The organism is Azospirillum tabaci, assembly GCF_014596085.1.
GTDB lineage: Bacteria > Pseudomonadota > Alphaproteobacteria > Azospirillales > Azospirillaceae > Azospirillum > Azospirillum tabaci.
On sequence record NZ_JACCJY010000006.1, the window covers coordinates 1 to 230,686 of the forward strand.

Annotated in this window: 193 protein-coding genes, 5 tRNA genes and 4 pseudogenes (1 of these 202 cut by a window edge); 108 read left to right on the top strand and 94 right to left on the bottom strand. The window is 68.2% G+C overall.

The genetic code is table 11. The annotated features are described in order from the left end of the window. Positions 1 to 257: 257 nt before the first annotated feature. The 4 genes and pseudogenes from H0B54_RS09425 to H0B54_RS09440 all read left to right on the top strand — a co-directional run bounded on the left by H0B54_RS09425 (position 258) and on the right by H0B54_RS09440 (position 3,296). On the top strand, positions 258 to 2,414 hold the full coding sequence (locus H0B54_RS09425; protein ID WP_188260086.1) for an acetate--CoA ligase family protein: 2,157 nt from the start codon (positions 258 to 260) through the stop codon (positions 2,412 to 2,414). Between the two features lie 27 nt (positions 2,415 to 2,441). After that, positions 2,442 to 2,851 (top strand): annotated as a pseudogene (locus H0B54_RS30490) (ISAzo13-like element transposase-related protein). Between the two features lie 252 nt (positions 2,852 to 3,103). Next, positions 3,104 to 3,190: transfer RNA gene (locus tag H0B54_RS09435), tRNA-Leu, on the top strand. Positions 3,191 to 3,220: 30 nt separating this feature from the next. Then, positions 3,221 to 3,296: transfer RNA gene (locus H0B54_RS09440), tRNA-Ala, on the top strand. Between the two features lie 256 nt (positions 3,297 to 3,552). On the opposite strand, the gene H0B54_RS09445 is transcribed toward H0B54_RS09440, so the two are convergent. Beyond that, positions 3,553 to 4,077, bottom strand: a complete 525-nt coding sequence (locus H0B54_RS09445; RefSeq protein ID WP_188260087.1) for a helix-turn-helix domain-containing protein — start codon at positions 4,075 to 4,077, stop codon at positions 3,553 to 3,555. A gap of 538 nt (positions 4,078 to 4,615) precedes the next feature. Between H0B54_RS09445 and fliF the strand changes: the two genes are divergently transcribed. From fliF to H0B54_RS09500, 11 genes are all read left to right on the top strand, one after another. Beyond that, positions 4,616 to 6,280: a flagellar basal-body MS-ring/collar protein FliF gene (gene fliF, locus H0B54_RS09450; protein WP_094303510.1), complete on the top strand. Its 1,665-nt coding sequence runs from the start codon at positions 4,616 to 4,618 to the stop codon at positions 6,278 to 6,280. 4 nt (positions 6,281 to 6,284) lie between these two features. Beyond that, entirely contained in the window at positions 6,285 to 7,055 is a 771-nt protein-coding gene (locus tag H0B54_RS09455; RefSeq protein ID WP_188260088.1) for a FliH/SctL family protein, read from the top strand. 65 nt (positions 7,056 to 7,120) lie between these two features. Further along, positions 7,121 to 7,450, top strand: a complete 330-nt coding sequence (fliN, locus tag H0B54_RS09460; RefSeq protein ID WP_014198330.1) for a flagellar motor switch protein FliN — start codon at positions 7,121 to 7,123, stop codon at positions 7,448 to 7,450. Continuing rightward, positions 7,447 to 8,313, top strand: a complete 867-nt coding sequence (locus tag H0B54_RS09465; RefSeq protein ID WP_114858039.1) for a motility protein A — start codon at positions 7,447 to 7,449, stop codon at positions 8,311 to 8,313. Before fliN ends, H0B54_RS09465 begins: the two co-directional genes overlap by 4 nt. Before the next feature lies 1 nt (position 8,314). Then, positions 8,315 to 9,853 (top strand): sigma-54-dependent transcriptional regulator, encoded by a 1,539-nt coding sequence (locus H0B54_RS09470; protein WP_188260089.1) that lies wholly within the window; start codon positions 8,315 to 8,317, stop codon positions 9,851 to 9,853. 35 nt (positions 9,854 to 9,888) lie between these two features. Then, positions 9,889 to 12,054: a flagellar biosynthesis protein FlhA gene (gene flhA, locus H0B54_RS09475; protein ID WP_094303505.1), complete on the top strand. Its 2,166-nt coding sequence runs from the start codon at positions 9,889 to 9,891 to the stop codon at positions 12,052 to 12,054. A gap of 43 nt (positions 12,055 to 12,097) precedes the next feature. Continuing rightward, the gene (locus tag H0B54_RS09480) at positions 12,098 to 13,159 is read left to right on the top strand and encodes a flagellar biosynthesis protein FlhF (RefSeq protein ID WP_188260090.1); all 1,062 of its coding nucleotides are present in this window, start codon (positions 12,098 to 12,100) and stop codon (positions 13,157 to 13,159) included. Beyond that, the gene (locus H0B54_RS09485) at positions 13,156 to 13,950 is read left to right on the top strand and encodes a MinD/ParA family protein (RefSeq protein ID WP_188260091.1); all 795 of its coding nucleotides are present in this window, start codon (positions 13,156 to 13,158) and stop codon (positions 13,948 to 13,950) included. Before H0B54_RS09480 ends, H0B54_RS09485 begins: the two co-directional genes overlap by 4 nt. Before the next feature lie 7 nt (positions 13,951 to 13,957). After that, the gene (locus H0B54_RS09490; RefSeq protein ID WP_211109284.1) at positions 13,958 to 16,009 is read left to right on the top strand and encodes a hypothetical protein; all 2,052 of its coding nucleotides are present in this window, start codon (positions 13,958 to 13,960) and stop codon (positions 16,007 to 16,009) included. Positions 16,010 to 16,023: 14 nt separating this feature from the next. Further along, entirely contained in the window at positions 16,024 to 16,386 is a 363-nt protein-coding gene (locus tag H0B54_RS09495) for a hypothetical protein (protein ID WP_188260092.1), read from the top strand. 126 nt (positions 16,387 to 16,512) lie between these two features. After that, positions 16,513 to 18,138, top strand: coding sequence for a sensor domain-containing diguanylate cyclase (locus H0B54_RS09500; protein ID WP_188260093.1), 1,626 nt, complete (start codon positions 16,513 to 16,515; stop codon positions 18,136 to 18,138). Positions 18,139 to 18,151: 13 nt separating this feature from the next. On the opposite strand, the gene H0B54_RS09505 is transcribed toward H0B54_RS09500, so the two are convergent. Together H0B54_RS09505 and fliI are read right to left on the bottom strand one after the other, a co-directional pair. Next, positions 18,152 to 18,589, bottom strand: a complete 438-nt coding sequence (locus H0B54_RS09505) for a flagellar export protein FliJ (RefSeq protein ID WP_014198320.1) — start codon at positions 18,587 to 18,589, stop codon at positions 18,152 to 18,154. Then, positions 18,586 to 19,932, bottom strand: coding sequence for a flagellar protein export ATPase FliI (fliI, locus tag H0B54_RS09510; protein ID WP_014198319.1), 1,347 nt, complete (start codon positions 19,930 to 19,932; stop codon positions 18,586 to 18,588). The genes H0B54_RS09505 and fliI overlap by 4 nt, the downstream gene beginning before the upstream one ends. Positions 19,933 to 20,210: 278 nt before the next feature. Between fliI and ctrA the strand changes: the two genes are divergently transcribed. Then, positions 20,211 to 20,942: a response regulator transcription factor CtrA gene (gene ctrA, locus H0B54_RS09515; RefSeq protein ID WP_014198317.1), complete on the top strand. Its 732-nt coding sequence runs from the start codon at positions 20,211 to 20,213 to the stop codon at positions 20,940 to 20,942. A 70-nt stretch (positions 20,943 to 21,012) separates the two neighbouring features. Here ctrA and H0B54_RS09520 read toward each other — a convergent pair whose 3' ends face one another. Continuing rightward, positions 21,013 to 21,252 (bottom strand): DUF1127 domain-containing protein, encoded by a 240-nt coding sequence (locus H0B54_RS09520; protein WP_246472430.1) that lies wholly within the window; start codon positions 21,250 to 21,252, stop codon positions 21,013 to 21,015. Between the two features lie 134 nt (positions 21,253 to 21,386). Here H0B54_RS09520 and gcvA point away from each other — a divergent pair, with 134 nt between their 5' ends. Further along, positions 21,387 to 22,292, top strand: coding sequence for a transcriptional regulator GcvA (gene gcvA / locus H0B54_RS09525; RefSeq protein WP_188260095.1), 906 nt, complete (start codon positions 21,387 to 21,389; stop codon positions 22,290 to 22,292). Between the two features lie 31 nt (positions 22,293 to 22,323). Here gcvA and H0B54_RS09530 read toward each other — a convergent pair whose 3' ends face one another. The 6 genes from H0B54_RS09530 to H0B54_RS09555 form a co-directional block, all read right to left on the bottom strand. Further along, positions 22,324 to 23,169, bottom strand: coding sequence for a CheR family methyltransferase (locus H0B54_RS09530; RefSeq protein ID WP_188260096.1), 846 nt, complete (start codon positions 23,167 to 23,169; stop codon positions 22,324 to 22,326). Beyond that, on the bottom strand, positions 23,166 to 24,266 hold the full coding sequence (locus tag H0B54_RS09535) for a protein-glutamate methylesterase/protein-glutamine glutaminase (RefSeq protein ID WP_188260234.1): 1,101 nt from the start codon (positions 24,264 to 24,266) through the stop codon (positions 23,166 to 23,168). The genes H0B54_RS09530 and H0B54_RS09535 overlap by 4 nt, the downstream gene beginning before the upstream one ends. 138 nt (positions 24,267 to 24,404) lie before the next feature. Further along, positions 24,405 to 24,770: a response regulator gene (locus H0B54_RS09540; RefSeq protein WP_188260097.1), complete on the bottom strand. Its 366-nt coding sequence runs from the start codon at positions 24,768 to 24,770 to the stop codon at positions 24,405 to 24,407. A 48-nt stretch (positions 24,771 to 24,818) separates the two neighbouring features. Further along, on the bottom strand, positions 24,819 to 25,319 hold the full coding sequence (locus tag H0B54_RS09545; RefSeq protein ID WP_188260098.1) for a chemotaxis protein CheW: 501 nt from the start codon (positions 25,317 to 25,319) through the stop codon (positions 24,819 to 24,821). Beyond that, positions 25,316 to 28,084, bottom strand: a complete 2,769-nt coding sequence (locus tag H0B54_RS09550; protein WP_188260099.1) for a hybrid sensor histidine kinase/response regulator — start codon at positions 28,082 to 28,084, stop codon at positions 25,316 to 25,318. The genes H0B54_RS09545 and H0B54_RS09550 overlap by 4 nt, the downstream gene beginning before the upstream one ends. Positions 28,085 to 28,417: 333 nt before the next feature. Further along, positions 28,418 to 29,062 carry a histidine phosphotransferase family protein gene (locus tag H0B54_RS09555; RefSeq protein ID WP_188260100.1) on the bottom strand — a complete coding sequence of 215 codons (645 nt, stop codon included), beginning with the start codon at positions 29,060 to 29,062 and terminating at the stop codon, positions 28,418 to 28,420. A 246-nt stretch (positions 29,063 to 29,308) separates the two neighbouring features. Here H0B54_RS09555 and H0B54_RS09560 point away from each other — a divergent pair, with 246 nt between their 5' ends. The 5 genes from H0B54_RS09560 (at position 29,309) to H0B54_RS09580 (ending at position 35,701) form a co-directional block, all read left to right on the top strand. Further along, positions 29,309 to 29,491: a DUF3553 domain-containing protein gene (locus H0B54_RS09560; RefSeq protein WP_014198307.1), complete on the top strand. Its 183-nt coding sequence runs from the start codon at positions 29,309 to 29,311 to the stop codon at positions 29,489 to 29,491. After that, positions 29,488 to 29,874 (top strand): c-type cytochrome, encoded by a 387-nt coding sequence (locus H0B54_RS09565; protein ID WP_188260101.1) that lies wholly within the window; start codon positions 29,488 to 29,490, stop codon positions 29,872 to 29,874. Before H0B54_RS09560 ends, H0B54_RS09565 begins: the two co-directional genes overlap by 4 nt. Positions 29,875 to 29,980: 106 nt before the next feature. Next, positions 29,981 to 32,401, top strand: coding sequence for a penicillin acylase family protein (locus tag H0B54_RS09570; protein ID WP_188260102.1), 2,421 nt, complete (start codon positions 29,981 to 29,983; stop codon positions 32,399 to 32,401). Next, positions 32,398 to 33,633 carry a threonine ammonia-lyase gene (locus tag H0B54_RS09575; RefSeq protein ID WP_188260103.1) on the top strand — a complete coding sequence of 412 codons (1,236 nt, stop codon included), beginning with the start codon at positions 32,398 to 32,400 and terminating at the stop codon, positions 33,631 to 33,633. The genes H0B54_RS09570 and H0B54_RS09575 overlap by 4 nt, the downstream gene beginning before the upstream one ends. 112 nt (positions 33,634 to 33,745) lie before the next feature. Further along, a complete protein-coding gene (locus H0B54_RS09580) occupies positions 33,746 to 35,701 on the top strand; it encodes a M10 family metallopeptidase C-terminal domain-containing protein (protein ID WP_188260104.1) in 1,956 nt (651 codons plus the stop codon). A 59-nt stretch (positions 35,702 to 35,760) separates the two neighbouring features. Here H0B54_RS09580 and H0B54_RS09585 read toward each other — a convergent pair whose 3' ends face one another. After that, the gene (locus H0B54_RS09585) at positions 35,761 to 36,240 is read right to left on the bottom strand and encodes a flavin reductase family protein (RefSeq protein WP_188260105.1); all 480 of its coding nucleotides are present in this window, start codon (positions 36,238 to 36,240) and stop codon (positions 35,761 to 35,763) included. A 228-nt stretch (positions 36,241 to 36,468) separates the two neighbouring features. On the opposite strand from H0B54_RS09585, the gene H0B54_RS09590 reads away from it, so the two are divergent. The 6 genes from H0B54_RS09590 (at position 36,469) to H0B54_RS09615 (ending at position 43,316) form a co-directional block, all read left to right on the top strand. Then, complete coding sequence (locus tag H0B54_RS09590; protein WP_188260106.1) at positions 36,469 to 37,527, top strand: flagellar motor protein MotB; 1,059 nt, start codon at positions 36,469 to 36,471, stop codon at positions 37,525 to 37,527. A 231-nt stretch (positions 37,528 to 37,758) separates the two neighbouring features. Then, positions 37,759 to 39,225: a circularly permuted type 2 ATP-grasp protein gene (locus H0B54_RS09595; RefSeq protein WP_211109286.1), complete on the top strand. Its 1,467-nt coding sequence runs from the start codon at positions 37,759 to 37,761 to the stop codon at positions 39,223 to 39,225. Beyond that, complete coding sequence (locus H0B54_RS09600) at positions 39,222 to 40,199, top strand: alpha-E domain-containing protein (RefSeq protein WP_094303484.1); 978 nt, start codon at positions 39,222 to 39,224, stop codon at positions 40,197 to 40,199. The genes H0B54_RS09595 and H0B54_RS09600 overlap by 4 nt, the downstream gene beginning before the upstream one ends. Positions 40,200 to 40,278: 79 nt before the next feature. Continuing rightward, positions 40,279 to 41,019, top strand: a complete 741-nt coding sequence (locus tag H0B54_RS09605) for an arginyltransferase (RefSeq protein WP_094303482.1) — start codon at positions 40,279 to 40,281, stop codon at positions 41,017 to 41,019. A gap of 225 nt (positions 41,020 to 41,244) precedes the next feature. Further along, positions 41,245 to 41,784 carry a TRAP transporter small permease subunit gene (locus H0B54_RS09610; protein ID WP_188260108.1) on the top strand — a complete coding sequence of 180 codons (540 nt, stop codon included), beginning with the start codon at positions 41,245 to 41,247 and terminating at the stop codon, positions 41,782 to 41,784. 20 nt (positions 41,785 to 41,804) lie between these two features. Then, on the top strand, positions 41,805 to 43,316 hold the full coding sequence (locus H0B54_RS09615; RefSeq protein ID WP_188260109.1) for a TRAP transporter large permease: 1,512 nt from the start codon (positions 41,805 to 41,807) through the stop codon (positions 43,314 to 43,316). Between the two features lie 120 nt (positions 43,317 to 43,436). Here the strand turns inward: H0B54_RS09615 and H0B54_RS09620 are convergent, their stop codons facing one another. From H0B54_RS09620 to recO, 3 genes are all read right to left on the bottom strand, one after another. Continuing rightward, positions 43,437 to 44,534: a TRAP transporter substrate-binding protein gene (locus H0B54_RS09620; protein WP_094303479.1), complete on the bottom strand. Its 1,098-nt coding sequence runs from the start codon at positions 44,532 to 44,534 to the stop codon at positions 43,437 to 43,439. Positions 44,535 to 45,009: 475 nt separating this feature from the next. Continuing rightward, a complete protein-coding gene (parC, locus tag H0B54_RS09625; protein WP_188260110.1) occupies positions 45,010 to 47,268 on the bottom strand; it encodes a DNA topoisomerase IV subunit A in 2,259 nt (752 codons plus the stop codon). Positions 47,269 to 47,286: 18 nt separating this feature from the next. Beyond that, entirely contained in the window at positions 47,287 to 48,009 is a 723-nt protein-coding gene (recO, locus tag H0B54_RS09630; protein WP_188260111.1) for a DNA repair protein RecO, read from the bottom strand. Between the two features lie 204 nt (positions 48,010 to 48,213). Between recO and H0B54_RS09635 the strand changes: the two genes are divergently transcribed. Together H0B54_RS09635 and H0B54_RS09640 are read left to right on the top strand one after the other, a co-directional pair. Next, positions 48,214 to 50,730, top strand: a complete 2,517-nt coding sequence (locus H0B54_RS09635; protein ID WP_188260112.1) for a sensor domain-containing protein — start codon at positions 48,214 to 48,216, stop codon at positions 50,728 to 50,730. Between the two features lie 107 nt (positions 50,731 to 50,837). Continuing rightward, entirely contained in the window at positions 50,838 to 51,221 is a 384-nt protein-coding gene (locus tag H0B54_RS09640) for a hypothetical protein (RefSeq protein ID WP_014198290.1), read from the top strand. Between the two features lie 6 nt (positions 51,222 to 51,227). Here H0B54_RS09640 and H0B54_RS09645 read toward each other — a convergent pair whose 3' ends face one another. The 3 genes from H0B54_RS09645 to H0B54_RS09655 all read right to left on the bottom strand — a co-directional run bounded on the left by H0B54_RS09645 (position 51,228) and on the right by H0B54_RS09655 (position 54,725). Continuing rightward, the gene (locus tag H0B54_RS09645; protein WP_188260113.1) at positions 51,228 to 51,746 is read right to left on the bottom strand and encodes a hypothetical protein; all 519 of its coding nucleotides are present in this window, start codon (positions 51,744 to 51,746) and stop codon (positions 51,228 to 51,230) included. Positions 51,747 to 51,864: 118 nt separating this feature from the next. Then, positions 51,865 to 53,553, bottom strand: coding sequence for a DHA2 family efflux MFS transporter permease subunit (locus H0B54_RS09650; RefSeq protein ID WP_188260114.1), 1,689 nt, complete (start codon positions 53,551 to 53,553; stop codon positions 51,865 to 51,867). 65 nt (positions 53,554 to 53,618) lie between these two features. Continuing rightward, positions 53,619 to 54,725, bottom strand: coding sequence for an HlyD family secretion protein (locus H0B54_RS09655; protein WP_094303472.1), 1,107 nt, complete (start codon positions 54,723 to 54,725; stop codon positions 53,619 to 53,621). Between the two features lie 291 nt (positions 54,726 to 55,016). On the opposite strand from H0B54_RS09655, the gene H0B54_RS09660 reads away from it, so the two are divergent. Continuing rightward, positions 55,017 to 55,637 carry a TetR/AcrR family transcriptional regulator gene (locus H0B54_RS09660; RefSeq protein ID WP_188260115.1) on the top strand — a complete coding sequence of 207 codons (621 nt, stop codon included), beginning with the start codon at positions 55,017 to 55,019 and terminating at the stop codon, positions 55,635 to 55,637. Between the two features lie 28 nt (positions 55,638 to 55,665). Here H0B54_RS09660 and H0B54_RS09665 read toward each other — a convergent pair whose 3' ends face one another. Then, a complete protein-coding gene (locus H0B54_RS09665; protein ID WP_188260116.1) occupies positions 55,666 to 56,340 on the bottom strand; it encodes a zinc-ribbon domain-containing protein in 675 nt (224 codons plus the stop codon). Positions 56,341 to 56,559: 219 nt separating this feature from the next. On the opposite strand from H0B54_RS09665, the gene ftsE reads away from it, so the two are divergent. The 6 genes from ftsE to H0B54_RS09695 all read left to right on the top strand — a co-directional run bounded on the left by ftsE (position 56,560) and on the right by H0B54_RS09695 (position 63,042). Next, positions 56,560 to 57,240, top strand: coding sequence for a cell division ATP-binding protein FtsE (ftsE, locus tag H0B54_RS09670; RefSeq protein WP_014198283.1), 681 nt, complete (start codon positions 56,560 to 56,562; stop codon positions 57,238 to 57,240). A gap of 22 nt (positions 57,241 to 57,262) precedes the next feature. Then, positions 57,263 to 58,165 (top strand): cell division protein FtsX, encoded by a 903-nt coding sequence (locus tag H0B54_RS09675; protein ID WP_188260117.1) that lies wholly within the window; start codon positions 57,263 to 57,265, stop codon positions 58,163 to 58,165. 35 nt (positions 58,166 to 58,200) lie between these two features. Next, positions 58,201 to 58,839 carry a YdcF family protein gene (locus H0B54_RS09680; protein ID WP_188260118.1) on the top strand — a complete coding sequence of 213 codons (639 nt, stop codon included), beginning with the start codon at positions 58,201 to 58,203 and terminating at the stop codon, positions 58,837 to 58,839. A gap of 13 nt (positions 58,840 to 58,852) precedes the next feature. Further along, a complete protein-coding gene (locus H0B54_RS09685; RefSeq protein WP_188260119.1) occupies positions 58,853 to 59,635 on the top strand; it encodes a lysophospholipid acyltransferase family protein in 783 nt (260 codons plus the stop codon). Next, a complete protein-coding gene (locus H0B54_RS09690; protein ID WP_188260120.1) occupies positions 59,635 to 60,618 on the top strand; it encodes an alpha/beta hydrolase family protein in 984 nt (327 codons plus the stop codon). Before H0B54_RS09685 ends, H0B54_RS09690 begins: the two co-directional genes overlap by 1 nt. A gap of 126 nt (positions 60,619 to 60,744) precedes the next feature. Then, positions 60,745 to 63,042, top strand: coding sequence for an adenosylcobalamin-dependent ribonucleoside-diphosphate reductase (locus H0B54_RS09695; protein WP_188260121.1), 2,298 nt, complete (start codon positions 60,745 to 60,747; stop codon positions 63,040 to 63,042). 121 nt (positions 63,043 to 63,163) lie between these two features. On the opposite strand, the gene H0B54_RS09700 is transcribed toward H0B54_RS09695, so the two are convergent. Next, positions 63,164 to 64,162, bottom strand: coding sequence for an SDR family oxidoreductase (locus H0B54_RS09700; protein ID WP_188260122.1), 999 nt, complete (start codon positions 64,160 to 64,162; stop codon positions 63,164 to 63,166). A 93-nt stretch (positions 64,163 to 64,255) separates the two neighbouring features. Between H0B54_RS09700 and H0B54_RS09705 the strand changes: the two genes are divergently transcribed. After that, on the top strand, positions 64,256 to 65,212 hold the full coding sequence (locus H0B54_RS09705) for a LysR family transcriptional regulator (RefSeq protein WP_188260123.1): 957 nt from the start codon (positions 64,256 to 64,258) through the stop codon (positions 65,210 to 65,212). Between the two features lie 312 nt (positions 65,213 to 65,524). Here the strand turns inward: H0B54_RS09705 and H0B54_RS09710 are convergent, their stop codons facing one another. Beyond that, the gene (locus H0B54_RS09710; protein WP_188260124.1) at positions 65,525 to 65,983 is read right to left on the bottom strand and encodes a DUF1810 domain-containing protein; all 459 of its coding nucleotides are present in this window, start codon (positions 65,981 to 65,983) and stop codon (positions 65,525 to 65,527) included. Positions 65,984 to 66,354: 371 nt separating this feature from the next. Between H0B54_RS09710 and H0B54_RS09715 the strand changes: the two genes are divergently transcribed. The 3 genes from H0B54_RS09715 to H0B54_RS09725 all read left to right on the top strand — a co-directional run bounded on the left by H0B54_RS09715 (position 66,355) and on the right by H0B54_RS09725 (position 68,695). Further along, entirely contained in the window at positions 66,355 to 67,203 is an 849-nt protein-coding gene (locus H0B54_RS09715) for an alpha/beta fold hydrolase (protein ID WP_188260125.1), read from the top strand. 61 nt (positions 67,204 to 67,264) lie between these two features. After that, positions 67,265 to 68,107, top strand: coding sequence for a helix-turn-helix domain-containing protein (locus H0B54_RS09720; protein ID WP_188260126.1), 843 nt, complete (start codon positions 67,265 to 67,267; stop codon positions 68,105 to 68,107). Positions 68,108 to 68,278: 171 nt separating this feature from the next. Further along, positions 68,279 to 68,695 (top strand): nuclear transport factor 2 family protein, encoded by a 417-nt coding sequence (locus tag H0B54_RS09725; RefSeq protein ID WP_094303459.1) that lies wholly within the window; start codon positions 68,279 to 68,281, stop codon positions 68,693 to 68,695. 83 nt (positions 68,696 to 68,778) lie between these two features. Here H0B54_RS09725 and H0B54_RS09730 read toward each other — a convergent pair whose 3' ends face one another. From H0B54_RS09730 to H0B54_RS09740, 3 genes are all read right to left on the bottom strand, one after another. Then, positions 68,779 to 69,369: an IMPACT family protein gene (locus tag H0B54_RS09730; RefSeq protein ID WP_188260127.1), complete on the bottom strand. Its 591-nt coding sequence runs from the start codon at positions 69,367 to 69,369 to the stop codon at positions 68,779 to 68,781. 191 nt (positions 69,370 to 69,560) lie between these two features. After that, entirely contained in the window at positions 69,561 to 70,379 is an 819-nt protein-coding gene (aac(3), locus tag H0B54_RS09735; RefSeq protein ID WP_343068919.1) for an aminoglycoside 3-N-acetyltransferase, read from the bottom strand. A 163-nt stretch (positions 70,380 to 70,542) separates the two neighbouring features. Beyond that, a complete protein-coding gene (locus tag H0B54_RS09740) occupies positions 70,543 to 71,433 on the bottom strand; it encodes a LysR family transcriptional regulator (RefSeq protein ID WP_188260128.1) in 891 nt (296 codons plus the stop codon). Between the two features lie 146 nt (positions 71,434 to 71,579). Here H0B54_RS09740 and H0B54_RS29740 point away from each other — a divergent pair, with 146 nt between their 5' ends. Together H0B54_RS29740 and H0B54_RS09750 are read left to right on the top strand one after the other, a co-directional pair. Next, the gene (locus tag H0B54_RS29740) at positions 71,580 to 72,425 is read left to right on the top strand and encodes a PrpF domain-containing protein (RefSeq protein WP_246472432.1); all 846 of its coding nucleotides are present in this window, start codon (positions 71,580 to 71,582) and stop codon (positions 72,423 to 72,425) included. Positions 72,426 to 72,523: 98 nt separating this feature from the next. Continuing rightward, positions 72,524 to 73,168, top strand: a complete 645-nt coding sequence (locus H0B54_RS09750) for a DedA family protein (RefSeq protein WP_246472433.1) — start codon at positions 72,524 to 72,526, stop codon at positions 73,166 to 73,168. Positions 73,169 to 73,192: 24 nt separating this feature from the next. Here H0B54_RS09750 and H0B54_RS09755 read toward each other — a convergent pair whose 3' ends face one another. Then, the gene (locus tag H0B54_RS09755; RefSeq protein ID WP_188260129.1) at positions 73,193 to 74,143 is read right to left on the bottom strand and encodes a zinc-dependent alcohol dehydrogenase family protein; all 951 of its coding nucleotides are present in this window, start codon (positions 74,141 to 74,143) and stop codon (positions 73,193 to 73,195) included. A gap of 77 nt (positions 74,144 to 74,220) precedes the next feature. Next, entirely contained in the window at positions 74,221 to 75,174 is a 954-nt protein-coding gene (locus tag H0B54_RS09760; RefSeq protein ID WP_188260130.1) for a LysR family transcriptional regulator, read from the bottom strand. Between the two features lie 96 nt (positions 75,175 to 75,270). Here H0B54_RS09760 and H0B54_RS09765 point away from each other — a divergent pair, with 96 nt between their 5' ends. Beyond that, positions 75,271 to 76,053, top strand: coding sequence for an NAD(P)H-dependent oxidoreductase (locus tag H0B54_RS09765; RefSeq protein ID WP_188260131.1), 783 nt, complete (start codon positions 75,271 to 75,273; stop codon positions 76,051 to 76,053). Between the two features lie 6 nt (positions 76,054 to 76,059). Here H0B54_RS09765 and H0B54_RS09770 read toward each other — a convergent pair whose 3' ends face one another. Further along, positions 76,060 to 76,512 (bottom strand): DMT family transporter, encoded by a 453-nt coding sequence (locus H0B54_RS09770; protein ID WP_137141804.1) that lies wholly within the window; start codon positions 76,510 to 76,512, stop codon positions 76,060 to 76,062. 109 nt (positions 76,513 to 76,621) lie between these two features. Then, complete coding sequence (locus H0B54_RS09775) at positions 76,622 to 77,344, bottom strand: AraC family transcriptional regulator (RefSeq protein WP_246472434.1); 723 nt, start codon at positions 77,342 to 77,344, stop codon at positions 76,622 to 76,624. A 140-nt stretch (positions 77,345 to 77,484) separates the two neighbouring features. Here H0B54_RS09775 and H0B54_RS09780 point away from each other — a divergent pair, with 140 nt between their 5' ends. Together H0B54_RS09780 and H0B54_RS09785 are read left to right on the top strand one after the other, a co-directional pair. Beyond that, positions 77,485 to 79,104 (top strand): ABC-F family ATP-binding cassette domain-containing protein, encoded by a 1,620-nt coding sequence (locus H0B54_RS09780; protein ID WP_188260133.1) that lies wholly within the window; start codon positions 77,485 to 77,487, stop codon positions 79,102 to 79,104. Between the two features lie 121 nt (positions 79,105 to 79,225). Next, the gene (locus tag H0B54_RS09785; RefSeq protein ID WP_137141801.1) at positions 79,226 to 79,438 is read left to right on the top strand and encodes a hypothetical protein; all 213 of its coding nucleotides are present in this window, start codon (positions 79,226 to 79,228) and stop codon (positions 79,436 to 79,438) included. A gap of 59 nt (positions 79,439 to 79,497) precedes the next feature. Here H0B54_RS09785 and H0B54_RS09790 read toward each other — a convergent pair whose 3' ends face one another. The 5 genes from H0B54_RS09790 to H0B54_RS09810 form a co-directional block, all read right to left on the bottom strand. Next, positions 79,498 to 80,586, bottom strand: coding sequence for a TRAP transporter substrate-binding protein (locus H0B54_RS09790; protein WP_188260134.1), 1,089 nt, complete (start codon positions 80,584 to 80,586; stop codon positions 79,498 to 79,500). 143 nt (positions 80,587 to 80,729) lie between these two features. Then, a complete protein-coding gene (gene hypD / locus H0B54_RS09795; RefSeq protein ID WP_188260135.1) occupies positions 80,730 to 81,869 on the bottom strand; it encodes a hydrogenase formation protein HypD in 1,140 nt (379 codons plus the stop codon). 121 nt (positions 81,870 to 81,990) lie between these two features. Continuing rightward, the gene (locus tag H0B54_RS09800) at positions 81,991 to 82,632 is read right to left on the bottom strand and encodes an SH3 domain-containing protein (protein ID WP_103041414.1); all 642 of its coding nucleotides are present in this window, start codon (positions 82,630 to 82,632) and stop codon (positions 81,991 to 81,993) included. A 96-nt stretch (positions 82,633 to 82,728) separates the two neighbouring features. Then, the gene (locus H0B54_RS09805) at positions 82,729 to 84,690 is read right to left on the bottom strand and encodes a M1 family metallopeptidase (protein ID WP_188260136.1); all 1,962 of its coding nucleotides are present in this window, start codon (positions 84,688 to 84,690) and stop codon (positions 82,729 to 82,731) included. A gap of 218 nt (positions 84,691 to 84,908) precedes the next feature. After that, positions 84,909 to 85,547, bottom strand: a complete 639-nt coding sequence (locus tag H0B54_RS09810) for a gamma-glutamylcyclotransferase (protein ID WP_188260137.1) — start codon at positions 85,545 to 85,547, stop codon at positions 84,909 to 84,911. Between the two features lie 108 nt (positions 85,548 to 85,655). Here H0B54_RS09810 and H0B54_RS09815 point away from each other — a divergent pair, with 108 nt between their 5' ends. Continuing rightward, positions 85,656 to 86,669: a DUF2125 domain-containing protein gene (locus H0B54_RS09815; protein WP_188260138.1), complete on the top strand. Its 1,014-nt coding sequence runs from the start codon at positions 85,656 to 85,658 to the stop codon at positions 86,667 to 86,669. Positions 86,670 to 86,754: 85 nt separating this feature from the next. Here the strand turns inward: H0B54_RS09815 and H0B54_RS09820 are convergent, their stop codons facing one another. The 5 genes from H0B54_RS09820 to H0B54_RS09840 form a co-directional block, all read right to left on the bottom strand. Then, complete coding sequence (locus tag H0B54_RS09820) at positions 86,755 to 88,014, bottom strand: M16 family metallopeptidase (RefSeq protein WP_040135057.1); 1,260 nt, start codon at positions 88,012 to 88,014, stop codon at positions 86,755 to 86,757. A gap of 112 nt (positions 88,015 to 88,126) precedes the next feature. Further along, complete coding sequence (locus H0B54_RS09825) at positions 88,127 to 88,294, bottom strand: hypothetical protein (RefSeq protein WP_014197640.1); 168 nt, start codon at positions 88,292 to 88,294, stop codon at positions 88,127 to 88,129. A 112-nt stretch (positions 88,295 to 88,406) separates the two neighbouring features. Next, positions 88,407 to 89,177, bottom strand: coding sequence for a hypothetical protein (locus H0B54_RS09830; protein WP_188260139.1), 771 nt, complete (start codon positions 89,175 to 89,177; stop codon positions 88,407 to 88,409). Positions 89,178 to 89,208: 31 nt separating this feature from the next. Further along, positions 89,209 to 89,634 (bottom strand): DUF350 domain-containing protein, encoded by a 426-nt coding sequence (locus H0B54_RS09835; protein ID WP_188260140.1) that lies wholly within the window; start codon positions 89,632 to 89,634, stop codon positions 89,209 to 89,211. 52 nt (positions 89,635 to 89,686) lie between these two features. After that, the gene (locus H0B54_RS09840; protein WP_246472435.1) at positions 89,687 to 91,345 is read right to left on the bottom strand and encodes a DUF2491 family protein; all 1,659 of its coding nucleotides are present in this window, start codon (positions 91,343 to 91,345) and stop codon (positions 89,687 to 89,689) included. A 563-nt stretch (positions 91,346 to 91,908) separates the two neighbouring features. On the opposite strand from H0B54_RS09840, the gene acnB reads away from it, so the two are divergent. Next, positions 91,909 to 94,494: a bifunctional aconitate hydratase 2/2-methylisocitrate dehydratase gene (gene acnB, locus H0B54_RS09845; RefSeq protein ID WP_188260141.1), complete on the top strand. Its 2,586-nt coding sequence runs from the start codon at positions 91,909 to 91,911 to the stop codon at positions 94,492 to 94,494. Positions 94,495 to 94,655: 161 nt separating this feature from the next. Here the strand turns inward: acnB and H0B54_RS09850 are convergent, their stop codons facing one another. Next, entirely contained in the window at positions 94,656 to 95,456 is an 801-nt protein-coding gene (locus H0B54_RS09850) for an AraC family transcriptional regulator (protein WP_188260142.1), read from the bottom strand. 126 nt (positions 95,457 to 95,582) lie between these two features. Between H0B54_RS09850 and H0B54_RS09855 the strand changes: the two genes are divergently transcribed. From H0B54_RS09855 to H0B54_RS09870, 4 genes are all read left to right on the top strand, one after another. Then, positions 95,583 to 96,788: an MFS transporter gene (locus H0B54_RS09855; RefSeq protein ID WP_188260143.1), complete on the top strand. Its 1,206-nt coding sequence runs from the start codon at positions 95,583 to 95,585 to the stop codon at positions 96,786 to 96,788. 183 nt (positions 96,789 to 96,971) lie between these two features. Next, entirely contained in the window at positions 96,972 to 97,454 is a 483-nt protein-coding gene (fldA, locus tag H0B54_RS09860) for a flavodoxin FldA (protein ID WP_188260144.1), read from the top strand. After that, entirely contained in the window at positions 97,433 to 97,834 is a 402-nt protein-coding gene (locus H0B54_RS09865) for a DUF2023 family protein (protein WP_246472436.1), read from the top strand. The genes fldA and H0B54_RS09865 overlap by 22 nt, the downstream gene beginning before the upstream one ends. Before the next feature lie 123 nt (positions 97,835 to 97,957). Beyond that, positions 97,958 to 98,248, top strand: a complete 291-nt coding sequence (locus H0B54_RS09870; protein WP_188260145.1) for a hypothetical protein — start codon at positions 97,958 to 97,960, stop codon at positions 98,246 to 98,248. Positions 98,249 to 98,255: 7 nt separating this feature from the next. On the opposite strand, the gene H0B54_RS09875 is transcribed toward H0B54_RS09870, so the two are convergent. The 3 genes from H0B54_RS09875 to H0B54_RS09885 are packed head-to-tail and all read right to left on the bottom strand — an operon-like array spanning position 98,256 to position 100,432. After that, positions 98,256 to 98,786, bottom strand: a complete 531-nt coding sequence (locus tag H0B54_RS09875) for a P-loop nucleotide/nucleoside kinase family protein (protein ID WP_188260146.1) — start codon at positions 98,784 to 98,786, stop codon at positions 98,256 to 98,258. Positions 98,787 to 98,830: 44 nt separating this feature from the next. Further along, positions 98,831 to 99,328 carry a ribonuclease E activity regulator RraA gene (gene rraA, locus H0B54_RS09880; RefSeq protein WP_188260147.1) on the bottom strand — a complete coding sequence of 166 codons (498 nt, stop codon included), beginning with the start codon at positions 99,326 to 99,328 and terminating at the stop codon, positions 98,831 to 98,833. 57 nt (positions 99,329 to 99,385) lie between these two features. Next, the gene (locus tag H0B54_RS09885) at positions 99,386 to 100,432 is read right to left on the bottom strand and encodes an NUDIX hydrolase (RefSeq protein ID WP_343068920.1); all 1,047 of its coding nucleotides are present in this window, start codon (positions 100,430 to 100,432) and stop codon (positions 99,386 to 99,388) included. Positions 100,433 to 100,669: 237 nt separating this feature from the next. On the opposite strand from H0B54_RS09885, the gene H0B54_RS09890 reads away from it, so the two are divergent. Continuing rightward, positions 100,670 to 101,323 (top strand): DUF47 domain-containing protein, encoded by a 654-nt coding sequence (locus H0B54_RS09890; protein WP_094303428.1) that lies wholly within the window; start codon positions 100,670 to 100,672, stop codon positions 101,321 to 101,323. 4 nt (positions 101,324 to 101,327) lie between these two features. Continuing rightward, positions 101,328 to 102,335 (top strand): inorganic phosphate transporter, encoded by a 1,008-nt coding sequence (locus H0B54_RS09895; RefSeq protein WP_188260148.1) that lies wholly within the window; start codon positions 101,328 to 101,330, stop codon positions 102,333 to 102,335. Between the two features lie 133 nt (positions 102,336 to 102,468). On the opposite strand, the gene H0B54_RS09900 is transcribed toward H0B54_RS09895, so the two are convergent. After that, positions 102,469 to 102,543, bottom strand: a tRNA-Gly gene (locus H0B54_RS09900). Between the two features lie 351 nt (positions 102,544 to 102,894). On the opposite strand from H0B54_RS09900, the gene H0B54_RS09905 reads away from it, so the two are divergent. Continuing rightward, on the top strand, positions 102,895 to 105,966 hold the full coding sequence (locus H0B54_RS09905; protein ID WP_188260149.1) for an ATP-binding protein: 3,072 nt from the start codon (positions 102,895 to 102,897) through the stop codon (positions 105,964 to 105,966). Between the two features lie 50 nt (positions 105,967 to 106,016). On the opposite strand, the gene H0B54_RS09910 is transcribed toward H0B54_RS09905, so the two are convergent. Then, positions 106,017 to 106,325, bottom strand: coding sequence for a ribbon-helix-helix domain-containing protein (locus tag H0B54_RS09910; protein ID WP_094303425.1), 309 nt, complete (start codon positions 106,323 to 106,325; stop codon positions 106,017 to 106,019). A gap of 230 nt (positions 106,326 to 106,555) precedes the next feature. Between H0B54_RS09910 and H0B54_RS09915 the strand changes: the two genes are divergently transcribed. The 8 genes from H0B54_RS09915 to H0B54_RS09950 all read left to right on the top strand — a co-directional run bounded on the left by H0B54_RS09915 (position 106,556) and on the right by H0B54_RS09950 (position 114,181). Continuing rightward, positions 106,556 to 106,750 (top strand): hypothetical protein, encoded by a 195-nt coding sequence (locus tag H0B54_RS09915; RefSeq protein WP_188260150.1) that lies wholly within the window; start codon positions 106,556 to 106,558, stop codon positions 106,748 to 106,750. Between the two features lie 163 nt (positions 106,751 to 106,913). Continuing rightward, on the top strand, positions 106,914 to 108,191 hold the full coding sequence (locus H0B54_RS09920; protein ID WP_188260151.1) for a YcaO-like family protein: 1,278 nt from the start codon (positions 106,914 to 106,916) through the stop codon (positions 108,189 to 108,191). Positions 108,192 to 108,229: 38 nt separating this feature from the next. Next, the gene (locus tag H0B54_RS09925; protein ID WP_188260152.1) at positions 108,230 to 108,997 is read left to right on the top strand and encodes a TfuA-like protein; all 768 of its coding nucleotides are present in this window, start codon (positions 108,230 to 108,232) and stop codon (positions 108,995 to 108,997) included. Positions 108,998 to 109,053: 56 nt separating this feature from the next. Then, complete coding sequence (locus tag H0B54_RS09930) at positions 109,054 to 109,764, top strand: Crp/Fnr family transcriptional regulator (RefSeq protein WP_094303421.1); 711 nt, start codon at positions 109,054 to 109,056, stop codon at positions 109,762 to 109,764. A 105-nt stretch (positions 109,765 to 109,869) separates the two neighbouring features. Further along, positions 109,870 to 110,256, top strand: a complete 387-nt coding sequence (locus tag H0B54_RS09935) for a ribbon-helix-helix domain-containing protein (RefSeq protein ID WP_094303420.1) — start codon at positions 109,870 to 109,872, stop codon at positions 110,254 to 110,256. A gap of 217 nt (positions 110,257 to 110,473) precedes the next feature. Continuing rightward, positions 110,474 to 112,516 (top strand): MASE3 domain-containing protein, encoded by a 2,043-nt coding sequence (locus H0B54_RS09940; protein ID WP_188260153.1) that lies wholly within the window; start codon positions 110,474 to 110,476, stop codon positions 112,514 to 112,516. After that, positions 112,494 to 112,889, top strand: coding sequence for a response regulator (locus H0B54_RS09945; protein WP_246472437.1), 396 nt, complete (start codon positions 112,494 to 112,496; stop codon positions 112,887 to 112,889). Before H0B54_RS09940 ends, H0B54_RS09945 begins: the two co-directional genes overlap by 23 nt. A gap of 359 nt (positions 112,890 to 113,248) precedes the next feature. Further along, positions 113,249 to 114,181 (top strand): NAD-dependent epimerase/dehydratase family protein, encoded by a 933-nt coding sequence (locus H0B54_RS09950; RefSeq protein WP_188260155.1) that lies wholly within the window; start codon positions 113,249 to 113,251, stop codon positions 114,179 to 114,181. Between the two features lie 18 nt (positions 114,182 to 114,199). Here H0B54_RS09950 and H0B54_RS09955 read toward each other — a convergent pair whose 3' ends face one another. Beyond that, positions 114,200 to 115,840, bottom strand: coding sequence for a Na/Pi cotransporter family protein (locus H0B54_RS09955; RefSeq protein WP_343068921.1), 1,641 nt, complete (start codon positions 115,838 to 115,840; stop codon positions 114,200 to 114,202). 196 nt (positions 115,841 to 116,036) lie between these two features. Next, positions 116,037 to 116,936: a DMT family transporter gene (locus H0B54_RS09960; RefSeq protein WP_188260156.1), complete on the bottom strand. Its 900-nt coding sequence runs from the start codon at positions 116,934 to 116,936 to the stop codon at positions 116,037 to 116,039. Between the two features lie 115 nt (positions 116,937 to 117,051). Between H0B54_RS09960 and H0B54_RS09965 the strand changes: the two genes are divergently transcribed. After that, positions 117,052 to 117,915: a LysR substrate-binding domain-containing protein gene (locus tag H0B54_RS09965; protein ID WP_246472438.1), complete on the top strand. Its 864-nt coding sequence runs from the start codon at positions 117,052 to 117,054 to the stop codon at positions 117,913 to 117,915. Between the two features lie 137 nt (positions 117,916 to 118,052). Further along, positions 118,053 to 118,592 carry a glycine zipper 2TM domain-containing protein gene (locus H0B54_RS09970; protein WP_188260158.1) on the top strand — a complete coding sequence of 180 codons (540 nt, stop codon included), beginning with the start codon at positions 118,053 to 118,055 and terminating at the stop codon, positions 118,590 to 118,592. 28 nt (positions 118,593 to 118,620) lie between these two features. On the opposite strand, the gene H0B54_RS09975 is transcribed toward H0B54_RS09970, so the two are convergent. Then, complete coding sequence (locus tag H0B54_RS09975) at positions 118,621 to 119,637, bottom strand: 4-(cytidine 5'-diphospho)-2-C-methyl-D-erythritol kinase (protein ID WP_188260159.1); 1,017 nt, start codon at positions 119,635 to 119,637, stop codon at positions 118,621 to 118,623. Positions 119,638 to 119,971: 334 nt separating this feature from the next. Between H0B54_RS09975 and tyrS the strand changes: the two genes are divergently transcribed. Further along, the gene (gene tyrS / locus H0B54_RS09980; RefSeq protein ID WP_188260160.1) at positions 119,972 to 121,258 is read left to right on the top strand and encodes a tyrosine--tRNA ligase; all 1,287 of its coding nucleotides are present in this window, start codon (positions 119,972 to 119,974) and stop codon (positions 121,256 to 121,258) included. A 22-nt stretch (positions 121,259 to 121,280) separates the two neighbouring features. Here the strand turns inward: tyrS and H0B54_RS09985 are convergent, their stop codons facing one another. The 4 genes from H0B54_RS09985 to H0B54_RS10000 all read right to left on the bottom strand — a co-directional run bounded on the left by H0B54_RS09985 (position 121,281) and on the right by H0B54_RS10000 (position 126,899). Next, a complete protein-coding gene (locus tag H0B54_RS09985; RefSeq protein ID WP_188260161.1) occupies positions 121,281 to 124,196 on the bottom strand; it encodes a PAS domain S-box protein in 2,916 nt (971 codons plus the stop codon). Between the two features lie 254 nt (positions 124,197 to 124,450). Further along, positions 124,451 to 125,035 (bottom strand): carbonic anhydrase, encoded by a 585-nt coding sequence (locus H0B54_RS09990; RefSeq protein ID WP_188260162.1) that lies wholly within the window; start codon positions 125,033 to 125,035, stop codon positions 124,451 to 124,453. Positions 125,036 to 125,303: 268 nt separating this feature from the next. After that, positions 125,304 to 125,477, bottom strand: coding sequence for a hypothetical protein (locus H0B54_RS09995; protein WP_155903579.1), 174 nt, complete (start codon positions 125,475 to 125,477; stop codon positions 125,304 to 125,306). Between the two features lie 249 nt (positions 125,478 to 125,726). Then, positions 125,727 to 126,899: a mandelate racemase/muconate lactonizing enzyme family protein gene (locus tag H0B54_RS10000; RefSeq protein WP_188260163.1), complete on the bottom strand. Its 1,173-nt coding sequence runs from the start codon at positions 126,897 to 126,899 to the stop codon at positions 125,727 to 125,729. Positions 126,900 to 127,076: 177 nt separating this feature from the next. Between H0B54_RS10000 and H0B54_RS10005 the strand changes: the two genes are divergently transcribed. Together H0B54_RS10005 and H0B54_RS10010 are read left to right on the top strand one after the other, a co-directional pair. Beyond that, positions 127,077 to 128,024, top strand: a complete 948-nt coding sequence (locus tag H0B54_RS10005; RefSeq protein ID WP_188260164.1) for a LysR family transcriptional regulator — start codon at positions 127,077 to 127,079, stop codon at positions 128,022 to 128,024. Further along, a complete protein-coding gene (locus H0B54_RS10010; RefSeq protein WP_188260165.1) occupies positions 128,021 to 128,662 on the top strand; it encodes a glutathione S-transferase N-terminal domain-containing protein in 642 nt (213 codons plus the stop codon). The genes H0B54_RS10005 and H0B54_RS10010 overlap by 4 nt, the downstream gene beginning before the upstream one ends. A 65-nt stretch (positions 128,663 to 128,727) precedes the next feature. On the opposite strand, the gene H0B54_RS10015 is transcribed toward H0B54_RS10010, so the two are convergent. Beyond that, positions 128,728 to 128,865 carry a hypothetical protein gene (locus tag H0B54_RS10015; RefSeq protein ID WP_188260166.1) on the bottom strand — a complete coding sequence of 46 codons (138 nt, stop codon included), beginning with the start codon at positions 128,863 to 128,865 and terminating at the stop codon, positions 128,728 to 128,730. Positions 128,866 to 129,111: 246 nt separating this feature from the next. Here H0B54_RS10015 and H0B54_RS10020 point away from each other — a divergent pair, with 246 nt between their 5' ends. Both H0B54_RS10020 and H0B54_RS10025 read left to right on the top strand, forming a co-directional pair. Next, on the top strand, positions 129,112 to 130,110 hold the full coding sequence (locus H0B54_RS10020; protein ID WP_188260167.1) for an MBL fold metallo-hydrolase: 999 nt from the start codon (positions 129,112 to 129,114) through the stop codon (positions 130,108 to 130,110). A gap of 115 nt (positions 130,111 to 130,225) precedes the next feature. Further along, entirely contained in the window at positions 130,226 to 130,432 is a 207-nt protein-coding gene (locus H0B54_RS10025) for a hypothetical protein (protein WP_094303404.1), read from the top strand. 9 nt (positions 130,433 to 130,441) lie between these two features. Here H0B54_RS10025 and H0B54_RS10030 read toward each other — a convergent pair whose 3' ends face one another. Beyond that, positions 130,442 to 131,020: a hypothetical protein gene (locus H0B54_RS10030; RefSeq protein ID WP_188260168.1), complete on the bottom strand. Its 579-nt coding sequence runs from the start codon at positions 131,018 to 131,020 to the stop codon at positions 130,442 to 130,444. A 213-nt stretch (positions 131,021 to 131,233) separates the two neighbouring features. Between H0B54_RS10030 and H0B54_RS10035 the strand changes: the two genes are divergently transcribed. Together H0B54_RS10035 and H0B54_RS10040 are read left to right on the top strand one after the other, a co-directional pair. Beyond that, positions 131,234 to 131,309 (top strand) — tRNA-Asn (locus H0B54_RS10035). 4 nt (positions 131,310 to 131,313) lie between these two features. Further along, positions 131,314 to 131,390, top strand: a tRNA-Asp gene (locus H0B54_RS10040). A 35-nt stretch (positions 131,391 to 131,425) separates the two neighbouring features. Here H0B54_RS10040 and H0B54_RS10045 read toward each other — a convergent pair. The 7 genes from H0B54_RS10045 to H0B54_RS10075 form a co-directional block, all read right to left on the bottom strand. Continuing rightward, positions 131,426 to 132,031 (bottom strand): hypothetical protein, encoded by a 606-nt coding sequence (locus H0B54_RS10045; RefSeq protein ID WP_188260169.1) that lies wholly within the window; start codon positions 132,029 to 132,031, stop codon positions 131,426 to 131,428. A gap of 186 nt (positions 132,032 to 132,217) precedes the next feature. Beyond that, entirely contained in the window at positions 132,218 to 133,621 is a 1,404-nt protein-coding gene (locus H0B54_RS10050) for an alginate export family protein (protein ID WP_188260170.1), read from the bottom strand. Further along, positions 133,618 to 135,240, bottom strand: coding sequence for an MFS transporter (locus H0B54_RS10055; protein WP_188260171.1), 1,623 nt, complete (start codon positions 135,238 to 135,240; stop codon positions 133,618 to 133,620). Before H0B54_RS10055 ends, H0B54_RS10050 begins: the two co-directional genes overlap by 4 nt. Further along, positions 135,237 to 135,677: a DoxX family protein gene (locus H0B54_RS10060; protein ID WP_188260172.1), complete on the bottom strand. Its 441-nt coding sequence runs from the start codon at positions 135,675 to 135,677 to the stop codon at positions 135,237 to 135,239. The genes H0B54_RS10055 and H0B54_RS10060 overlap by 4 nt, the downstream gene beginning before the upstream one ends. A 14-nt stretch (positions 135,678 to 135,691) precedes the next feature. Continuing rightward, a complete protein-coding gene (locus H0B54_RS10065) occupies positions 135,692 to 137,662 on the bottom strand; it encodes an amidohydrolase (protein WP_188260173.1) in 1,971 nt (656 codons plus the stop codon). Continuing rightward, complete coding sequence (locus tag H0B54_RS10070; protein WP_188260174.1) at positions 137,659 to 137,958, bottom strand: XapX domain-containing protein; 300 nt, start codon at positions 137,956 to 137,958, stop codon at positions 137,659 to 137,661. Before H0B54_RS10070 ends, H0B54_RS10065 begins: the two co-directional genes overlap by 4 nt. Positions 137,959 to 138,086: 128 nt before the next feature. Beyond that, positions 138,087 to 138,758 carry a hydrolase gene (locus tag H0B54_RS10075; protein WP_094303398.1) on the bottom strand — a complete coding sequence of 224 codons (672 nt, stop codon included), beginning with the start codon at positions 138,756 to 138,758 and terminating at the stop codon, positions 138,087 to 138,089. 242 nt (positions 138,759 to 139,000) lie between these two features. On the opposite strand from H0B54_RS10075, the gene H0B54_RS10080 reads away from it, so the two are divergent. Then, entirely contained in the window at positions 139,001 to 140,629 is a 1,629-nt protein-coding gene (locus H0B54_RS10080; RefSeq protein ID WP_188260175.1) for a sensor histidine kinase, read from the top strand. Further along, the gene (locus H0B54_RS10085) at positions 140,626 to 141,282 is read left to right on the top strand and encodes a response regulator transcription factor (RefSeq protein WP_188260176.1); all 657 of its coding nucleotides are present in this window, start codon (positions 140,626 to 140,628) and stop codon (positions 141,280 to 141,282) included. The genes H0B54_RS10080 and H0B54_RS10085 overlap by 4 nt, the downstream gene beginning before the upstream one ends. 11 nt (positions 141,283 to 141,293) lie before the next feature. Here the strand turns inward: H0B54_RS10085 and H0B54_RS10090 are convergent, their stop codons facing one another. From H0B54_RS10090 to H0B54_RS10100, 3 genes are all read right to left on the bottom strand, one after another. Then, positions 141,294 to 142,118, bottom strand: coding sequence for an alpha/beta fold hydrolase (locus H0B54_RS10090; protein ID WP_188260177.1), 825 nt, complete (start codon positions 142,116 to 142,118; stop codon positions 141,294 to 141,296). Between the two features lie 372 nt (positions 142,119 to 142,490). Further along, complete coding sequence (locus H0B54_RS10095; RefSeq protein WP_188260246.1) at positions 142,491 to 142,751, bottom strand: hypothetical protein; 261 nt, start codon at positions 142,749 to 142,751, stop codon at positions 142,491 to 142,493. Between the two features lie 95 nt (positions 142,752 to 142,846). Then, complete coding sequence (locus tag H0B54_RS10100; protein ID WP_188260178.1) at positions 142,847 to 144,415, bottom strand: glycosyltransferase; 1,569 nt, start codon at positions 144,413 to 144,415, stop codon at positions 142,847 to 142,849. 317 nt (positions 144,416 to 144,732) lie between these two features. Between H0B54_RS10100 and H0B54_RS10105 the strand changes: the two genes are divergently transcribed. Continuing rightward, the gene (locus H0B54_RS10105; protein ID WP_188260179.1) at positions 144,733 to 146,370 is read left to right on the top strand and encodes a bifunctional diguanylate cyclase/phosphodiesterase; all 1,638 of its coding nucleotides are present in this window, start codon (positions 144,733 to 144,735) and stop codon (positions 146,368 to 146,370) included. 12 nt (positions 146,371 to 146,382) lie between these two features. Here the strand turns inward: H0B54_RS10105 and H0B54_RS10110 are convergent, their stop codons facing one another. The 4 genes from H0B54_RS10110 to H0B54_RS10125 form a co-directional block, all read right to left on the bottom strand. After that, entirely contained in the window at positions 146,383 to 146,565 is a 183-nt protein-coding gene (locus H0B54_RS10110; protein ID WP_094303392.1) for a hypothetical protein, read from the bottom strand. 20 nt (positions 146,566 to 146,585) lie between these two features. Next, positions 146,586 to 148,475 carry a ferrous iron transporter B gene (gene feoB, locus H0B54_RS10115; protein WP_188260180.1) on the bottom strand — a complete coding sequence of 630 codons (1,890 nt, stop codon included), beginning with the start codon at positions 148,473 to 148,475 and terminating at the stop codon, positions 146,586 to 146,588. A gap of 67 nt (positions 148,476 to 148,542) precedes the next feature. Continuing rightward, complete coding sequence (locus H0B54_RS10120; RefSeq protein WP_188260181.1) at positions 148,543 to 148,842, bottom strand: FeoA family protein; 300 nt, start codon at positions 148,840 to 148,842, stop codon at positions 148,543 to 148,545. A 146-nt stretch (positions 148,843 to 148,988) separates the two neighbouring features. Next, the gene (locus H0B54_RS10125) at positions 148,989 to 149,798 is read right to left on the bottom strand and encodes a tetratricopeptide repeat protein (RefSeq protein WP_246472439.1); all 810 of its coding nucleotides are present in this window, start codon (positions 149,796 to 149,798) and stop codon (positions 148,989 to 148,991) included. A gap of 52 nt (positions 149,799 to 149,850) precedes the next feature. Here H0B54_RS10125 and H0B54_RS10130 point away from each other — a divergent pair, with 52 nt between their 5' ends. The 6 genes from H0B54_RS10130 (at position 149,851) to H0B54_RS10155 (ending at position 158,097) form a co-directional block, all read left to right on the top strand. Next, a complete protein-coding gene (locus H0B54_RS10130; protein WP_188260183.1) occupies positions 149,851 to 150,741 on the top strand; it encodes an SDR family oxidoreductase in 891 nt (296 codons plus the stop codon). A gap of 253 nt (positions 150,742 to 150,994) precedes the next feature. Continuing rightward, positions 150,995 to 152,125: a DNA polymerase III subunit beta gene (gene dnaN / locus H0B54_RS10135; RefSeq protein ID WP_094303387.1), complete on the top strand. Its 1,131-nt coding sequence runs from the start codon at positions 150,995 to 150,997 to the stop codon at positions 152,123 to 152,125. Positions 152,126 to 152,265: 140 nt separating this feature from the next. Beyond that, positions 152,266 to 153,444 carry a DNA replication/repair protein RecF gene (gene recF / locus H0B54_RS10140; RefSeq protein WP_188260184.1) on the top strand — a complete coding sequence of 393 codons (1,179 nt, stop codon included), beginning with the start codon at positions 152,266 to 152,268 and terminating at the stop codon, positions 153,442 to 153,444. An 89-nt stretch (positions 153,445 to 153,533) separates the two neighbouring features. Next, entirely contained in the window at positions 153,534 to 156,017 is a 2,484-nt protein-coding gene (gyrB, locus tag H0B54_RS10145; protein ID WP_094303385.1) for a DNA topoisomerase (ATP-hydrolyzing) subunit B, read from the top strand. 457 nt (positions 156,018 to 156,474) lie between these two features. Then, positions 156,475 to 156,726 carry a hypothetical protein gene (locus tag H0B54_RS10150; RefSeq protein ID WP_188260185.1) on the top strand — a complete coding sequence of 84 codons (252 nt, stop codon included), beginning with the start codon at positions 156,475 to 156,477 and terminating at the stop codon, positions 156,724 to 156,726. Positions 156,727 to 157,002: 276 nt separating this feature from the next. Then, the gene (locus H0B54_RS10155) at positions 157,003 to 158,097 is read left to right on the top strand and encodes a TRAP transporter substrate-binding protein (RefSeq protein WP_188260186.1); all 1,095 of its coding nucleotides are present in this window, start codon (positions 157,003 to 157,005) and stop codon (positions 158,095 to 158,097) included. Between the two features lie 55 nt (positions 158,098 to 158,152). On the opposite strand, the gene H0B54_RS10160 is transcribed toward H0B54_RS10155, so the two are convergent. The 7 genes from H0B54_RS10160 to H0B54_RS29745 all read right to left on the bottom strand — a co-directional run bounded on the left by H0B54_RS10160 (position 158,153) and on the right by H0B54_RS29745 (position 167,043). Next, positions 158,153 to 159,835 carry a cation acetate symporter gene (locus H0B54_RS10160; protein ID WP_188260187.1) on the bottom strand — a complete coding sequence of 561 codons (1,683 nt, stop codon included), beginning with the start codon at positions 159,833 to 159,835 and terminating at the stop codon, positions 158,153 to 158,155. After that, positions 159,832 to 160,143, bottom strand: a complete 312-nt coding sequence (locus H0B54_RS10165) for a DUF485 domain-containing protein (protein WP_188260188.1) — start codon at positions 160,141 to 160,143, stop codon at positions 159,832 to 159,834. Before H0B54_RS10165 ends, H0B54_RS10160 begins: the two co-directional genes overlap by 4 nt. Before the next feature lie 229 nt (positions 160,144 to 160,372). Then, the gene (locus H0B54_RS10170; protein WP_188260189.1) at positions 160,373 to 161,155 is read right to left on the bottom strand and encodes a phytochelatin synthase family protein; all 783 of its coding nucleotides are present in this window, start codon (positions 161,153 to 161,155) and stop codon (positions 160,373 to 160,375) included. A gap of 47 nt (positions 161,156 to 161,202) precedes the next feature. After that, on the bottom strand, positions 161,203 to 161,715 hold the full coding sequence (locus H0B54_RS10175; protein ID WP_188260190.1) for a hypothetical protein: 513 nt from the start codon (positions 161,713 to 161,715) through the stop codon (positions 161,203 to 161,205). A gap of 89 nt (positions 161,716 to 161,804) precedes the next feature. Next, on the bottom strand, positions 161,805 to 164,951 hold the full coding sequence (locus tag H0B54_RS10180; RefSeq protein ID WP_188260191.1) for a carbohydrate-binding domain-containing protein: 3,147 nt from the start codon (positions 164,949 to 164,951) through the stop codon (positions 161,805 to 161,807). Positions 164,952 to 165,365: 414 nt separating this feature from the next. After that, positions 165,366 to 166,097: an SDR family NAD(P)-dependent oxidoreductase gene (locus tag H0B54_RS10185; protein WP_188260192.1), complete on the bottom strand. Its 732-nt coding sequence runs from the start codon at positions 166,095 to 166,097 to the stop codon at positions 165,366 to 165,368. Between the two features lie 118 nt (positions 166,098 to 166,215). Next, positions 166,216 to 167,043, bottom strand: a complete 828-nt coding sequence (locus H0B54_RS29745) for a YciE/YciF ferroxidase family protein (protein WP_246472440.1) — start codon at positions 167,041 to 167,043, stop codon at positions 166,216 to 166,218. On the opposite strand from H0B54_RS29745, the gene H0B54_RS10195 reads away from it, so the two are divergent. The 8 genes and pseudogenes from H0B54_RS10195 to H0B54_RS10230 form a co-directional block, all read left to right on the top strand. Then, positions 166,936 to 167,775 carry an isocitrate lyase/PEP mutase family protein gene (locus H0B54_RS10195; protein ID WP_188260193.1) on the top strand — a complete coding sequence of 280 codons (840 nt, stop codon included), beginning with the start codon at positions 166,936 to 166,938 and terminating at the stop codon, positions 167,773 to 167,775. The genes H0B54_RS29745 and H0B54_RS10195 overlap by 108 nt on opposite strands. A gap of 468 nt (positions 167,776 to 168,243) precedes the next feature. Then, positions 168,244 to 169,671, top strand: coding sequence for an FAD-linked oxidase C-terminal domain-containing protein (locus H0B54_RS10200; protein WP_188260194.1), 1,428 nt, complete (start codon positions 168,244 to 168,246; stop codon positions 169,669 to 169,671). Between the two features lie 58 nt (positions 169,672 to 169,729). Continuing rightward, complete coding sequence (locus H0B54_RS10205) at positions 169,730 to 170,812, top strand: ABC transporter substrate-binding protein (protein ID WP_188260195.1); 1,083 nt, start codon at positions 169,730 to 169,732, stop codon at positions 170,810 to 170,812. 132 nt (positions 170,813 to 170,944) lie between these two features. Continuing rightward, a complete protein-coding gene (locus tag H0B54_RS10210; RefSeq protein WP_188260196.1) occupies positions 170,945 to 172,075 on the top strand; it encodes an ABC transporter ATP-binding protein in 1,131 nt (376 codons plus the stop codon). A gap of 1 nt (position 172,076) precedes the next feature. Beyond that, positions 172,077 to 173,861 carry an ABC transporter permease subunit gene (locus H0B54_RS10215; protein ID WP_211109289.1) on the top strand — a complete coding sequence of 595 codons (1,785 nt, stop codon included), beginning with the start codon at positions 172,077 to 172,079 and terminating at the stop codon, positions 173,859 to 173,861. A 49-nt stretch (positions 173,862 to 173,910) separates the two neighbouring features. Continuing rightward, a complete protein-coding gene (locus tag H0B54_RS10220) occupies positions 173,911 to 174,831 on the top strand; it encodes a dihydrodipicolinate synthase family protein (RefSeq protein WP_188260197.1) in 921 nt (306 codons plus the stop codon). Between the two features lie 85 nt (positions 174,832 to 174,916). Beyond that, the gene (locus tag H0B54_RS10225) at positions 174,917 to 175,801 is read left to right on the top strand and encodes an IclR family transcriptional regulator (RefSeq protein ID WP_188260198.1); all 885 of its coding nucleotides are present in this window, start codon (positions 174,917 to 174,919) and stop codon (positions 175,799 to 175,801) included. Between the two features lie 272 nt (positions 175,802 to 176,073). Continuing rightward, positions 176,074 to 176,475, top strand: a pseudogene (locus H0B54_RS10230) (transposase); the annotation flags it as partial. A gap of 228 nt (positions 176,476 to 176,703) precedes the next feature. Here H0B54_RS10230 and H0B54_RS10235 read toward each other — a convergent pair. Both H0B54_RS10235 and creD read right to left on the bottom strand, forming a co-directional pair. Further along, the gene (locus H0B54_RS10235; protein ID WP_188260199.1) at positions 176,704 to 177,984 is read right to left on the bottom strand and encodes a glycoside hydrolase family 3 N-terminal domain-containing protein; all 1,281 of its coding nucleotides are present in this window, start codon (positions 177,982 to 177,984) and stop codon (positions 176,704 to 176,706) included. Continuing rightward, entirely contained in the window at positions 177,981 to 179,333 is a 1,353-nt protein-coding gene (gene creD / locus H0B54_RS10240) for a cell envelope integrity protein CreD (RefSeq protein WP_246472441.1), read from the bottom strand. Before creD ends, H0B54_RS10235 begins: the two co-directional genes overlap by 4 nt. A 162-nt stretch (positions 179,334 to 179,495) precedes the next feature. Between creD and H0B54_RS10245 the strand changes: the two genes are divergently transcribed. Continuing rightward, positions 179,496 to 180,245: a response regulator transcription factor gene (locus H0B54_RS10245; RefSeq protein WP_343068922.1), complete on the top strand. Its 750-nt coding sequence runs from the start codon at positions 179,496 to 179,498 to the stop codon at positions 180,243 to 180,245. Positions 180,246 to 180,262: 17 nt separating this feature from the next. Further along, positions 180,263 to 181,876: a sensor histidine kinase gene (locus tag H0B54_RS10250; RefSeq protein ID WP_246472442.1), complete on the top strand. Its 1,614-nt coding sequence runs from the start codon at positions 180,263 to 180,265 to the stop codon at positions 181,874 to 181,876. A gap of 32 nt (positions 181,877 to 181,908) precedes the next feature. Here the strand turns inward: H0B54_RS10250 and H0B54_RS10255 are convergent, their stop codons facing one another. Further along, positions 181,909 to 183,249, bottom strand: coding sequence for a sigma-54-dependent transcriptional regulator (locus tag H0B54_RS10255; protein ID WP_188260202.1), 1,341 nt, complete (start codon positions 183,247 to 183,249; stop codon positions 181,909 to 181,911). Continuing rightward, entirely contained in the window at positions 183,246 to 184,913 is a 1,668-nt protein-coding gene (locus tag H0B54_RS10260) for a sensor histidine kinase (RefSeq protein WP_188260203.1), read from the bottom strand. The genes H0B54_RS10255 and H0B54_RS10260 overlap by 4 nt, the downstream gene beginning before the upstream one ends. Positions 184,914 to 185,086: 173 nt before the next feature. Here H0B54_RS10260 and H0B54_RS30405 point away from each other — a divergent pair, with 173 nt between their 5' ends. The 3 genes from H0B54_RS30405 to H0B54_RS10275 are packed head-to-tail and all read left to right on the top strand — an operon-like array spanning position 185,087 to position 187,414. Continuing rightward, entirely contained in the window at positions 185,087 to 186,352 is a 1,266-nt protein-coding gene (locus H0B54_RS30405) for an SDR family oxidoreductase (RefSeq protein WP_211109290.1), read from the top strand. A gap of 1 nt (position 186,353) precedes the next feature. After that, positions 186,354 to 186,821, top strand: a complete 468-nt coding sequence (locus H0B54_RS10270; protein ID WP_188260204.1) for a DUF2269 family protein — start codon at positions 186,354 to 186,356, stop codon at positions 186,819 to 186,821. 14 nt (positions 186,822 to 186,835) lie between these two features. Continuing rightward, on the top strand, positions 186,836 to 187,414 hold the full coding sequence (locus tag H0B54_RS10275; RefSeq protein ID WP_188260205.1) for a DUF4166 domain-containing protein: 579 nt from the start codon (positions 186,836 to 186,838) through the stop codon (positions 187,412 to 187,414). Between the two features lie 99 nt (positions 187,415 to 187,513). Here H0B54_RS10275 and H0B54_RS10280 read toward each other — a convergent pair whose 3' ends face one another. From H0B54_RS10280 to H0B54_RS10295, 4 genes are all read right to left on the bottom strand, one after another. After that, positions 187,514 to 190,492 (bottom strand): AAA family ATPase, encoded by a 2,979-nt coding sequence (locus H0B54_RS10280; RefSeq protein WP_188260206.1) that lies wholly within the window; start codon positions 190,490 to 190,492, stop codon positions 187,514 to 187,516. Beyond that, positions 190,489 to 191,247 (bottom strand): hypothetical protein, encoded by a 759-nt coding sequence (locus H0B54_RS10285; RefSeq protein WP_188260207.1) that lies wholly within the window; start codon positions 191,245 to 191,247, stop codon positions 190,489 to 190,491. The genes H0B54_RS10280 and H0B54_RS10285 overlap by 4 nt, the downstream gene beginning before the upstream one ends. Further along, positions 191,240 to 193,174, bottom strand: coding sequence for an ABC-three component system protein (locus H0B54_RS10290; protein ID WP_188260208.1), 1,935 nt, complete (start codon positions 193,172 to 193,174; stop codon positions 191,240 to 191,242). Before H0B54_RS10290 ends, H0B54_RS10285 begins: the two co-directional genes overlap by 8 nt. A gap of 413 nt (positions 193,175 to 193,587) precedes the next feature. Beyond that, positions 193,588 to 197,232, bottom strand: a complete 3,645-nt coding sequence (locus tag H0B54_RS10295) for a DEAD/DEAH box helicase (RefSeq protein WP_246472443.1) — start codon at positions 197,230 to 197,232, stop codon at positions 193,588 to 193,590. 309 nt (positions 197,233 to 197,541) lie between these two features. On the opposite strand from H0B54_RS10295, the gene H0B54_RS10300 reads away from it, so the two are divergent. The 4 genes from H0B54_RS10300 (at position 197,542) to H0B54_RS10315 (ending at position 204,501) form a co-directional block, all read left to right on the top strand. Continuing rightward, positions 197,542 to 200,286 (top strand): toll/interleukin-1 receptor domain-containing protein, encoded by a 2,745-nt coding sequence (locus H0B54_RS10300; protein ID WP_188260210.1) that lies wholly within the window; start codon positions 197,542 to 197,544, stop codon positions 200,284 to 200,286. A 67-nt stretch (positions 200,287 to 200,353) separates the two neighbouring features. Next, a complete protein-coding gene (locus H0B54_RS10305; protein WP_188260211.1) occupies positions 200,354 to 201,520 on the top strand; it encodes a toll/interleukin-1 receptor domain-containing protein in 1,167 nt (388 codons plus the stop codon). A gap of 11 nt (positions 201,521 to 201,531) precedes the next feature. Further along, entirely contained in the window at positions 201,532 to 202,353 is an 822-nt protein-coding gene (locus H0B54_RS10310) for a hypothetical protein (protein ID WP_188260212.1), read from the top strand. Positions 202,354 to 202,539: 186 nt separating this feature from the next. After that, positions 202,540 to 204,501, top strand: coding sequence for a TIR domain-containing protein (locus H0B54_RS10315; protein ID WP_188260213.1), 1,962 nt, complete (start codon positions 202,540 to 202,542; stop codon positions 204,499 to 204,501). A gap of 19 nt (positions 204,502 to 204,520) precedes the next feature. Here the strand turns inward: H0B54_RS10315 and H0B54_RS10320 are convergent, their stop codons facing one another. From H0B54_RS10320 to H0B54_RS10345, 6 genes are all read right to left on the bottom strand, one after another. Then, complete coding sequence (locus H0B54_RS10320) at positions 204,521 to 205,483, bottom strand: DUF5655 domain-containing protein (RefSeq protein WP_188260214.1); 963 nt, start codon at positions 205,481 to 205,483, stop codon at positions 204,521 to 204,523. Positions 205,484 to 205,496: 13 nt separating this feature from the next. Then, a complete protein-coding gene (locus H0B54_RS10325) occupies positions 205,497 to 206,972 on the bottom strand; it encodes a restriction endonuclease subunit S (protein WP_188260215.1) in 1,476 nt (491 codons plus the stop codon). Further along, positions 206,969 to 208,420, bottom strand: coding sequence for a class I SAM-dependent DNA methyltransferase (locus H0B54_RS10330; protein WP_188260216.1), 1,452 nt, complete (start codon positions 208,418 to 208,420; stop codon positions 206,969 to 206,971). Before H0B54_RS10330 ends, H0B54_RS10325 begins: the two co-directional genes overlap by 4 nt. Before the next feature lie 18 nt (positions 208,421 to 208,438). After that, positions 208,439 to 209,635, bottom strand: coding sequence for a hypothetical protein (locus H0B54_RS10335; RefSeq protein ID WP_188260217.1), 1,197 nt, complete (start codon positions 209,633 to 209,635; stop codon positions 208,439 to 208,441). Positions 209,636 to 209,700: 65 nt separating this feature from the next. Continuing rightward, positions 209,701 to 213,459: a type I restriction-modification system endonuclease gene (hsdR, locus tag H0B54_RS10340; protein ID WP_343068923.1), complete on the bottom strand. Its 3,759-nt coding sequence runs from the start codon at positions 213,457 to 213,459 to the stop codon at positions 209,701 to 209,703. Continuing rightward, entirely contained in the window at positions 213,344 to 214,429 is a 1,086-nt protein-coding gene (locus H0B54_RS10345) for a hypothetical protein (protein WP_188260219.1), read from the bottom strand. Before H0B54_RS10345 ends, hsdR begins: the two co-directional genes overlap by 116 nt. Positions 214,430 to 214,651: 222 nt before the next feature. On the opposite strand from H0B54_RS10345, the gene H0B54_RS10350 reads away from it, so the two are divergent. The 4 genes from H0B54_RS10350 to H0B54_RS10365 are packed head-to-tail and all read left to right on the top strand — an operon-like array spanning position 214,652 to position 222,109. Further along, positions 214,652 to 216,796, top strand: a complete 2,145-nt coding sequence (locus H0B54_RS10350; RefSeq protein WP_188260220.1) for a hypothetical protein — start codon at positions 214,652 to 214,654, stop codon at positions 216,794 to 216,796. An 11-nt stretch (positions 216,797 to 216,807) separates the two neighbouring features. Next, positions 216,808 to 217,770 carry an OmpA/MotB family protein gene (locus H0B54_RS10355; RefSeq protein WP_188260221.1) on the top strand — a complete coding sequence of 321 codons (963 nt, stop codon included), beginning with the start codon at positions 216,808 to 216,810 and terminating at the stop codon, positions 217,768 to 217,770. Beyond that, entirely contained in the window at positions 217,767 to 219,206 is a 1,440-nt protein-coding gene (locus H0B54_RS10360) for an EH signature domain-containing protein (RefSeq protein WP_188260222.1), read from the top strand. Before H0B54_RS10355 ends, H0B54_RS10360 begins: the two co-directional genes overlap by 4 nt. Beyond that, the gene (locus tag H0B54_RS10365; RefSeq protein WP_188260223.1) at positions 219,203 to 222,109 is read left to right on the top strand and encodes a DEAD/DEAH box helicase; all 2,907 of its coding nucleotides are present in this window, start codon (positions 219,203 to 219,205) and stop codon (positions 222,107 to 222,109) included. The genes H0B54_RS10360 and H0B54_RS10365 overlap by 4 nt, the downstream gene beginning before the upstream one ends. A gap of 293 nt (positions 222,110 to 222,402) precedes the next feature. Here the strand turns inward: H0B54_RS10365 and H0B54_RS10370 are convergent. The 7 genes and pseudogenes from H0B54_RS10370 to H0B54_RS10385 all read right to left on the bottom strand — a co-directional run. Next, positions 222,403 to 222,580 (bottom strand): annotated as a pseudogene (locus H0B54_RS10370) (transposase); the annotation flags it as partial. Between the two features lie 418 nt (positions 222,581 to 222,998). After that, positions 222,999 to 223,196 (bottom strand): transposase, encoded by a 198-nt coding sequence (locus H0B54_RS30495; RefSeq protein ID WP_211109292.1) that lies wholly within the window; start codon positions 223,194 to 223,196, stop codon positions 222,999 to 223,001. Then, positions 223,108 to 223,329 carry a hypothetical protein gene (locus H0B54_RS29475; protein ID WP_211109303.1) on the bottom strand — a complete coding sequence of 74 codons (222 nt, stop codon included), beginning with the start codon at positions 223,327 to 223,329 and terminating at the stop codon, positions 223,108 to 223,110. The genes H0B54_RS30495 and H0B54_RS29475 overlap by 89 nt, the downstream gene beginning before the upstream one ends. Positions 223,330 to 223,332: 3 nt before the next feature. Beyond that, entirely contained in the window at positions 223,333 to 223,662 is a 330-nt protein-coding gene (locus H0B54_RS29480; protein ID WP_425490025.1) for a transposase, read from the bottom strand. Further along, positions 223,578 to 223,757, bottom strand: a pseudogene (locus tag H0B54_RS30500) (transposase); the annotation flags it as partial. The pseudogene H0B54_RS30500 and the gene H0B54_RS29480, both read right to left, overlap by 85 nt. 367 nt (positions 223,758 to 224,124) lie before the next feature. Further along, a complete protein-coding gene (locus H0B54_RS10380) occupies positions 224,125 to 224,595 on the bottom strand; it encodes an ArsR/SmtB family transcription factor (RefSeq protein ID WP_188260224.1) in 471 nt (156 codons plus the stop codon). Positions 224,596 to 224,799: 204 nt separating this feature from the next. Beyond that, a complete protein-coding gene (locus tag H0B54_RS10385; protein WP_188260225.1) occupies positions 224,800 to 225,231 on the bottom strand; it encodes a hypothetical protein in 432 nt (143 codons plus the stop codon). 151 nt (positions 225,232 to 225,382) lie between these two features. On the opposite strand from H0B54_RS10385, the gene H0B54_RS10390 reads away from it, so the two are divergent. The 6 genes from H0B54_RS10390 to H0B54_RS10415 form a co-directional block, all read left to right on the top strand. Further along, a complete protein-coding gene (locus tag H0B54_RS10390) occupies positions 225,383 to 225,985 on the top strand; it encodes a hypothetical protein (protein WP_188260226.1) in 603 nt (200 codons plus the stop codon). A gap of 91 nt (positions 225,986 to 226,076) precedes the next feature. Further along, positions 226,077 to 226,316, top strand: coding sequence for a hypothetical protein (locus tag H0B54_RS10395; RefSeq protein WP_188260227.1), 240 nt, complete (start codon positions 226,077 to 226,079; stop codon positions 226,314 to 226,316). Between the two features lie 7 nt (positions 226,317 to 226,323). After that, positions 226,324 to 226,482: a helix-turn-helix domain-containing protein gene (locus H0B54_RS10400; RefSeq protein ID WP_188260228.1), complete on the top strand. Its 159-nt coding sequence runs from the start codon at positions 226,324 to 226,326 to the stop codon at positions 226,480 to 226,482. A 152-nt stretch (positions 226,483 to 226,634) separates the two neighbouring features. Next, a complete protein-coding gene (locus H0B54_RS10405; RefSeq protein WP_188260229.1) occupies positions 226,635 to 228,353 on the top strand; it encodes a site-specific integrase in 1,719 nt (572 codons plus the stop codon). Continuing rightward, positions 228,353 to 229,438 carry a tyrosine-type recombinase/integrase gene (locus H0B54_RS10410; protein WP_188260230.1) on the top strand — a complete coding sequence of 362 codons (1,086 nt, stop codon included), beginning with the start codon at positions 228,353 to 228,355 and terminating at the stop codon, positions 229,436 to 229,438. The genes H0B54_RS10405 and H0B54_RS10410 overlap by 1 nt, the downstream gene beginning before the upstream one ends. Before the next feature lie 2 nt (positions 229,439 to 229,440). Continuing rightward, on the top strand, positions 229,441 to 230,686 hold the 5' portion of the coding sequence (locus tag H0B54_RS10415; protein ID WP_188260245.1) for a recombinase family protein. The gene runs 416 nt beyond the window's last position; 1,246 of the gene's 1,662 nt are visible here — the first part of the coding sequence; its start codon is at positions 229,441 to 229,443; the stop codon falls past the right edge of the window.

Below are 230,686 nucleotides of genomic sequence, written 5' to 3' on the forward strand. Positions count from 1 at the left end.
ACCGACGAGATCCTGCGCGAGGTGCTCGGCTTCGACGAGCGCCGCATCTCCGAGGTCCGCGACAGCGGCGCACTCGGTGCGGCGCGCAAGCCGCTGACCACCGAATAGGACGGGTGGCGGTCCTCTCCGAAAAGGACAAACGCAGTGGTCCGACAGCGCGACACCGGTGACGCGTTGCACGAGGCTGCCATCCCCGAAAATCCATCCGAGCTCACCTCCAAGACGTGAGCCGACCAGTTTGCAAAGGAGGAAAGGCCATGACCGCAGTCATCGATCCGCTCAACACCGAGCGCCCAACGGATGTCGTCCGCCGCCTTCTCGACACCGCCAAGGCCGAGGGCCGCAACGCGCTGACCGCGCCGGAAGCCAAGCAACTCTGCGATGTGTACGGCATTCCAGTGCCGAAGGAAGGCGTGGCAACGAGCGCCGACGAAGCCGTCACCCTCGCCGAGGGCATGGGTTTTCCGGTGGTCATGAAAATCGTGTCGCCGCAGATCCTGCACAAGACGGAAGCCGGCGGCGTTCTGGTTGGTCTCCAGAACGCCGACACCGTCCGACAAGGCTTCAGGACCATCATGGAGAACGCCCGCGCCCATGACCCCGGGGCGGACTTGATCGGCGTGCAGGTCCAGCAGATGCTGCAAGGTGGCGTGGAGGTCATCGTCGGTTCGATCACGGACCCGAGTTTCGGCAAGCTGGTGGCCTTCGGCCTCGGTGGCGTGCTGGTTGAGGTGCTGAAGGACATCACCTTCCGCCTCGCCCCGGTCACCCGCGAGGAAGCCCTGTCGATGCTCGACGGCATCCAGGCCGCGGAGATGCTGAAGGGCGTGCGCGGCGGCAAGGCGGTCGACCACGAGGCGCTCGCCGATGTGATCGTCAACGTCTCGCGCCTTGTCGACGAGGTGCCGGAGATCGTCGAACTCGATCTTAACCCGGTCTTCGCGCGCGAGAACGGAGCCACCGCCGCCGATGTGCGCGTGGTCCTGGATTTCGCGGCCAGGACGCCGCGCTACCGCCCGTCGCAGGAGCAGATCGTCCGGCAGATGAACCGGATCATGAAGCCCGAGGCGGTGGCCGTCATCGGCGCCTCGGCCGAGGATGGGAAGATCGGCAACTCGGTGATGAAGAACCTCATCAACGGTGGCTACAAGGGCGAGATCTATCCGATCCATCCGAAGGCCGACGACATCCTCGGCTACAGGGCCTACAAGAGCGTCAAGGACGTGCCGGGCGACATCGATGTGGCGGTGTTCGCCATTCCGGCCAAGTTCGTCGCCCAGGCGTTGGGCGAAGTCGGCGAGAAGAAGATCCCCGGTGCCGTGCTAATCCCTTCGGGCTTCGCCGAGACCGGCAACGTCGAAGGGCAGGAGGAGATCGTCGCCATCGCGCGCAAGCACGACGTGCGGCTGATGGGGCCGAACATCTACGGTTTCTACTACACGCCGAAGAACCTGTGCGCCACCTTCTGCACGCCCTACGACGTGAAGGGCAAGGCGGCGCTGTCGTCGCAGTCCGGCGGCATCGGCATGGCGATCATCGGCTTCAGCCGCTCCGCCAAGATGGGCGTGTCGGCGATCGTCGGGCTCGGCAACAAGTCGGACATCGACGAGGACGACCTGCTGTACTTCTTCGAACAGGACGACAACACCCAGGTCGTCGCCATGCACTGCGAGGACCTGAAGGACGGCCGTGCCTTCGCGGAGGCCGCCAAGCAGGTCTCGAAGAAGAAGCCTGTGGTCGTGCTGAAGGCCGGGCGCACGTTGCTTGGCGCGCGGGCGGCCAGTTCCCACACGGGCGCACTCGCCGGCAACGACAAGATTTACGAAGACGTGCTGCGGCAGTCGGGCGTGGTCCGGGCGCGCAGTCTGCAGGACCTGCTGCAGTTCGCCCGTGGAATCCCGGTGCTGCCGACGCCGAAGGGCGAGAACGTCGTCATCATCACCGGCGCCGGCGGATCGGGTGTGCTGTTGTCGGACGCCTGCGTCGACAATGGCCTGTCGCTGATGGCGATGCCGCCGGACCTCGACGCCGCCTTCCGCAAGTTCATCCCACCTTTCGGCGCCGCCGGCAACCCGGTGGACATCACGGGCGGCGAACCGCCGTCGACCTACAAGAACACCATCCGGCTTGGCCTGGAGGATGACCGCATCCACGCGTTGATCCTGGGCTATTGGCACACGATCATCACGCCGCCAATGGTGTTCGCCAAGCTCGTCATCGAGGTAAAGGAGGAGATGAAGGCAAAGGGAATCGAGAAGCCTATCGTCGCTTCGCTGGCCGGGGACGTGCAGGTGGAGGAGGCAGCGAGCCACCTGTATGACCATGGCGTTGTGGCTTACCCTTACACGACCGAGACGCCGGTCGCGGTGCTGGGCGCCAAGTACAAGTGGGCCCGCGCGGCCGGGCTTGTCTAGGGCACGGCAGGGAACGAAACGGCGTCGATCGGCAATTGCAAAAACGCCGGCCGTTCTTGGTGCCGGACGGCCGCGGGCGCGCTGGTGCATGATGATTGGACGCAGGATGCCGTCGGTCAGGCAATCCCCTACGGCATCTACGATCTGATGAGCAAGAGTGGCTTGTGTGCATCGGTGACTGTTTCGACACGTCGCGCTCTGCGGTCGAGGCGATCTGTGACTGGTGGGCCAGTGACGGCAGCCGCTTGCCACAATCCGAGCGCCTGCTCATCCTGCCCGCCGCCGGCTCAAACAGCTGCCGCTCGGGCGTTCGGAAAGTGCAATTCCAGGAACAGCTCGGCGATCCCTGCGGGTTGGAGGTCATGGTGTGCCGCTATTCCAGCGGCAGCTCGAGGTGCAACCCATCGAGCATCGGCTCTTCAGCTTCATCATGGTGAATTGGGCCGCCGTGCCGTTGCGCACCTTCGACACGATCGTGCGCAACATCGTTGGAACCGTCCGCCGCCGGGCTGCGCGTGACGACCCTTCTCAAGCGCGGTGGCAACGAGACCAGAGTGCGCCGAAGGGAGCGAACGCCCTTCCCCGAAAAAATGACGGCCTCGACAGATTTCGCTTGAGCGCCGGCGGCGGCGCGGCTATATCAGCGCTCCCGCGTCACCCCAAGAGACGCGGGACAAAGAGCAGACGATGCGCTTGTGGCGGAATTGGTAGACGCGCTAGGTTCAGGTCCTAGTGGCTGAAAGGCCGTGGGGGTTCGAGTCCCTCCAAGCGCACCAACACCTCTTGTGTTGGTCTGAGAGTATAGTGGGGCCATAGCTCAGCTGGGAGAGCGCTACAATGGCATTGTAGAGGTCAGGAGTTCGATCCTCCTTGGCTCCACCATCATGAAGCCAGCAACCCCGACGGGTTGCTGGCTTTTCCATTTGGTGCCGACGCCACGGCCGACCTGACGCGAAGGCCCGCGCGCCCGGACGCCTCACAGGGGGTTTTTGAGGCGACAAGGCTGCGCGGTCCGGCATGACCCTGCCGTCGATGGCAGGGCCGGTCATACCCTGGGAACCGGGCCCTAGAAACAGAGCCCTGGAAACAGGGCGGGTGAACCGCGCGGAGCCAAGCTCCCGGCCATCCCGCCCGCGCCTCAGGCCTGCCCGACGCTGTGGCCGGCGCTGCGCCCGCGGCGGCCGCGCACGGCAGCCGGCTCGACCACATCCACCTCCTCGCCGACAACGGGGTCGCCAGCACCATCGGTCTGATCGGCGCAGCGTTCGGCCAACTCCCGGATCGCCCCGCGGATCTGCGGGTCGCGGATGTTCTGGAAGTAACGGGCGAGCATCAGCGCCTCGCGAGAGCGCAAGGTGCCCTCCGACTCCTCCGCCTGCGGGCTGGCAGTTCCCGCCTCTTGGGCGGCGTGGCGTTCCTCCAGCCCCTCGAAGAAGACGGAAACCGGCACCCGGAAGAACTGCGCCAGCTTGAACAGCCGGCTGGCCGAAACCCGGTTGAAACCGCGCTCGTACTTCTGGAGCTGCTGAAAGGTCAGCCCCAAAGCCGACGCGACGTCGCTCTGACTCAAACCGGCAAGCATGCGCAACTCGCGCAGGCGCTGCCCAACGAACACATCGACCTCGTTGAGGCCTTCCTTTTTCTCGCGTCCACGTCTTTTCACGACATTCCCCCATCGGCAACGGTGGCAAAGCCCTATGTCGCGCGAAGCAACATTCGGTTCTGCGTTGGAAAGATTCCGACGTGCTTGTGCCACGATCTTTTTGGTATCGGACAAGCGACCATTGCAACTCAGCTATGACGTCGAAGTCGCAAAGTCAACCACCGCTGCGATATTTACTACCTACGTCCCGACAAACCCTAGAAAGAGAATGGATATATGCACGCGCATCATTCGTTCTTTCGAGGTAATTTTTAATTGCTTATCTTGGAAACGATCGGAGCGATGCGCTTTCATGGAGAACTCTCCCCCCGATCCTCGCTCATCGGTCGGCAAAGGAGCGTTGCCGACGCGCATCGATAGGCACATTTTGCCGGGCAGTGGGCAAATTCTGCCCATGGATTAACGCTCTCTTCATCAAGAGGGCCCAGCATGCGCAGGAAAGCATGGACCGGCGCGGTTTTTGCAAATTCCTTTTTTGCGTCTGCGAAATCAAGAACTTCCCGGACATTCACCGGGGCATCCGATCGGGGACTAGCGCGTGAACAACCTTCTGCAGACCTTGCGCAACCTGGGTCCCGCGCGCTTGGCCGCCATCGGTGGCGTCGGCCTGCTTCTGATCGGATTCTTCGTCTATCTGATGACGCGCCTCTCCACCCCGGAGATGGAGCTTCTCTACGCCGAACTCCAGCCCACCGAGGCCGCGGCCATTGCCAAGAAGCTGGAGGAGGCGAAGGTCCCCTTCACGGTCGACAAGACCGGCACGAAGATCATGGTCGCCGCCGAGCAGGTGGGGCCGACCCGCATGCGGATGGCCGCCGCCGGCCTGCCGTCGGGCGGCTCCATCGGTTACGAGCTGTTCGACAAGGGCGAAGGCTTCGGCGCCACCAGCTTCATGCAGAACATCAACCACCTGCGCGCGCTGGAAGGCGAGATGGCGCGCACGGTGCAGACGCTGAACGGGGTGCAGAGCGCCCGCGTCCATCTGGTGCTGCCCAAGCGCGAGCTGTTCGCGCGCCAGCAGAACCCGGCGACGGCCAGCATCTTCATAAAGTTGCGCCCCGGCGCCCAGCTGTCGCGCGAAAACATCCAGGCCATCCAGCACCTGATCGCCGCCTCCGTGCCGAACCTCGACCCCAGCCGCATCTCCATCGTCGACGACAAGGGCACCCTGCTCGCCCGCGGCACCGGCAACGACAGCGCGGACGCCATGCTGGCCTCGGCGGAGGAGAAGAAGGTCGCCTACGAGAGCCGCGTCGCCCGCATCATCGAGGATCTGCTGGGCCGCACCGTCGGCTACGGCAAGGTGCGGGCGGAGGTGTCGGCGGACCTCGACTTCGACCGCATCACCACGCAATCCGAAATCTTCGATCCGGAAAGTCAGGTCGTCCGCTCCACCCAGACGGTGACGGAGGCGAACGAGAGCCACGACCGCGACCCGCTGTCGCCGGTCACCGTGGACCAGAATCTGCCGACCGCGCAGTCGGGCAACAACGCCGGGCCGATCTCGCAGAACAAGCAGAACCGCAGCGAAGAGACGATCAACTACGAGATCAGCCGGACCACCAAGAATCACGTCCGCGAATCCGGGCAGGTCCGCCGCCTGTCGGTCGCGGTGCTGGTCGACGGCACCTACAGCCTGCCCAAGGACGGCAACCCGGCGGCTTACCAGCCCCGCTCGGAGCAGGAGCTGGAGAGCATCAAGGCGCTCGTCCGCTCCGCCGTCGGCCTCGACGCCGTGCGCGGCGACACGTTGGAAGTCATCAACATGCGCTTCTGGTCGCCGGAAGACGACGTCCAGAAGCCGGAGGAGCTGTTCCTCGGCATGACCAAGGACGACCTGTTCCGCATCGCGGAGATGGTCGTGCTGGGCATCGTCGCCGTGCTGATCATCCTGCTGGTCATCCGCCCGCTGATCACCCGCGCCTTCGAGAAGGCCGACCAGCAGGAGGAGGACGACATGGACCGGCTGCTGGCCGACCAGAGCGGCATGCCCGCCGCCCTGGCCGCGCCGACCGGCGCGCTGGCCCAGGATCTCGCTTTGGAAGCCGCCCAGGCCGACGAGGAGCTGGAGCAGATGATCGACATCAACCGCGTCGAAGGCCGCGTCCGTGCCTCCTCGCTGCGCAAGGTGGGCGAGATCGTCGAGAAGCATCCGGAGGAAGCGGTGTCGATCCTGCGCAACTGGCTGTATCAGGAGAGCTGACGCGATGAGTTCGGTCCGCAAATTCCTGTTCGACGAGTCCTTCGACGTGGACGCGCCGCCGCGCCGGCAGCTTCAGGCCGACGACGACTATTTCGACAACATCCCTCTGCCGGAACCCGAGCCCGAACCGGAGCCGGAGCTGCCGCCCGAACCGCCCCCGCCGGTGTTCGGCGAGGCCGATCTGGCCGCCGCCCGCGCCGCCGGCTTCGCGGAGGGCGAGACCGCCGGCAAGTCGACGGGCTACGGCAAGGGCTTCGTCGACGGCAACAACGCCGGCCGCAAGGACGGCTACGAGCAGGCCCGCGTCGAGATCGAGGCGACGGTGCAGGCCCGGACCGCCAACGCGCTGGAAACCATCGGCAACGGCGTGCAGCATCTGCTGAACGAGCATTACGCCACCAGCGCCCAGCGGGCCGACCAGCCGGTGCACATCGCCCTGGCCATCGTCCGCAAGCTGATGCCGGAACTGGCGCGGCGCGGCGGGCTGATGGAGGTGGAAGGGCTGGTGCGCGCCTGCCTGACCGACCTGATCGACGAGCCGCGTCTGGTGGTGCGCGTCGCCGACGACACGGTGGACGCGGTGCGCGAGCATCTGGACCAGGTGATCGCGGCCCGCGGCTTCGGCGCCAAGCTGATGGTGGTGGGCGATTCCGGCCTCGCGCCGGGAAGCTGCCGGATCGAGTGGGCCGAAGGCGGGGTGGAGCGGGACACTGCCGGCCTGCTCGCCCAGATCGAACGGCGGATGGCCGGCCTGCTGGAAACGCCGCCGGGCTGACGCCCCGACGGACCGATTGCGGCGGACAGGATTTTTTAAGGTTCTAAGGGCTTCTGGAGACTTCGATGGCCAAGGACAGCTTCTCCCTCGACGAGTTGGACGGCGGCGGCCGCAGCGACATTGCGGAGTATGAGACCGGCCTCGGTCCAGCCAAGGACCTGGAGGCGGTCTACGACATCCCCGTCCAGATCTCCGCCGTGCTCGGCAAATCGACCATGCAGGTCAGCCAGCTGCTCAAGCTCGGGCGCGGCGCGGTGGTGGAATTGGACCGCAAGGTCGGCGAGGCCATCGACATCTATGTGAACAACCGTCTGGTCGCCCGCGGCGAGGTCGTGGTCGTGGAAGACCGGCTGGGCATCACCATGACCGAAATCATCAAGTCGGACCGCGGATGAGCCTCACACGAGACAGCGCTGAATCGTCCCGCCGGGGTGGGCGTTCCGCCCGCCCGCGCGGCGGGGTGGACATGGCGACGCTGGTCGGTCTGGCCGCCGCCGCCGTGGTCATCTTCGTCGCCATGGCGTCGGGCGGCAGTTTGCGCGCCTTCGTCGACCCGCCGTCGCTCATCATCGTGCTGGGCGGGACGCTGGCGGTCACCACCGCCTCCTTCTCGCTGTCCGACGTGGCGATCGCGTGGCGCGACGCCGGGGCGGTGCTGATCCACCGGACCAGCGACCCGCGCGGCGTGGCCCGGCAGGTGCTTCTGCTCGCCGAGGCGGCGCGGCGCGCGCCGGAGACGCTGCGCAACGTCCTGCCGGAGCTGAAGCACGAGTCCTTCCTGCACCGTTCCGTCACGCTGGTGGCGGAGGGGCTGCCGCCCGACGACATCGAGCGGATGCTGATCGGCGAGGTCGAGGCGTCGGGCGCCGGCAAGGTCAAGAGCGCCGGCGTGCTGCGCCGCGCGTCGGAGGTGGCGCCGGCCATGGGGCTGATCGGCACGCTGGTCGGCCTCGTCCAGATGCTGGGCAGCCTGAACGACCCGTCGAGCATCGGCCCGGCCATGGCGCTGGCCCTGCTGACCACCTTCTACGGGGCGGTGCTCGGCAACGTCGCGCTGGCCCCGCTGGCCGCCAAGGTGGAGCGGACGGCGGAAGAGGACGCGCTCGTCAAGACTCTCTACACCATCGGCGCGGTATCCATCGCGCGTCAGGAAAATCCGCGGCGTCTGGAGATGCTCCTGAACGCCGTTCTTCCGCCTGGAAAGCGGATTCAGTACTTCGACCGGGACTCCGACCGGGGTTCTCCGAGGGGAGCGTAAGATGCGTCTGCTGATCGTTGGAACGTTGGAAGGGTACATCACCGCCGCTGGCAAGATCGCCATGCAGCGCGGGGCGAAGGTGTCCCACACCGACAGCATCGAGGGCGCCCTGAACGCCCTGCGCGCGGCGGCGGGGGCGGACCTCGTGATGATCGACGTCAAACTCGACATCGCGACCTTCATCGAAAGCCTGAAGGCGGAACGGATCACCATTCCCGTGGTGGCCTGCGGCATCGGCACCGATGCGGCGGCGGCGGTGAAGGCGATCCGCGCCGGCGCCAAGGAATACATCCCCCTGCCCCCCGACGCGGAGCTGATCGCCGCCGTTCTGGAAGCGGTGGCGGAGGAAAGCCACGCCATCGTCTGCCAGGACCCGGCCATGCTGGCGACCCTGCGGCTGGCGGACCAGGTGGCGCCCAGCGACGCCTCGGTCCTCATCACCGGCGAGAGCGGCACCGGCAAGGAGCTGATGGCCCGCTACATCCACCGCAAGAGCCGGCGTTCCGACGCGCCCTTCGTCGCGGTGAACTGCGCGGCCATCCCGGAGAACCTTCTGGAATCCGAGCTTTTCGGCCATGAGAAGGGCGCCTTCACCGGCGCCGTCGCCCGCCGGCTGGGCCGCTTCGAGGAGGCCAACGGCGGCACCTTGCTGCTCGACGAGCTGTCGGAGATGCACCCAAGGCTTCAGGCCAAGCTGCTGCGCGCCATCCAGGAGAAGGAGATCGACCGCATCGGCTCCTCCCAGCCGGTGAAGGTCAACGTCCGTCTGGTCGCCACCTCCAACCGCAACCTGGAGAACGAGGTCCGCGCCGGCAACTTCCGCGAGGACCTGTATTTCCGGCTGAACGTCTTCAGCGTCGCCATCCCGGCCCTGCGCGAACGGCCGGCCGACATCCCGATGATCGCCGACCATTTCCTGAAGAAATACGCGCAGGCCAACGGGCTGGGCGAGAAGCGGCTGTCGGACGACGCGCTGCTGATGCTGCGTGCCCACCACTGGCGCGGCAACGTGCGCGAGCTGGAAAACACCATGCACCGCGCCGTCCTGCTCTCCAAATCGGAGACGGTGGGGCCGGAATCGATCATGCTGACCAGCCAGATGCTCGCTCCGGAAGGCTCGGCGCAGGCGTCGATCCCGACCAACTCGCCGGTCGCCAACCCCTTCGCCGGGCCGGGCGGCACGGTGCCGCAGGCGCCGCGCGGCTATGGGCAGCCGGCTCCCGGCTATCCGACCTCCTACGCACCGCCTCCGGGCCACGCCGCGGGGGCCGCGGCCTACGGCAACGCCGGGGCGTCGTCCTATGGCAACGCCGGAGCGGCGCCCGGCGCCCCCGCCGTCCAGGGCCTCGTCGGCCGCACGGTGGCGGAGGTCGAGCGCGACCTGATCATCGGCACGCTGTCGCACTGCCTGGGCAACCGCACCCACGCGGCGAACATCCTGGGCATCTCGATCCGCACGCTGCGCAACAAGCTGAAGCAGTACAGCGAGGAGGGCGTGCCGGTGCCGCCGCCGGGCGCCGAGGAACGGGCGGCCTACTGATCCGCTGATCGGGGGAAAGGCGGAGGAGCGGCGGCATGGCACTGACCGAACACAATCCGGGGGCACGCGCGGGCGGCGGCAACAACATGTCCGCTCTGACCGACATGGTGGCCGTCGCCAAGGGCGCGCTGAAGCGCGGCGACATCGTGATGGCGGCCGGCATCATGCTGATCGTCGTCGGGCTGATCCTGCCGCTGCCGCCGATGCTGCTCGACATGATGCTCGGGCTGAACATCACCGTCTCGGTCCTGATCCTGATGGTGGTGCTGTTCATCGAAAAGCCGCTGGACCTGTCGTCCTACCCAACGATCCTGCTGATCACGACGCTGCTGCGCCTGTCGCTGAACATGGCCTCCACCCGCTTGATCCTGACGCAGGGGCACGAGGGGACGGCGGCGGCGGGCCATGTGATCGAGGCGTTCGCCGGCTTCGTCATGGGCGGCGACTTCATCATCGGCGTGATCGTCTACGCGATCCTGACGATCGTGAACTTCAAGGTCATCACCGCCGGTTCGGGCCGCATCGCCGAAGTGGCGGCGCGCTTCACCCTGGACGCCATGCCCGGCAAGCAGATGGCCATCGACGCCGACCTGTCCGCCGGCATGATCGACGAGACCACCGCCCGCGCCAAGCGCAAGGAGCTGGAGGACGAAAGCGCCTTCTTCGGCTCCATGGACGGTGCGTCGAAGTTCGTGAAGGGCGACGCCGTCGCCGGCCTGATGATCATGTTCATCAACATCATCGGCGGAGTGTCGTTGGCGGTCCTGCGCTACGACATGCCGATCCTGCAGGCGCTGGACACCTTCACCAAGCTGACCATCGGCGACGGCCTCGTCTCGCAGATCCCGGCGCTGGTCATCTCCATCTCCGCCGGCTTCCTGGTGTCCAAGGCCGGCACCGGCGGCTCCACCGACAAGGCGGTGGTCGGGCAGCTCACCAACCATGTCAGCGCGCTGGGCCTGTCGGCGGGCGCCATCGGCCTGTTGGCGCTGATGCCGGGCATGCCGATGCTGCCCTTCCTGCCGGTGGTCGCCGCCGTCGGGGCCGCCGCCTGGTATCTGCCGAAGATGCGCGCGAAAAAGGAGGCGGAGGAGGCGGAAGCCGCCGCCGCCGAGGCCGCGGGCATGGGCGGGCCGGGCGGCGGGGCCGCCCCGGTGGCCGACGAGCCGATCGCCACGGCGCTGGCCATCGACCTGATCCGGCTGGAGCTGGGCTACGGCCTGCTGTCGCTGATCAACCAGCCGCAGGCCGGCAGCCACCGGCTGACCGACCAGATCAAGGGGCTGCGCCGCCAGATCGCCGGCGAGGTCGGATTCGTCATGCCCGCCGTGCGCATCCAGGACAATCTTCAGCTTCCGCCCAATTCCTACATCATCCGCGTCAAGGAGATCGAGGCGGGGCGCGGCGACATCCGCCCGAACATGCTGCTGGTCATGGACCCGCGCGGCGAGGCGATGAGCCTGCCCGGCGAGCAGACGGTGGAGCCGACCTTCGGCCTGCCGGCCATCTGGATCGAGCCGGGCTACCGCGAGGAGGCGCTGTTCAAGGGCTACACCGTGGTCGACCCGTCCACGGTCATCACCACGCACCTGACCGAACTCATCAAGGACAACATGCCCGAGCTGCTGTCCTTCACCGAGACGCAGAAGCTGCTGGACGAGCTGGACAAGGAGCACCAGAAGCTGATCGCCGACGTGGTGCCTGCGCAGATCACTGTGGGCGGATTGCAACGGGTGTTGCAGAACCTGCTTGCAGAACGGGTTTCGGTACGCGATCTTGCCACCATTCTGGAGGGCGTGTCCGAGGCGGCAAGCCAGACCCGCAGCATCACGCAGATCACCGAGCATGTGCGCACGCGCCTGGCGCGGCAGATCTGCGACGCGAACATCAACGAGATGGGAGTCATCCCGCTCGTCACCCTGTCCCCCGAGTGGGAGCAGGCGTTCGCGGAATCGCTGGTGGGCGACGGCGACGACCGGCAACTGACGATGGCGCCAAGCCGGCTTCAGCAATTCATCACTTCGGTCCGCCAAACCTTCGAGCGACACGCCATGATGGGCGAGACCCCCGTCCTGTTGACCAGCCCCCTGATCCGTCCCTTCGTCCGCTCGATCGTCGAGCGGTTCCGGCCGGCCACCGTGGTGATGTCGCAGAACGAGATCCACCCCAAGGCGCGGATCAAGACCCTGGGGCAGATCTGATGCAGGCCATGACGAACCAGTGTGACCAGCGGGGAGCGAGCCGATGCGGCTGAAGTCGTTCCACGCCAAGTCCATGTCCGAAGCCATGCGCATGGTCCGCCAGACGCTGGGCGACGATGCCATCATCGTCGCCACGCGCGAGGAGGACGGCGGCGGCGTTCGCGTGACCGCGGCGGTGGAGGACGACGATCTGCTGATGGCGCAGGCGCGCACGGCCCAGCCGACCCGGACCGCCCGCCCCGTGGTGGTGGTCGAGGAGGAGCCGGAGATCGACGTGGGCGAGGTGGTGGCCGACGTGCTGCACCGCCACGGCGTGCCCGCCGCGCTTGCCGAGCAGCTGATCGACGCCGCCGCCGGGCTGGACACCGACGACCCCGCGCTGGCGCTGGGCGCCGCGCTCGACTCCATGTTCACCTTCAGCCCGCTGCAGGACCGGCGCGGCGGCAACAAGCCGCTGATCCTGGTCGGCCCGCCGGGCAGCGGCAAGACGCTGATCGTCGCCAAGCTGGCCGCCCAGGCGGTGTTCCGCAAACGCTCGGTCGGCGTGATCACCACCGACACGGTTCGCGCCGGCGGCATGGAACAGTTGGCCGCCTTCACGCGTCTGATGAAAATCAAACTGGCGACGGTGGAAGACCCCGACGCGCTCGCGGGCGCGTTCGAGGTCAGCCGCGGCGCCGACGTCGTCCTGGTGGATACCGCCGGGCGCAACCCCTACAACCGGGAAGACATGGCCGACCTCAAGGCCCTGCTGTCCGCCGGGGTGGCCGAGCCGATCCTCGTGCTTCCCGCCGGGCTGGACGCCATGGAAGCCGCCGACATCGCCCAATCCTTCAAGGCGCTGGGGGTGCGGCGGATGCTGATCACCCGGCTCGACATGGCGCGTCGGCTGGGCAGTCTCCTGGGCACCGCGCACCGCTCGCGGATGGCCTTCTGCAACGCCAGCGTTTCCTCCAAGGTGGCCGAGGGGCTGACACCGCTGAACCCGGTGGCCTTCGCCCGCCTTATGATGCCCGCCGAGGACAAGGCGGCGCGCAGCCGGCCAAAGCCGGCGGCCCCTGCCAAGACCAAAGCCGTTCGTTCTTCGTCGAGGACCATCCCATGACCGATCCGGTGTTTCCGGCCGCCCTCAAGAACGTTCGCCCGCTGCGCGGCGCCAACGTCATCGCCGTGGCCAGCGGAAAGGGCGGCGTCGGCAAGACGTGGTTCTCGATCACGCTCGCCCACGCGCTGACCAAGATGGGCAAGAACTCGCTGCTGTTCGACGGCGACCTCGGGCTCGCCAACGTCGACATCCAGCTCGGCTTCCAGCCCAAGAACGATCTCGGCGCGGTGATCAACGGCGACGTGACGCTGGGCCGCGCGGCCCAGCGTTACACCGAAGGCGGCTTCGACATCATCGCCGGCCGCTCCGGCTCGGGGACGCTCGCCCAGCTGCCGAGCCAGCGCCTGTCCGGCCTGCGCAACGATCTGATGGAGCTGGCGCGGCGCTACGACTGCGTCATCATGGACATGGGCGCCGGTGTGGACCGTACGGTGCGCACCCTGTCCGGCCCGGCCGGGACGACGCTGGTGGTGACGACGGACGAGCCGACCTCGCTGACCGACGCCTACGCCTTCATCAAGCTGACCCACGCCACCAACCCAACCGCCGACCTGCGCGTCGTGGTGAACATGGCGCAGAGCGTGAAGGACGGCGAACGCACCTACGGCACCATCCTGAAGGCCTGCCAGAACTTCCTGAAATACAAGCCCGCGCTGGCCGGCATCATCCGCCGCGACCTGAAGGTGCGCGACGCCATCCGCAACCAGTCGCCGCTGCTGACCCGCTCCCCCGCCTCCGACGCCGCGCGGGACGTGCTGGCCATCGCCCAGCGGCTTCTCAACGGCCAGTAAGGCCGGGATGGGAGGCGCCCTTCCACCCCCGGTCGCCGGAACGCCCGCCGCCCCGGCGGCGGCCACCCCCGCGCCCGCGCCGGTGGCGGTCGCCGAGGGCACGGTCAAGGCCCTGCCGGAGCGCTTGCAGGACATCGCTCGCCCGGTGGTGCTGACCGGCACCGTCGTCGGCACCACGCCGGAGGGTCTGGCCCGCGTGCGCACCCAGGCCGGCGAGGTGCTTGTGCAAACCCCGACGCCGCTGCCCGCCGACAGGCCGGTGACGCTCCAGATCACCCCGGCGCAGGTGCTTTTGGAGCAGACCGCATCGACCGATCCCGCCGCGGCCTCCCCCATCCAGAGCCTCGCGGCGAAGGTGCTGGTGCTGACCCAGGGCACCCAGAGCACCCCTTCGACCACCGTCCCGACCGCGCCGACGGCAGGCGGACCGGTGACGGCCCTCCCCGGCCAAACCGGCGCCGCGCAGCCCCAGGGCTCGGCGACACCGGTGGTGATCCTGCCCACCCCACCGCCCGCCACGCCGATGGTGGGACCGGCGGGCCAGCCGCTTCCCCTGCTGCTGCCGGGCACCATCGTTCCCGCGCTGGTCATCGCCGCAGCGCCGAGGCCCCCGGCCCCGCCCGGCGCGGCTCCGGCCCTGCCCGGCCAGCCCAACGCCGCCCCGGCGATCCCACCCTCCCTTCCCGTCACGGGCGGCGACGCCAGCCCGGCACCAACACAGACCGGCCAGCCCAGCGCCGCACCCGTTCCTTCGCAGGCGCCCCCTGCCCCCGCCTCGCCGGGAACGATGCCGCCGCTCCCCGGAAGGCCGATGCTCGACGCCACGGTGGAACTTGGCGGTGACGCGGCGCATCCCGGCGGGGAACTCCCGGAAACCGTCTCTCCCCCGAAGCCGGCCTCATCGAAGCCAGCCGGGGAACCGGTCCTGACCCAGGGCGGCACCGTCGCTCTCAAGATCCTGACCGTCACCCACCCGCCGGACCAGCCGCAGGCGGCCCGGCCGGACGACGGATCCCCCCCGCCGGACGGCCAGAACGCCGGCGCCCCGCCCCGCAAGGACGGCGCCCAGCCCCAGCCCGCCTCCCCGGCCCCGGCAGCGTCCCAAACGGCCCCTGCTCCGCCCCGCGCCACCGCGGTTCCGACCGCGACGCCCACGATGGACCCCAGCGCCTCCCCGGCAACTCCGGAGACGCCCGACGCGCCAATCCTAAGGGGCACGGTGGCCGGCAGCACGCCGCAGGGCCAGCCGATCCTCGCAACGCCGCAGGGCATGCTGGCGCTGAACGTCCAGGCGAGCCTGCCGCAGGGCAGCGCCGTCACCGCCGTCGTGACCGACCCCGCCAAGGCGTTCCAGACCGCACCGCCCCCGCTCACCGCGGACCCAGGGCCGCTGAGCGAACGGGACTGGCCCGCCATGCGCCAGCTCCTCACCGCCCTGGCCGGAGTGGACCGTTCCGCCGCGCAAGCGCTGATCGGCACGGTGATGCCGCAGCCGAACCGCAAGCTGGGTGCGGCGCTGAGCTTCTTCCTGTCGGCGATCCGCGGTGGCGACGCCCGCGGCTGGCTGGGGGAGGACGCCGCCTCCGCCCTGGAGAAATCCGGCCAGGGGAGCCTGCTGTCCCAATTGGAGCGCGAGTTCCGCAGCCTCCAGCAGCAGGCGGGCGATCCCCTGCCCGGCGACTGGCGCCCCTACACCCTGCCGATGATGGACGCCAACGGGATGCTGCCCATCAAGCTGCACATCCACCCCATCCATTCCGACGAGGACGGCAAGGCGGGCCGAAAGGGCGGCGACAAGGGGAGCCGCTTCCTGCTCGACCTGGATCTCAGCCGCCTCGGCCCCATGCAGCTCGACGGGTTGGTGCAGCCCAACCGGTTCGACCTGATCCTGCGCAGCCACACCCCTCTGGCCCCGGAGATCCGCCTGGACCTGATCCAGATTTTCGCGGACAGCATCCGCGCCGTGGGCTACATCGGCGGCCTGTCTTTCCAGTCCGGCGCCAAATGCTGGGTCAAGCTGACCCGAACCGGGGCCGGCGGAAGCAGCTACACCGCCTGACGAGCCTGGACGCCATGCACCGCCGCGAGTTTCTGACCACCGCTTCCAACCCGGACGCCCGCCATGACTATCTGGTGGAGCTGCACGGGGAACCGGCGCCCGGCACCCGCCTGACCCTGCGCTACGTCCCCGACCGCGCCGTTGCCACGCCGGACGGCGTGGCCGCCTATCTCGGCGCCCTGTCCGGCACCGCGGGAGCCACCGGACCGGAAGCGCTGGCCATCGCCGTGCTCGACGATCTGAACAACGAGCTGATCCCCCGCTGGGTGGAGATCACGGTGGAGCGGATCCTGCCCGTTCCCCAACGTGTGGTCATCGAGGACCGCCAGCCCGGTTGGGACAACCCGCATCTGTTCTCCCGGATGCGGCGCGTCTGATCCCCCCGATCCCGTCCACATCGTCCGGACGGCATGGCTGCACCGCGCCGATCCACGGCTTTCGCCGCTTGATTTCCTCAACCCGCATGAGAATAAAGCGGGTCGGCCGGTGCGTGGAAGAGTCCGTTGAAAGGTACACGAATATTTAGGCGCGCCCAAACCCTCTGGGCGCGCGTCGGGCTTCGCGCACGCCTCGAAGCCTTCATCCTGCTCGCCCTTCTGCCGATGGTGGGCCTGGTCGTCGTCCTTCTGCTTCAAGAGCGCAACCAGGACATCGAGCGGGCGCGCGATGCCACCCGCCTGCTGGCCGACCGGGGGGCGCAGCAGCAGGCGCAGATCGTTCAGCAGGCCCGCAGCGTCCTCCAGCTTCTCACCCTGGTCCCCGACATCCGGGAGGCGAGCCCCGGACGTTGCGCGACGATGTTGAAACAGGCGACCGACCTTTATCCTTGGAGCACCGGCTTTGGGGTGTTCAACCCCGATGGCAACCTGTTGTGCAGCAGCAACAGGAGCCGGCCCATGAACGTGGCCGATCGAGATTATTTCCGCGAGGCTCTGGCGACGCGCGGCTTCACGGTCAGCAACTTCCTGATCGGGCAGAACAGCAAGCAACCCCGCGTGGTCGCGGCTCTGCCGATTCTCGGCGACGATGGTTCGGTGATCCGCGTCCTGTTGGCCGGGGTGGACTTGAACTGGCTTGCGGAACTGTCCGTCGAAATCGCTCATGAGTCCGGTGGAACCGTATCGCTGTTCGATTCCGAAGGGACGATCCTCGCACGCGTGCCGGACCCGCAGGGGATTGTCGGGCGATCGATGGCCGATCACCCGATGGTTCGAAAAATCATGGAGGAGGAGGCCGGGATCATCGAAGACGACGGTCTGGACGGCATTCCCCGGATCAGCGGTTTCTCGACCCTGGAGGAAACGGGCGCCAAAATTGTCGTCGCGGTCGCGCGCGACGACATACTGGCCGCGACCGACCGGAACCTGCTGCTGGGAACCGGCGTCATGACCGGCGTGGTGCTCCTCATCGTCGGAGGGGTGTGGGTGCTGATGGAGGTGATGGTCCTGCGCGGACTGCGGGACCTTAAGGCGTCGGCGGCGTTCCTCTCGTCGGACCTTTTCGATCCCTACGCCCCCTGCACCCCGGTGCCGGTCCATCCGTCCGAAATCGGCCAAGTCGCCCACGCGATGCGGGCGATGGGGCGGACGCTGAGCACCATTGCCTTCGAGGATCGCCTGACCGGGCTCGCCAATCGGCGCTTCTTCGAGGCTCACGTGGAGCGCCTCAAGGAGCAACCGGCTGAAGATCAAAGCGCGATCGCCATCCTCTACATCGACCTCGACGGTTTCAAGCCGGTCAACGACCAGCATGGACACCACACCGGCGATGCCGCGTTGAAGCAGATCGGCACCCGGCTGGCGCATTGCGTCCGCCATGGGGATTTCGCCGCACGCCTCGGCGGCGACGAGTTCGCGGTGCTGCTCTCCCTGCCGGATGGCCAGCCGGAGCGTTACATCCGCGATGTCGCCAGACGGATCATCGACAGCGTATCCGCGCCGATCATCGCCGACGGGCTCGATGTCCAGATCGGGTGCAGCATCGGTATCGCGCTTTGGCCGTCGGACGCGGAGGATCTTGCCCTGGCGCTCCAGAACGCCGATCAGGCGCTGTACGCCGCCAAACGGTCCGGCCGCGGTCGCGTCGTCGCCTATTCGGAGCTTTCCGCCACCGACGCCTTACCGATCTGAACAAGCGGACCCGTCAGGATTCGACGCCGCTCTCCTCCTGCTGGCGGCGGCGGAAGCCGACCAGCGCGGTTTCGTCCAGCATGTTGGCTTCCTTGCGCTTGAGCTTTTCCTTCTCGCGCTTCAGCCGCTCCTCCTCGGCCAGCTCGTAGCGCTTCAGCTCCTGGAAGGCTTCGGCCATCTCGTCGGTGGCGACAGCGATCTGGGCTTCCACCTGCCCCATGGACTGGGTCAGCCGCTTGCCGCGCTCCATTGCCGCCTGGATGTAGTTGCTGTAGGTGAAGGCGTATTCGACGTTGCCACGGGCGGTGTCGCGCTCCGCCGCGATCTCCTCCTTCAGCCGCTCGATTTCGGCCTGGAGCCGGTCGGCGAGATTCTGCAGTTCCGCCAGCGCCCGGCGCTTCTCGTCGAGCTTCCATTTCTGGAGGCGGATGATGGTCTTCAGACTGCTCATTCTTGCGGCGGCCACTGTTCAATGCCGAAGATGGCGGCAAGCTGGGCATAGCTGTTGTCGAGGTCGGTCGCCTCGCGCTTGCCCTGCTTCAGGAACGCCTCCAAGGCCGGCTGGAAATGGATGGCCTCGTCCACCTGCGGGTCGGTGCCCTTGCGGTAGGCGCCCAGGCGGATCATCTCCGCCATGTTGTCGTAGGACGACATCAGCCGCCGCGCGTGGTTCACCAGCTCGTTCTCCATGGGAGAGTTGCAGCCGGGCATGGTGCGCGACACGCTGCGCAGGATGTTGATGGCCGGGTAGCGCCCGCGCTCGCCGATCTGGCGCTCCAGGACGATGTGGCCGTCCAGGATGCCGCGCACGGCGTCGGCGATGGGTTCGTTGTGGTCGTCGCCCTCGACCAGCACGGTGAACAGTCCGGTGATGGAGCCCGACCCGCTCAGGCCCGGCCCGGCGCGCTCCAGCAGGCGCGGCAGTTCGGCGAAGACGGTGGGGGGGTAGCCCTTCGTCGTGGGCGGCTCGCCGGCGGACAGGCCGATCTCGCGCTGGGCCATGGCGAAGCGGGTCACGCTGTCCATCATGCACAGCACGTTGCAGCCGGCGTCGCGGAAGGCCTCCGCCACGGCCAGAGTCATGTAGGCGGCTTGGCGGCGCATCAGCGGCGCCTCGTCGGAGGTGGCGCAGACCACGACGCTGCGCGCCAACCCCTCCTCCCCGAGATCCTCGGTGATGAACTCCTGAAGCTCGCGCCCGCGTTCGCCGATCAGCCCGATCACCGCCACCTCCGCGCCGGAGAAGCGGGCGAGCATCGACATCACCGACGACTTGCCGACGCCGGAGCCGGCGAAGATGCCCATGCGCTGGCCGCGGCAGCAGGTGAGGAAGGCGTTGATGGCGCGGATGCCCAGGTCCAGCTTCTCGCCCACGCGGGCGCGGGAATGGGCGGGCGGCGGGTTGTTGCGGATGGGAACGCCGTGCGTCCCCTTGGGCAGCGGCCCCTTGCCGTCCACCGGCTCGCCGAGCGCGTTGATGACGCGGCCGAGCCACGCCTCCGTCGGAAAGACCATGGGCTGGCTGTCCGAGACCAGCGCGCGGCAGCCCAGCCCCACCCCGTCGATGGAGCCGAAGGGCATCAGCAGAGCGCGGCCCTGGCGGAAGCCCACCACCTCGCAGGGGACCTGCCGACCATCGCGGGATTCCACGATGCAACGGCCGCCCACCGACAGCTCCTTCTCGATCCCCCCGACCTCGACCAGCAGGCCGAGCACGGCGGTCACCCGCCCGAACCGGCTGCAGCCGGAGACGGACTCGATTTCCTGAAGGATGCGGGCGACGTCGGCGGGCACGGTCTTGCGGGGTTCGCGAGCGGGAGTGGGACAGGAGAGCCGGGCGCGGGCGGCGCAATTCACGGTGGGCTTGGAGTCCGCCGCCATGCCGCCCCCGTCATGCTCGTCCAAAAACATTAACGTTAAATGAAGTGCTATGCCTCTGGCGTTAAGCTGAATCGTCTGTTAACCTGTGTAAACAGACGAGCGGATCTGTTAAGGGAATCGGTTAAAGAACTGCGGGAAAGCATCGCCGCATCGGAAGCCAGAAACGCGCCATCTAACATCGGGATATCGCCATGAGGGTTCTGCTGGTCGAAGACGATTCCTCCACGGCCAAGAGCATCGAACTGATGCTCCAGTCGGAAGGCTACATCGTCGACTCTACCGACCTCGGTGAGGATGGGCTCGAAATCGGCAAGCTGTACGATTACGACATCATCATCCTCGATCTGATGCTGCCGGACATCGACGGCTACGAGGTGCTGCGCCGCCTGCGCGCCGCCCGTGTGACCACGCCGATCCTCATTCTTTCCGGCCTGTCGGAGCTTGACCACAAGATCAAGGGTCTGGGCTTCGGCGCCGACGACTATCTGACCAAGCCCTTCGACAAGCGCGAGCTGATCGCCCGCATCCAGGCCATCGTCCGCCGCTCCAAGGGCCATTCGGACAGCATCATCCGCACCGGCCGCCTGACCGTGAATCTGGACACCCGCACGGTGGAGGTGGACAACCAGCCGCTTCACCTGACGGGCAAGGAATACGGCATCCTGGAGCTGCTGTCGCTGCGCAAGGGCACGACCCTGACCAAGGAGATGTTCCTGAACCATCTCTATGGCGGCATGGATGAGCCGGAGTTGAAGATCATCGACGTCTTCGTCTGCAAGCTGCGCAAGAAGCTGGCCGCGGCGACCCAGGGCGACAACTACATCGAGACGGTGTGGGGCCGCGGCTATGTGCTGCGCGACCCGCACGAGGACGCGTCCCCGATCCCGCGCGTCCCGCACCAGCAGGCCCAGGCGGCCGGCTGATCGCCGACCGCCCATCGCACTCATTTTTCACATCGGCAAGCGGCGGGCTCAGGCCCGCCGCCATTCGTGGTCATTCCTGCCAGAACGCCTTATCGGCTTCGCGGCGGGCTTCCTTGCGGCTCAACCCGACATCGCGCAGCAGATGGTCATCCAGCGCCGCCAGGGAGCGGCGCTGCCGGTGGCGCTCGACCATCTCCAGCACCTCCCCGAACGCCCGCTTCACAAACCGCCGCGCGCCGCCGTCACCAGCCTGTCCGCGGGACACCATGCCCCGGTCTGCGGAAACGGCGCCCAGCGCTCTCCTGCTCATGATCCGACACTCCGCTTGAAGATTTCCGTTCCCCATGAATGCACCCGGAAGCGGCTTGTCCGCAAAGGATGCTTTCTCTAACCTGCATGAGAGAATTTCATGCGGCCGGGCAACAATCCGGCGGATGCGGACCCATGCAGATCCCACCCCTCAACGGCCTGCGCGCCTTCGAAGCGGCGGCGCGCCATCTCAGCTTCACACGGGCGGCGGAAGAGCTGAACGTCACCCAGAGCGCGATCAGCCACCAGATCCGCACGCTGGAGGATCGGCTGGGCATCCGGCTGTTCCGCCGGCTGAATCAGGCGCTGGTTTTGACCGACGCCGGCCAACTCCTGCTGCCCAGCGTGCGCGACGCCTTCGCGCGGCTGGCCACCGGCCTGGAGCGGGTGATGGAGCATGAGCGCTCCGGCGTGCTGACGATGAGCGTTTCGCCCTCCTTCGCCAGCCGCTGGCTGATGAGCCGCATCGGCCGCTTCCGCGCCCGCCATCCGGAAATCCATCTGCGCATCAGCGTCAGCCAGCATGAGATCGATTTCGAGCGCGAAGCCGACATCGACATCGGGCTTCGCCATGGCCTTGGGGTGTGGGAGGGGTTGCGGGCCGATCGCTTTCTCGACGACGCAGTGTTTCCCGTCTGCAGCCCGGCCCTGCTGCAGGGGCCGACGCCGCTGCGGCAGCCCGCCGACCTGCGCCATCATGTCCTGGTCGAGGAGACCGGCCACAGCTATTGGGCGACATGGCTGGCCATGGCCGGGCTCGGCGACCTGAAGCCAAGCTCCGAAATGGTCTTCGACGAGATCGGCATCGCCATCGAAGCGGCCGAAAACGGCCAGGGCATCGCCATGGCGCGGGGCACCCTGGTGTTGGAGGAGCTGGCGAGCGGGCGGCTGACCCGGCTGTTCGACCTCGCCCTGCCGGGAGACTTCGGTTACTACCTCGTCTGCCCGGAGGTGACCGCCGACCGGCCCAAGATCACCGCTTTCCGCCGTTGGATCATGGAGGAAGGCGCCGCCGACCGCCTCACCCTCACACCGCCTTAAGTCACACCATTTTGAATCACGCCGTCTTCAATCACACGGCCGCCTTGAGCCCGCTCGGCACCTGGAAGCCACCCAGGCTGTAGAGCCCGCGCTGCCCGTCCACCGGCTTGAAGCGGTCGGTGATGCCCAGCACGGTCTCCGCACCGCCGAGGTAGAGCACGCCGTCCTGCGGCATCTGGCGGGCGATCGCCTCCAGCACCTTGGTCTTGGTCGGCTGGTCGAAATAGATCAGCACGTTGCGGCAGAACACGATGTCGAACTGCCCCAGGCCGGACAGGTCGCCCAGCAGGTTGAACTCGCGGAACGAGACCATCTGGCGAAGCTGCTGGCTGATCTGCCACTTGTCGCCCTGCTGCTTGAAATGCTTCACCAGCATTTGGATCGGCAGGCCGCGCTGCACCTCGAACTGGGTGTAGATGCCTGACTTGGACCGCTCCACCATCTCCGCGGAGATGTCGGTGCCGACGATCTCGATCCGCCAGCCGGCCAGCTTCGCCGAGTCCTCGTTCAGCAACATGGCCAGCGAGTAGGCCTCCTGCCCGGAGGAGCAGGCCGCCGACCAGATGCGGATCGACCGCTTCGCGGACCGCGCCTCCAGCAGCCTCGGCAGGACGATCTGCTTAAACTGGTCGAAGGGCTTCTGGTCGCGGAAGAAGGACGACTCGTTGGTCGTCATCGCTTCCGTGATATCGCGCAGCAGCGCTTCGTCCTTGCGCGTCCGCACGGTGGAGGCCAGATCCTCCAGCCCCTTCATGTTCCACTTGCGCGCCACCGGCATGAGCCGGGATTCGAGCAGGTAGGCCTTGTCCCGGGTCAGGACCAGACCGGAACGCTGCTTGAGCAGCGTGGAGAACATGTCGAAATCTTCGACTCTCATGCTGCCCTCGATGCGAACTTGCGGATGTACGGACCGATTTCCTTGAGCGGCAGCACCGCGGAGCAGATGCCCGCCTGGGCGACGGCGCCCGGCATGCCCCACACGACGCTGGACGCCTCGTCCTGCGCGATCAGGGTGCCGCCGGCGTTCACCACTTCGGTGCAGCCTTTCAGCCCGTCCTGCCCCATGCCGGTCAGGATGCAGGCCAGGACCTTGCGTCCGCCGAAGGCGCGGAGGATGGACCGCATCATCGGGTCCACCGCAGGACGGCAGAAATTCTCGGGCGGGTCCTTGGTCAACGAAATCACGTTGGCGCCGCCGCGCTGGGTCACCAGCATGTGGAAGTCGCCCGGCGCGATGTAGCAGCGCCCCGACACGACGGGCTCGCCGTCCTTCGCCTCCTGGGCGTTCAACCCGCACTGACGGGTGATGTGCTCGGCCAGGATGGTGGTGAAGGTCGCCGGCATGTGCTGGGTGATCAGGATCGGCTGGGTGACGCCGGTCTTCAGATGGGCCAGCACCTCGAACAGCGCCTGCGGGCCGCCCGTGGAGCTGCCGATGGCGATCACGTCCGGCTTGACCTGACCGACGGAACCGACGGCAGGGGCCGGGCGGAGCGTGACCGGCGGCGGCTCGCGCTTCAGGAAGGCGGCGGGCACCGGGGTCAGCGGGCGCAGCTCGCCGCGGGTGCGGGATCCGGCCCGCCGCGCGGCGGCGCCCAGCGCCTTGACCTTCGACACCAGCTCGCGCTTGAAGGCGTCCGCCCCGCCGATCTCGCGGGTGGAGGTCGGCTTGGGGATGTAGTCGGCCGCCCCCGCGGACAGGCAGCGCATGGAGATGTCGGCCCCGCGCAGCGTCAGGGTCGAGGCCATGATGATCTTCACCTGCGGCGCCACCGCCAGCAGCTTCGGGATGGCGGTCAACCCGTCCATCACCGGCATCTCGATGTCGAGGACGATGACGTCGAGCGAGTTGCGCTGCAGGGCGTTGACCGCCATCTGGCCGTCGCCGACCGACGCCACCACGCGGATATCGGAATCGCCCTCCAGCGCGCGGGTCAGAAGGCCACGGATCACGGCGGAATCGTCGACCACCATCACCCGGACAGGGTCGCCGCCGGCCGCACCGGTCGGATGCCCCGCCGGTGCGGGGGGAGGAGGTCTGCCGAAACGATCGGACATAACGCAATCAGCCTTTCAGGGTCGGAGCGGTGCGCGGTGCGGTGGTCCCGCCCGTCACAGCAGCCCGACCTGCTGGAACTTGGTCTGGATGATGTCGCTGTCGAACGGCTTCATGATGTACTCGTTCGCCCCGGCGGACAGCGCCTCCTGGATGTGGGCGAGGTCGTTCTCCGTCGTGCAGAACACGACCTTGGGAACGTCCCCGCCGCTCATCTTGCGCAGACGGCGCAGGAACTCGATCCCGGTCATCACCGGCATGTTCCAGTCCAGCAGGATGGCGTCCGGCATCTTATGCGCGCAGGCCTCCATGGCCTGCTTGCCGTCCTCCGCCTCGGTGCAGGCGAAGTGCAGCTCTTCCAGGATCTTCCGCGCGACCTTGCGGACCACGCGGCTGTCATCGACGACCAGGCAAACTTTCATGGTGAACAGGCCTCAGGCTTCGCTTTGCACACCGACCGGGGTTTCGCCTCAGGCCGCTTCCATCGTGGTGAAGTTCAGCAGACGCGGCACGTCCAGGACCACCATGAGCTGACCGTTCAGGCGATAGATCCCCGTGGACACCTCGCGCCAGCGCGGGTCGAGGGTGGCCGGGTTGCGCTCGAAGTCATCGTTGGAGAGGCTCAGCACCTCCCCCACCGAATCGACCATCAGGCTGTAGAGTTCGCCACGCAGATCCACCACGATGGACATGCCCGGCTTGTCCTTCGGGCGCGACGTCAGGCCGAGCCGCAGGCGCACGTCGATGGCGGTGACGATGCGCCCGCGCAGGTTCAGCGAGCCGGCAACCTCGGGCGGAGCCAGCGGGATGCGGGTGATCCGCTGGTGCCCCAGCACGTCCTGGACCTGCAGGACCGGAATGCCGAACAGCTGATCGGCAATGGTCATGGTCACATAGTCCTGGCTGCCACCGGAGATGATCTCGTCGCCCTTGGACTTCTTGGTGGTGGCGGGCAGCTTGGCGTTGCTCATGCGGCACCTTTCTGCTCGGACAGGGTCTGCTGCAGCGCGTACAGCAGCGCGTCACGGTCGAACTTGGCGACATAGTCGGTGAACCCGGCCTGACGGCCGCGGTCGAGGTCGCGCGGGGAAGCGTGGCTGGACAGGGCGACCATCGGCGTGGCGCTCCAGCGGGTGCCGCCCTGGCGGACCGCCTCGGCGAAGTCGAAGCCGCTCATCCCCGGCATCTCGATGTCGGAGACGATGACGTCGAAGTCCTCGCCCGCCTCGCACAGCGCCAGCGCCTCGTTGGCGTTCTCCACCGCGGTGACGTCGTAGCCGGCCACCGACAGCAGCGGAGTCAGCAGGTTGCGGAAGAAGGGGCTGTCATCAACCAGCAGCACGCGCTGGAGCGCCCTCTCCTCCTCGTACGCATCGGTCGAGGACGAGCCGAACCAGTCCTTGTAGGCCTGGGTCAGGAAGAAGCCCGCGTCGATCACGTCCGTCGCCTTGCCGGCGATGATCGCCGAACCCATCAGGCCCGGACGGTCGGCGGTGAGCTGCACCACCAGACGCTCCTCCACGATGTCCACGATCTCATCGACGATCAGGCCCATCGACCGGTCGCCGTCGGCGAAGACCAGAACCGGCTGGCGGCCTTCCTGGCCCATCATGAAGCCCGGATCGATCGGCACCAGCGGCATCAGCTTGCCGCGGTACTGGACCACCGGCATGCCGTTGGACGATTCGACGCTGCCGAGGTCCACATCCTCCAGGCGGGCGACCAGCGACAGCGGCACCGCCTTCGGCGCGCCGGCCCCGGCGCGGAACAGCAGCAGCGCCATCTTGTCCTCCTGGCGGGTCGCCTGGACGGAGGTCGCCTCCTTCGAGGCGGTCTCGCCCATGGCCATCTCGCCGGTCGCCGACGCGATGCCGTTCGGGTCGAGGATCATGATGACCGAGCCGTCGCCGAGGATGGTGTTGCCCGAGAACATCTCGATGTGGCGCAGGATCGGCGCCACCGGCTTCACCACGATTTCCTCGGTGTCGAACACGCGGTCGACCATGATGCCGAAGGTGTAGGTGCCGACCTGCGTGACCACGATGAAGGTCTCGTCGGTCTTCTTCTCCCCGCCCTCCTGGTCGTCCAGCCGCAGCAGCTCCTGCAGCGAGACCAGCGGCAGCAGGCGGTTGCGCAGGCGCAGCACCGGCGTGCCCTTCAGCCGCTCGATGGTGTGCTCGCTGTCGGCGGCGGCGCGCACCAGCTCGACCACGCTGATCTGCGGGATGGCGAAGCGCTCGCCGGCGCACTCCACGATCAGGGCGGAGACGATGGCCAGCGTCAGCGGGATCTTGATGACGAAGGTCGAGCCCTTGCCCTGCTGGGACTTGATCTCGATCGTGCCGCCGATCTTCTCGATGTTGGTCTTGACCACGTCCATGCCGACGCCGCGGCCCGACACGTTGGTGACCTTCGCCGCGGTCGAGAAGCCGGGCTTCATGATGAACTGGATGATCTGCTGGTCGGACATCGCCGCCAGCTCGCCTTCCGAGGCCATCCCGTTCTGGATCGCCTTCTGCTTGATGCGGTCGATCGCCAGGCCCTTACCGTCGTCCTGGATCTCGATGATGATGTGGCCGCCCTCGTGATAGGCGTTCAGCGTGATGCGGCCGGTCTCCGACTTGCCCGCGCGCACACGGTCGGCGGGCACCTCCAGGCCGTGGTCGGCGGAGTTGCGCACCATGTGCGTCAGCGGGTCCTTGATCAGCTCCAGCACCTGGCGGTCCAGCTCGGTGTCGGCGCCGAGCATCTGGAGGTCGATCTTCTTGCCCAGTTCGTGCGACAGGTCGCGCACCAGACGCGGCAGCTTGGCCCAGGCGTTGCCGATGGGCTGCATGCGCGTCTTCATGACGCCTTCCTGCAGCTCCGACGTCACGTGGTTCAGGCGCTGCAGCGGGGCGGCGAACTCGCTCTCCTTCTGCGACCGCAGGATCTGGAGCAGCTGGTTGCGGGTCAGCACCAGCTCCGACACCATGGTCATCAGGTTTTCGAGCAGGTCCACGTTGACGCGGATGGTCTGCGCGGCGACCGCCGATTCCTTGGTCGCGGCCTCGCCGCCCGCACCGGCGCCGGACGCGGCCTCCGCGGCGGGAGCGGGCATCTTGGCGGCGGCGGGGACCGGATCGGGGTCCGACACCACCAGATCGTGCGAGGGGGCGGGCTCTTCCGCCGGCTCCGCGGCGACCGGGGCCAGCGCGGTGCTGGTCGGGCCGGGGGTGGCGTTCCAGATCGCCTCAAGCTCGTCGAGCGTAAGGTTGCCAGAGGAGGAAACCGGGACTTCCTCCGCCGCCGCGACCGCGGGGGCCGGCGGCGGCACCGGAGCCGCGGCGGGCTTGGCCGGGGCGGCGCCCGCGCCCAGCTTGCCTTCGGCGCACAGGTTCAGCCGTTCGATCAGCGGCAGGTCGTCGCCCGGCGGCTCCGCCTCCGTCGCCTCCAGCACCGCCAGCAGGCTCTTGATGGTGTCCAGCGCCTGAAGGATCAGCGAGACCGCTTCGGGGTTGATGGTCAGTTCCCCGTCGCGGAACTTGCCCAGAACGTTTTCCGAGGCGTGCGCGACCTTTTCCAGGCGCGGCAGGCCGAGGAACCCGCAGGTGCCCTTGATGGTGTGCACCAGACGGAAGATGTTCGACAGAAGTTCCGGATTGTTGGGATTCTGCTCCAGACGGACCAGTTCCACATCGAGAACCGACAGGTTCTCGTTGGTTTCCGTCAGGAATTCGGAGAGCAGATCATCCATGTCGCGATCCCCACGCCCGCAATTGTATCCGTTTCCGGCCGGCCGTCCGGAGGGCGGCGTGCGCGACGCCGCCGGTACGGGCCTTTCCAGCTACGGTGGGAGCCTGTCAAACACTGATTAAGAGAACCTTACCTCCTTCGATACCACTCTTGGGCTCCGCCGTTACGCCGAGCCACCCGGTCCGAGGTCACAGCCCGCAAAGCCGAGGCCGGTGCTCCGTCATGACCGCCACGCACCCCGCCCGCGGCCATGACGGAGCACCGCGCACCGGACCGGCGGCGGTTCTGAAAAGGCCCGTCGGTGCAATGGGTCGCTCCCGGCGAGGAGTCGGCCTCACCACTCCACGGTGAAAACCAACCGGTCCGGCCCGGCCGGAGTGGCGACGACACGGTAGCCGTCATCCTCCGCGAAGCGCCCGGTCATGTAGGCGTGAATGCTCCGCGGGGTCAGGTCGGCGGCGGCCACCGTGCCGGCCAACGCCGCCGCGGACTCGTCCTTCAGGGCGCCGGGACGTCCGGCGGCGGTGATGGTGAAGCGCCCCGTCTGCTCGTCCCCCTCCGCCGCGACGGTGATGGTGCCGCCGTGGGTCAGCGCCTCGTCGGCCAGGATGATGACGTTGAGCAGCACCTTCGCCGCTCCGCGCTTGAAGGCGAGCTGGTCGTTCGGCACCCCCGCCGGCCAATCCAGCGTGGTGCGCCCGCCCTCCAGCAGCCCCTGCGCGGAGGAGCGGGTGTCGCCGAAGCCCTTCTGCTCCCGCCCGGCGAGGCCGTAGGCCAGCCGGAAGACGCGCAGCCGCCGGTCGGCCTGCCCGGAGGAATGCTCGATCAGCTTCACCGCCTCGCCCAGGAAGCCGCCGGCGGGTTCGTCCTCCATCTCCTCGATCAGTTCCAGCCCGTTGCGGATCGCTCCCACCGGGCTCACGAGGTCGTGGCAGATGCGGGAAGCGACAAGCTCGATCACGCGGATGTCCAGCGGCACGGGTGGTCTCCAGATCGTTGATGGCCGACCTCCGGCGAACCGGGCGTCAGCCATGGCGCGGCCTTTGGGAACTTCCCTTGGCCGGGCGGCATTCCGTAGCATGCCGGTGCCCCATGGGGATGGCCGGCGGCGACGTCTGTTTGTATCATTCCAGGGTCACGGATGCCGCCGCTTTTCCGCGGTCATCCCGCGAAAGCGATAACCGATAAAGTGATAACCGATTCCGATGGATGCAGGAGGCGCGGCATGGACGATTCACTGGTTCCCGGCGCCTGGGTGCGTCACCCCGCCCGCCCCGACTGGGGTCTGGGGCAAGTGCAGTCGGCCATCGGCGACCGTGTCACCGTGAATTTCGAGAACGCCGGCAAGCTGCTCATCAACACGTCCGTGGTTGCGCTGACCGTCACCGACCCGGACGACGCGCCGTGACTGGGAGGTTGCCGCTGGCCGCCATCCTCCTGCTGGCCGCCGGCAGCCCCGCGCTGGGCGACGACGCGCCCGATGCGGAGCGCGGCAAGACGCTGTTCCGCGCCTGCGCCTTCTGCCACACGCTGACCCCGGACGGCGGCAACCGCGCCGGCCCGACGCTGTGGGGGCTGTTCGGGCGGCCCGCCGGGGCGGTGGCAGGTTACCATTACTCCCCGGCGCTGAAGGGCAGCGGCATCGTCTGGGATGAGGCGGCGGTCGCCCGACTGTTCGAAATCGGCCCCGACGTGATGACCCCCGGCAGCAAGATGCCCATGCAGACCATCGCCAGCGCGTCCGACCGCCGGGATCTGGTCGAGTATCTGAAGGGCGCCACAGCGCCGTGAACGCGGGATCACGGGCGGCCGCGATCAAGGTCGGCGAGCATGGCCGCGGGCCGCCCCCATCCCCATCTCTGTCTGTCGAGCCCCCTTTCCGAGTTTTGGCCCTCCGATGATTCCCCGCGCCATCCGCAAGCCCCTGGCCATCCTGGTCGCCGTTCTCGCCCTGGTGATCGTGGTGCCGGCGCTGGGAGCGGGCGGGTTCCTGCTGTGGCTTCGCCAGCAGACCCCGGCCTATGAGGGCGCCGTCACCGTTCCGGGGATCGAAGGCCCGGTGGAGATCCTGCGCGACCGCAACGCCATCCCGCACATCTTCGCCGCCACCGAGCGGGACGCCTATTTCGCGCTCGGCTACGTCCACGCGCAGGACCGGCTGTGGCAGATGGAGACGATGCGGCGCAGCGGCGCCGGTCGGCTGGCCGAGCTGGTCGGCACGCGCTTCGGCGACTGGGCGCTGCGGCTCGACCGCTCCATGCGCACGCTGAGCGTCTACCGCCGGGCCGAGGAGGCCTATGAGGAGCTGTCGCCGGAAGCCCGCGTGGCCTTCGACGCCTACGCCGCCGGGGTGAACGCCTGGATGGAGACGCGCCGCGAGGCGTTGCCCATCGAGTTCCAGCTCCTGCGCCACCGGCCGGAGCCCTGGCGGCCCGCCGACAGCCTCGTCTGGGGCAAGCTGATGGCCCTCCAGCTCTCCGGTGATTCGCGCGACGAGCTGTTCCGCGCCAGCGCCCTGAAGAGCCTGACGCCGGAGCAGATGCGCGACCTGTTCCCGGACTCGGACCCCACCGCCCCGGTGACCCTGGCGGCGGCGCTCGACGGCATGGACCTGCAGGGCGCGCTGGCCGCCTTGCCCGATCTCGGCTTCGACACCGCGTCCAACGAATGGGCGCTGACCGGGGCGCGCAGCGCGACCGGCAAGCCGATCATCGCCAATGACCCCCATCTCGGGCTGGAGGCGCCGATCCTGTGGTATCTGGCGCGCATCGTGACTCCGGAGCACCGCATCGCCGGAGCGACCATCCCCGGCGTGCCGCTTCACATCCTGGGACACAACGGGCGCGTCGCCTGGGGCTTCACCACCACCCACAGCGACACCCAGGACCTGTTCATCGAGAAGCTCGACCCACAGGCCCCCGACCGCTACCTGACGCCGGACGGCAGCGCGGCCTTCGAGACGCGCCGCGAAACGATCCGAATTGCCGGGCAGCCGGACGAAACGTTGACGGTGCGCGAGACGCGGCACGGCCCGGTGCTGACCACGCCGGATGCCGCCGAAGCGGCGCCGGAGGGCCATGTGCTGGCGCTGGCCTTCCCCGGCCTGAGCGCCGCCGACACCACGGCGGAGGCGCTGTACCGATTGAACCACGCCGCCGACGCCGCGGCGGTGCGCGAGGCGCTGTTCCTCCACGTGGCGCCGCAGCAGAACGTCCTCTACGCCGACACGGCGGGGACGCTGGGCTTCCTATCGCCGGCGCTGGTCCCGGTGCGGCGCGGCGGCGACGGGCGCGTTCCGGTGCCGGGCTGGACCGGCGAACACGACTGGATCGGCTACATCCCCTTCGACGCGCTGCCCCAGGCGGTCGATCCGCCGTCGGGCCAGTTCGTCAACGCCAACAACGCGGTGGTCGGCCCCGGCTATCCCTACGCCCTGGCGACCGAATGGCCGGACCCCGCCCGCGCGGAGCGGATCGTGCAGATGCTGGGCGACGGCCCGCACACCGTGGAGGAGGTCGCCGCCCAGCAGATGGACGAGCTGTCCCTGCCCACCCGCGACCTGCTGCCCCTGATGCTGGAGCCGCTGCGCAGCGTGCCCGATTTCAATGGGCAGGCCCGCGCCGCGCTCGACCGTCTGGCCGGCTGGGACGGGCGGATGGACCGCGACCGGGCCGAGCCGCTGATCTTCTCCTGGTGGGAGCGGGAGCTGGTGCGCAGCGTCTTCGCCGACGAACTGGGACCGCTGTTCCAGAGCTACTGGGACCTGCGCCCCCGCGCCCTGCACCGCGTGCTGACCCAGGCGCCGCAGTGGTGCGACGACCGGACGACGCCGGCCCGCGAGGGCTGCACCGTCATGCTGGCCGGCGCCCTGAAATCGGCGCTGGCGGAGATCGAGCGGCGCCACGGAACGGACATGAACGGTTGGCGCTGGGGGGCGGAGCACAAGGCCGCCCTGAACCACCGGCTTCTCGGCCGGGTGCCGCTGCTGGGCCAGATGTTCGACCTGTCGCTTCCGACCGGCGGCGGCGCCTTCACCGTCAACCGCGGCACCACCCGCGTGCGCGACCCGCAGGACCCCTTCTCCCACATCCACGGTCCGGGGCTGCGCGCGGTCTACGATCTGGCGGACCTCGGCAACTCCCGCTTCTCCATCGCCACCGGCCAGTCGGGCAACCCGCTGTCGCCCCACTGGGGGGATCTGGTGCAGGGCTGGCGCGACGGCCTGAGCCTGCGGCTGGCCGGCGACCGCGGCACGCTGGACCGCGACGGCGCCACGCTGCTCACGCTTTCCCCCACCCGTCCAGGGAGTTCGCAATGACCGAGGCTGCACCGTCTCCGACCCTGACCCTGGACGACGTCCGCGCCGCCGCCGCGCGGATCGGCGGCCATCTCCCCGTCACTCCCACCGAAGCCTCGCCCCGCCTGTCGGAGATCACCGGCTGCTCGGTGGTCCTGAAGCTGGAGAACCAGCACCTCACCGGCTCCTTCAAGGAGCGCGGGGCGCTCAACAAGCTGCTGTCGCTGGACGAGGCGGAACGTCGGGCGGGCGTGATCGCCATGTCGGCGGGCAACCACGCCCAGGCGGTGGCCTGCCACGCCACGCGGCTGGGCATCCGCTCGGTCATCGTCATGCCGTCCTTCACCCCTTTCACCAAGGTGGAGCGCACGGAAAGCCTCGGCGCGCGGGTCGAACTGCACGGCGAGACGCTGAGCGACGCGGCGGCCTACGCGCAGGAGCTGGCGGCGCGTGAGGGGCTGGTCTTCGTTCATCCCTACGACGACCCGCTGATCGCCGCCGGCCAGGGCACCGCCGCCCTGGAGCTGCTCGACGCCGCGCCGGATCTGGAGGAGCTGGTGGTGCCGGTGGGGGGCGGCGGGTTGATCGGCGGCATGGCGGTGGCGGCCAAGGCGCTGAAGCCGGACATCGCGGTGATCGGGGTGGAGTGCGCCATGTTCCCGTCGATGCGCCAGGCGCTGGCCGGTCAACCCATCACCTGCGGCGGTGCCACCGTCGCCGACGGCATCGCCGTCAAGGCCCCCGGCGCCGTCACCCTGCCGCTGGTCCGTCGGCACGTGGACGCGGTGGTCGAGGTGGGCGAGCAACGGCTGGAAGAGGCCGTCTACCGCCTCGCCACCGTGCAGAAGCTGGTGGCCGAAGGCGCCGGGGCGGCGGGGCTGGCCGCGGTGCTGGACGATCCGGAGCGGTTCCGCGGCAAGCGGGTGGGCATCGTCGTGTCCGGCGGCAACATCGACGCGCGCATCCTGGCGCAGGTCCTGACGCGCGGGCTGGTCTACGAGGGGCGCATGGTGCGGCTGCGCATCGGCATCACCGACGCCCCCGGCGCGCTCGCCCGCGTCGCCCGCCTGCTGGGCGAGGCCGGGGCCAACATCGTGGAGGTGCACCACCAGCGCCTGTTCCACGACGTGCCGGTGCGCATGGCCGAGATCGACGTGGTGCTGGAAACCCGCGGGCGCAGCCACGTCCAGCGCCTCGTCGCCCACATGGAGGAGGCGGGCTTCCCGACGGAGCTGATGACCGACATCTCTTGAACCGCGATGGAATGACGCAAGACGGTTTTCTTGTTGCGCGGCCCTGTACAAAAATGACGCACTCCGTGATAGAGAAACCCAACGCGAACTCTCTCTTTCAGGATGTAAGCGCATGCCTGCCGCCTCCTGGGTTCCCACTTCGGCCGCCACCGTCTACGGGTTGACCGCCGCCAACCGACCCGCCACCGACATCGACGGCGGCCCGCTGGGATGCGATCCCACCCTGCTCCGAACCGGCATCGTGACGGCGCCCCAGGCGATTTCCGATCCGTCCCTGACACCCATCCTGTCGGGGGCCAAATGGGGCACCACCCAGGCCGCGGCTCCGGTCACCCTCACCTATTCCTTCTATGAGAACGGCGGTCCCGCCGTCGCCACCGCGGGGGTCAATCCGGCCCCACTGGGCGCGGCCTTCCGCGACGCCATCCGTGGCGCGCTGGCCGGCATCGCCGATGTCGCCAACGTCCGTTTCGTGGAGATCACCGAGGCGGCGACGGGCGGCCCGCTCGGCGCTCCCGGCGCGTCGGGCGCGCTGGTCGGCCATCTGCGCTTCATCGACGACGCCCGGCTGGACAACGATCCGGGCATGCCCGCCTACGCCATCGGTCCGTCCGCCTCGACTCTGTCCAGTGGTCTGGTTGCCTTCGATTCCGACCGCGTCGACGCCGCCGGCGGCGCTGGATACGCGCGGATTCTCCGGGAGATCGGGCGCGCCCTCGGCCTCACCGACAGCTTCGAGCCCGGCGATGCGCCTGCGGCCGGCAACGATCCGCGGGCGGAGAACGGCGTGTGGAGCACGGGTTGGACGATGATGTCGGTCACGCCACCAGCCTCCCGCCTGCCAGCCGGCACGGCGTTCAACCCAGTCGGGCCGATGGCGGCGGACATCCAGGTGCTGCAGTCCTGGTATGGGGCCAACCTGAGCACGCGTACCGGGGACGACGTCTACCGCATCGACGGTCCGCTCGCGGGAGCGGCGATCTGGGACGCCGGTGGAACCGATACACTGGACGCCTCCGCTGCGTCGAGCGGTCTGCACATCGATCTCTCATCCAATGAGATCAACGGCAACGCCGTCATCGCCAAGGGCATCAGCATTGAAAACGCCATCGGCGGGGCCGGCAACGACACCATCTTCGGGTCGTTCTCCAGCCCTATCCATCTGGTCAATGGCACACTTCTTCCCGGCAGCGCCAACAATCGCCTCGACGGCGGACCGGGCAACGACGACATCATGGCGGGGTCCGGCGACGACACGCTGATCGGCGGAACGGGCAGCAACGTGCTCGACGGGAGCCTCGGGTACGACACCGCGGTCTATGGCGCCTCCTCGACCGACGCCTATGCCTACAGCCTGCACGGCACCCTGTTCCTGTCGATTCCCAAGCTGGGCATCAGCGACCGGCTGCACGGGATCGAACAATTGTCCTTCACCGACCGCAGCGTCGCCGTCGCGGACGCCCCATCGATCCTGCGGTCCCACCTTCCCAATCCCGTCAAGGAGCCTCCGGTTCCCGTGCCCATCGATCCTGTGCGCCGCCTTTCGATCACCCGCGGCGGGGTCAGCACCGAAATCGCGATGGATCGCTACTCCGGCCCGGTGAGTTGGCTTCACAACAGCCACATCGGCCAGAACGACAGCGAGGCGATGCGCGGGACGGAGCGTGCCGACTTCATCAACACGGTGGGCGGCGACGACGCGGTGGACGGCAGCGGCGGCGACGACGTGCTGGACGGCGGTCTCGGCTCCAACTTCCTGACCGGCGGGAGCGGCAGCGACACCTTCTTCGTGGATGGGCGCGGCGGCGGCGTCACTTGGTCGACGGTGACCGACCTGGAGGCGGGGGAATGGGTCACCGCCTGGGGCTGGAAGGAAGGGACGTCCAAGCTGACCTGGGCCGAGATGGCCGGCGCGGAGAGCGCGAAGGGCGTCACCGCGCACATCGACCTCGACAGCAACGGCAGCATCGACATGAGCATGACCATCGCCGGAAAGTCCCTCGGCGCGATTTTCGTCACACCCGGAGAGGTCGGCGGCTCCAGCTACCTCGCCTTCGCCCTCAAATGACGGCCCGCCGGTGACGGTCGCCCGGTCCCGACCGGGCGCCCCGAACACCGCGTGGTGGCTCAGGGAAGCTGCGCGTAAGCGCCGCGGAAATAGAGCAGCGGCTTCCCGTCCTCGCTGCCGGACAGACGGCGCACGCGGCCCACGATGATGACGTGGTCGCCGCCGTCATAGACATGCTCGCGGTCGCATTCCAGGCTGGCGAGGCAGCCGGTGAGGATCGGCACGCCGCTGTCCCAGCGCTCCACCCCCACCCCGTCCCAGCGCTCCTGAAGATCGCGACGCGAGAAGCGGTTGGACAGCTCCGCCTGCCCTTCGGCCAGGATGTTCACCGCGAAGGACGGCGCGGTGGTGAAGGCCTCGAACGACATGGCCGCCCGGCCCAGACAGAACTGCACCAGCGGCGGGTCGAGCGACACCGACGAGAAGGAGTTCACGGTCACGCCGATCGGCTCGCCGTCCGGGGCGACGGTGGTGACCACGGCGATGCCGGTGGCGAAGCATCCGAGGGCGTTGCGGAAGGCCCGAGAATCGAAGGTCATGGCGGCCTGTGTGGGCTCGTCGGTTATTGGGGCGGGAGCGCGGCGGCGAAACAGCGGGATTAACCCAGCCGGACCCTCGGTGCAAGCCGCATCTGCCCCGGACCATCCGGAAGCGGCGGGAAGCAGCCATCTGCCGCATTAAATGGATCTTAAGGATGACGGTCCACCCTTCGGGCGTCCGCACTGGCCACGAATTCCCGACCACAAGGCCCCATTCAGCAAGGCTTCATGTCAGCGAACCCGTCCGGCGGCGAACAGCCGATCATCATCAAGAAGAAGAAGGGTGGCCATGGCGGCCACCATGGCGGCGCCTGGAAAGTCGCCTACGCCGACTTCGTGACGGCGATGATGGCCTTCTTCCTGCTGCTGTGGCTGCTCAACGTCACCACGTCGGACCAGCGCAAGGGCATCGCGGACTATTTCTCGCCCACCTCGGTCAGCCGCGAAAGCTCAGGGTCCGGCGGCATGCTGGGAGGGCGCACCATCACCGCGCCGGGCGCCCAGATCTCCCCCTCCTCCCCGATGTCCGCCGACGTTCCGGTCTCCGGCCCGCCCGGCCATTCGACCCAGGAGGACGAGGAGGCCAACGATCCCACCGACGCCGCCCCGCCACCCTCCTCGCCGGCCGAGCAGAAATCCAACGAGTCGCGGCTCGACTACCAGAAGCGGCTGGAGGAGCAGGCCAAGCAGCTCGGCATCCCCGGCCAGAAGCCGGGGGAACGGCTGTCCGACTTCGCGGAACGGGTGAAGGAGGGCGGCGAGAAGCTGCAGGACGCCCAGAAGGAGGCCCGCCAGTTCCAGCAGGCCGCCACCGAGATCCGCCAGGCCATCCAATCCGTGCCGGAGCTGGAGCCGCTGGCCCAGAACCTGATGATCGACCAGACGCCGGAAGGCCTGCGGATCCAGATCGTGGACCAGGACCGCATCTCGATGTTCCCCGGTGGGTCGGGCCAGATGTACCCGCAGACCCGCCAGCTCGTCATGCAGGTGGCCAAGGCGCTCGCCAAGCTGCCCAACAAGCTGTCGATCAGCGGCCACACCGACGGCATCCCCTTCACCTCCGGGGCCGGGCGCGACAACTGGGACCTCTCCACCGAACGCGCCAACGCCACCCGCCGCGCCCTGATCGCCGGCGGCATCCCGGAGGAGCGCGTCCAGGACGTGATCGGCCGCGCCGACCGCGATCTGCTGGTGCCTGACCAGCCCGGCAGCCCGCGCAACCGCCGCATCAGCATGGTGCTGCTGCGCGAAAGCAAGACCACCGCCGCGCCCGCCGCCACGAACTGATACCAAAGCCGATGCGGCACTGGTACCAAGGCGTTAGTTCCTTGCCTTTGAACGTACCTCTTCTTGTTTTGTCGATGCGCCGCACAACGCCGGGAATGTTTGCCCTGTTCAAATGGCGAAATGATGGTTCATACTTCGCGGCAGACACCATTGCCACACGGCATCGGTCAATCAAGGGCGTTAGCTGCGGGGGAGTCTGTGAGCGTACCCGAAGGCAAGGCGACTGACCTTTTGACGAACTATGATCCCGGCCTTTACTACGACGAATTGTTCGGAGGCCGTGATTATCCAGCCGAGCACTCGGCGCTGATCCGGCAGAGACTGGCCGGTCTGAACTTCGGGGATCTGTTGCGGCGGTCGCAGGACGCCGAACGTGAACTGTACAATCTGGGCATCACCTTCCTCGTTTACTCGAACAAGGACGCGGTGGACCGGATCCTTCCCTTCGACATCATTCCCCGGGTGATCTCGGCCAAGGAATGGGCGCATCTGGAGGCCGGAATCACCCAGCGCGTCACGGCGCTGAACCTGTTCCTCCACGACATCTACCACGACCAGAAGATCCTGAAGGACGGGGTGATCCCCGCCGACCTCGTGCTGGGCAACAGCTGCTTCCGGCCGCAGATGGTCGGGCTGGACGTGCCGTTCGACACCTACATCCACATCATGGGCACGGATCTGGTCCGCGACCGCGAGGGGACCTTCCGCGTGCTGGAGGACAACGGGCGCGTGCCGTCCGGCGTGTCCTACGTGGTCGAGAACCGCCACATGATGCAGCGCGTGTTCCCCGACCTGATGCAGGACATCGGCATTCGCCCGGTCGACAATTACGGGCACAAGCTGCTCGACGCGATGATGGAGATCGCGCCGCAGGACGTGGCCGACCCGCAGGTCGTGCTGCTGTCGCCCGGCTCCTACAACTCCGCCTATTTCGAGCACATCTTCCTGGCGCGCGAGATGGGCGTGCCGCTGGTCGAGGGCCGCGATCTGGTGGTGGAGAACGACCGCGTCTACATGAAGACCACCAACGGTCTGGCGCGCGTCGATTCGATCTACCGCCGCATCGACGACGCCTTCCTCGACCCCAAGGCCTTCAACCCGGACAGCATGCTGGGCGTGCCGGGCATCCTGGAAGCCTACCGCAAGGGCAACGTCGCGCTGGCCAACGCCATCGGCACCGGCGTGGCGGACGACAAGGCGATCTACTGCTACGTCCCGCGGATGATCAAATACTACCTGGACCAGGAGGCGATTATCCCCAACGTGGACACGCGCATCTGCCGCGAGGCCGACGCGCTGCAGTACACGCTGGACAATCTGGACAAGCTGGTGGTGAAGCCGGTCGGCGAGGCCGGCGGCTACGGCATCACCATTGGGCCGCGCGCCAGCAAGGAGGAGTTGGCGGATTGCCGGGCCAAGCTGCTGGCTGATCCGTCCAACTACATCAGCCAGCCGGTGGTCGACCTGTCGGTCTGCCCCACCGTGACCGACGACGGCATCGACCCCCGCCACGTCGATCTGCGGCCCTTCGCCATCACGGGAAAGAACACCTGGGTTCTGCCCGGCGGCCTGACCCGCGTGGCGCTGAAGAAGGGCACGCTGATCGTCAACTCGTCGCAGGGCGGCGGGTCCAAGGACACCTGGGTTCTTCAGGACGGGGTGCTCCAGGACGGGGCACAGGAAGGGAGCGCGTCGTGAATCTGCTGGCCCGTTACGCCGAATGCATTTTCTGGATGGCGCGCTACATGGAGCGCGCCGAGAACCTCGCCCGCATCCTGGACGTGCATGAGACCTTCGCGCGCGACACGCGGGGCATGACCAACTGGTTCTCCATCGTCCAGCTCAACGCCGACGAGAAGGACTTCTTCAGCCGCCACGACCGCCCGACGGCGGAGGCGGTGGTCCATTACTACATGTTCGACACCCAGCACACGAACTCGCTGGTCTCCATGCTGCGCATGGCGCGGGAGAACGCCCGCGTCCTGCGCCCCTGGATCTCCACCGAGATGTGGACGCAGATCAACGTGTTCCACAACAAGCTGGTGGAGATGAACGGCAAGGACGTGGCCCTGCCCAACCTGTCCAAGGTCTGCACCTGGATCAAGGAGGAGTGCCAGACCCACACCGGCATCACCGAGGGCACCTTCTACCGCGACCAGGGCTGGTACTTCTACCAGCTCGGCAAGTACATCGAGCGGGCGGACCAGACCACCCGCCTGCTCGACATCAAGTACCACACGCTGCTGCCTTCCCCCGTCGCGGTCGGCTCCACGCTCGACATGAGCCAGTGGACGACGGTGCTGCGTTCCGCCGCCGGGTACCACGCCTTCCGGCGCGTCTACCCGCGGGGCATGTCGCCGACCACGGTCGCCGGCTTCATGATGTTCAACGAGGGGTTCCCGCGCTCCGTTGTGATGTGTGTGCGACAGATCGACGGCCTCTTGACCCGCTTGAAGTCCCGTTACACCCTGCGCAACGGCAGTGAGGCGATGGAGAAGGTGGACGAGCTGCTTGGCGCGCTTCTGGCCCGCCCGATCGAGGTTGTGATCCAGGAAGGTTTGCACGAGTATCTGGACGGCGTGCAGGCCCAGCTCTGCGGCATCACCAACGAGATCGGACGCGCCTTTTTCGGCCAGGACTCCGTCCCCATGATCCAGAGCCAGTCCCAATAACCTCCGTTCAGCACACTCTCCAGCCGCCGAACCCCAACAGCCGGCCCCCGGGCCGGTGATTCAGAAGTCAGCCAGCCCGATGTCGGTCATCCAGCCGCAACTCCGCCCGCTCCAGCAGTTCTTCCGGTCCGGGCCGATGCCCTGCCCCTATCTGCCGGGTCGGGTGGAGCGCAAACTGTTCACCCGGCTGTTGGGACCTTATTCGGCGGAGGTCAATTCCACCCTGTCGCGCGCCGGCTTCCGGCGCAGCCACGACATCGTCTACCGGCCGGTCTGCCCGAACTGTCAGGCCTGCGTCCCGGTCCGCATTCCGGTGGCTTCCTTCGCCCCCACCCGGTCGCAGAAGCGCGTCCGCCGGGCCAACGGCGACCTGACCCTGGCGGAGGCGCCCGCCGCCGCCACGACGGAGCAGTACCGGCTGTTCTCGCTCTACCAGAATTCACGCCACGGCGAATCCGACATGGCGCGCATGGCGATGGCCGATTTCGCCGCCATGATCGACGAGGGGCGGGCCGACACCAGCCTGTTCGAAGCCCGCGACGCGGAGGGGCGGCTGGTCGGCTGCATGCTGACCGACCGGCTGACCGATGGCTTTTCCGCGGTCTACAGCTTCTACGACCCGCGCCAGGACCGCCGCAGCCTGGGGAGCTTCATGATCCTCAGCCTGCTGGAGCGCGCCCAGGCGGAAGGTTTGCCCTACGTCTATCTCGGCTATTGGATCGCCCAGAGTCGCAAGATGGCCTACAAGGCCAAGTTCCGCCCGCTGGAGGCGCTGGGCCGCGACGGCTGGTTCCGCCTGCCGAACGATTCGGAAAGCTGACAGACCGCACGCCGGAATGCCCATGATTGGGGAATATTGGGGCAATCACGTATAAAAGCTTTCAGGCTCTTGCACAGCCGGGGCCTCCTGCGGAATATTGCCGCAGCAAACACCCCTTGGTGTTACCATAAAAGATTGAACCGGCGCCCAGCGCCACCGTTCACAGGGCAACAAAAGGAACGGACCGGGCAACGACCCGGTCCCAACCAACAGGGAGGCTCTCCGTTGAGGTTCCTGCTCCGAATCAGCGGGCTGATCGATGCTGTCAACGACGGCATCGGCAAGCTCGTCTATTGGCTGGTGCTGGTCGCCGTGATCGTCAGTTCCGCCAACGCGGTCATCCGCTACAGCCTCCATTACAGCTCCAACGCCTGGCTTGAGCTGCAGTGGTATTTGTTCTCCGCTATTTTCCTGTTGTGCTCGGGCTACACGTTCCTGCGCAACGAACACATCCGCATCGACATCGTGCTGGGCCGCTTCTCCAGGCGCGTCCAGTGCATGGTGGACATCTTCGGGATCCTCTTCTTCCTGTTCCCGATGGCCATCCTGATCATGTGGCTCTCCTGGCCGATGTTCTGGGACAGCTTCATCACCAAGGAAATGTCGAGCGACGCCGGCGGCCTGATCCGCTGGCCGGCCAAGATCCTGGTTCCCGCCGGTTTCTTCCTGCTGACCATGCAGGCGGTGTCCGAGCTGATCAAACGCATCGCCTTCCTGGCCGGACTCATTGACGAGCCCGGCGAGAAGATGCACAGCCACTCCTAAGAGACCGGGGACCACACACGATGGCCGCCTTCCTCATTGAGAACATGGCGCCGCTGATGTTCGCGGCGCTTGTTCTTTTCCTTCTGATGGGTTTCCCGGTCGCCTTCGCGCTCGCCGCGAACGGCCTCCTCTTCGGTCTGATCGGCATCGAGCTGGGTCTGCTGACCCCGGCGCTGTTCCAGGCGCTGCCGGAGCGCGTCTTCGGCATCATGCGCAACGACACGCTGCTGGCCATTCCCTTCTTCACCTTCATGGGCCTGATCCTCGAACGATCCGGCATGGCCGAGGACTTGCTCGACACGGTCGGGCAGCTCTTCGGCCCGCTGCGCGGCGGTCTGGCCTATGCGGTGATCTTCGTCGGCGCGCTGCTCGCCGCGACGACCGGCGTGGTCGCCGCGTCGGTGATCTCGATGGGCCTGATCTCGCTGCCGATCATGCTGCGCTACGGCTATGACCGGCGGCTGGCCTCGGGCGTCATCGCGGCGTCGGGCACGCTGGCCCAGATCATCCCGCCGTCGCTGGTGCTGATCATCCTGGCCGACCAGCTCGGCCGTTCGGTCGGCGACATGTACGCCGGCGCCCTGGTCCCCGGCCTGGTTCTGACCGGCCTCTACGCCGGCTACATCCTGGTCGTCAGCATCGTCCGCCCCGAGTTCGCCCCGGCCCTGCCGCTGGAGGCCCGCTCCCTGCGCGGCTTCCAGCTGCTGTTCCGGGTGCTGACCTCGCTGGTGCCGCCGCTGGTCCTGATCTTCCTGGTGCTCGGCACCATCTTCCTCGGCATCGCGACGCCGACGGAAGGCGGCGCCATGGGTGCTGCGGGCGCCATGATCCTGGCGCTCATGAAGCGGCAGCTGAGCTGGTCGCTGATGCGTCAGGCGATGGACACGACGGCCAAGCTGTCCTCCTTCGTCATCTTCATCCTGATCGGCTCGACGGTCTTCGGTCTGGTGTTCCGCGCCGTGAACGGCGACCTGTGGGTTGAGCATCTGCTGACCAGCTTGCCGGGCGGCGAACTGGGCTTCCTGATCGTCGTCAACATCATGGTCTTCCTGCTCGCCTTCTTCCTCGACTTCTTCGAGCTGGCCTTCATCATCGTGCCGCTGCTCGCCCCGGTCGCGGAGAAGCTGGGCATCGACCTGATCTGGTTCGGCGTCCTGCTGGGCGTCAACATGCAGACCTCCTTCATGCATCCGCCCTTCGGTTTCGCCCTGTTCTTCCTGCGAAGCGTCGCTCCACGGGAGGATTACAAGGACAAGATCACCGGGAAGATCATCAAGAAGATCACCACCGGCCAGATCTACTGGGGCGCGGTGCCGTTCGTCTGCATCCAGCTCATCATGGTGGCTCTGGTCATCATGTTCCCGGAGATGGTCTTCTCCGGCCTGGACCGCGGCGAGCCGATCAATCTGGACGACGTGAAGATCGAGATCCCGACCTTCGATTCGGGCGAGCCCCCGCCGCCCTTCGGCGCGCCGGAACAGCCCGCCGAAGACCCCAACACGGACCTCATGCGGCAGTTGCAGAGCAAGTAGCCGGCCTTTCCGTTCCCTCCTCTCCCGTCCAGCGGGAGAGGAGCCGGAACCGGAAAGCCCGCCGAATCATCGGCAACAAAAAAGCCCCGCTTCCGCGGGGCTTTTTCGTGTCCGGCTTTATCAGGACTTCTTCTTCGGCGTCGGGGCCGAGTACACGAAGTTATCGAAGGTGTTCTCGGCGACACGGAACCACAGATACTCCTCGTCGCGGAACTTGCGCCACGGCTCGTAGACCTTGCGGAACTTCTCGTTCTTGGCGGCCTCCTCCTCGTAGACGTCGAAGGTCGCCTGATAACAGGCCTGCAGGATTTCACGCGGGTAGGGCTTCAGCACGGTGCCGGCGCCGACCAGACGCTTCAGCGCGTGCATGTTCACCACGTCGTACTTGCCGACCATGTCGGCGGTCGCGTCGGCGCAGGCGGCCTCCAGGACGGACTGGTAGTGCTTGGGAAGCTGCTCCCACTGCGGCAGGTTGACGAGGAAGGAGACCTGCGGACCGCCTTCCCACCAGCCCGGATAGTAGTAGTATTTGGCGACCTTGTTGAAACCCAGCTTCTCGTCGTCGTAGGGGCCGACCCACTCCGCGGCATCGATGGTGCCCTTTTCCAGCGCCGGATAGATGTCGCCGCCGGCGATCTGCTGCGGCACGACGCCCAGGCGCTGCAGGATGGTGCCGGCATAGCCGCCGATGCGGAACTTCAGGCCCTTCAGGTCCTCGACGGACTTCAACTCGTTGCGGAACCAGCCGCCCATCTGGGTGCCGGTGTTGCCCGCCGCGAACTGGATGATGTTGTAGCCCTTGAAGAACTCGCGCATCAGATCCAGACCGCCGCCGTGGGTCATCCAGGCGTTCTGCTGGCGCGCGTTCAGGCCGAAGGGCATCGCCGCGTCGAAGGCGAAGGTCGGGTCCTTGCCGACATAGTAATAGGAAACGGTGTGGCCGCATTCCACGGTGCCGTCCTTCACGGCGTCCAGCACCTGCAGGCCGGGAACGATCTCACCACCGGCGAAGGTGCGGATCTGGAACTTGCCCTCGGTCATCTCGGCGACGCGCTTGGCCACGCGCTCGGCACCGCCGTAGATGGTGTCCAGGCTCTTGGGAAAGCTCGACGCGCAGCGCCACTTGATCTCGGGGTTGCTCTGCGCGATGGCGGGGGCGGCCAGCGTGCTGGCAGCGACGCCGACACCGGCGCTGGTGATGAAAGTACGGCGTTTCATAGCGGTCTCCTTGGGTCCTCTCGTCCCGGCGCGGGCGCACACCGCCGTTCCAGCCCCCGGAAAGGGAGCGCGGCGTGCGAACCGAAAGGCTGCTGTTTGTTGGAAGTTGTCTGGCAACGCCGGATCGACGTCACCGTGCGGGTCACGGACCGGGGCTGCCGGGGCCGATGGGCCCCCGTGCCACCGCTGTGCCTTCACACGGATCTGTGGTGACCATGCGCGTGCCTCCCCTATCGCCCGGCGTTCCTCCGACCCTGATGCCCGCGTTCGGGGCACCGCTTCGGCCGACGGCACCGAGTTCCTTTTGATACAATGACTATGCCGGAATCGCGGGTCAGAGTTCAAGCCAAAGCATGGCTTGCCCCTACCAATTCGGGAACTTTCCGTCGGAAATTCCGCCAAAAGTGAAACGGGGGGCCGAAAGCCCCCCGTTTGCGTGCAACGTTAGGTAATACGGATCACGCAGACCGTCAAATCATGTGAAGCGGTTGACCTTGGGGAAGCCGTTGGGCGGCATCTTGCCCACGCCTGCGCGGTTGGCCAGCCAGCCGGTCAGGTTGGTGACGTTGAACTGCCGCTCGCCGTGCTTCCAGCTCAGGCCCTCGGCGATGGTGAAGACCTTCAGGTCGGACAGGCTGCCGTCCTTGTACTTCTGAAGCTGCACACCCTTGCCGCGGGCCATCACCGGCACCTGCTCCAGCGGGAAGACCAGCAGCAGGCGGTTGTTGCCGATGACGGCGACATGATCGCCTTCCGCCGGGATGCAGATCTTGGCGTCCTTGTTGTCGTCGGGGTTGAGGATCTGCTTGCCGGAGCGGGTCTGGGCGACGACCTCGTTCTCTTCCACCTGGAAGCCGCGCCCGTCCTCCGACGCGACCAGCAGACGGCGGTCGGGCTGGTGCTTGAACAGGGTGATGATGTCCGCCTCGTTGCCGAGGTCGATCATCAGCCGCACCGGCTCGCCGAAGCCACGCCCGCGCGGCAGCTTGTCGGCGGACAGCGTGTAGAATTTGCCGTTGGTGCCGAAGACGAGGAGCTTGTCGGTGGTCTCGCAATGGACCCAGAAGCCTTCCTTGTCGCCTTCCTTGTACTTCACGTCGATGCGCTCGGCGTCGGTCAGATGGCCGCGCACCGCGCGGATCCAGCCCTTCTGCGAGCACAGCACGGTCAGCGGCTCGCGCTCCACCATGGCGTCGACGGGGATGTCGATGACGGCCGTGGCCTCGGCGACCTGGGTCCGGCGGTCCTCGCCGAAGCGCTTGCGCGTCTCCTCCGTCTCCTTGCCGATGGTCTTCCAGCGCAGGGACTCGTCGGACAGCAACTCGGTCAGGCCGGCCTTCTCGGCGGTCAGCGAGTCGTTCTCGCGCTGGATCTCCATCTCCTCCAGCTTGCGCAGGTTGCGCAGCCGCATGTTGAGGATGGCCTCGGCCTGCACCTCGGTCAGGGAGAAGGCGCGCATCAGCTCCCGCTTGGGTTCGTCCTCCTCGCGGATGATGCGGATCACCTCGTCCAGGTTCAGATAGGCGATCAGATAGCCGCCGAGAACCTCCAGCCGGTGGTCGATCTTGGCCAGCCGGTGGCGGGACCGCCGCTCCAGCACCTCCATCCGGTGGTCGAGGAAGGCGTCCAGCACCTCGAACAGGTTCATGACGCGCGGGACGTTGTCCTTGTCCAGCACGTTCATGTTCATGGCGAAGCGGATTTCCAGATCGGTCGTCTGGAACAGCGAGGCCATCAGGACCTCGGGATCGACGTTGCGGCTCTTCGGCACCAGGACGAGGCGCACGTCCTCCGCCGATTCGTCGCGCACGTCCTCCAGAAGCAGCAGCTTGCGGTTGGTCAGAAGCTCCGCGATCTTCTCGACCAGCCGGGCCTTCTGCACCTGATAGGGCATCTCGGTGACGACGACCTGCCAGGTGCCCTGCCCCAGCTTCTCCACCTCCCACTTGGCGCGCAGGCGGAAGGAGCCGCGGCCGGTGCGGTAGGCCTCGACGACGTTGGCGCGCGGCTCGACCAACACGCCGCCGGTCGGGAAGTCGGGGCCGGAGATCAGGGTGACCAGATCCTCGATCTTCGTCGGGGCCGGCTTATCTTTCCCGGCCAGCAGGGCCTTCACGCAGTCCTGCTTGTGCTTCAGCACCAGCCGCAGGGCGGAGCAGAGCTGGGCGGCGTTGTGCGGCGGGATGTTGGTCGCCATGCCGACCGCGATTCCGCTGGAGCCGTTGGCCAGCAGGTTGGGGAAGTTGGCCGGCAGGACCGCCGGCTCCTCCCCATCGCCGTCGTAGGTCGGGCGGAAATCGACCGCGTCCTCGTCGATGCCTTCCAGCAGGGCCTTGGCAACGTCGGTCAGGCGCGCTTCGGTGTAACGCATGGCCGCGGCGTTGTCGCCGTCGATGTTGCCGAAGTTCCCCTGCCCGTCCACCAGCGGGTAGCGCACCGCGAAGTCCTGCGCCAGACGGACCAGCGCGTCGTAGACGGAGGTGTCGCCGTGCGGGTGGAACTTGCCGATCACGTCGCCGACCACGCGGGCCGACTTCTTCGGCGGCGTCGAGGGGTCGAGCCGGAGCTGGCTCATGGCGTAGAGCAGACGCCGGTGCACCGGCTTCAGCCCATCGCGCACGTCGGGCAGCGACCGCGCCATGATGGTGGACAGCGCGTAGCTCAGATACCGCTCGCTCAGCGCGTCGCGGAGCGGCTTCTCCTGGATGTCGAGGACGGGGTCTTGGGACGTCATGGCGAGTGGATACCAAATCTAGCGGCCATGCGCCACCGTGTTCTCGTAACGTTCTCTTAATCGCAGCCGCGCGGGCGGCAGCGGCCCGTTGAGCAGATGGCGCTCCAGGAAATGTCCGGTCAGGCGCAGCCCCTCCCCCACCGCCTGCGGCCCGCCCCCGCCCAGCCCGATCAGGAATCCGGGCAGCGGCAACAGCCGGTCGCGGTAGGGCTCCCCGGCCGAGGCCGACACCGCGCGACCGGTGCGCGGGCTGACATAGGCGAGGTAGTCGTTCGCCCCCGTCACCGCGCAACGGTCGAGATCCAGCCCGAAGCCAAGCTCGGCGAGCAGCCCGACCTCCCACCGCACGTAGGACTCGGCCCAGGCGTCGCCGCCCAGCAGGCCGAACAGCGCCAGCAACCCGTCGAACAGCGCCGGGTGCGGCTGGTGCTCCGGCAGGGCCGCCTCGGCCAGCGCGCAGGCGGCGGTCAAGGCCGCGAGTCGCAACGGATCATCGAGAAAGGCGGCGGAGTAGCCCTGCACCACCTCCAGCGTCAGGTTGCCCAGATGCTCCGGCAGCCGCCCGCGCCAGCGCGCCGACACCAGCGTGCCGGGTTCCAGAGCCGCCCGCGTGCGGCTGGACCGCCCGCCCATGACCATGCCGGCGTGCCGCCCATGGTCCCGCGTCAGCAGGGTGACGACCGCCGAGGTCTCGCCATGCGGCCGCGCCGACAGCACGACGCCCTGATCGGACCATTCCATGCTTCCGCTTCCTCACATTGACGGCCTGCATCCGACTCGCCGATGGCGCCCGGACGCCCCTGCGGGCACCCGCGACGCGGGTTCGGTCGTCCTTACCACCAGCATGGCGCAAATCCTTTGCAACGGGGCTTCATTTCTCATTCACCATTCGGGCACTATGTTGCGAGTGACAGAATGCGGGCGCGCCGCGGCGGTGAGGGGGCATTGAGCAGCACGATCGAGCGATATCTGCTGGCCGAGAAAGCCGGCTCCGAGGGCGTGTGGGACTGGGACCTTCGCAACGATACGATGTTCCTGTCCCCCCGCTTCAAGGAGTTTCTCGGGCTGCCGCCGGGCGAGTTCAATCGCCCGGAAGATTGGCTCGACCGCGTTCACCCCGACGACATCGACTGGCTCTACGCCTCCTTCGAAGGCCAGATGGTCGGCGTCTCGCTTCCTTTCCAGATCGAACACCGCGTCCGCCGTGCCGGAGCCGGCTCATCGCCGGACAATGGCGACTCCGGCTGGCGCTGGCTGGTCTGCCGCGGCATGGCGGTGCCCGACGAGTCGGGCGATCCGGTCCGCCTCATCGGGTCGGTTGCCGACATCACCGACCGCAAGCACGCCGAAGCCCAGCTCCGCAAGAGCGAGGAGCGCTACGCGCTCGCCGCCGCGGCCAGCAATGATGGTTTGTGGGATTGGGATCTCGACGCTGGAACCGCCTACTATTCGCCGCGCTGGCTGTCGCTCCTCGGGCTTGAGGAAGGCAGCATCGGCAACAGCCCGGACGAATGGATGGGACGCGTCCATCCCGACGACCGCCGTTCCTTGCGCGAAGCGCTCGACGCCCTGGGCGGCGAGAACACCGTTTTCCAGATCGAGTACCGCGTGCACCACGCCGACGGCGGTATCCGCTGGATGGCCTGCCGCGGCATCGCGGTGCTGGACACGCAGGGCCGCCCGGTGCGGCTGGTCGGCAGTCAGGCCGACGTCACCGACCGCAAGAGCGCCGAGCAACGCCTGCTGCAGAGCGAGGAACGCTACGCGCTCGCCGCCGCCGGAGCCAACGACGGGCTGTGGGACTGGCGGCTGGACACGGACGAGGTCTACTACTCCCCGCGCTGGGCGGCCATGCTCGGCTTTGCCGTGGACAGCCTGTCCAACCGCATCGGCGAGTGGTTCGACCGCGTGCATCCCGACGATCTGGCCGGGCTGCGCACCGCCATCGACCTCCATCTGACGGGCGAGCGCGAACATCTCCAGCACGTCTTCCGCATCCGTGCCTCCGACGGGGACGAGCTGTGGATGCTGGTCCGCGGCCTCGCCGTTCGCGACGGGGCGGGCCGGTCGGTGCGGATCGCCGGTTCGATGACCGACATCACCGCCCAGAAGCGGGCGGAACAGCAGCTGCTGTTCGACGCCTTCCACGACGGCATGACCGGGCTGCCCAACCGCACCCTGCTGCTGGACCGCATCGGGCAGGCGCTGGACCGCAACCGGCGGGCCGGCGGCAAGGCCTTCGCCGTCATCTTCATTGATCTCGACCGTTTCAAGTCGATCAACGACGCGCTGGGGTCCAGCGTCGGCGACCGGCTGCTGAAAACCATTGCGGAGCGGCTGGACGAGACCCGCCGCATGGGCGACACGCTGGCCCGCCTGTCGGCGGACGAGTTCGCCGTGCTGCTGGACGGCGTCGACGACGTGGGCGACGCCCTGTCCGCGGCGGAGCGCATGGGTGAGGCCGTCGCGCGGCCGCTGGCGCTGGACGGCCACGAGCTGGTGCTGTCCGCCTCCATCGGCATCGCCCTCAGCGTCTCCGGCTACGACCGGGCGGAGGAGATGCTGCGCGACGCCAGCCTCGCCATGTACCGCGCCAAGTCGGGCGGGCGGGCGCGCATCGACGTGTTCGACAGCAACCTGCGCCGTCAGGCGATGGCCCAGATGCGCACGGAGACCGACCTGCGCATGGCGCTGGAGCAGGATCAGCTCGTCCTCTACTACCAGCCGATCGTCGCCCTGTCCTCCGGGCACATCGCCGGCTTCGAGGCGCTGATGCGCTGGAAGCATCCCGAGCGCGGGCTGGTCCCGCCGGGCGAGTTCATCCCGCTGGCCGAGGAGTCGGGCCTGATCGTCCCGATGGGCCGCTGGGCGCTGCGCGAGGCGGCGCGCCAGCTCGCCCAATGGCAGGCCCGCTTCCCCCGCCCCACCCCGCTGTTCATGAGCGTGAACGTCTCCTCGCGCCAGTTCAGCGACGACGACCTGATCGGGCTGGTCAGCGAGGTGCTGCAGGAAAGCGGGGTCCCGCCCTCCAGCCTGAAGCTGGAGATCACGGAAAGCCTGCTGATGAAGGACCCCGCCAAGTGCCGGGTGCTGATGCAGGGCATCCGCGACATGGACGTGCGCCTGTCGATCGACGATTTCGGCACCGGCTATTCGTCGCTGTCCTACCTGCACAAGTTCCCGGCGGACACGCTGAAGATCGACCGCAGCTTCGTCCAAGCCATCTCGTCCGGCGAGGGCAACGCCGCCATCGTGCAGGTGATCGCCACGCTGGCCGCCATCCTGGGCATGGAGGCGGTGGCCGAAGGCGTGGAGACCGAGATGGAGTCGGAGTTCCTGCGCGACATCATGTGCAAGTACGCGCAGGGCTACCTGTACGCCCGCCCGGCCCCCGCCGACGCCATCGAGGCGCTGCTGGTCCGGGAGGCGGAGGAACCGCTGGTCGTCCCCAGCTTGGCGTAAGGCGTCTCCTCTCCCAATCCGGCCCCATCCAACGGATACTTTCCCCGGCACCGCCCTTTGTGCGAGTGTCCGCGCTCTTTCACCGGGACAGATCAGGATTCTGCGTTATGGCCGACCGCAACTGCGGAGAATGCACGCTGTGCTGCAAGCTGATGGGCGTGCCCGAACTGAAGAAGCCTTCGGCCAAGTGGTGCGTGTCCTGCGACCAGGGCAAGGGCTGCACCGTCTATGAGGAGCGCCCGCAGTCCTGCCGGAATTTTCAGTGCTTCTGGCTGATGGACGAGAATTTCCCCGACGAGTTCCGGCCCGACCGCATCCACGCCCTGGCCGCCTTCAACGACGTGAAGGACAGCTGCGTCCTCCACGTCGATCCGGCCAAGCCGCGGGCCATGTCCAGCCCGAAGGTCAACGCCCTGATCGACGCGCTTCTCAAGAGCTATGCCAAGGTGTTCGTGCTGTCCGGCAAGGAAAGCGCCCTGATCCAGCGCTGAGGCCGGTTACGCCCCGCCGCCGCGGAAGTTGAGCAGGCTCGGCGCCTTGTCGATGATCTCCTCGAGGATCAGGGAGGCGGTCTCCAGATCGCGCTCCAGGTCCTGGCCCAGCTTGCCGGCGTAGTTGGGGCGCTTCAGCTTCTCGTGGGCGTCGTGCAGGCTGCGCAGCTCCGCCACAAAGATCTCGCGGGCGCCCATCGGCAGGATCGGGTTGGCCGACAGCACGAAGAAGAAGCGCATGCTGGCCCGCACCAGAAGGGCCAGCATCACCGTGTCCAGCCGCTCGAACTGGTCGCGCAGGTCGTCGGAGCGGGTGTCCACGAGGTTGCGCAGCCGCTGCTCGATCAGGATGACCAGCGCCTGGAACTCGCCCACCTTGTCGCGGAATTCGCGGTAGGCGCCGAAACTGTGCTTGCTCGCCTCATGCTCGGCCAGCTGGGCGAGCTTCGACGCCTCCCGGCACTGGCGCTCCAGCGCGGACAGCAGTTCCTTGACCTCGGCGCGGGTGTATTGGCGCTTGCTCATGACGGCGGAGAGACCCTTCGACGCGACGGCCTGCCCTATAGCACGAAGACGGGCGCCGGTCACCGGGACGCTTCACCGGCTCAACGGGACGGCCACGCCCGGGACGGTCAAACCGCGATCAGTGATCCGCCGCCGCCGGCTTGCCGCCCGGACGCCGCACCAGCGGCATCAGCAGAAGCCCGCCGAAGAACACACCGGCCATCAGCAGCAGGCAGTCGTTGAAGGTCAGCACCATGGCCTCCCGTTCGACCATGCGCGCCAGCGTCTTCATGGCGGCGGCCTGCGGGTCGGCGACCAGCCCGTCGAACTTGGTCGCCAGCCCGTCCAGCGTCTCCTGCACCAGCGGGCGGGCGAGGTTCAGGTTGTCGCCCAGCCGGTTCATGTGCAGGGAAGCCCGCTCCAGCAGCACGGTGTTGATCGCCGCCAGACCGATGGCGCCGCCCAGGTTGCGCATCAGGTTGTAGAGGCCCGACGCGTTCTTCAACTGCTCCGGCGGCAGGGTGCCGAGCGCGATGGTGTTCACCGGGATGAAGCACAGCATCAGCGACAGGCCGCGCACCGCCTGCGGCAGGAACAGCTCCCAGAAGCCGGACTGGTTGGTCAGGTGGGCGTTCAGCCAGACGCCCGTCCCGAACAGGCACAGCCCCATCGCCAGCATCACCCGCAGGTCCAGCTTCTTCGACAGCGCGCCGGCGATGGGAGCGGACAGGAACTGGAAGGCGCCGGTCACGAACATGATCGTGCCGATCTGGAGGCTGTTCAGCCCGCGCACCCGCGCCAGGAACAGCGGCTGCAGATAGACCGCACCGTAGAGCCCGATGCCGATGATGAAGCTGTAGAGCGAGCCGATGGCGAAGTTGCGGTCCAGGAAGGCGCGCAGCTCGACGATCGGGTTGCGGTAGGTCAGGACCCGCCAGAAGAAGCCGATGGCGGACACCGCGGCGACGACGGCGAAGACCGCCACATACTCGTCCTCGAACCAGTCCTGGCGCGGGCCTTCCTCCACCACGAACTCCAGGCTCCCGAGGAAGGCCGCCATCAGCCCCAGACCGATGAAGTCGAAGCCCTTGCGCAGCGCCGGGTTGGGCTTGTCCACGTCGACCAGCGTCCAGACCAGCGAGGTCACGGCGATGCCCGGCAGCACATTGGCGAGGAACAGCCAGTGCCAGGAGAAGCTCTGCGTCAGCCAGCCGCCGAGAGTCGGGCCCAGCGTCGGCGCCATGGTGGCGACCAGACCGATCATCACCGACACGCCCGCCCGCCTTTCCGGCGGGAACAGAGAGAAGCTGGTGGCGAAGACGGTCGGGATCATCGCGCCGCCGATGAAGCCCTGAAGCGCCCGCCACACGATCATCGATTCGATGCTGGAGGTGAAGGCGCAGGCGACGCTGGTCAGGGTGAAGCCGGCGGCGGCGATGGTGAACAGCACGCGGGTGGAGAGGATCCGCGCCAGCATGCCGGACAGCGGGATCATCACCACCTCGGCGATGAGGTAGGAGGTCTGCACCCACGAGATCTCGTCGGCGCTGGCCGCAAGGCCCGCCTGGATCTCCGACAGGGAGCTGGAGACGATCTGGATGTCCAGGATCGCCATGAACATGCCGACGACCATGGACAGGAAGCCCAGCCAGTCGCGTGTGGTCACCGGGCGCGGTCCCGCCGCGGGAAGGGAGGAAGGAGCCGCCGCGCCCCGGCCCGCGGGGGGCGGGGGAGTTTGGAGCCGGGACGCGGCGGTCTCGCCGCCCGCGTCCGCCGGGGGGGTGGCGTTGCGGGCGGTGGGCGTGTCGTCGCTGGTGATGGCGGTCATGGTCGCCCTCTCCAGGACGAAAGAGATTGGGACGAAAGCGGTTGTTGGCTCACGCTAAGGCGCGGTTACTTCGACGCGACCGTCCGGCCGGGGACCAGAGCGCCCATGACGGTGCCCGCGTTGTGCGGCTGATCCTCGGCGCCGCGGGTGTCCACCTCGGCGACCACCGACAGGCCGGGGCGCAGCAGGCCGGACAGCGCGCTGTCGCGCGGCAGGGCGATGCGCACGGGCACGCGCTGGACGATCTTGGTGAAGTTGCCGGTCGCGTTCTCCGGCGGCAGCAGGCTGAACTGCGAGCCGGACGCCGGAGCGAAGCTCTCCACCCGACCCAACAGATGCTTGTCCGGATAGGCGTCCACCTCCACCGTCACCGGCTGGCCGGGGCGCATGCGGGCGAGCTGCGTCTCCTTGAAGTTGGCGACCACATAGACGTCGGGCAGCGGCACCAGCGAGAGAAGCTGCACACCCGGACGCGCGTATTGGCCGACCTGGACGCCGCGGTTGCCGACCACCCCGTCCACCGGGGCGCGGATGACCGTGTTGTTCAGATCGTTGCGCGCGGTCTGCAGGGCGGCCTCCGCCTGACGCAGCCGGGCGTCGGTCTCGCTGCGGCTGGCGTTCAGCACGCCGACCTGATCCTGCTCCGCAACCAGCGCGGCGCGGCTGCGGGCGGTCTCCGCCGTCGCCTTGCGCAGGTCGGCGTCCGCCGTCTCGAACTTCTGGCGGCTCGCCCAGCTGTCGCTGGCCAGAGCGCGGGTCCGGTCGAAATCCTGCTGGGCGCGGCGCTGCTCGGCCTCGGCGCTGGCGACCGAGGCGGCGGCCTGATCGATGATCGCCTTCTGGAGCTGGAGCTTGCTGTCGATGGTGCCGAGCGCCGCCTTCTGCGCGGCGACGTTGGCCTCCGCCTCCGCGACCTTGGCGCGGAAGTCCTGGTCGTCCAGCACCGCCAGGACGTCGCCCGCGGCGACCTGCTGGTTCTCCGCCACCCGGACGTCCCGCACATAGGCGGAGACCTTGGGGCTCACCACCGTGATGTCGCTGTGGACATAGGCGTTGTCGGTCGACTCGAAGAAGCGACCCTCGGTCCACCACTCCCAGCCGGCATAGCCGCCACCGACCAGCGCCGCCACCGCCACACCCGACAGAACGATCTTCCGCACGGCTTTGACCATCGTGATCCAACCCACCCGTTTCGGTTCTTTGTTTGGCGGGGGCCGGCTTGCCGCCGCCCCGCCGAAACTGAACCGTTCAGTTTAGTCTTGCGGAAAGATGATCGCGGGCCTACCTGTTGTCAAGAGTGAACTGAACGGTCTAGTTTTAACGTTTGGGATTGTGGTTGAATGCGGAACGCGCTACGGCAGCGGGGACTCGGCGCACGAAGTCCCGCAAGCACCGCCGGCACCGTGGTAGAACAGGACGCAGGACAGGTGGCAGGACACCCGGTTGCAGCACACGAGGAACGCATGAGCACGCTGGTCGCCCCCACCCCGGAGGCAGGATCGAAGCCCGCGCAGATCCTGGAGGCCGCCGGAAAGCTGTTCCTGGACCATGGCTACGGCGCCGTCAGCATGGACGCCATCGCCAAGACGGCCAACGTGTCCAAGGCGACGCTCTACGCCCATTTCGGCAGCAAGGACGAGCTGTTCCGCGTCATGGTCGCCCGCGAATGCAAGGGGCAGGCGATGGCCGCCGTCTGCGAGGAGGCGCGCGCGCTCGACGTGGCCGATGGGCTGCGCCTGATCGCTCGCCATTTCGTCACGCTGATCCTGTCGCCGCAGGCGCTGGCCGGCTACCGCGTGGTGGTCGGCGAGGCGCACCGCTTCCCCGAGCTGGCGAGCGCCTTCTACGAGGCCGGGCCGGCCCGCACCATGGAGCATATCACCGCCTTCATGGCCGATCTCGACCGCCGCGGCCTGCTGCGCATCCCCGACCCGCAACTGGCGGCGGAGCAGTTCGTCGGACTCGTCAAGTCGCACACGCACCTGCGCTTCATGCTGTGCCTGTCGGAGCGCCCGACGGAGGAGCAGTTGACCCGGATCGTCGACGGCGCGGTCTCCCTGATCATCCGGGGCTACGCGCCATAACAGGACTGCCGCCATAACTGGACTGCGGTCAGCGCCCGCCGTCGAAGGTGATCATGACCTCCAGCACCCCGGCGGTGTCCGCCTGGACGTCGCGGAAGGTGGCGATCTCACCGGGAAGGATCTGCGGCGGCACCGGCTCGACGGTCCAGTTCCTCAACGGCTGACGGTCGGCGCCCAGCGCGGTGACCCGCAGCGCCGGCACCATGCGCAGCGTCTCGGAGACGTTGACGATCTGCCCCTCGACCAGCAGGGCCGCCTTGCCCTCCTCGGTCTTCTGCTCCGAACGGACGTTCTGAAGCTGGAGGCCGGTGCCCGGCGGTTCCACCGGCAGGCCGACCGTCTCGTAGAACAAGGCGGCTGGAGGCCACAGCCGCACCACGGTGGCGCGGCCGAAGTAGCCGGCGGCACCGATGGCCAGCAGCACCGCCACGAAGGTCCCCCAGCCGACCAGCGCCCGGCGCCGCGCGCCGGGTTCCGCCGGGGATTTGGCGGAGGTCGTCTTCTTGGAGGATGGTGCCTTGGATGATAGCGGCGGGACCGGATGGAACTCGGTCACCGCGTCGGGATGGAAGACGGGGTCGTCCTGCGGCGACTGCCACCACATGTGCCCGCATTGGGCGCAACGCACCTTCCGGCCCTGCGGACCGACCGCCGAATCGGCAAGAGTGTACCGTGTGTCGCAGGCCGGGCAGGTGATGATCATAGATGCCGATCGTTGTCACCGAAATTGCAGACTGTCCTTATAGGTAGTCATGAGGTGTGAAGCAAGGAACGCACGGGCGCCGCGCGTGGCCGTCCCAAACCGGATGATGGGCGCTGCAAGGTGGACGGTGGTGGACGTGCCGGCCCCTGCCGGTGCATTGTCCATCCGCGCACCCGGCGGGACGCCGCCGGGGCCTTCCGTTGCGCCTTTGGTGGGACCGTGATCCGTTTCGAGAATGTGGGACTGCGCTATGGCACCGGACCGGAGGTGCTGCGCGACATCAGCTTCACCCTGCCGCCCGGCTCGTTCCACTTCATGACGGGGGCGAGCGGGGCCGGCAAGTCGTCGCTGCTCAAGCTGATGTATCTGGCGCTCCGCCCGTCGCGCGGGCTCGTCACCCTGTTCGGCAAGGACATGGCGCGGGTCAAGCGCACCGACCTGCCGGCGCTGCGCCGCCAGATCGGCGTGGTGTTCCAGGACTTCGCCCTGCTCGACCATCTCTCGGCGCTCGACAACGTGGCGCTGCCGCTGCGCATGGGCGGCGCCCGCGAATCGGACGTGGTGGAGCACTGCACGGAGATCCTGCGCTGGGTGGGGCTGGGCAACCATCTGAACTCCCTGCCCTCCACCCTGTCGGGCGGGCAGCAACAGCGCGTCGCCATCGCCCGCGCGGTCATCAACCGCCCGCGCCTGCTGCTGGCGGACGAGCCGACCGGCAATGTCGACGACGGCATCGGCATGCGCCTTCTCTATCTGTTCGAGGAGCTTCACAAGCTGGGCACCACCGTGGTCATCGCCTCCCACAACGAGGCGCTGATCCGCCGCTTCGAGCACCCGCGCCTGATGCTGGAGAACGGGCGCCTGCACGTCCTGCCGGCGCACGCCTCGCGCTGGGCGTGACGCGGAGGGAAGGAGACACGCCATGGCCCTGCCGCCGCTGACCCGCCGAAACTCCGACCTGCCGCTGGCGAAGGACCCGACCTCGCGCTTCCTCATGTGGCTGACCGCGCTGATGGTCTATCTGGCGGCGCTGGCGCTGGCCGGGGCCCTGCTCGTCTCCGACATGACCCGGCGCTGGGACAGCGGTCTGGCCGGCGGGCTGACGGTGCAGATCATGCCGCTGCCCGACAGCGCCCACGCCGCCCCGCTGGAGGAGCGGACGGAGGCCGCGCTGACCGTCCTGCGCTCCACCCCCGGCATCGCGACCGCCAGCGTCCTGTCCAGCGGCGACGTCGGCCGTCTTCTGGAGCCGTGGCTGGGCAAGGAGGCCGCCGATCCGCTGCTGCCGATGCCGCGGCTGATCGACGTGATGACCAATGGGCCGGTGGACACCGCGGCGCTGTCCGCGCGCCTGACCTCCGCCGCCCCCGGCGCCACGCTGGACGACCACGCGGTGTGGCTGGCCGACCTGCGCCGCTTCGCCGGGGCGATGCATCTGGCGGCGCTGGGCATCGTGGCGCTGATCGGCGGGGCGGGCGTGATGGCGGTGATCTTCGCCGTGCGCTCCGGCCTCGCCATCCACCGCCATGTGGTGGAGCTGCTGCACCTGATGGGGGCCACCGACCGCTATGTGGCGCGGCAGTTCGAATCGCACGTCATCGGCCTGACCCTGCGCGGCGGCATGACCGGGCTGCTGCTGGCCGCCGGCACGCTGGGCGGGATCGGCCACGCCGCCGCCGGGCTTCACGCCAGCCTGCTGCCGGACCTCACCACCTCGCCCTGGTGGGCCGTCGCCGCGCTGGCCGCCGTGCCGCTGGCCGCCTGCCTGCTGGCCGCGCTGACCGCGCGCTGGACGGTGCTGCGCACGCTGGAGTCGATGCCGTGACCGCCCGCCCGATCCGTCCGTCCGGAGGCTGAGGGATGGCGCTTCCCTCGCGGCGCGCCCGGGTCCTGCGGGCTTTCCGTCGGCTGGTGCTGCTGGCGATGCTGGGCGGGCTGGCGTGGCTCGGCGGGCTGTTCTGGTTCGCCGCGTCGATCCCCCGCACCCCGCCGCACCCCGGCAGCGCCGAGGCCACCCGCAACACCGACGCCATCGTCGTGCTGACCGGCGGCAGCGGGCGGCTGAGCACCGGGCTGGAGCTGCTGGCCGATGGGCGGGCGCACCGGCTGTTCGTCTCCGGCGTCTACGAGGGGCTGGAGGTGCAGGAGTTGCTGAAGCGCTCCCGCCAGTTCCCCGGCGAGATGGAATGCTGCATCACGCTCGGCTATTCGGCGGACAGCACGATCGGCAACGCCTACGAGACGGCGGACTGGCTGCGCGCGCAGGGCTACAGCTCGATGCGGCTGGTCACCGCCAATTACCACATGATGCGCAGCCTCCTGGAGTTCCGCATGGTGATCCCGGAGGTCGAGGTGGTGCCCCACCCCGTCGCCTCTCCCAACGTGCATCTCAACGACTGGTGGCTGTGGCCGGGCACGGCGAATCTGCTGATGACCGAATACAACAAGTACATTGTGACGCGGCTTCGCTACACGCTTGAGAAGCTGATCGAATCCTGACAAGTTCCCGGCCATGATCTTCCTGCGCTCGCTTGCCTTCAACGTCGCCTTCTATGTGTGGACGGCGGTCGTCTGCGTCGGCCTTCTGTGGATGCTGCTGCTGCCGCGGCGGAGCATGATCCGCGTCGTCACGTGGTATTTCGGAACCGTGGCGTGGCTGGAACGCACGCTCGCCGGCATCCGCTACGAGGTGCGCGGGCGGGAGCATGTTCCCCAGAGCGGGTCCTTCCTTCTGGCCGCCAAGCACCAGTCGGCCTGGGAGACGATGAAGCTGCACTTCCTCGTCAACGACCCGGCGATCATCCTGAAGCGGGAGCTTCTGTGGATTCCCATCTGGGGCTGGTACGCCGCCAAGGCCCGGATGATCGCCGTGGACCGCGGCGCCAAGGGCCGGGCCGTCGCCTCGATGGTCCGGAACGCCCGTCCGGTGCGGGACGAAGGGCGGCCCATCGTGATCTTCCCGCAGGGCACGCGGGTCGCCGTCGGCGCCTACCGCCCCTACCGGGTCGGTGTCGGCGTGCTCTACGACAACCTCGACATCCCCATCGTGCCAATGGCGCTGAACGCCGGCCTCTACTGGGCGCGCAACAGCTTCATCAAGCGGCCCGGCACCGTGATCGTGGAATTCCTGCCCCCCATCCCGCCCGGCTTGGGCCGCGCCAAAGCCATGCAGGAGTTGGAGGAGCGGCTGGAGGCCGCCACCGACCGGCTGGTCGTCGCCGCGGGCGGCCCGGCGACCGTGCGGCCCAAGGCGGCGGAAGCGGTTACCGCCGCAGTAACGGAAACCGCGTCCTGATGCGCCGGGGCGCGGCCTTCGCCATCCTCGCGGGCCTTGCCCTGCCGATGCCGATGGCGACGGACGCGCAAGCCCAGTCGCAGCCGAGCGCGGAACGCTTCTCCAACGCCGCGGTGACCGAAGGCATCGCCATCACCCGCCAAGCCTGCGCCGCGCTGGAGGCGCAGGAAACCGCCGCCTGGGTCGAGGTGGAGGGGCGCGGGGAGTGCCTGCGCTACTACGCGGCGGGCCTGCGCCCCGCCCCCGGCCCCAACCCCATCGCCGCGGCCTGGATGCACGGCGACATCATGGGGACCAAGCCGACCTCCGTCGGCCACCAGGAAGGGCTGGGCGTCGCCGCCATGATCGACCAGGAACGGGCCTTGTCGGAGCGATTCGGCATTCCCTTCCTGTTCCTCGCCCGTCCCGGCGCCTATGGCAGTTCCGGCCGTTTCTGGACGACGCGCCACACGCCGCGCGAGGCGGCCCTGATGAACGCGCTGCTCGATGTCCTGAAAGCCCGCTACGGCGTGAGAGCGTGGGCGCTGGGCGGGCACAGCGCCGGCGGCACGCTGACCGCCGAGTTCCTGGCCCGCCGCCATGACCTGCGCTGCGCGGTCATCTCCTCCGGCGCGCCGGCCTACCGGGCCTATCTGGAGGCGCGGGGCCTCCGGACGGTGCTGGCGCGCCCGCAGGGCTGGTTCGACCCCGCCGAATCGCTCGACCGCATCCCGCCTGATCCCGGACGCCGCGTCTTCGTCATCGGCGACCCGCGCGAGACCAACATCCCGTTCCACACCCAGCGCCACTATTTCGACGCCCTGGCAACCCGTGGGCACGCGGCGTGGCTGGTGCCGCTGGAGCGCGCGCCCGCCCCGCGCCACCACAGCCTCGTGGACTTCGGCGAAACCGCTCTCGGCTTGTGTGGCTCCGGCGCCGACACCGGGCGAATCCTGGCGACGCTCAAGGCCATGCCGGACCAGCGGGACCGCATCAGCAACTGACGGCCGGAACGCAAGAGGAACGGCCAGGCTGCCCCAACGGTTGACCCCCGTAAGGGCGGCCCCTACTCTTCGGACACTGTTGTCGGTGGACCGGCGCTATGGACCGGCCGCGCGAAGGGAGCACGCATGCCGGGCATCGCCGCCATATCCCAGCGGATCTGGGACATGAAGTACCGTTTCAAGTCCGCCGCGGGCGACCCCATCGACCAGACCATCGCCGACACCTGGCGCCGCGTCGCCACGGCGCTCGCCGCCCCCGAGGCCGATCCGCCGGTTTGGGCGCCGCGCTTCGAACGGGCGCTGTCCCGCTTCGAGTTCCTGCCCGCCGGGCGCATCCTGGCCGGGGCCGGCACCGGGCGGACGGTGACGCTGTTCAACTGCTTCGTCATGGGACGGATCGAGGACGACCTCGGCGCCATCTTCGCCCACCTGCGCGAAGCGGCGCTGACCATGCAGCAGGGCGGCGGCATCGGCTACGACTTCTCCACCCTGCGGCCCAAGGGAGCCCTCGTGAAGGGGGTCGGCGCCGACGCGTCCGGCCCGCTGTCCTTCATGGACGTGTGGGACAGCATGTGCCGCACCATCATGTCGGCGGGCGCCCGGCGCGGCGCGATGATGGCGACCCTGCGCTGCGACCATCCCGACATCGAGGATTTCATCGACGCCAAGCGCGAGCCCGGCCGGCTGCGCATGTTCAACCTGTCGGTCCTGGTCACCGACGCCTTCATGGACGCCGTTCGGGAGGACCGGCCCTGGCCGCTGGTCTTCGACGGGCAGGTCCACCGCGAGGTGCGGGCCCGCGGCCTGTGGGACCGCATCATGCAGGCCACCTACGCCTATGCGGAGCCGGGCGTCATCTTCATCGACCGGGTGAACGGGCAGAACAACCTGAGCTATTGCGAATCCATTTCCGCCACCAATCCCTGCGGCGAGCAGCCGCTGCCCCCTTACGGGGCCTGCCTGCTCGGCTCGATCAACCTCGCCGCCCTGGTGATCGACCCGTTCGAGGAGACCGCCCGGCTCGACATCGCCCGGCTGAAAGAGCTGACGGCGCTCGCGGTGCGGATGATGGACAATGTGGTGGACGCCTCCCGCTTCCCGCTGGAGCCGCAGGCGCAGGAGGCCCACGCCAAGCGGCGCATTGGGCTGGGCGTCACCGGGCTGGCCGACGCGCTGATCCTCTGCCGCACGCGCTACGGCGGCGAAGCGGCGGTGGCGCTGACCGAATCCTGGTTGAAGACGATCCGCAACGAGGCCTACCGCGCCTCCGCCCGGCTGGCCGCCGAGAAAGGAGCCTTCCCGCTCTACGACCGCGACTCCTATCTGGACGCCCCGATGGTGCGCGGGCTGGACGAGGACGTGCGTGGCCTGATCGCGGAGCATGGCATCCGCAACGCGCTTCTGACCTCCATCGCGCCGACCGGCACGATCTCGCTGTTCGCCGACAACGTGTCGTCGGGGATCGAGCCGGTCTTCTCCTACAGCTACGAGCGCGCCGTCCTGATGCCCGACGGCACCCGCCGGACGGAGGAGGTGAGCGACCACGCCCATCGCCTGTTCCGCGCGCGGTTCGGGGCCGAGCAGCCCCTGCCCGACTACTTCGTGGACGCGCAGTCCCTGACCCCGGCGGAGCATGTGGTGATGCAGGCGGCAGCCCAGCGCCATGTGGACAGCTCCATTTCCAAAACCATCAACTGTCCGGAGGATCTGCCCTTCGACTCCTTCAAGGACGTCTATTGGCAGGCCTATGAGCTGGGCTGCAAGGGCTGCACCACCTACCGCCCGAACGCGGTCACCGGCTCCGTCCTGTCGGTGAAGAAGGAGGGCGCGGCTTCGGCCCCAAACCAACCCTCTTCCCCGACCCGGGGCGCGGCCCCGGGCGCCATGGCGACCAAGCCGCCCGACCGTCCGGAGACCCTGCCGGGCGAGACCTACAAGGTGCGCTGGCCGGACAGCGACCACGCCATGTACATCACGATCAACGACATCGTGGAGAACGGACGGCGCCGGCCCTTCGAGGTTTTCATCAACTCCAAGAACATGGAGCATTACGCCTGGACCGTGGCTTTGACGCGCATGATCTCAGCGGTGTTTCGCCGCGGCGGCGAGGTCGGCTTCGTCGTGGAGGAGTTGAAGGCGGTCTTCGACCCCCGCGGCGGCGCCTGGATGCAGGGCCGCTACGTCCCGTCCCTGCTGGCGGCCATCGGGGACGTGATCGAGCGGCATCTGAAGGCCATCGGCATGCTGCCGGACGATGGGATGGCCGAGATGCTGCCGAGCGGCGGGACCCTCGCCGCACCGCCATCCGCCGGGACGGAGACGGCCAACCTCCAGCAATGCCCGAAATGTGGCCAGCCCGGTCTGATCCGGCAGGAAGGCTGCGACACCTGCCTGAACTGCGGCTATTCCAAGTGCGGCCCCTGAGGACGGATCGGTGACACCACGGGCACTGTCTGTCGGTTTGCGCATTCGCCGAAACCCGTAGGCTACAGACTGGCAACGGTCGGTGCGAATCGGCCTCAGACGTGGCAGGGGCGGGCCTGCCCTACTCGTTCAATACGGTAGGACAGGTTGCCGCGGGTCGTTGGCACCCAGGAAAGCACCCGAGTCCGACCAGAGTGGCGCGCACCGCCTCGTCGAGCGGGGTGTGGGGCTCAGCCCCGAGTTCAGCCGTCAGCCGGGCATTGTTCAACCTGACGGGAGTCTCCCAGAGGTAACGCATCTCGACCAATTCCCGAAACAGCGGGACGAATGGGGAGGCCGCGGTCATCAGGAGCCATGGAAACCGACGGACGGGGAGTTCAGGCTCGCCGACCACGCGCCGGATCGCTTCCATGACCCGTGTTCCGTCTTCGTCCCAATGCCCTCCCATGTGGAAGGTGGCGAATGCATCCTGCGCCTCTCGTTCGGCCAAACGCGCCATTGTCTCCGCAACGTCGGGAAGGTAGGCCCACTGATGCCCGACGCCCGCTTTGCCGGGATAAGTGATGGAGCGGAGTGGGCGTCCGGGCTTCACGAGCCCTTGCGAGAACCAGTTGTTTCCCGCTCCTGGGCCGAAGAAATCGCCGGCGCGCACGATCAGAACTCGAACGTCCCCTTTGTCCGAGGCCATCCGGAGGCGCCGTTCCATCTCGACGCGAATGGCGCCCTTGCGGGTGAGCGGGGTCTGGGGAGAGGACTCGTCCAGCAGCGGGAACGCGTCGGGCCCATAGTTGTAGACCGTGCCCGGAAGGAGGATGCGGGCGCCGTTCGCGCGTGCCGCGGCAATTGTATTGGCCAGCATCGGAAGCACCAGCTTGCCCCAGTTCCGGTAGGCTGGGGGGTTTACCGCGTGCACGATGAGCGAGGCTCCCTGCGCCGCGTGCGCCACGGCTGAGGCCGACAGGGCATCGCCGCGGATCCACTCCAGGCCGCTCTGCACGCCGGCCTTGCCGGGGTCGCGGGCAAGCGCGCGGACGGTCCATCCATTGTTGCGCAGACGCCGGGCGACGTGCCCACCGATGCCCCCCGTCGCGCCGAGGACCAAGGCTACACGATGTGTCATTTCGAACTCCTGCCGCTGCGTGTTGCGGCAGGTTGCTCCGTGGGACCTCTCAACGGAATTGTGGAAAATCGTACGGTCGCTATACTGAAATGCATGAACCAGGAGCCCGCTTGGGATTTATACCGGACCTTCCTCGCCGTCCTGCGGGAGGGATCGCTGTCGGCGGCCGCGCGGTCGCTTGGCCTCACCCAGCCGACGGTGTCGCGTCACATCGAGGCTCTCGAAGACGCCGTAAAACTGAAGTTCTTCGTCCGGTCGCAACGGGGACTGACTCCGACCGAGGCGGCGTTGGAGCTTGAGTCCTACGCCGAGACGATCGCTTCCACCGCGGCCGCGATGCTCCGGGTCGCTTCGGGGCATGGCGCCGGGGTCAGCGGAACGGTGCGGATCAGTGCCAGCGAGGTCGTCGGGATAGAAGTCCTGCCCCCGATCTTCACGGCATTGCGGGAACGACATCCTCACCTAACGATTGAACTCGTGCTCTCGAACACGGTTGAGGACCTGCTCCGTCGTGATGCCGACATCGCCGTGCGAATGGTCGAGCCCGCCCAGGAGGCTCTGGTCGCCAAGCATGTGGGAATGATCGCGCTTGGACTGCACGCGCATCGTCGATACGTGGACCGGCGGGGCATGCCCGCCACGCTGGGCGATTTGCTCCAACACGACGTGATCGGCTTCGACAAAGAGACACCAGCGATCCGGACGATGCTCAAGCGGGTCCGCGGCGTGGACCGATCCGCCTTCGCGCTGCGGGCCGACAGCGACCTTGCCCAGCTTGCCATGCTCCGGGCCGGCTTTGGCATTGGCGTCTGCCAAGTCCCGGTCGCTGCACGCGATCCCGACCTCGTCCGGGTGCTCGCCGACACGTTTGAGCTGAACCTTCCGACCTGGGTTGTGATGCACGAGGATCTTCGGTCGAGCCCCCGGTGCCGCGCCGTGTTCGACGCGCTCGTTGATGGATTGGCAGCCCACTCGAAAGCAGGAGCATCCAGCGCGCATGGCGAACCCGGGGCCCGGCCCGAGATGCCACCGGACGGGCCGGAGTGTTAGGGAGGGTGTCGCCTTACGCCAGTCTAAACGGGATTGTGGCGCCTTTTCCAAAACGGCGACCAAGTTGGCCGGCTGCTCCCCTTTGACCATACGGCAAATGGCTGGGTGAAGCTGCTGGCCCGAAGACCTCCGGCTGTCGCCGCGGCGTGCTCCGTTGCAGCGCTGTCGGGATGCCGACCGGGACGGGGCGAGCCCCTCTACCCCACAGCCCCAGCACGCGAGATGATGACGCAGCCCGCCTCGTAGCCTTGGAGGCAATGTGGCCGGCCGAAGGCAGGGGGCGTTGCCGAGGGCCGGCCGGCAGTGCCCCTTTCACGACGTCGGTCCGGTCGGCTTGGTACGCCCCAACAGAGCCAACGTCGCCTCGTCCATTCGTCCATTGCAGTAGCGCGCGAGCGCCTCCCGGTAGAGGGCCGCAGCCTCGTCCGCAGCCGAGGCGAACAGAGTCATGGAGGAGTGGAACTTCATGTCGTCCGGAGAACCAAAGATTTCATGAAGTGTTCGCCCCTGGACCGCCAGCACGGCGCGAGTCGCTTCTTCCAGTCGTGGGCCCAGGGTCGGATGTGCCAGATAGGCCCGCGCCTCGTCGAAGGAGCCGATACCATAAAATTCGGCTGTGGCTGAGCGGCCAAGGCCGCGCAATTGCGGAAAAATGAACCACATCCAATGGCTCCGCTTGCGCCCGTCCCGCAACTCCTTGAGCACCGTTGCGAAGACCGGCCCCTGCGCGTTGACGAACCGCTGAAGGTCGAACGGATTGTCTGTCTGCATTCCACCGCTCCTGTTCAAGGCACTCCGTCACGAATTAACTGCGCATCGTCCCTTTATCAAAGCGGAGCATTCGCCCCTGACATCCATCTTTCACCCCCGCCCATTCGAGCGCGGTGCTCTCGCAGAGCATGGTGCATGGTCGTACGCTCCACGCCGAACTGTTCAGCAACTTGGCTGGCTGGCCTCTTTCCGACTCCGGACGCGGATCGGTGACCGCCGATCGAAACGCGATCAATGGCTCTTCCTTTACCTCCGATGTAATCGCGGGTGGATCGTGGAACGGCGATGCTGTGGGGGTCCGGTCGATCCGGAAGGTGCATAGCGCACCGGCTTTCCCGTCCCGCAGCCTCCCAAGCGCAGGAGCACCGACCATGAGCATACCTTCGCCGTCTCCCGCCGCCCCGGTCCGGCCCGGCTTCATCCGTACGGACGACGGCGTGACGCTCTTCTGCCGGGATTGGGGAGAGGGGAAACCCGTCGTCTTCCTGTCCAGCTGGTCGCTGAATTCCGACTCCTGGGCCTATCAGATGCTGGCGCTGGCCGAGCACGGCTACCGCTGCGTAGCGTACGACCGCCGCGGCCATGGCCGGTCGAGCGACCCGGGAATCGGTTTCGACTTCGACCGGCTGGCCGACGACCTCGCCACCCTGCTCGACACGCTGGACCTGGAGGGTGTCACATTGGTCGGCCATTCGATGTCCTGTGGGGAAATCATCCGCTATCTGAGCCGGCACGGCAGCCGCCGCGTTTCCCGCACGGTTCTGGTTGGCACGGTGACGCCGGCTCTCTCCCGGACCGACGACAACCCTGACGGAATCGATCCCGCCGTCTTCGAATCCTTCCGCTCGGATTGGCTGATGCGGGACTTTCCGGCATGGCTGGAGGACAACATTCGCCCCTTTCTGACGGCAGAGAGTTCGCCCGACATGATGGTCTGGGTGAAATCGATGGCTTTGCAAGCCTCGATGAAGGCGCTTCTGGACTGCCATCGGGCGACGACGTCCACCGACTTCCGACAAGAGCTTCAGGACATCACCGTGTCGACCTTGCTGATTCATGGCGATTTGGATGTGTCCAGCCCGCTTGGCATCACCGGGAGGAAAACCGCCGAGCTGATGCCGAACGCGACGTTGACCGTTTACGAGGGGGCGCCGCACGGCCTGTTCCTGACGCACATGGACCGCTTCAACCGCGATCTGCTGACCTTTCTGGATGCATGATCGGCGGCGCTGGTATCATCGATCGCAAAACACCGACGACACCGGAGGGGAGGCCGGAGCCATGACGCAAACAGCCGCCCGGCACCGACCGCCCCCCAGGACCGTGCCGCGCCAGCCGGTCGGCGAGCTGCTGCGCGCGTGGCGCAAGCGGCGCGGCTTGAGCCAACTCGATCTTGCCTGCGAAGCCGACATCTCGACCCGGCACGTCAGCTTCCTGGAAACGGGCCGCTCGCAGCCCAGCCGGACCATGCTGCTCCATTTGGCGGAGCGGATGGACATTCCGCTCCGCGACCGCAACGCGCTGCTCGCCGCCGCGGGCTTCGCGCCGGTCTTTTCCGAACACGGGCTGGACGATCCGGAGATGCAGGCCGCCCGTCAGGCGGTCGATCTCGTGCTGACCGGGCACGAGCCCCACCCGGCGCTGGCTGTGGACCGGCACTGGACGTTGGTTGCGGCCAACCGGGCGGTCGCCCCACTGCTCACCGGTGCCGCGCCGGATCTTCTCGAGCCTCCGGTGAACGTGCTGCGCCTCAGCCTCCATCCATCCGGGCTGGCACCGCGGATCGAAAACCTCGCCCAGTGGCGAACCCACATCCTGCACCGGCTGACCCGCCAGATCGACGTCAGCGCCGATCCTGTGCTGATCGCGCTGTTCGGCGAGTTGAAGGGCTACCCGATGCCCGGCGGGCAGGCTCCGCACGGCCGGGGCGAGCCGCTGTCGTCGCATGAGGGCGTGGTGGTTCCTCTGCGGCTCAGGACGGAAGCCGGGACTCTCTGCTTCTTCAGCACCACGACGGTGTTCGGAACGGCGGTGGACGTCACTTTGTCCGAACTGGCCATCGAGGCGTTCTTTCCGGCCGACCTCGCCACGGCGGAGGCGATGCGGCAGGCCCTGTCGCGGTGATGGACAGCGAACCGCGCCAGGATTGCCGACCTACAGGATCGGCTTGACTGTGCGCCACACGGTGTCACGAGACGCGCCTTCACCCGACGGAGGCACCGCCTTTGCGCCGACACGGCGCACGGGACCCGGCCTTATGATTTCCAGCCATCCCGTGGCGGCCGGAGGTGCAGCATGGCGCAGACCGACATCGAGTTGCTCCGCGGCCTCTACAACCGCTACGCCGTGGGTGATGTGGCGCCGCTGTTCGAGCATCTCGCGCCCGACGTCGAGTGGATATCCTGCAGCCGGTCCCCGGCTCTTGCGGCCTTCTCCGGCACCTTCCACGGCATGGACGGTGTCCAGCGCTATTTCCAAGGATTGGCCAAGGATTGGACGATCACCAGGCACGAGATGCGGGACATCGCAAGGGACGGAGACCAGGTCGTCACGCACAACCTCGTTGAGGCCGTCAGCAAGGTCACCGGCAAACCGGTGGCGGTGACGACCGAACACCGGTGGGTGCTGCACGACGGCCGGATCCGGCGCTTCGAGGAGCGTTGCGACGACGAGGCGGCCCTGGAGGCGGCTTGCCGCCCATGTGAGCCATAACGGCCTATGTGAGCCATAACGGCCTGGATTGCCCAGCGGCCCGCCGTGACGGGACTGGCGTTCGCCGCATGGCCCCCCGCTCGCTACCCGGGCCGCTTTTGGACCTTGGCTTGACCGCGGGAAAGATCCGTGATCATGCGGACGATATCGTCCACCTGCTCGCAAGGAACCTTGATCTGGAGCTGCACACCTTCGGGCGTGAAGCCGTTCGTCTCGGCAAGGGCCGCCGGGAAGGTGCCAAGTCCCGATCTGATCCTGGCCTCGTCGGCGAAGGCGCACGTGACGGATAAGGCTGAAAAAGTGATGATCGGACGGCGTTCAGCGGCGTGGAGACAGGCCGCCGCGGTGCCGCCATAGGCGCGCACCAGCCCGCCCGCACCGAGAAGAACGCCACCGAACCAGCGGCTGACCACCACCGCCACCTGATCCAGCTTCTGGCCATCCATGGCCTGAAGAATCGGGCGTCCCGCCGTTCCCCCCGGTTCGCCGTCATCGCTGGACCGGTAGAGATCGCCGATCCGAAAGGCCCAGCAGTTGTGGCCCGCATCCCGCTGGCTGCACGCGGCGATAAATCCACGGGCCTCCTCCTCCGTCCCGACTGGACCCGCCGAGGCCAGGAAACGGCTCTTCTTGATCTCCTGCTCGAATTGCTCTCTCTTCTTAAGGGTGAACATTGTTTTCTGCTGCCATCGTTCCTGCACAGGCCAAAGGCCGACCTTCCCATGCACCGATGGAATTTATTCGTCCAATAGGGAAATTGCGACAGCGTCGCAGCGATATCTGCAACGACTCAACCGATGACGGAGCCGTGCCCCTCCATCCATGACCATCGCCGCCATCGGCAAGCCTGCCGATGAGCATTGGCTCAGCCGTGGCGCCGCTCCAGCCACTCGACCGCGAAGGTGGTGATGGCGGCCGCCTCAACCATCGTGCTGGGTGCCTCCCCAATGGTCCCCTGCGCGCCATGCCCAGCCGCGAGGAAGTCCGTGACGATGGTGGCGAAACAGTCCTCATCCAGGCCGGGCACGACCGGAACCGCGGTCTCGAACTCTTCGATCATCCGCCACCGGGTTCCGGCCGCCGTGGCGAACGGCACCTCGCAGCGGCGGATGCGCTTTCCCGGAACACGGGAGAGATGTTCGGCGTGGTGGAGCAAGGTCATGGAGTCGAGGGGCGCCCCCACCATCAGGACCTTGCCCCCGGCGTCCACCAGCTTTGCCAGCGGCGAGCCGGGGCCGTAGCCGTAGTCCAGTGGATGATCGGCGGTCATCCACTCCGCCCTCGCGCCGATCGCGGCCACCGACGCGCCTGGATTGCCGCTCCGTCGAGCGCCGGGCCACGTACGGATGAATTCGGCCAGAACGCCGTTTTCCCGCGCGGCCCGTGACGCGGCCGGATGGAATGGCGGCACATGGGCACGCCATTCTTCGGCAACACGGCCATTCTCGTCCAAAAGCCCGTCGTAGCGAGTGTCCCAGTCCGTGTAGGCGAGGATGGTGCCGTCCGGGCTCGACGCATCGAGGAGTGCTCCGATCAGGGCGTCGGGACCATTCAGAAGCGGCCCGACCCGGCTCATCGCCGCATGAACCATGACGATGTCTCCCGGGCCGACGCCCAAACGCTCTGCATCCTCGCGCAACGAGGCTCGGGTACGGAAGGGTGAGACATTCGACATGGGAACCATATGGGCAACGCCCGAACGGCATTCAGGCACGATTGAAAGGACACGACGGGGAACGGTTCACCACATCGGCTTTGACCTCTGCGAACAACAGGACCCGACGGGCTCCGCACGGCAAGGAACACGCGCCTCCAACGACGTCCACACGGGCCCGGCGGTCAAAGGCTCACGCCTTCCAGGAACCGAGCAGCACGTCCAGAAAGCGCGCCGCCATCGGTGAGAGGATGGCGCCGTGTCGTCGAACGACACCGATCGTTCGGGTGATCTTCGGGTGGCTCAGCGGGATGGTCCGGATGATGGGATGGCCGGTGGCCGGGGTGGCGAGCTTGGGAAGCACCGCGACACCGAGCCCGGCCTCCACCAGCCCGAGCGAACTGGCGAGGTGCGTGATCTCGTAGGACCAGTTGAGCTTCAGGCCATGCTGCGCCAGGGCGTTGTCGATCAGCGCCCGGTTGCCGCTGGTCCGGCCCACGGTGATGACCCGGTGGGCGGTCAACTCCTCCCACGTGGCGGCTTCCTGGGAGGCCAGCGGATGATCATGCCGGCAGGCGACGACGAACGGATCCTCGGCCAGCGGCGTGAACTCGATGTCCGGGTGTGAGGTGCCGATGAAATTGATGCCGAAATCGGCCTCGCCGCGGGCCACCGCCTCCAGCCCCTCGTTGGCACCGAGATCCAGGATGCGGATGCGGATCCGCGGGAACGCGACGCTGAAGCGGCTGATCGCGTTCGGCAGGAAGTAGAACACCGCCGTCGGGACGGAGGCGATGGTGATCTGCCCGCCGCTCCGCGCCCCCAGGTCGCTGATCCCCAGCAGCGATGACTCGAACTCGTCCAGGAAGCGCCGCACTTTGGGGATGAAGTCGCGTCCGACCATGGTCAGGGCGACATGGCGGGTCGAGCGTTCGAAGAGGGCGACGCCCAGCGTGTCCTCCAGCTTCTGGATGCGGCGGCTGAGCGCCGGCTGCGAGAGGTTCAGCAACTCGGCGGCGCGATTGAAGCTGCCCAGTTCGGCCACCGCCACGAAAGCTCTCAGATCAACCAGTTCAAAATTCATGCCCGGCTCCGCAAGGCGGCGCTCATTGATGTGTATTCCGGAATAATATCACGAATCATTGCATTTAACAAATACGGTTCGAGGTCTGAATATCGGTTCATCGGCTTTCTTCGCCGCCCCGGCGAGATCAAGAGACACCAAGCGCCATGAACCACCTGATCAGCCGCCAGATCGGCATTCCCTGCGTGATGATGCGCGGCGGGACCTCCCGCGGGCCTTTCTTTCTGGCATCCGACCTTCCGGCGACACCGGCGGAGCGCGACGCTCTTCTGCTTTCCGTCATGGGGGCGGGAAACGACCTGGGAATCGATGGAATCGGTGGCGGCAATCCTTTGACCAGCAAGGTCGCCATCGTCGGTCCCGCCACGCTCTCCGGTGCGGACGTGGACTATCTGTTCGCCCAGGTGCGGGTGCAGGAAGGGATCGTCGATACGTCACCCAACTGCGGCAACATGCTCGCCGCCGTTGTCCCCTTCGCCATCGAGGCCGGGTTGGTCCCGGCCACGGACGGCGTGACGGTGGTGCGCATCCACAACGTCAACACCGGCAAGCTGATCGAGGCGCGCGTCCAGACCCCCGGTGCCCGGGTGACCTACGAGGGCGGGGCCTGGTCGAGACGCCGGAGATCAGCGCCTGCCTCAGCCGCGCCGAACTGGCCAAGCTCTGCGACCCGGCCAACTACCTTGGGCAGTCGGGGATCATGGTCGATCGTGTGCTGGCTCGCATCAACCGCTGATCGGAGCGTTCGGGGCTGGTTCCCACGAACCAGGCGCAGATGGTCGGTCTTGTGCACCTGGGCGAACAAGACACCGGTTCCCACGGCCGGTGTGGTTGGATCGCCCAACCTTTTCCGCCTTCGCGCCGCCTGTGGCGAGGGCTCCACCCGCGGCACGCCACGGGCACCCGGCGGACGACACGAACAGCGGAAGAACGGTGAGGAGGCCCAGCGCTCGACGCCTGACCGAGGGAGCTGTCAGGCGTCGTCAAAATGACCGCCGTCCTTTACACACACATCTCAATTCGTGCGTAAACTGACACCAGGGTCGGTCCGCGTCCTCCCCTCCATCGACCCGATCGCAAAGGAGCTTCCATGAACGACGCGACACGGACCATGCTCAGCGACGGCGTGGCGCGTTGGGGCGCCTTCATCGAGGCGAACGCGTCCTGGGCGGAGGTCATCCTGTTCCTGTGCGCCTTCGCGGAATCGCTGGCCTTCGTGGGGCTGGCGGTGCCGGGCGTGGTGTTGATCGCCGCGGGCGGTGCGCTGGTGGCCTCCGGGGTCCTCGGCTTCTGGCAGGTCTACGCCGCCATCGCGCTGGGGGCCGTGCTGGGTGACGCCGTGTCCTATTGGCTCGGCCGGCTGTTCGGCCATCGTGTGCCGCATGTCTGGCCGTTCCGCCGTCGGCCGGAATTCCTGGAGCGGGGCAGCCGCTTCTTTCTGCGCCATGGCGGCAAGAGCGTCTTCTTCGCCCGCTTCCTGGGCCCCCTGCGACCGGTCGTGCCGCTCACCGCGGGGATGATGGCGATGCCCCACCACCGCTTCCAGGCCGCCAACCTGATGTCCGCGGTCATCTGGGTGCCTCTGACGATGGCGCCCGGCATCGCCATGGCGAAGGGGGTCGGCCTCGACGAACTCCTGACCGGAGCCATGGCGAAGCCCGCGGTGTCCCGGAGCGTGGAGGACGGCCCTTGCGTGCCGGCGCCGCCGATATCCGGCGAGCCGGCGCGCTGCTGAGCGGCGCCCCGTGGCCGGGCCGGATCACTCCCCGACGCGGAGGATCACCTTGCCCCGGCCATGGCCCGAATCGAGCCGCTCGTGCGCCTTGGCGACCTCCTCGAGCGGCAGGATGGAGTCCACGATGACCTTGGCCTGCCCGCGCTCGAACAGCGGCGCCATCTCGCGCAGCCGCGCGCCTTCGCGCGTCAGGAAGGTGCCGAACAGCGTCTGGTTCTTGGTGTAGAGGGCGCTCAGGTCCCCGGTCGGCGCGAGAATCGTGGCGATCCGGCCGAAGGGACGGGTGACCTGGGTGCTCAGGGGCACATTGCCGCCCGCCGTGTCGAAGGCGGCGTCGACCCCACGCCCGGCGGTCTCGCGGGTGATGCGCTCCGCCGCGTCGGGATCGCGGTAGTCGACCGCCACATCCGCGCCGAGTTCCTGCAAGGCCGCGTGGTTGGCCGTGCTGGCGGTCGCGATCACCCGGGCGCCCGCCGCCTTGGCGAACTGGATGGCGAAGGAGCCGACACCGCCGGCGCCGCCGTGGATCAGCACCGTCTCGCCTGGCCGCACCGCCAGGCGCCGCACGATCGCCTCCCAGGCCGTGCCGCCCGCCAGCGGGATGCCGGCCGCCTCAATGTGGCTGAGATTGTCCGGCTTGCGCGCGACGATGGCGGCGGACGCGACCGTGTATTCGGCGTAGCTGCCGTTCGGATTGCCGAAGATCTCCGGCGTGTAGAACACCGCGTCGCCGACGTCGAAGCCGGTGACGCCCGGTCCCAGCGCCTCGATGACGCCGGAGACGTCATAACCCAGCACCGCCGGAAACGGGATGTTCGCCCAGGCGCCGGCCTGCCGGATCTTGGCGTCGACCGGGTTGGTCCCGGAGGCGACGACCCGCACCAGAACCTCGCCGGGACCGGCCGTCGGACGCTCGGTGTCCCGGCGCTCGAACACATCCGGGCCGCCGAACCGTGTGATGACCATCGCGCGCATGGGGTCCTCCTTCGTTTCGCGATGAGCCATGTGGATCGCGGCCAATCGCCATCAAGAGGCTGTTCGGCCATGCCGCCTCAAGCCTGAGAGCCTCCAGGCGACCGTTCGATGCCGGGAACGCCCATGATGGTGTCGGCCAGGAACTCCACCAGCAGCCTGACCCGCGCGATACCGGCCCGTTCCGGCACGATCAGCATGTTGAGCGGCACGGAGGGCGGAGCATGATCCGGCAGGAGAATTTCGAGGCGGCCATCGGCGAGCAGGTCGTCCACCAGCCAGACATGGGCCGGGCCGATGCCGCGGCCGGCGAGATAGGCTTCGCGGGCGGCGAGCCCGTGATCGACCCGCAGCCGTCCCCCGAGGGAAACGGCGTGGAGGGCACCGTCCGGCCCTTCGAGCGTCAGCCGGTCGCTCCCCGCGATGTTCGACATGCGGACGCCGTCGAACCCGGCGAGGTCGTCCGGCGTCGTCGGCCGGCCGTGCGGCGCCAGACAGGCCGGCGCCCCGACGAGGATGCGCCGGCTCAGCCCCAGCGCCCGCCGCTTCAGCGTGCTGTCGGTGAGCGGACCGAGGCGGATGGCGATGTCCACGCCGTCGCGCACGAGGTCGATGCGCTCGTCGGTCAAGCCGAGATCGACGGCGATCTCCGGATGGCGATCCTGGAAGGCGAAGATCAGCCGGCTGATGTGCCGGACGCCGAGCGCGGCCGTGCAGGACACGCGCACCGTCCCGGCCGAGGCGCGGCCGGTGGAGCGCGCCTCGTCGCCGGCCTGTTCGACGAGGCGCAGGATCTGGACGGCGTTGGCGTAGTAGCGCTCACCCTCCGCGGTCAGCGTGACGCGCCGGGTGGTGCGGCTGAACAGCGCGACGCCCAGCGCCTCCTCCAGCTCGCGGATGTGGCGGGTGACGCTGGATTGCCCGATGGCCATCTCGCGCGCCACCGCGGACAGGCTTCCCCGCTCGGCGACGCGGACGAAGCTGCGCATGCGGTCGAGCGTGACATTGGCGGATGCGGCCTTCGATTGATCCATTTTGCGGCAGAGTTCCATCCATCCACGCTGTCTACCGGATCAATCTCCACCCGCTTAGCTTGATGCGCAACCGTTTCAAGCGAACAGGTGCCTGTGATGAACGTGCTGATCGTCTTCGCCCATCCCGACCCCCGCTCCCTCAACGCCGCCCTGCGCGATGCCGCCGTCGCGGAGCTGGAGGCGCAGGGGCACGCGGTGCGGGTCTCGGACCTCTACGCCATGAACTGGAAGGCCGCGGTGGACCGCGCCGATTTCCCCACCCTCGGCGAGGGCGAGCGCCTGAAGGTGGCCGCCGCCTCCGGCGCCGCCTTCGCCGCCGACGCGCTGACCGACGATGTGAAGGCCGAACAGGAGAAGCTGCTGTGGGCCGACGCGCTGATCCTGCAGTTCCCGCTCTGGTGGTTCACCATGCCGGCGATCCTCAAGGGCTGGGTCGACCGCGTCTACGCCTACGGCCTCGCCTATGGCGTCGGCGAGCACAGCGACCGGCGCTGGGGCGACCGCTACGGCGAGGGCCGCTTCGCCGGCAAGCGCGCCATGCTCGTGGTGACGACGGGCGGCTGGGCCGAGCATTACGCGCCGCGTGGCATCAACGGCCCGATCGACGACCTGCTGTTCCCGATCAACCACGGCATTCTGCATTATCCCGGCTACGACGTGCTGCCGCCCTTCGTCGCCTACCGGGTGGACCGCTTCGATGAGGCCGGTTTCGCGCAGGCGGCGGACGGCTTGCGAGAGCGGATGCGGACGCTGGAAACGACGCCGCCGATCCCCTTCCGCCGCCAGAACGGCGGCGACTATGCCATCCCCAGCCTCGAACTCCGCCTGGGACTGGAAGCCCCCGGCGCGTCCGGCTTCGCCCTGCACCGCACCGCCTGAGAACGCTTACAGCCGGATCAGGACGACGCCGAGGATCAGGGAGGCGGCGCCGGCCAGCCGGGTCGGGCTTATCGGCTGCTGCGGCAGGCCGAGCAGACCGACATGGTCGAAGGCGAGCGAACCGAGCATCTGGCCGACCACGATGAGCGCGAGCACGGTCGCCGCCCCCAGACGGGGCACCATCAGAATGGCGGTCCCGATGAACAGCGCGCCGAACAGCCCGCCGGTCCAGGTGACCCACGATCCGGCCCCGCTCACCGCTTCGGCGAGGCGGGGTCCGGGTGCGAGGAGGGCGACCGCAAGCATCGCCAGCATCCCGACGACGTAGCTGACGAAGCCCGCCCACCAGGGCGAGCCGAGGTCGGCCCGCAGATTGGCGTTGAGGACCTGCTGCAACGCGACGCTGACTCCGGCGCCGACCACCAGGAGGTACGAGACGACGGACAGTGCGGTGGACATGCCATGCTCCCAAGATTGGCTGTGGGCGCGCCGCCGGACCCTTGTCCGTGCGGCGCTCTCGGGCGGATGCATAGCAGGCGGAGCGGCGGCGGTCTGGTACGGATGTGACCTACCCGGCCCGGTAGCGGCCCGGCGTGACCCCGAAAGCGCGGCGGAAGCAACGACCGAGATGGCTCTGGTCGGTGAATCCGGTGTCCGCCGCGACCGCGGCGATGGGCTCCCCCGCGCGGAGCAGGAGGCGCGCGTCGTTCAGCCGCTCCTGAAGCGCGAAGGCGTGCGGCGGCACGCCGTGCAGCTTGCGGAACCGGCGGGAATAACCCTCGCGGCTCATCCCGGCACGGCGGGCCGCTTCGCCGACGCTGTCCCAGGCGTCGCCGCCGGTGAACAGGGAGGCGGGCTCCAGCCCGATCCCGAGGGAATGGCGATGCTCCTCGGCGATCCGCGTCAGGTCGGCCCAGCCCAGACCGCCCGTCCGCCGCCAGTGCCGGGCCAGCCCGGCGATCAGGTCCGACGCGGCGTGGAGACCGGGCGGCGTGTAAAGGTTGACGCAGACGACCTCCTCCGCCCCGCGCAGCGAGCGGTGCGGCAAGTCCGCCGGGATGTGAACCCCCTCGCCGGGACCGGCCTCGCACATTTCGCCCGCGATGACGAAGCGCCGTCGCCCGGCGAGGACGAAGGTCAGCTGATCCTCGCGATGGAAATGCACCGGCAGGGCCACGTCGAGCCCGCGCACCGTCCCCAGCTCGACGATGCCGCCGCCGGCCGGGCGCCGATAGTCCCAGACCTGATGCGCGCGGGCGCCCGGAGTCGCCGGAAAGGGCAGGGGCGTCATGATGGCGGCTCGTCCCGTCGGATGGGTTCCGGGTGGCGATTTTTGCATGGCACCGATCAGGACTCCATCGCAACGCACATCCTGTGGCATAAGAGCCCCCGCCACGCCATGGGAACAACGCCGCAGGAACGCAGCCGCACATGATCCGCTTCGACAACGTCAGCAAGCAAAATGGTCACCGAATCCTCTTCCTCGAAGCATCGGCGGCGTTGAACCGGGGCGAAAAGATCGGGCTGGTCGGCCCCAACGGGGCGGGCAAGACGACGCTGTTCCGCATGATCACCGGCGAGGATTTGCCGGACACCGGTCAGGTGGCGATCGAGAAGCAGGTGACCATCGGCTACTTCAACCAGGACGTCGGCGAGATGTCCGGCCGCTCCGCCGTCGCCGAGGTGATGGACGGTGCCGGCCCGGTCAGCACCGTCGCCGCGGAGCTGGCCGAGCTGGAGGCCGCCATGGCCGACCCCGACCGCGCCGACGAGATGGACGCCATCATCGAGCGCTACGGCGAGGTCCAGGCCCGCTTCGACGAGCTGGGCGGCTACGAGCTGGAGGGCAAGGCGCGCGAGGTGCTGGCCGGCCTCAGCTTCAGCCAGGAAATGATGGACATGGACGTCGGCATGCTGTCCGGCGGCTGGAAGATGCGCGTGGCGCTGGCCCGCATCCTGCTGATGCGGCCCGAGGTCATGCTGCTCGACGAGCCGAGCAACCACCTGGACATCGAAAGCCTGATCTGGCTGGAAGGCTTCCTGAAGGGCTTCGAGGGCGCCCTGCTGATGACCTCGCACGACCGCGAGTTCATGAACCGGATCGTCAACAAGATCATCGAGATCGACAGCGGGTCGCTGACCAGCTACTCCGGCGACTACGGCTTCTACGAGCGCCAGCGGGCGTTGCGCGAGAAGCAGCAGGAGGCGCAGTTCGAGCGCCAGCAGGCCATGCTGGCCAAGGAGCTGAAGTTCATCGAGCGCTTCAAGGCCCGCGCCTCGCACGCCAGCCAGGTCCAGAGCCGGGTGAAGAAGCTCGACAAGATCGAGCGCTTCGAGCCGCCGAAGCGCCGCCAGCTCGTGACCTTCGACTTCCCGCCGGCCCCACGCTCCGGTGACGACGTCGCGGTGCTGAAGAACGTGCACAAGGGCTACGGCAGCCGGACCATCTACGAGGGGCTGGACCTGACGATCCGCCGCAAGGAGCGCTGGTGCGTCATGGGCGTCAACGGCGCCGGCAAATCGACGCTGCTGAAGCTGGTGGCCGGCGCGACCGAGCCGGACAGCGGCACCGTCGCGGTCGGCGGCAGCGTGCGCATGGGCTATTTCTCCCAGCACGCCATGGACCTGCTCGACGGCGACAAGACCATCTTCGAATCGCTGGAAGCCTCCTTCCCGCAGGCGAGCCAGGGGTCGTTGCGCGCTCTGGCCGGCTGCTTCGGCTTCTCCGGCGACGATGTGGAGAAGAAGTGCCGCGTCCTGTCCGGCGGCGAGAAGGCCCGGATGGTCATGGCGACCATGCTGTTCAACCCGCCCAACTTCCTGGTGCTGGACGAGCCGACCAACCACCTCGACCTCGACACCAAGCAGATGCTGATCGCGGCGCTGGGCGCCTATGAGGGCACCATGCTGTTCGTCTCGCACGACCGCCATTTCCTGGCGGCCCTGTCGAACCGGGTGCTGGAGCTGACGCCGGAAGGCATCCACCAGTATGGCGGCGGCTACACCGAGTATGTGGCGAGCACCGGGCAGGAAGCGCCGGGCATCCACTGACGCCGTCCGGGCGGGGCGGGAACGCGTGCGGCGCAACAAGCGGCTTGCGCGGCCTGCCCCCTCCATGGAAACTCGTGCCCGTGTCGTTCGGGCTGGGTTGCGCAACCATGGAGATTTTGGAATGGCTGGGTACGACAACGCCGACGGCCCCGCGGGGCTGGTCATCCGCCTGATCGACACCGCGGTGAAGGCCCTGAACGAGATGTCCGACGCCGCGGGCGAGATCGCGCCGGACGTCGGCAATCTGACGGACACGCTGGTGGCCGCCCAGCGCATCGCCGACCGCGCGTCGCAGGATCTGCAACGCCTGTCCCAGAAAGTGGCCGCCCCGTAGCGGCCGAAGCGGTGCGGCGCCCTGACACGCCGCACCGCGTCTTCATCAACGGCCCTTCATCACCGACGTTGCCCGGCGGTGAAGGTGAAGTTGTCGAAGCTGTTCTCGGCGACGCGGAACCACAGGTATTCCTCGTCGCGGAACTTCTTCCACGGCTCGTAGATCTTGGCGAACTTCGGGTTGCTCTTGGCCGTCTCGTCGTACAGCTCGTAGGCCGCCTTGTAGCAGGCCTCCATCACGTCGCGCGGGAAGGGGCGGAGCTGGGCGCCGCCGGCCACCAGACGCTTCAGGGCGGCGGGGTTGTCGGCGTCGTACTTGGCGTTCATGATCGCCAGCGCCTCGAAGCAGGCCGCTTCCAGAGCCGCCTGATAGGGCTTCGGCAGTTCCTCCCACTTCTGCTGGTTGACCAGCAGCGACACGTTCAGGCCGCCTTCCCACCAGCCGGGGTAGTAGTAGTACTTGGCGACCTTGTTGAAGCCGAGCTTCTCGTCGTCGTAGGGGCCGATCCACTCGGCGGCGTCGATGGTGCCCTTCTCCAGCGACGGGTAGATGTCGCCGCCGGCGATCTGCTGCGGCACGACGCCCAGCTTGGTCAGCACCTGACCGGCGAAGCCGCCGATGCGGAACTTCAGGCCGCTCAGGTCCTGGACCGTCTTGATTTCCTTGCGGAACCAGCCGCCCATCTGGGTGCCGGTGTTGCCCGCCGGGAAGTTGACGACGTTGTAGCCCTTGAAGAACTCGCGCAACAGTTCCATGCCGCCGCCCTGGAGAATCCAGGCGTTCTGCTGGCGGGCGTTCAGGCCGAACGGCACCGTCGCGTCGAAGGTGAAGGTCGGGTCCTTGCCGACATAGTAGTAGCTGGCGGTGTGGCCGCACTCGACCGTGCCGTTCTGCACGGCGTCGAGAACCTGGAGGCCGGGGACGATCTCGCCGGCGGCGAAGGGGCGGATCGTGAACTTGTTGTCGGTGATGGCGGCGACACGGCGTGAAATCACGTCGGCGGCGCCGTAGATGGTGTCCAGGCTCTTCGGGAAGCTGGAGGCGAGGCGCCAATGCACTTCCGGCGTGCTCTGGGCAATGGCCGGAGCCGCCAGGGTGCTGGCCGCAACGCCGACACCGGCGCTGGCGAGGAACGAACGGCGTTTCATACGGGAGTCCCCTCCTGTTCTTTTGTTCAGGAGCGAACCTATCAGCGTCCTCGGAACCCCCGCAAAAGGTTAGCCGTGCAAAGGACGAATAGCTTCCCCGACGAAATATTTCGTGACAAACGGTTTGCGCTTGAAATCAACGGTTACGGCACCGCCAATCGGTGGTCGCGGAAACGCCCGTAGGTGTAATGGGCGGCACAGCCCCCCTCCGCCGACACCATGCAGGAACCCATCGGATTCTCCGGCGTGCAGACCGTGCCGAACAGCTTGCAATCGCTGGGCTTCTTCACCCCACGCAGGATGTCGCCGCATTCGCAGCCCTTGTGGTCGGGCACCGCGCGGCCCGGAACGGCGAAGCGCCGCTCCGCGTCGAAGGCGGCGAAGCCCTCCTTCAACCGCAACCCGCTGTCGGGAAGCGAGCCGAGGCCTCGCCATTCGAAGCTGGGCCGCACATCGAAGGTGTCGGCGACGAGCCGCTGGGCCTTCCGGTTGCCGTCCGGGGTCACGGCGCGGGTGAACTGGTTCTCCACCACCGCCCGCCCCTCGTTCGCCTGCCGGATCAGCATCAGGATGGCCTGGAGCACGTCCAGCGGCTCGAACCCGGCGATCACCACCGGCTTGCCGTAGGTGTCCGCGACGAAGTCGTAGGGGCGGCTGCCGATGACCACGGAGACGTGCGCCGGCCCGACGACGCCGTCGAGCGGCAGCGTGCCCATCTCCCGCACCTCGGGGCTGTCCATGATGCCCCGGATGGCGGCGGGGGTCAGGACGTGGTTGCAGAAGACGCTGAAATTCCTCAGGCCCTTGGCCTTGGCGGCGTGGACGGCCACCGCGGTCGGCGGCGTGGTCGTCTCGAAACCGATGGCGAGGAAGACGACCTCGCGGTCCGGGTAGTCCTCCGCGATGCGCAAGGCGTCGAGGGTGGACAGCACCATCCGCACGTCCGCCCCCTCGGCCTTCGCCTTCAGCAGGCTGACCCGCCCCGAGCCTGGGACGCGCAGCACGTCGCCGTAGGTGCACAGGATCACGCCGGGCTGGCGGGCGATGGCGATGGCGTCGTCGATCCGCCCGACCGGCAGGACGCAGACCGGACAGCCCGGCCCATGGATCATCCGCACGTTGTCCGGCAGCAGGTCGGGAATGCCGTAGCGGGACACCGCGTGGGTGTGGCCGCCGCAGAACTCCATCAGGTGATAGGTCCGCCCGGTCGCCGCCTCCCGCGCGATGGCGGCGGCGATGCCGCGGGCCAGTTCCGCGTCCCGGAATTCATCGACGTACTTCATCGCTCCAGCCCCTTCCGCCTGCCGTCACGGCATTTGGACGGCGGCGGGGAGCGCTGGCGTTGATGCGGATCAAGAATGGGGCGCGGCGGGGCGGCATCACGCCCCCCGCCGCGAAGCCCCTTTACTTCGACGCGCCCATCACGGGCAGCGACAGCTCCGGACCCCGCCCCGAATCCTCGATGGCGATGGCGGAGGAGCCGGGGGAACCCAGCGCCACGCTGACCGGACGCCCGTTGTTGTGATTCTTCCACATCTCGTAGAGCGCCAGCGCCGCGTAGATCTTGGCCTCGCGGCTGGTGTTGTAGAGCCATTCCTGGGTCGGAATGACGCGCAGCGCGCCGTTGCCCGATTGCTCCACCCGCTCGGCGAAGCGATAGCCGAGCTGGTTGTTGATGCCGGCCAGCAGCCCGTCGAAGCCAGAGGAGATGCGCCCGAACCCGGCGTCCGACGCCGCGGAGGAGGCGCCTCCAAGCGTGCTGGGCGTCTGCCGCTTCACGAGGTCGCCGAAGACCCAGCCCTCCTCGCCGGTGCGCATCGAGCGCACGCCGATCCAGCTTCCCTCCTGCTTCAGCTCGATCACCTCGTCGCCGCGGGTTACCGTGGAGCGGACCGAGGCGTTGTCGGACGGGGCCGCGCGCAGGTTCACCTTTTCGCCGGTCACCGTGTGGATGTCGCCGGGGGCCGCCGCCGCGGGCAGGGCCAGCGCCGCCGCCACGCCGAGGCCGGCCAGGGTGCCGAGGAAAGTCTTCGTCATCCGAGACATGTGCATTCTCCCGCAGAACGCGCGCATCGCGCGCCGTTTCCCCTACAACAGGCAAAGGCGGGGTATGCTCCATGGACAGAGGATGGGCGGGCGGAACTACTCGAAAGACACACGCAGCGGGCTGTCGCCGGCGGGCCAGACGCCGCGGTCAACGGCGCGAGCTCCCTCGAAGACCAGCCAGCTCTGCCGCCCATAATGGGGCAGCGGGCGGAGCAGCGCCTGCAGCGCCGCCGCGTCGTCCGCCGCAACCGCCAGCAGCGGGCGGCCCTGCGGGGTTCTTGCGGTCCACACCCGCGCCGTGCCGCGCCCCTTGAGGCTGTCCGGCATCGGCGGCAGACCGAGCCGGGACAAGATCCGGTCCACCTCCCCCGCCGTCCCGATCACGGCGAGCGGAGCGGCAGGATCGGCGCGGCCATCAGCGCTGTCGGCGGGGGCGATACGCGGTTTGCCGTCCGCCAGACGCCCGGCCAGCGCGCGGGCCGCCTCCGCGGCCGGACCGTCGGCGGCGACGATCATGGTGGCCGCGTGGTCGAGCGTCACGTCGCGCAGGGTCGGCGGCGCCTCCCCCGGCGCCAGACGGCGGAACAGGCCGAAGCCGGGATCGACTGACAAAGCCTGCGGCGTGGCGGCGGTCCGGATCGTTACGGAGGCTTCGCGCCCGTCGAGGCGGAGGGTGTGGTGTTCCGTCCCCGCCACGGTTTGCACCTCCACCGGCACGGTCAGACCGTAGGCCGGCCCGCTCTGGCGCAGGGTCAGCGCGACTCCGTTGCCGTCACGTTTCGCACCAGCCAGCTCCAGCGCCGGCGCCCCCACGCGGGTCAGCCATTGTTCGAAGAAGGGGCCGAGGTCCTGCCCGGACGCCGCTTCGAAGGCACGGCGCAGATCGTCCCACCCCGCATCCTGAAAGCGCTTCTCTTCCCAGAAGCGGCGGATGCCGGTGTCGAAGGCCTCCGCCCCGATCTCGGCGCGCAGCATGTGGAACAGCATCGCCGCCTTGCCGTAGCCGACGATCTGGGCGGCGTCGTGGACCTTGACGCGGAAGTCGGTCAGGGCGGAATCGCGCCCCGCCGGCAGGGCGGCGTAGTCGCGCAGCCAGTCCAACCGCATCCCCTGCGCCGCGTCCTCCCCGCGCGCCTCCGCCGCCGCGTAGTCGGCCATGAAGGTGGTCAGTCCCTCCGACCAGTTGCCGGGCCAGTTGCCGCCTTCGCCGACGCGCACCCCGTTGCCCCACCAGTTGTGCAGGATCTCATGGGGCAGCGATTGGGCACGGATGAATGGCAGCGGCATCACCGAACGCCCGATGTAGGTCTGCCCTGGAAAGCCCAGACCGACCGGCAAGGGCGCCGATAGGACGGCGAAGCCGGCGAAGGGATAGGCGCCGATCCGCGCCGCCTGCGCGTCGATGGTTCGGGCGCTGAGGTCCAGATAATCGTCGACCAGCGGGGCTTGTTCCGGATGGAAGTAGGTGCGCAGGCGCAGGCCGTTGTGCATCCGCTCCGTCACCTGCCATGGCCCGGCAAAAAGGGACGGCTCCTCGACGTTGCGGTCCTCCACGAAGATCGCGGCGTAGCCGGCGCCGTCCCGAATCTCCTCGACCAGACGGCCCGTCGCCACCGCGACGAAGGGCGCCGGCACCCGGACGGACAGGCGCCAGGAGGGCGGCGGCACTGACGCACCGCTTTCGGGAGTCGGAATCCAACCGGTGCCGGCGGGCAGATAAGCGCCCTCCGCCCCGCCGCCTCCGCCGCGCGATTCCGGCGTCAAAGGCGGCAGGACTCCGGCGTAGCGCAGGCGAAGCTCGCCGCCGCCCTCCGGCACGGTCACCGGCACGGCGTTGCCGCGCACCGCGACCGGTTTGCCGTCGAGAAGCGCTTCGCCGACCGTCAGCCCCGGCGCCAGCCGCAGCCGGTGCGTCCCGGCGGGCAGGCGCAGCTGGTCCTCCACCTCCAGCCGCCGCGCGGCGGGGTCCAGCGTGACGGTCAGGTCATGGTGCAGGCCGGCGGCCCAGCCGGGCGCGGCGGCGAGGATGCCGCAAAGGGCGAGGAGGAGGGTGCGCATGGCCCAGCAATATAAGGCTTGGGCTGCGCCGCGCCAGCGCTTGCCCCCACCCGGCCCTCCCTCGCTCTCGGCGGACCAAAGGCCCGCCTGCCGCGTCAGCGCAAACCTTTGGTTTGCGCGAGAGCTTCGAGGGAGCGGGTGCCTTCCGCAAAGCGGCAGCAGTTCCCTCCCCTGCGATAGCGGGGGAGGGTTAGGGAAGGGGCAATACCGAGATCACCTCACCCGATCCGCGCGCGCACCGCGGTCAGCAGGCTGCACAGCCCGCGGTCGTGGATGCCGATGGCCTCCAGATGGGCGACCGTGTTGGCGAGATAGTCCAGGTTCGGGCCGCGCTCGCCCCGGCAGCAGGCGATGCGCTCGGCCATGGCGGTCTCGTCCATGCAGCCGCAATATTGCCGGTGGCGCCGGTCCACCACGAAAGTGCAGGCGGTGACCGGCGCCCCGCCGTCGCGCGGGCGCACCGGCAGCAGCTTCGGCCGGTAGACGCGGTTCAGCATCTCCCGGTCCCACAGGTAATCCAGCGTCTCCGGCACGCGCTCCGCAGCCACGCGGAAGACGATGCCCCGGCAGGAGCCGCCGCGGTCCAGCCCGAGCACCAGACCAGGCCGCTCCGGCGTGCCGCGGTAGCGGTGGGAGGACACGCAGAAGCGGCGGTGGTAGCCGCCCAGCACCGCCGGATGGCGCTCCAGAAAGGGGAACTCCGGGTTCCACATCAGCGAGCCGTAGGCGAAGACCCAGAGGTCGACGCCGGGCGTCACGGCGATGTCGGCGGACCAGGAAGAGGCGACGGAAGCCGTGCGCTGCGCCGGTGCGATGACCGGAAGCTCGGCAACAGGCGATTGCGTATCGAGCAGCATGACCCTTAAGTAATGCAGCGTGCGCCGACTGGTGGCGACACGGTGAATGCTAGCACGGCCCAAGGCCGCCCGCTATAAGGTGGGTGCCACAAAACGGAAATGCCACAGATGCGCGTTCGGAAGATCTTGGGCTTCGCCGTTCTTGCCCTGGCCCTGCTGGCCGGCGCCTATTCGATCTGGTGGTGGCAGGCCGCATCGGCGGTGGAGCGCGGCGTGCTCGCCTGGATGGACGAGCAGCGGGCGGCCGGCGCCGTGGTGGCCCATGGCGGGCTGAGCGTCGGCGGTTATCCCTTCGTCATCCGCGCCGCGCTGGAGTCGCCGCACCTTGCCACCCGCGACGTGGAGTGGCGGGGCACCCGGCTGGTGGCGGAGGCGCCGCCCTGGAACCACACGCGCATCGCGCTGTCCCTGCCCGGCGAGCAGCGGGTGACGGTGGTGCAGGCCAACCAGCCGCCCTTCACGCTGGTCGCCCGCAACGGCGGCCAGGGCCATGTCGGCCTCACTCTGACCGGCCAGCCGGTCGAGGCGCGGCTCGCCTTCACCGACCTCGTGGCGCAGCCCGACGCCCTGCCCGTTCCCATCGCCGCCCTGGATCTGACCGCCACCCAGCCGGCCGAGCCGCCGGCCAGCCACACCGACACCGGCCTGTCGGTCACGCTGGAAGCGCGCGGCGCCACCCTGCCCGACGGCGCGCCGGGCTCGCTGGGCCGCGAGGTGCAGCGGCTCCTGCTGACCGCGCGCATCCTCGGCCAGCCGCCCAAGCCGGAACCGGCCAGCCTGTCGGCCTGGAGCCGCGACGGCGGCACGCTCCAGCTCGACGGTCTGAGCCTGGATTGGGGACCGCTCAAACTGGCGATGAACGGCACGCTGGCGCTCGACGCCGCCTTGCAGCCGCAAGCCGCGCTGACCGCGGAGGTGCGCGGGTTCCAGGCGGTCCTGGACGCGCTTCAGGGGTTTTTCCGCCCCAAGGATCTGGCGATGGCCCGAACCATGCTGGGCCTGCTGGCCCGCCCCACCGGTCCGGATGGCGAGCCGGTGCTGACCGCCCCGGTCACCGTGCAGAACCGCGGGCTGTTCCTCGGGCCGCTGAAGGTCGCGGCGCTGCCGGCGGTGGTCTGGTAGAGGCGACGCCTTGCCCCCACCCCGGCCCTCCCCCGCTCACGCAGGGGAGGGTTAGGGAGGGGGCAAGCGTCGCAACGCAACAACCTCACGCCGCCTTCAGCATCCCCTGCATGTCTTCGTAGGACGGCAGATGGTCCAGCTTGCCGACCGCCGACACCGCCATGGGGCCGGCGAAGACGCGGTTGGCCGCCGCCGCCACATCCTCCGGCGTCACGGCGTCGATGCGCTCGAAGATCTGCTCGATGGTCCGCACCTCGCCGGTGCGCAGCAGGGTGCGCGCGAAGCGGTCGGCGCGGCGCATGGTCGATTCCAGCGACTTGCCCACCGAGAAGCGCATCTGCTCCTTCGACCGCTCCAGCTCCACCGCGGTCACGCCGTCGCGGGCCTTGCGCAGTTCCTCGAAGAAGACCGGCACCAGTTCCGCCACCTCCTCCGGCCCGGTGCCGGCGTAGAAGCTGAGCGCCCCGCCGTCCGCATACTGGATGGGTGCCGCGTAGACCGAATAGACCAGCCCGCGCTTCTCCCGGATCTCCTGGAACAGGCGGGAGGTCATGCCGCCGCCCAGGATGTTGGCGAGGTGGCGCAGCGCGTAGCTCGCCGAATCCTCGGTGCCGACGCCCGGGAAGGCCGCCATGAAATGCACCTGCTCGGCGTCGCGCTTCAGCAGCGCGGCACCGCCCTTGTTGACGACCGTCTCGTGGAACGGGTCGTCCTTGGCGGTCAGGTGGCCGAACAGGGCCTCCGCCCGGCGCACCACGGTGCCGTGATCGACGTTGCCGGACACCACATAGACCATGCGGCGCGGGTCGTAGTGGGACACATAGTCGAACAGGTGCTCCCGCCCGAAGCCCGCGACGTTTTCCTTCGGGCCGAGGATCGGGCGGCCCAGCGCCTGCCCGTCGAAGGCGGTGCGGCGCAGCGCCTCGTAGACCACGTCCTCCGGCTCGTCGGCGTAGCGGCCGATCTCCTGGATGACCACGCCGCGCTCCTTCTCCACCTCCTCCTCCGGAAAGACGGAGTTGAGCACGATGTCGCCGATGATCTCGCAGGAGACGTCGACGTGCTTGGCGGCCATCTGCGTGTAATAGGCGGTGACGTCGTAATCCGTATAGGCGTTGAATTCGCCGCCGCGGTTCTCGATCTCCAGCGCAATGCCCAGCGCGTCGCGGCTTTCCGTTCCCTTGAAGATCATGTGCTCCAGGAAATGGGCGATGCCGTTCACCGCCGGCCGTTCGTTGCGCGCCCCGACGCCGACCCAGACGCCGCTGGTCACCGTGCCGAGATGCGGCAGGTGGTCCGTCAGCACGCGGAATCCGTTGGCGAGGGTGGTCAGTTGGATCGTCACACAGGGTCTCCTGGTTGGGCACGGGGTCGCCCGGAACATCGGGGGCGTTGCATTGACGTGGGGCGCCGTCCGCGCAGGAACAACGCCCCGTGGGCTGGGGTCAAGCCTGCCGTCAACCGCGCGGCGGTGCCAAAGCGGCGCTGAGGGCGCGGCGGTTGCGATGGGCGCGCATCAGCAGCGGGGCCGGAACGTCGCCCGGCACCAGCAGACGCCCGCCCGGCAGCAGCCGCACGCCGTGCCGTTCCAGTTCGTTCAACAGCTCCGCCATAGACCTGCGCATCGGTTCCTCCAGCGAGCAGACTTTCACCGCTCCCATCATGGCGGAGAAATTTGATAGGATCGATGCGGTTCATCCTATTTTATCGATAGGATGAACCTATCTATCTTGTCGATCAACGCTGGCTTTTCAGGGCGGCCAGACGGTCGGACAGGGTGCTGGGCGCCGGCTTCGCTCCCGTGGCGGCATCGAGCGCCGCCTTGATGTTGGGATCGTCCTCTTCCGGCTTGGAAGGCTTCAGCAGGCGGGCCTTGGCGCTGGCCGCCTCCGCCTGGGCAAGGTCGCGGGCCGCCGCGTCCTGCATCGCCTTCAGCGCCGTGCCGAGGCTGGAGGTGGCACTGCTCAGCCCCGCCGCCTGTCGGGCCGCCTCCGCCCGCTGCTCCGCCATGTCACGCTGCTGGGCGGCGCGGCCCATGTCCCGTTCGGCCCGCTGCAACGCGCTGCGGGCGGCCTTCAGCTTGCCGCCGGCCTCGGCGTAGGTCTTTTCCAGCATTGCCAGGAAGTCGCGCGCGTCGTGGGCATCCTGCTCCTCCCGGTCGATGTCCGGAGCCATCTGCTCCAACATCCCCACCAGCGTTTCCAGGCTTTTTTCAAGCTGCGCCTTGCGTCCGGCGTCGGTCTCCGCATCCATTTGACGCTGCAGATGCTCGGCGGCGGCCATGCGCTGGCGGGAAAGCTGGAGGATGGTCTCGGCCTCCTTCTGCTCCTTCTCATAGGCGGCGCGCGCCTGTGCGACCTGAAGGCCGAGACTGTCGAGATGCTCTTCCATCGTGCGCAGTTCAGCCTCCGTGGCGGACTTCGGGTCCCAGCGGACCAGAGCTTCCACCGCCGACTGGACGGCCTGATCGGTCTTCACCCCGACGAGGTTGCGGATGAACGAGATCATGGTTGCGGTTCCTCTCTGTTTCGGCGGGTCTTCATCCCGCCATGGCTCCGGCGTTCAGCAGCGCGATGGCGATCTGGAGCCCGGCCAGCGCCGTGCCCGCGGCGACGTTGCCGGATTCGATCATCGGCCGCAGATCACGGAACAACCGGATGGCGATCAGGAAGGTAATCAACTGCAGCAGCAGGGCAATCGTCCCCCAGATCAGGATGTCCGCCAGGACGAGGCTGGTCGCCAGCGTCGCCGCCAGCGGGATCGCCAGCGCCACCATCGTGCCGCCCAGCACCACGCCGGCGGCCTGGTTGCCGCTCGCCAGCAACTCGCGCTCGTGCAGCGGCGTGACCGCGATGTAGACGGCCACCCCGATCAGGAACAGAGCCAGGGTCGCTCCAAAATGCAGAAGCAGCAGCGGCAGGCCGGATTCGAGGCCTTGCAGGATTTGCGCGACGCTGGTGTCCATGGTGTCTTCCATCCGGGCTGGCGGGATCAGGCGAGAAACTCAGGAGAGGGGTTCAAGAAAAGGACAGCGAGGCGGGGTTGACGTCGATGCCGGCGCGGACCTCCACCCACGCCTCGCCGCCATCCTCCACCGCCGCCGCCAGCACATATTCGGTCTGGGGTGCGGGGTCTGCGGCGGCCGTGGGAGCCGCGTAGAGCATGGCGGTCAGGCGACGGGTGCGGCTGCCGCGGTGGTCGGTCAGCGTCTCGTCGAAGGTGACGGGGGCGATGCGGGACTCGCCGGGCGACCACAGCCGTCCGTACAGCTTGCCGTCCTTGGTCTGGAACTGCGGGTAGCCGATCATCCCGTCGCCGGGGTCCAGCCAGAAACCCCATTCCTCGTTGTCGGTGGGGTGCACCTCGTCCAGGGCGGAGAACCAGCGGCACTCGTCCGGCGCTCCCCCGGCTCCCAGGTGAAGCTGGTAGAAGCCGCGCCCGCCTGGAAGATAGAGCCGGTGCAGCGTCACGCCGCCGCCCGTCAACGTGCCGACGGCCTCCACGCTGACCATCGAGCCGGCCCCCTCCGGCGCCGCGGCCTTGATCGCGCCACCACCAAGCAGGAAGGGTGTGGGATCGGGAGTTAGCGTCATGCCGACGCGGAACAGCGACGGTTCGTAGGCCGCGCCGGTGGCCTTGGCCTTGACGATGCCGGCGGCGGTGCTGGCGGCGGTGCTCCAGGGCGAACGGGTCATGGCGGAACCTCCGGATCGGGAGCCCGACGAGCGGCGGCGCAGGGCGGTCACGGCCACCACCACTCCCCCGACAAGCAGAATCAGAAGGAGCACGGTGCCCATGCCGCCCCCGGAGCCCCCACTGGAATCACTTGAGGACGCCGGCGTCTCCGGCGTGGCCTGCGCGACGTCGCGCGGGATGTCCGGCGGCAGGTAGCCGGGGTCGCGCGGACGGTCCTCCTGCGCGCGGAGGCGGGTGTCGAGATCGTCCAGGCGGCGGCGCAGATCGGGGTCGTCCTGCGCGCGCCGCTCCGCCTCCGCGCGCCATTCGGCGTAGCCGGGGTCGCCTTGGTGGTTGTGGAACCAGTCGGCGTAGCCGGGCCGCGACAGATTATCGAGCAGGAACCACAGGAACAGCCCATCCCACAGGCCGAAACTGGGACGGCTGCCATAGGCCCAGCCCGGCGGGCGCCAGCCGCCGTACCAGCCGCCCGGCCCATAGCCGCCGGTGCGCCGCTGGCCCCAACCCGAGCCGGAGCCCCAGCCACCGCCGCCCTGCCACCCCCCGCCCCCGCTCCAGCCGGAACCGGACCCGGGACGGGCGGGCGGTGCGGCGACCGGCGGGGTGCGTTCCCGCTGCTGCTGTTGCTGCTGTTGCTGCTGTTGCTGTGCCCGGTAGCGGTCCAGCGCCTCGCCGCTCGAACGCCGCGACACGCCCAGATCGCCACCGCCGGACGGCGCCCCGCCGGGAAAGCCGTAGGACGGCCCGCTCTGGGGACGGCTGTAGCCGCCGCTGCCGGTGGAGGGCGCGCGCGACGGGGCGGAGCGGGTGGAGAAGGACGGGGTGCGCACGGACGGACGGCTGTATCCCCCGCTGGAGCTTCGGCCTCCGCCGGCCCGAGCCTCGACCTCCTGCGGCCAGAGCAGCGCGGCGGTGGACGCGGCCAGCCCGACGGGCACCGCCGCGGGGACGGCAGCGGGCAGCGGATGGAGCGGAGCCATCGCCAAAAGAACGCTCAGAAGCCGGACGGCGATCCGGTTCCGAGTGGGCATGGGGCCAGAGGAAAAGGGGCCAGAGGGAATAGGACCAGAGGGCATGGGGCCTGCGTGGTGCCGTGGATGCACAGCCAGAACACCCTACATGCCCAAATGTTCGCCATCAATCTCGTCGCCGGCGGGTTAGCCATGGTGATGCGGCGGCCTGCGCAGAAACCCCACCGGGGCGTTCATTGCAAAAACCATGAGGAATTCAGGAAATCGCCACCCCTCCACAGGCCCGGCGGGAGCAAGTTGTAATACCACTTCTATGGCCAGCGCCTGAAAACGTGTCGCAGGCGGAGCGTTGACTTGACGACTCCCAAGGCGGCGACGTAAGACATCTCCGTTCCGCGGAAGTTCCTTCCGGAAAGGAAGGACCGGCGGCGTGGGGTACGCATCCGACCCTTTCCTTTTCGTCCCGCAGCGTGGGAAGGCGCCGCAAGGGCGAGGAAACCGGACCCGCGAGCGCACCCCCAGGTCGGGGAATCGGACGACTGTCGAGCAACCTTGAATGAGAGGATCGCACCGTGCTTGAAGCTTACCGCCAGCATGTCGCTGAGCGTGCCGCGCTCGGAATTCCCCCGCTGCCGCTTTCGGCCAAGCAGACCGAGGAGCTGGTCGACCTTCTCCTGAACCCGCCGCAGGGCGAGGAAGCCGTCCTCGTCGATCTCATCACGCACCGCGTCCCGGCGGGCGTGGACGACGCCGCCAAGGTCAAGGCCGCCTTCCTGGCCTCGCTCGCCAAGGGCAACGAGACCTCGCCGCTGATCTCCAAGGTCAAGGCGACGGAGCTGCTGGGCACCATGCTCGGCGGCTTCAACATCAAGCCGCTGATCGACCTGCTGGGCGACGCCGAGTGCGGCGAGGCCGCCGCCGCGGGTCTGAAGACCACGCTGCTGATGTTCGACTACTTCCACGACGTCAAGGAGCTGGCCGACAAGGGCAACGCCAACGCCAAGGCGGTGCTGCAGTCCTGGGCCGACGCCGAGTGGTTCACGTCGCGTCCGGAGGTTCCGGCCAGCCTGACGCTGACCATCTTCAAGGTGTCGGGCGAGACCAACACCGACGACCTGTCCCCGGCCCCGGACGCCTGGTCGCGCCCGGACATCCCGCTGCACGCGCTGGCCATGCTGAAGAACCCGCGCCCCGGCATCGTGCCGGAGGAAGCCGGCGTCCGCGGCCCGATCAAGCAGCTTGAGGATCTGAAGGCCCGGGGGAACCTCGTCGCCTATGTCGGCGACGTGGTCGGCACCGGCTCCTCGCGCAAGTCGGCCACCAACTCGGTGCTGTGGTGGACGGGCGAGGACATCCCCTACGTCCCGAACAAGCGCTTCGGTGGCGTCTGCCTGGGGTCCAAGATCGCCCCGATCTTCTACAACACAATGGAAGACGCCGGCGCCCTGCCGATCGAACTCGACGTCTCGCAGATGGAGACGGGCGACACGGTCGAGCTGCGCCCCTACGAGGGCAAGGCGCTGAAGAACGGCGCGGTGATCGCCGAGTTCACCGTCAAGTCCGACGTGATCTTCGACGAGGTGCGCGCCGGCGGCCGCATCCCGCTGATCATCGGCCGCGGCCTGACCGCCCGTGCCCGCGAGGCTCTGGGCCTCGCCCCGTCGACCCTGTTCCGCCTGCCGTCCTCTCCGGTGGACAGCGGCAAGGGCTTCACGCTCGCCCAGAAGATGGTCGGCCGCGCGGTCGGCCTGCCGGAAGGCCAGGGCGTGCGTCCGGGCACCTATTGCGAGCCGAAGATGACCACGGTCGGCTCGCAGGACACCACCGGCCCGATGACCCGCGACGAGCTGAAGGATCTGGCCTGCCTGGGCTTCTCCGCCGATCTGGTCATGCAGTCCTTCTGCCACACCGCAGCCTATCCGAAGCTGGTGGACGTCAAGACCCACCGCGAGCTGCCGACCTTCATCTCGACCCGCGGCGGCGTCGCCCTGCGTCCGGGCGACGGCGTGATCCACTCCTGGCTGAACCGCCTGCTGATGCCCGACACCGTCGGCACCGGCGGCGACAGCCACACCCGCTTCCCCATCGGCATCAGCTTCCCCGCCGGCTCGGGCCTCGTCGCCTTCGCCGCGGCCACCGGCGTCATGCCGCTGGACATGCCGGAGTCGGTGCTGGTCCGCTTCAAGGGCACGCTGCAGCCGGGCGTCACGCTGCGTGACCTCGTCAACGCAATCCCGCTCTACGCCATCCGCCAGGGCCTGCTGACGGTGGAGAAGAAGGGCAAGAAGAACATCTTCTCCGGCCGCATCCTGGAGATCGAGGGTCTGCCCGAGCTGAAGGTGGAGCAGGCGTTCGAACTGTCCGACGCCTCGGCCGAGCGGTCCGCCGCCGCCTGCACCGTCCGGCTCAACAAGGAGCCGATCATCGAGTACATGCGCTCCAACATCACCCTGATGAAGTGGATGATCGCCAACGGGTACGAGGACGCCCGGACGCTCGGCCGCCGCATCAAGGCGATGGAGGACTGGATTGCCAACCCGTCGCTGCTGGAGCCGGACGCCGACGCCGAGTACGCCGCCGTGATCGAGATCGATCTGGCCGACATCAAGGAGCCGATCGTCGCCTGCCCGAACGACCCGGACGACGTGAAGCTGCTGTCGGAGGTTGCCGGCGACAAGATCGACGAGGTCTTCATCGGCTCCTGCATGACCAACATCGGCCACTTCCGCGCCGCCGGAAAGATCCTGGACGGGAAGACCGACATCCCGACCCGCCTGTGGATCGCCCCGCCGACCAAGATGGACGCCCAGATCCTGACCGAGGAAGGCTATTACGGCGTTCTCGGCAAGTCGGGTGCGCGCATGGAGATGCCCGGCTGTTCGCTGTGCATGGGCAACCAGGCGCAGATCCGCAAGGGCTCGACGGCCATCTCGACCTCGACCCGCAACTTCCCGAACCGCCTGGGCATCGACACCCGCGTCTATCTCGGCTCCGCCGAGTTGTCGGCCGTCGCCGCGCTGCTGGGCAAGCTGCCGACCCCGGCCGAGTATCTGGAGCAGGTGAGCGTCGTCAATCAGAAGGCCGGCGACATCTACCGCTACATGAACTTCGACCAGATCAAGGAGTTCCAGGACGTGGCCGACACGGTCGCCGCCTGATCCGCCTGCACCTCTTCCCCTCCCCTCGCGCAAGCGGGGGGAGGTCGGGAGGGGGGCCGGGTGCGAGAGCTTCTGCGTTTATGAAAAGCCCCGCCGGGATCGCTCCGGCGGGGCTTTTCTTCTTCGGCATCGGGATTTGGACCATAGAGATACAGAGAGCCTCAGGCCGAACCCTCCGGGCCATGAGCACCAGCCTGCGCCAGATAGGCGCGCGGTGACGCCCCCAGCGTCCGCTTGAACATCGTCGTGAAGGCCGCCGGGTTGTCGTAGCCGAGGTCCAGCGCCACCGTCGTCACCGGCACCCCGGCGACCAGACGCGGCAGGGCGGACACCAGACAGGCCTGCTGGCGCCATTCGACGAAGCTCAGCCCCGTCTCGCGCCGGAACAGCCGCGTGAAGTTGCGGCGGCTCATGCCCAGCCCGTCGCTCCACGCCTCGATCGTCGCCTGGATCGTCGGTTCCTGGAGGAACCGCCGGCAGCGCTCCGCCAGGGCGGCGTGGGCGGGAAAGGGCAGCGACAGCGGCTCCACCGGAAGCCGGCGCATCTCGTGCAGAAGCAACGCCATCACCGCGCCGTCGTGGCTCTCCGGGTCGTAGTCCACCGGCACGTCGATCGCCCGCCCGATCAGGCTGCGGAAGAAGGGCGACAGCGCCACCACCTCGCAGCGGCCCGGCATGGTGTCGGCCAGCACGGGGGCCAGATAAAGGCTCCGCGTCATGACCATCCCGATCATGCGGACCTCGTGCGGGACGCCCGGCGGAATCCACAGCCCGCAATGGGGCGGCATCACCCAGCGCCCCTGGGCGGTGGACAGCACCAACGTCCCCGTCGCCCCGGACAGCAACTGCCCGCGCCGGTGCGTGTGGGCGGCGAGCAAGGTGCCGTCCGCGTGATCCTGCCCCAGGGCGATCAGCGGGCTCGGCGACTCCTCGACCGTGTCGATGCGCAGGTTCCGGACCATGGCCCAGTCTCGTAAGAAATCGGCCTGACCGCGGTGGCAGGCCGTCGCGGCTCACCATAGGCTGTTGCTCCACACCAAGCAACGCGCCGCCACCCGCCGGCCAAGCGCCAAAAAAGGCTTCCTTTCGTGACCGACACCACCCTGTCCCGGCCCAAGGCCGGGGGGACGGCCCTGCCCGTCCTGGGGACGATCAGCGTCTGCCATCTGCTGAACGACCTGATCCAGTCCCTGCTGCCCGCGATCTACCCGATCCTGAAGGGCGGATTCGACCTCAGCTTCGCGCAGATCGGCCTGCTCACCCTGACCTACCAGATCACCGCCTCGCTGCTTCAACCGATCATCGGGCTCGCCACCGACCGGCGGCCGGCGCCCTACTCCCTGACCATCGGCATGGGGGCGTCGCTGGTCGGGCTGGTCACGCTGGCCTTCGCGCCGAACTACGCGGCGCTGCTGGTCGGGGCGACCCTGCTGGGCTTCGGCTCCTCCGTCTTCCACCCCGAGGCGTCGCGGATCGCCCGTCTGGCTTCCGGCGGCGCGCATGGACTGGCGCAGTCGCTGTTCCAGGTGGGCGGCAACGCCGGTTCGGCGCTGGGGCCGCTGCTGGCCGCCTACATCATCCTGCCGCGCGGGCAGGAGAGCCTGTCCTGGTTCGCCCTCGCCGCCCTGGGCGGCATGGCGCTGCTGACCGGCATCGGTCGCTGGTACGCGCGCAGCGACCACGCCCGCCCGGTCCGCCGCGGCGCCGCGGTCCGTCACCCCGGCCTGTCCCGCGGGCAGGTGAACCGGGCGCTGGCCGTGCTGATGGTGCTGATCCTGTCCAAGTACGTCTATCTGGCCGGGATCACCAGCTACTACACCTTCTTCCTGATGGAGCGGTTCGCCGTGGCGCCGGACGCGGCGCAGCTCTGCCTGTTCGTCTTCCTGGCGGCGGTCGCGATCGGCACGATCATCGGCGGGCCGGTCGGTGACCGGATCGGGCGCAAGACGGTCATCTGGGTGTCGATCCTCGGCATCCTGCCCTTCACGCTGCTGCTGCCGCATGTCGGGCTGACCGCGACGGTCGCGCTCAGCGCGGTGATCGGACTGGCCTTGGCCTCGGCCTTCCCCGCCATCATCGTCTACGCGCAGGAGCTGATGCCCGGCCGCGTCGGCATGGTTTCCGGCCTGTTCTTCGGGCTGGCCTTCGGCATCGGGGGCATGGCCGCCGCCGGGCTCGGCGTCCTGGCCGATTGGAAGGGCATCGGCTTCGTCTTCCAAGCCTGCTCGGTCGTTCCCCTGCTCGGCCTGTCCGCCGCCCTTCTGCCCAACGTTTCCCCGCACAAGAACTCCTGAAACGCCCGAAAGCCGCGCCGTTCCTGGCGGCGCGGCTCTCCCTTCGCCGAATTCCCACAAATCCATCATGGTCATGTTGCAAATGCGAATCATTATTATTATCATTTGACGCAGGCCGGACGTTCTCGCCTTTGCTTGCCGGCCCTGATCCGATTGGCCCACAGGATTGCCCAGAGAGAGACCATGAACGTCACGATCATCTATGGCTCCGACGGCGGCGCGACCAAGTCGGTCGCCTCGCGCATCGCGAAGAAGATTCAGGGAAAGACCGTCGACATCGCCCGCGCCTCCGCCGCGGATTTCGAGAATTGCGACCTGCTGATCCTCGGCGCGCCGACCTATGGCGTGGGCGATCTGCAATGCGACTGGGAGGCCAATTTCGGCACGCTGACGGCGGCCAACCTGAACGGCAAGAAGGTCGCCCTGTTCGGCACCGGCGATCAGGTGACCTATCCGGAGTCCTTCGTGGACGCCATGGGCACGCTCTACGATCAGGTGGTGGCGCAGGGTGGGGTCGTCGTCGGCTTCACCGAAACCACCGGCTACGAGCATTCGGGCTCCACCGCCGAGCGCGACGGGCGGTTCGTCGGGCTGGCGCTCGACCAGGACAACCAGTCCTCCCAAACCGACAAACGGATCACCGCATGGATCAGCCAACTGACGTGATGCCCCCTGATAGATCGGCCCATGACGGGCTGGCCATGCCGGTCCATCTGCTTGGGCACCATCTGTACGAATACAGCAAGGGTGTCCGGCCCATGATCATGATGACGCTCAGCACGCGGGACGCCGACACGGTGACCCGCAAGCTGGCGGAGCGGTTCGTCGATTACCACGTCCAGATGGTGACCGAAGCCAAGGTCAACGTCTTCTTCGGCAACCCGTCCTGCGTCGCGATGGTGCGCAGCGTGGTGCGCAAGCCGCTGAACCAGTTGACCCCGGAGGAGGATTTCATCCTCGGCACGCTGCTCGGCTACGACCGTGAACAGCAGTGCCGGCGCTTCCTGGCCATGGCGCAAGCCAGGCGGAGCGGGGCGGCGACCTGATCCATCCGTCAGGCCGCCGTCTCCACCATCCGGAAAAAGGCTGTTTCGGTCTCGACAGGCCGGGCCGCCGTCGTCCAGACTGCCTCCCCAAATAGAATGGCAAACAACCAAAGGGAGGCAGGGATGGCGGCGGCTCCGTCCGGGATGATGTTCGAGAATCCCACGAACGGCCAGCGGGAGGCGGTGACCAACCGCGAGATCCTCTGGGCCTTTCTGCTCGGCCCCATCTACTTCGCGAAGAAGGCCGAATGGCTGCACGCCGCGATTCACGCGGCGCTGATCCTCGTGTCCATCCCACTGTGGCCGGCCGGCGTTCTGATGACTCTGGGCGTCTGGGTCGGCTACGCCTGCGCGGCGCCGACGATCCTGGAATACCGGTACCAGAGGATGGGGTGGGAGAAGGTCGCGGGCTGACCCCACCTCACGGACGGCCCCCGTTCCCGTGGAGCGGGCGGATCGACAAAACCGCCAGAATCTCCGCGACACAGGCATCAACCTCGCGGCCCGCCGTATCAACCACAGCGTCCGGCCCATCCCAGGGCTCGTAGTTCCGGCCCATCACCGCCGCCCAGGAGGGCGGACGGTGCCCGTCGATGTCGCTTCGACGGGTTTCGACACGGCGCCGGTGCTCGACAGGGTCGGAGCACGCAACCTCCACCTCGACCAGCCGTACCCCGGCCTGAGACGCCGTGGCGCGCCACGCCTCACGCGTGATCCGGACCGGGTTGACGCAATCCGCGATGACGGTGGCGCCAAGCCGAAGATTGTCGCCGGCCAAGGCGTAGGCGACCACATAGCCTTGCGGACCGACAGCGGCGTCGGCGCCACCGGCCATGCGAATCGCCTGTTCGATCGTGTCGATCCGCAGATGAAACGCGCCGAGCCGTCGCGCCAACACACGGGCGATGGTTGTTTTTCCGGTTCCAGGCAGTCCACCGAAGACGATCAACATGCGCCGCTCTTCTCAGGGCCGGTGCGTGTCTCGTTCCACACCCGTTACGCGGTCGCGCCGAACGCTTCGGGAGACAGCACCAGCACGCCGTCCTCGTCGGCGAAGACCAGATCGCCGGGATTGACGCGGATGCCGGCCAGCGTCACCGGCAGATCCTTCTGCCCCTCGCCGTTGCGGACGGTCTTGCGCGGGATCGCCGCCAGCGCCTTGATGCCCAGATCCAGCGTGGCGAGCACCGCGGCGTCACGGACGCAGCCGTGGATGACCACGCCCTCCCAGCCGTTCTTCACCGCGTCCTTGGCGATCAGGTCGCCCATCAGGGCGGCGCGCAGGCCGCCGCCGCCGTCCACCACCAGCACCTTGCCCTGCCCCGGCGTGCCCAGCACCTCCTTGACGCGGGAATTGTCCTCGAAGCACTTCACGGTCACCGCCGCGCCGCTGAATTTGAAACGCCGGCCGAAATCGCGGAAGACGGGATCGGCGACGCGGGCGGTCTTCTCGAACCGGTCATAGAGGTCGCAGGTGCTGTCGAAATCGGTCATGCGGTTTCGCTCCCCTTCTTTGGCTTTGACGGCAGGATACCCCCAAACCAACGATGGTCAATCCTCCGGGGAGGCGATGGCCCCCGTGCTGGTACGCTCCAGGATGGCGCTGCGGCGGAAGCGGTAGAGTTCGGCGGGGCGCCCGCCGGTCTGGCTCTCATACTGGCCGGTCGGCTCCACCAACCCGCCGGAGATCATCAGGCGCCGGAAATTCTGCTTGTGCAGCCGCTCGCCGGACAGCGCCTCCACCACCTGCTGAAGCTGGTGCAGGGTGAAGGTCGGGGGCAGCAGTTCGAACACGATGGGGCGGTATTTCAGCTTGCCGCGCAGCCGTTCCAGCGCCGTCGCCAGGACTCGGCGGCCGTCGCGCGCCATCGGACGCCCCAGCGCGCGGGGCATCTCCAGCCGCACCGTCCGCTCCTCCACCCCCGCCCGCCGGGCCAGGTCGTGGTCGCGGAACGCCTCCACCACCAGCCCGGCCTCGTAAAGCAGCTCGTAGCGCTCCAGCACCCTTTCGGAATCCCACTCCCCGCCGTCCAGGGCGAAGGCCATGCGGGCGCGCTCGCCGCGGCGGGCGCGGGCGGGCTCGTCTGGCGCCGCGGCGACCCAGCGGGCCAGCGCCGGGCGGATCACCGAATCGAGCAGAGCCGGCGGCGAATCGCGCCAATCCTCCCAGGGGAAGAACTCGTAGAGCCCGCGCCACTCCGCCCCGTCAATGCGCAGCGGCGCCTCGCGCAGCAAGGCCAGATAGCCGACTACCAGCGAGCGCGGGCCGCCGAACAGCTCGTGCGGGTCGCGGTAGCGGTCGCCGAAGCTGTAGAGCTGCTCCACATAGCGCAGGGTCAGCCCGGCCGCGTCCTCCGCCACCGCGCGCAGACCGTCCTGCAGGGTGCGGAAGCGTTCGGGATCGAAGGGCGCACCGGGCAGCGCGTCGCGGTGGGGCGGCGGCTCGTCGCCGCGGCGGTGCGATTCGGGGATTTCGAAGCCGCTGCGCACGGTCACCACGCGCGGCTCGGCGCCGTTCGCCGAGGAAACGCCCACCGAAACGATGGCCGCCGTCAGGCCGATCTGTGTTTCCAAGCCGATCTGTCTTTCCCCCGCCACGCGCCCCCCACCTCCCCGCTGCCGATCCGTCGGCGGCAGGATAAGCGGCCCGCCGCGGCAAATCACCGGTCTTTCCGCCGGGCACCCCCGTGAAATCTCGCCGCAAGCCGGCCCGGCATGACACTTTTGTGACTCCCCACGAGCGCCGGGGATGTTACACCAGCCGCGACGCTGAGGCTCGCGCGCGTCCGTGCGGGTCCCCAGCACTGCAGGCCGGCGTAAGTTGGAGACCCACGCATGCTGAATTTGTTCCGGGCCCTGATGCCGCGCGAAGAACGGTTTTTCGACCTGTTCGCCGACCACGCCCGGACCGTCGCCACGGGCGCCGAGACGCTGCGGGCGATGATGGCCAGCGGCCAGGACCTGGAGGAGCGGTTCCAGACCATCCGCCGGGTCGAGAGCGAGGCCGACGCCATCGAGAAGGAGATCCAACTCGCCGTCCACCGCACCTTCATCGTGCCCTTCGACCGTTCGGACATCCAGGAACTCGGCAAGCGGATGGACGACGTGCTCGACCTCATCGAGGAGACCGCGCGTCACCTCGTGGAGGCGGGCTTCACCGACTACACGCCGGAAATGCACGCCCAGGCCGACGCCATCGTGCGCTGCACCGCCCGGCTGAGCGCGGGCATCCCCTTGCTCCGCGACATTCCCAAACACGTCGAGCAACTCCACGCGATGACCGCCGAGGTCTCGCGGATCGAGAGCGAAGGCGACCGGCTCCTGCGCGAGGCCAAGCACCGGCTGCGCGACGAGAGCGGCGGGCTCGACGCCCCCATCACCCATCGCCACGCCCTTCAACGCGAGATCATCGAGCTGCTGGAACGCGTGCTCGATGCCTGCGAGGACGTGGCCGACACCATCGACGGCATCATCGTCGAACAGGTCTGATCCCATGGAAGCCGCTACCCTCGCCCTGCCCATCCTCATCGGGCTGATCGGCGTCGCCCTCCTCTTCGATTTCCTCAACGGGCTGCACGACGCGGCCAACTCCATCGCGACGGTCGTCTCCACCCGCGTGCTGTCGCCGCGGACCGCCGTCGCCATGGCCGCCTTCTTCAACTTCATCGCTTTCCTGTTCTTCGGGCTGCATGTGGCGACCACCATCGGCACCGGCATCGTCGGGGCGGGGGTGGTGGACCCGCACGTCATCTTCGGCGCGCTGATGGGCGCCATCGTCTGGAACGTCTTCACCTGGTGGCTGGGCATCCCGTCCAGCTCCTCCCACGCGCTGATCGGCGGCCTCGTCGGGGCCGGCGTGGCGAAGGCCGGGCTGGACGCCGTGGTGGTGTCCGGTCTGGCGAAGACCGCTGCGGCCATCGTCGTCTCGCCGGTGGTCGGCTTCCTGCTGGCCAGCGTGATGATCGTGACGGTGTCCTGGCTGTTCCGGCGCACCACCCCCTTCGCGGTCGACCGGCTGTTCCGTCATGTGCAGATCGGCTCCGCCGCGCTCTACAGCCTGGGGCACGGCGGCAACGACGCGCAGAAGACCATGGGCATCATCGCCGTCCTGCTCTATTCGCAGGGCATGCTGGGGGCGACCTTCCACGTGCCCTTCTGGGTGGTCATCACCTGTCAGGCCGCGATGGGGCTGGGCACGCTGTTCGGCGGCTGGCGGATCGTCAAGACCATGGGGTCCAAGCTGACCGACCTGAAGCCGGTCCAGGGCTCCTGCGCGGAGACGGGCGGCGCCATCACCCTGTTCGCCGCGACGTGGCTCGGCGTGCCGGTCAGCACCACCCACACCATCACCGGCGCGATCATCGGCGTCGGCGCCGCCCGCCGCACCAGCGCGGTGCGCTGGGGTCTGGCGCAGGGCATCGTCATGGCCTGGGTCATCACCCTGCCGGCGACCGCCATCGTCGGCGCGGTGTTCTACGAGCTGTCGCGGGTGCTGTGGTAACAGCCCAGGCGGCGCCGGGACAGGGCACGGCGGGCTGAAAGGCCCGCCACCGGCCTCCGGCCCGGCAACAGAACGCGAAACGCGAAAAGGGCGGCCCGTGGCCGCCCTTTTTCGTACCATCCGCGTTGTACAATGGAGCGGGCGAAGGGATTCGAACCCTCGACCCCAACCTTGGCAAGGTTGTGCTCTACCCCTGAGCTACGCCCGCGCCGCTCCAGCGGAGGAGCGCCCGTATACGCCCCGGCGGCGGTCAAGGCAAGCCTATTTTTTCCCGCGACACCAATCCGTGCGTCGGTGGTGCGTCGGCACGGCAGGAATGCAGGCCGGCATGAGCCGCCGCTTGCGGATTGCATGAGTTAACATACCAACATATGTTAGGCTGCCTCGTTCAGAACAAAATTGCCAATCCAATGTTTTGAATGTCTGCGCATTTGAATTTGTTTCCTCTAACATGCCGATGACGCTCCGCAGGGGGGCTTCGATGGCCGGAACGGACATGGACTTGGGCGGATCGCAACCGATGCCCATGGCGGCGCCTCGGGAGGCGTCGTGCCGGCCCATGCCCGCGCCCAACGCCACACCGGCCACCGACTCGCCGGATGGCGGATCGTCCCGGCGCAACAGCGCGGAACGCAAGGTCGTCACCGTTCTGTTCGCCGACATCGTCGAATCCTCCAGCATGGTGTCGGGCCGCGACCCGGAGGAGGCCGACCAGACCCTGCTCACCATCCTGCAGGTCCTCACCGACGCGGTGGAGCGCTACGGCGGCACGGTGGCCCAGGTGCTGGGCGATGGGATCATGGCGGTGTTTGGCGCTCCTTCCGCGCTGGAGGACCACGCGCTGCGCGCCTGCCTCGCCGCGCAGGACATCGCCCGCTCGGCCATCGATTCGGACGAGTTCAAGATGCGGGTCGGCATCAGCTCCGGCGAGGTGGTGGCCCAGATCATCGAGACGGGGGTCTGGACCGACTACCGCACGGTGGGCGAGACCGTGCACATCGCCGCCAAGCTGCAGCAGCGGGCGCACCCCAACAGCGTGCTGCTGAGTCGCGAGACGCTGGACCTCGTGCCCAAAGGCCTGACCGTCCGCCCGGCGGGAACGCTGCGCCTGTCCGCCACGGCGGAGCCGGTGACCGCCTTCGCGCTGGAGGCGGCGCGGGCGATGCGGCGCACGGCGATGGACCTGCTGTCCGCCGAAGGCACCCTGTTCGTCGGGCGCCGGCCCGAGCTGGCGGTGCTGACCGGCGCGCTGCGGCAGGCCGAGCGGGGCCGCGGCGCCTGCGCCATTCTGATCGGGGAAGCCGGAATCGGCAAATCCCGGCTGACCGGAGAGCTGATGCGCAGCCCGGAGGCCGCGTCCTTCACCACCACCATCTGGCCGCAGTTCCCCATCCGCCGTCTGGGCGACCCCGACGACCTGGAGGCGGCAGCCCAGTGCCTCGCCCTGTCGGTGTGCGGAGCACCGGACGGCTTGGCACAGGATGGCTTGGCACAGGACGGCTCGGCGGTGGCGCGCCTGACCACCGCGGCCGCGCGCAACGGCGGCGAACTGGCCGGCGAGGCGATGCGGGAGTTGCTCGGCCAGCCCTCCGTCCACCCGCTGTGGCAAGGGCTCGACCCCGCCCAGAAGGCCGATTTCAGCGTCGAGGGGCTGGTCGCGGCGATCCGCGAACTGTCTGTGGAACGCCCGCTGCTGATCCTTGTCGAGGACGCGCACTGGACGCGCGGGCTGACCAACCGCCTGTTGGACGCTCTGGCCGAAGGGGTGGACGACGCCCGCGTCTTCGTCCTGGTCACCTCTCGGCCGGACACGCCGGGCGGCTGGGCCGCGCCGGATTCCGTCCACGCCATCGCCCTCGAACCGCTGGAGCCGCTGCAGGCCGACGAGTTCCTGGACCATTGGCTGGGCCACAGCCCGTCGCTGGCCGACCTGAAGGCGCGCGTCGCGACGCAAAGCCAGGGCGTGCCGCTCTATCTGGAGGAATCGCTGCGCACCCTGGAGACCACCGGGGTCATCGTCGGCACTCCGGGCCGCTACAGCCTGGGCAAGACCGACGCCCGGACGGCCCTGCCGGCCACGGTGCACGGCTTGCTGGCCTCGCGGATCGACGCGTTGGAGCCCGGCCCGCGGAGGGTGCTGATGCACGCGGCGGTGATCGGCACCTCGGTCGATCTCGGCCTGCTGCGCGCGGTGTCCCCGGTCCCCGCCGCCGACCTGCCGGCGGCTCTGGCCCGGCTGGAGCAGAGCGGTTTCTTTGCCCGGTCCCGCCTGCTGCCGAACCTGGAGCTGACATTCCGCCACGCGCTGGTCCAGGAGGTCGCCTACGCCACCCTGACCAAGCGGGAGCGCCAGCCCCTGCACGGGCGCGTTCTGCACGCCCTGCGGCGGCGGTCCGACCGCAACCTGCCCAACCGGGCGGAGCTGATCGCCCATCACGCCTTCTACGCCGAGGATTGGTCGCTCGCCTGCGCCTATGGCCGCCGGGCCGGGCGCCGGGCGGAGATGCGCTGCAAGCATTTCGATGCCGGGCGCTTCTACGAGCAGGCTCTGAAGGCCCTGGACCATCTGCCGGACACCCGCCGCAACACCCAGCGGCGGATCGACCTGTGGGTCGGCATCCCCCTCGTCCTGCTGCCGCAGGGGCGCCAGTTGGCCGGCGACCCGCTGGAGGAGGCGCGGGACATGGCGCTGGGCATCGACGACCGGATCCGCTACGCCCGTGCGACCTCGCTCAAGGCGTCCTTCCAGTGGGTCTACGGCGTGCTGGACGGAGCCATCGCGCTCAGCCGCAGCGCGCTCGACCATCTGGGCAACCAGGGGACGATGGAGTTGCGCATCCAGGGGCTGATGCGGCTGGGCGGCATGCTGGTGGACAAGGGGCATTTTCCGGAGGCTCAGGAGAAGCTGGAGCAGGCGCGCACCCTGGCGCTGGCCCATGCTCCGCGCGCGCGGTTCGGCCTGACCGCGGTGGCGGTCGCCATCACGGCCGCCTATCAGGGCCGCTGCCTCGCCGAACTGGGGCGCGACGACGAGGCCGTCCGGGTGATGCTCCACGCGCTGGACATCGCGGAAGAGGTCGGGCACGCCTTCTCCGTGTCGTCGGTGAAGGTCCATCTGGCGCTGGTCCACATCATCGGCGAGCGCTTCGCCGAGGCGCTGCCGCTGCTGAAGGACGCCGTGACGATCACCGAGGCGACGCGCCTGCACATCTTCCAGCCGATCACGCTGGGCGCGCTGGGCTACGCCATCGCCCGCACCGGCAGCGCGGCGGAGGGTGCACGCCTGCTCAACGCCAGCCTGGAACAAGCGCACATCCTGAACCACTCGCTGCCCAGGCCGCGAATCCTGAACTGGATGTCCGACCTGGCCCTCGAGACGGCGCAGCACGACACCGCGATCGGTTGCGCCGCCAAGGCGCTGGGCATCGCGACGGACGCCGGACAACTGTCCGAGCAGGGCTGGTCGCACTTCGCCCTGGCCCAGGCCTTCACCGCCACGGGCCAGCATCGCGAAGCCATGGAGCATCTGGCGGCTGCCGAGACGATGAGCCGCCAGCTGTCCATGATGCCGCTATCCGACCGCTGCCGGGCCTTCCGCCGCTGCCTCGCCGCGTCCGGCCCGGTGACCTAAACGGGTGACCTAAACGGGTGACCTGACCCGGTGGATGGCCCTCCGGAGCGTCAGGCCACCAGCGTGGTGGTGCCCGCGGCGGTGCTGCGGAAGTGATTCAGCACATAGACCCGGACGCTGGTGGCGAAGGGGATGCCTTCGGTCCGGCTGTCGTGGATGTCGGCGCACAGCGCCTCCAGCGACTTGCCCTGGGACTTGGCGATGTCCTTCAGCCCGTCCCAGATCGTCGCCTCCAGCCGCAGGCTGGCGCGGCGCCCCCCGATCGTCAGCGAGCGCGTCACCACGGCGGGCGGTGCCGCGAGCGAGCTGAGGTCGGCCATCTCGTCGAGGCTGCGGGGAATGCGGCGGTCCAACTTCATCGGTACGCTCCTGTCTCGGCTGGCCGGTTCTCGGCTTGGCGATTTTTTCCCAGGTCACCGGAATTTTTCCGGGACTAAACAAGCGTGTGTGCGCGTGTCGGCGATTCTTACCCGGGCACAGGACGTCCGGCATGTGAAGTTCTTCACAGTCCGGACGGGTCATCGCGGCCAAGGTTCGACATACCGCAGTATTCGCGGTTCCTCGAAACCCACGCCCAGGAGCTGTTCCCATGACCGCCATCATCGACCAGACCGCCCTCATCCGTGGTGCCGACGGCCGTCTCTTCGCCGTGACCGCCCAGGGCGTGACCGAGGTTGCCGAGCAAGCCGCCGAGCTGACCGCCGCCGCCCGCATCGGCGACCGCCGCGCGTTCAACGGCGACGACCACGAGGCCGCCCGCCACGCGATCACCCCGGGCCTCTGATCGGCGGGCGAACCTGCCTGGGCCCGCTGTTCGGGCCTGTTCTTCGGGCCGTGGCGGCCGGTGTTTTCCCTGACCGGCCTGCCACGGTCCCCGCCCGCTCCCTCGTCCTCCGCCGGTTTCCATTCCGGCTCACCACGGGCATCCCACGGCGGAGACCCCTCCCATGCCCCTTGATTTCGTCCGCGGCATCGTCCGGGATCCGGCCATGTCCGACCAGCCGCTGAAGGTCCACACCACCGGCACCCACCGGATCGCCACGCCGGACCAGACGCTGGCCCGCGTCACCCCCTTCCTTCCCGTCATGGGCATCACGCGCGTGGCGAACGTCACGGGGCTGGACAGCGTGGGCATCCCCGTCGTCATGGTGACCCGGCCGAATTCGCGATCCATTTCCGTCGCCCAGGGCAAGGGCGTGACCTTGGCCGCCGCCAAGGCGTCGGGCGTCATGGAGGCGATCGAGAGCTACCACGCCGAACGCATCACCCTGCCGGTGAAGTACGCCAGCTACGAAGAGTTGCGCTGGACCCACCGGGTGGTGGACGTGGCCCGCCTGCCGCGGCTGTCGACCAGCGCCTTCACCCCCCACACCCCAATGCTGTGGATCGAGGGCGACGACCTGCTGGGCGGCGGGCGGATGTGGGTGCCCTTCGAGACGGTGCATCTGAACTTCACGCTGCCGATGCCGCCGGGGTCCGGCTGCTTCCTCTCCGGGTCCAACGGGCTGGCCTCGGGCAACAGCCTCGCCGAGGCGACCGCGCACGCCATGACCGAACTGGTCGAGCGCGACGCCGCCACGCTGTGGCGCCTCTCCTCTCCAGAGGCCCAGGCCGCCACCCGCATCGACCCGGCCAGCATCGCCGATCCGGTGTGCCGGTCGCTGCTCGACCGCTTCGACGACGCGGGCGTCGCCGTCGGCCTGTGGGACATCACCAGCGATATTGGTCTGCCGGCCATCCTCTGCCGCATCGCGACGCGGGAAGACGCGCCGCAGCACAGCATCCGCCCCGCCATGGGCATGGGCTGCCACGCCGCGCCCGAGGTCGCGCTGTCCCGCGCCCTGACCGAAGCGGCGCAGAGCCGGCTGACCTTCATCGCCGGGGCGCGCGACGACATGCCCCGCTCCGAATACGAACGCCACCTCGACCCGGCGCAGCATGCGCGCTGGACGGCGCTGATCACCGAGGGCACCGGTCGCCGCGACTTCGCCGCCATCCCCAGCCTCGCCGGGCGCACCATCGAGGAGGATCTGGCAGGCCAGCTCGACCGGCTGCGCGCCGCCGGGATCGACGAGGCCGTGGCGGTGGACCTGACCAAGCCGGAGTTCGGCATCGCCGTGGTCCGTCTGGTCATCCCCGGTCTGGAGGGGTTGGACTCCTCTCCGGACTACGCGATGGGCGCAAGGGCGCGCGCCGCGGCCGGCGTCTGGGATCGGGCGTCGTGAATCGGGAAAGTGTAATGAAAGCGAAGGCGGAGACTCCCATGCAGACGCCGGACGGCCTTTACGTCTTTCTCGGCCCCACCCTGTCCCGCGCCGAGGCCTCGCGGCGTCTGGACGCCACCTATCTGCCGCCGGTCGCCCAGGGCGACATCATCCGGCTGTGCAAGCACAAGCCGCGGGCGATCGGCATCGTGGACGGCTACTTCGAGAACATCCCGTCTGTCTGGCACAAGGAGATTCTGCACGCCATCCACCAGGGCGTGGCGGTGTTCGGGGCGTCCAGCATGGGCGCCCTGCGCGCCGCTGAGTTGCATCCCTTCGGCATGATCGGCGTCGGCGCCGTCTTCGAAGCCTTCCGCGACGGGCGGCTGGAGGACGACGACGAGGTGGCGGTGATCCACGGCCCGGCGGAACTCGGCTATCCCAGCCTGTCCGAGGCCATGGTGAACATCCGACGCACCCTGGCCGACGCGGCGCAGGAGGGCATCGTTCCCGCCGCCACGGCGCGGCGGCTGGAGGCCATCGCCAAGGCCCTGCCCTATCGGGAGCGCGGCTATGGCCGGGTGTTCCGCCTCGCCGCCGCCGAGGGGCTGCCGGAGGAGGAACTCGCCGATCTCCGCGGCTGGCTGCCCAACGGGCGGTGCGACCAGAAGCGGGAGGACGCGCTGGACCTGCTCCAAACCATGCGCCGCTGGGCGATCGACGGCGGGCGGGCGCCCGAGGCGCGGTTCCATTTCGAGCACACCGCCCTGTGGGACCGCGCCCTGCGGGACGGCGCGCACCCCTCGGCGGGGAATCCGCTGGACTGATCGTCCGCCGGGTGCCATCAACGGTCCGACGGCACTCAACCGGGACCGGGAACGCCATGGCCTTACTGAAGGACGTCGCCGGCATCCTTCGGCGCAACCGAATGTTGGGCGTTCTCGACGACGCCCGGATGCAGGAGCTGGTCGCGCTGGGCCGGGTGTCGCGGTTCAGCGAGAACCAGACCGTTTTCAGCAAGGGCGATCCCGGCGATTGCCTGTACGCCATCATGAAGGGGCAGATCGCCGTCTCGACCTCGTCGGAGGACGGCAAGACGATGCTGCTCAACATCCTCAACCCCGGCGACGTGCTGGGAGAAATCGCGCTGATCGACGGCAAGGACCGCACCGCCGGGGCCACCGCGCTCCGCCCGGCGGAGCTGTTCCGCATCGACCGTCCGGAATTCATCTCCTTTCTGGAACGGCATCCCTCCCTGTGCATCCGGATGATGGGGGTGCTGTGCGAACGGCTGCGCTGGGTGTCGGAGAACATCGAGGATGCGGTTTTCCACGACGTGCCGCGCCGGCTGGCCCGGCGCATCCTGCTGCTGGCGGACACCTATGGGCAGAAGACGCCCGCCGGGCTGCGCATCAACCAGCCGGTGTCCCAGGAAGCTCTGGCATCCATGTTGGGTGTCACCCGTGAGATGGTGAACAAAAGCCTGCGTGCATTGCGCAACGCTGGAGCGATTACCTATAACAAAGGTTTTATCGTCATCACCAATCTATACATGCTTAAGGATATGGCGGGAGAGTCGGGCGACGTGCCGTAAGGCCAGCCAGCACCTCCGCTGAGTTTTATCGTCGCAAATTTTTTCAATCACGCTATATTGGCTGCACGACATGAAACACGGCTGACAGTCAAGGAATACAGGGCTATGTCGGGTCAGGATTCACAGGCGTCCAACGCGCCATCGCCGCAGAACGCCATCCCGCTGGCGGCACGCACCGTCAAGCTGTTCGGACGCCCGACGCAACTTCGGTTGGAGCCGTCCTATTGGGAAGCGCTGGACGACATCTGCCACCGGGAAGACCTGACCGTGGACGAGTTGTGCAGCGACCTCAAGGACCGCCTTGACTCCCAGTCCCGCCGGTCGCGCGGGAACGCCGTGTCGCTGGCCAACGCGGTCCGCGTGTTCATCGTCGGCTATTACCGCAAGGCGGCGACCGAGAAAGGTCACGACCGCGCCGGCCATGGTCGGGGCGACCCCTTCGTCAGCACGCCCTTCGACCTGCCTCCGGCCCAGCCCGTCAAGGAAGGCTGATTTCCTGGCGGTATCCCCGCTGGACAGCGCATGTCCCGAAAACAGGACGGTGGCCGCCGTTCTGATGTGAGGAATTTCCGCGTCCGCTGGAACGACTCAACGTCCAGCTTGCACCGCGACAGGATTTGGTGTGTTGATCGGCCCAGCGGCATCGCACGGTCGGTCGACCGGGCCATCCATAGGCCGCCCCTCCCGTCCACCGCGGAGCCGACCGTTCATGAGCGGGACCCAGCCGTCCGCCGTCAGACCAACGTTCCCCCACTGGCTCCGGGACCGCTCCTTCCTGTCCGGCCTGACCGCCCTGCTGATCCTCCTGGCGGTCCTGGGCACGGTGATGCGCCACAACTACCTGCTGTTCCACCTCTGCGCGGAGCTGTTCGCCGTCGCCATCTCCATGACGATCTTCATGATCGCCTGGAACACGCGTGACACGAACCAGTCACCCTTCCTCGCCTTCGTCGGCTTGTCCATGCCGGGCATCGCGCTGCTGGACCTGCTGCACGCCATCGCCTTTCCCGGCATGAACGTCATCGGCGAGGCCGGCGCCAACCAATCCACCCAGCTCTGGATCGCCGCCCGCGGCCTTCAGGCCGCGGTTTGCCTGGCCGCGCCGCTGTTGACCGAGAGGCGGTTGCGCGCGGGCGACGTGCTGCTGATCCAGGCCGCCGTCGTCGCGTGCACTCTGCTGTCGATCTTCACCTTCGGCATCATGCCGGACAGCTTCGTTCCGGGCGTCGGGCTGACTCCCTTCAAGATCGGAGCCGAGTACACGTTCAGCGCCGCGGCGGTCGTCGCCTGCCTGCTGCTGCACCGCAAGCGCCGGCAGTTCGAACCCAGGGTGTTCGGCCTGACCTTCGCGGGGATCGCCCTGCTGGTCCCGCAGGAGCTGATCTTCACGCTCTACAACCATCCCCACGGGGCGATGAACGCGCTGGGGCACTTCATCAAGATCCTGTCCTTCTACCTGCTGTACCGGGCCATCATCGTCACCGCCCTGCAAAACCCCTACGACCTCGCCTTCTACCGGATGCGCCGCAGCGAAGAGGCCCTGCGCGACCATCTGAGCGGGCTGGAGTCGCTGATCGCCACGCGCACCGCCGAACTGCGCGAGAGCGAGGCGCGCTGGCGGGCGCTTCTGGAATGCTCCAACGATTGGTTCTGGGAGACCGATGAGCGTGGGCGCTTCACCGCACTGTCGCCGCGCGCCCAGGAATCCACCGGGCGCGGCGGAGCAGAGCTTCTGGGCTTCACCCACACCGATCTTCTGGACCGCAACCGTCCCGAGGAGGATTTCCCCGCACTGACGGAGGCCCTGCACCGGCGGGAGCCCTTCCGCCGCCTCTCCTTCCCGCTGGCCTCGCCGGGGGGGAACGCGCGCTGGGTGATGGTCAGCGGCACGCCGCGCTACGACGGCAACGGCGCTTTCCTCGGCTATCGCGGCACCACCAGCGACATCAGCGCGCGGCGCCAGTCGGCGGAGGCGGCGCGGCAGAAGCAGACCATGGCGGCGCTCGGCAGCCTCGTCGGCGGCCTTGCCCACGAGATCAACAACCTGCTGCAACCGGTCATCGGCCTGTCCGATCTGGCGCGCGGCCGCGCCGGAGAGGATCGCAAGCTGCACGCCTATCTGAACGCCATCCACGACAGCGGCGTGAAAGCCCGCACGATCATGCGCGACGTCCTTCAGTTCGCCCGCGTCGAGGTGGCCGAGTCGCCGCCGGGCAACCTGGAGGAGGCCGTGCATTCCGCTCTGGAACTCGCCGCCCCCTCGATGCCGGCGTCCATCGAGACGCGCACGCGGCTGGAGCCCGGCCTGGAGGCGGTAACGATCACCGCGACCGAACTGACCCAGGTCCTCCTGAACTTGATCCAGAACGCCCGCGATGCCATGCCGCAGGGCGGCACCCTGACCATCGGCGCCCGTTCCCTGAGCCTGAAGGAGCGGGACGCGTCCCGCCGCCAACTCGGCGAAGGCGATTATGTGCGGCTGACCGTCGTCGACACCGGCACGGGAATGGACGAGGCGACGCGCCAGCGCGTGTTCGACCCCTTCTTCACCACCAAGCCGGTCGGCACAGGGACGGGGCTTGGGCTTTCGGTGGTATATGGTATCGTGAGGAACGGGGGCGGCGACATTCTGGTCGAAAGCACCCCCGGACGCGGGACGTCCTTCATCATCGACCTGCCCACCGCCCCACCCGGCGGACCGGGCCAAACGGCACATGGGATGTTGGTACATGGCGAAGGTGTTGGTCGTTGAGGATTCGGCCGCCGTGCGGCTGGCGGTCACCGAAGTGATCGAACAGGCGGGCCACGAGGTCGTGGAGGCGGAGAACGGCCGCGTCGCCATCGGCCTGCTGGACGGCGGCGCGCGCTTCGACCTGATCGTCACCGACGTGCTGATGCCCGAAGCCGACGGGGTGGAAGTCATCAAGGCCGCGCGCATCCGCAATCCCGGCGCTCAGGTGCTCGCCATGTCGGGCGGGGCGCCGAACCTTCCCGCGGGCTACGCCCTGAAGATGGCCGAGATGTTCGCGGCGGACGCTGTGCTCTACAAGCCCTTCCTGAACGAGGAGCTGCGCAAGGCCGTGGCCCGACTGCTGGCCACGGCGGGCGCTTCCGAGGCCGGCTGAGAAGGGGCCATGCCTTACCGTTGTTGCTCCGGAGACACGATCGATGTTGCTCCGGAGACACGATGGCACCCTGACGGCACCTCGGACGCGCCGCGGCGGCCATCGGTCCCCTTGACCAAAGTTATCCACAAAATGGTGCATAAGATGGTGGATAAGGCTGTTGAACCCTCGGTCCCGCCTGCCCGCCGCGAGGGTGCCGGAAAACGCCCCTGAAACGGCGCCGATTCGGGTTGCGCCACCCCGAACGGCCAGGACCGGCGCACCCCTTGCGCCCTTCGTTACTCCTAAGATGGTCTGGTCCGTCCCTTCCACCCTCGCCACTATGAAACCATGCATGGCGATGGTGGAAAGGACGGCGCATGGCGCATTTTCTCGTGACCGGCGGCTGTGGTTTCATCGGATCGCATCTGGCCGACCGGCTGATCGGCGACGGGCACCAGGTCACCATCCTGGACGACATGAGCACCGGCCGGCTGGAGAACAAGCCGCTGCTGGCGAAGCTGGTGGTCGGTGACGTCGCCGACCCGGACGCGGTCCATCAGGCGATGCAGGGGGTGGACGGCGTCTTCCATCTGGCCGCCGTCGCGTCCGTCCAACGCTCGCGCGAATTGTGGGCGGAAACCCACCGCACCAACCTGTCGGGCACCGTCACCGTCTTCGAGGCGGCGCGCAGCGCCCGCAATGGCAACCCGGTGCCGGTGGTCTACGCCTCCTCCGCCGCAGTCTATGGCGACAACACGGCCACCCCTTTGCGCGAGGACGCCACGACGCGCCCGCTGTCCGCCTATGGCGTGGACAAGCTGGGCTGCGAGCTGCACGCCAACGTCGCCTGGGCCATCCACGGGGTGCCGACGACGGGCTTCCGCTTCTTCAACGTCTACGGACCGCGGCAGGACCCGTCCTCGCCTTATTCCGGGGTGATCTCGATCTTCGCCCGCCGCGTGGCGCAGGGCGAGGACGTGACGATCTTCGGTGACGGCGAGCAGGTTCGCGACTTCGTGTTCGTCGGCGACGTCGTGCGCTTCCTCGTCAAGGCGATGGACCGCCAACCCCAGGGGGCGGAGGTGTTCAACCTGTGCACCGGCCGCCCGACCTCGCTCCTGATGCTGCTGGAGGTCTTGCAGGAACTGTGCGGCAGCCGGGTGCGCCGCCTGCACCAGCCGGCGCGGGCGGGGGACATCCGCGTGTCGATCGGCGACGCGTCCCGGCTGCGCGCCACCTTCGGCGAGGGCTGCCGGTTCGGCCTGCTGCAGGGGTTGAGCGCCACCCTGACCGGGGAGATGCCGCGGTGACGCCGCGGCCTTCCGTCCCTACACGTCCCGGCTCTCCAGCCGGGGCAGCCCGACCACCTTCAGGCGGCTTTCGCTGAGTTCCCCCACCTGATCGAGGATCGGCAGGGCGACCGCGGCGACATGGGCGTTGATGCGCTTCAGGTCGCGCAGGATGTCCAGCACCAGGGCGCTGGTCTCGATGCTGGCCGCGTCGCCGCGGCGGACGCGGTCGAGGTGGCGGGCGGTGGCGGTGCGCTCCAGCGCCCGCACCGCGTCCTTGCCGGCGATGAGCTGACGGGCCAGCCGCCGGTCCTCCCCGATCAGGATGCCGAGCGCCGTGCGCAGGTTCTCCACCGTGCGGCGGTGCAATTCCTCGACCTCCCGGAAATCCTCCGGTGCGAAATTCAGGTGATGACGGATGCGCTTGGCGGCGAGTTCCATCAGGCTCTTGTCGATGATGTCGCCGATGTGCTCCAGGTTGATGGCGAAGGCCATCAGATCGTCGACCCGCCGGGTTTCCTCGGCGTCGAGGTGATGGCGCCCCAGCTTGGCGAGGTAGAGCTTCAGGGCGGTGTGCAGCCGGTCCACCCGGTCGTCGGCACGGCTGACCTCGGCGATCGGGCGCTCGTCGTTCTGTCGCAGGGCGGTCAGGCTGCGGCACAGCATGTCCTCCACCAGATCGCCCAGCCGCAGGGTCTCGCGGACGGCCCCCGCGATGGCCACGGAGGGTGTCTCCAACGCCGATTCGTCGAGATGCCGGGGCGTCGCCGCGTCCTCCCCCGCGTCCTCCGGCTCGGGCAGCAGCCGTTCGGTCATCCGGGCGAGCGGCGTCACCAGCGGCAGGAAGAGCAGCGCCAGCGCCGCGTTGAAGGCGACATGCGCGCTCACCACCGCCGTCAGCGGGGCCATCCCGGCCAGGAACGACGCCGCCATCGGCACCAGCGGCAGGGCCAGTAGCGAACCCGTCACCCGGACCAGCAGATTGCCCAGCGGCACGCGCCGCGCCACCGCGCCGTCCGCCGAGGTCGCCAGCACCGCCGGCACGGCGCCGCCCAGATTGGCTCCCAAAACCAGCGCCACCGCCGTCTCGGTTCCGATCACCCCCGCTCCGGCCAGGGACCCCGCCAGCATCACCGTGGCGAGGCTGGAATGCACCGCCGCGGTCAATGCCGCGGCGACGATCAAGGCGAACAGCGGCTCGCCGCCCAGCGCCTCCAGCATCGCCTGGACCAGCGCCGATTCCCGGACCGGCAGGGTGGCGGCACCGAGCAGCTTCAGGGCCAGCAGCATCAGCCCGACGCCGACCAGGATGCGGGCCAGCGCCCGCCGCCCGCGATGCTCGCCGCCCAGCGCGTGCAGCGCCCCGCCGAGCAGCAGCAGGCTGGGCGACAGCCAGTGCAGGTCGATGGCGAGCAGCCGGGCGACGAGGCTCGTCCCGACATCCGCGCCCAGCATCACCGCCAGCGCCATGGAGGTGCTCATGAAGCCCTGCCCGGCCATCGAGGCGGTCATCAGCGCGGTCGCCGTGCTGCTCTGCACCGCGATGGTGGCGGCGACGCCGGCCAGGAAGGCGGCCAGCCGGTTGCGCGTGCCGTAGCCGACCCAACGGCGGACCGCCGCCCCGCCCCACCGGAAGACGCCCGTCCGCACCAGCCGCAGCGCCCACAGCAGCAGCGCCACGGCGCCGAGAATGTCGATCAGGACGAGGGTGGGCGAAACGGCGACGGTCGAGATGGCGGGCCTCCCGGCGTGTGGGCCTCAGCAACAGGACGATGGAGAGTGGGACGTCATGAAAACGTAACAATCGTAGGGCGCAACCTGATCCCCCGCGAAAGACGTATCCCTTTTGCCAGTGCGCCACCCTCGGGCATGTCGCTCATGCTCGCGTCACCAGCCGGATGCCCAGAGCCACCGGCAGGATGCCCAGCAGGTCCCAGGGCTGCACCGCCTCGCCCAACAGCAGCCAGCCAAACAGCATGCCCAGGGGCGGCATCAGGAAGTGATAGGCGCTGGCCTCCGTGGCGCTCGTCCGCTGCAGCAGGCTGAACCACAGCAGATAGCCGCCGATCGACACCAACAGCGCTTGGTAGACCAGCGAGGCGACGAAGCTGGCGGTCAGCCGGATCGACCCGGCGTCCTCCAGCAGCAGCCCGATGGGCAACAGCGCCAGCCCCGCCGCCAGCACCTGCACCCCGGTGCCGGCGAGCAGCCCCGCCCGCGGCGCCAACCGCTTGAACAGCAACGTCCCCGCCGACAGGGCCACCAGCGCGCCGACCGCCAGCGCGATGCCCAGCGGCGCGTCCGTCCCGCTGCCCAGCCGCCCGCGCACCACCAGCGCCACCCCGGCCACCCCCAGCGCCAGCCCCACCGCCTTGCGCCGGTTCATCGCCTCCCCCAGCAGCAGGGCGGCCAGCGCCGCGGTCAGCACCGGGTTCGCGCTGACGATCAGCGCCGTGAGGCCGGAGGAGACGTAGGTCATGCCGCTGTAGCTCAGCCCCAGATAGAGCGCGTGGTTGAGCAGGCCGAGCAACGCCAGCAGACCGAGGGTCCGCCCGGCCATCCCCCGGTACTCGCCCCGCCACGCCGCGACGGCGGCGAGCAGCGCCCCGGCGATCAGGAAACGGAAGGCCAGCAGCAGCAGCGGCGGGCAGTCGGCCAGCCCGATCTTTCCCGCGGCGAAGGCGGAACTCCAGGCGAGGCAGAAGGGCACGACCAGGGCGAGCGGCGCCGCCCGCGGGTCGGTCAGGGGTAAGGGGTGCGTGGCGGCGTGCGTCATGGCCGGTCCTCTCCCAGGCTGGTGGAGCGCGTTGGTGAGAGGATGGCGTGAACCCTTTTCATTTGGAAATTGGATGATATCATCCACTGCATTCGAAATTTGAATGGTCGGTCCGATGCGCGAGATGGATCTGGGGCTGCTGCGCACCTTCGTCTCGGTGGTGGACGCCGGCGGCTTCACGCGGGCCGGCGAGCGGGTGCACAAGACGCAATCGACGGTCAGCCAGCAGATCCGCCGGCTGGAGGAGCAGGTCGGCCTGCCGCTCCTCGACCGCAACAGCCGCGCCGTCGCGCTGACCGACGATGGTGAGCGGCTGCTCGGCTACGCCCGCCGGCTGCTGGCGCTGAACGACGAGGCGAACGCCGTCCTGTCCGGTCGCCCGGCGGCGGAGGTGGTGCGGCTGGGCGTGCCGGAGGATTACGCCGTGGAGCGGTTGCCCCGCCTGCTCGCCGACTTCGCGCGGGCGAACCGGCGGCTGCGGCTGGACGTGCGCTGCGACCTGTCGGTGCGGCTGCGCGCCGACGTGGAGTGCGGCGACCTCGACATCGCCCTGGTCAAGCAGGAACCCGGCCGCCCCGGCGCCCTGCGCACGTGGCGGGAACCGCTCTGCTGGGTCGGCCCGGCGGCGGAGGACCTGCACCGCGAAGACCCGCTGCCGCTGGTGCTGTTCCCCCAGGGCTGCGTCTACCGCAACCGCGCGGTGCATGAGTTGGAACGCGCCGGACGGCGGTGGCGGGTGGCCTATTCCAGCCCCAACCACGCCGGGGTGCGCGCCGCGGTGTCCGGCGGGCTGGGCGTCAGCGTGCTCCCCCACAGCGCCCTGCCGCCCGGCGCGCGCTTCCTCGGCGCGGCGGACGGCATGCCGGCCCTGCCGGAGACGGAACTGGCGCTGCTGATCGGAGGCGCGGCGCGGAGCGCGGGGGTGGAGATGGTCAGCGCGCTGCTGACGGAGAGCCTTCCCGAACCGGTGTGGGCGTGACGGGTGCGGCGTGGCAGGGTCAGGGATGGATTACCTCTTTCGCACACCCCAAAAAGATCACGCCCCTCGCGGCGGGCGGATGGATGAAGACTCAGCCCCCGGATGTTCATTCGGGTAAGACGTATCTTGGAGCCATCATGACGCACATCCGCTTCACCCCCAAATCCATCGCCATCGCGCTGCTTGCCGGTGTGGCGGCCTTGGGCGCTGGAGCGTCCCCGGTCCTCGCCGATCCGCCCGATTGGGCGCCGGCCCACGGCTGGCGCGCCAAGCAGGAGCGCCATCATGAGCGCGACCGCCACGAGCGGGGCCGCCATTACGAGCATGGCTACATCGACGGCGGCTATGGCGACGGGCGCGTGGTGATCGTCCGCCGGCCCCCGCCGGTGGTGGTCTATGAGGAGCCTCCGGTCGTGCATTACGCCCCGGCCCCCGTCTACATCGAGGAACCGCCCCCCGTGATCGTCCAGCAGCGCCCGCGCGTGGTCCGCGCGGCGCCGCAGGTGGTGGAATGCGGGCCGCTCGACGGCGACCTGATCGGCGTGCTGGGCGGGGCCGCCGTCGGCGGGCTGGTCGGCTCGCAGTTCGGGCGCGGCGACGGCAAGCTGGCGGCGACCGCCGCCGGCACGCTGGGCGGCGCCATGCTGGGCGGCGCGATGACGCGCGGCGGCTGCTAAGCCCCTAAATGCCAAGCTCCTAAAGAGGTCAGCCGACCCCCCAGCCGCCGGTGTCCGGAAAGGGGACCGGTGGCGCCGGAGCCGTGGTGACCGCGGACGGTGCCGTCAACCCCTTGGGCAGCGGCGGCGCGTCCGCCGGGGTCGGCAGCAGCCGGGCGGCCCTCGCCCACCAGCGCGGCTGCGCCGCCTGGATCGACCGGGCCGCGGCGGAGGCTTGGTCCGCGTCGGCGTAGAGGCCGAAGCAGGTCGCCCCGCTGCCCGACAGGCGGGCCAGCAGGCAGCCGTCCGTGCCGTCCAGCGCCGCCAGCACCGCGGCGATCACCGGTGCGACGGTCAGCGCCGGTTCGGTCAGGTCGTTGCGCCGCTCCCTCAGCAGCGCGGCCAGCGCCGCGGCGTCGCCGGGCGCCTCGGTGAAGCGGGCCGGGGCGGAGAAAGTCCCCCGGCGCGCCTTGAACACGGCGGGGGTCGGCACCGGCACGCCGGGGTTGACCAGCACCGCGAAGGAGTCCGGCAGGGCGGGCGCCTCCTCCAGAACCTCCCCCACGCCGCCGAAATAGCAGCTTCGCCCGGCGACGCAGACCGGCACGTCGGCGCCCAGCGAGGCCGCGACCTCGTAGAGGCGCTGGTCCGCCACCGGCACGCCCCACAGCCGGGCCAGGGCGCGCAGCGTCGCCGCCGCGTCCGCCGAGCCGCCACCAATCCCGGAGGCGATGGGCAGGACCTTCTCCAGCGCGATCATCGCGTCGGCCTCGCGCCGCAGCCGGGCGGCCAGCGCGTAAGCGGCGCGGATGACGAGGTTCTGCGCCGGGTTCTCGCCCATCAGCGCCGGGCCGAAGGGGCCGGAGATGGCCAGCCTCGGCCCGACCGGCGGCAGGTCGGCCCCGCGCAGCGCTATGCGCGCCACGCCCGGCTGCACCGTCACCCGGTCCGCCACGTCGGCAAAGGCGACGAGGCTGTCCAACTCGTGATAGCCGTCGTCCCGGCGGCCCACCACATGCAGATAGAGGTTCAGCTTGGCCGGCGCGGCTTCGGCGATGGCGCTCATGGTCGGGTCCCCGCAAACGAAAAGCCCTTCCTCCCGATAGGGGGAGGACGGGCTTTATGCGGCATGGCCGCGGCGAGCGCCAGACCCCAGGTGTCCGGTCGCCGGACAAACGGGGCGCGCCGGGCGCGTCTTCCGCCCTTGACGGCCCGCCCCCGCGCGCCTAGCTTCCCGGCCATGACGACGCGCACGCACCACTTCAGCCGCTATTATCCGCTGCTCCCATAGGGCGGCGCGTTCAGTCTTGACCATATGAACCATGCCGCCGCGGACCGGCGGCATGTGCTTCGACAGATGATCTCCGGGACGCGGCCCTTCCCTTCCGGAGATCAGCACCATGGCGACCCCCGCCGCTTCCAGCCCCTTCCAGTCCGACTTCCTGCGCGTGCTCGACGAGCGCGGATTCCTGCACCAGGGCAGCGACCTGTCGGGCCTCGACGCCCTGCTGCGCCAGGGGCCGGTCGGCGCCTACATCGGCTTCGACGCCACGGCGGACAGCCTGCATGTCGGGCATCTCGTGTCGATCATGGTGCTGCGCTGGTTCCAGAAGACCGGCAACCGGCCCGTCGTGCTGATCGGCGGCGGCACCACGCGCATCGGCGACCCCAGCTTCCGCGACACCAGCCGCCCCATGCTGGACGACGCGCAGATCGCCGCCAACATGGCCGGCATCGGCCGGGCCTTCGCCCAGTACCTGTCCTTCGGCGACGGCCCCTCGGAGAACAGGCCGAACGGCGCGGTGATGGTCGACAACGCCGTCTGGCTGGACGAGCTGCGCTACATCCCGATGCTGCGCGACATCGGGCGCCATTTCACCGTCAACCGGATGCTGAGCTTCGATTCCGTCAAGCTGCGTCTCGACCGCGAGCAGCCGCTGACCTTCCTGGAGTTCAACTACATGATTCTCCAGGCTTTCGACTTCCTGGAGCTGTCGCGCCGCCACGGCTGCCGGCTGCAGATGGGTGGGTCGGACCAGTGGGGCAACATCGTCAACGGGATCGAGCTGGCCCGCCGCGTCGACGGGACGGAGCTGTTCGGTCTGACCACGCCGCTGCTGACCACCGCGTCGGGCGCCAAGATGGGCAAGACGGCGGCGGGCGCGGTGTGGCTGAACGCCGACCGGCGCAGCCCGCACGATTTCTGGCAGTTCTGGCGCAACACGGAGGACGCGGACGTCGGTCGCTTCCTGCGCCTGTTCACCGAGCTGCCGCTGGACGAGATCGCCCGGCTGGAGGCGCTCCAGGGATCGGAGATCAACGAGGCCAAGAAGATCCTCGCCCATGAGGCCACCGCCCTCTGCCACGGGGCGGCGGCGGCGGCCGAGGCCGGGGAGACCGCCCGCCGGGTCTTCGAGGAGGCCGGGGCCGGCGGCGGCCTGCCGACGGTGGAGGCCACCCGCGCCGACCTCGCCGCCGGCGTCCGTCTGGCCGACCTGCTGGCCGCCGCCGGGCTCGCCGAGTCCAAGGGGGCGGCACGGCGCCTGATCCGCGACGGCGGGGCGCGGGTGAACGGCACGCCCGTCACCGACGAGGCGGCGCTGTTGGCCCTTGCCGACCTCGATGGTGAAGGGCTCATCCGCCTGTCCGCCGGGCGCAAGCGCCACGCGCTGCTGCGGGTCCGCTGAGCGAAGCCGAAGCCGGGCGCCCTCAGCGGCCCCCGGCTTCGGCCACCACCTGCTTCAGGTGATGGGACGACACCGGCTTGTGCAGGATGGCGAAGCCGCTGCGCTGGGCTTCGACGATGCGTTCGGGGGCGGTGTCGCCGGTCAGGATGATGCTGGGAATCGATGTTCGGCAATGGGCGTGAATGGCGCGCAGGGCCTCCGGCCCGGTCTTGCCGTTGCGCAGCCGATAGTCGGCCAGGATGACGTCCGGTCTCCGCCCGGCCTCGTCCAGCAGACGGATCGCCTCGTCCCCCGCGGTGGCGGCGATGACCTCGTAGCCCCAGCCTTCCAGCATGGCGCGCAGCCCCATCAGAATGATGACTTCGTCGTCGATGATCAGGACGAGCCGGCACCCGCCGCCCTCCGTCCGGCCGACCGCCGGAACGGTCGTCACGGGCCGCAGCGGTTCGGCGGCGGGCACGGTGACCAGGAAGGTCGATCCGCTGCCGGGCCGCGACCGCAGGGCGATGGGATGGCCGAGCAGCGCGCACAGACGCCGCACGATGGCGAGGCCGAGGCCCAGCCCCTTCTCGCGGTCGCGCTCCGGGTTGCCGAGTTGGGTGAACTCCTCAAAAATATCCTCCTGGCGGTCCGGCGGGATGCCGCTGCCGCTGTCGCACACGGCGATGTGGAAGCGGCGGCGCGACCGCCGCACGCCCAGCAGCACCCCGCCCCGCTCGGTGTAGCGCAGCGCGTTGTCCAGCAGGTTGCGGATGACCCGCTCCAGCAGCATGGGGTCGCTGCGCGCATGGAGGGTGGTCGGGACGACGCGCAGGGTCAGGCCGCGCCGCGCCGCCTCCGCCGCGTATTCGGCGGCGAGGCGGTCGAAGAGGGGCTGGATCGCCACGGTGGTGGTCACCGGCTCGACCACCCCGGCGTCGAGCTTGGAGATGTCCAGCAAGCCGTCGAGCAGGCGCTTCAGCGCCTCCAGCGCCTGCTGCATGGTCTTCAGCGTGCCGTGACCCGGACCGCCCTGTGTCTGCTCGCTCAGCGCGGAGGTCAGGAAGAACAGCGATTGCACCGGCTGGCGCAGGTCGTGGCTGGCCGCGGCGAGGAAGCGCGACTTCGCCCGGTTGGCGCGCTCCGCCTGGTCCTTGGCGCGGCGCAGCGCCGATTCGGTGCGCTTGCGCTCGGTGATGTCGCGCAGGATGGCGGTGAAGAAGCGGTCGCCGCCGTCGCTCCAGGCCGACAGCGACAGCTCCAGCGGCACGGCCAGCCCGTCGCGGCGCCGTCCTTCCACCTCGCGCGCGGTGCCGTCGGCCAGCCGATCCGGGCCGAGGGATTCCGGAACCAGGCCGCTCGGGATCAAGCGGCGCACGTCGGCCCCAACCGCGTCGGCAGGGCGATGTCCGAAAATGCGCTCCGCGCCGCGGTTGTAGGTGTGCACCGTGCCATTGGCGTCCACCAGCAGGATCGCGTCGGCCGCGGTCTCCAGCAGGGAACGGTGGCGCTCCACGGCCCGCCGGATGGCCCGTTCGTCCTCCTTGCGGCGGGTCACGTCCTGGGCATAGACGGCCAGCCGGTCGCCGGTAGCGAACAGGCGCACGGCGTACCAATCGCCACCGCTCCATTCATCCCCGCCGCCCAGCCGGATTTCAAACTCCTCCGGCTCTCCCCGGTCCAGCGCGTCGCGGAAACGCGCGGCGAAGGGTTCCACGACGCCGGGTGGCAGCAGGGCGACGAAGACATGTCCCACGAGGTCCCCGCCGTCGCCGAAGAGACGCGCCGCCATGTCGTTGGCGAAGGTCACGCGCCCCTCATGGTCCAGTTCCACCACCGCGTCGGTGGAGGCGGCGAGGATCGCGGCCATGCGGTGTTCGGCGGCGTGGGCGGCGTCGCGGGCCAGTTCCCGCGCCTGAAGCTCCTGCGCCATGGAGTCGAACGCGCGGCCCAAGGCACCGATTTCCGAGCGGTCGCCCGGCCGGCCGATCCGCGCGTCCCGGTCTCCGGCGCTCCAGCGCTCCACCACCCGCTTCAGCCGGGCCACCGGCCGCAGCACGAACAGGCGCGCGCCGATCCAGGCCGCGGCCAGGGACAGCGCCGCCGCCAGAGCCAGCAGGAAGGCGCTCCGCTCGGCCGCGGCGGTAACGGGACGCAACGCCTCCGTCCGGTCCAGCCCGACCGCCAGGAACAGCTCGCGGACCTTCTGGTCCACCGGGGCGTAGGCCAATATCCGCGGCTCGCCATCCAGGCCGGCAACCTCCGCCACGCCGTCGGACGGCGCACGCAGAAGGGCCATCAGCGGCTCGGGCAGCGGCTTGCCCACCCGTTGCTCGTCGCTGCCGGGGAAACGGCCAAGCACGGTGCCGTTGCGGTCGGCGAGCACCAGCATGGCGTTCGGCGGCAGCGGCTTTTCCGCCAGATAGTCGCGCAGCCATCCGGCGTCGAGCGCGATGGACACCACCCCCGCCATGCGGCCCGCCGCGTCGGTGTAGGGCGCGGCGAAGGGCAGCACGGGCCGCCCGTCCAGCCGCCGCACCGCATAGTCGCCGACGACGAAGCTCTGCCCGTAGAGCGCCATGCGGATGTGCGGCAGCGCCGCCACCATCAGGCCGTTCAGCTTGGCGTCGCTGGCGCAGCGGACCGAGCCGTCGAGATCGGTCAGGGCGATGCCCTTCACCCGCGGCAGCCGGTCGCGCAGGCGGTTCAGGGTCGAGGAGCATTGCTGTGGGTCGATGGCCAGCCGCGGCGCCATCTCGGCCACCGTCACCAGCACGCCGCGCATGCCGTCCACGACCCGTTGCTGCTCGTCCTGGATCAGCGTCAGCAGGCGGTGGGCCTCCGCCTCGGCTTGGCGCTCGCCCGCCTCGATGGCGGTCAGGCTGTTGTGGGCCAGGATGCCGATGGCCGGCAGGCTGGCGAGGAGAACGAGCAGGACAAGGCGGGTGAGAATGCTCATCGGCAGCCCGGGAACAGCACGGCGGAAGGGAACGGCACAACCCTGCACTTCCCAAGGGGCGGACGGCACCCCGGGTCCGATGCACGCCGTCGTATCCGCGGCAGCGGTGTCCCGCTACCCCGCCGGCCACATCCTTACCTTGCGTTTACCAAATGGAGGGACCGCGCTCAACCGACTATTTCGCATACGAATTATAAAGGCGCCGGAGGAACGGGTGCCCGATGCCCCGGCGCCTCGGGATTTTCCGCCCGCCCTCAGGCGGACTCGGCGATGGACTCGACGCTGCCGTCGAGCGCCATGAGCAGCAGTTCCACCTCCATTCCGGGATTCCGCGCCTTGATCGCGGCGCCCAGCGCGCGGAGTTGCTCGGCGTGGGCGGCGGTTTCCTTTTTCGGGTCCGCCGCGACGTCCGTTTTCAGGAAGACCCGGTAGGCGCCGCAGTCGCGGTGGTCCATGACCATCACGCGCTTGATCCGGTGCAGTTGCTTGGCGACCGCCACATGGTCCCAGAAGGCCTCGCCCCATGCCTTCTTCTGGTCGGTCAGGGCGCCCAGCGACGCGCCGGCCAGGATCACATGGTCGTAGCGGTTGGTCAGCCCACGCCCGTCCATATAACGGCCGATGTCGTCGATCAGCCGGTAATCCATGCAGGAGAGCAGAAGCGCGTCCACCTCCCCACCGGGCTGGGCGGCGTGGGCGGCTCCGACGGTCAGGGGCGCCATCACCGCGGCACCGGCGCCCAGCGTGGCGATTTTCAGAAAGGTCCGGCGGGAGTCGTGCCGAAGGCTGCCGCAGCAGGTCGAGCCCAAGCCGGTTCCGGAGCTTTGTCGGTACTGCATGAGGTCTCCACGTCGTTGAGATTTCGTGGGGCCGAACGCCCGTGGAAACCGCAGTACATCACCGTCCCGGCCATGGCACCGACTTGGAGAATTTCTTTCATGGAACAGAAAGCCACAACTTGATGACAGGACTATGCAGGCAATCCGGAAGGAAGACCTTGGCTTTGTCACCCGGCAGCTTCGTTGGACAGGCCCAAAAGGAAACGGGCCGCTTCCCGGAAGGGAAACGGCCCGTTCGGCATGGTGCTGCCGGTGTTGCGTTGCTGGATCAGCCGCGGGTGCTGCCCGAAGCCCGGTCGCCGGTGGCGACCGTGTCGCTGGCCGGCTTCTGCGTGCCGGCACTGGCGCTGTGGCTGGAGGAGCAATCCGCGCTGGCGACCCCCGCCGTCAGGAGGGCGGCGAGACCGAACAGAACGGCTACCGGCTTGGCTCCATGAGACATTGGATCACCTCCTTTCAAAACTGTTGAACACCGCAACAGCATGTGAGGATGATCCGGCGCGAGTCAACGCCCTATACCGCCCGTACAGGGTGCGAGTCCCTCTCCCGCCCCGGGAGAGGGTGGCCCGGAGGGCCGGGTGAGGGTCTCACGAGAATCAAGGCGCCGGTCCTTGCCTGCACCCTCACCCTTCCCACGCTTCGCGCGGGCCCCTTCCCTCTCCCGGGGCGGGAGAGGGTGTGGCAAGTCCGATCACGCCGTCTCCAGCGCCTCCCGCATGGTGCGGAACAGCTCCGCCTTATCCTCGAAGCCGATGCCCGGAAGCTCGGGCAGGCGGACGCGCCCGTCCTCCACAGCGATGCTGTCGGCGAAGCCGCAGAAGGGCTTGAACACATCCGGGTAGGACTCGTTGCCGCCCAGATGCAGGCCGGCGGCGATGTTCAGCGACATCTGGTGGCCGCCGTGCGGCACCACGCGGCGGCTCGACCAGCCGTTCTCCGTCAGCATGTCCAGGGTGCGCATGTACTCGACGAGGCCGTAGCTGAGCGCGCAGTCGAACTGCAGCCAGTCGCGGTCCGGGCGCATGCCGCCGTGGCGGATCAGGTTGCGGGCGTCCTGGTGGCTGAACAGGTTCTCGCCCGTCGCCATGGGGCCGTCATAGTGGTTCGCCAGCTCGGCCTGGAGCGCGTAGTCGAGCGGGTCGCCGGCCTCCTCGTACCAGAACAGGTTGTAGGGCTTCAGCGCTTCGGCGTAGGCGATGGCGGTCTTCAGGTCGAAACGGCCGTTGGCGTCCACGCAGAGGTTCTGCCCATCGCCGACCACCTCAAGCACCGCCTCGATGCGGCGCAGGTCGTCCTCCAGCGAGGTGGCGCCGATCTTCATCTTCACGACCTTGTAGCCGCGGTCGCGGTAGCTGCGCATCTCGTCCTGGAGCGCCTCCACCCCCTTGCCGGGGTAGTAGTAGCCGCCCGCGGCGTAGACCCAGACCGACTCGTCGGCCACGCCGCCGCGGTAGCGGTCGGCGAGCACACGGTAGAGCGGCTTGCCGGCGATCTTCGCCACGGCGTCCCACACCGCCATGTCGATGGTGCCCACCGCGACCGAGCGTTCGCCGTGGCCGCCCGGCTTCTCGTTGGTCATCAGCCGCGCCCAGATCTTGAACGGGTCCAGGTTGCCGTTCGCCTCGTCGATCAGGCTGTCGGGGGCGGCCGAGGCCAGACGGGGGATGAAGCGCTCCCGCATCAGGCCGCCGGCGCCGTAGCGGCCGTTGGAGTTGAAGCCGTAGCCGATCACCGGCTTGCCGTCGCGCACCACGTCGGTGATGACCGCCACGGTGGAGCAGGTCATCTGGCTGAAGTCGATGTAGGCGTTGGCGATGTCGGACTTGATGCCGACGGTCTTTTCCCGAATCTCCACGATGCGCATGGCGCTGCTTCCCTTTGGCTTGTCCGATGCCCTCGGCCGCAGGATAGGGATGGACGGGACCGCCGGGCCAATGCCAGTTTCCAATCGCATGATGCGCGTCCGGCATGATGGCCGGCATGATGGCCGGCATGATGGCCGGCATGATGGGCCGACGGAACATGGGCTGGCGGAACGGCGATGGAACTGAACTGGCTCGAGGATTTCCTCGCCCTGGCGGAGTGCGGCAACTTCTCCCGCGCGGCGGAGGGGCGCAACCTGACCCAGCCGGCCTTCAGCCGCCGCATCCGTGCGCTGGAGGATTGGACCGGCACGCCGCTGTTCGACCGCAGCACCCAGCCGGTCGGGCTGACCGAGGCCGGGCGCCGTTTCCGCCCCTTCGCCGACGAGACGGTGCGCCGCCTCCTGCAGGGGCGGGAGGAGGCGCGGCTGGCCGGCGGGGCGGCGGCCACGGCGCTGCGCTTCGCGGCGACCCACGCGCTGTCGCTGACCTTCTTCCCGACCTGGCTGAGCCGGCTGGAGGGACAGGCGCGGCTGGGCGCCATCCATCTGCTGTCCGACAGCATGCAGGCCTGCGAGCAGGTGATGACGCAGGGGCAGGCGCAGTTCCTGCTGTGCCACGCCCATGCGGCGGCCCCCTCCCGGCTGGAGGCCGGAGCCTTCCGCTCGGCCGCGGTGGGAAGCGACCGTCTGGTGCCGGTCTCCGCGCCGGACGAGTCCGGTGCGCCGCGGCACCGCTTGTCCGGTGGCGGGGCCGCCCTGCCCCATCTCGCCTACAGCCCGGAATCCGGCATGGGGCGCATCGTCACGGCGGCGCGCGGCGCCTTTCCGGCTCCGCTGGCGCTCGACACCGTCTTCACGTCGCACCTTGCCGCGGTGCTGCGCACGCTGGCCCGTGACGGGCGCGGCGTGGCTTGGCTGCCGGACAGCCTGATCGCCGAGGATCTGGCGCAGGGACGGTTGGTGCGGGCCGGCGGGGCGGGTTGGGAAATCCCGGTGGAGGTCCGCCTCTACCGCCCGCGTGCCCGCCAGAGCCCGGCGGCGGAGGCCTTCTGGGCGCTGGTCGCGGCCCCGGTGCCGGAAGAGGCGCAGGAACAGGCAACGCAGGATGGGAGGGAACGGGAGTGAGCGGAGCGGACTACAGGCTCTATGGGGTCCCCGGCTGGGGGTCCGTCCTGACGGAAGCGATGCTGGTCCAGTGCGGCGTTCCCTTCGTCGTCGAGGACGTCGAGGGCTTCGACACGCAGGGAGAGGCGCGGCGGAGGCTGCTGGCGCTGAACCCGCTGGGACAGATTCCGACCCTGGTCCTGCCGGACGGGACGGTGATGACGGAGAGCGCGGCCATCGCGCTTCTGCTGGCCGAACGGCACCCGGACGCCGGGCTGGCGCCACCGCCGTACGCACCGGAGCGCGCCACCTTCCTTCGGCTGCTCGTATGGATGGTGGCGAACGTCTATCCGACCTTCACCTACGGCGATTATCCGGAGCGCTGGGTGACGGAGGCACCGGAGACACTCGGTGCGTCGATGGTGGAGCACCGCAAGACGCTGTGGCTCTGGCTGGAGTCGCGGTTGGGCGGTGGCCCTTGGGTGCTGGGGGAGCGCTTCAGCGCGCTCGACATCTACGTCGGGGCGATGGTGCACTGGCGGCCCCGCCGCGACTGGTTCGCGGAACACTGCCCGAAGTTGTCGGGTGTGGCGGAGCGGGTGCTTGTCCTGCCGAATCTGGCACCGGTCTGGAACCGGAACTTCACGCCAGCATCCTGAACCGAACGCCCAGAGGCGTCTTCATACAGCACGGGGGCGGCCATTGGGCCGCCCCCGTTCGACAATCAACGCTCGTTGATGGCGCGGTAGACGATGTAGGCCGGGGTCGCGCGCAGCCAGGCGGCGAGGAATTCGCGAACGGCCTGGAAGGCGGAGGACTGGGCGCGGCCGTTGCCGATGTGGGTGTAGGTCGAGCTGTTCATGATGGTCTCCAATCGTTGGGAGGCGTTATCGGGGGCGTTGTTCGTTGAGACCAATATGCTCTGGTATACCTAATACCACACGCGCGCTTATTGCAGGGCAGACCCCGAAAAACGAAACGCTTTCAATGCTTTAGCCATCTGATATTCGGCCTTGCGAACTGTTTGACTAGCCAATCCCGGATTCTTGCGGCATCGTGGAAGGCGGCGGTCTAGTCAAAGCCGCCGCACCACCCCACTTCTGGTGTCATGCCGCGCGACGACAGCCAGCCCCGCTTTCCAGCCGTCCCATCCGACCACTGGGACGGGCGCCGTTTCTTCAACCCGCACGCCGACACGGACAAGAGCCCGCGCGAGTTGTGGCGGCTTTACAAGGCGCGCGGCCCGCGCTGGACTCCGCCGGACCCGCAACCGCCCCGCCTCTTCCGCGCCATCACCCCGGCGCGGGGCGAGGTCGCGGTGACCTTCATCGGGCAGGCGACCTTTCTGATCCAGATCGGCGGGGCAGCCTTCCTGACCGACCCCGTCTATTCCGACCACGCTGGCCCCTTCGGGCGGCTGGGGCCGAAGCGGGTGCGTCCGCCCGCGGTGCGGATGGAGGACCTGCCGGCCATCGACGCGGTGCTGCTCAGCCACAACCATTACGACCATCTCGACGCCCCGACGCTCCGCCATCTGGCGCGACGGCGCGGTGTGCCGCAGGTGATGACGGGCCTCGGCAACGGCCCGATGATGCGCCGGGCCGGCTTCGACGCGGTGCACGAGTTGGACTGGTGGGACAGCCTGCCCGGCCCGCACGGCACCCGGATCACCTTCGTCCCGGCGCAGCACTGGTCCTCCCGCACCCCCTTCGACCGGCGCAAGACCCTGTGGGGCGGCTTCGTGGTCGAGACGCCGGAGGCCGCCGTCTATTTCGCGGGCGACAGCGGCTATTGTCCGCATTTCCGGGAGATCGGGCGGCGGTTCGGCACCATTGATGTGGCCCTGCTGCCGATCGGCGCCTACGAGCCGCGCTGGTTCATGGCCGCCCAGCACATGGATCCGGCGGATGCCGTGCGGGCGCACCGCGACCTGGGGGCACGGCACAGCGTCGCCATGCATTTCGGCACCTTCCAGTTGACCGCGGAAGGCATCGACGCTCCCATCCGGGCGTTGCACCACGCCCTGGCCGAACAGGCGGTCGACCCCAGCCATTTCGCTGTCCCCGGCTTCGGTGAACCCCTGCGCTTCAGCCGCCCCTCGGCCTAGCGGCGGAAGAGGATTCGCCCAGCGGCCTATGGCGCAAGAGTCATGGACGGGACCGCGCGGATCGGAGTAACGCCTTGAGGGACAGCAGCCACCACAAAGGCGGAGCCGGGCGCAAATGCAATTGGAAATCAATGCCTTCGTCAGTTCCCTCGGCAGCGAATCGGACCATGGACCCGACGCGTTGGAGCGGGTACGGGACAGCATGCGGTCCCTGGCGGACACGCTCGCCGCGCTGAACCTCGGCATTGTTCTGGAAGTGCGCGACGTGCAACGCTTGCAAACCGTCGCCCGCATCGTTCAGGCCAACACGCCGAACCGCTGAGGGTCCCTCTTACCGCCGCAACGGGCAGGCCCGGCGGGCCAGCCGGGCGTTCAGGTCGCTGGTTTCCACCACCGGCTCGCCCTGGCTGCGCATCACGAAACCGAAGGTGTCCAACACACGGTCGAGGACGATCTCCTGGTCGTCCGGGCGGCGGCTGACCATCACCACGGCGTAGCCGGCGGAACGGGCCACCGCCGGTTCCCCGCGCAGGCCGCGCACGCCCCAGCCGGCCAGCGCGGTCTTGCAGCGGAACAACTCCACCGACAGGCCCGCACCCCCGGTCGCCCCGGCCACCACATAGCCGGCGGCCACCGCCAGCGGCGCGAGCAGCCCGTCCCAGTCCAGACAGTCCTCCCGCGACACCCACATGCCACCGACCGAGCAGGGGGCGGTGCCGATGGCCTCGCCCAGCCCGGCGCGGAAGGCGCGCAGCGCCTCCACCGCCTCCGCCGCGGGCATCGGCTCCACCCGGTTGCCGTCCGGCATCAGCATCAGGCGCCCCGCCCACTCGGTGGAGGGGGGAAGCTGCTCGGTGAGGCGGGCGAGGAGGGCTTCGCGCGCCTGGGCAAAGGGAACGACCTTGGACATGGGGGACGGAGACCAGCGGCAGATGACGGGAACCGGAGCCGGAAGGAAGCGAAAGCCGCGCCTCCTGTCAACCGACGCGCGAGGCCTTCGCCACATTTCCGCCCCATTGTCACGGCCCTGCATCGCCGCCGCGGGCGTGGCGCAGAAAATCCCGCCAGCCTTTCGATTTCCCCTTGCCAGCCCCCGGAAAGGGGCTTATAAGCCGGCCTCCGTTCCGGATTAGCTCAGTCGGTAGAGCAGCGGACTGTTAATCCGCGTGTCGCTGGTTCGAGTCCAGCATCCGGAGCCATATTGCGGGTGTAGCTCAGTTGGTTAGAGCGCCGGCCTGTCACGCCGGAGGCCGCGGGTTCAAGTCCCGTCACTCGCGCCACCTTCCCTCACCGGTGGCCTTCTCCCCCCTCTCCCTCATCGCATCACGGTGACCGTGGCAGCCTCCGTCCGGCTGATCACCACCTCGTCGCCGGGCTTCACCGTGTCCAGCCCCTGCACCTCCGGCGGGACCGGAACCGTGCGCGTGCGGCCCTGCGGCCCGCGCAGCGTGACCATCCGCCGGCCGAGGTCGACGGCCTCGACGACCTCCGTCACCCGGGTGGTGGTGATCGCCGACGCGCGCGGCATCTCGCCGACCGCGGCGCGATCCGTGCTGCTCCGTTGAATGGCGCCCGGCCCGCCGCCCGGCGGCTGGGTGACGATGTTGGTCAGGCGGGCGTACTCGATCTGCACGGTGTCGCCCACCTTGATGCGGTCGAAGTTCCGCACCTCGCTTCCGGCGCTCACCGCCTCCTCCCGCCCATCCGGAAATTGCAGGATCACCGTCCGTGCCGCCTTGTCGATGCCGCGGACCTTGGCGGTGGAGCGGACATTCTCGACCATGGACAGCCGCGGCGTGGGCTCGACGCTCGCCGGCGCCATGGCGGCGGACGGCGGCGCGGTTTCGGACGCCGGCGCGCATCCCGCCAGGACCGCGCCGGTCAGGAACACCGCCAGGACGGCACGGGTTTGGTGCTTCATGGGATCGCCTCCACCTCTTCTGGGACCGGCTTCCGGGCGTATGCCCGGTTCGCTTGGGTCCGGTTTGGGCGCAGGAACGGTACGGTCGCGCGGATGTTCCGCCTCCCGACCCCGGTGGCGGGTGCAACTTACTGTAAGTTCGCCCCTTCGCCACGTCCGATGGACGGGAGTGATCACCCGCAGGGATCAGAATTTGAACACCGCCTCCATCCCGACGAAGTGGATCGTCTTCGCGGGGCCGGTGTCCTGAAGAAAGGAGCCGGGCTGGAACAGCGAGTAGGACAGCAGCCCCTCGACCGTGCGCCCGGCGGCGTAGGACAGCACAAGCTCACCCTGCGTGCCGATGTAACGCGACCGCGACCCGGCGCCGGAACGGAGCAGGTTCCCGGACAGGTCGTAGACGCCGTCCTCCAGGCTCATCCGCCAATAGGCGATGGCCGAGGCGGACAGGCTGACGTCATCCGACAACGCCAGATCCACGGAGGGATGCAGGTTCATCAGGTTCAGCGGCCCGACCGGGGTCAGCTCCCCGAAATACTTCGCGCGAGGGAACAGAGGGTTGAAGGTGCCCAGGCGCCCGTCGCCGGGATCGCGGTCGCCGCTGGCGATGTTGGCCTTCAGCCCAAGCCGCGGGCGCAGGGGGAGGCTCTCCCAGCGGTGACCGGTGTCGCTGGCGACCGACCATGCGGCAATGGTTTCACCGTCAATCCGGCCGGTCTGGAGCATGGCCTCCCAGTTCCAGTCCCAGCCATCGGCCTTTCCGAACAGGCGGGTGCCCAGCGTGTGCCGCTCCTCCCGCCCCTGCCCGCCCTCGAAGGACGCCGCCCGGTTGCCGTAGCCGATGTAGTAGGCGTCCAGGCCGGTGCCCCAGCCCTCACCCGCGCCGTGCGTGGCGTACAGGCCCCAGGCGGAGCGCCCGCCGTCGCGCCGGTCGTCGAACAGGTCCGGCGCCGCGCGGATCGGGCGGCCGAGGAAACCGTCCACCCGCCAGGGACCGGATTGCACGATGCCCGTCACCGCATCGAAGGCGCGGGGCACGTTGGCGCCGTAGCGCAGGCTGATCAGCCGTTCCGACCCATAGGCGAGCATCTGGCGCCCCGCCCGCAGCGTGCCCTGCGCGTCCCCCAGCGGGACGGAGAGGTCGGCGAAGCCCTGCAGCAGGTCGGCGCGGTCGACGTCCGGCGCCCCCTCCGGCCCGAGCTTGCCCGCCGTGCCGGCCATGACGAGCTGACCGAAGACGCGCAGGGCCGAGCCGGCGCGCAGGTCGGCGTAGGGCAGCAGCCGCCACAGGCCGTAGGCGTCGTTCCTGGGCTCGTCCTGCGCCCAGCCGCTGTTGCGCACGGCCTCGCCGCGCAGCCGCGCCTCCAGCCCGGTGGACAGGGAGACAGAGCCGCCGGGGGTGAGCGGGATCGCCTTGAACCTCTCCCAGAAGGCGCCGCTGCCCGCCGCGGGGTCGAGGAGGTAGCGGTAATCCTCGTCGTAGCGGCTGTTGGTCAGGGGCGGGGGCGGCGTCTCCGCGAGAGTCTCCGCAGGGGCCGGGGCGGACTGGAGCAGAAGAACCGCGATCAGCGCCCGGCGCCACCGCCTCACGACGCCTTTCCCGCGCCATGCTCCAGCGCCAGGAAATGCGACACCCGCGGCGGACCGTCGCCGCGGTGGAAGGCCAGCGCCTCCTTCTGCACGTCCGCGTCGGCGTGCGACACCCGGCGGTGCTGGCGCTGGTGCTCCGCCCAGGATTCGACGAAGAACCACTCCAGCACCCGTTCCGGATCGCCGGAATCCTGGCTGACGCCCCAGGCATAGGCGCCGTCCCGCCGCCGCGCCTCCGACAGGCGGCGGAGTGCGGCGTGGAAGGCGTGCTGATCGGCGGCGGCCACCCGGTACTCGATGGTGATGAGGACCGGACCACGGTCGTTGCGCACCGGCTCGGCGGTCAGCGGCTCCGGCCAATGGTTGGAGGGGGTGAGGTCGGCCTCGCCCTCCGGCAGCGGCACCGCGCGGGACAGCACCGCGACGGCAAGCAGCCCGGCGGCGCTGACCCACAGGGTGGCCGGGACGCCGATCGCGTCGGCCAGCGCGCCCCAGCCGAGGCTGCCCGCCGTCAGGGCGCCGTTGAAGACGGTCAGGTACAGCGCCAGGCCGCGCCCGCGCACCCAGTTGGGCAGAATGGCCTGGGTCGTGGCGCTCAGCGTCGTCAGCACGGCGATCCAGGCCGCCCCGGCGCCCAGCAGGACCGGCAGGGCCAACCAGCGCGGCGGGGCCAGCGCCAGGATGCCCATGACGACGGCGGTGACCAGCGCCGCCGCCAGCATCAGGCCATCCGCGCCCAGACGGTCGCGCAGACGCGGCAGGACGGTCGCCCCGCCGATGGCCCCCGCCCCCACGGCGCCGAGCAGCAGACCGTAGAAGCCCGGCCCGCCGCCCAGCATCGGCCCGGCGACGATGGGCAGCAGGGCCCATAGCGCGCTGGCGCAGGCGAAGAACAGGCCGGCGCGCAGGAAGACGCGGTGCAGCTCCCGGCTGGCGCGGGCGTAGCGCAGCCCGGCGCGCAACGCGCCGCCGAACTGCTCCGACAGCTCGTCGCGGGTGTCGGGGGTGCGCCGCCACCACAGCAGGGCGGCGATGACGATGATGTAGGAGGAGACGTCCACCGCATAAGTGGCGGCGGCCCCGGCGGCGGCCAGGATCGCGCCGCCCGCCGCCGGACCGATGGCGCGGGCGATGTTGATGCCCAGGCTGTTCAGCGCGACGGCACCCTTCATCTCGCCGCGCGGCACCAGCTCCGGCACGATGGACTGCCAGACCGGCGCCATCAGCGCCGCCCCAACGCCGCCGAGGAAGGTCAACCCGGCGATGGAGGCCACGCTGGCGACGCCCAGCGCCGCCTGGATCATCAGCGCAGCGCTGACGCAGGCGAGCAGGCACTGGATGACGATCAGCATCCGCCGCCGGTCCATGATGTCCGACAGCACCCCCGCCGGAATCGCCAGCAGGAAGATGGGCAGCGAGCCCGCCGCCTGGATCAGCGCGACGGTGGAGGGCGACCCCGACAGATCGAGCACCAGCCACGCGCTCGCCACGTCGCGCATGAAGGTGCCGACGTTGCCCAGCACCGCCGCCACCCAGAGCACGGCGAACAGCCGGTTGCGCAGCGGCGCGAAGGCCCCGGCGGGCTTTTTCCCGGGGTTCGGGACGGCCTCTGCGGTCATGCGCGCCCTCCCCGGCGATGGGTGAGCACCGCCGCCGCGGCGAAGCCGCCGACGATGGCCAGATGCTCCAGGAAGGTGGCGGTCTGCCGCGCGCGGTCCGGTCCGTCAAAGGTCCAGAAGGCGTGGGCGAGCAGCGTGGCGACCACCGTGAAGCCGGCGAGCAGCCCGGCGCCGAGCCAGCACCAGCGCCGTGTCAGAAACAGCGCCGACCCGCCGAGCTGGGTGATGATCACCGCCACCGCGACGAGGACCGGCAGGCCGAGCCCCAGCCCCGCCGCCTCCGCCACGGCGCCGTTGAAGTCCGTCAGCTTGACCAGCCCGCTGACCAGGAAGGGCGCCGCCAGCGCGAGGCGGGCAAACCAGGCGGTCCCCGGCCAGTCGAGCAGGGCAGCGACCGGCGCAGCGGCGTCCTTGCGCGTGCAAAGGGTGTCGGCCATCGTTCCGCTCTCCCTCACACCGCCCAGCAGCCGCAGCCGAACACGCCCCAGAAGCTGCGCGCGTCCGCCGAGGGCACGTCGGCTCCCAGCGCCGCCGCGTGGTCGTGGCCGTGCACGGCGCAGCCGGAATGGCAACCGCACTCCGCGGCCTGCTTCTGCACCGTCTTGGGATCGCGGTAATAGCCGCCGACCGTGGCGACCGGCGACCAGTCGGGCATCGGCTTGGGCAGCGGCGGGGCGAGTTTGTCGTAATCGCCCTCGCCATGCACCACGGTGCCGCCCAGCAGGGTCAAGACCGACCGGATGTGGGGAATGCGGTCCTCCGGCACGGCCATGTAGTCGTCACTGAGCAGCGCCGCGTCGGCGAGCTGCCCGGCCTCGATCCGGCCCTTCTTGCCCTGCTCGTTGGAGAACCAGGTGTTGGCCTCCGTCCACAGGCGCAGCGCCGTCTCGCGGTCCAGGCGGTTGGCCATCGGGTAGAGCGACAGCCCGCCCACCGTCTTGCCGGTGACCAGCCAGGACAGCGAGACCCAGGGGTTGTAGCTCGCCACACGGGTGGCGTCCGTCCCGGCGCCCACCGGCACTCCGGCGGCCATCATCCTGGCGATGGGCGGCGTGGCCTCGGCGGCCTTGGCGCCGTAGCGCTCCACGAAATACTCGCCCTGATAGGCCATGCGGTGCTGCACGGCGATGCCGCCGCCGAGCGCCGCGATGCGGTCGATGTTGCGCTCGCTGATCGTCTCGGCGTGGTCGAAGAACCAGTTCAGCCCTTGCAGCGGGATGTCGCGGTTGACCTTCTCGAAGACGTCGAGCGCCCGGCCGATGGTCTCGTCGTAGGTGGCGTGCAGCCGCCACGGCCAGCGCCGCTCGGCGAGCAGGCGGACCACCGGCTCCAGGTCCGTTTCCATGTTGGGCGGCATCTCGGGCCGGGCGACGCGGAAGTCCTCGAAGTCGGCGGCGGAATAGACCAGCATCTCCCCCGCCCCGTTCAGCCGGTAGCGGTCGTCGCCGTCACCCGGCTTGACCCTGTCCGACCAGGTGGCGAAGTCCTTCAACTCCTCCTTCGGCTTCTGGGTGAACAGGTTGTAGGCGATGCGCAGCGTCATCTCGCCGTCGGCGTGCAGCTTCTCGATGATCGCGTAATCGTCGGGGTAGTTCTGGAAGCCGCCGCCGGCGTCGATCACGCTGGTGACGCCCAGCCCGTTCAGCTCCCGCATGAAATGGCGGGTGGAGTTGACCTGATACTCCTCCGGCAGCTTCGGCCCCTTGGCGAGGGTGGAATACAGGATCATCGCGTTGGGCAGGGCGAGCAGCAGGCCGGTCGGGTTGCCCGCGGTGTCGCGCTGGATCTCGCCGCCCGGCGGGTTGGGCGTGTCCTTGCCGTAGCCCACCGCGCGCAGCGCCGCGGCGTTCAGAAGCGCGCGGTCGTAGAGGTGCAGGATGAAGACCGGCGTGTCGGGGGCGGCCGCGTTCAGTTCCTCCAGCGTCGGCAGGCGCTTCTCGGCGAACTGGTGCTCGGTGAAGCCGCCGACGACGCGCACCCATTGCGGGGCGGGGGTGCGGGCCACCTGGGCGCGCAGCATCGCCATGGCGTCGGCCAGCGTCGGCACGCCGTCCCAGCGCAGCTCCATGTTGTAGTTCAGGCCGCCGCGGATGACGTGGATGTGGCTGTCGATCAGGCCAGGGATCAGGCGGCGTCCCTTGGCGTCGATCACCGTGGCGTCGGGAGCGGCGGCGGCGCGCACCTCGGCCTCCCGCCCCACGGCGAGGAAGCGCCCGTCGCGGATCGCCACGGCGTCGGCCTGCGGGTTGGCGCGGTCGAGCGTCGTGATGCGGGCGTTGACGATCAGAAGGTCGGAAGACGGCATGGCGGCATTCCCAAGGCGGGTGAGCAGGGGCGAGGCGAGCAGAGTGGCGGCGGCGCTTCCGGCGATGGCGCTGCGGCGACCGATCCCGGGGCGACCGATCCCGGTCCGGCCGGTCATGCCCGACCCCGCGGGGGCGCGTCCGCGGCCGGGGCCGGCGGGTTCGCGGCATCGGGAGCGGCGGCATTGCCCGCCTGCGGTCCCAGGATGTGGCGGGCGCAGTCGTTCTGGATGAAGGCCAGCACCGGCTGCCCGGCGATCAGCCGCTTAACCACCGGCACGGCCTGCTCGCCGACCAGCATGCCGAGCAGGCCGATCAAGGCGATGGTGGGCGGCGCGGGGGAGCGGACACCGAGCAACGCGTAGAGGACGCCGACCAGGATGCCGGCGCCGAGGGAAAGCAGATAGGGCATCATGGCGTGCCTGTTCTTCGTCCGGATGGGCGGGAAGAGGCGGACCGGCCCCGGGGAGGGTCGGGACCGGTCCGCCGCGGCGCAGGGCATCAGGCGCCGCAAAGCAAGTGCCGCAAACCAAGCGTTGCGGATCAGGCGGCGGCGCTGTGGCCGCCTTCCGACGCGCCGAACATCGTCTTGGCGTAGATGATGCCCAGGCCATAGGCGCCGCCGTACTTCTTCGCGATGCCGGTGGTCAGCTCGTAGGTCTCGGTGCGCGCCCAGTCGCGCTGCAGTTCCAGCATGTACTGGAGCGAGGTCATCGGACGCACGCCGGCCTGGACCATGCGGTCCATGGCGCGCTGATGCGCCTCGACCGAGACGTCGCCGCAGGCGTCGGCGATGACGTAGACCTCGAAACCCTGGTCCAGCGCCGACAGGGTCGGGCCGACGATGCAGACCGAGGTCCACAGGCCGCAGAAGACCAGCCGGGTCTTGCCCAGGCCGTTCACCCGCTTGATGACGTTGGCGTCCTCCCAGGTGTTCATGGAGGTGCGGTCGGTGACCTCCGCCCCCGGGAAGGCTTCGGTGATCTCGGAGAAGATCGGACCGGAGAAGCTCTTCTCCGCAACCGTGGTCAGGATCGTCGAGACGCCGAAGCCGGCCGCGGCGTGGGCGACCAGCGCGGTGTTGGTGCGCAGCGTCGTGGCGTCGATCGAGTGGGTCGCGAAGGCCATCTGCGACTGATGATCGATCATGATCAGCGCATGGTCCTTCGGCGATACAAGCAGCTTGCCAGGAGTCGCGGTGGCGGTGATGGTCATGTCTCTATCCCCGTTGTTCTTGACGCCGGTGCCCCAGGCGAATCCTGCGGCGATGTCTGTGGGCCGGCGGTGGGTCGAAGCATCGGCCAGGGACGGAGGACGGCGACATTGAACTTGCGTTTGCGGGCCCTATACCTTGGTATATCAGGCCAAGGCGCCGCTCGCCGCCGGTGCCGGTCAGGGTAAAGGGACAGGGTTGAGGGAAGACGTGACGTGACCCGACGGGCGGGCGAGCGAGGGTGATGCGCACGAGCGATGACCCCGGAGACCAGCGGTTTCTTCTGGCGACCCTGCCTCCGCGGGCGGGGCAGACGCGGCTGGCCATCGGCACGGTGGCCGGGCTTCTGGTTGCCCTGGCGTTGGCCGCCCCCTTCGCCCGCCTGACGCCGAGCGGGACGGCGGTCCTGCTGCCCGCCTACGCCACCGCGGTCCTGCTGACCGAGTTGATGACCGCCGTGCTGCTGTTCGCGCTCTACGCAACGCAGCGCACGCCGGCCCTGCTGGCGCTGGCCGTGGGCTACCTGACGACGGCGCTGCTGATCGTTCCCTGGGCGCTGACCTTCCCCGGGGTCTTCGCGCCGACCGGGCTGCTCGGCGCAGGCCTGCAGAGCACGGCCATCGTGGCCGCCGGACGCCGTCTCGGCCTGCCGCTGTTCATCCTGGCCTACGCGCTGCTGAAAACCATGGAGGCCGGCCCGCGCGAGGCGCACCGCCCGGCCCTGCCCGCCATCGCCGGCGGCATGGCGCTGGCGGCGACCCTGGCCGGGGGCCTCACCGCCTTCGCGCTGGCCGACGACGCCCTTCTGCCGCGGCTGATGGTCGACACCATGCGGGAAACGCCGCTGTGGCGGGTCGTGCCGGTGACGGCGCTGGCGCTCTGCGCCGCAGCGCTGGCCGCCCTGTGGCGGCAGCGGCGCTCCGTCCTGGACCTCTGGCTGATGGTCGTGCTGGCCGCCTGGGCCATCGAGACCTGCCTGCTGAGCTTCATCAGCGGCGGGCGCTTCAGCGCCGGCTGGTGGTCGGGGCGGGTGTTCGGGCTCGCCGCCTCCAGCATCGTCCTCTTGGTCCTGCTGGCCGAGATGACGACGCTTTACGGCCGGCTGGTCCGCTCGGTGGCGGCGGAGCGGCGGGTGCGCGACGCGCGTCTGGCCAGCCTGGAAGCGCTCTCCGCCTCCATCGCGCACGAGGTCAACCAGCCGCTGGCGAGCATGGTCACCAACGCGGGCGCCGGGCTGCGCTGGCTCGACCGACCGTCGCCCAATCTGGTGGAGGTGCGGGCGGCGCTGAAACGGATTTCCGACGACGGGCACCGCGCCGCGCGGGTGATCGCCTGCATCCGCGACTCCTTCCGCAAGGCACCGCCCCAGCGCAGCCGGCTGGACATCAACGGCGTGATCCGGAGCGCGCTGGACCGCACGGAGGGCGAACGGCGCCTGAACCGCATCGCCGTGCGCACCGACCTTCAGCAGCGCCTGCCGCCGGTCAACGGCAGCGCCGTGCAGCTCGAACAGGTTCTGCTGAATCTGATCGCCAACGCCGACGACGCCATGGCCTCGGTCACCGACCGGCCGCGCGTGCTGAGCATCCGCTCGCGCCGCCGCGGGCTCGCGGACGTCATCGTGTCGGTGGAGGACACCGGCACCGGCCTGCAACCGGACCAGGAGGAGCGGCTGTTCGAACCCTTCTTCACCACCAAGGAGCATGGCATTGGCATGGGGCTGACCATCTGCCAGTCGATCGTGGAGGCCCATGGCGGCCGGCTGTGGGTGGCCGCCAACCAGCCCCATGGCGCCGTCTTCCGCTTCACCCTGCCCGCCGACGACGAGCCGGAGCGGCCGGAGGCCGGGGCGGCGCTGGAGCGGACACCATGACCGACCGGTCCATGTCCGAGCGGTCCGCCATGGCCGCGGAAACGCCCTTCGTCGCCATCATCGACGACGATCCGTCCATCCGGGAATCGCTGGGCAGCCTGCTGCGCTCCGTCGGACTGACCGCCCTGCCCTTCGCCTCGGCGCAGGAGTTCCTCCAGCAGCGCTTGCCCGACGCGCCGGGCTGCCTCGTGCTGGACGTCCGGCTGCCCGGCCAGAGCGGGCTGGAGTTCCAGCGCGAGCTGACCGGGGCGGACATCCATCTGCCGGTCGTCTTCATCACCGGTCACGGCGACATTCCCATGTCGGTGACGGCGATGAAGGCCGGCGCCGTCGAGTTCCTGGCCAAGCCCTTCCGTGATCAGGATCTGATCGACGCCGTCCACACCGGCATCGAGCGCGACCGCGACCGCCGCCGCGCCCTGGACGCGCTGTGCGACCTGCGCGAGCGGTTCCGCAGCCTGACCCCGCGCGAGCGGGAGGTGATGCGGCTCGTCGCCGCCGGGCAGCTCAACAAGCAGATCGCCGCCGAGCTGCAGCTCAGCGAGATCACCGTGAAGGTCCACCGCGCCAACGTGATGCGCAAGATGCAGGCGCGGTCCCTGCCCGATCTGGTCCGCATCGCCGACAAGGTGACCCTCGCCGGCGACGCCTGACCGGCTCCGGCTCACGCCCCCTTGATGAAGGCCAGCACGTCGGCGTTGAAGCGGTCCTGGTGGGTGGCCGTCAGGCCGTGCGGTGCCCCCTCGTAGACCGTCAGCGTCGCCTGCGGCGCGATCTCGACGGCGCGGCGGGCCGCCGCGTCGATGGGCACGATCTGGTCGTCGTCGCCGTGGATGAGCAGCGTCGGAACCGTCATCTTCCGCAGATCCTCGGTGAAGTCGGTTTCCGAGAATTGCTGGATGCAGTCGTAGGCGCCCTTGATCCCGGCCATCATGCCCTGAAGCCAGAAGGATTGCCGCAGCCCCTCCGACACCTTCGCCCCGTCGCGGTTGAAGCCGTAGAAGGGCATGGTCAGGTCCAGGAAGAACTGCGACCGGTCGTCGTAGGTGCCCTTGCGGATGCCGTCGAAGACCTCCATCGGCAGGCCGCCGGGGTTGGCGGCGGTCTTGAGCATGATCGGCGGCACCGCCCCGACCAGCACGGCCTTGGCGACGCGCCCGGTGCCGTGGCGCCCGATGTAACGGGCGACCTCGCCGCCGCCCGTGGAATGGCCGATCATCACCGCGTCGCGCACGTCCAGCGCGTCGAGCAGCTCGGCCAGATCGTCGGCGTATTGGTCCATGTGGTTGCCGGTCCAGGTCTGGTCGGACCGGCCATGGCTGCGCCGGTCGTGCGCGATGACCCGGTAGCCCTGCTGGCCGAAGAACAGCATCTGCCCGTCCCAGGCGTCGGCGCTGAGCGGCCATCCGTGCGAGAAGACCACCGGCTGTCCGCTGCCCCAATCCTTGTAGAAGATGCGGGTGCCGTCCTTGGTGGAAATCGTGCTCAAAACCCCCTCCTTTTTTGGACGCGCGAACGGTCCACGGCGCGAGGGGAAGGCCGACACCGGCCTTTCCCTGGGCGTCGCGGAATTCGACTTCGCCACAACAGTGCCGGAGGCGGGCCGGCCTGGATACTATACGGAGGTATCGGTGGGCTGGTGCTGTGTATGGGATGAGGCTGGGCATTCACCCGCCAGCACGTCGGGAAAAATGCGTTCCAGAGACAGCCGGTCGAACGCCCAATCCCGATGGGCGGCGGTCCGCAGCCCGCTCCCGGCGATCCGGATCGTCCCGCAGCGCCGCTAACCCCCGCATGGCCTCCTCCCCGTCGCCGAAGGTCAGATCGGCCTCGACGGAGCCGAACAGCGGGCCGTCGCGCTTCAGAATCTCCAGGGTGCGCGGAAAGATGGCCGTGTCGTGGGCGAGGCTTCCGAAATGGCGAGGCTTCCGGAATCCAGGAAGGCCGCGGCCTCGTGATAATGGATGCGCGGTTGCGGGGACACCGGGTGCGTTCCGACGGACGCCACATAGGCCGCCAGCATCTCCACCGTGTCGCGCGGGATCTCGAACAGGTTCAGCGCGAGGATGGCGTCGATGGGCCGGTCGATCACCTCCTGCGAGATGTCGGGAAGCGCCAGCACCGAGTCATGGCCCAGCGCGATCAGGGCGGGGTGGATGGATCAGAGAATGCCCGACATTCCCTGCCCGCGGAGAAGCGCGCGCATCGCCACCCCCCTTACGCCCTCTGACGATGCAGAGCCACGGCTTCGTCCAGCAGGGCGGCGAGACGGGTGGCGTCCCCACCCTCCCCCTGGACCGCCGCGAAGCGGGCGCGGGCGGCGGCGCGGGCTTGCTCCAACCGCTCCGGAGAGGCCGCCAGCGCCGCGGCGCGCGCGACGAAGGCGTTCTCGTCCGCCACCAGGAAATCCGGCCCGGCGACGCTCGCCACGTCACCACCGGAAAAGGTCAGGATCGGCACGCCCGCGGCCAGCGCCTGCGCCGCGCTCGCCCCGCCGCCGGTGCGGCGCGGGTTCAGGCAGAGGCCGCACAACCCCAGCAGCCCGCCGATCCGCTCCACCCAGCCCAGACAACGCAGCCGCCCGGCGTGGCGGGAGGCGGCGACCCGTCCGGGCAGCGCCCCGGCGTCCCCGGCGAAGAGCACGACGGCGCGCGGGATCGCGTCGAGAAGCCGTTCCAGGAGGGAGAGGAAATCCGCCCCCACCTCCGCGTCCAGACGGTTGCCGATCACCACGCAGGGGAAGGCATCCTCGGGAATGCCGAAATCCGCGCGTCCGGCGGGGGACGCGCCGTCGTCCGGACGCAGCGACAGCCCCAGGCGGAACGGCCGCCACGCGCGGGCGAAGCGTCCCCCTTCCGGCGGCGGGGCGGTGCCGCCGAAGTCCAGCGTGATGTCGGCCAGGGAGACGGGCGTGCCAGTGGTTGTCGGAATGCACAGCAGCGGGCGCACCGCCCCCAGCAGGTCGGCCAGCAGCACCGAACCGCCGAAGCCGATCACCACGTCCGGGTCGAACGCCTCGACCGCCGCCAGGAACCCCTTGAGCTTGCCCGCCGTCAGGCCCGGTTCGACCGAGGAGATGAGGCGGAAGCGTTGGTCCTCGAAGGTGATGAACTGCTCGCCGTCCAACTGCGCCTCGATGGCCGCGGCGAAGGGCGGCACGAAGGGGCTGTGGTAGCGGTCCGGCATCATGTTGGTGTTGAGGATCAGCACCTCCCGCCCGGCGGCGCCCTGCAGCAGCGCCGCCTGCCGCAGCAGGTCGCGGGATGGCTGGTGGTAGGCCGACAACAATTGGTTGGTGACCATCACCACCCGCCCCGTGCCCGACGCTCCGGCGGGCCGCGGGGCTGGGCGCAGATCCAGGCGCCGTGCCAGTTCGCCCAGGAAGCGTTCATAGAAGGGAAAGAGGCGGGCCGTGAAGAAGTCGGGCATGCTCGCCGCGTCCATGCGGCTCAGGAACAGCTGGCGCTGCATGGACCAGTAGATCTGGTTGATGCCATCCAGCGGCGCCAGGTCCAGCACGTTCCCCACCATGTCCAGGATGCGGGCAAAGCGCCGCAGATCGCCGGAGATGTGGCCCAGAGCGGATTCCCGAAGGATCGGGTCGGCGTCCGCGACCGCGGTTTCCAGACCGGCCATCAGCGCCGGATCGGCGCCCAGCCCCGCGGCCCGCGCCTCCTCGCAGGCGTCGGCGATGGCCTTCAGATCCTCTCCCGTTCCCGCGGGTCCGCGCAGGCGCGCCGCAACCGAGGCAAGGAGATCGGAGGGTCGGCTGGAGTCGTTCGGCATGTCGGCGCTCCGGATCGGAAAGGGAACGAATGGGGCGGGAGGGTGGACAGCCGGCCATCGGCGCGGCGCAACGCATCGTCCAGCCGCGCGCTTTGTTATCACCAACGCGGAGGAGACGCGAGCCGTCGCGGGGATTCTTCGCCCCTCGGTGGAAATATTTCGTTTTTTCAATCAGTTCCGGTGCTTTTGATGGGGATTTCGCATCCTTTGCGTCTTCCGGGCGGGACCGGCTTCGTTTATCTTTGGCCGACGGTGGGCACTGAGCCTATCCATCTGGGAAATAAGCAGACGGTTTCTTGGAGGAGTAGAGCTTGCGGATGCTCATCGCCGCGGCCGATGGACTGCGCCGGCAGTGCCGCAGCATCATCGTTCGTCTTATGCTGTTTGGACTGGCTTTGGTCTTGGTCGGCGCCTGCGCGCGCATCTGGGTGCTGTCCTCTTTCTTGGAGGACAAGATCAACAACCTCACCTCGTCCCAGCAGCAATCGACCGCCTCCTACGTCGCCCACGACATCGACGAGAAGATCAAGGCACGGCTCGATCTTCTGCGCCGCGCCGCCGGAAGCCTGTCATTGCCGGCCCTCGACGATCCCGCGACCCTGCGCGATTGGCTGAAGACGCATCACGAGATCGCGCCTTTGTTCTCGCGCGGGCTGATGGTCGTCCGGCCGGATGGCCAGGGAGTCGTCGCGGATTATCCGGAGCGCCACCGGTCGCCGGATTTCGACGTTTCGGATCGCGACTGGTTTCAGGCGGCGCTGGCTTCCCGCGAGCCGGTGATCGGGCGGCCCGCCCGCTCCCCCATCGACGGAGAGCCGATGGTGGTCATGGCGACGGCGGTCACCGATGCCGCCGGAGGCCCGGTCGCGGTCCTGGCCGGGGCCACCGCCCTGTCGTCGCCCGGCTTCCTCAATCTGGTCCAGGGAAACCGCATCGGGCGCAGCGGAGGTTTCCTGCTGATTTCCCCCCGCGACAAGCTGTTCGTATCGGCCAGCGATCACGAGATGATCCTGACCGCGACCCCGCCGGAGGGGGTGAATCCGCTGCACGACCGGGCCATGGCCGGTTACCGCGGCACCGGCATCACCGTCAACGCCGCGGGGGTGGAGGAGTTGTCCGCCATCGCGGCCGTCCCGACGACGGGCTGGTTCCTGGTCGCCCGGCTGCCCACGGCGGAGGCGTTCGAGGGGGTGCGGGACCTGCAGACCTTCATCGCCACCAACAGCCTGATGATCGCCGCCTTCGCCGCGACCGTTCTGTTCATCGGCATGCGCCGCTTCTTCCGCCCGCTGACCGAGGCGGCGCGGCGGATGCACCAGATGGCCGACGGGCATGTCGAACTGTCGCCCCTGCCGGTCCACCGCATGGACGAGGTCGGGGAGTTGGCGCAAGGCTTCAACTATCTGCTGGGCAAGCTGCGGGAGCAGGAGGCGGCCCTGCGGGCGAGCGAGGCGCGGATGGCCCACATGGCCCACCACGACGCTCTGACCGGCCTGCCGAACCGCGCCATGTTCCACCAACGGCTGCAACAGGCCATCGACCGGGCGGAACGCGGCGGCACCCTGTTCGCGTTGCTCTACATCGATTTGGACGGCTTCAAGCCGATCAACGACACCCACGGCCACAGCCGGGGAGACGAGGTGCTGCGCGTGGTGGCGCGCCGCCTGTCCGGCCTGCTGCGCAAGTCCGACCTGATCGCCCGCATCGGCGGCGACGAGTTCGCCATCGTCCTGGAGGTGGAGGTGACCAGCGCCGGGGCGGAAACCGTCGCCGACAAGTGCCGGGCGGCGCTGGAGGAGCCCATCCTGATCGATGGCCTCCGTCTGTCGCTCGCCCTGTCCATCGGCGTCGCGGTCTACCCGCAGGACGGGCGGGATTCCCAGCAGCTCATCGCACACGCCGACCAGGCCATGTACGCGGTGAAGAAGGGCGTCGCCCGCGCTGCCGCCCTGTAAGGCCCTGCCCGCTCAGTGACAGCCCGAGCCATCGCCGGAGGGGGCGCAGCCCTTGCACCCCCCACCGCAGCCGGGCCCCTTCGGCGCGGCCCGGCCCAGCAGGCGGGCGCGCAGCCCGGCCGGAAGGATCAGGCGCCACACCGTCCACGCCGCGGCCAGAGCCACCACCACCGCGACCAGCAGATCCTGCCACATGGCCGTGCCCTCCCCTTCCCTCACAGCAGCGCCGAGGCGACGCGGTAGGTGACGAAGCTCGCCCCGTAGGCCAGCGTGATCATGTAGATGAACATCACCGCCGGCCAGAGCCAGCCGTTGGTCTCCCGCTTCACCACCGACAGGGTGGCGACGCACTGCGGGGCGAAGACGTACCAGGCGAGCAGCGACAGGGCGGTCGGCAGGCTCCAGGAAGCGGCCAGCGCCCCGGCCAGCGAGGATTGCAGCGCGTCGCCGCTGTCGCTCAGTGCGTAGATGGTGCCCAGCACGCCGACCGCCACCTCGCGCGCCGCGATGCCCGGCACCAACGCCACGGCGATCTGCCAAGTGAAGCCGATGGGCGCCAGCAGCGGTTCCAGCGCGTGGCCGATCATGCCGGCGATGGAATACTGGATGGCCGGCTCGGTCGCCCCCTCCGGCGCGCCTGGGAAGCTCGCCAGGAACCACATGACGATCATCAGCGCGAAGATCGTCGTGCCGGCGCGCGCCAGGAAGACCTTGGCCCGCTCGAACAGGCCCAGCGCGATGTCGCGCGGGTTGGGCAGGCGGTAGGCGGGAAGCTCCATCAGCAGCGGCTCACGGGCGCCCTTGAACACCGTGCCCTTCAGCACGAAGGCGACGGCCAGCGCCGACAGGATGCCGGCGGCGTAGAGCGCGAACATCACCAGCCCCGGCAGCCCGACCAGCCCGCCCAGCAGCGGACGGTCCGGCACGAAGGCCGCGATCAGCAGCGTGTAGACCGGCAGCCGGGCCGAGCAGGTCATCAGCGGGGCGATCATGATGGTCGCCAGCCGGTCGGCGCGGTTCTCGATGGTGCGCGCCGCCATGACGCCGGGCACCGCGCAGGCGAAGCTGGACAGCAGCGGGATGAAGGCACGCCCGTGCAGCCCCACCCCGCCCATCAGCCGGTCCAGCAGGAAGGCGGCGCGGGCGAGATAGCCGGTCGCCTCCAGCACCAGGATGAAGAAGAACAGCACGAGGATCTGCGGCAGGAAGATGACCACGCTGCCCACCCCGGCGATGATCCCGTCGGTCAGCAGGCTGCGCAACGCGCCGTCCGGCAGGGTGGCGGCCACCCAGTCCTTGAGCCCGCTGACCGCGCCGTCGATCAGGTTCATCGGCGCCTCGGCCCAGGCGAACACCGCCTGGAACATCAGGAACAGCACGAGGAACAGGAAAGCCAGCCCGAACACCGGGTGCAGCAGCACGGCGTCCACCCGCCGGGTCGCCAGCGGCGGCAGGCCGGCGTCGGCCACGCAGCCGGCCAGCAGCCCTTCGACCTCCTGGTGATAGGCCCGCAGGTCGCGCGAGGAGGGCTCGCTCCAGCCGCAGGGTGCCGGGTTCTCCGCCGCATCGGCCGCCATGGCCATGGCCCCGTCGATCTGCTCCAGCAGCGGCTGGACGCCGCCGCGGCGGATGGCGACGGTCGGCACCACCGGCACGCCGAGCGCGGCGGACAGAGCCGCCGCGTCGATGCGGCAGCCGCGCTTCTCCGCCGCGTCCATCATGTTCAGCGCCAGAATGATCGGGCGGCCCAGCCGCTTCAACTCCACCACCAGCCGCAGGTTCAGGCGCAGGTTGGTGGCGTCGGCGACGCAGACCAGCAGGTCGGGGCTGTCCTCGTGCGAGAAGCGGCCCAGCACGACGTCGCGCGTCACCTCCTCGTCGGGGGATCGGGCGCGCAGGCTGTAGGTGCCCGGCAGGTCGATCACCTGAACGCGGCGGCCGAGCGGGCTGACGAAATGCCCGATCTTCCGTTCCACGGTGACGCCGGGATAGTTCGCCACCTTCTGGCGGGAACCGGTAAGCGCGTTGAACAGGGCGGTCTTGCCGCAGTTCGGGTTGCCGACCAGCGCGATGCGCGGCGGCAGGGCGGAGTCCAGGACCGACATGGCCGGATGTCCTTGCAGGAGGTCGCTTTGAAGGAGGGTGGCGGCGCCGCGGGTCAGAAGGCGGGCGTCAGGCGGCGGGCGCCACCAGCACGGCGCGCGCCTCGGCGCGGCGGAGCGCCAGCGTGTGCTCGTTCACGCGGATGGCGATGGGGTCACGGCCCGGAAAGGCTTCGTGCAGGACCTCGACGTGGGAGCCTTCGACCAGCCCCATCTCGATCATGCGCCGCTCCAGCTCCCCTTCGGGGAGGGTGGTGACTACCCCCCGCTCATCGACGCCGGTCACGCGGGCGCGCTCGCCCTTCTTCAACTCGCCCAAATGCCGTCCGCCGTGGGACTGGCCCGTTTCGGGGGTGGGATGACCGCTCATGGCTGCACCTGATCGCACCGGGAGGTGGGGGGCGCGTTCCTGTCCGCCCCTCTTCGCCGCGAATGATCCTGCGAAGCGTTCGCATCCGTCCAGCCGGCCAAATGTCGCAGGAGCCTTGTAAAATGAGCGCAACGACCCCGCCGTGATTAGGGCTTTGCGGGGGCCGCCGCGCCCTTCGCGTCGCCTTTGGCGGCGGGAGCCGGCGCCTTGGCGGAGCGGTCGAGGTTAGCCTGCGCCGTCTTCGCCGCCGCGCTGTTCGGCGCGTTGCGGACGATCTGGCTCCAATCCTCCCGCGCGCCCGGCAGATTGCCGGCCTGCGCCTTGATGTTGGCGCGCAGCAGCAGGGCGTCGGGGTCGCCGGGGCGCAGTTCCAGCGCGCGGTCGATGTCGGCCATGGCCTGCCGGTCGTTGGCCAGCGCCTTGTGGGCGGCGGCGCGGTAGAGATAGGCCTCGGGCCGCCGCGGGTCCTTCGCCAGCGCCGCGTCCAGGTCGGCCACGGCGTCCCAGAAGCGCTCCGTCTCGGCCCGCGCGATGGCGCGGTCGATCAGCAGGTCCACGTCGTCCGGCTGGAGCGCCAACGCCCGGCTGTAGGCCCGCTCCGCCCGCACATTGTCACCGGCGCGCAGCCACGCCCAGCCGGCCCGCCCGAGGATCGAGGCCCCGGCCTTCGGGTCGTCCTTGCCAAGCACCGGGGCCAGCTCCTCCAGCCGTGCCCCGGCGGTGGTGAAGTCGCCCTTGTGGAACAGCGCCAGCGCCTGGCACAGCCGGGCATGGTCGCCGCCGCCGCGGTTCAGCCAGGTCTGCGCGCTCTCCAGCGCCTCGGCCGGGCGCTTTTCGGCGAGCGTCAGGCAGGCCTGGAACTCCCGGTTGTGATCGACGGCGGGAGCGGAGAAGGCTGGGCTGACAGACAGGAGCGCCAGCGCGGCCGTGATGAGGTAAGCGTTGCGTCGGTTCATGGCGGCCTTACACTCCGTCATTGCCGCTTCCGACGCAAGGACCCCGCAAGACATGGCTTCACCCCGTCTGTTCGTCTTCGGCCTGGGCTTCACCGCCCGCGTGTTCGCCGACCGGCTGAAGGCCGAGGGTTGGCGGATCGCCGCCACCTGCCGCAGCGAGGACAAGCGCGCCACCCTGGAGGCGCAGGGCATCGAGGCCTTCCTGTTCGACCGGGGCCGCCCGCTGGACGACGCCCGCGCCGCGCTGGCCGGCACCACCCATCTGCTGGTCAGCGTCCCGCCCGACGAGCGGGGCGACCCGGTGTTCGACCAGCACGCCATGGATCTGGCGGACCTGCGGACGCTCGACTGGGCCGGCTACCTCTCCACCACCGGGGTCTACGGCGACACCAAGGGCGAATGGGTGGGCGAGGCGGCGTGGCTGCGCCCGACCGGCGAGCGGCAGAAGCGCCGCGTCGAGGCGGAGCGCGGCTGGCTGAACCTCTACCGTCAGTATGGCGTGCCGATGCATCTCTTCCGGTTGGCCGGCATCTACGGGCCGGGGCGCAGCGCGCTGGACAACGTGCGCGACGGCACCGCGCGGCGGGTGGACAAGCCCGGACAGGTGTTCAGCCGCATCCATGTGGAGGACATCGCGGCGACGCTGCGCGCCTCGATGGACAAGCCGACGCTGGGCGCGGTCTACAACGTCGCCGACGACTTGCCCTCCCCCTCCCACGAGGTGGTGAGCTACGCCTGCGGCCTGCTGGGGGTCGAGCCGCCGCCGCTGGTGCCCTTCGAGGAGGCCGGGCTGTCGCCGATGGCCGCCAGCTTCTACGCCGACTGCCGGCGGGTGAAGAACGACCGCATCAAGCGCCAGCTCGGCGTGGATCTGACGTACCCGGATTTCCGCGCCGGCCTGGACGCGCAATTCGCGGCGGAAGGCGGACGGTGGAGTCGCTGAGGCGCGAATCGACGCCCTCTCGTTCCGGCCGCATTCCCCCTACGGCGGCACCCCGCGGGGGCGTCACGGGCCTCCGGATGGGCCGTAATCGTCCTTTCCGGCGACCGCCCTGTCGCCCCGAACGAATTTGGTTCGGCAAAACCGACGTTGTGGTATCATGCGCCCCCGTTCCGGCCCGCTGGACTGTGGCCGGACCGGCATGGGTACACCTGCGAATCGCAAAAAAACACGACCTGCCGAGACGACGACCAGCATGAACATCATCATCGAACGCGCCGCCCTTCTCCGGTCCCTTGGTCATGTGCAGAGCGTGGTGGAGCGCAGGAACACCATTCCCATTCTGTCCAACGTGCTGCTGCGCGCGAGCGACGGCGAGTTGTCGCTGGCCGCCACCGACATGGACCTGGAGATCGTGGAAACGGTCCCGGCCACGGTGACCCGCGCGGGCGGCACCACCGCCCCGGCCCACACACTGTACGACATCGTGCGCAAGCTGCCCGACGGCAGCCAGGTGGAGTTGGACATCGGCGGCGACGGCACGATCCTGACGCTGCGCGCGGGCCGGTCGCAGTTCAAGCTGTCCTGCCTGCCGATCGACGATTTCCCGCAGTTGTCCGGCGGCGACCTGCCGCACCGCTTCGACCTGACGGCGGGCGACCTGCGGGCGCTGGTCGACCGCACCCGCTTCGCCATCTCGACCGAAGAGACGCGCTACTACCTCAACGGCATCTACCTGCACGCCGCCAAGGCCAAGGCCGGCGGAGCCGAGCTGCCGGTGCTGCGCGCCGTGGCGACCGACGGCCACCGTCTGGCGCGGGTCGAGATGCCGCTGCCGGAGGGGGCCGCCGGCATTCCCGGCGTCATCGTTCCGCGCAAGACCGTGAACGAGATCCGCAAGCTGATCGACGAGGCCGCCGACCGCATCGAGCTGTCGCTGTCGGACAACAAGATCCGCTTCGCCTTCGATTCGGTGGTGGTGACCTCCAAGCTGATCGACGGCACCTTCCCGGACTACGAGCGGGTCATCCCGGTCGGCAACGACAAGACGATGGAGGTGGACGCCAAGCTGTTCGCCGCCGCCGTGGACCGCGTCGCGACCATCTCCACCGAGAAGAGCCGGGCCGTGAAGCTGTCGCTGACCCGCGGCACGCTGACCCTGTCTGCCACCAGCCCCGAGGCCGGCAGCGCCACCGAGGAGCTGGAGGTCAATTACCAGGAAGGCCCCCTGGAAATCGGCTTCAACTCTCGCTATCTGCTTGATATCACGCAGCAGATCGAGGGCGAGGGCGCGCGCTTCTCGCTGGCCGACGCCGCGTCGCCGACCATCGTGCGCGACGTCGCCGACTCCACGGCCCTTTACGTGTTGATGCCGATGCGTGTGTGACCGGTCCGGACGGATCGGCGCTTTTCGGGCCGGTGCGCTCTGGACCCCGTGTTTGACGGGGTGCGGCGACCCGGTCCCCGCATCCCGGATCGGACGCTTTGCTCGACGCCAGACAGACTTCGCCCTATCCCGTCCCTGTGATGGACACTCCAGCCGCCTTGGCGGTGACGCGCCTGACACTGACCCGCTTCCGCGGCTATGACAGCGCGCGCCTGGAGCCCGACCACCGCCCGGTGGTGCTGACCGGACCGAACGGCGCCGGCAAGACCAACCTGCTCGAAGCGGTCAGCTTCCTCGCCCCCGGACGCGGCCTGCGCGGCGCCAAGCTGTCGGAGGTCGAGCGGATCGGCGGCAACGTTGGCAATGGCGCGGGCGCCGGCTGGGCGGTCGCCGCCGTTCTCAATACCCCCGCCGGCCCGGTGGAGATCGGCACCGGCCGCGAGATCAGCCCCCAGGCGGCGTCCGGAGCGGAGCGCGACCGCCGCGTCGTCCGGGTGGACGGCCACCCCGCCAAGGGCCAGACCGTCCTGGCCGAGCATGTCGCCGTGGTCTGGCTGACCCCGCAGATGGACCGGCTGTTCCTTGAGGGCTCCAGCGGGCGCCGCCGCTTCCTCGACCGCCTCGTGTTCGGCTTCGACCCCGCCCACGCCGGGCGGCTCAGCCGCTACGAGCACGCCCTGCGCGAGCGGGCCCGCCTGCTGCGCGAGGGGCATCGCGGCTGGAACGGCGACGAGGGCTGGCTGAGCGGGCTGGAGGATCAGATGGCGACCACCGGAGTTGCCGTGGCCGCCGCCCGCCGCGACGTGGTGCAGCGGCTGCGCGCCGCCTGCGGGCGGGCCGTCGGCCCCTTCCCCGGCGCCGACCTGACGGTCCAGGGCACCGTGGAGCGCTGGCTCGACGACGGCCCGGCGCTGGCCGCCGAGGACGCTCTGCGCCGCTCGCTGCGCGACAGCCGGCGGGCCGATTCGGACGGCGGCGGCGCCACGCTGGGGCCGCACAAGAGCGACCTCGCGGTGCGCCATGCCCAGAAGGACATGCCGGCGGCGCTCTGCTCCACCGGGGAGCAGAAGGCGCTGCTGATCGCCATCATGCTGGCCAACGCCCGCCTTCTGGCGGCGGAGCGCGGGGCCGCCCCGCTGCTGCTGCTGGACGAGGTGGCCGCCCATCTGGACCCGCAGCGGCGCGAGGCGCTGTTCGACGAGATCCTGGCGCTGGGCGCCCAGGCCTGGATGACCGGCACCGATGATTCGGTCTTCGGGCCGCTCGGCGGTGCGGCCAAACGCTTCCACATCGAGGATGCGACCGTGACCCCGGCCTAGCGCTCGAAAAAGGGCTGAAAAGCCCAGAAAATCGCCTACCGAAGTACGGTATTCCGCCGAAACGCAACGCAGTCTGCTATAGTCGCACCATGGCACAGGAAGCACTGAAGAACGACCTCCCGCAGCAGGATTACGGCGCGGAATCGATCACCGTCTTGCGCGGGCTGGACGCCGTGCGCAAGCGTCCGGGCATGTACATCGGCGACACCGATGATGGCTCCGGACTGCACCACATGGTCTACGAGGTCGTGGACAACGCGATCGACGAGGCGCTGGCCGGCTACTGCGACGCGGTCGTGGTGCAGCTCAACGCCGACGGGTCGGTCACGGTGCGCGACAACGGCCGCGGCATCCCCACCGACATCCACTCCGAAGAGGGCGTGTCGGCGGCTGAGGTCGTGATGACCCAGCTCCACGCCGGCGGCAAGTTCAACCAGAACTCCTACAAGGTGTCGGGCGGCCTGCACGGCGTGGGCGTGTCGGTGGTGAACGCCCTGTCGGAGACGCTGGAGCTGCGCATCTGGCGCAACGGCCGCGAATGGTTCATGCGCTTCCGCCACGGCGTCGCCGACGAGCGCCTGGCCGACATCGGCGCGGCCCCGATGGTCGACGACGGCAACGGCGGTCAGAAGCCGCTCTCCGGCACCGAAGTCACCTTCCTGCCGTCCAAGGACACCTTCACCAACACCGAATTCGACTTCGCGACTCTGGAACACCGGCTGCGCGAGCTGGCCTTCCTGAACTCCGGCGTGCGGCTGGTGCTGACCGACGCCCGCGGGGTGGAGCCGAAGGTCCAGGACCTGCACTACGAAGGCGGGCTGGAAGCCTTCGTGAACTGGCTCGACCGCTCCAAGGTGCCGCTGCACAAGCCGGCGATCTCGATCAAGGCGGAGCGCCCGACCGAGCATGGCGGCGTGGTCACCGTGGAATGCTCGCTCCAGTGGAACGACAGCTACCACGAGACGACCCTCTGCTTCACCAACAACATCCCGCAGAAGGACGGCGGCACCCACCTCGCCGGCTTCCGCGCGGCGCTGACTCGGGCGATCAACAACTACGCCAACGAGTCGGGCATCGCGAAGAAGGAGAAGGTCAACCTCTCCGGCGACGACGCGCGCGAGGGGCTGACCTGCGTGCTGTCGGTGAAGGTGCCAGACCCGAAATTCTCCAGCCAGACCAAGGACAAGCTGGTCTCCTCCGAAGTCCGCCCGGTGGTCGAGGCGGTGGTGGGCGAATGCCTCGCCCAGTATTTCGAGGAGCATCCGGCGGACGCCAAGCGCGTCGTCCAGAAGGTGGTCGAGGCCGCCGCCGCCCGTGAGGCCGCCCGCAAGGCGCGCGAGCTGACCCGGCGCAAGGGTGCCCTGGACATCGCGTCCTTGCCCGGCAAGCTGGCCGACTGCCAGGAGCGCGATCCGGCGCTGTCCGAACTCTTCATCGTGGAGGGCGATTCGGCGGGCGGCTCGGCCAAGCAGGGCCGGTCGCGCCAGTTCCAGGCCATCCTGCCGCTGCGCGGCAAGATCCTGAACGTGGAGCGGGCGCGCTTCGACAAGATGCTGTCTTCGGCGGAGATCGGCACGCTGATCGCGGCGCTGGGCACCGGCATCGGGCGCGACGAGTTCAACCCGGACAAGACGCGCTACCACAAGATCATCATCATGACCGACGCGGACGTGGACGGCAGCCACATCCGCACGCTCCTGCTGACCTTCTTCTTCCGGCAGATGCCCGAGCTGATCGAGCGCGGCTATCTCTACATCGCCCAGCCGCCGCTCTACCGCATCAAGCGCGGCAACGCGAAGGAGCGGTACCTGAAGGACGACCGGGCGCTGGAGGAGTATCTGATCGAGGCGGCGCTGGGCGACCTGTCCGTGCGCCCCGCCGACGGCTCCCTGCTGAACGGCGAGCCGCTGCGCGAGATGGTCGAGCAGGCGCGCGGCGCCCGCCTGCACATCGAGACGCTGGCCCGCAAGGCCGGCAACCTGTCGGTGGTGGAATCGGCGGCGGTGAGCGGCGCCCTGTCGGTCGCTCTGTCGCAGGACACCGCCCAGGCGCAGCAGGCGGCCGAGACGGTGGCCGCCCGGCTCAACGCGCTGGACGTGGAAGGCGGCTGGCGTGGCGAAAGCCTGCTCCAGGGCGGCTACGCGTTGGTGCGGACGCGTCGCGGCGTGACCCACCGCCACCATCTGGACGCCGACCTGCTGAAGAGCGCCGAGGCCCGCAAGCTGGACGCCATCGCGGCGGACCTGAAGCGCGCCTACGCCGAACCGGGCCGCGCCTTCGAAAAGCAGAAGGAGAGCCGCAGCCTGACCGGCCCGGTCGCCCTGTTCGACACGGTGATGGAGTTGGGCCGTCGCGGCGTGACGATCCAGCGCTACAAGGGTCTGGGCGAAATGAACCCCGACCAGCTCTGGGAAACCACGCTGGACCCGACCAAGCGCTCGCTGTTGCAGGTGAAGGTCAACCACGCCGATCAGGCGGAGGAGGTCTTCTCCACCCTGATGGGCGACATCGTGGAGCCGCGCCGCGAGTTCATCCAGGAGAACGCCCTGAAGGTCGCGAACCTGGACGTGTGATCGTGTTGGTGGCGTCGCCTGACACATAACCCGTGAATTGTGACATATAACCTGCAAACGAGCGGAGTCGTGAGGCTCCGCTCGTCTTGTTCTCGAGTGCCGCGGCGCAAAAGCCATCGGACTCGTCGTCCACAAACCTCGTCCGACCGAGCATGGTCTTTATTGCCCTTCGGAGCCGTCAGGCCGCTGCGCACCGCCAGATCGGGGGCACTCATGTGGAAGCGCTTGCGTGGGTCGACCTCGCGCACGGCCCCAGCCGCCATGGGATCGTTGCTCGCGCCACGAACCAGCTTCAAGGCACCCTGCCGGTCGTGGACAATGGCTGAATGCCACTCCTGATGCTTTGATACTGTTGCCCACTCGTTAACCTCGGCCGCCCGTGCTGGAATACCCGGCGCCGTTCAGGCGTCCATCCAGCAGGGCACGCTGTCGCGTGCCGCAAAACGGGAGGAACACCATGCTCAGGAACTTCGCTTTGACCGCCGTCGTCGCCGTTGCCCTGACCGGTCCGGCGCTCGCCAACAGCTGCCCCAGGCACATGGCCGCCATCGACCAAGCCCTGGCGGCCAATCCAAAGCTGAGCGCTGATCAGATGGCACAGGTGAAGAAGCTGCGCGCCGACGGCGAAACGCTTCACAAGCAGGGCAAGCACGCCGAGTCGGAGGCGACGCTCGCCCAGGCTGAGAGCATCCTCGGCATCAAGAAGTGAGACCGGGCATACGGGGGCGGAGCGATGCTCCGGCCCCCGTGGCGCCGTCGCGAAGCGGCCCATCATGGCGTCTTGCGCCTGGCCGCGGCAGACGGTGCAGCACACGAGGCGCTCGCCCGGCTTGGTGAAGGTGATCGTCTGCTCGGACACAGCGCCCTGATGGCCGGGGAGGATTGGGTGGAACTGCAAGGCTCCGCCTTTTTCTTGTTGTGCGAGCCTGGGCGGTGCAGAATCCCTCCCAAAATCGAAAAGAATGGGAAGGGAGATTCCCCAGTCATGAAACGTCGTTCCTTTCTCGCCAGCGCCGGCGTCGGTCTGGCCGCCAGCACCGTCGTCGCCGCACCGGCCATCGCGCAGAGCCAGCCCGACATCAAATGGCGCATGGCGTCGAGCTACCCCAAGAGCCTCGACACCATCTTCGGCGGGGCGGAGCTGATCGCCCGCCGGGTCGCCGCCGCCACCGACAACAAGTTCCAGATCCGCACCTTCGCGGCGGGCGAGATCGTTCCGGCGCTCCAGGTGCTGGACGCGGTGCAGAACGGCACGATCGAGTGCGGCCAGTCCGCCGCCTATTTCTACATCGGCAAGGACCCGACCTTCTGCTTCGACACGGCCATGCCCTTCGGCCTGAACACGCGCCAGCACATCGCCTGGATGATGCACGGCGGCGGGCTGGAGCTGATGCGGGAGCTGTTCCGGGAGCACAACATCTACAACATCCCCGCCGGCAACACGACGGCCCAGATGGGCGGCTGGTTCCGCAAGGAAATCAAGACGGTGGAGGACCTCAGCGGCCTCAAGATGCGGGTCGGCGGGCTGGCCGGTCAGATCATGGGCAAGCTGGGACTCGTCCCGCAGCAGATCGGCGGCGGCGACATCTACCCGGCGCTGGAGCGCGGCACCATCGACGCGGCGGAGTTCGTCGGCCCCTACGACGACGAGAAGCTGGGCTTCCACAAGGTCGCCAAATACTACTACTCGCCGGGCTGGTGGGAAGGCTCCGCCCAGATCCCGCTGATGATCAACATCACCGCCTGGGAGCAGCTTCCGGACTCCTACAAGACGATCCTGGAGCAGGCCTGCTGGGAAGCCAACACCTGGATGATCGCCAAGTACGACGCCGTCAACGCCGCGGCGCTGAAGCGTCTGGTCGCCGGCGGCGCCCAGCTCCGCGCCTTCCCGCGCGACGTCATGATGGCCTGCGAGAAGATCGCCAACGAGCTGTATGACGAGCTGTCGGCGAAGAATCCGCGCTTCAAGAAGGTCTACGAGGCGTGGAAGCCCTTCCGCGACGAGGAGCGGCTGTGGTTCCGCGTCGCCGAGAACAGCTTCGACTCCTACGTCTATTCCCAGTCGGCGCAGCGGCGCTGAGAAGGGCGCGGCCCCTCCCCTTCAGGGAAGGAGAGGGGCCGTTTCCTTCACACGGTCAGTGCGAGACCGCGCCGGCCGCGCCCAGGCCGGTTTCCGACCGGATGTACTGGTACTCGTAGGCCTTCGCCTCGGCCGCCGCCCGCGCGCTGCGGTCGGTGACCGAGAAGAGCCAGGTCGTCGCGAAGGCGATGACCATCGAGAACAGCGCCGGATGCTCGTAGGGGAAGATCGGCGCCGGGAACTTGAAGACGCTGACCCACACGGTCGGCCCCAGCACCACGAAGGCGACGCAGCTCACCAGACCGGCGAATCCGCCGACGAAGGCGCCGCGCGTGGTCAGTCCCTTCCAGAAGATCGACAGGATCAGCACCGGGAAGTTCACCGAGGCCGCCAGACCGAAGGCCAGACCGACCATGAAGGCGATGTTCTGGTTCTCGAACAGCAGGCCCAGCGTGATGGCGATGACGCCCAGCGCCAGCGTGGCGAGGCGCGACACGCGCATCTCCGACGCCTCGGTGGCGTTGCCCTTCTTGATGACGCGGGCGTAGAGGTCGTGGCTGACCGCCGACGCGCCGGCCAGCGTCAGGCCGGCGACCACCGCCAGGATGGTGGCGAAGGCGACCGCCGAGATGAAGCCGAGGAAGATGTTGCCGCCGATGGCCTTGGACAGGTGGATGGCCGCCATGTTGCCGCCGCCCAGGATCTTGCCCGCCGCGTCCAGATAGGCCGGGTTGGTGCCGACGATCACGATGGCGAGGAAGCCGATGGTCACCGTCAGAATGAAGAAATAGCCGATGAAGCCGGTGGCGTAGACGACCGACTTGCGCGCCTCCTTGGCGTCCGGAACGGTGAAGAAGCGCATCAGGATGTGCGGCAGCCCCGCCGGTCCGCACATCAGCGCGAGGCTGAGCGACACCGCGGCGATGGGATCGGCCATGGCGGCGCTGGGACGCAGGATGGCGGCGTTCGCGGCGTGGGCGGCGACGGCCTGCTGGAGCAGCCGCTCCGGGTTGAAGCCGAACTGCGCCAGCGCCAGCCCGACCAGCACGGTGCAGCCGCCGAGCAGCATCACCGCCTTGATGATCTGCACCCAGGTGGTCGCCAGCATGCCCCCGAAGGTGACGTAGAGGATCATCAGCACGCCGACCATGACCACGGCGTAGGTGTAGTCCAGACCGAACAGGAGCTGGATCAGCTTGCCCGCCCCGACCATCTGCGCGATCAGGTAGAAGCAGACCACCGTCAGCGACCCGACCGCCGCCAGCGAGCGGATCGGCGTCTGGCCCAGCCGGTAGGACGCCACGTCGGCGAAGGTGAAGCGGCCCAGGTTGCGCAGCCGCTCGGCGATCAGGAACAGCATCAGCGGCCAGCCGACCAGGAAGCCGATGGTGTAGATCACCCCGTCGAAGCCCTTGGCGAAGACCATGCCCGACAGGCCAAGGAAAGCCGCCGCCGACATGTAGTCGCCCGCGATGGCCAGCCCGTTCTGGAAGCCGCTGATGCCGCCGCCCGCGGTGTAGAAGTCCGACGCCGAGCGGGTGCGCTTGGACGCCCAGTAGGTGATGCCCAGCGTGCCCGCGACGAACAGCAGGAACATGGCGATGGCCGTCACGTTGACCGGCTGGCGCTCCACCGCACCGTCGATGGCGGCGGCGAAGGCGGACCCGGCGGCCAGCACCGGCAGCAGCGCGGCGGAGGCAACAGTGATCGGGGCGGCGAGACGATGCACGGCGCTCATCGGCCCACCTCGTCCAGCAGGTCGCGGTTCATCGCGTCATAGCGGCTGTTGGCGCGCAGCACATAGACGCCGGTCATCAGCGAACAGAAGACCGTGATAACGATGCCGGCGGCCAGACCGACCGGGAAGGTCATGCCTTCGGCCAGCGGGCGCGCCATCAGTTCGGGCGCCAGCGCCGAGGCGAACACGAAGGCGTAGTAGACCGCCAGAACGATCAGCGCCAGCCGCCAGCTGAAGCGCGCGCGGCTCGCCGTCATCGCGGCGAACTTCGGGTTGGACAGCACCCGCTCGTAAATTTCGTCGGACATGTTTCTATCGCTTTTTCTTGGAACCCAGGCATTGCGCATCGCAGCAATACCGTGGGTGCATGGCAGCAAAAAGCGAAATTAAATTTCTTTGAGCGCGAAATGACGCAAGATCTGCTCAGAAACGCCCAAAATTAACCGACAAGCGGTTGATCATTAGCTGGACATCGGTTGATCCATGGTTCGAAATGCGACAACCGGTCGCGCTGCGTCGCAACATGAGGCAACGCTGTTATCCCGTTGTCCGCCCCTTCAACCGGACGTCTTTCAACCGGACATGGATCAGGCCGCTGCCCGTGGGGTCGGAGCGGTCGGGCTTCACCATCGCCTCCAGCAGCTTCTCGTCGCTCGACCAGTAGGGCACGTACCACAGCCGGTCCACGTCCATGACCAGAACCCGGTGGGTTTCGGCGTCGTAGGCGCCGAGCGGCGCGATGTGCCCCACCGTGGCGTCGCCGGTCAGCGTGCCCTGGTCGTAGGCCAGCAGGATGATGTCGCTGTCGTCGCGCTCGTTCTCCTCCAGAATGCGCCGCAGCTCGCTCAGCGTTTCCGGCGACGTGTCCTTGGGACGGAAGACCTCCACCGTGGCATCCAGGCCGAAGGCCTCCACCGACTTCCGAACCAGCCCGGCAAAGTCGGCGAAGGACACGCCATCCCCGTTCTCCGCGCTGGCCGCCTTCCAGCCGTCGTCGTCCACCTCGTTCAGCACCCGCGTCTGGGTGACCAGCCGGTTGGACGAGAGCGGCGGCAGGCCGCGCAGCGCGTTGATCATCATCGCCACGCTGGCGACCGAACAGGCGCTGCCCGTCTGCTGCGCCGTGTAGTAGGGCATCATCGCCCAGAAGTCCGGCGCCCCGGCCTTGCGCAGATACGCGCGATCCTGGGTCATCGGCACGGCGTCCGGCCCGAACTTCGGCTTCGTCTCGCTCTGCGCGTCCTGCGCCGCTGCGGGCGGACCCACCAGAAAAGCGAACGCGCACAGGGCCAGCAGAGCCGAGCGTAGCTGTCTCTTCATCACCAGGGTCTTCGTCCATGGGGTCACGGTGGAGGCCTCTGCCGGCTCTATCCTGACGGGGTGGGCCTTGGCGGGATGCTCTGCGGCACCAGCGCCACGCAGTTCTGCACGATCGCGGCGCAGGAGCCCAGCGACGACGCCCGGTAGACCAGCTGCTCGACGGCCCCGTTCCTCAGGGTGAAGGTCGCCTCGCACCGGTTGTCCACCACGTCGCCCGACCGCGGAGGATAGTAGTCCCACGGGTCGTAGTCGAGCCCGCGATGGCGCCAGCCGGGATAGCCCCACGGATGTCCCCATCCGTAGCCAATCGGCGGTGGTGGCGGGGCGTAGTAATCGACGGAGCCCGCCCGGTAGGTGAAGAACTCCAGGGCACCGCTGTCCGCCTGCCGGTGCGGCACGCCGGCGCAGGACAGCAGCGTTCCCTTGGGCATGCCGACCAGCGCGCTCCGGGCGGCCAGCGCGAGGTCGGCCCGGGGATCGGCGCACCCCGCCACCCCCCCGGCCAAGACGAGCAGAAGGGCGGCGGCGGACCGCCGCAAGGCGTGTGGATGCGGGAGCACGGGCGGAGCCTCCTTCCCCGGGTTTTATCCCGGAAGAACAAGCCTCCGCCCGCATTTGATCCCGCTTTTCGCCCCGTCCGGGCCGGGGATCAGGCGTCCCAGAAATGCGGCATGCCGTCCGACGACGTGTAGCCGTTCTGGCCGATCATCGCCCAGTCCAGGTCATGGATGCCCATGGCCAGCGCCGGGGAATTCGCCTGCAACGAGTAGTCGCCCCAATAGGGGTTGTTGAACAGCGGCTTGCCCGTCACGTCGTTGTCGCCGTAGCGCGGCACGTTGTGGACGAGGTTCCCGTCGATCACCGGGTTTCCGGCGGTCAGCAACTCCATGTAGTCGTCCAGCGGCAGCGTCCCGCTGACGACGTTGCCGGTGATGGTGTTGTTGCGCGGCAGGCCGGGATCGCCGTGCTTGGGCGCCCAGCCGACGCGGATGAACTCCTCCACGTTGCTGGCGATGATCGAGAAGTTGTTGGTGACGAGGTTGTTGTCGCCGCCGTGGATGTGCACCCCGGCCAGCCCGGTGTCCTTGAGGAAGTTGCCGGTCACCGTGACGCCGCCGGCCATGTCGTCCAGATAGATGCCGAAGCCCTTGTGGTTGGTCAGCCACTGGTCGGTGTTGCTGGTCGCCAGCCCGCCGACATGCTCCACCCAGTTGCCGCGGATGATCGTGCCGGTGTCGACGCTGGACCGGCCCAGCACCTCGATGCCGCCGCCGTCCGCCGTCTCCAGGTTGGTGTTGGTGACGCGGTTGTACTCGATGACGTTGTTGCGGTTGATGTTGGTGGAGTCCCAGTTCTTCAGCGAGATGCCGTAGCGCGCGCTGGAGTCCACGTCGTTGTGGGCGATCAGGTTGTTGTCCACCCCGGTGCCGATGATCCCGGCGACCCCCTTGCGCACCTCGCCGACGTGGGAGATGTCGTTGGCGTAGATGGTGTTGCCGTTGCTGCGCCCGTCCAGCTCGATGCCGTTGACCGCCAGATGGTCCAGCGTGTTGCCGCCCACCAGGTTGTTGGAAGACGCCGCGGTCAGCTTGATCGCCGTGCCGACGTTGAGGAAGCTGTTGTTGCCGATGCTGTTGCCCGACGCCCCCTTCAGCTCCACCGCGTAGCCCCAGGTGGTGGTGTTGGCGAAGCCCAGCCCTTCGATGGTCACGTCGCTGCTGCCGTTCAGGCGGATCAGCGTGCCCAGCCGCGCCACCTCGACGCCGTCCTGCGCCAGGGTGGCCGGATTTTCCGGCTTGAACACCAGCGATTTGTCCGACGCGCGCCACGCGAACTCGCCCGCCTGGTCGACGAAGGACGGGTTGTTCAGCAGCTTGTAGGTCGTCCCCTCGGCAAAGGGCAGAGAGGTGCCGTTCTTCAGCGTGATCGTGCGGGTGGCGTCGTTGACCCCGGCGATCTCGGTCAGCGTGTCGGACAGCCGCTCGGCGTCCATCAGCTGGATCTTCATGCCGGGGACGATGTCGCCCGACGACATGTCGCCGGTGTGGTAGCGCACCGACCAGCCGCTGGGACCGCCGTTGGCCGCGTCGGCGAAGTACCAGCCGGTGGTGGTGGGGTTGTCGGCGTCGACGATGCCTTTGCTGGCCAGCGTCTGGCGCACGCCGCCGATGGTCAGGTCGAGGTCGGTGGCCTGCGACAGCTTCGCGGAGTAGATCCCCTTGCCCTCGCTGACGAAGTTCGTGACCTTCTCCGCCCCGTTCAGCACCGGCGTCTCGCCGGGATAGTTGCGGAAGCTGTGGCCGTTGTCGGCGCCGGTCAGCTCCAGCGTCTTGGTCAGGCGGTAGGTGCCCTCGCGCACATAGGTCGTGTCGACGTCGCTGTCCCGCATGGCGTCGCGGGCGCGTTCCAGCGAGGCGAAGGGACCGTCGGTGCCGTCGGCGTTCGGCGCGGACAGTTTGCCCGACCAGGTGTCCTTGCCGTTGGCCGCAACGTAGAAGGCCGGGCCGGACGGCGGCGGCGGGGGCGGTTCGGCCGGGGGCTCGAACAGCGACGCCGGGGCGTCCACGTTCAGAGCGCCGCCCCAGAACAGCCCCTCCTGGCCCTTCACCACGTCCTTTCCGTCCACCGCCCCCTTGTCATAGGTGACCATGCTGTCGGTGGCCGCGACGGTGTGGCCGTTGATGGACACCGACTTGACGAACAGGTTGCGGTCCTGCCCGTTCACCACGGCATCGTTGTCGTAGTGGATCTGGATCTTGTGGGCTTCCTTGGCGTCCAGATCGACCGTGAAGGTGAAGGGCTGCGGGTCGCTGGAGGTGGCGCGGCCCTCGCCGACCACCTTGCCGTCCACCAGCAGCTTGAAGTGCGGCGCCACCCCTCCGGCCGACTGGCCCCAGGCGGTGACGACGATGTCCGTCGGCGTCAGCGTGACCGGCGGCGGCGGGGGCGGCGGCGGAACGTAGGGGCCGCCGAAATACTCCTCCGGCACGCCGAAGGTGAGCGCGCCGCCCCAGAACAGCCCTTCCTGCCCGGCGACCACGAACTTGCCGTCCACCGGCCCCTTGTCGTAGGAGGCCAGCGGATCGGTCGATTTGATCTCCTGCCCGTCGATGGTGATGCCCTGGACGAACAGGTTGCGGTCCTGGCCGTTGACGGTGGCGTCGTTGTCGTAGTGGATCTGGATCTTGTGGGCCTCGTTGGGGTCCACATCGACCTTGAAGGTGTAGCCGGTCGGGCTGGTCGCGCTGACCCAGGCGTCGCCGACCACCTTGTCGTCCACCAGCAGCTTGAAATGCGGCGGCATGCCGTTGGCGGCGGCGCCCCAGGCCTTCACCACGATCTCGGTCGTCATGGTGGCCGGCGCTTCCGGCTCCGGTTCCTGCGCGCTGGCGAACAGGGTCTTGGGCAGATCGACGTTCAACGCGCCGCGCCAGTACATCTCGGTCTGCCCGGCGATGACGTTCTTGCCGTCGATGTCGCCGGTGTCGTAGGTCACCAGCGGGTCGATGCTGAGGATCGGTTTCCCGTTCACCTCGAACGATTTGACGAAGAGGTTGCGGTCCTCTCCGTTCACGGAGCCGTCATTGTCGTACTGGAGCTGAAGTTTGTGGGCCTTGTCGGCCGGAACGCGGGCGTTGAAGGTGTAGCGGCCCAGCGACGCCGACGCGACGGTCGCCTGCCCGATCTCAACCCCATCCAGCCGCAGCACGAAATGCGGCCACTTTCCGCCTGCGGGAGCGCCCCAGGCGTTCACCGTAAAGGTGACGTCCATCAGTTCGGTAGTTTCGGCAGCCATCTCGGACCTCATAGAACTCTAGACCAACGTCTTAGCCCAGAGGTTGAGGCGCCCCCGCTTAACGGAAAAATAAGAATCTTGGTAAATATTTTATTAACAGTGTCGATTTCTGTGACATAAACAGGATGCCTACAGTCTGATAAAAATGTTTGTGCATTGAAAAGAAAGTCTTCGTATCAACAAGGATGCTTTCCTTTGGCCCAGCTTGAGCTTGAGCCCCCTCGCCTGGCGTCTGTTTCCTTCGTCCTCTGCTTTCCCTCTCACGGTCGAAAGCGCGAGCTCGCCTCGAACCGACAGGGGTCACACCCCCGAGCGTGATTCAGGACCTGTGGGAAACCGGCCCGCCGGAACGCTCCCGGAACTGGCGCAGGCCAGGCGGTTCTCCACAGTGGGGCGGCCATCTCGGCTGCCGGTTCAATAGGGCAGTCGCTGGCCGTCCCATGCGAACAGCCCGCCACTGTCCATTGGCGTCAACCCGGCAAGGACGTGGAGCAGGTGCGCGGCGGCGACGGCAGGGGTGAACAACCGCTCTTGGGCCACGGCGGCTTGGAACGGGTGCGACAAGGGAGTGTCGACGGTGCCCGGATGCAGCGCAACGCAAATGGCATCCGGTCGCGAGCGCGCCAGTTCGATGGCCGTGGTCCGGATGATCTGATTGAGCGCCGCCTTGGACGCGCGATAGCCGTACCAGCCGCCGAGCCGGTTGTCGGCAATGCTGCCGACTTTTGCGGAGAGAGCCGCGAAGACCGCCCGCCCGTGCCGCGGCATCCGCGGCAGGAAGTGCTTGGCGACCAGCGCCGGGCCGATGGCGTTGACCTGGAACAGCCGCGCCATGGCGGTCGGGTCCAACGTGCGCCAACTCTTCTCCGGCTGCACCGCATCCTGATGCAGCAGGCCGCTGGCGATGAACACGAGATCGACCGCTCCGGCCATCGCCGCCGCATCGACGATGGACGATTCATCGGCAAGGTCGAGGAAGCCGGTGCGCAGCTTGTCCGCCGGCGCGAGCGGGCGGCGTGACAGGGCCAGCACCTCCGTCACCCCGGGGTCGGCGAGCAACCGTTGCGTCACGGCGGCGCCGATGCCGCCGCTCGCCCCGATCACAACCGCCCGGATCGAACCGGTGAAGCCTGCAACGCCGCTCATGACCCACCCTTCCTGCGGAGAGGAACGACAGACCGGTGTGTGGTCGATTCATCCGTGTCGGGTCCGTGTTGCCCCGGAAGGGGGGCCGCAGCTCCGAACCGGGAACTGCGGCCGCGTCCTACGCCGCCCTGAAGGCACGCATGTTGATGTCGCCTTCGGCGAGTTGGTTGAGTTTCTGATCGGTTGCCTTTTCCTCCTCAAGGGTCTGCTCGAGCAGACGGGCGACATCGGTCATGCCGCAGGTTTCGGCCAATGTCCTCAGCGAGCCGTAGCTGGCGATCTCGTAATGCTCGACCTTCTGCGCGGCCATGATGAGCGCGACATCGAGCACCTCCGCCGGGAGGCCCTCGTCGATGATCTCCTCGGTTTCCTCGATCAGTCCCTGGGTCGCCTCGCAGGTGTTTCCGCCCGGCTCGGCCCGCAGGATCTGGAAGATCTGCTCCAGGCGTTTGACCTGACCGTCGGTCTCGCGCAGATGGGTTTCGAAAGCCTGCTTGAGCTGAGGCGATGAGGCGGCCTCGACCATGGCCGGCAGGGCCTCGATGATCTGCGTTTCCGAGCTGTAGGTGTCCTGCAACTCCTTGATGAGGAGTTCCTTGAGTGCTTGTTCCGACATGAGCGCCTTCCCCGTGGGATGCTGGTGTTGCCGATGGCCGGAGTAGCTCGGCCATTGTCCTTCAACAGGGACCGGAGGCGGTTCGCGCAACGCAAGGATCCCCTCATCAGGGATTCTGTTGCCGTTGATGCCAATCGGGAGCAAGGCGACGCTGGAACGGAAGCGTACCCTGTCCTCGTCAGCCTGCAGAGGTTGATCCGTCGCCCTGGAGGGAACCCTGTGATGGCCGACCATTCCCAAGCCCGCGCTGCTTTTGCCGACCTCCACCAAACCGGCTGCTTCGTCATTCCCAATCCGTGGGACGTCGGAAGCGCCGTGATGCTGAAGCATCTCGGATTCCGCGCGTTGGCCACCACCTCGGCGGGCTTCGCCTTCGCGCGGGGGCTTCCCGACACCGATTGGGCGGTGCCGTGCGGCGACATGCTGGCCCACATCGCCGACATGGTCCGGGCAACCGACCTGCCGGTGAACGCCGATTTCGAGTCCGGCTATGCCCATGACTGCGAGGGGCTGGCGCGCAACGTGCGCCTCTGCGCCGACACCGGCGTGGCGGGCCTGTCCATCGAGGACGCCACGGGCGACCCGGCGAAGCCGCTGTATGACCTCCCTCACGCCGTCGAGCGCGTGGCCGCGGCGGCGGAGGCGTTGCGGGGAACCGGCGTCCTCCTGACCGCCCGCTGCGAGGCCCTGCTGGTGAACCACCCGGCGGCCGTCGAGGAGGCGCTGCGCCGCTTGCCGGCCTACGCCGCGGCGGGAGCCGACGTCCTCTACGCGCCGGGCTTGCGGACCCCGGACGTCATCGAGGCGGCGGTCGACGCCGTCCACCCGAAACCGCTCAACCTGCTGGTTTCGTCCCCGATCGGCTTGTCGGTGGATCAGATCGCCGCCCTGGGCGTGCGGCGCATCAGCCTGGGCAGCGGCCTCAACCGCGCCGCCTGGGGCGGTTTTCTCCGGGCCGCCCGGATGCTGGCCGAGCATGGGCGCTTCGACGCCCTCGGCGAAGCCGAACCGTTCGACGCGCTCAACGGGTTCTTCCGGACGCACAGCCGGCGAACGCCCTGAAGGACGGAGCCTGGGCAACGGCCCGGCCAGATCCGTCCCGGCCGTGGAGCGCCCGATGGCGCTCCACATGACCTCATCCGGACAGTGGCCGAGGCCGGCCTCTGCCGACGTTCGCCGACGCCCAAGCCCTTATGTGTTTCGGCGGCTCCCCCCGCCCCTGGGCGATGAGCCTTCCATCACCGGTTTCCGTACGGCGGCGCGCCAAAGATGCCGCCCCTGCCGAGCGCCTTGACCATGTTGCGCTGGAGCAGCCGCTCGGCGCAGCGTTCACGGTGACCGACGGCCGTCAGACCTCAAGCCTCCGCAACAGACCGGGAGCCGGGCGGCGCCCTTGCCGACGCTTCCGCACACCGAAAATTCGCCTTCTCCGCAAAAAGAAGTTTGTTAGCGCACAAATCTCAAGCTATCATATTTCGGTTGATGTAATCGCATAACGATTATGCACTGGATAGATCAAGGAGATCGCGCGTGGACGTGATCGCTGAACTGACGAGCCTGATCGGCGCCGACGCCGTCCTGACCGCCCCCTCCGACCTGGATGCCGTTACCGAGGACTGGCGGGGGCGCTATCGCGGCCCGGCGCTTTGCCTCGCGCGTCCCGCCAACGCCGGACAGGTGGCCGACGTGGTGCGCTGCTGCGCCAAGCACGGCGTCCCGGTCCTGCCGCAGGGCGGCAACACCAGCCTGTGCGGCGGCGCCGTCCCGTCGGAAACCGGCCCCGCCCCGGTCATTCTCAGCCTGACGCGCATGCGCGCGGTCCGCGCCATCGACCCGGTGAACAACACGATGGAGGTCGAGGCCGGCTGCGTCCTCGCCACCGTGCAGGAGGCCGCCGCCGCCGCCGGGCGGCTCTACCCGGTCAGCCTGGGCGCCGAGGGCTCCTGCCAGATCGGCGGCACCATCGCCACCAACGCCGGCGGCACGTCGGTCCTGCGCTACGGCAACACGCGCGAGAACGTGCTGGGGCTGGAGGTCGTGCTGGCCGACGGCACCGTCTGGTCGGGCCTCTACGGCCTTCGCAAGAACAACACCGGCTACGATCTGAAGCATCTGTTCATCGGTTCGGAAGGCACGCTCGGCATCATCACCGCGGCGACCCTGAAGCTGCATCCGCTGCCGACGCGCCACGCGGTGGCCTGGGTCGGGATGGCCTCGCCGGAGGATGCGCTGACCCTGCTGACCCGCGTGCAGGAGCGCAGCGCGGCCCGGCTGTCCGCCTTCGAGATGATCAACCGGCTGCAGCTCGATCTGGTGGTCGGCCATGTCCCCGGCCGCCGCAGCCCGATCGAGAGCGAGGCCGACTGGCACGTGCTGATCGAGCTGTCGGACAACGGGTCCGGCGAGGCGCTCGACGCCGAACTGCAGGCGATCCTGGAGGACGCCTTCGCCGACGGTCTGCTGAGCGACGCGGCCCTCGCCGCCAGCGAGGCGCAGCGCCACGCCATGTGGGAGGTGCGTCACAGCGTGTCGGAGGCCAACAAGAAGGCCGGTGTCGGCCTGACCACCGATTGCGCGGTGCCGCTGTCGGCGGTGCCCGCCTTCATCGCCGGGGCAACCGCGGCGGTGCGCGCGCTGGTGCCCGACCTGCCGGTGATCGTCGTCGCCCATCTCGGCGACGGCAACGTGCACTTCATTCCCTTCTTCACCTTCGACGCCTGGGAGGCCGCCGCATCGGGCGACCGCGACGCGCTCGCCGCCGCGCTGCGCCACGCCGTCAACGACGAGGCCGCCCGGCTGAAGGGCACCTTCAGCGCCGAACACGGGGTCGGCCGCGTCCAGCTCGCCGAGATGGCCCGCTACAAGGCGTCGGCGGAGCTGGCGCTGATGCGCGCCGTCAAGCAGGCGCTCGACCCGCAGAACATCTTCAATCCCGGACGGCTCCTGCCGCCCGGCTGATCATCTCCGCTTTTCCGCCCCCCATCCGCCGCCCCGGCCCATCACGAGGAGTTCCGACATGAGCACACGCCAATCCGGCTGGTCCCGCCGCACCCTGCTGAAAGCCGGCGCCGCCGGCACCGCGGCGCTCGCCATGCCGGCGATCTGGAGCCCGGCCCGCGCGCAGAACAAGCGCATCGTCGTGCGTGACGACGGCGGCATCTACACCAAGGCCTATGGCGAGGTCTTCTACAAGCCCTTCACCGCGGCCACCGGCATCGAGGTCGTTGGCGTCCAGGCCAACGCCGAGCCGACCGCGCAGATCCGCTCGATGGTCGAGGCGAAGTCCTACACCTGGGACATGGCCAAGATCAGCGAGCCGGCCATCCTGATGCTGACCGCCGGCGACAAGCCGATGCTGGAGAAGCACGGGCTGGAGAACGATCCGGCGGTCGCCGCCATTCCCAAGCAGTACATGTCGGCCTACGGCGTCGGCACCAACGTCTACACCACCGTGCTGGCCTACCGCACCGACGCCTTCAAGGGCCGCAAGGCGCCGACCTCCTGGAAGGATTTCTACGACGTCGCGGGCGTCCCCGGCCGCCGCGCGCTGCGCAAGCATCCCTTCGACACCATCGAGCAGGCGCTGATGGCCGACGGCGTGCCCACCGGCGAGGTCTACCCCTGCGACTTCGACCGTGCCTTCAAGGCGCTGGACCGCATCAAGAAGGACATTCCGATCTTCTGGACCAGCGGGGCGCAGGTCGAGCAGATGCTCATCTCCGGCGAGGTCGATCTCGTCCCGACCTGGGTGTCGCGCCCGCAGGCGGCGATCGCCGCCGGCGCTCCGGTCGGCATCGTCTGGGACCAGAACATCTGGGGCCTCGACAGCTGGGCCATCCTGGCCGGCACGCCGAACGCCGACGCCTGCCGCCAGTTCATCAAGTTCACCTGCGATGCCAAGCGGCAGGCGGAGCTGGTGAAGTACTTCCCGGCGGGCGTCACCCTGCCCGACGCCTTCAAGCACATCGACGCGGCGGTCGCCCCCAACTGCCCGACCTTCCCCGAGAACATCGAGAAGGGCGTCAAGATCAACGCGCAGTACTGGCTGGACAACCAGCAGAAGGCGCTCGAGCGTTACAACGCCTGGCTGCTGAGCTGAGGCGCCGGGACACCCCGTCTCTGAAGCCCTGTCCCTGAGGACCCGCAACCGGCCGGAGCCGCCCGCATGGCGGGGCCGGTTGCGGGGCTCCCGCATTTTCCCCATTCCCTTTTCGACGCGAGGAGACCTGCCATGTCGTCGTCCAGTCTAACCGTCCAGGGCCTCGCCAAGCGCTACGGCGATTTCGTGGCGCTCGCCCCCACGGATCTCGTGGTCGCCGACGGTGAATTCCTGACCCTGCTCGGCCCGTCGGGCTCGGGCAAGACGACGTTGCTCAGTCTGCTCGCCGGGCTGGTTCCGCCCGATGAAGGAATCGTGCGCATCGGCGCGCAGGACGTGACCTACGCCCCGCCCTACGAGCGCGACATCGGCGTGGTGTTCCAGAACTACGCCCTGTTCCCGCACATGACGATCGCCGAGAACATCGCCTTCCCGCTGAAGATGCGGAAGATCCCGGAGGCCGAGGCGAAGAAGCGGGCGCGCGAGGCGTTGGAGATGGTCCACCTGCCGCACATCGCCGGGCGTTACCCGCGCGAGCTGTCGGGCGGCCAGCAGCAGCGCGTCGCCCTGGCCCGCTGCATGGTCTACAAGCCGTCGATCATCCTGATGGACGAGCCGCTGGGTGCCTTGGACAAGAAGCTGCGCGAGCACATGCAGCTGGAGATCAAGCATCTGCATCGCGAGCTGGGGACGACCGTCGTCTACGTCACCCACGACCAGGAAGAGGCGATGACGATGTCCGATCGCATCTGCCTGATGAATTCCGGCCGCATCGAGCAGCTGGGCACGCCGGCCGACCTCTATTTCCGCCCGCGCACGCTGTTCGTCGCCGACTTCCTCGGCGAATCCAACCTGCTGCCGGCGGCCCTGGGGCCGCGTCTGGGCGACGAGGCGGAGATCCGGCTGGGCAGCGCCGGCATTCCGGGCCGCGCGCTCGCCAACGGCCAGGATCTGCCGCCGGGATCCTCGGTGCGGGTGATGGTGCGGCCGCAGAACCTGAGCATCGCCCGTCCTTCCGGCGACGAAACGGCCGTGATGGGCCGGGTGTCCGACGTGATGGTCACCGGCAGCCTGACCAAGGTCTACATGCAGCCGCTCGACGCCGCCCTGCCGCCGCTGGTCGCCGCCTTCGCCACCCGCAACGAGGCCGAGGCCATCCGCATCGACGACGTGCTGGCGCTGTCCTGGGACAGCCGCGACGCCGTGGTGATCCCGGACCGCGCCCCCGCCGCCGTTGCCGGAATCGCGGCCAAGGCGGCCTGACATGAGCGACCAGATCATGACCATGTCCCACGCCGCCCCCCGGCGCGCCGCCCCACCGGCTTGGCGCAAGCCGGTGCTGATGGGCGCCCCCATCGTCCTGCTCCTCACCGTCTTCCTGGTCTTCCCGGTCGGGCAGCTTCTGGCGCTCAGCGTTTACAACGGCCAAGGCTTCACGCTGGCGCCCTACCAGCAGCTCTTCTCGTCCAGCCTCTACGTCACCGTGCTGTGGATCACGCTGAAAATCTCGCTGGCGACGACGCTGGTCTCGGTGGCCGGGGCCTACCCCATCGCCTACCTGATCTCCGTCGCCAAAGGGCCGGCGAAGAGCCGCCTGATCTTCTGGGTGCTGCTGTCCTTCTGGACCAGCTTCCTGGTGCGCGCCTTCGCCTGGGTGATCATCCTCGGCCGCAACGGCGTCATCAACGGCACGCTGATGTCCCTGGGCATCACCGACCGGCCCATCGACCTGCTCTACGGCTTCGGCTCCGTGCTGGTCGGCATGGTGCACGCCATGCTGCCGCTGGCGGTGATGACCATGCTCGCGGTGATGGAGAACATCGACCGCACCCTGCCCCGCGCCGCCAGCACGCTCGGCGCGCGCCCCGGCACCGCCTTCTGGACCGTCTATTTCCCGCTGTCGCTGCCCGGCGTCGCCGCCGCGGCGATCATGGTCTTCGTGTCGGCCATCGGCTTCTTCATCGTGCCGGCCCTGCTCGGCGGGCGGCGCGAGACGATGATCACCCAGCTCATCATCGACCAGATCCAGCAGACGCTGAACTGGGGTCTGGCGGGCGCCATCTCGGTGCTGCTGCTGACGGTGGTGCTGGCCGTGTTCGTGCTCTACGACCGCGTCTTCGGCTTCGCGACGCTGACCGGCGAGACCGCCGGGGCCACGCACAACCGCGACACCGCCATGCGGCGTCTGGGCGGCCGGGTGCTCGGGCTGCTGGGTGCCGCGAGCGACGCCCTGATCGGCCTGTTCCCGCGCCGCCGCCCGCGCGGCACCGGCGAGACGCCATCCACCGCCCTGCGGACGGTGGTGTGGGCGATGCTGGTGCTGATCAGCCTGCCGGCCTTCCTGATGATCCCGCTGTCCTTCGGCAAGGCCGGGCTGGCCTGGCCGCCCACCGGCTTCTCCCTGCAATGGTACGAGCAGCTCTTCCAGTCGCCGCTGTGGATGCAGGCGCTGACCCGTTCGCTGGTGGTGGCCTTCGGAACCGGCCTGCTGTCGATGGCGATCGGCGTGCCGGCGGCCTTCCTGATGGTGCGCAGCCGCATGCGGGCCAAGGGCGCGATGCTGGCCTTCATCCTGTCGCCGGTGATCGTCCCGCGCATGATCATCGCCGTCGGCATGTTCTACCTGTTCGCTCAGATGGGGCTGGTCGGCACCATCCTGGGTCTGGTGATCGGCCACACGGTCGTCGCCGTCCCCTATGTGGTGATGACGATGACGGCGGTGCTGCGCAACTACGACACCCGGCTCGACCTCGCGGCGCAGAGCCTGGGCGCCCGTCCGCTGGCCGCGCTGCGCCACGTCACCTTCCCGATCCTGGGGGCCGGCATGCTGTCGTCCTTCCTGTTCGCCTTCGCCACCTCCTTCGACGAGCTGACCATCTCGCTGTTCTCGTCGGGCGGTCTCAGCGCCACCCTGCCCAAGCAGTTCTGGGACGAGGTGACGCTGCAGGTCTCCCCCGTCATCGCGGCCGTGTCGACCGGTCTCCTCGTCTTCGTCGCGGTGCTGATCTACGCCGCGGACCGGCTGCGCCGGCGCAGCCTGGCCTCCTGATCCGCGCCAGCACGGACACTCCACCTCTTCGCACTTCCAAGGATACATCATGCTCGATGCCACCAAACTCCGCGGCATTCTGCCCGCCACCCCGACGCCGGTGACCGCCGACGGCACCATCGACGTCGCCGCCTCGAAGGCGCTGTTCTCCTGGCTGAACCGCCAGGGGATCGACGGGGTGGTTCCGCTGGGCGGGACCGGCGAGTACGGCGCGCTGGCGCGGGCCGAGCGCAACCGCTTCGCCGCGCTGACGGTCGAGGCGATGGCCGGCAAGAAGCCGGTCATCGCCGGCGTGCTCGACACCGGTTATCACGACGCCCTGGCCGCCGGCCGCGACTTCGCGGCGGCCGGCGTGGACGGGCTGCTGGTCCTGACGCCCTACTACACCAACCCGACCCAGGCCGGCATCCGCGACTACTTCCTGCGCTACGCCGACGAGTCGCCGGTGCCGATCCTGATCTATGAGATCCCCTACCGCACCCGCATCGCCGTCGACCCGGAGGTCCTGCACGAGCTGTCGCGCCACGAGCGCATCGTCGGCATGAAGGCCTGCAACACCGACATGTACCATTTCCTGCGCACGATGGCCGGGCTGGACCCGTCCTTCGCCATGCTGAGCGGCGAGGACACGCTGTTCCCGCTGCATGTGGCCGCGGGGGCCAAGGGCGGCATCGTGGTCACGGCCAACCTCCTGCCGCGCGCCTGGCGCCTGGTCTTCGACCTCGCCTCGTCCGGCAAGACCGCCGAGGCGCTGGAGGTTCACCGCACCCTCATCCCGATGATGAACCTCGCCTTCGCCGAGACCAACCCCGGCCCGATGAAGTCGGTGATGGGCATGATCGGCGTGAACGCCCCGGCGATGCTGCCGCCGCTGCGCGAACCGCGGCCGGAACTGCGCGAGGCGCTGAAAAGCGAACTGTCGCGTCTTCTGGCCACCTATGAAGGGCTGCCGGCGGCCGCCGTGGCCTGACCGGTGGCAACGCTTGCGCGTGGCATCCGGCGCACCGGATGCTATGCGTAGGCGAACGATGCCGACGACGCGAGGACGAGCACCGATGAAGGCCGGAAAGACCACCATAACGGGCGGCGGAACGGGCGGCATGGCGGACGACGACGGCCGACGGGCCGACGATGGGCCGGCCGTGAAGCCGAAGGCGGACCCGCGCGCGTCGTCGCTGTTCGTCGGCTCGACCGAAAAGACCTTCCAGATCCTGCACGCCTTCGACGGCCCGCACCGGCAGATGCCGCTGTCCGAGATCGCCAAGGCGGCGGGCCTGGACCGCAGCGCCGCACAGCGGCTGGTCTACACGCTGGAGACGCTGGGCTATCTGCGGCGCGTCCACGGCACGCGCAACTACGCGCTCAGCCCGAAGCTGCTCCAGTTCTCCTACAATTACCTGCGGGCGAACGAGCTGATCGAAAAGGCGTCGCCCTATCTGCTGGAGATCAGCCGCAGCGTCGGCGAGACCGCCAATCTGCAGGAGCTGGACGGCCACGAGATCGTCTTCGTCGCCCGCTTCCCCGGCCGGCATCTCGTGAACATCGACATCATGGTCGGCAGCCGGCTGCCCGCCTATTTCACCGCGTCGGGCACCGCCATCCTCTCGCGCCTGTCGGAAGAGGAGCAGGAGGAGATCCTGGCCCGCACCGATCTTCGTCCGCTCACCCCTTTCACCGTGAACGACCCCGGCCGCCTGCGCGCCCGTGTGCAGGAGGCGGCGGAAAAGGGCTACGCCGTGGTGACCAACGAGACGGTGATGGGCGACATCTCGGTCGCCGCCGCCATCACCGACGAGCATGGGCACGCGGTCGCCGGCCTGAACATCTCCGTCCCCACCACCCGCTGGACGCCGGAGACGGCCGAGCAGGAACTCGCCCGGCATGTGCAGGTGGCGGCGACCTCGATCTCCGTCAACAAGTTCGCCGGCTATCCGCGGTAGCGGCATCCGGCGGGCGTTTCGCCAACACCGTCATCACCGCCACAAGGCGGTGATGACGGTATCGATCCGCGGATAGGCCGCGGGTGAAATGCTCGTGGGCCCGGATGCCGGCCCGGATGCCGGCCCGGATGCCGGTGGGTTGACACCAAGTCCTGCGGATTGCGAGTCATGCAGCGATTGCCGGAGGACCGTGCCGCGTGATTCACCGGAGAGACCACGGCGACGAGGTCTCCCATGGCCGCTCCGGTTCCACTGCGCAGCGATTACGATGCCAAGGCAAGGGCGCGCCCCTGTCGCTGCCGCGCTGCACGAGCGAGGCGATGGCGTTGCACCTGGAGGAGATCGCCCGCGCCGTGGCGCCCGGCGCCCATGCCGTCGTGCTGCTCGATCAGGCCGGCTGGCACACCTCGGCCAAACTGCCGGTCCCCGGCAACATCACCCTGCTGCCGTTGCCGCCGAAGTCGCCCGAGCTGAACCCGGTGGAGAGCATCTGGCGGTACATGCGCGGTAACAGGCTCCCCAACCGGATCTTCGCCTCCTCCCAGGACATCATGGATCACTGCTGCTACGCCTGGAACGCCCTCCTCGAGCCACCCTGGACCATCATGTCCATCGGTCTGCGCGCGGACTGCGCGACTGGGCGCATCGGTCATGATCCGCGAGCCTTGGTATAATTCAGGGTGGAGGAGTTTCAGGGGAGCAGGTCAGACGTTCGGTCAGGCCTGACGCGTTGCTGCCGACAACGTCAACTCACTCCCATCGGTGTTGGTCCGAAACGCAAAAAGCCCGTCTCTTGCGAGACGGGCTTTTTGGTGATGTTGGTTGCGGGGGCACGCAACCGCCTTTGTTTGCTCCTCTCGGCCACTCACCTCCCTCTAAAACGGTGCAGGTAGTTGAGCACGCTACGGCAACGCCTCTGCGGAACTACGGTCCAGCCTTTCGCGGCTGGCCGCGAGCGTGGCGGGGTTGAGGTCACCGTGCTTCGCCGCGTCCATGGCACAGGTCATGGCCCGATAGAATTGCGCGCCGTCGAACGCGATAAGCAACAGATCGACCCCGGCGTTGAGCGCCTCCTCCACCGCCCGGCACAGGCCGTATTGATAGACGGGCGCCATGACCAGATCGTCCGTGACGACCAAACCGTCGTACCCCCAGTCCCGGCGGATCACCCCGTCCACCACACGTTGCGAATGGGACGCCGGGCGGTCGGGATCGACGGCGCTCAGGATCACATGGCCGACCATCAGCAGCGCCTGCGGGTTGCCCGCCAGAACATGACGGAAAGGTCTCCAATCCGTGGATTCCAGCGTTTCACGGCTGTCCCCGATGGCGGCTCGGAAATGGTGGATGTCCGTGCCGACGCGGCCCAGGCCGGGGAAGTGCTTGACGGTCGGCTGGACGCCGGTCTCGGCCAGCCCGTCGGCGTAGGCGGCGGCAACGTCCCCGACGACCGCCGGGTCCCCTGAGATCGCCCGCCGCGCGATAAGGCTGTTGAAATCCAGCGGGTCGGGCGCCCTATCGGTGCGGAGGTCGAGCACCGGTGCGAAGTTGATCGTGACGCCGAGCGACCGCAGGTCCCGGCCATGGTCGCGGCCCAAGGCGCGCGCGGCGGCGTGCCGCTCGTCAGGCGGCAGGCCGGCCAGCGCGGAGGGGGCCGGGCGGTTGGGAAGCCACGGCGACAGTTTCGACACGATCCCACCCTCCTGGTCGGCGGCCACCCGCAACGGGGGGAGCCCGACGTGCCGGCGGATGTCCTGCAACCGGCGGATCTCGTCGCGCAACTCCTCCGCCGTCCGCCCGGCCAGATTGCGCCGCGAGACGAAGATGCCGCCGATCAAGCCGCGCGCGGCGAGCCCTTCGACCTCCTCAACCCGTTCGTAACCGACCATGAAATGCCGGCCCAGTTCGGACACCACCGCCTCCGGAGCCGACAGGACGGAGGCCTTGCGCAACTGGAAAGCCCCCTCCGCCCCCAGCACCGCCAGGGGAACCGCGGCCCAGAGCGCCAGCATCGCCACCCGTCGCCTGACTCCGCGTCTCAGCACGATCAGCAGACCGCAAAGCCCGGCCACCGCGATGACCGGACCCGACCCGCCGCGCACCGCCATCAGGTAAGGGTCGTGGATGTTGGCCCCGGCGGCGACCAGCAGCAGGCCAAGGCACCAGCCGATCGCGCGGCTCATCCTTCGCCCACCCGCCAGTCCACGCGCTGGGTCACCGCCATCACCGCGGACAGGACCAAGAACAGCGCGACCGACCCCACCAGCAGCGAATACGTCTCCAGACTGAGGAGCACATAGAGGAACCCGAACAGGCCGCCCAGCGCCGTAGCGAAGATTGCTGCCGGGACCATGCGCCGGGTGACCGCCGCGGTGTAGAGCGACGCCTGGGTCAGGACGAAGGCGGCACCGATCCAATAGCCGGCGGCATAGCCCAACGGTTCGGCGAAGGACACCAGCAGAAGGGGGAACAGCGTCACTGACACCCCCAGCAGTCCGTATTGGATCGTGTGGATGCGCGCCACCGACAGAAGTTCGATCAGCCCATAGACGGTGAAGGACAACACGACGAAGAGGATGCCGTACTTCGACGCGCGATGGATCATCCGGTAGGTGGGAACCGCCTCCAGCAGGTCGACACCGACGGAGGGCCCGCGCATTTCCGTCGATGTCTCGGACAGCCGGGACGAGGTCCAGAGCGGCGGCTGGGCATAATCCACGCTTCGCCAGCGCGCCTCGAACGCCGCGTCGGTGACGGTCGAGTCCGTCGGCAGCGCCGTGCCGACAAAGCTCGGCGTCGGCCAGGGCGCCGTGACGACCGCTTCGGCCTTCCGCCCTATCAGGACGTGCCGGAAGGAGCCGGTTCCGCGGAGCGTCACGGTCGCCTGGAACGGCGTCTTGCCGGCTGTGGCGGGAAGCACCCCCATTGGGGGCTTGGCCACCAGAAGAGCGCCCCGGCATTCCTCGGCAAGGATGTCCAGTTCGCCGCAGTTGCGCCACGCAACCGCCGCCCCGTCCCAGGCCGCATGGTCGCCGGCCGTCATGCCGGCCAGATCCGACGCTTGCAGCAACAACAGGCTGTCCTTCCAGAGAATCGTGGCGCCCTTCCCGACCCGCGCCTCCACGTTGGATTGCGACGGCATGGAAAAGGTCCCGGCCATCTCGACCGATGCCGTGTAGACAGTGGCGGAGAACAGGCCGCGCGCCTTCCGTTCGGGGACCAGTTCGACCTTCGTGGACAAGGTTTCGGGCGCGATCTTCAGATAGTGGCGTGAGAGTCCGCTGGCATCGACGTAGGGCACCACCAGGACCGGCGCCTGCACGGTCTGGTCCGGCCCCCAGCTTTTCATGAAGTCCGCCCGCAGGCCGCCCTGACGCGCTTCGCGATCCCCGATGATCGCCGAGATCGGCCACCCCGCTGCCAGCGTCGCCAGCAGAAGCAGGGCGATCTGACCGACCTTGAGGGAGCGGCGGTCAGGCGGCCGCGGCGGCGCGGCGGGGTTCGGCATCGGCGGTTCGGGTGGGGTGCTCAAGCGGACTCTCCTGGAAGCGGGGCCACGAAGCGGCAGTGGGCGATGGGCGGCGGGCGATGGGCGGCGGGCAGCAAGCAGCCGGCCCAGCCGGGTTGTGCCGTCACCATGACGGGGCACCGTGCCGCGGCGATGACGCCGCCGTGCAACCAGCAAGGAAACTGTGTGCAGAACCCGTGCAGCTTTTCGGATAAGGTGGCGCCGCCCCTGCCCAAGACCGCCATGCCCAAGATCCTGCTGATCGACGACGATCCCCACATCCGCGACATCGTCCGCTTCGCCCTGGCGCGGGAAGGATTCGCCGTCATGGAGGCGGGGGACGGCGCGCGCGGGCTCAATCTGGCGCGGGAGGACGCACCCGACCTCATCCTCCTGGACATCGCCATGCCGGAGATGGACGGCACGGAGGTCTGCCGCCGGCTGCGCCGCGACAGCCGGGTGCCGATCATCTTCCTGTCGTCGCGCGACGACGAGATCGACCGGATTCTGGGGCTGGAGCTCGGTGGCGACGACTATGTCACCAAGCCTTTCTCCCCGCGTGAGCTGGTGGCGCGCGTCAAGGCGGTGCTGCGCCGCGCGCTCCCCTCGGAGCCACCGCCTTCCCCACCGCCGCCGCCGGAGCTTCGGCACAACCGCCTGCGGCTGGACCTGGACGGCGTTCGCGCCTTCTGGGACGAGGCGGAGGTGGTCCTGACGGCGACCGAGTTCGGCCTCCTGCGCACCCTGGCCGAACGTCCGGGCAAGGTGTTCAGCCGCGATGCCCTGATGGACGGCGCCTACGCCACCGAGCGCTACGTCGCCGACCGCACGGTGGACAGCCACATCCGGCGGGTCCGGGCCAAGTTCCTGGCTGTGGGCGGCGCCCCCGTCGAAACCGTGCACGGGCTGGGCTACAAGCTGTCGGATTGCCGATGAGACGGTTCCGGCCAACCTTGCCCCGGCCGACCTTGCACCGGCCCATAGGGCGCCTGTCCATCGGAACCGTGCTGCTGGTGATGACGCTCGCGGCCCTGACCCTGCCCTTGAGCGGTCTGTGGTTCCTGCGCCTTTACGAAAGCGCCCTGCTCCGCCAGACGGAATCGGAGCTGATCGCCCAGGCCGGCGTGGTCGCCGCCGTCTATCGCGATGCGTGGCGCCGCGCCGGGGGGCGGACGGAGGAACTGGGCCCGCCCGTCGATCCTCTCTGGACACACCCGCCGGGGTTCGACGCGCCCTGGACGCCCCGTTTCGCCGGGCTGGACCTGGCGGAGGACCCGATCCTGCCCGCCGCTCCCGATCCCGCCCCGGTCCAGAGCATGCCCGCCCCCGCTTCCCGGACGGCGGGGGCCTCGCTGGCCCCGATCCTGCGCGAGGCGCAACGCGTCACGCTCGCCGGCATGCGGGTCACCGATCCCCAGGGCATCGTCGTTGCCAGCACCGGAGAGGATCTTGGCCTGTCCCTGGCCGCGCAGGAGGAGGTCCGCCACGCCCTGGCGGGCAACGCGACCAGCGTGCTGCGCGAACGCAACAGCCGCCACAAGGCGCGGGCGGAGGGAAGCACCGCGCCCGAACGCAGCCGCTCGTTGCGCATTTTCACGGCCCATCCGGTGCTCGACGAGGGCCACGTGGTCGGGGTCGTGGTGCTGTCGCGCACGCCGCGCAGTTTGGCCGACACCCTGTACGGCAAGCGCTGGCACCTCGCCGGGTTGGCGGTGGTTCTGCTCGCGTCGGTGGGGATGCTGGCGCGTCTCGGGACCGTCGCCATCAGCCGCCCGCTGCGCGCCGTGACCGCGCTGGCGAAGCGCACGGCGGACGGCGAGCGCGGCGTGATGGCCCCCGTGCAGCGCCCAATCGTGCGCGAGGTGGCCGAGCTGTCGGACGCGCTGACCCGCATGGCCGCGACGCTGGAGCAGCGGGCGGACTACATCCGCGACTTCGCCGCCCATGTGTCGCACGAGTTCAAGACCCCGCTCACCACCATCCGCGGCACGGTGGAGCTGTTGCGCGACCATCTGGACACGATGTCGGCGGAAGAGCGGGACCGCTTCCTGGCCAACATGGACGCCGAGGCCGAGCGGCTGTCGCGCCTCGTCCGCCGTCTCCTGGAACTGGCGCGGGCCGACGTGATGCGGGTGACCGAGGAGGTGGCGACCGACGCCGTGCCGGTCGCGGCCCGTCTTGCCGCCCGCCACGGCGCCATGGCCTCCCTTCCCCCGTCGCTTCCGGTCGCCATGGGAGCGGAGGCGCTGGAAAGCGTCCTGGCGAACCTGATCGAGAACGCCCGCCGCCATGCCGGCCCGGATGCGCGCGTGGAGGTCGCGCTGGCGGCCGACGGCGGCGGCGCGGTTCTGCGGGTCTCCGACGACGGGCCGGGCGTGTCGCCCGCCAACGCCGGCCGCATCTTCACACCCTTCTTCACGACCACAAGGCAGAGCGGCGGCACCGGTCTCGGCCTCGCCATCGCTCGCGGGATCGTCGAGGCGCATGGCGGGACCATCGCCCTGCTGGCCTCCGAGCGCGGCGCCCTGTTCGAGGTCAGGCTTGCCCGACCGGACAACGACGCCTGAACCGCCAAGTTTGCCAAGGGTTCTGCCAAGGGTTATGGAGCGGACTGCCGCAGCCCCAGCCGGGTCATCATCTTCAAAAGCCCCACCCGCGACAGGCCAAGCCGGCGCGCGGCGGCGCTGTGGTTGTTCCCGGTGGAGGCCAGTGCGGCGCTGATCATCCTGCGCTCCAGCGCCGCCACAGCCTCGGCCAGGGTGACTGGCGGGGCCGGGGCGAGAGCCGCCGGATCGCCGCTGCGGGCAAAGGCAAGGTCGGCCACCGTCACGATATCCCCCTCGGCCAACGCGGCGGCGGTCGTGACCACCGCGCGCAATTCGCGGACGTTGCCCGGCCATTCCTGCTCCGAGAGCCACGCCAGCGCGTCCGGCGCCAAGCACAGCCGCCGCGGAGAGGCGTCCGTCAGGAAGCGGACCGCCAGAAGCGCCACGTCCTCGCGGCGCTCCGCCAGGGCCGGCGTGCGCAGGATCAGCCCCTTGAGGCGGTAATAGAAATCCTCGCGCAATGAACCCTGCGTCACCATGGCCTCCAGGTCGCGGTGGGTCGCCGAGACCACCCGGACATCCGCCATCCGGGGCTGGCGTCCACCGACCGGCGTGTAGGTGCCTTCCTGAAGGAAGCGCAGCAGCTTGACCTGCATGGCCGGCGGCATCTCGCCGACCTCGTCGAGGAACAGGGTTCCGCCATGGGCAGCGGCCACCAGCCCCGGACGGTCCTGGTGGGCTCCGGTGAAGCTGCCCTTCAGATGCCCGAACAGCTCGCTTTCCAGAAGCTCCGCCGGGATGGCGCCGCAATGGACGGGCACGAAGGGGCCGGCGCCGCGCGGGCTCGCCGCGTGCAGGGCGCGCGCCACCAGCTCCTTGCCGCTGCCGCTGGGTCCCAGCACCATCACCGGCACCTCTGCCGGGCCGATGCGGCGGATCATCTCCTTCAGGCGCAGAATAGCCGGGCTGGCGCCGACCATCCCGTCCTCCTCCGTCCGGGCGGCGCGCAGGGAGGCGAGTTCCCGCTCCAGCCCCTGCTTGGCGAGGGCGCGGGCAACGACGAAGCGCAACAGCTCCGGCTCCACCGGTTTGGCCAGGAAGTCCCAGGCGCCCTCGGCCACCGCCCGCAGGGCCAGTTCATGCTCCGCGTGCGCGGTCAGCACGACCACCGGCACCGCGGCGAAGGCGGGAACGAGGGCCAGCCCGGCCTCCGGCGTGCGTTCGGGCGGCATGACGAGGTCGAGCAGCACCAGATCGGGGCGCTCCCGCTGGAAGAGGTCGCGCGCCTGCGCCCCGTCCGCGGCGGTGACCACCCGGTGCCCCTGCTTTTCCAGCCACGCCGCGGCGAGCCGGAGAAAGGCGGGTTCGTCATCGACGAGAAGCAGCGTGCTCATAATGGAAACCTCAGGCGGACGCAGGTGGACCATCCCGGCCGTTCGGTCAGCGCGACCGAGCCGCCATGGGCGGCCATGATCTTGGCGACGATGGCGAGCCCCAGCCCGGTGCCCCCCTGGCTGCGCGACACGAAGGGCTGGAACAGCGAAGTGCGGATCTCCTCCGGAACGCCGGGACCGTCGTCGCACACCTCGACCGTCACGCCGCCGGGGTCGCGCTCCGCGCACACCAGCGCACGACCGCCGGCCTCCCCGGCGTTGTCCAGCAGGTTCGCCAGGGCCTGCCGCAAGCGCGCGGGGTCGGCGCGCAACGTGAGGCCCGGCGGGATGTCGGCCGTCACGTCACCGCCGAGCGCTACGAGCGCATCCGCGAGATCGACCTCGGCCAGTTCCACCCGCCACGGCTTGGCGTAGTCGAGCAGGTCGCGCACCAGGGCATCCATGCGGGCGAGTTGGGTCCGAACCTCGCCGCGCGTCTCCGGCGGGGCGTCGGCCACAGCCATCGCGACGATGTTCATGGGGTTGCGCAGGTCGTGGGCCACGGTGGCGGCCAGCGCCCCCAGTTCCGCCAGCCGCTGGCGTTCGGCGAAGGAGCGGCGCCGGGCGAGGTCGTCACGGGCCTGCGCGACGAGGTCGGCCAGCACCCCAGCCACACGGCGCGGACCGGGCGGGGCATGGTCCAGTTCGACTGGATCGAAGGCCGCCGGCGTGCCACCGTCGGCGAGCGAAAGTCGCTCGCGCAACAGCCGGTCCGCCGTGGCCGTCAGCGCGGCCTCGTCGCCCGCCTCCTGCAATTCCCGGCGCCAGCGGGCCAGATCGTCGGCGGTCACCTCGCCGCCGGGATAGACGATGCGGTCGGCCAGCCGGCGGAGCGGCCCGGCAATGCCAAGCCCCCCGAGCAACGCGACGGCGGTCCACAGGAACGGCGCGCCGGCCCGCTCCGCAGCGAATCCTGCGCTCAGGGCCGACACGAGAGCCGCCAGCGCGATCAGCAGCCCCCAGCACACCGCCCGCACGGCCCAGCGGTTCACCGCCATCAGCCGGTAACGCAGCACGGCGTAGGCCAGCACGACCAGATACAGGGGAAGCAGCAGCAAAGGCCAGGGGTAGGCGTCGACACCAAGCACCGGAAAGGCCAGCCCGCCGACCGACAGCAGGCCGAGGCCGGAGGACAGCAGCACCAGCGTCAATTGCCGGCGACGCACACCGCCGGCCCCGCGCCATTCGTCCAGCAACAGCCGGTGTCCCGCCGCCGCCAGCCCCACCGTGGCCGCGACCGCGGCCAGCCCGGCCCCTTCATACCGGAACAGAGTGCCCACTCCCGGCCACGGAACGAAGCGTCCGGCCCCACCGATCAGCGCAACGAGCGTGGCGGCGATCCCCGTCGCATAGGCCCAGCGCATTCCCGAACCGGCACGCCCCGTCAGGGTGGCGGCAACATGGACGAACACCGCGCCACCCAGCGGCGCCAGAGCCATCAGCGCCGCACCGAACGGGCCGGGAAACAGCAATCCGACCGACCAGCCGCCAACCAGGAGCAGGAACGCCGCCAGCGGCCTGGTTCCGGCAAGCGCCCCTCCATGCCGCCACAGCAAGGCAGCCAGCCCGGCGCCCCCCAGCGCGCAAAGCCCCATGGCCGTAACCAGCGCCGCCGATGCCGTCATCTCGACCACCCCCCATCCGATACAGGTGTATCCAACGTTGACAGGGACCCTAGCGCATTTCGCAACCCCGGTTAACAACCGACGCGCTTCAAGCCCCGGAACCCGCGCATTCCTGCTTTGGCACGGCCTTTGCTATTCCCTGGTGGAAGCAGAATGAAACTGGGGGTTTACCGGTGTCCACAGACTCTCCGTCCAGCCCGCGGGCGGTGGCGATCATCGGCGGCGGCGGCTTCATTGGCCGGCATCTGCGCGCCGCCCTCGACGCCGCCGGCCATCGCGTGACCGCGCCCGGACGCGCGGATGTCGATCTGGTCCGCGACGATGCTGCCGCCCTCGCCGCCGCGCTGGCCGGGCAGGAGGTGGTCATCAACGCCGCCGGCCTGGTGCGAGGCCATGGCGGCAACAGCCTGGAGGCCGTCCACGCCGACGGAACGGATCGGCTGATCCGCGCCTGCCGGGCGGCCGGAGTGCCGAGGCTGATCCACCTGTCGGCGCTGGGCGCGTCGCTGGATGGGCCGACTCTCTACCAGCGCACGAAGGGCCATGGCGAAGCTCTGCTGGCAAACAGCCAGGACCTGGATTGCTGCGTGTTGCGGCCCTCGGTCGTCGGCGGCCGCGGCGGGGCCAGCACGGCGCTGTTTTCCGCTCTGGCGGTCCTGCCGCTTCCGCCGCGCACCGGTCCGGGCTGGTGGACGGTTCAGCCCGTGCATGTGGACGATCTCGCCGCGCTGGTGGTCCGGCTGGTCTCCATGGACAGGCCCCTGCCCCGCCGCATCGACGTGGTGGGACCGGAGCCGATGACCACCGACGGCCTGACCATGACGCTGCGGACCTGGATGGGCCTGCCGCCGCGGCGCCATCTTCCGGTTCCCGAACCGCTGCTCGCCGCCGCCGCGGCCATCGGCGACCGGCTGCGTACCGGCCCGGTCAACCGCGAAACCCTCGCCATGCTGAAGGCCGGCAACACCGCCGACCCGGCGCCCTTCACCGCCATTCTCGGGCGGGCGCCCCTTGCCTTGCCGCAGGCGCTGGCCCGCCACCCGGCATCCGATGCCGACCGCCTGCACGCGCGCTTGTATTTCCTGCGCCCGGTGTTGCGCTGGAGCCTTGCCCTGTTGTGGATCGCCACTGGCCTGCTGTCCTTCGGCCTTCATCCGCTGGAGGCCTCCCACCGCCTGCTCGCGTCGGTTGGGTTGCAGGGTCCGCTGGCCGACCTGGCCCTCTTCGGCGGTGCCGGCCTCGACCTGATCCTAGGGCTTCTCCTGCTCGCCCGCTGGCGCCCGGTGGCGGTTGGCGGCGCCATGCTCGCCAGCATGGCGGCTTTCACCATCATCGCTGCCGGCCTGCCCTTGGACCACTGGACGCACCCCTTCGCCCCTCTGCTCAAGAACCTGCCCATCGCCGCGGCGACGCTGACGATGATGGCGATGGAGACCTGATATGGACGCGACCACGCTCAAACTCATCCACATCCTGTCGGCCATCCTGCTGTTCGGCACGGGCCTGGGAACCGCCTTCCACGGCATGGCCAGCAACCTGTCGAAGGACGTGCGCGCCATCGCCATCGCCAACCGCAACGTCGTGCTGGCGGACTGGCTGTTCACCACGCCCACGGTGGTGATCCAGCCGGTCAGCGGCCTGTGGCTCGCGCTGGAACAGGGATGGCCTCTCAGTTCGGGCTGGATCGTGCTGACGCTGGTGCTCTACGCCATTGCCGGCGCGTGCTGGCTGCCGGTGGTGTGGCTGCAAATCCGCATGCGGCGCATGGCGGAGGACGCCGTCGCCGCGGGAACCCCTCTGCCCCCGCTGTACCGCCGCTATTTCCGCATCTGGTTCGCGCTCGGCTGGCCCGCCTTCGCGGCGATGGTCGCGATCGTCGGGCTGATGGTGTTCAAGCCTGATTTCTAAAGGAGAAAGTCGTCATGACCCCGTTTCAGCGCATCCTCGGCGCCGCGCTCGACGATCTGCCCGACCCCGTGCGCGCCCTGCACGCGCTCACCACCAGCGTCTACACCGCCGGCTTGGCCGACATCCGAGCCGCCGCCAATCCCGGAGCCTGGCTGCTGTGCAAGGTCGCCGGCTTGCCCAAGCCCGGACAGAGCGTTCCGGTCAGCGTCTCCTTCCATCCCGATGGCCGGGGTCGCGAATTCTGGAACCGCCGCTTCGCCGGGCGCCGGTACGCCAGCACAATGGAGGCCGGACGCCAGCGTGACGACGGGCTGCTGATCGAGCGCTTTGGCCCCTTCGACCTGCTGTTCCGGCTGGAGTCGACGCAAGGCAGGCTTGCCTGGTCGCTGGTGGGCTGGAGAGTGCTCGGCGTGCCCCTGCCGGCCTGGAGCCGCCCGACCATCGAGTGCAGCGAGTCCGGCGACGGCGCGCGCTTCCTGTTCGACATCGACGTCGCGTTTCCGCTGGTCGGCCATGTGGTGCACTACCGGGGATGGCTCGAGGTGATTGATCAGGTTTATGGCGATGATCGGGGACCACAGAACTCAGCCTAATAGCGTCTCTGGAATTCCGTAGGCAGGTTGGAAACACAACCGAAAGATGCTTCCTCAGGACCCGCCAACGATGGCAAAATTTTCCCGTTATTGTGAAAATCATTCCTCATCGATCGAATAGGACACGCCGTCCTTCCCGAGGGCGTGCAAACGGCACAGGTTGAACGCGATCCCGGCGTTTCGGCATTTGCGTTCGATGAAGCGCGCCTCCTCCAGGTCATGGGTCGACAGGACCACTTGGTAGGATTCGGCCCGGACCAGCGGGCGCAGCATATCGAGGAACGCCGCCTTATGGACGAGGTCGTTGTACTGCAACGGGTCGTCCAGCAGCAGGGCGCGCCAGCGCGACCATGGGTGGGCTGTGCTGGCGGCGAGAAGGAAGCTGAGCGCCTTGACGCCGGCTTGCCCTTCGCTGAAGTACAGGTTCGCGTCGTTGTCGTCGATGGTGATGGCGAATTCTCCCTTCGCACCTTTGCGCCGCCGGACATGCGCCATGTCGGGACGCAGGTCGGGAAACGAAGACCAGACCTGGTCGAAGCGGTCCGCGCGATACCGCAGGGGATCGACGATGGTGGCGATGTACTCCGCTTGCTTCGTGTCGATGATGTCGGCGATCCGGACCGAGATCCGACGCGCACGGCTCCACTGCTTTTCCGCCTGTTCGGCCTTGGCAATGCGCGTTTCGAGCAGAGCCAGACAGGATTCGGCGTCGACGGCCTTCTCGGCGGTCACGAGTTCGTCGATCTGCCGCTGCAGTTCGTGGCGGCGCCGGTCGGCGAGCCAGCGTTCGTAACCGGCCTTCAGCGTTTGGCAGCGTTCGTCGACGGCGCCCACCACGTCTTCCGCGGCGACGGTCCTGGCAAGCGCCTCCACCAAGGCACCCGCGGCGGGCTCACCGGGCAGCCCGGCGTCCGTCCAGATCCGCAGACAGGCGTCCTGCTGGCCGGCAACCCCCGCACGCTCCTGTTCCAGGGCGTCCAAGTTGGCTTTCGTCCACTGCACGAGCGGAGTTCCTTCCGGCGCGGTGCGCACGGGCGCATCCACCGCGCGCTTGGCCGCGTCGGCGTCCACCTCGGCCTTGGCCAGCGCCGCGCGGGCCTCCGCCACGGCGGCGTTGACGGCGACGGAGTCGACTTCAAGTGAGCCCGGGACAGCATGCCGGGCGGAGGTCACGATCTGGTCGAGCCGCACCTTGGCATCCGCATGCTCCTTCTCGGCGGCGGCAAGCGCCTCCGCCGCGCTCATGACCGTTTGCGCTGCCCGCTGTCTCCGATCCGTCAACGTCTCGTCAGGGTCGAGCGCGCGCCGGACCTCCCGCAACCGCGCCACCTCCGTCCCAGCGGCGGCCACCCGGCCGTCGAGCCATTCGGCCAACCCATCCAACGGCCGCCCACCGATCTCGGGCCGGTGTCGGAGCGTATCGGCCCGGGTATTGGCCGCCGACTGGCGGTCCAGATACGGCTGAAGGGCGTCCGCGGCGGCTTGGCGGAGCGGAGCGTGCGCGGCGATCGCGTCAAGGCAAGCTTTTACCCGAGCGCCCGCCTCCGCAGCGCGCGCTGTCGTCGCCGTAAGACCCGGGTCCTCCCGCTTAAGCGCTTCGTGGGCACGGTCGTACAGGCTGCGGTCCTTGCTGTCGACCTTGTGGATGGCGAGACACAGGGGGCATTCCGTGTCGTGCTCGTGCAAATTCTTGATCAGGGCGCTGAGATGAGCCGCCTTGTCCGCGACGCTTTCGGCGGCGGCCACGCGCGCCGCTTCGGCTTCGGCCAGGGACAGCGTCGCGCCGTCGTGCGCCTGTTCCAGTGCCCTGTGGTGCTCCTCGGCGGCACGCAGCGTGTCCTCCGCTCGCGCACGCGCCTCCGCCTCGTCGGCCACGCCGCGCAGGGCGATGCGCACCGCCCGCTCCTCCTCCGCCAGCGCCCGCCATGACGCCAACACGCCCTCCTCGATCCGCACCGCTTCGTCCGCTTCGGCGAGGCGGGTGTTCAGATCCTCCAGAGCCTGCTGGGCTTCGCGCGCGTCCTTCATTACCCGGGTGAGCTGTTCATGTCGATCGGCCGCTGCCTTGACGGCGGCATCGGCAGTCGGCTGTTGTGCCAGAAACGAACGGCGTCGCTCCCACTGCACCAACCGCAGTTCGGCATCCGCTCGGGCGACGGCCGCGCGATGGAGGGCCATCACGCCCGCGACCGCACCGTCGAGGCGCGCCAATTCCGCCAGCCCGGCTGTCCAGGGGGCGACCTGTTGCTCCGCCCGCGCCAGCGCGGCCCGGCGCTCCGCCATATTCGACCGACTCTTTTTAAGTGCCGCAGCGAGCGCCTCCAGGGTCAGCGCCGCATCGTCATGCGAAGCCGCCTCGATGCCGCTTGCGGACGCCAGACGCCGCACCAGGGTCTTCGCTTCGTCCAGCACCTGGTCGGCGGAATAGGCGGAGCCGGCGGACAGCAGGGCGTCGTTCTGGCGCACCTGATTCAACAGTGCCGCCAACCGGTCGCGCTTTGCCTCGAATTCCTCTCGTGCCTTGGCCTCTTTGTTGGCGCCTATCGTCAAGCGCGTCTTTGTGCTCTGACCAAGCTGTTTGATCATCCGTTCGATGCGTTCCGCACCGGTCAGTTCGCTAAGGTCGCTCCACCGCTTCTCCGGATCGCGGGATGTGAGCCGCAAAGTTGACGACTGGCTGAGCACATGGGTCAGACCGAGATAGGGGACGAGCGTCTCAATCTCGTGCGGCCAGGCGGGATTGCGTAGTACATCCAACACATCCGACAGGCTGGGCGTGCACTGCGGCCCGCGGGTGATGGGTTTCCCTTCGCTGAATGTCAGCGTCACAGTATGGCTGCCAGGGGTCGCACCTCGGCGGGTCAGAGCACGATCGACCTCGCTTTCGTCCTGGTTAAATCGGCGGATCCGACCGGTCAGAGCCCATTCGATGCCTTCGATCAGCGTCGTTTTGCCGAGCCCGTTGGGACCGGCCACCACCAACACGCTCGGCCCCGCACGCAAGGGGATGCGGCAGTTCGGTCCGAAGCTGCGGAAATTGTCGAGGCGGACCTCGCTCAGATGAATGCGATCCTTCATGGCGCGGCCTCCAGCGCGGTAACCAGCCGTTCCGGGAGATCGTCGCCGGGCTCGGAAGCGGAGAGGATATCGATCCAGCGCCGAGCCGCGGCCTCGTTGAACTCTTCGCCCTCGTCCGCCAGTTCCGCCGCCAGACGCGCCCAGGGGTCTAGCGGAGCGCTGATCACGTCGTCTCGATGTTTATCCCCATCCCCACCCTTCTCGTCGGGCAGCCAGGGGCGCACCAGGAAGGTGCGGTCGATCACCGCGTCCAGCGATTTTTGCCAGAGGCCGACAAGCTCCGGTGCCGGCGGCAGCCAGACCAGCACCCGACAGACGCGCTCGTTGCGCTCAACCACCTTGCGGGCGTGGTCCCAGTCATCGTCCGTGTCGCTGCCCGGCGGCCCTACCAAAACCAACAGCAGATCGTCGCCTGCCCGGCCGAGCCAGGACCAATCGATGGCTGCCTGATTGAGATGGCGGCGCAATGCGCCTTCCACCGCGCCAAGGTCCGGATCGGTCCCGAGCGAGCCGATCAGCACCCGATGATAGCCGATGGCGAGCGCCAGGGAACGCTCGGGCAATTCCCGTTCCGCCACAGCCGATGGAACACCCCCCTCCTCCCCGCCACCCATGGCCGCCTCGACCCACAGGCTTTTTCGCAGCATGCCGTGGGACTCGCGGTCCACGTCCAGTGCCGCAGGGTCCGGGCAACGCCGGGCGAGGGCTTCAGCGCGGTCCGCCAGGGAGCCGGCCAAGAACTCCAGCTCAATCATGGAGAACAGTTTCCTGCTTGGTTGGGTTGGTCAACCGTTCCAGATAGCGGGTTTGCTCCTGCAACCGAGCACGGAACACGTCCCGAAGATGCTGCTCGACCGCTTTGTGGCCCTTTTCCAGAGCCTCTGAGAACCCACAGTCGAACACCAGGGCGATCGGATGGGACAGGCTGTTGTCGGTCAGCCGTCCATCGGGCGTCTGATGTCCAATGGATCGCTGGCGAGCACGCGCCAGATCCTGCTGCGAATGCACGGTGCCGAGAATGACGACACGGCACTTCCAGGGCAGTTCCTCCAACGCGCCCAGCCAATGCTCCATCGGCTTACCGCCGACCCACCGGACCCCGCAGCTGTGACCACGCAACGAAGTCGAGGCGAGATTGCCGGGGGCCTCATGATGGGGCTTCAGCGGACCCGAGCCGTCCGGATGCAGGACGGCATTGCCACATTCGGCCACCACGAGGGCGAGAATGGCGGCCGGCACCAAGCATTTCCCTAGCGTATGCTGGCCGACGCCGATCAGCCCGTGAGGCTTGCCCTCACCGTCGTGGATCGACGCCAGCATCTCCAAAAAGCGCCGCCGCGTCGGCTCGTCCATCTCAGCTTTCCAGCGGTCCCAGAGTTCGAGCAGGCGCTCTCCCAGATCCATTTCGACCGTGATGCCGTGCCTGCGGCCAGTCCTGGTCCCATTGATGCAGCCTCGAATTTCGGCGTCCAGAGCATCCAGCACCCACCGGTCGAGCGCCGCCTCAATCCGTCGGGAGAACTCCGCCGCAGTTTCTCCAAGGGCGGACGTGCCGGGGGAAAGCGGAGGACACGCACGCCACGATGCGGTCCATTCCGGCGTATCATTGACCGGCATGCGCTGGTCCAAGCAGTCCTCGTAGTCGCGACGCCACCGGTCGTGGTCCAGAATCTCAACGTCGAAGGAGTCCGGACCCGCATGACAGAGAAGCCGCAACAAGGCGTGGCGAAGCCTGGGCGGTGCGTCCGGCCGCACGGCGATGCGAAGCAACCCAACGGGGGAAGGCTTATCCCAAAGCCGACCCGCATCGGCCAGCGTCACGGCGCCCGTCCAGGCGAACCGCCCAGGCGCGATTTCCGCGATTTCCACGACCGATGCTGCCGCAGTTGGGACAATGGGCAACGGCGCCGGGGAAGAAGCACTGCCAGCGTTCTGGGCCGGCGCCGGGAGCCGCGACAGCACCTCGAAAGCGACGGCTGCGGCGGCATCGGCAGCAATGTCCTGGCTGCCCGCTTCGTCGCTTTCAGCTTTATTGGCAAGCAGGTCGGAAATGCCGCGGATGAGCAGCCCGCGCACATCCTCCACGAAAGCCAAGCCTTCGACAAAGCCATAGCCTTCCATCTCGACGGCCAAGGCGTCGCTGTATTGCTGTCTCAGGAAGTGGTAAAGCGGCGCCCGAATCGACGCTACGACCTTTTCCCCGGCGGCGATGGGTCCAGGTAAGATTGCGCGACTTTCACCCGTTGCCGGATCACGCGGTTGCCCCTGCCATCCGTCTGCGTGCGCGACGGCCCTCGCCCACTGCACGAGGGATCCGGATGAACGGCCGAATTCGGTCCGGGGCTTAAAACCTTCATCCTCTACCTTGCCGGATTCGTAGCCATAGATCTTGGTGCCGATCACGACATCGCCGACCGACACGTCTTTCAGCCCACCGGCGACTCCGACGAAAAGAGCCACATCCGGTTTGAAATGCTGAGTGGCCCGCTCGACCGCCATGGCCGTGGACACGTTACCCGGCCCCAGTTCCGCAACGGCAATTCGCCATTCCCCTGTTTCTCCAAGGTAGCGTCCGACATGGAAAACGGTGGTGCGGACCTGTTCCTGCTCCACATTCGACACATGCCGCAACACATGTTTGGTTTCCACCTTCAGCGCGGTTAGGACAATAGCAGTGCGCATTAGTACGATCCGTCGGCGGATACAGATGTCCGCTGTTCCAATCCAAGCGCGTGAACCCCTCCTTCGCCATCGGTCGGCAGACCTCGCCCCTCTCCTTTTGCATGCAGGAGGATGACGATCTTCAAAGGGAGGGGGAGGGTCATGATGAATGATGCGGAGGCCAACGAAAGGGAACGCAGTTTACCAAATCTCGCAGCAAAAAAGCGAGCGCAAGTACCACAGGAAAACGCACTGCGTGTCTATACGGTGATGAGAACCCCTTAAATGCGAAATTTCAGGCTAGTTTTCCTTTTTCGCGAAGGGTCATCTGAGGTTCCGGCGGCGCGCTGATGATGCGACGATGAATGCCTGACCGGGTTCGGCAAAGCATCAGGCGATGCAGGGACCGAAACGGCACTCATCCACCGGACCGGTCATGATGCGCGTCGCACGCCCACATCCCTTGCTGCGCCCTCCGGCAATCCGGCGATGTCCTTCCACACGGCCGCTTCGTCCGCGATGGGCAGGCTGGCGGCCAGCACGTCGAAATAGCGGCGCGTCTTCCAGCGGTCGCGGTCGCCGATGACGAGGATGCTGTCGCGGGCGCGGGTCAGGGCCACGTTCAGCAGGTTCGGCGCCAGCGCCGCCCAATCCATGCCGCCGGGCTTGGTCGGATCGCCGCCCAGCACCAGCAGCACCAGCCCCTCCTCCTTCCCCTGGAAGGTGTGGACGGTGCCGACGGCGGATTCGACCCAGCCTTCATCGAACCCGTCGCGCTCCAAGGACTGACGCAGGCCCTTCATCACCTTGCGGAACGGCGTGATCACATAGAGGCCGGGCGCCCGGTTCTTGTGTCCGGCATGGGTTGCGATTGCCTTTACGATGGCGCAGGCCAGATCGCGCTGGGCCGGGATCAGGTGGCCCTCCGCCCCTTCCGCCGGGATGTCGATCCATCGGCTGACGGCAAACGGACCGGATGGCGGCACGGCGTCGCGGCCCCGCACCATCAGTCCGTCATAGGCGATGCGGTTCGCCACCGAGAACATCGGGTCCAGGCAGCGGCGATGGACGCGCAACGGATTGCCCACCCACAGCGGGTCGCCGTCCTCGCGCGGCAGGGTGGTGCCCAGCGGGTTGGCCCGATCCGCCAACACCTGGGCCGAGGCCCGCACCGGATGCCAGCGGTCGGCAAGCCCGCAACGGCGGCGTAGCGCCTCCACCGCCTGCATCGGCAGGGTGACGACCGGTTCCAGTTGCAGCGGATCGCCGATGATCACCGCGCGCCGCGCCCGCCACACCGCGCCAGCCGCCGCCTGGGGCGTGGCCTGTCCGGCTTCGTCCACGAACAGCCAGCCGATGCTTTCCGCCTTCATCCCGTCGAACAGCCGGTCGAACGAGGAAAAAGTGCTGGACACCAGCGGCACCGCCAGCCCGAAGGTGGCCCACAGCGACGCGGGCCCGCCCTCGATGGCGTCGCCGGTGGTCTTGCCGGTGAGCACATCCATAAAGCGGTTCAGGTTGGTCCAGACCTTCTTCGACGCCGCGGACAGGAAGGCTCTGTGCAAGTCCAGCGCCCGAAGGAAGCAGGTGACGCGCAATTCGTGCAGTTCGGCGTCGGTCCAGGGCGCAGTCTTTTGCCGCTCCTCCTCCGGCAGGGCGCGCCACGCCGCATCGATCCGGGTGCCGGGGAAGCCGACGACGCCGTCCCTCGCGGCAAGCCGGGTTTCCAGCGCTTCGCACGCGCTCCTTCGCGCCTCGCACAGGGTGCGGGACGCGGCCAGCCGGTGTTGCGCCTCGTCGGCCTCGCCCATCTTGCGGCGGGCCTCGTCGGTCGCCGCCCGCAGGGCTCCGGCGGCCTCGTCCGCAAGGGCACACAGACTTTCGCCGAGCCCCGGCCAGTCGCCGGCGTCCAGCAGCAGCGCCGGTTCGGCGAGGGACGGCTCCGCCCCCAACAGCTCCGCCAGCATCCGACGGGCGGCGTCCCTTTCCTCCAGCGCTTGGTCGCGCCCTGCCGGCGCCGCATCGCGACCGCGCCGCAGGGTGTCGAGCGCGGTGGCGGCCTTGGCACGACGCAGATCGGCCTCCACCCGCTCGCGCTCCAGAGCGGTGACGGCGTCCTCCGCCGCCGACCGGCGCGCCCGCCAGTTTCGCTGGCGCGCCGTGTTGAGCAGTCGGTCGAAAACCGAGGGACGGTCGCGGTCCAGCCGTTCGGCCACCCCGCGTTCCACGGAAAGGCGGGCGCCGCAGGCGGCGACCTCCGCCTCCGCCTGCGCCAGTTCAGCCCGCAAGTCCGCCTCCCGCCGGACGGAGCTGGCCAGATCCGCGTCCAGCCGGGTCAGGGCCGCCCGGCCAGCAGCCTCCCGCTCCACCGCTTCACGGCATTGCGCAAGCCGCTGGGCACGGGCGGACGCCGCCACGAGATCGTGCCGCGCTACCGCGGCCTCCAGCCTCGCGCGGTCCTCGTCGGTCTCGTCCTGTTGCAGCGCATCGGCCGCTGCCGCCAGATCGGCCCGAGCCTTGTCCATAGCCGCCAGATCGTCGGCCAGCGCCACCAACGCCGCACGCCGCTCCTCGAAACGGGAAAGGGCCTGCCGGAAGGCCGCGCGCGCCACCGGCCACGACGGGCCGTTCTCCTGGAACGCGGCCTTGAACAGGACGGGCTGCACCCGCACCCCGTCGAACCGGCCGAACCAGAAGCGGTTGGTGAAGGAATACCGGTTTTCCTTGTTGCCCAGGACCGCCGCCATCATGCCCCAGCAGGCGCCGGGCTTCGCCGGGTTCTCCTCGGGTGCGAAGAGCGTGTCCGCCGCCTCGCGGAAGTGATCGGCCTGATCGAGCCAGCGTGGGTCGATGGCCTTCAGCGCCGGCACCTCGCGCGTCACGTTCTCGACCGCGCTGTTGTTAGACGAGGCGACCACCATCTCGAAACCGCGCAGCCGCTCGTCGATTTCCCAGAAATGATAGTCGGTGTGGCGAACGGCGCGCTTCTCGCCGAAGGCGTCGTTCGGGTGGGCGAACCCTGCCATCACCGTCGCGCGCTCCACCACCACGGCGACGATCAGGTCGCGCAGGAGCGTCGTCTTGCCGGTGCCCGGCGGACCGTTGACCGAGAAGACGCCGCGTCCGTCCTTCAGCGTCCGCAGCGCGGCGTTCACCGCCATCTGCTGCGCCATCACCAGGGGATGACCGCCCGGCGACGGCCAGCAGCCCGGCGGCAGCATGGACGGGTGCAGCAGCCCTTCGGCGGCGGCGGCGTCGCGCACCACGTCGGTGCGGTCCCCGTCATGGCCGAACAGGTAGCGGGTCAGGCCGGGACCGTGCTCGCCCCGCCCCACCGCGCCGGACACCCGGCCGAGGTCGCGCAGGATGAAGCTGTTGAGCAGGTCGGGTTCGATCTCGCCGAACCGCCCGTCCTTCTTACGGCGCTTCAGCGCCACGCCCTTGAAACGCGCGCTGGCCGTCAGCCCGGCGCGGGGCTTCCAGCCGGTTTCACGGGCGACAATGGCGGCGATGGCGTCGAAATCCTCCGTGGTCAGCGCCGGTTCCGCACCGCCCCCGGCGCCTGGGGAGCCGCTGGCTTCCGTGCCCTCGGGCAACAGGATGTGCCGTTCGGCAAGATAGTCGGTGATGCGGGTGGCAACCCGTTCCTCGACCGCCGCGACGTCGCCGAAACGCAGTTCGCCCTTCGCCGCCGCGATCTCGCTCATCGCCCATGGCACCGCCGAAACGGCGGGCGTGCCGTAGGGGCGGCCATCGGCGGTGACGCACAGGCACACCAGCGACGCCTCGCCGCCGCGCGGACGTTCGTCGTCGTCCTCGACGTCCAGCAGATCGCGCAGTTCCTGAACCACGCCCTCCATCTCGAACAGGCCGATGTGGACCAGGAATCGCCAGCGCACGTCGCGGGTTTCCGCGTAGGTGGCCCGCATCCGCGCGTGCCAGGGAAGCGTCGTCGCGTCCCCCGCCGTCCAGACGTGATCCCGGCGGTCGCTCTTCGGCGGCGAGGCCGGCGACAACGCCTCGATCGCCTGCCAGTAGTCGAGAATCGTCAGGGCGGTGTTCGTCCGGTCGGGCGTCATCGTGAGAAATACCATCCGCGCAATTCAATCGAAACAGGTTCGCCAAGACTCCTCTATCAGGAAGGCGAGTGAAACAGACAGCAATATCCGATCAAGGGGGTGAATCCGTCACACCAATCCTCCCGCGCCGCGGTCGGTGAATCGCACCATCCGGTCGTATGCGCCAGGTCTGGACCCGTCCCTTGCGGGAATTTCATCATGGACGGGATGCCCATGAGTGGATATTTTCCGCAAGTCCGTTTCAAATATGGATAGAATCAACCGGTTTCCCTTACTGCGCGAAAAGCGCCGCGCGTCGCGGAGATTCGATTGGCCCGCATCTTCATTTCCCATTCCAAGCACGACAAGGATGAAGCGGTCAGGCTGAAGACGTGGCTGGCCGATCGCGCCTTCGGGGATTCCTTCATCGACACCGACATTCCGCCCGGCGAAGACTGGGAAAAGATCATCTATCGCCGGTTGGAGGGGGCGCAGGCGGTTCTGCTCGTCCTGACCGAGAGATGGCATGAGTCCAAATGGTGCTTCGCCGAACTCATCCAGGCGCGTGCGCTGGGCAAGGACATCATTCCGCTGTTCGTTGCCCCGACCCGCCCATTGGAGGTGGGCAAGGATCTGCAGTACATCGACCTGCAGCCCAACCGGCAAGCCGGGCTGGAACGGCTGGAACAGCGGCTGTCCGACATCGCGCGGCAATCCGCCGATGGGTTCGAACTGGCCAAGGGCCTTTCGCCCTTCCCCGGCCTCGCCGCGTTCGAGGAGGATCGGGCGGCGGTGTTCTTCGGGCGTGAGCCGGACGTCCACCGGATGCTGGAGCGTCTGCGCGTCCGCCACACCCTGGGCGGGGCACGGCTGATCCTGCTGCTGGGGGCGTCGGGCAGCGGCAAATCCTCCCTCCTCCGCGCCGGATTGATTCCGCGCCTGAAGCGCGACCGCCGCAACTGGATCGCCCTGCCGCCCTTCCGCCCCGGCCGGTCGCCGCGCGCGCAGTTGGTGGAGTGCCTGCTGGCCGGCGTGGGCGATGTCGGATTCGACCGGGTCGCGCAGTGGCGGAGCGCGCTGGAGGGGGAGGCGCCCGCCACCGCGCTGGCGGAGGTCGCGCGGACTCTGCGGCACCGGCATGCCGCGCCCGACGCCAGCATCCTGCTGCCCATCGACCAGATGGAGGAGTCGCTCACCCTCGCCGGGGAGGCGGAGCGGACCGCCTTCTTTACCCTGCTCAGCCACGCGCTGGACGAGGCGCTGCCCTTCGTGGCCGTCGCGACGCTGCGCTCCGACTACTTGGCTGGCCTGCAATCGGCACCCGCCCTGACGGTCGCCTTCGACTCCCAATCGCTGGACCCGATCCCTCTGGACCGCATCGCCGCTCTGGTGCGGGGTCCGGCGCGGGTGGCCCGCCTGCGGGTGGAGGATGGGCTGATCGACGCCCTGACCCGCGACGCCGGACGACCGGACGCCCTGCCGCTGGTCGCGGTCGCGCTGAGCGAGTTGTACGCCCGCTTCGGCGGCGGCGCATTGACCCTGGCCGGCTATGAGAGCCTGGGCGCGCGCGGTACCGGCCTCAGCCCGCTCGACGCCGTCGTGCGCGACCGTGCGGAAGCCGCGCTGGGCTCGTCAACCCGCAAGGACGAGGACGACCGCGCCCTGCGCGACGCCTTCGTGCCATGGCTGGTGCGCCTGCAAGAGGACAGCGGCCTGTTCGTCCGGCAGGCGGCGGCGCTGAACAGCTTTCCCGCCCCGGCGCGGGCGCAGTTGGAACGGCTGGTGGAAGCCCGGCTTCTGGTGCGCCGCGGCGGCGGAACGCCGGACGACCCAGCCATGGTGGAGGCGACGCACGAGGCGCTGTTCCGTGTCTGGCCCCGCCTTGCCGGCTGGCTGGACGAGGAACGCGACTTTCTGATCGGCAAACGGCGCATCGAGCAGGCCTTCCAGGATTGGCGACGGCTGCCGGAGGACAGAAAGGACGGCGGCCTGTTGACCGGGGCGATCCTGGACAGCGCCTGCGATTGGCTGACCACGCATCCGACGCGCTTCGGCCAAGAGGAAGGCGAGTTCATCCGCCGTTCCGACGCGATGGCCCAAGCCGAGGCGGCCCGGAAGCGGCGGTACCTGACCGCCGCCATCCGCACGGCCAACGGGCTGGTGTTCGATCTGGTGCTGAAATTCAGACACACCGGCCTGCCCAACGCGATCAGGCGGGAAATCCTCCAGCACGCCCGTCACCTGCTGGACCAGTTGGCAACGGACCACCAGGACGACCTCTCCCTGCAACGGACCCGTTCCGTGACGCTCAACGAACTGGCACAGTCCCTCGCCGATTTCGGCGATCCCAAGGGAGCGAAGAAGGCGGCCGAAGACAGTCTGGCGATCATGCGCCGTCTGGTCGAGAAGGAGCCGGGCAACACCGGGTTCCAGCGCGATCTCTCCATCAGCCTCGACAAGGTCGCCGACCTCCAGCGGCGCAACGATCCCGACGGCGCGCGCGCTCTTGTTGAGGAAAGCCTGGGAATCCGCCGCCGTCTGGCCGAAAGGGAGCCCGACAACACCGAATTCCAGCGCGATCTCTCCGTCAGCCTCAACAAGGTCGCCGACCGCCAGCGGCGCGACGATCCCGACGGCGCGCGCGCTCTTGTTGAGGAAAGCCTGGGCATCGCCCGCCGTCTGGCCGAAAGGGAGCCCGACAACACCGAATTCCAGCGCGATCTCTCCATCAGCCTCGAAAAGGTCGCCGACATCCAGCGGCGCAACGATCCCGACGGCGCGCGCGCTTTGTATGAGGAAAGCCTGGGAATCTGCCGCCGTCTGGCCGAAAGGGAGCCCGACAACACCGAATTCCAAACCGATGTGGTGGTCAGCCTCCACAGGATCGCCCAAGTGGGCGTGCAGCCGGAACGGCATCTGTCCGAAGCCCTGGCGATCCTAACCCGACTGAACGCGCGGGGACTGCTGTCCAGCGACCAGAAGGGCTGGATCAGCTTCCTGGAAAATGCCTTGCGCGAGGCCCGCGGCCAAAGCGATCCGCCCGATTCACCGACAGACCCGTCCGAGGCACGCTGACCTGTCATCGTCTTCGCTCGAAACAGCCTCTGGTCCCCCGTCATCCACCACCCTCCTTGGACCCGCCATGACCCTGCCGGCCCGCCCGCCGCTTGCCGTCACCGTCGTCCGTCATCCGGATTTCGCCGGTGGGGAGGCGATGGAAAACCATCTGCTCGCCCATTTCACCGGCGATCCCGACCGGGCCCTGGGCGAGCGGCTGGGGGTGCCGGTCGAGCGGCGCGGGCCGGACACCATCCCGGTCGATCTCCAGGCCGGCGAGACGGTGGCGGTGGTCGTGCTGGCCGATGCGGCGCTGGCCACCGACCATGCCTGGGTTGCGTGGCTGGAGGGGGTGGTGGGCGCCTGCGACACGCCCGATCTGCGCGCCCGGCCCTTCCTGGTCTGCCTGGACAAAAGCGCCTTGTCGATGTCGCCCACGGTCGGGCGCTTCAACTTCCTGCGCTGGGACCAGTGGGAGGGCGACGACGCGGCGAAGACCCTGCAGATGCTCACCGACCTCGATTACCAGTGCTGCCGGATGCTGCGGGCCTGGATCAGCCAGCGCGCGGAACGCAACCGCGCCTGCCGTGACGCTTTCGCCGAATATCTCTCGAACGTCCAGCTTTTCCTCAGCCATTCCAAGCATGACGGCGATGGAACCGGCGGGGCGTTGGCCACGGCGATCCGCAACCACCTGCATCAGGGGTCCGGCTACGACAGCTTCTTCGATGTGCATGACATCCCCGCCGGCCTGCCGTTCGACACGGTGCTGATGCACAATGTGCGGCGCGGCGCCTTCCTCGCCATCGTGACCGACAGCTATTCCAGCCGCGAATGGTGCCGGCGCGAGGTGATCGAGGCCAAGCGCGCCGGGGTCCCGATGATGGTCGCCCACGCTGTTACCGACCGGGAGGAGCGGTCCCTCCCCTATCTCGGCAATGTGCCGGTGGTGCGGCTGGACGCCGGACGGACGGACCGCATCCCGCTGGTCGTCGGCCGCCTGATCCGCGAGGTTCTGAAGGATCATCTGTGGCGGTGCCGCTGCGCGCTGGCCCGCGCCGCCGCCAAGCGCGCCAAGGTCACCTTCGTGCCGCGCACGCCGGAGTTGATGGCGCTGGCCGCCGTGCGGCGCGGCGGCGGGCTGGTGGTGTACCCCGATCCCCCCATGGCCGAAGAGGAATCCCGGTTGTTCAATGAAGTGGCGCCTCGGGTCCGGCTGCTGTCCTTCACCCAGTGGCTGGCCCAAGCCTGACGGAGAACGCCATGAACGCCGATCGTTTCCTGGATGGACGCACCATCAGCCTGTCGGTGTCGGACAGCCCCGATCTGGCGCGCCTCGGCCTCGGCGGGGCCCATCTGCGCGATGCCCTGTTGGAACTGGCCCGCCACCTGATCGCCCAAGGGGCCACCCTGATCTATGGCGGCGACCTGCGCCAGGGCGGCTTTACGGAGCGGCTGTTCCAGCTCGCCCACCGGCACGCCAGCGACGTGACCAAGCCGGTGTTGATCAACCCGCTGCCCTGGCCCGTTCATGGCGCCATGGGCTGGAGCGATCTGGAGGCACGGGCCAAGGCCGTGGCGCCCGCCGCCGCGATGGAGTTCCTCGATCTCCAAGGCGAGGCCATGCCGACCGACCGGCGCGCCGCCGAACCGCCGGCTGGGGCCATCGGCACGGCGGATTGGGAAACGGGATTGACCGCCATGCGCCGGGCGGTTGCGGCGCGGGCCGATGCGGCTGTCCTTCTCGGCGGTCAGGTCGATGGCTGCAAGGGCCGGATGCCCGGCGTCGCCGAAGAGGCGCTGGAGGCGATGAAGGCCGGCAACCCCCTCTACCTCGCCGGCGGCTTCGGCGGTGCCGCGGGCGCGGTCGCCGGGACGCTCGGTCTGATCGATCCGGGGCGGGTTCCGCACGCCTCCTGGGATGCCGGGCCGGATTTCACCGGCAGGACCGAGGCCGATCTGAACAGCGGCCTCGACCGCACCGAGCTGCGGCAACTGGCGGCGAGCCGCAACACCGACGAGATCGTCGCCCTGGTGCTGCGCGGCCTGCGCCGACGCTTCGCCGTACAGAAGATTGGGAGATGATATCGGGCTCGGAAATCCCGCGAAAGGACGGTTGTTGGATTTATTTTCTCCTTTTCCGGGTATAATTGCTATGTTCGGCCTGTTCTTCGACAAGCTTCCCAGGCCGCGATGCCCACCTCCCAGCCGTTCCTCCACGCCTATGTTCTCTGGCACGCCGATGCGGCGGTCAGGCCGGACTGCCGGGAGATGGCGACAACCCTGTTCACCCTGCTGAGCTGGAACGCCGTGCGGCCCTTCGCCCGCGAAATCGGCATTCCGACCTTCTTCCGCACCCGCCCCGACGGCTGGCCCCATCCCGGCCCGGTGGGAATCGATCTGGACGCAGCCGCGCACACCATCATATTCGCCCTCGTGGAGCGGCGTTTCGTCCTCGACCAGGCATGGACGGTGGCGCTGACCGGTCTTCAGGAACGGGTGGATGCCTCCAAGGGACGCCACAGGCTGATCGTCGTCGCGGTCGAGGATTGCGCGCTTCAGCTTCCCGACGCGATCACCGCCCGCCTCGCCATCCAATTGTTCGGACAGCCGGCGGCACGCCAGATGCAGGAGTTGCGCCTGCAAGCGGCGTCCCAGATCTGCCGAGTCATCGAAGGTCATGCGCCGGACGCGCCGACCGGCGTCACACTGTTCGTCAGCCATACCAAGCGCGACCCGCGCTCACACACGCTCGCCCGCAAGATCAGGAAGCTGCTGGCGCACGAGGGCCGCCCAACCCGGTATTTCTTCGATACGGTGGACATCAAGGCCGGCGACGACATCGAACGAAAGATCGAAACGGCCATAGCGGGCAGCACCCTGCTGGTGGTGCGCTCGGATGGCTACGGAGCCAGCCCCTGGTGCCATCTTGAGGTTCTGGCGGCCAAGCGTCTGCAACGCCCGATCATCGTCCTGGATGCGCTGGAGCATCGCGACGACCGATCCTTGCCCGGCATGGGCAACGTGCCATGTCTGCGCATCGACCCATCGCTCAAGAAGAAAAAGCTACGCAGACGCCTTCGCGACGCCGTCGAGGCGGCGGTGGTGGAATCCATGCGCTTTCTCCACGCACGCGGACGGCTGACGCATCTGTCAGCAATGGAACGGCTGCCGAACAACGCCATTCCGTACGCCCGCCCACCGGAAGACCGTGATCTGCGCCGATTGAACGGGAAAGGTTTGCGCACGATCGTCTATCCGGACCCTCCGCTTCCCCGATGCGAACTGACCGATTTGAGGCATCACCGCACCCGCCTAGTCACGCCGCTGACCTGCGGCAAGCAGAATCTTGCCGGTCGGGTCATCGGGCTTTCCCTATCCACGCCAACCAGTGGGCTGGACGGTATCGGGCTGTCGGACAAGCATCTGCTGGCGGGGACGGAGCTGATCGCCAGGGCTTTGCTCTCCAAAGGCGCAACGCTCGCCTACGGTGGCGGTCTTCAAAGCGCCGGGATCACGGAGTTCCTGACTGGGCTGGTGCGCGCGCACAATGCCAGCCAGCGCGACCAGTACAAGCGAATCCTCAATTATCTCCCCTGGCCCAAGACTCTGGCGGTGGATGATGGAAGGCTGGCGAAACAGAGCAAGCATCTGCACGTCATCCCGGTCCCACCGCCCCAGGATCTGACGGACGCCGGGCTGATCGATCCGCAAGCGGCGCCCGACACGGGGACGCCCGTCGGGGCTTATGCGCTGGCACGCGGCATGCTGGCCATGCGGCAAAGAATGACGGCGGACGTGGACGCCCGTATCGTCATGGGCGGCAAGCTGACCGGCTTCAGCGGGCGCTACCCTGGCATTCTGGAAGAGGTCCTGCTTGCGTTGCAGGCGGCCAAGCCGGTTTACGTGCTCGGCGGCTTCGGCGGCGCCGCGCAGGCGGTGGCCGAACTGCTGCGCGGGGAAACCCCTTCCCAACTTGATCCGGCGGCGATCGTGAGGCACCCCGCCTATGCAGCGATGATGCGCTTCCACAACGATGATGTGGAGAACCGGAAACTTCCCCTGTCCCCCATCGACTGGGACGCCACCATCACCACGATCCAGAGCGCCGCGGGCCGCGATTTGGCTGGACTGAACAACGGCCTGACGACCGATGAGAACATCGCCCTGCTCCGGATGCAGGACATCGACGAGGCCATCTGGCTCGTCCTGTTGGGTATGAGCCGGAGATAGCCGGCGCGGCTGCCGTACGTCAGGACTCCTCATAGCTGCGGACGAGGAGCGGCGTGGCGCGATCCAGATCCGCCATCGTGGACAGGGTGATCTCCAGGTCGCCCGTGCCGAAGTGGCCGATCTTGCTGACGTCGCGGGTGAAGCCCGGTTCGAGGGTCACGGTCTTCGGGTCGACCTTCAGAAACACCGTGACCTTGCCCGCCTGCGGGTACACCTCGACGCAGGCGAAGTTCTTGATGCGCTTGAAGGCGAAGTAGAACTGGAGCTGCTTGAACTGGACATCGTCGCCAAGGCCCAGCAGGAACGCCTTCAGGGCCTCGTAAAGATCCTTGATTGGCTGGCTCGCCTGCGCGAGCCGATAGTCGATGAACTGCGACTGGTATTGGTTCGCGCCAGTCGGCTTCGACACCGGCGCCTTGATGGGTGCATCGGCGAGGTCGGTCGGTGTAGTCGTCGGGGTGCGCGCGGCCACGGTGGCCGTGGTCGCGTTGACGAGTTCCAGCAGCAGAAGGTCATCGCCGCAGTGGCGGTAACGGATCAGCTCGATGTTGCGGTTGATCTGCTTGACCGCGTGTTGGTCGTAGTTGGTGAAGTCGCCGGCGATGCACAGCAGGCGCGGCGCCGACCATTCCACCGCCTTGGCCGTCTCGGCGCCCAGCGTCTCCATGACCAGCCACTGAAACTCCTTGCGGTGGTCGAGCAGCCAGTCGAGGTAGAAGAGCCCCTGGTTGATGACGTTCTCGTTGACCGCGCGCTTGTACTCGATGATGACCGGGCAGCCGTTCTCGTCGATGCCCAGCGTGTCGATACGCCCACCATGCACCTTGCCCGTCGAATACTCCGTGGCGAGGAAGCGCACGCCGAGCAGCGCTTCCAGGTTCTTCTCGAACAGCGTCTGCAATGACTTCTCGATGCTGGCGGACTTGGTCGGCAACTCGGCGACGCCGGCGGGCGTGACGCGGAACACCTTGATGTCGGACATGGACTCGGTCTCCTCAGCCCGCCTTGCGCGCACGCCCGCGCCGGGGCTTCTCCCCCGCCGCCACGCTCTCGGCGCGGATGCGCTCCAGCAGGACGGAGGCCGGCTCGTCGTCCGGATCCTGCGGGACGAGTTCACCCCGGAACGCCTTGGCGAGGATGGATTGGTCGAGGGCTGGCAAACGCTCCGATACGGAACGCCATGCAGCACGAAATACCTCGACGCGCCGCAATGCTTCCTCAATCCGGGCACACAGAACGACCTGTTCGGCGGGCGGAATGACCGGGACGGGGAACGCCTTCAGCTTCGACAGGCTAATCGATGCGAGATTTACGCTTTGCTTCCCCTCACCGAAGAAATATTTCTGACCAAACGTATTTCCGAAATGGGAGATCAGGAACGGGTTGATCTCGGCTGACAACAGGCGGGCGCGGAATACGTGGTTCTGGTGGATGCAGCGGTCGATCTCACCTGACCAGACCCAGCCTCGTCCCAGTTTGTCACGGTCGCCGCCTTCATTAAACAGAATGTCACCCCTGCGAAGACGCAACTGTTCAACTTCTTCTGCCGTAGCCTCAATTTCCTTTACTTGGGACAGGTCGAGGAAGCCACGCTGGACGTTGGCGACGCGCAGATAGGGTACGCTCTCCAGCGCCACACCGGCGGGGCGCTTTTTCCCCTTCGCCAGCCCTCCCTTCACCTCGGCAACGTCGGACAGCCGCGCCCAGCGCCATGTTTCGGGTAGCTTGACCGGAATATCCTCAGCTTCGACCTCCTCGCCCCTCACACCGTTGCGGGCCAGGAATGCCGTAGCCGTTTCCACTTCCGGATGCGCTTCGCGCCAATCCGCCGTCAGATCTCCACGGAAGGCGGCGGCGAGGATGGATTGGCGGTAGCGGTCGATGAGCGCCGGCAGAGCGTCCAGCGCCTCGCGCGCCCGGCGCGAACGCGCCGTCAGCGCCTCGATCTTCTCGACGATGCGGCGCTGTTCGGCCTGCGGTGCCAATGGAATTGGAGCCTTCTTGAGATCTTGGATGTTGATCCGCAACCGGCCAATCCCATGGGTCAACTCCTCAACGGCCTTTCGACCAATGGGCGAGTTAAGCCAATGCATGACAAATCGAGGCTCGATGTGCTGCGTGGGCTTGAAGCGCAAACAATCGGCTTTTACCAGTGCCGGACCAATATCCTTTGGTATTTCGCAGCACCGCCCAACCGGCTCTGCAAGAGCAGCCACGACCAAGTCTCCCGGGCCAATCGCATGCTTTTTCAATTCTTGATAATGAGACTCTTCGATGTATGCCCGGTCGATGTCATTGAACGTCCCGACGCCAATGTTGCCGAGCCGCACAACCCGAACGCCCGAAGCCACATAGTGGGTCGACTTTAACTTGCTGCCGAAGGGGCCATCGGTGAGCGAGTTCGCTTCAGGGGCTGGCAAATCGCCTATTTGGGCAGTGGCCCACCCCACCGGCAATTCACCCTCGCTCATTCCGCTGCCTCCGCCGCGGTGCCATCCGCATCCTCGTCCGGTCCCAGCATGTCCGCCAGCGCCTCCATTTCCTCCAGCGCGGTGCGCAGGGTGTCGATGATCTCGGCGGCGATCACGTCGGGTTCGGGCAGTTCCTCGTCGGCGTTTTCGTCGCGCAGCCAGGTGATGTCCAGGTTGTCGCCGCGCGCGGCGATCTGCTCGCGGGTGAAGCGGCGGAAACGGCCCTGCTCGCCCTCGTCCGTTCGGGGCGCCTTGCCCAGCGGGTCGGGACCGAAGGCGGCCTCGAACTCGGCGAAATGCTCGCGCGTCAGCGGGCGGGTCTTGCCGAACTGCGGCATGTTGGAGCGCAGGTCGTAGACCCAGACGTCCCCGGTGTTGCCCTTGTCGGTGCGGCCGCGCGTGAAGAACAGCACGTTGGTCTTGACGCCCAAGCTGTAGAAAATGCCGGTGGGCAAGCGCAGGATGGTGTGCAGGTCGCACTTGTCCATCAGGTCGCGGCGGATGTCGCGGCCGGCGTTGTCCTCGAACAGCACGTTGTCGGGCAGCACCACCGCGGCGCGCCCGCCGGGCTTCAGGCCGCGGTGGATGTGCTGGAGGAAGGCCAGCTGCTTGTTGGAGGTGGGATAGGTGAAGTCGTCGCGCGACGGCAGGCCGCCGCCCTTCTTGGTGCCGAAGGGCGGGTTGGTGAGGACCAGGTCGGCCTTGTGCAGCCGCGCCCCCTGCTCCGACAGCGCGTCGCCGAGTTGCAGGTCGCCCGAGACGTCGTGCAGCATCAGGTTCATCAGGCCCAGCCGGTGGGCGTCCGGCACCAGTTCCATGCCGTAGAAGGCGTTGTGGCGCTGGAAATACTGCTCGGACTCGGTCAGGTCCCACAGGTCGTTGGTGTGGGCCTTGATCCAGCGGTCGGCGGCGATCAGGAACCCGCCGGTGCCCGCCGCCGGGTCCTGCACATACTCGCCCGCCTTCGGCCGCATCAGCGCGACCATGCTGTCGATCAGCGGGCGCGGCGTGAAGTACTGCCCCGCCCCCGACTTCTTCTCGGTCGCGTTGCGCTCCAGCAGGCCCTCGTACATGTTGCCGAGGCCTTCCTCGCGCGCCGAGTACCAGTCCAGCCCGTCGATGGCCTCCACCAGCGCCTTGAGGATGCGCGGCTGGCGCAGCGAGGTCTGCGCGTTCTGGAAGATCGCCTGCACCTGCGCCGAGCCCTCCGCGCCGAGGTGGATCAGCAGTTCCTTGTAGAAGGTCAGCTGCTCCACCCCCTGGCGCCGGCGGATGTCGGCCCAGCGGTAGTGCTCGGGCAGCTGGTCCTCGGCCCCGGTCTCCGCCGCCATCTTGAGGAAGATCAGGTAGGTCAGCTCCGTCACGTACTGGTGGTACGTGATCCCATCATCCCGCAGGATGTGGCAGAGATTCCAGAGCTTGGCGACGATGTCGGTTGTGGCGGTCATTTTTCCACTCATTTTAAACTAAATAAGCTCCAAAGATGAATAAAAATTTCCTCCAATCCTAAGTTCGGAGAATCCATTTTCTGATTTCGACGTTATTTTTCCGTTGCGACGCAACCCAGGACAAGATTTTCCGATATCTTCGCTATCAATGTCGTTTATGGAGATACCATTAATAGCTGATTTCTCAACACCTTGGCGAATTATCGCGCTACTAAACTCCAACCCATTGACTATAACTGGTAAATTGAAGTTAATTACCGCCTCCCTACCCATGAACACCCCAGAGCCGATCGAAAATTGCTGCATCGATCCTCGCCTCAGTTCGGTCACAGCATTTTCCTTTCTTTTACTGGCCTGTCTCCGGAGAGAGTCCACATGGGAATCTGGAAGGTCTAACCTTTCAGCATAGTCGACCCCACCATCAGGATCCATGATTACTGATGAAGTAGACGGCAAGCCAGCAGCGCACAGAAGTTTTCCGACCATACCTCTTACTAAAGCATCATCAGCAATAGGAAGATCCTGCTCCGACAAAACTAATTCTGCCTGCCATTCGGGATCGGCAACCACTATTTTTGAATCATGATCTTTTCCAGAGCACTCAACCAGCGTCCCAACCACAATTCGCTCTCCAGAAACCGCGGCGGGAAAACTCATATTTTTTATTTGCGTCATCCCAGCCTGAATTTGCTTATTCAATGCAGAATAGCTACTTTGCGTTCCCTTGCATTCAATCTGATGATAAAAATCCGGCCCATATGACTTGCACACAAAATCAGGCGTCTTCCGAGCACCACTCTTTGCAACTTTTCCAATATAGTGGCCTCCCAGTTTTCGGAGTAGACGTTTTTCAAAATACGCTCCATCACAAAATTCCTCAAATTCAAGAAGTTCCTTCATACAATAAAAGGCGAATCCCATGCCAAAATCATCACTCAAAATTGTCTTTTGATGTGAATCGAGTTCATTGCAAAAAGCGTTCAAAGCCAGCTTCCTGCCGTCATCCACACATGAGAAATATCGCAACCAAGCCCAATACTCGGCCAATGAAATTCCTGATGCGCTTCCTGGGATGGTGACTAATCCTATAATAAGAAGAACTTCCGACAGTGGAAAACAAAAGCTGCAAGTACCTGTTGGAAACGTTCCGGGAACGGCTCGACTTACCGCAGCCCAAGAACTAGCATCAACGCTAAAATCGATCCATTTCTTCATTTTCTCACCATATGATTAATATTTTTCTTAGGGAAATGCGGCATACATTGCTCTAAGCAAATTTATTACCCAACTTTCCCCCAAATCCCCTCGCCGATCTCCCCTAGGATCGCCTCCAGCCGCCCGTCGAACACCCGGTTCAGCCGTGCGAAGCCGCCGCCCTGCTGGCGGAACTCGCCCTGATCCAGCGTCTCGCGGTCGATGACGACCTCCTTCTTCATCTGCCGGGCGATGCGCTCCAGCCATTGCCGCTGCGCCTGCGTCCAGGGACGGCTGGATAGCACCCGGCGCATGGCGTGGTCCACACGCTCGTCGTAGGGGAAGAGCGGATCGCCCAGCGCTGCCTGGCGGATGTAGCCGATGATCGAGGCGGCGATGTCGGCGTTGGTGGCGTCGCGGAAGGCGGCGCGCAGTTCCGCCTCGCCGAAGCCGTCCTGCTCCAGCTTCAATCGCACCTCGCGAAGCTGCGCGCGGGTCAGGTCGCGCGGGGCGTTGGCGACGGCGGCGAGCGCCGGGATGCGGTTCAGGTTCTCGGTGAGATAGCTGCGGAAGCTGGCGAGATAATCCTCCGGCCGGGTGATGCCGGGGCCGTAGCCGGTTTCCTCGTGACGGAACGAGTCGGCACCGGTGTAGAGCGGCACGTGGATCGGGTCGTCGCCGATGCGGGTGTCCAGCATCTCCATCAGCGCGCGATGGTCGAGCAGCAGGCGCGCCGCCTCCTCGGGCAGGGCCTCGCGCAGGCGGCGGATGAAGTTGTCCGGGTCGGTGCCCGCCAGCTCGCGGAAGCGGCGGGCGCCGCTGTCGGACAGGCGGCGCTTCTTGCGGTGCAGCTTGGCGACGATCTGGCCGACCAGCCAGCGGGCCTGCTGCGCCCGGCGCTCCTCCACCTCCGGCGGGCCGATGAAGGGGGCTGGCCCTTCCTCTGCGAATCCTGTTGGGGCGAATCCCGTTGGCGCGAAGCCGGTCGGCGGCGGCGGCGCGTCCACCGGCGTGCCGGTGGCCTCGGCCAGTTCGCCCATCAGCATGGCGAAGGTGATGTTGGGGTTCGCCACGACCGGCCGCATCTCCGTCAGGTCCTGCATGGCGGCATAGAGGCCGACGGCGTCGAAGATGCGGAAGGCGGTCTTGTGCTGGCCGGGGCCGAACAGGTCCTCGCACAGGCGGGTGCCGCGGCCGATCATCTGCTCGTACAGGATGCGGCTGCCGACCCGGCGGATGAAGACGAGGTTGACGATCTCCGGCACGTCGATGCCGGTGGTCAGCAGGTCGACGGTGACCGCGACCTTGGGCAGGGCCTCGTTCTTGAAGCGGCGGATCTGCTGCATCGGCTGGTCGGCCTTGCCGGTGATCTTCACCACCGCGTCGTCCTCGACGGCGCCGTAGCGCGCGGCGAAGGCCGTTTTGAGCGCGCCGACGACGATGTCGGCGTGCCGGTCGGTGGCGCAGAACACCAGGGTCTTGCCGGGCAGGCCCGGGTCGATGTGCCCGGCCAGCCATTCGGCGATGACGCGGTTGAAGTCCGGCGTGATGACCTTGCGGTTGAAGTCCTCGACGTCGAACCGCACCTCGTCCGGCAGATGGACGAGGTCGAGCTGGCCCGTTCGGGTGTCCAGCACGTCCACGGCCGCGCCCGCGTCCCAGTGGATGCCCTGCTGGCTGAGCGCGGTGTGGGCGCGCAACGGCGGCTCGTGGTCCACCAGCCAGCCGTCGATCACCGCCTCCTGGTAGGTGTAGCGGAAGGCCGGCTCTCCGAAGATCTCCACCGTGTGCAGCGCCGGGGTGGCGGTCAGGCCGATCTTCACCGCGTCGAAGCGGTCGAGCACGCGCCGGTACTTGGAGATGTAGTCGCCCTGGTCGCGGAAACGGATCTCGTCGTCGCCCATCTCGCGGTCGAGCAGGTAGCCGCGGTGGCACTCGTCCACCACGATGCAGTCGTACTGGTCGATGGGCGGCGGGTCGTCGCTGTAGAGGGTGCGCTTGACCAGCGCCTGGACGGTGGCGATGTGCAGCTTGGTCTCGGGATCGGGGGCGATCTCGCCCAGGTCCTTCACCGCGAAGATGTCGGCGAAGACCTGCTGGTGCTCCATGCGCGTTTCCTTGAACGCGTTGCCGGCCTGCTCGCCCAGCGCCGTGCGGTCCACCAGGAACAGGATGCGGCGGAAGCGCTGCGCCTTCAGCAGGCGGTAGACCAGGGCGATGCAGGTCTTGGTCTTGCCGGTGCCGGTCGCCATGGCCACCAGCACCTCGCGCCGGCCGTTGCCGATGGCCTCCTCGATCCGGCGGATGGCGCGCTCCTGGTAGTCGCGGAGCGGGAAGTTGAAGGCGAAGGGGTCGCGCGCCAGCCGCTCCTGCGCTGCGTGCGGGTCGTTGCGCAGCAGCTCCAGCAGGCCGGACGGGGTGTACCAGCCGTCCAGCGCCTTGCGCAGGTTGTCCGCGTGGCGGGCGTCGCGGAACCAGGTGCCGGACGCCGTCTCGAACTGCCGCAGGAAGGGGCGGCCGTTGGTGGCGAACAGGAAGGGCACCCGTATGGCGCCCCACGGACCCTCCACCGGCGGTGCCTCGTCGCCATGGGTGACGAAGCCCTCGGCGTAGCGGCGCGCCTGGTCGATGGCGGCCGGGGCGTCGGCGTTGCGGCGCTTGGCCTCCACCACGGCCAGGGCGGTGAGCCCGGCGAACAGCACATAGTCGGCCGGGCCGTTCGCCGTCGGCCATTCCGCGATGGCGAGATTGCGCCCCTTCTGCGGCCGGGCGCCGGCGGCGAAGGTCAGGGCTTCGCTGTCGGCCTGCCATCCGGCATCGCGGAGTTGGGCGTCGATCAGGCGGCGGGTCTCGCGCTCGTCCAGGTCGATGCCCTGGCCGACCTCCTGCGCAAGCTCGACGCGGTGCTGGATCGCCTCGGGCGCTTCGGCGGCGGCGCTCGCCTGGGCGGTGGCCAGTTCTGCTTCCAGGCGCGCGCGGTCGGCGTCGGCCTCCTGCGCCAGCCGCTCCCACTCCAGACGCTCGGCGTCGGCGCGGGCGGCGCGTTCCTCGGCGGACAGGCGCCGTTCGGCTTCGGCCTGCGCCTCGGCCGCGATGCGCTCGTGCGCCAACTGCTGCTCCGCAACCGCCTTGCGCAGCCGCTCCAGCTCTGCCTTCAGCGCCGCGCCCTCGGCACGCGGATCGGGCGGCGGCAGGAAGGGGCTGGGGGCAAACGCGCGGTCGCTCGTGACGGTGCGATGAAACCAGACGCCCAGCGTGCGCGCGTGCTTCAGGCAGGACAGCGCGGTCGCGTGGTCGCCGTCCAGGTCGTGGGCGGCGGCGTTGCCGGCCTTGCGGATGAAGTGGAAGAGGTCCCCGACCTCGCGCGTCAGGGCGCCGCGGTCGCGCAAGCGGCGCAACAGGTCCGCCTGTTTCTCCTCGGGCGACGTCCACAGCCCCAGCTTCGCCGCGGTGAGCTGGGCCAGCAGTTCGGCGAACTGGCGCAGCTTGATGATGGCGGTGTTGGCATCCTCGGCGAAGAAACGCTCGGCCAGCGCCCCCAGCCGGTCGAGCTGGGTGTCATGCTGCGCCAAGAATGCGAAATTGACCGACCGGCCCAACATTTCCTCCCAGAGAGCACACACTATACGGCGCGCAACGGGGTATGTCACCGGACGACCGCGACCTGGAGTAGACCAAGCGCTACTGCGTCGGTGCCGAAAGACGGCCTGTCGCGACGGCTGCCACCGGTCAGCCGCGGGATCGTAACCATGCAATGTCCCTGGGTTGCTCAGACTTGTGGGACACGAGCACCTCCCATCTGCGGTCTTCCGGATCCAGACGCGCGTAAATCCGGCCGGCGTCATCCTGGCCGTTGGAAATGTGCCGTTCCCACCAGCGGTCGGCGCCCTTGACCTTTTTCCAGTTCGCCGGGGTTCCACCGGTGCCGGCGGCGAGTTCCGCGAGGGCGCCATACAGGAACCGGCGGTCGGAGAACTCCACGGCGGCCACGTCCAGGCTGGCGCGGAGCAAGCGGATGCGGGGCAGCAGGCTGGCAAAGACGGCGGCCACCTCCTCGCTCAGCCGCCCGGGTGCCGCCGGGCGTGGCGTCGGCGGAGCTTCCAGCGCGAACGCTTCCGCGGCGAGGCGGTTCTTCGACTCCTCGACAAGCGTTCTTTGCAGTTCCTCTAAGTCGGCCTGCAACCGGTCGGCCCGGTCCCGGGCTTCGTCCTGGGCATCGGCGGGCATTCGCTCGGCCAGCGCGAGCCGCAAGGCGGCAACCTCCGCCTTCAGCGACGCCGCCGCGGCGTGTGCCCGGGCCAGTTCGCCTTCCACGAGGCGAAGCCGCAACGCCGCCATGTTGGCGGGACCCTCGGCCGACAGCAGTGCCCCATCGAGCAGGGCGCCAATGCGTGCCGCCAGAGCGCCCGGGGCAACGGCTTGGCTTTCGAACCTCACGAACCAGTCGGCGGCCAAGCCATCCACCGGTTCGCCGAGATACTGGCCAGACCGGATGACCGGGATCCCGTCGGCCGCCAGCCGCGCAGCCGCCTGTTCGCGATCAAGCACCGACCCTTGGATCAGCAGGTAGGCCTCCCCCACCCCCTCGACCACGGCGAAGCGTGCCACGGGCGGCATTGCCGCATCCGGCGCGGGCGGAACAGCGGTGGGGATCACAGCCTCCCCCGCGATGTCGATCCGATCCCCCTCCAGCACCAGATAGGCCAACCCCCGCCACACCACCGCCGCCCGCTGGTCGGGCAGCAGGGTCGCGCGGCATTCGCGCCTTTCGAGGAATTGCTCCCCGTCATAGATCGAAATGGTTATCGTGGGCATTCACAATACCGTTAGGGCATTTTCAAGAATTTGTAATTATAAACGCCATTGTATGCGAGAGGTTATTCAGGCGGTCATCACTCCATGAACATAGCTCAAGCCGTCGCTTCCATCATCTCCAACCCCTACACAATTGGGCTGGTTATCCTACTCCTCGTTTTTTGGGCAACGGCTTCGATTATCTCCCTGGATAACGGAACGAAGCTTTTTCTCCGCTCTCTTTTGGCCGCGAATGGCGAACTCGACAAATCCGCCGACGCTTTGTCCTTCGCCCAGCGCTATGAGGAGGTCAGCGCCAGCTTTGGGCGCGACCCGATCCTCGGCGGCGCTTGGCGGGAGTACCAGGAGTCGCTGCTTCTGCCACGGACGGCGGGCCGCCCCGTGCGCTCGACGACACGACCGGCGGCGTGGTTCAATCTGGACCTTCTGCGCGGGCCGGCCATTGAAACCGACTTGCGCTACCACGCGGCCATGCCGAATCTGCTGGTCGGCGCCGGACTGCTGTTCACGTTCCTGGGACTTGCGGTCGCGCTGGGCAGCGCCGGCGAGGTGGTGACCGGCACCGCGGCGGAACGCAACGGCGCTCTGCGGCAGCTGCTCGACACGGCGTCGTTCAAGTTCATCACGTCGCTGATGGGTATGCTGCTGTCCATCGTCTATGCGGTCATCCGCAAACACCGCCTGAAGCAGGTCGAACGCGCCCTGGACCGCTTCCAAGCGGCGCTTGAGTTGCGCATTCCGCTGATGACACCGGCCGCGCTCCAGCAAGAGACGAACGAACTGCTGGCGCGGCAGTCCGACTATTTCGAGAGCTTTACGAACGATCTGGCCGTCTCGCTCGGAAGCGCCATGGACCGCGCCTTCGACACGCGGCTGGGGGAGCACATCGGCCCGTTGGCGGACTCGATGAGCCGGCTGGCCGACGGCATGGCCTCGCGCAACGAGGACGCCATGCGCTCGATGCTCGACGCCTTCTTGGAGAAGCTCCAGGGGGGAACCGGCGACCGCATGCAGGGCGTTGCGGAGACGCTGTCGGGGCTGGGGGCGCGACTGGAAGGTCTTCAGCAGGGGTTGGGCGACGCCGCGGTGCGGATGGCGCAGTCCGCCGACGCCATGGCCGCCCGCATGGGCGAAGGGGCCGAAGCCGCGCTTTCCCGCATCACCGACCAGATGGGCGGCCTGACCGAAACACTGCGGACCGTCGCAGAGCAGAGCCGCACCGCCGGCGCCGAGGCAGGGCAGCACATGGCCTCCCGGATCGAAGCCGCGGCCACCGGCTTCGAGGAAGCCGCCCGTGGCGTTGCCGCCACCCTGGCCCAGGCCGCCGCCGCGATGGAAACGACCATGGGCCGGCAGGCGGAGGAAAGCGGCGCCCGCCTTTCGGCGTCGGTGGAGGCGATGGTGGCGGAGTTGCGGGCGCTCGCCGAAGGCAGCCGCAACGCGGGAACGGAGGCATTCAGCCATCTGGCCGCCCGCGTAGCGGAAACCACCGCCGGCCTGGAGCGGTCGGTGGAGCGGATGTCCGCCGGCCTGGAACGGGCGGCGTCCGAAGGCGGCAGCGCGCTGGGTCAAGGGGCGGAGCAAGCGGTGAACCGCATCGCCGACGCCACCGAAGGCATGAGGACCGAGTTGCAGGCCATGATGGCCGATCTGCGAACCGCGCTCGGTCAAGCGGGCGACGCGCTGCGGGAAAGCGGAACCGCCAGCGCCGCTACCCTCCGCACCGCTTTGGGCGAAGCCGGGGATGGTGTCGCGACGGCGTTGAGCGACGCCGCCGACCGGCTGGGCCGGGCAGGCAACGAGGCGGCCGACGCCCTCCGCAAGGGCGGCGAGGCCGCGGGCGGATCCATGCGCGATGCCGGCGGGCTGGTCGGGGAACGGGCCGGCGGGCTGGCCGGTCAGATCGCCGCCTTGGGTCAGGCCGCCACGACGCTCGCCTCCCGCAGCACGGAGTTCGAACACGCCGCCGCGAGGGCCGCCGAGCCCCTCTCCAAAGCGGCGGACACCATCAACGCCGCCAGCCAGAGCGCCCGCGCGGTCATGGAGCCGTTGGCCAAGGCCTCGCTGGAGGTCAGCCGTGCGGTCGAACAGGTGTCCGGTACCGCCACCCGCTTCACCACAGTGCTGGACGCCGCCCAAAAGCTGACCGCAAGCCTGGACGGCGCCGCACAACGCTTCGAAGGAGTGGACCGCGAGCTGGCGAAAACCCTGGACACTCTTCAAATCGGCCTTCAGGGCTTCACGCGCGAGATCGCCGGCTTCGTCAGCCAGACCGACCAGAATCTCGCAAAGGCGGCCACCCAGCTGGGCAGCTTGGTCAGCAATCTTGAGAGCACGCTCGAAGACTTCGTGCCGGCTGTGCGCTGAGGGAATGGGACATGGCGACGTCTACCGGAGCCGAGGACGAAGGCGGCGAGGGATACTTCGCCTCGATCAGCGACCTGATGGTCGGCGTGCTGTTCGTCTTCCTGCTGATGCTGACCGTGTTCGCCCTCAACTTCCGCGACGCGGAGGAAGAGCAGATGATCGAGCGCGCCCGCTATGAGGAGGCCCTGCGGCGCGCCGAACTGGCGGAGACCGAGGCGCAGCAGCAGGCTGAACACGCAAGGCTGGCCCAGGCAGAGGCGCAGCGCCAATCGGCGGAAGCGGCCCGGCAGCGGGCACAGAACGAAGAGCTGCGGCACTTGCTGACCGAAGCGGTCGCCCAACTCGAACGCGATCTGGAAAACCGCCAGAACCAGCGCAACCGGCTGTTGCTGTCGCTGGAGAAGTCCTTGCAGGACCAAGGGGTTCGCGTGTCGCTCGATCCCGGTTCAGGCATTCTGCGGCTGTCGGGCGACCTTCTGTTCGAGACCGGGCAGGCCGTCTACCGGGCGGAGGCGCAGCAGACCATCGTGACCTTGGCCGACGTCCTGTCCGGGCTGCTGCCCTGCTACGCCGTGGGCGGACGCGCGGACGGCTGCCCGCCGGACAGCATGCCGATCCTTGAAACCATGCTGGTGGAAGGGCACACGGACCGGCAGCCCTACCGCAACCTTGCCCCGTCGCAGTCACAGGCACGCAACGACCGCCTGTCGACTGACCGCGCGCTGGCCGTGTTCCAGACCCTGCGCCAGACCCAGCCAGTTTTGGAAGAGCTGCGCAACAGCGATGGACTCCCCTTGCTCGGCGTGTCCGGCTACGGCGAGCGTCGCCCCCTGCCCGAAGCCCAGGCGGCGACAGAAGAGGACTACCGGCGCAACCGCCGCATCGACCTGCGTTTCGTGCTGTCCGCCCGCACCTCTGAGGAGTTGCAGCGATTGCGCGACCGGATCCGCGGCCTGCTGGGCACCGTCCCATGAACCACACCGTCGAGGCTCTCAAGACCCTGCGCGCCGCCGTGGAGCTGCTGAGCCGCGGCGCAAGGCTGCCCGATGTGCCGGAAAGCGCGCGGATGGTGGCCGCGTTGGCGGCGGGCGACGCGGCCCCGGCGCTGCCGGCCGGCGATGTCCTTCAGGCAGTGCGCCAACGGCTGCAACAGGCTGTGCACAGTCCGCAGGGCTGGGATGCCGCGGCGCCACGCGACTTGCGGGATGCGCCCTGGCTGATGTGGGCGGACAAGGCGCCGCTGGCCACGCTGGACGGGCTGTTGGAAGCGGTTCTCCGGCTGGCCGACCGCCGCGCCGGGGTGCGCAGGACGCTCATCGAGGGGTGGCTGAAGGGTTTTGCGCCGGATGGCCCCCGGATTGCGGAGGCCGGTCGCGCCATCCGGCGCCTGATCACCGGCAATCCTGATGCGCGTCTTCAACCCTGGCGCCTGGCGGACAGCGGGTATCACCTCTTCGATGCCGCCCAGGGACCGAAGACGCTAGCGCGGCACATCCTGCAAAGCACCGATCCCGTTCCCGACCTGCTCGCCCGTGCGTGCCTCGACGATCCGCTGCGGGCCGTCTCCGGCTACATGCGCGCGGTTCAGGACGAGGTGCTCCAAATGGCGCCGGAATGCCTCGTCGGCACCGCCGGCGAAACCGCCATGGCGCGCCTGACGGAGTTCCTGGCGCCCAACGGTCGGTTGCGCTTTTCCGAACCGGAGGTCTACGGCCAGCTCGCGCGCAGTCTGCTGGCGCCCTGGATGACCGACCGTCGCACCCCCGACGATTCGGTGCGGGCTGCGGTGCAGTCCTTCCTCCTAGCCCATCTCCGCGACCCGCGCCTGCATCCGGAGCGGTGGCTGAAGGCCGGCGACGAGGCGATTGCCGAGATGCGCCGTTGGCTGGCGCGGGCGTCGCTCAACGCCTTCTTCGAAGTCATTGGCGATTACGCCTACGACAAGCATTGGCGATACCGCGAGGCTTTCTGGTCGGCTTGCCTGGAGGCCGGCGGCATTAATGAAGCATGGCTGGCCCTCGGATCGAACGTCCACGCCTCCGCGCGCGCTGTTCGTGACCTGAACGGTGCTTACGCCCGCTTGGACGGCCATGCCGATCAATCGATTCTTCTACTGCGCGTTCGGAACACAATCTTTTGCGAATGGAGCCACAACGGAAAGCTTCGGGCATGGCCGATCGACTGGAGGACGGCGCCGAGACTCTACCAACGGAACTACTCACGTGACGATGTGACCGGAGCCGGTCTCCCCTTCCCACCGAATCCCAGATATGGCTCCAACGGACGACGAGACTCCGGTGGTCTGAGCCATATCGGCTCAGACAGCAGCCGGTGGCAGGGCAGCGTCGCACGGATGCTGGCCGATCGCGCGGGGATCCATCTGACCCATCACGACTGGATGCCGACATGACCCATCGCTTCGCAGCCGACCCGCAGTCCGCCGGCGTCGAAATCCGGCTGATCGGACCGGCCGGACCTTTGGCGGTCGACCGTTGGGCAGTGACGGTTCCAGACAGCCTGCTGCCCGGCGTCGACTTGGCGCAGCGGCTGATCGCCGCCGACAGCGCCATCGCCGACAGCGACCTTCTGCTGATCGAACACCGGGCGGTCGCCGGCCTGTCGAACCGGGAGGCGTCGGCGCTTGGGCTTCCGCCCCCCGCACCAGTGGTGGCACATCTGCGGACCCGGGGCGTGATCACCAGCCCATCCTTCACCGTGGAGTTGGAATGGCGCCGCCCGACGGGCCAACCGGTGGTCGGAGCGACGCGGACGGGCGCCTTCCTGCGGATCGGCGGGAAGTGGGGACGGCTGTCAGACGCCCTTTTCCAGATCGTGGAGGGGGTCGATCGCGTGATTCAGGCCGCGGGCGACGACCAGGGCGCCCGCTTCGCCGCCATGTCGGCCCTGCGCGAGGTGCTGCCCGCCGCGATTGATGCCGGGACGGCCGACGCCGACGGGTTGATCGGTACGATGACCATCGCCGTCGCGGACTCCTTCTCGCTGGACCTGAGGGGCGACGGCGATGCCGCGCGGCTGGTGCCGATCCTGCATCGGGCGGGGGACGCTCCGGAGCAGCCGCTGCTGTCGGAGGACCGGCAACGGATCTTCGGCGAGGACCAGTTCAACCGCTTCACCACGGCCCGGTCCGTCTACGCGCTGGGCGGCAATTGGTACGCCGTGACGACGCCGGTGCTGCGCCGGGCGTTGGAGGAGGTGCGGCGCGTCCAATCGGCACCGCCGGCGACGCGACGGGCTCTGTTCGCGTCTCCCCGCGCCTTCCTGCGCGATGCGCTCGGACCCGACCTCGACGACACGGTCCTGGAGACCGTTTTTCGCGAGACCGCCGCCTACGCCGACCGCGTGGTTGGGCTGGGCCTGTGGCGACCCCGGGTCGTGCCCTGGGTGCCGCTTGCCCCCACCGACTGGTTCGGCGACGGCAAACGGGGCGATGCGGGGGGCAATGGGGGCCCGGCCGCGGCCTCTCCGCCGCCCTCTGGCCTGATGATCGGCGACCGGGCGGTGCCCCTGACGGAGGAAGAGGCCAACGCGCTGCGCGCGCGGGTTGAGGATGCCATCGGAGCCGGCCTGCCCAGCGTGTCGGTGCTGGTGGACGGGCAGGACATCCCCGTTCCGGCCACCACCGACACGCTGGCGGCCTTGAACAAACTCGCCGCCGACCGCATGCCGAAGGACCCACCGCCACCGGCAGAGCCGACGTCCGACGAGAAAAGCGGGCCCGAGGTGCTCTTGATCCGCCCGAACGAAGAAGCGGTGGAGGTTGAAGGACAGTTCTCGCCCCGCCCCGCTTCGTCGCAATCGCTGCCGCCGGCACTCGCCACGCCGCTGAAGCCGCACCAGACGGAAGGGCTGTCCTGGCTGCAACAGGCATGGACGATGGGCCGGCCGGGCGTTCTGCTGGCCGACGACATGGGGCTGGGCAAGACCCTGCAAGGCTTGGCCTTCCTCGCTTGGCTCCGGACCGGCATGGCCGAGGGCGCCATCCCGCGCGCGCCGGTCGCCGTCGTCGCCCCGACGGGCCTGTTGCAGAACTGGCGGGCCGAGGCCGACCGCCATCTCGTCTCCCCTGGTCTCGGCCACTGCACCGAGGCATTCGGACGCGGGCTGGCCGCACTGAAGCGCCGGAGTGCCGACGGCAGCCCGGCGCTCGACGTCGACGCGCTGCAGTCCGCCGACTGGGTGCTGACCACCTATGAGACCCTGCGCGACTTCGATCGTGACTTCGGCAAGATCCGCTTCGCGGCCATGCTGTTCGACGAGGCGCAGAAGATCAAGACGCCCGGCGTGCGCCTGACCGATGCGGCCAAGGCGATGAACGCCGATTTCCGCATCGCCATGACCGGAACGCCGGTGGAGAACCGCCTGTCCGATCTGTGGTGCATCACCGACGCCATACACCCGGCCGTGCTTGGCGAGTTGAAGAGCTTCAGCGCCGACTATGAACGGTCGCCCGATCCGGAGCGGCTGAAGCGCCTGAAGTCCTCGCTCGACGCCTGGCATGGCGGACGCGCGCCTCTGCTGCTGCGCCGGCTGAAGCAGGACCGCCTGCCTGACCTGCCGCTGCCGCAGGAGATCATCTACGAAACGCCGATGCCGCCGGTGCAGCGGAACGCCTATGAATCAGCCATCACCGAAGCCCGGACGGCGGAAAAGGCCGGTGCCATGCTGGGGGCGCTGCAGCGGATGCGCGCCATATCGCTTCATCCGGCCCCCGACAGCGCCGTCGGCGACGACGCATTCATCGCCGCATCCGCCCGCTTGACCGCCGCCTTCACGGCGCTCGACGACATTGCTCAAAAAGGCGAACGCGTTCTCATCTTCCTTGAGGACCTCGCGATGCAGGCGCGCTTGGCCGGCATCCTCCAACGGCGCTATCGGCTCCTTGCCCCGCCCATGATCATCAGCGGCCAAGTGGCCGGCACCGTCCGGCAAGCACGGGTAGACCGTTTCCAGGCAAGTGCCGACAAGTTCGACGCGATGATCCTGTCTCCCCGGGCTGGTGGCGTCGGCCTGACTCTGACCAACGCCAATCACGTAATCCACCTCTCACGCTGGTGGAATCCGGCAGTGGAGGACCAGTGCACCGGCCGCGCTCTGCGCATCGGACAGACCAAGCCCGTGTTCGTTCATATCCCCATGGCGGTTCTGGGCAAAGGTTGCTCGGCTTTCGACCGCAATTTGAACGCGTTGCTTACTCGTAAACGCCGCCTGTTCCATGAAGCGCTAATGCCGCCTTCTGGCACAGCCGAGAATCTAAATGAGTTGTTCGCAGCGACAGTCACCACTATCGCATAGCCTCATGGCAGAGAGTGAGGCACAGTTTTCAGAACTCCGCGAGGCGGGTTGCGACGATGAGGATGCAGGCTGACCTGCTCCCCAAGCTTCTTCCGCTCAGAGTGGGAGTCCCCTCATGTAATGCCCTGACCGGGCGTTGATGGCAACCGGGGCATGCCCCGGCCCCGGTTGCGGCGACATTCGCGTGGCAATCTCGATCAGCGCGGCGCCGCAAAGGCCGGATTGCGGTCGGACGTAGGTGTAATCGCTGTGCCACACCGCCAGAACGGCACGGGCATGGACGAGCGAGGTGAACAGCCTCTTCAGCCGCTTGGCTTCCGACACCTCCATACCGCCGTACTTCGCCTTCCACTGGAAGAACGTCGCCTCGCTGATCCCGTGCTCGCGGCAGACCTCCGCCGTTGGCCTGCCGGCATCCTGCTCACGCAGGATTCCAATGATCTGTTCCCCGCTGAACCGGCTCTTCTTCATGTCCGTCTCCTTGCTCGACAGACTCTAAATCAGCGTGGAGAAGTTTCAGGGGAGCGGGTCACTCTGCGTATACCAGACAATTATGGTCCAATGGTTATGAGCTGATGGCTATGGAAGGGTGATTTTTACTTCCAACAAAAAGGCCAATGTTAACGCTATGTTGACGCCAGTCAGTATTCCCATCAAAAACGCAAACAGGCCTGTACGGCTCCGCCGCCCTTCGATCACATCCCGACTCTGCTCCGACGCACCGTCCATCACCCAACCTCATAAATAGGCCGTCTGGGGAGGAGCCCATTAAAAAATCTGGCATCCTTATTGGCTCCATTCAAGTCATCATCTGAGCTAATGTGGTGTGCGCTGATGTGGTGGACGGCGCCTCCATCTTTTTGAAACGGTGGCAAGCTGACAGCCTGTTTCAAAAGGCAGGTGAAGGAAGCCGCCTTCGGTTTGGATGAACGAGACGGTGCAACATGATTCTGATGGCGGCGACGGTGACCATGGCCTCGGCGATGTCCGTGCATTCCTCATGATCCTTGGACAACCGTCGCCATCGTCCGAGCCATCCGAAGGATCGTTCGACCACCCAGCGGCTGAACGAGGATGAAGCCGCCACCGGCGATGCGCCGGACGATGATCAGCGTCAGCCTGAGCAGGAAGTAGGCGAGGATCACCGGCATCCGGATGTAGATGCTGTCGGCGAAGACGGCCCGCAGCCAGCAATACAGCCGCTTGATCCGCGTCAGCAACGCTCAGCCAGTGCTGTCGGCATCCTGGATGTCGACAGCGTGGACGAGAACACCGAGCATGAAGCCCGAAGTGTCGACGGCGATGTGACGCTTGCGGCCCTTGACCTTCTTGGCCGCGTCGAAGCCGCGCGCTCCCCCTTTTCCGTGGTCTTCACGCTCTGGGTGTCGAAGATGGCGGCGGTTGGGGTCGGATCGCTGCCCTCCTGCTCGCGCAGCATCACCACCAGATGATGACGCAGGTTTTCCCACATGCTGGCTTCCAGAAAGGCGCGGAAGTAGCTGTAGGCTGTGGGACAGGGCGGGAAGGCCGGTGGGGGCGGCAGGCAGCGCCATTGGCAGCCGGTCCGCACCACGGTGAACAGGGCATCCAGCAGTCGGCGCATTCGCCGGGCTTGGCCGACGGGATCAGAGGGGCGATCAGCCGGTATTGGTCATCGCTCAGCGCTTGGCCGGCGCCGTAATCGCCAACCAACCGGCGGTCCTCGGGTGTCCACATCGGCGGCCTTCGGCAATGGGTTTCCCTGCCAATAGCCGCCGCCTCAAACCCTCGCCCCGTCGGTACAGCTTTCGAAACGGGCTATGAGCGCGACAAGGTGATGTCTGCATTAATCCGCGGAAATCATCAAGGTCAGCAGCCATCGGCTGCAATAACAAGATGGACACGTGGATGCACCCTTCTCGGCCAGTCAGCTCGGATTTCCCTCATGCGCCAGAGGGGTCACCCACACATGGGTCTTCCAACTGATTACCCACCCCATAGAGTTACAGAGGCGATTTCTTCAAATAATACTTATTTTATGAGGGAAATTTCTCCTGTTTATCATTTTTATTATTCCCATCATCTTTCTGACTCGGAAGCCTGTATGACATATGGCGCTCAAAATCTTTACCAACAACCGGATCATTTACCTCCGCCAGACCATTCATAGCTTGCTCAATAACAACATGAACCCAAACCGGCAATTCGGGGGCGATACTGTATTTAACCCATGACGCGTCCCTTTTCCTGCAAGCGAGTCCTGCGTTTTTAAGTATCGCCAAATGCTTAGATACCTTTGGTTGCGGAACTTGCAAAAGAAACGCCAGATCATTAACTGCCATGGCCCCATTAAGACGCATCATGATGATACAGCGGAGGCGAATGGGGTCTGAGAGCGCTTGGAAAAGGGAACACGCATATTCCAGCATCAGAATATCCTTTTTAGAGCATATCTCTTGCGCAGCATATCCGCTTTTCGGATATGCGAAATCCAAATATCCTGACATGCGCATATCCGTCAACGGCAATATGAGAGTCGCCCCCAATCGCTGATCTGCGTTGCTATCCCCGGCATATAAGCAGCAGACGACGAGAAAGCGCACACGGCACCGTGCGCGCTTTCTGCTTGAAACCGGCGTTAGGAATGATGCTCGGATCGGCGTCGCTATCCACGCTGTGATGGTCGACGCTGCCCTACTTGCGCTCGCGCCTCAGTCGGACAGCGATTTCTCTCCGATCACGCCAAATATCACGAAAACGAAGCGCCGCCATTCTGCGGCAGTCCAATCCTCCAACCGGCCTTTCCCGATCGCGTGCGTGAACCTGAGGGTCAAATCCGCGGCCTCCTTGACCCGCTCGCTCTGCAAGATTTTAAGGTCGTCAGCAGCATTCACTGAAGCCTGGACGACCCAGACGATCCGCGACAACAGCCTTTCGAGGTCGATGCGGGAGAGAGAGGCGAAGCCGTCCTTTCCGACATGGCGGAGGTATGCGCCTGCCGCCAAACGTGCGCTGGCGAGCGCGTAGCGCAGCAGGGCTGCATGGTCATTTTGCCTCGCGTGGCGTGGGGACAACCTGCGATACGCCTCGCTGAACATCAGTGGGCGCGTGTTCGCAACGTTGCTGTCGTAAACACAAGACATGCACTAATCCTTTCTGATTAGGTGAAGAGGGAACGTTCCTGAAGGATTCGGTGATAGTTTCAGTCCGACAGCGGTTGTACCGGCGTCGACACTCTCCGCTGGCACGGCCAACCACTGAAAAACTCTCGAACCCGAATTAACCGAGGCAACTATGGCCGACGGATCTGAAATCGTGCGTGATGCGCTTCTCAATCACCAGCTGCACAAGGAGTGGAAACTTGATCAGTTGGTCTACCTGCTACGCTGCGGGCTTCTGTCGTTTCAGGCGCAGCGATGGGTGGCACGCTTTCTCGACAACTCCGAAAAGGCACCGTTCAGATTTGTTTTGAAGCGTCGTACCGTCCAACGTCCGCCGTCCTACCCAAATGCGGCACACGACGCTTTGTGGGGGCCATTGCTCCACAAGCTGGACGTCAACGAGCTGGTGCGGCGTCTGCAAGGCGGCTGCTTGGCGCCCGACGACCAACGTTGGCTTGCCGAGTTGTTCGACCCGAACTCGGACGCTCCATTGCTGTTCGCCATCCGCCTCCCGAAGGGCGGCCAATCCATTCCGGATCGCAAGGGGCAACTTGAAGCCTTTGGAGAGCTCATTGCTCCCCGGTTCGAACAGGTGAGCAACCAGAAGCGGTTGGTCGCGGAACTCATGCAGGAGCACCAGCGCTCGCGTTCCTACATCTACGAGGCTCTGCAGGCCTACCGGGAACTCGAAGAGACGAGGACCGCGATGTTCCTGGAAAGCCTGGAGGATAAATAGCCCTATTCGGCCGGACTCCACGCTTGTTGCAGCAATCCGGCCAATTCACATTATGGGGGCTCGTTTCCACTGCGTTCCCTCAAAGACGAGCATGATCACCCCGGATTCCCTGCACTCCGTTCGGCGCCATTCGCATCCGCCCGTGACGGCGGATTGCTTTGACGACCGCCCGAGCGACGACACCAGCCTCATCGGGCTTTCCCGCTTGCTGGCTCGTGTCGCCGCCAAGGCGTGGATCGAAGGGACCAGCGACTTCGGAGATTTGCCCGGCTTCCGCGACGCCAAACCTGGAGCCTCCGATGCCGAAGACCTTTCCTTCCAAGACGGCTGAGCCGCGCATGCTGACGGTCGAACAGGCCGCGGATATCACCCAGACCTGCTCGCGGTGGATCCGCGAGCAGATCAAGGCTGGACACCTGCACGCCCACCGCTTTGGGCGCCTCGTCCGCATCGCTCCCGAAGACCTGGAAGTCTTCATCAAGATGCACCGTCGCTAATTCACCTGGATTCCTCATAATTCTGCCCATTTCAATGAGTTGAGAGGCTATTGGGAGAACACCACGGAGCAAAACCTTCCGTTTTGTCCCGTGATACTGTCCCAAAACGGTCACCAGGATCGCGCCACTCCATACCATTCCACAAGGTTCCCATGGACACCATTTCCTCCGCCCTCAGCACGACCACGCCGACCATTGCGAACAAGCCGCGCACGCTCGCCGAATTGCTGGATAGCCTCGACGCAGCCGATCTCGAGGTTGGCAAGCAGCGAGCCCTGCGTTCGTCGATCGTTTCCATCGCCAAGCTCCTGAAGGCTACCCCCGATCAGCTGGAGGCCAACGAGCGCGCCTTGCTGGCTCGCCTGCACAAGCTGCACCCGCGCGAGGTCGGCGTCAGCGCCAAGCGCCTGCAGAACCTGCGGGCCGATCTCACCCGCACGCTTCGGCTGGTTGGCTGGTCCGAAGGCCGCAATACCCAGACCTTCACGGAGGCCTGGGCAGCCCTCTATGAGCAGGTTCCCAGCAAATTCACGCGCTATGCCCTGACCCGCTTCTTCCGCTTCTGCTCGGAACGGGACATCGCTCCGGAGCATGTCGATGACACCGTGGTAGCCGGTTTCCGTCACTACCTCGACAAGGTGGACTTCTGCCGCGGCCCCGCGACCATGCAGCGCGATCTGGTCCGCATCTGGAACCGGATGACGACGGCTGTCCCGACTTGGCCGAAGACCCGCCTCACGTTGCCGCGCTCGCCCCGGCAATGGTCGCTGGAATGGCATTGCTTTCCCGAAAGCCTGCAGACCGACGTCGACAACTGGCTCGCGCAACTGACCGGTGACGATCCCTTGGCCGAATTCGGCCCCAAGAGGCCGATGAAGCCGAGCACACTCAAGGCGCGCCGGCAGCAGGTCCGCATGTGGGCCTCCGCCATCGCCTTGCGCGGCAACGACCCGAGCACACTCAAGTCGCTCGCTGATTTGGTCACCATGCACACATTCAAAGAAGCGCTGCGGTACCTCATCACGGACAACGGGCACGGCAAGGCACAGCCGGCTGCCCTGGCCATCGCCATGCTGGGCGCCGCCCAGCACTGGGTGCGTCTGCCGGATGATCAACTGGAAGAACTGCGCACCGTCGTCCGGCGCATCAGGCCGCCGCGGCAAGGGATGACCGACAAAAATAAGTCCATTCTGCGCCAGCTCGACAACCCGGCCCGCCTCGCCGACCTGCTGCAGTTTCCCCAGCGGGTGACCGACAGCGTTCACCGCCAGGCGCTCGGTACCCGCGGCGAAGCGCTGCGCGTTCAGACCGCCGTCGCTGTAGAACTTTTGCTGATGACGGCCATCCGTCGCGCCAACTTGGCCACGCTCTGCCTCGACCGCCACTTGCGTTGGACCCGCTCACCGATCGGCGACACCGTCCACATCGTGTTGGAGGCGCACGAGGTGAAGAACGGCCAAGATCTCGCCTTCGAGTTGCCGCCTGCGTCCACCCGTCTGCTCAACCTCTATCTGCGTGAGTATCGCCCGCAGTTGACCGAGCCGGACAACCGCTATTTGTTCCCCGGCAAGGGAGCTGGCCACAAAGCTCTCCACCGCCTGTCCGAACAGATCAGCACTCAGGTCCACAAGGAAACCGGACTGACGGTGACGGCGCACAGCTTCCGTCACATCGCCGCCAAGCTGAACCTGCAGCACGACCCGACCAACTACGAAGGGACCCGCCAACTGCTCGGGCATCGGAACATCACCACCACGGTGACCCACTACGCCGGTGAGGAACGCGCCGCGAACATCCGCCGTTATGATCGGCTGGTCGAAGATCTCCGCTCCAGGCCATCGCTCTCCCAACGCCGCATGGAGGCTCGGTGATGCCCCGCGGCCGCCGCCTTCTGCCGTTGGCCCCGCTCGCCCTGAAAACCTGGCCGGACGTTGACCGGCAGGCCTGGGAGACGGCACGCGCCGGTTCGGACCCGCTGGACGATCCCGGTCTGGCCGCCCATTGGCGTGCCGTCACCGCGGACCACACCGTCCTGTGCTACGGTCACTGGCTGGCATGGCTCGCCGATCAGAGCCTGCTCGATCCCGTCCTTCCGCCGGACGGCCGGATCACCCGCGAGCGCGTGCATGGTTATCTCGCCTACCTGCGCCGTTCCCTGGCACCAAAATCGATTGCGACCATGATCACGCGCCTGCACGAAGCGGTCCGCGTCATGGCGCCCGGTGCCGATATCGGTTGGCTGCGCACCGCCGCCTCTCGGTTGGAAGCGCAGGCGGTGCCGGCGCGCAGCAAAATGGATCGGCTGGTTGAGACCAACCGCCTCGTCGAGGCCGGCTTGCGTTTGATGAGCGAGGCGCAGTCCAAGCGCAATCCGCGCACCCGGGCGCTCCACTACCGCGACGGATTGTTGATGGCCTTCCTGGCGCTGCGGCCCATCCGCCTGTCCAACCTCGCGATGATGGCGCTCGGCTTGCACGTCCTCATCGACGACGATTCCGTGCTCGTGCGCTTTGCCGGTTCCGAGATGAAGACGCACCGACCACTGGAATTCCCGTGGCCCAGTTCTCTGGTGCCCCATTTGCATGCGTACCTTACGGAACATCGCCCGGTCCTGTTGGAGGGGCTGGCGTCGGACGCTTTGTGGATCGGCCGGCTTGGGCCCCTCGACCTCAAAAGCGTGCAGCAGATCCTGCCGCGGGTAACCAAACGGACGGTTGGGGTTGCGATCCCGTCGCACTTCTTCCGGGACTGCGCGGCGACCACCGTCGCGCTTCGGGCTCCCGAGGAGGTGGCGATCATCATGTCCATTCTGGGCCATGCCACGTTGCGGACATCGGAGCGCTACTACAACCATGCGGCCTCGCTGAACGCCGCCCGACAATTGCAGGACACCGTGCAGCACTTGCGCAGGACAGGGCCGGGAACCCGGGGCCGACGCCCGAGCGTGGAGGGCTGAACATGAAAGCCGTCATCTACGCCCGCTACAGCTCCGACCAGCAGCGTGACGCCTCCATCGAGGACCAGGTTCGCCTGTGCCGGGAGCGTCTCGCTCGGGAAGGCTGGACACTCACCCAGACCTACGCTGACCGGGCGATCAGCGGCGGTTCGTTGTTGCGCCCGGGGATTCAGGCGCTGATCGAAGACGCGATGGCCGCCCGCTTCACGGTTGTGGTAGCCGAAGCGCTGGACCGGATCAGCCGTGATCAAGCGGACGTCGCTGCCTTCTACAAGCGCATGCAGTTCGCCGGCATCCGCATCACCACGCTGGCCGAGGGGGAAATCACCGACCTGCACGTCGGCTTGAAGGGCACGATGAACGCCCTCTTCTTGAAGGATCTGGCCGACAAGACGCGGCGCGGCTTGCGCGGCCGGGTGGAGGCTGGTGCTTCGGCGGGCGGGCGGTGTTACGGCTATGATATCGTGCACGCCTTCGGGCCCGATGGGCTGCCGGTGCACGGACAGCGGCGCATCAACGAGGCCGAGGCGGCCGTTGTCCGTCGGGTTTTCCGCGATTACGCAACCGGGCTGTCTCCCAAGCGCATCGCCCTCGCCCTCAACGCCGAAGGCATTCCCGCCCCGAGCGGCGGGACCTGGGGGCCGTCCACGATCAATGGCAACGCCGAGCGCGGCACCGGCGTGCTCAACAACGAACTCTACATCGGCCGGCTCGTGTGGAACCGTCAGCGCTACATCAAGGATCCGGACAGTGGGAAGCGTGTGTCGCGGCTGAACGCACCCGACCAGTGGGTCGTGCAGGAGGTGCCCGAATTGCGCATCGTCGACCAGGAGCTTTGGAATCGGGTGAAGGCGCGCCAAGCGCAGATGACGAACGACGTCCGTGGTGCTGCAGGCGGTCCGCAGGAGTTCTGGGATCGACGTCGTCCCCGTTTCCTGCTGTCGGGTTTGATCCGTTGCGGCTGCTGTGGCGGAGGTTACTCGAAGATTTCCGCCAACTTGTTCGGCTGCTCGGCGGCACGCAACAAAGGTCCGACAGCGTGCGGCAACCGGGTGAACATTCGCCGCGACGTGCTCGAAGCGACGGTGCTGGATAGCCTGCGCCAACGGCTGATGGAGCCGAAACTGTTCAAGGCGTTCTGCGAGGAGTTCACCGCGGAACTGAACCGCCTGCATGCCGCCGAGAGCTCGACCGTGGATCAGGCCAAAGCAGAGTTGGCGCGGGTCGAGCGGCGCATGGGCAAGCTGG

Coding starts and splice junctions, on each gene's coding strand:
- H0B54_RS09425 (WP_188260086.1), top strand. CDS start 258: ATGACCGCAGTCATCGATCCGCTCAACACCGAGCGCCCAACGGATGTC.
- H0B54_RS09455 (WP_188260088.1), top strand. CDS start 6,285: ATGAGTTCGGTCCGCAAATTCCTGTTCGACGAGTCCTTCGACGTGGAC.
- fliN (WP_014198330.1), top strand. CDS start 7,121: ATGGCCAAGGACAGCTTCTCCCTCGACGAGTTGGACGGCGGCGGCCGC.
- H0B54_RS09465 (WP_114858039.1), top strand. CDS start 7,447: ATGAGCCTCACACGAGACAGCGCTGAATCGTCCCGCCGGGGTGGGCGT.
- H0B54_RS09470 (WP_188260089.1), top strand. CDS start 8,315: ATGCGTCTGCTGATCGTTGGAACGTTGGAAGGGTACATCACCGCCGCT.
- flhA (WP_094303505.1), top strand. CDS start 9,889: ATGGCACTGACCGAACACAATCCGGGGGCACGCGCGGGCGGCGGCAAC.
- H0B54_RS09480 (WP_188260090.1), top strand. CDS start 12,098: ATGCGGCTGAAGTCGTTCCACGCCAAGTCCATGTCCGAAGCCATGCGC.
- H0B54_RS09485 (WP_188260091.1), top strand. CDS start 13,156: ATGACCGATCCGGTGTTTCCGGCCGCCCTCAAGAACGTTCGCCCGCTG.
- H0B54_RS09490 (WP_211109284.1), top strand. CDS start 13,958: ATGGGAGGCGCCCTTCCACCCCCGGTCGCCGGAACGCCCGCCGCCCCG.
- H0B54_RS09495 (WP_188260092.1), top strand. CDS start 16,024: ATGCACCGCCGCGAGTTTCTGACCACCGCTTCCAACCCGGACGCCCGC.
- H0B54_RS09505 (WP_014198320.1), bottom strand. CDS start 18,589: ATGAGCAGTCTGAAGACCATCATCCGCCTCCAGAAATGGAAGCTCGAC.
- ctrA (WP_014198317.1), top strand. CDS start 20,211: ATGAGGGTTCTGCTGGTCGAAGACGATTCCTCCACGGCCAAGAGCATC.
- H0B54_RS09520 (WP_246472430.1), bottom strand. CDS start 21,252: ATGAGCAGGAGAGCGCTGGGCGCCGTTTCCGCAGACCGGGGCATGGTG.
- gcvA (WP_188260095.1), top strand. CDS start 21,387: ATGCAGATCCCACCCCTCAACGGCCTGCGCGCCTTCGAAGCGGCGGCG.
- H0B54_RS09530 (WP_188260096.1), bottom strand. CDS start 23,169: ATGAGAGTCGAAGATTTCGACATGTTCTCCACGCTGCTCAAGCAGCGT.
- H0B54_RS09535 (WP_188260234.1), bottom strand. CDS start 24,266: ATGGTGGTCGACGATTCCGCCGTGATCCGTGGCCTTCTGACCCGCGCG.
- H0B54_RS09540 (WP_188260097.1), bottom strand. CDS start 24,770: ATGAAAGTTTGCCTGGTCGTCGATGACAGCCGCGTGGTCCGCAAGGTC.
- H0B54_RS09545 (WP_188260098.1), bottom strand. CDS start 25,319: ATGAGCAACGCCAAGCTGCCCGCCACCACCAAGAAGTCCAAGGGCGAC.
- H0B54_RS09550 (WP_188260099.1), bottom strand. CDS start 28,084: ATGGATGATCTGCTCTCCGAATTCCTGACGGAAACCAACGAGAACCTG.
- H0B54_RS09560 (WP_014198307.1), top strand. CDS start 29,309: ATGGACGATTCACTGGTTCCCGGCGCCTGGGTGCGTCACCCCGCCCGC.
- H0B54_RS09570 (WP_188260102.1), top strand. CDS start 29,981: ATGATTCCCCGCGCCATCCGCAAGCCCCTGGCCATCCTGGTCGCCGTT.
- H0B54_RS09575 (WP_188260103.1), top strand. CDS start 32,398: ATGACCGAGGCTGCACCGTCTCCGACCCTGACCCTGGACGACGTCCGC.
- H0B54_RS09580 (WP_188260104.1), top strand. CDS start 33,746: ATGCCTGCCGCCTCCTGGGTTCCCACTTCGGCCGCCACCGTCTACGGG.
- H0B54_RS09585 (WP_188260105.1), bottom strand. CDS start 36,240: ATGACCTTCGATTCTCGGGCCTTCCGCAACGCCCTCGGATGCTTCGCC.
- H0B54_RS09590 (WP_188260106.1), top strand. CDS start 36,469: ATGTCAGCGAACCCGTCCGGCGGCGAACAGCCGATCATCATCAAGAAG.
- H0B54_RS09605 (WP_094303482.1), top strand. CDS start 40,279: ATGTCGGTCATCCAGCCGCAACTCCGCCCGCTCCAGCAGTTCTTCCGG.
- H0B54_RS09615 (WP_188260109.1), top strand. CDS start 41,805: ATGGCCGCCTTCCTCATTGAGAACATGGCGCCGCTGATGTTCGCGGCG.
- H0B54_RS09620 (WP_094303479.1), bottom strand. CDS start 44,534: ATGAAACGCCGTACTTTCATCACCAGCGCCGGTGTCGGCGTCGCTGCC.
- parC (WP_188260110.1), bottom strand. CDS start 47,268: ATGACGTCCCAAGACCCCGTCCTCGACATCCAGGAGAAGCCGCTCCGC.
- recO (WP_188260111.1), bottom strand. CDS start 48,009: ATGGAATGGTCCGATCAGGGCGTCGTGCTGTCGGCGCGGCCGCATGGC.
- H0B54_RS09640 (WP_014198290.1), top strand. CDS start 50,838: ATGGCCGACCGCAACTGCGGAGAATGCACGCTGTGCTGCAAGCTGATG.
- H0B54_RS09645 (WP_188260113.1), bottom strand. CDS start 51,746: ATGAGCAAGCGCCAATACACCCGCGCCGAGGTCAAGGAACTGCTGTCC.
- H0B54_RS09650 (WP_188260114.1), bottom strand. CDS start 53,553: ATGACCGCCATCACCAGCGACGACACGCCCACCGCCCGCAACGCCACC.
- H0B54_RS09655 (WP_094303472.1), bottom strand. CDS start 54,725: ATGGTCAAAGCCGTGCGGAAGATCGTTCTGTCGGGTGTGGCGGTGGCG.
- H0B54_RS09660 (WP_188260115.1), top strand. CDS start 55,017: ATGAGCACGCTGGTCGCCCCCACCCCGGAGGCAGGATCGAAGCCCGCG.
- H0B54_RS09665 (WP_188260116.1), bottom strand. CDS start 56,340: ATGATCATCACCTGCCCGGCCTGCGACACACGGTACACTCTTGCCGAT.
- H0B54_RS09675 (WP_188260117.1), top strand. CDS start 57,263: ATGGCCCTGCCGCCGCTGACCCGCCGAAACTCCGACCTGCCGCTGGCG.
- H0B54_RS09680 (WP_188260118.1), top strand. CDS start 58,201: ATGGCGCTTCCCTCGCGGCGCGCCCGGGTCCTGCGGGCTTTCCGTCGG.
- H0B54_RS09685 (WP_188260119.1), top strand. CDS start 58,853: ATGATCTTCCTGCGCTCGCTTGCCTTCAACGTCGCCTTCTATGTGTGG.
- H0B54_RS09690 (WP_188260120.1), top strand. CDS start 59,635: ATGCGCCGGGGCGCGGCCTTCGCCATCCTCGCGGGCCTTGCCCTGCCG.
- H0B54_RS09695 (WP_188260121.1), top strand. CDS start 60,745: ATGCCGGGCATCGCCGCCATATCCCAGCGGATCTGGGACATGAAGTAC.
- H0B54_RS09700 (WP_188260122.1), bottom strand. CDS start 64,162: ATGACACATCGTGTAGCCTTGGTCCTCGGCGCGACGGGGGGCATCGGT.
- H0B54_RS09705 (WP_188260123.1), top strand. CDS start 64,256: ATGAACCAGGAGCCCGCTTGGGATTTATACCGGACCTTCCTCGCCGTC.
- H0B54_RS09710 (WP_188260124.1), bottom strand. CDS start 65,983: ATGCAGACAGACAATCCGTTCGACCTTCAGCGGTTCGTCAACGCGCAG.
- H0B54_RS09715 (WP_188260125.1), top strand. CDS start 66,355: ATGAGCATACCTTCGCCGTCTCCCGCCGCCCCGGTCCGGCCCGGCTTC.
- H0B54_RS09720 (WP_188260126.1), top strand. CDS start 67,265: ATGACGCAAACAGCCGCCCGGCACCGACCGCCCCCCAGGACCGTGCCG.
- H0B54_RS09725 (WP_094303459.1), top strand. CDS start 68,279: ATGGCGCAGACCGACATCGAGTTGCTCCGCGGCCTCTACAACCGCTAC.
- H0B54_RS09730 (WP_188260127.1), bottom strand. CDS start 69,369: ATGTTCACCCTTAAGAAGAGAGAGCAATTCGAGCAGGAGATCAAGAAG.
- H0B54_RS09740 (WP_188260128.1), bottom strand. CDS start 71,433: ATGAATTTTGAACTGGTTGATCTGAGAGCTTTCGTGGCGGTGGCCGAA.
- H0B54_RS29740 (WP_246472432.1), top strand. CDS start 71,580: ATGAACCACCTGATCAGCCGCCAGATCGGCATTCCCTGCGTGATGATG.
- H0B54_RS09750 (WP_246472433.1), top strand. CDS start 72,524: ATGAACGACGCGACACGGACCATGCTCAGCGACGGCGTGGCGCGTTGG.
- H0B54_RS09755 (WP_188260129.1), bottom strand. CDS start 74,143: ATGCGCGCGATGGTCATCACACGGTTCGGCGGCCCGGATGTGTTCGAG.
- H0B54_RS09760 (WP_188260130.1), bottom strand. CDS start 75,174: ATGGATCAATCGAAGGCCGCATCCGCCAATGTCACGCTCGACCGCATG.
- H0B54_RS09765 (WP_188260131.1), top strand. CDS start 75,271: ATGAACGTGCTGATCGTCTTCGCCCATCCCGACCCCCGCTCCCTCAAC.
- H0B54_RS09770 (WP_137141804.1), bottom strand. CDS start 76,512: ATGTCCACCGCACTGTCCGTCGTCTCGTACCTCCTGGTGGTCGGCGCC.
- H0B54_RS09775 (WP_246472434.1), bottom strand. CDS start 77,344: ATGACGCCCCTGCCCTTTCCGGCGACTCCGGGCGCCCGCGCGCATCAG.
- H0B54_RS09780 (WP_188260133.1), top strand. CDS start 77,485: ATGATCCGCTTCGACAACGTCAGCAAGCAAAATGGTCACCGAATCCTC.
- H0B54_RS09785 (WP_137141801.1), top strand. CDS start 79,226: ATGGCTGGGTACGACAACGCCGACGGCCCCGCGGGGCTGGTCATCCGC.
- H0B54_RS09790 (WP_188260134.1), bottom strand. CDS start 80,586: ATGAAACGCCGTTCGTTCCTCGCCAGCGCCGGTGTCGGCGTTGCGGCC.
- hypD (WP_188260135.1), bottom strand. CDS start 81,869: ATGAAGTACGTCGATGAATTCCGGGACGCGGAACTGGCCCGCGGCATC.
- H0B54_RS09800 (WP_103041414.1), bottom strand. CDS start 82,632: ATGTCTCGGATGACGAAGACTTTCCTCGGCACCCTGGCCGGCCTCGGC.
- H0B54_RS09805 (WP_188260136.1), bottom strand. CDS start 84,690: ATGCGCACCCTCCTCCTCGCCCTTTGCGGCATCCTCGCCGCCGCGCCC.
- H0B54_RS09810 (WP_188260137.1), bottom strand. CDS start 85,547: ATGCTGCTCGATACGCAATCGCCTGTTGCCGAGCTTCCGGTCATCGCA.
- H0B54_RS09815 (WP_188260138.1), top strand. CDS start 85,656: ATGCGCGTTCGGAAGATCTTGGGCTTCGCCGTTCTTGCCCTGGCCCTG.
- H0B54_RS09825 (WP_014197640.1), bottom strand. CDS start 88,294: ATGCGCAGGTCTATGGCGGAGCTGTTGAACGAACTGGAACGGCACGGC.
- H0B54_RS09830 (WP_188260139.1), bottom strand. CDS start 89,177: ATGATCTCGTTCATCCGCAACCTCGTCGGGGTGAAGACCGATCAGGCC.
- H0B54_RS09835 (WP_188260140.1), bottom strand. CDS start 89,634: ATGGACACCAGCGTCGCGCAAATCCTGCAAGGCCTCGAATCCGGCCTG.
- H0B54_RS09840 (WP_246472435.1), bottom strand. CDS start 91,345: ATGGCTCCGCTCCATCCGCTGCCCGCTGCCGTCCCCGCGGCGGTGCCC.
- H0B54_RS09850 (WP_188260142.1), bottom strand. CDS start 95,456: ATGGTCCGGAACCTGCGCATCGACACGGTCGAGGAGTCGCCGAGCCCG.
- fldA (WP_188260144.1), top strand. CDS start 96,972: ATGAACGTCACGATCATCTATGGCTCCGACGGCGGCGCGACCAAGTCG.
- H0B54_RS09865 (WP_246472436.1), top strand. CDS start 97,433: ATGGATCAGCCAACTGACGTGATGCCCCCTGATAGATCGGCCCATGAC.
- H0B54_RS09870 (WP_188260145.1), top strand. CDS start 97,958: ATGGCGGCGGCTCCGTCCGGGATGATGTTCGAGAATCCCACGAACGGC.
- H0B54_RS09875 (WP_188260146.1), bottom strand. CDS start 98,786: ATGTTGATCGTCTTCGGTGGACTGCCTGGAACCGGAAAAACAACCATC.
- rraA (WP_188260147.1), bottom strand. CDS start 99,328: ATGACCGATTTCGACAGCACCTGCGACCTCTATGACCGGTTCGAGAAG.
- H0B54_RS09890 (WP_094303428.1), top strand. CDS start 100,670: ATGCTGAATTTGTTCCGGGCCCTGATGCCGCGCGAAGAACGGTTTTTC.
- H0B54_RS09895 (WP_188260148.1), top strand. CDS start 101,328: ATGGAAGCCGCTACCCTCGCCCTGCCCATCCTCATCGGGCTGATCGGC.
- H0B54_RS09905 (WP_188260149.1), top strand. CDS start 102,895: ATGCCCGCGCCCAACGCCACACCGGCCACCGACTCGCCGGATGGCGGA.
- H0B54_RS09910 (WP_094303425.1), bottom strand. CDS start 106,325: ATGAAGTTGGACCGCCGCATTCCCCGCAGCCTCGACGAGATGGCCGAC.
- H0B54_RS09915 (WP_188260150.1), top strand. CDS start 106,556: ATGACCGCCATCATCGACCAGACCGCCCTCATCCGTGGTGCCGACGGC.
- H0B54_RS09920 (WP_188260151.1), top strand. CDS start 106,914: ATGCCCCTTGATTTCGTCCGCGGCATCGTCCGGGATCCGGCCATGTCC.
- H0B54_RS09925 (WP_188260152.1), top strand. CDS start 108,230: ATGCAGACGCCGGACGGCCTTTACGTCTTTCTCGGCCCCACCCTGTCC.
- H0B54_RS09930 (WP_094303421.1), top strand. CDS start 109,054: ATGGCCTTACTGAAGGACGTCGCCGGCATCCTTCGGCGCAACCGAATG.
- H0B54_RS09935 (WP_094303420.1), top strand. CDS start 109,870: ATGTCGGGTCAGGATTCACAGGCGTCCAACGCGCCATCGCCGCAGAAC.
- H0B54_RS09940 (WP_188260153.1), top strand. CDS start 110,474: ATGAGCGGGACCCAGCCGTCCGCCGTCAGACCAACGTTCCCCCACTGG.
- H0B54_RS09945 (WP_246472437.1), top strand. CDS start 112,494: ATGGCGAAGGTGTTGGTCGTTGAGGATTCGGCCGCCGTGCGGCTGGCG.
- H0B54_RS09950 (WP_188260155.1), top strand. CDS start 113,249: ATGGCGCATTTTCTCGTGACCGGCGGCTGTGGTTTCATCGGATCGCAT.
- H0B54_RS09960 (WP_188260156.1), bottom strand. CDS start 116,936: ATGACGCACGCCGCCACGCACCCCTTACCCCTGACCGACCCGCGGGCG.
- H0B54_RS09965 (WP_246472438.1), top strand. CDS start 117,052: ATGCGCGAGATGGATCTGGGGCTGCTGCGCACCTTCGTCTCGGTGGTG.
- H0B54_RS09970 (WP_188260158.1), top strand. CDS start 118,053: ATGACGCACATCCGCTTCACCCCCAAATCCATCGCCATCGCGCTGCTT.
- H0B54_RS09975 (WP_188260159.1), bottom strand. CDS start 119,637: ATGAGCGCCATCGCCGAAGCCGCGCCGGCCAAGCTGAACCTCTATCTG.
- tyrS (WP_188260160.1), top strand. CDS start 119,972: ATGGCGACCCCCGCCGCTTCCAGCCCCTTCCAGTCCGACTTCCTGCGC.
- H0B54_RS09985 (WP_188260161.1), bottom strand. CDS start 124,196: ATGAGCATTCTCACCCGCCTTGTCCTGCTCGTTCTCCTCGCCAGCCTG.
- H0B54_RS09990 (WP_188260162.1), bottom strand. CDS start 125,035: ATGCAGTACCGACAAAGCTCCGGAACCGGCTTGGGCTCGACCTGCTGC.
- H0B54_RS09995 (WP_155903579.1), bottom strand. CDS start 125,477: ATGTCTCATGGAGCCAAGCCGGTAGCCGTTCTGTTCGGTCTCGCCGCC.
- H0B54_RS10000 (WP_188260163.1), bottom strand. CDS start 126,899: ATGCGCATCGTGGAGATTCGGGAAAAGACCGTCGGCATCAAGTCCGAC.
- H0B54_RS10005 (WP_188260164.1), top strand. CDS start 127,077: ATGGAACTGAACTGGCTCGAGGATTTCCTCGCCCTGGCGGAGTGCGGC.
- H0B54_RS10015 (WP_188260166.1), bottom strand. CDS start 128,865: ATGAACAGCTCGACCTACACCCACATCGGCAACGGCCGCGCCCAGTCC.
- H0B54_RS10020 (WP_188260167.1), top strand. CDS start 129,112: ATGCCGCGCGACGACAGCCAGCCCCGCTTTCCAGCCGTCCCATCCGAC.
- H0B54_RS10025 (WP_094303404.1), top strand. CDS start 130,226: ATGCAATTGGAAATCAATGCCTTCGTCAGTTCCCTCGGCAGCGAATCG.
- H0B54_RS10030 (WP_188260168.1), bottom strand. CDS start 131,020: ATGTCCAAGGTCGTTCCCTTTGCCCAGGCGCGCGAAGCCCTCCTCGCC.
- H0B54_RS10045 (WP_188260169.1), bottom strand. CDS start 132,031: ATGAAGCACCAAACCCGTGCCGTCCTGGCGGTGTTCCTGACCGGCGCG.
- H0B54_RS10055 (WP_188260171.1), bottom strand. CDS start 135,240: ATGACCGCAGAGGCCGTCCCGAACCCCGGGAAAAAGCCCGCCGGGGCC.
- H0B54_RS10060 (WP_188260172.1), bottom strand. CDS start 135,677: ATGGCCGACACCCTTTGCACGCGCAAGGACGCCGCTGCGCCGGTCGCT.
- H0B54_RS10065 (WP_188260173.1), bottom strand. CDS start 137,662: ATGACCGGCCGGACCGGGATCGGTCGCCCCGGGATCGGTCGCCGCAGC.
- H0B54_RS10070 (WP_188260174.1), bottom strand. CDS start 137,958: ATGATGCCCTATCTGCTTTCCCTCGGCGCCGGCATCCTGGTCGGCGTC.
- H0B54_RS10075 (WP_094303398.1), bottom strand. CDS start 138,758: ATGACCATCACCGCCACCGCGACTCCTGGCAAGCTGCTTGTATCGCCG.
- H0B54_RS10080 (WP_188260175.1), top strand. CDS start 139,001: ATGCGCACGAGCGATGACCCCGGAGACCAGCGGTTTCTTCTGGCGACC.
- H0B54_RS10085 (WP_188260176.1), top strand. CDS start 140,626: ATGACCGACCGGTCCATGTCCGAGCGGTCCGCCATGGCCGCGGAAACG.
- H0B54_RS10100 (WP_188260178.1), bottom strand. CDS start 144,415: ATGCCGAACGACTCCAGCCGACCCTCCGATCTCCTTGCCTCGGTTGCG.
- H0B54_RS10105 (WP_188260179.1), top strand. CDS start 144,733: ATGCTCATCGCCGCGGCCGATGGACTGCGCCGGCAGTGCCGCAGCATC.
- H0B54_RS10110 (WP_094303392.1), bottom strand. CDS start 146,565: ATGTGGCAGGATCTGCTGGTCGCGGTGGTGGTGGCTCTGGCCGCGGCG.
- feoB (WP_188260180.1), bottom strand. CDS start 148,475: ATGTCGGTCCTGGACTCCGCCCTGCCGCCGCGCATCGCGCTGGTCGGC.
- H0B54_RS10120 (WP_188260181.1), bottom strand. CDS start 148,842: ATGAGCGGTCATCCCACCCCCGAAACGGGCCAGTCCCACGGCGGACGG.
- H0B54_RS10125 (WP_246472439.1), bottom strand. CDS start 149,798: ATGAACCGACGCAACGCTTACCTCATCACGGCCGCGCTGGCGCTCCTG.
- H0B54_RS10130 (WP_188260183.1), top strand. CDS start 149,851: ATGGCTTCACCCCGTCTGTTCGTCTTCGGCCTGGGCTTCACCGCCCGC.
- dnaN (WP_094303387.1), top strand. CDS start 150,995: ATGAACATCATCATCGAACGCGCCGCCCTTCTCCGGTCCCTTGGTCAT.
- recF (WP_188260184.1), top strand. CDS start 152,266: ATGGACACTCCAGCCGCCTTGGCGGTGACGCGCCTGACACTGACCCGC.
- gyrB (WP_094303385.1), top strand. CDS start 153,534: ATGGCACAGGAAGCACTGAAGAACGACCTCCCGCAGCAGGATTACGGC.
- H0B54_RS10150 (WP_188260185.1), top strand. CDS start 156,475: ATGCTCAGGAACTTCGCTTTGACCGCCGTCGTCGCCGTTGCCCTGACC.
- H0B54_RS10155 (WP_188260186.1), top strand. CDS start 157,003: ATGAAACGTCGTTCCTTTCTCGCCAGCGCCGGCGTCGGTCTGGCCGCC.
- H0B54_RS10160 (WP_188260187.1), bottom strand. CDS start 159,835: ATGAGCGCCGTGCATCGTCTCGCCGCCCCGATCACTGTTGCCTCCGCC.
- H0B54_RS10165 (WP_188260188.1), bottom strand. CDS start 160,143: ATGTCCGACGAAATTTACGAGCGGGTGCTGTCCAACCCGAAGTTCGCC.
- H0B54_RS10170 (WP_188260189.1), bottom strand. CDS start 161,155: ATGAAGAGACAGCTACGCTCGGCTCTGCTGGCCCTGTGCGCGTTCGCT.
- H0B54_RS10180 (WP_188260191.1), bottom strand. CDS start 164,951: ATGGCTGCCGAAACTACCGAACTGATGGACGTCACCTTTACGGTGAAC.
- H0B54_RS10185 (WP_188260192.1), bottom strand. CDS start 166,097: ATGAGCGGCGTTGCAGGCTTCACCGGTTCGATCCGGGCGGTTGTGATC.
- H0B54_RS10195 (WP_188260193.1), top strand. CDS start 166,936: ATGGCCGACCATTCCCAAGCCCGCGCTGCTTTTGCCGACCTCCACCAA.
- H0B54_RS29745 (WP_246472440.1), bottom strand. CDS start 167,043: ATGCTTCAGCATCACGGCGCTTCCGACGTCCCACGGATTGGGAATGAC.
- H0B54_RS10205 (WP_188260195.1), top strand. CDS start 169,730: ATGAGCACACGCCAATCCGGCTGGTCCCGCCGCACCCTGCTGAAAGCC.
- H0B54_RS10210 (WP_188260196.1), top strand. CDS start 170,945: ATGTCGTCGTCCAGTCTAACCGTCCAGGGCCTCGCCAAGCGCTACGGC.
- H0B54_RS10215 (WP_211109289.1), top strand. CDS start 172,077: ATGAGCGACCAGATCATGACCATGTCCCACGCCGCCCCCCGGCGCGCC.
- H0B54_RS10220 (WP_188260197.1), top strand. CDS start 173,911: ATGCTCGATGCCACCAAACTCCGCGGCATTCTGCCCGCCACCCCGACG.
- H0B54_RS10225 (WP_188260198.1), top strand. CDS start 174,917: ATGAAGGCCGGAAAGACCACCATAACGGGCGGCGGAACGGGCGGCATG.
- H0B54_RS10235 (WP_188260199.1), bottom strand. CDS start 177,984: ATGAGCCGCGCGATCGGCTGGTGCCTTGGCCTGCTGCTGGTCGCCGCC.
- H0B54_RS10255 (WP_188260202.1), bottom strand. CDS start 183,249: ATGAGCACGCTGCTTCTCGTCGATGACGAACCCGCCTTTCTCCGGCTC.
- H0B54_RS10260 (WP_188260203.1), bottom strand. CDS start 184,913: ATGACGGCATCGGCGGCGCTGGTTACGGCCATGGGGCTTTGCGCGCTG.
- H0B54_RS10270 (WP_188260204.1), top strand. CDS start 186,354: ATGGACGCGACCACGCTCAAACTCATCCACATCCTGTCGGCCATCCTG.
- H0B54_RS10275 (WP_188260205.1), top strand. CDS start 186,836: ATGACCCCGTTTCAGCGCATCCTCGGCGCCGCGCTCGACGATCTGCCC.
- H0B54_RS10280 (WP_188260206.1), bottom strand. CDS start 190,492: ATGAAGGATCGCATTCATCTGAGCGAGGTCCGCCTCGACAATTTCCGC.
- H0B54_RS10285 (WP_188260207.1), bottom strand. CDS start 191,247: ATGATTGAGCTGGAGTTCTTGGCCGGCTCCCTGGCGGACCGCGCTGAA.
- H0B54_RS10290 (WP_188260208.1), bottom strand. CDS start 193,174: ATGCGCACTGCTATTGTCCTAACCGCGCTGAAGGTGGAAACCAAACAT.
- H0B54_RS10295 (WP_246472443.1), bottom strand. CDS start 197,232: ATGACGCCCGACCGGACGAACACCGCCCTGACGATTCTCGACTACTGG.
- H0B54_RS10305 (WP_188260211.1), top strand. CDS start 200,354: ATGACCCTGCCGGCCCGCCCGCCGCTTGCCGTCACCGTCGTCCGTCAT.
- H0B54_RS10310 (WP_188260212.1), top strand. CDS start 201,532: ATGAACGCCGATCGTTTCCTGGATGGACGCACCATCAGCCTGTCGGTG.
- H0B54_RS10315 (WP_188260213.1), top strand. CDS start 202,540: ATGGCGACAACCCTGTTCACCCTGCTGAGCTGGAACGCCGTGCGGCCC.
- H0B54_RS10320 (WP_188260214.1), bottom strand. CDS start 205,483: ATGTCCGACATCAAGGTGTTCCGCGTCACGCCCGCCGGCGTCGCCGAG.
- H0B54_RS10325 (WP_188260215.1), bottom strand. CDS start 206,972: ATGAGCGAGGGTGAATTGCCGGTGGGGTGGGCCACTGCCCAAATAGGC.
- H0B54_RS10330 (WP_188260216.1), bottom strand. CDS start 208,420: ATGACCGCCACAACCGACATCGTCGCCAAGCTCTGGAATCTCTGCCAC.
- H0B54_RS10335 (WP_188260217.1), bottom strand. CDS start 209,635: ATGAAGAAATGGATCGATTTTAGCGTTGATGCTAGTTCTTGGGCTGCG.
- hsdR (WP_343068923.1), bottom strand. CDS start 213,459: ATGACGCCGGCCGGATTTACGCGCGTCTGGATCCGGAAGACCGCAGAT.
- H0B54_RS10345 (WP_188260219.1), bottom strand. CDS start 214,429: ATGCCCACGATAACCATTTCGATCTATGACGGGGAGCAATTCCTCGAA.
- H0B54_RS10355 (WP_188260221.1), top strand. CDS start 216,808: ATGGCGACGTCTACCGGAGCCGAGGACGAAGGCGGCGAGGGATACTTC.
- H0B54_RS10360 (WP_188260222.1), top strand. CDS start 217,767: ATGAACCACACCGTCGAGGCTCTCAAGACCCTGCGCGCCGCCGTGGAG.
- H0B54_RS10365 (WP_188260223.1), top strand. CDS start 219,203: ATGACCCATCGCTTCGCAGCCGACCCGCAGTCCGCCGGCGTCGAAATC.
- H0B54_RS29480 (WP_425490025.1), bottom strand. CDS start 223,662: ATGGCGCTGCCTGCCGCCCCCACCGGCCTTCCCGCCCTGTCCCACAGC.
- H0B54_RS10380 (WP_188260224.1), bottom strand. CDS start 224,595: ATGTCAGGATATTTGGATTTCGCATATCCGAAAAGCGGATATGCTGCG.
- H0B54_RS10385 (WP_188260225.1), bottom strand. CDS start 225,231: ATGTCTTGTGTTTACGACAGCAACGTTGCGAACACGCGCCCACTGATG.
- H0B54_RS10390 (WP_188260226.1), top strand. CDS start 225,383: ATGGCCGACGGATCTGAAATCGTGCGTGATGCGCTTCTCAATCACCAG.
- H0B54_RS10395 (WP_188260227.1), top strand. CDS start 226,077: ATGATCACCCCGGATTCCCTGCACTCCGTTCGGCGCCATTCGCATCCG.
- H0B54_RS10400 (WP_188260228.1), top strand. CDS start 226,324: ATGCTGACGGTCGAACAGGCCGCGGATATCACCCAGACCTGCTCGCGG.
- H0B54_RS10405 (WP_188260229.1), top strand. CDS start 226,635: ATGGACACCATTTCCTCCGCCCTCAGCACGACCACGCCGACCATTGCG.
- H0B54_RS10410 (WP_188260230.1), top strand. CDS start 228,353: ATGCCCCGCGGCCGCCGCCTTCTGCCGTTGGCCCCGCTCGCCCTGAAA.